General features: G+C 67.6%; 221 protein-coding genes, 3 tRNA genes, 2 pseudogenes and 1 riboswitch (1 of these 227 cut by a window edge). Of the genes and pseudogenes, 106 read left to right on the top strand and 120 right to left on the bottom strand.

Annotated features, from left to right (window positions below):
* Positions 1–48 carry the final stretch of a U32 family peptidase gene (locus BGO82_RS03700; protein ID WP_291304199.1) on the top strand. Its footprint begins 891 nt before the window's first position, so 48 of the gene's 939 nt are visible here — the last part of the coding sequence; its start codon lies off the left edge, out of view; it ends in the stop codon at positions 46–48.
* A 7-nt stretch (positions 49–55) separates the two neighbouring features.
* Here BGO82_RS03700 and BGO82_RS03695 read toward each other — a convergent pair whose 3' ends face one another.
* Both BGO82_RS03695 and BGO82_RS03690 read right to left on the bottom strand, forming a co-directional pair.
* Positions 56–628, bottom strand: coding sequence for an NAD(P)H-dependent oxidoreductase (locus BGO82_RS03695; protein WP_291304198.1), 573 nt, complete (start codon positions 626–628; stop codon positions 56–58).
* 95 nt (positions 629–723) lie between these two features.
* Positions 724–1,557 carry a universal stress protein gene (locus BGO82_RS03690; protein WP_291304197.1) on the bottom strand — a complete coding sequence of 278 codons (834 nt, stop codon included), beginning with the start codon at positions 1,555–1,557 and terminating at the stop codon, positions 724–726.
* Between the two features lie 187 nt (positions 1,558–1,744).
* Between BGO82_RS03690 and BGO82_RS03685 the strand changes: the two genes are divergently transcribed.
* Positions 1,745–2,227 (top strand): DoxX family membrane protein, encoded by a 483-nt coding sequence (locus BGO82_RS03685; protein ID WP_291304196.1) that lies wholly within the window; start codon positions 1,745–1,747, stop codon positions 2,225–2,227.
* Between the two features lie 132 nt (positions 2,228–2,359).
* Positions 2,360–2,749: a hypothetical protein gene (locus BGO82_RS03680; protein ID WP_291304195.1), complete on the top strand. Its 390-nt coding sequence runs from the start codon at positions 2,360–2,362 to the stop codon at positions 2,747–2,749.
* A 314-nt stretch (positions 2,750–3,063) separates the two neighbouring features.
* Here the strand turns inward: BGO82_RS03680 and BGO82_RS03675 are convergent, their stop codons facing one another.
* The 5 genes from BGO82_RS03675 to BGO82_RS03655 form a co-directional block, all read right to left on the bottom strand.
* Positions 3,064–3,849 (bottom strand): amino acid ABC transporter ATP-binding protein, encoded by a 786-nt coding sequence (locus tag BGO82_RS03675; RefSeq protein ID WP_291304194.1) that lies wholly within the window; start codon positions 3,847–3,849, stop codon positions 3,064–3,066.
* 88 nt (positions 3,850–3,937) lie between these two features.
* Positions 3,938–4,609: an amino acid ABC transporter permease gene (locus BGO82_RS03670; protein WP_291304193.1), complete on the bottom strand. Its 672-nt coding sequence runs from the start codon at positions 4,607–4,609 to the stop codon at positions 3,938–3,940.
* Positions 4,610–4,621: 12 nt separating this feature from the next.
* Complete coding sequence (locus BGO82_RS03665) at positions 4,622–5,500, bottom strand: transporter substrate-binding domain-containing protein (protein ID WP_291304192.1); 879 nt, start codon at positions 5,498–5,500, stop codon at positions 4,622–4,624.
* A gap of 96 nt (positions 5,501–5,596) precedes the next feature.
* A complete protein-coding gene (locus BGO82_RS03660) occupies positions 5,597–6,859 on the bottom strand; it encodes a M20/M25/M40 family metallo-hydrolase (protein WP_291304191.1) in 1,263 nt (420 codons plus the stop codon).
* A 390-nt stretch (positions 6,860–7,249) separates the two neighbouring features.
* Positions 7,250–7,864, bottom strand: a complete 615-nt coding sequence (locus BGO82_RS03655) for a GntR family transcriptional regulator (protein ID WP_291304190.1) — start codon at positions 7,862–7,864, stop codon at positions 7,250–7,252.
* A gap of 532 nt (positions 7,865–8,396) precedes the next feature.
* On the opposite strand from BGO82_RS03655, the gene BGO82_RS03650 reads away from it, so the two are divergent.
* From BGO82_RS03650 to BGO82_RS03640, 3 genes are read left to right on the top strand one after another with little or no spacing between them, the layout of a single operon-like run.
* Positions 8,397–9,290: a dihydrodipicolinate synthase family protein gene (locus BGO82_RS03650; RefSeq protein WP_291304189.1), complete on the top strand. Its 894-nt coding sequence runs from the start codon at positions 8,397–8,399 to the stop codon at positions 9,288–9,290.
* On the top strand, positions 9,287–12,163 hold the full coding sequence (locus BGO82_RS03645; protein WP_291304188.1) for an FAD-dependent oxidoreductase: 2,877 nt from the start codon (positions 9,287–9,289) through the stop codon (positions 12,161–12,163). Before BGO82_RS03650 ends, BGO82_RS03645 begins: the two co-directional genes overlap by 4 nt.
* A gap of 34 nt (positions 12,164–12,197) precedes the next feature.
* Positions 12,198–12,614: a DUF3830 family protein gene (locus BGO82_RS03640; protein ID WP_291304187.1), complete on the top strand. Its 417-nt coding sequence runs from the start codon at positions 12,198–12,200 to the stop codon at positions 12,612–12,614.
* 17 nt (positions 12,615–12,631) lie between these two features.
* Here the strand turns inward: BGO82_RS03640 and BGO82_RS03635 are convergent, their stop codons facing one another.
* The 4 genes from BGO82_RS03635 to ppsA form a co-directional block, all read right to left on the bottom strand.
* The gene (locus BGO82_RS03635) at positions 12,632–13,462 is read right to left on the bottom strand and encodes a DUF6544 family protein (RefSeq protein ID WP_291304186.1); all 831 of its coding nucleotides are present in this window, start codon (positions 13,460–13,462) and stop codon (positions 12,632–12,634) included.
* 7 nt (positions 13,463–13,469) lie between these two features.
* Positions 13,470–13,778, bottom strand: coding sequence for a GyrI-like domain-containing protein (locus BGO82_RS03630; protein ID WP_291304185.1), 309 nt, complete (start codon positions 13,776–13,778; stop codon positions 13,470–13,472).
* A gap of 115 nt (positions 13,779–13,893) precedes the next feature.
* Positions 13,894–14,646, bottom strand: a complete 753-nt coding sequence (locus BGO82_RS03625; RefSeq protein WP_291304184.1) for an SDR family NAD(P)-dependent oxidoreductase — start codon at positions 14,644–14,646, stop codon at positions 13,894–13,896.
* Positions 14,647–14,714: 68 nt separating this feature from the next.
* Positions 14,715–17,096 (bottom strand): phosphoenolpyruvate synthase, encoded by a 2,382-nt coding sequence (gene ppsA / locus BGO82_RS03620; protein WP_291304183.1) that lies wholly within the window; start codon positions 17,094–17,096, stop codon positions 14,715–14,717.
* A 119-nt stretch (positions 17,097–17,215) separates the two neighbouring features.
* Here ppsA and BGO82_RS03615 point away from each other — a divergent pair, with 119 nt between their 5' ends.
* From BGO82_RS03615 to BGO82_RS03600, 4 genes are all read left to right on the top strand, one after another.
* Positions 17,216–18,214, top strand: a complete 999-nt coding sequence (locus tag BGO82_RS03615; RefSeq protein ID WP_291304182.1) for a glucokinase — start codon at positions 17,216–17,218, stop codon at positions 18,212–18,214.
* 2 nt (positions 18,215–18,216) lie between these two features.
* Entirely contained in the window at positions 18,217–18,471 is a 255-nt protein-coding gene (locus tag BGO82_RS03610) for a hypothetical protein (RefSeq protein ID WP_291304181.1), read from the top strand.
* Between the two features lie 68 nt (positions 18,472–18,539).
* Positions 18,540–19,211, top strand: coding sequence for a CBS domain-containing protein (locus BGO82_RS03605; RefSeq protein ID WP_291304180.1), 672 nt, complete (start codon positions 18,540–18,542; stop codon positions 19,209–19,211).
* Positions 19,212–19,223: 12 nt separating this feature from the next.
* A complete protein-coding gene (locus BGO82_RS03600; RefSeq protein WP_291304179.1) occupies positions 19,224–21,899 on the top strand; it encodes a bifunctional acetate--CoA ligase family protein/GNAT family N-acetyltransferase in 2,676 nt (891 codons plus the stop codon).
* Here BGO82_RS03600 and mgtA read toward each other — a convergent pair.
* The 3 genes from mgtA to BGO82_RS03585 form a co-directional block, all read right to left on the bottom strand.
* On the bottom strand, positions 21,877–24,402 hold the full coding sequence (gene mgtA, locus BGO82_RS03595; RefSeq protein WP_291304178.1) for a magnesium-translocating P-type ATPase: 2,526 nt from the start codon (positions 24,400–24,402) through the stop codon (positions 21,877–21,879). The two genes, BGO82_RS03600 and mgtA, sit on opposite strands and share 23 nt — an antisense overlap.
* 56 nt (positions 24,403–24,458) lie before the next feature.
* Positions 24,459–25,280, bottom strand: coding sequence for a universal stress protein (locus BGO82_RS03590; RefSeq protein WP_291304177.1), 822 nt, complete (start codon positions 25,278–25,280; stop codon positions 24,459–24,461).
* A gap of 63 nt (positions 25,281–25,343) precedes the next feature.
* Positions 25,344–25,502, bottom strand: a complete 159-nt coding sequence (locus BGO82_RS03585) for a hypothetical protein (protein WP_291304176.1) — start codon at positions 25,500–25,502, stop codon at positions 25,344–25,346.
* A gap of 98 nt (positions 25,503–25,600) precedes the next feature.
* Here BGO82_RS03585 and BGO82_RS03580 point away from each other — a divergent pair, with 98 nt between their 5' ends.
* Positions 25,601–26,269, top strand: coding sequence for an AbfB domain-containing protein (locus BGO82_RS03580; RefSeq protein WP_291304175.1), 669 nt, complete (start codon positions 25,601–25,603; stop codon positions 26,267–26,269).
* Positions 26,270–26,368: 99 nt separating this feature from the next.
* Here the strand turns inward: BGO82_RS03580 and BGO82_RS03575 are convergent, their stop codons facing one another.
* Genes BGO82_RS03575 through BGO82_RS03560 form a run of 4 tightly spaced genes read right to left on the bottom strand, consistent with a single transcriptional unit; the run spans position 26,369 to position 31,171 of the window.
* Positions 26,369–27,367 (bottom strand): MBL fold metallo-hydrolase, encoded by a 999-nt coding sequence (locus tag BGO82_RS03575; protein WP_291304174.1) that lies wholly within the window; start codon positions 27,365–27,367, stop codon positions 26,369–26,371.
* Positions 27,364–29,427, bottom strand: a complete 2,064-nt coding sequence (locus tag BGO82_RS03570) for an ABC transporter ATP-binding protein (RefSeq protein WP_291304173.1) — start codon at positions 29,425–29,427, stop codon at positions 27,364–27,366. Before BGO82_RS03570 ends, BGO82_RS03575 begins: the two co-directional genes overlap by 4 nt.
* Positions 29,424–30,257: an ABC transporter permease gene (locus tag BGO82_RS03565; RefSeq protein ID WP_291304172.1), complete on the bottom strand. Its 834-nt coding sequence runs from the start codon at positions 30,255–30,257 to the stop codon at positions 29,424–29,426. The genes BGO82_RS03570 and BGO82_RS03565 overlap by 4 nt, the downstream gene beginning before the upstream one ends.
* Positions 30,254–31,171: an ABC transporter permease gene (locus BGO82_RS03560; RefSeq protein WP_291304171.1), complete on the bottom strand. Its 918-nt coding sequence runs from the start codon at positions 31,169–31,171 to the stop codon at positions 30,254–30,256. The genes BGO82_RS03565 and BGO82_RS03560 overlap by 4 nt, the downstream gene beginning before the upstream one ends.
* A 182-nt stretch (positions 31,172–31,353) precedes the next feature.
* On the opposite strand from BGO82_RS03560, the gene BGO82_RS03555 reads away from it, so the two are divergent.
* Positions 31,354–32,451 carry a Zn-dependent alcohol dehydrogenase gene (locus tag BGO82_RS03555; protein WP_291304170.1) on the top strand — a complete coding sequence of 366 codons (1,098 nt, stop codon included), beginning with the start codon at positions 31,354–31,356 and terminating at the stop codon, positions 32,449–32,451.
* The gene (locus tag BGO82_RS03550) at positions 32,448–33,941 is read left to right on the top strand and encodes an aldehyde dehydrogenase family protein (RefSeq protein ID WP_291304169.1); all 1,494 of its coding nucleotides are present in this window, start codon (positions 32,448–32,450) and stop codon (positions 33,939–33,941) included. Before BGO82_RS03555 ends, BGO82_RS03550 begins: the two co-directional genes overlap by 4 nt.
* Positions 33,942–34,038: 97 nt before the next feature.
* Here the strand turns inward: BGO82_RS03550 and BGO82_RS03545 are convergent, their stop codons facing one another.
* From BGO82_RS03545 to BGO82_RS03525, 5 genes are all read right to left on the bottom strand, one after another.
* Positions 34,039–34,728 (bottom strand): isochorismatase family protein, encoded by a 690-nt coding sequence (locus BGO82_RS03545; protein WP_291304168.1) that lies wholly within the window; start codon positions 34,726–34,728, stop codon positions 34,039–34,041.
* 107 nt (positions 34,729–34,835) lie between these two features.
* Positions 34,836–35,507, bottom strand: coding sequence for a GntR family transcriptional regulator (locus tag BGO82_RS03540; protein ID WP_291304167.1), 672 nt, complete (start codon positions 35,505–35,507; stop codon positions 34,836–34,838).
* A 99-nt stretch (positions 35,508–35,606) separates the two neighbouring features.
* On the bottom strand, positions 35,607–36,509 hold the full coding sequence (locus tag BGO82_RS03535; protein ID WP_291304166.1) for an amidohydrolase family protein: 903 nt from the start codon (positions 36,507–36,509) through the stop codon (positions 35,607–35,609).
* Between the two features lie 88 nt (positions 36,510–36,597).
* Positions 36,598–37,977: an AMP-binding protein gene (locus BGO82_RS03530; protein ID WP_291304165.1), complete on the bottom strand. Its 1,380-nt coding sequence runs from the start codon at positions 37,975–37,977 to the stop codon at positions 36,598–36,600.
* Between the two features lie 45 nt (positions 37,978–38,022).
* Positions 38,023–39,726, bottom strand: a complete 1,704-nt coding sequence (locus BGO82_RS03525) for an alpha/beta hydrolase (protein WP_291304164.1) — start codon at positions 39,724–39,726, stop codon at positions 38,023–38,025.
* 126 nt (positions 39,727–39,852) lie between these two features.
* Here BGO82_RS03525 and BGO82_RS03520 point away from each other — a divergent pair, with 126 nt between their 5' ends.
* The 3 genes from BGO82_RS03520 (at position 39,853) to BGO82_RS03510 (ending at position 43,784) form a co-directional block, all read left to right on the top strand.
* Entirely contained in the window at positions 39,853–40,716 is an 864-nt protein-coding gene (locus BGO82_RS03520; protein ID WP_291304163.1) for an oxaloacetate decarboxylase, read from the top strand.
* Between the two features lie 27 nt (positions 40,717–40,743).
* Positions 40,744–42,129 carry an amidohydrolase family protein gene (locus BGO82_RS03515; RefSeq protein WP_291304162.1) on the top strand — a complete coding sequence of 462 codons (1,386 nt, stop codon included), beginning with the start codon at positions 40,744–40,746 and terminating at the stop codon, positions 42,127–42,129.
* 77 nt (positions 42,130–42,206) lie between these two features.
* Entirely contained in the window at positions 42,207–43,784 is a 1,578-nt protein-coding gene (locus BGO82_RS03510; protein ID WP_291304161.1) for an FAD-binding oxidoreductase, read from the top strand.
* A gap of 162 nt (positions 43,785–43,946) precedes the next feature.
* Here BGO82_RS03510 and BGO82_RS03505 read toward each other — a convergent pair whose 3' ends face one another.
* The 5 genes from BGO82_RS03505 to BGO82_RS03485 form a co-directional block, all read right to left on the bottom strand.
* Entirely contained in the window at positions 43,947–45,431 is a 1,485-nt protein-coding gene (locus BGO82_RS03505) for an ABC transporter substrate-binding protein (RefSeq protein ID WP_291304160.1), read from the bottom strand.
* 325 nt (positions 45,432–45,756) lie between these two features.
* Positions 45,757–46,800: a dihydrodipicolinate synthase family protein gene (locus BGO82_RS03500; protein ID WP_291304159.1), complete on the bottom strand. Its 1,044-nt coding sequence runs from the start codon at positions 46,798–46,800 to the stop codon at positions 45,757–45,759.
* 5 nt (positions 46,801–46,805) lie between these two features.
* On the bottom strand, positions 46,806–47,624 hold the full coding sequence (locus BGO82_RS03495) for a GNAT family N-acetyltransferase (protein WP_291304158.1): 819 nt from the start codon (positions 47,622–47,624) through the stop codon (positions 46,806–46,808).
* The gene (locus BGO82_RS03490; protein ID WP_291304157.1) at positions 47,611–48,627 is read right to left on the bottom strand and encodes an NAD(P)-dependent oxidoreductase; all 1,017 of its coding nucleotides are present in this window, start codon (positions 48,625–48,627) and stop codon (positions 47,611–47,613) included. Before BGO82_RS03490 ends, BGO82_RS03495 begins: the two co-directional genes overlap by 14 nt.
* Positions 48,628–48,686: 59 nt before the next feature.
* Positions 48,687–49,511 (bottom strand): TetR/AcrR family transcriptional regulator, encoded by an 825-nt coding sequence (locus BGO82_RS03485; RefSeq protein WP_291304156.1) that lies wholly within the window; start codon positions 49,509–49,511, stop codon positions 48,687–48,689.
* Here BGO82_RS03485 and BGO82_RS03480 point away from each other — a divergent pair.
* The 7 genes from BGO82_RS03480 to BGO82_RS03450 all read left to right on the top strand — a co-directional run bounded on the left by BGO82_RS03480 (position 49,510) and on the right by BGO82_RS03450 (position 58,335).
* A complete protein-coding gene (locus tag BGO82_RS03480) occupies positions 49,510–50,076 on the top strand; it encodes an isochorismatase family cysteine hydrolase (protein ID WP_291304437.1) in 567 nt (188 codons plus the stop codon). The genes BGO82_RS03485 and BGO82_RS03480 overlap by 2 nt on opposite strands.
* On the top strand, positions 50,067–51,014 hold the full coding sequence (locus BGO82_RS03475; RefSeq protein ID WP_291304155.1) for an ABC transporter permease: 948 nt from the start codon (positions 50,067–50,069) through the stop codon (positions 51,012–51,014). Before BGO82_RS03480 ends, BGO82_RS03475 begins: the two co-directional genes overlap by 10 nt.
* Positions 51,011–51,982 carry an ABC transporter permease gene (locus BGO82_RS03470; RefSeq protein WP_291304154.1) on the top strand — a complete coding sequence of 324 codons (972 nt, stop codon included), beginning with the start codon at positions 51,011–51,013 and terminating at the stop codon, positions 51,980–51,982. The genes BGO82_RS03475 and BGO82_RS03470 overlap by 4 nt, the downstream gene beginning before the upstream one ends.
* Before the next feature lie 28 nt (positions 51,983–52,010).
* On the top strand, positions 52,011–53,066 hold the full coding sequence (locus BGO82_RS03465) for a substrate-binding domain-containing protein (RefSeq protein WP_291304153.1): 1,056 nt from the start codon (positions 52,011–52,013) through the stop codon (positions 53,064–53,066).
* 16 nt (positions 53,067–53,082) lie between these two features.
* Entirely contained in the window at positions 53,083–54,582 is a 1,500-nt protein-coding gene (locus BGO82_RS03460; RefSeq protein WP_291304152.1) for a sugar ABC transporter ATP-binding protein, read from the top strand.
* A complete protein-coding gene (locus BGO82_RS03455) occupies positions 54,579–55,406 on the top strand; it encodes a carbon-nitrogen hydrolase family protein (RefSeq protein ID WP_291304151.1) in 828 nt (275 codons plus the stop codon). The genes BGO82_RS03460 and BGO82_RS03455 overlap by 4 nt, the downstream gene beginning before the upstream one ends.
* A 388-nt stretch (positions 55,407–55,794) precedes the next feature.
* Positions 55,795–58,335, top strand: coding sequence for a caspase family protein (locus BGO82_RS03450; RefSeq protein ID WP_291304150.1), 2,541 nt, complete (start codon positions 55,795–55,797; stop codon positions 58,333–58,335).
* 294 nt (positions 58,336–58,629) lie between these two features.
* Here the strand turns inward: BGO82_RS03450 and BGO82_RS03445 are convergent.
* A tRNA-Gln gene (locus tag BGO82_RS03445) sits at positions 58,630–58,704 on the bottom strand.
* 137 nt (positions 58,705–58,841) lie between these two features.
* On the opposite strand from BGO82_RS03445, the gene BGO82_RS03440 reads away from it, so the two are divergent.
* Positions 58,842–58,918 (top strand) — tRNA-Pro (locus tag BGO82_RS03440).
* Positions 58,919–58,981: 63 nt separating this feature from the next.
* On the opposite strand, the gene BGO82_RS03435 is transcribed toward BGO82_RS03440, so the two are convergent.
* Complete coding sequence (locus BGO82_RS03435) at positions 58,982–59,587, bottom strand: biotin transporter BioY (protein ID WP_291304149.1); 606 nt, start codon at positions 59,585–59,587, stop codon at positions 58,982–58,984.
* A 74-nt stretch (positions 59,588–59,661) separates the two neighbouring features.
* Here BGO82_RS03435 and BGO82_RS03430 point away from each other — a divergent pair, with 74 nt between their 5' ends.
* Positions 59,662–60,585: an MBL fold metallo-hydrolase gene (locus tag BGO82_RS03430; RefSeq protein WP_291304148.1), complete on the top strand. Its 924-nt coding sequence runs from the start codon at positions 59,662–59,664 to the stop codon at positions 60,583–60,585.
* On the opposite strand, the gene BGO82_RS03425 is transcribed toward BGO82_RS03430, so the two are convergent.
* The 4 genes from BGO82_RS03425 to pdxH are packed head-to-tail and all read right to left on the bottom strand — an operon-like array spanning position 60,582 to position 64,436.
* On the bottom strand, positions 60,582–61,364 hold the full coding sequence (locus BGO82_RS03425; RefSeq protein ID WP_291304147.1) for a DUF1499 domain-containing protein: 783 nt from the start codon (positions 61,362–61,364) through the stop codon (positions 60,582–60,584). The genes BGO82_RS03430 and BGO82_RS03425 overlap by 4 nt on opposite strands.
* Positions 61,364–62,518, bottom strand: a complete 1,155-nt coding sequence (locus tag BGO82_RS03420) for a M48 family metallopeptidase (RefSeq protein WP_291304146.1) — start codon at positions 62,516–62,518, stop codon at positions 61,364–61,366. Before BGO82_RS03420 ends, BGO82_RS03425 begins: the two co-directional genes overlap by 1 nt.
* Entirely contained in the window at positions 62,518–63,741 is a 1,224-nt protein-coding gene (locus BGO82_RS03415; protein WP_291304145.1) for a DUF898 family protein, read from the bottom strand. The genes BGO82_RS03420 and BGO82_RS03415 overlap by 1 nt, the downstream gene beginning before the upstream one ends.
* A 59-nt stretch (positions 63,742–63,800) precedes the next feature.
* Positions 63,801–64,436: a pyridoxamine 5'-phosphate oxidase gene (pdxH, locus tag BGO82_RS03410; protein ID WP_291304144.1), complete on the bottom strand. Its 636-nt coding sequence runs from the start codon at positions 64,434–64,436 to the stop codon at positions 63,801–63,803.
* 113 nt (positions 64,437–64,549) lie between these two features.
* Between pdxH and BGO82_RS03405 the strand changes: the two genes are divergently transcribed.
* Positions 64,550–65,512, top strand: a complete 963-nt coding sequence (locus BGO82_RS03405; RefSeq protein ID WP_291304143.1) for a DnaJ C-terminal domain-containing protein — start codon at positions 64,550–64,552, stop codon at positions 65,510–65,512.
* A gap of 15 nt (positions 65,513–65,527) precedes the next feature.
* Here the strand turns inward: BGO82_RS03405 and mgtE are convergent, their stop codons facing one another.
* Positions 65,528–66,877, bottom strand: coding sequence for a magnesium transporter (gene mgtE, locus BGO82_RS03400; protein WP_291304142.1), 1,350 nt, complete (start codon positions 66,875–66,877; stop codon positions 65,528–65,530).
* 238 nt (positions 66,878–67,115) lie between these two features.
* Positions 67,116–68,045 carry an L-threonylcarbamoyladenylate synthase gene (locus BGO82_RS03395; protein WP_291304141.1) on the bottom strand — a complete coding sequence of 310 codons (930 nt, stop codon included), beginning with the start codon at positions 68,043–68,045 and terminating at the stop codon, positions 67,116–67,118.
* A 45-nt stretch (positions 68,046–68,090) separates the two neighbouring features.
* On the opposite strand from BGO82_RS03395, the gene BGO82_RS03390 reads away from it, so the two are divergent.
* From BGO82_RS03390 to BGO82_RS03370, 5 genes are all read left to right on the top strand, one after another.
* Positions 68,091–69,014 carry a histone deacetylase family protein gene (locus BGO82_RS03390; RefSeq protein ID WP_291304140.1) on the top strand — a complete coding sequence of 308 codons (924 nt, stop codon included), beginning with the start codon at positions 68,091–68,093 and terminating at the stop codon, positions 69,012–69,014.
* A 3-nt stretch (positions 69,015–69,017) separates the two neighbouring features.
* Positions 69,018–69,263, top strand: a complete 246-nt coding sequence (locus tag BGO82_RS03385) for an exodeoxyribonuclease VII small subunit (RefSeq protein WP_291304139.1) — start codon at positions 69,018–69,020, stop codon at positions 69,261–69,263.
* 13 nt (positions 69,264–69,276) lie between these two features.
* On the top strand, positions 69,277–69,876 hold the full coding sequence (locus BGO82_RS03380; protein WP_291304138.1) for an SCO family protein: 600 nt from the start codon (positions 69,277–69,279) through the stop codon (positions 69,874–69,876).
* Positions 69,877–69,879: 3 nt separating this feature from the next.
* Positions 69,880–70,620, top strand: a complete 741-nt coding sequence (locus BGO82_RS03375; protein WP_291304137.1) for a TlyA family RNA methyltransferase — start codon at positions 69,880–69,882, stop codon at positions 70,618–70,620.
* A gap of 96 nt (positions 70,621–70,716) precedes the next feature.
* Positions 70,717–71,712 (top strand): aldo/keto reductase, encoded by a 996-nt coding sequence (locus tag BGO82_RS03370; protein ID WP_291304136.1) that lies wholly within the window; start codon positions 70,717–70,719, stop codon positions 71,710–71,712.
* A 110-nt stretch (positions 71,713–71,822) separates the two neighbouring features.
* Here BGO82_RS03370 and BGO82_RS03365 read toward each other — a convergent pair whose 3' ends face one another.
* The 5 genes from BGO82_RS03365 to fabI all read right to left on the bottom strand — a co-directional run bounded on the left by BGO82_RS03365 (position 71,823) and on the right by fabI (position 75,448).
* Positions 71,823–72,215 (bottom strand): DUF3224 domain-containing protein, encoded by a 393-nt coding sequence (locus tag BGO82_RS03365; protein ID WP_291304135.1) that lies wholly within the window; start codon positions 72,213–72,215, stop codon positions 71,823–71,825.
* Complete coding sequence (aroC, locus tag BGO82_RS03360) at positions 72,215–73,321, bottom strand: chorismate synthase (RefSeq protein WP_291304134.1); 1,107 nt, start codon at positions 73,319–73,321, stop codon at positions 72,215–72,217. Before aroC ends, BGO82_RS03365 begins: the two co-directional genes overlap by 1 nt.
* Before the next feature lie 68 nt (positions 73,322–73,389).
* Complete coding sequence (locus BGO82_RS03355) at positions 73,390–73,695, bottom strand: type II toxin-antitoxin system RelE/ParE family toxin (protein WP_291304133.1); 306 nt, start codon at positions 73,693–73,695, stop codon at positions 73,390–73,392.
* 294 nt (positions 73,696–73,989) lie between these two features.
* Complete coding sequence (locus BGO82_RS03350) at positions 73,990–74,619, bottom strand: histidine phosphatase family protein (protein WP_291304132.1); 630 nt, start codon at positions 74,617–74,619, stop codon at positions 73,990–73,992.
* 7 nt (positions 74,620–74,626) lie between these two features.
* A complete protein-coding gene (gene fabI, locus BGO82_RS03345; protein ID WP_291304436.1) occupies positions 74,627–75,448 on the bottom strand; it encodes an enoyl-ACP reductase FabI in 822 nt (273 codons plus the stop codon).
* A gap of 47 nt (positions 75,449–75,495) precedes the next feature.
* Between fabI and BGO82_RS03340 the strand changes: the two genes are divergently transcribed.
* Positions 75,496–76,902 (top strand): FAD-binding oxidoreductase, encoded by a 1,407-nt coding sequence (locus BGO82_RS03340; protein ID WP_291304131.1) that lies wholly within the window; start codon positions 75,496–75,498, stop codon positions 76,900–76,902.
* A gap of 158 nt (positions 76,903–77,060) precedes the next feature.
* On the opposite strand, the gene BGO82_RS03335 is transcribed toward BGO82_RS03340, so the two are convergent.
* On the bottom strand, positions 77,061–77,795 hold the full coding sequence (locus BGO82_RS03335; RefSeq protein ID WP_291304130.1) for an SOS response-associated peptidase: 735 nt from the start codon (positions 77,793–77,795) through the stop codon (positions 77,061–77,063).
* Between the two features lie 64 nt (positions 77,796–77,859).
* Here BGO82_RS03335 and BGO82_RS03330 point away from each other — a divergent pair, with 64 nt between their 5' ends.
* From BGO82_RS03330 to BGO82_RS03305, 6 genes are all read left to right on the top strand, one after another.
* On the top strand, positions 77,860–78,249 hold the full coding sequence (locus BGO82_RS03330) for an NUDIX domain-containing protein (protein WP_291304129.1): 390 nt from the start codon (positions 77,860–77,862) through the stop codon (positions 78,247–78,249).
* Between the two features lie 42 nt (positions 78,250–78,291).
* A complete protein-coding gene (locus BGO82_RS03325; protein ID WP_291304128.1) occupies positions 78,292–78,660 on the top strand; it encodes a TIGR02301 family protein in 369 nt (122 codons plus the stop codon).
* 117 nt (positions 78,661–78,777) lie between these two features.
* Entirely contained in the window at positions 78,778–79,029 is a 252-nt protein-coding gene (locus BGO82_RS03320) for a hypothetical protein (protein WP_291304127.1), read from the top strand.
* Between the two features lie 55 nt (positions 79,030–79,084).
* On the top strand, positions 79,085–79,864 hold the full coding sequence (locus BGO82_RS03315) for a folate-binding protein (RefSeq protein ID WP_291304126.1): 780 nt from the start codon (positions 79,085–79,087) through the stop codon (positions 79,862–79,864).
* A 60-nt stretch (positions 79,865–79,924) separates the two neighbouring features.
* Complete coding sequence (locus tag BGO82_RS03310; RefSeq protein ID WP_291304125.1) at positions 79,925–80,512, top strand: HD family hydrolase; 588 nt, start codon at positions 79,925–79,927, stop codon at positions 80,510–80,512.
* Positions 80,513–80,603: 91 nt separating this feature from the next.
* The gene (locus BGO82_RS03305) at positions 80,604–81,104 is read left to right on the top strand and encodes a hypothetical protein (protein ID WP_291304124.1); all 501 of its coding nucleotides are present in this window, start codon (positions 80,604–80,606) and stop codon (positions 81,102–81,104) included.
* On the opposite strand, the gene BGO82_RS03300 is transcribed toward BGO82_RS03305, so the two are convergent.
* Together BGO82_RS03300 and BGO82_RS03295 are read right to left on the bottom strand one after the other, a co-directional pair.
* The gene (locus BGO82_RS03300; protein ID WP_291304123.1) at positions 81,105–82,130 is read right to left on the bottom strand and encodes a cell wall hydrolase; all 1,026 of its coding nucleotides are present in this window, start codon (positions 82,128–82,130) and stop codon (positions 81,105–81,107) included.
* 148 nt (positions 82,131–82,278) lie between these two features.
* The gene (locus tag BGO82_RS03295) at positions 82,279–84,519 is read right to left on the bottom strand and encodes a putative PEP-binding protein (RefSeq protein WP_291304122.1); all 2,241 of its coding nucleotides are present in this window, start codon (positions 84,517–84,519) and stop codon (positions 82,279–82,281) included.
* A 101-nt stretch (positions 84,520–84,620) separates the two neighbouring features.
* On the opposite strand from BGO82_RS03295, the gene ispH reads away from it, so the two are divergent.
* The 4 genes from ispH (at position 84,621) to BGO82_RS03275 (ending at position 87,100) form a co-directional block, all read left to right on the top strand.
* The gene (ispH, locus tag BGO82_RS03290) at positions 84,621–85,661 is read left to right on the top strand and encodes a 4-hydroxy-3-methylbut-2-enyl diphosphate reductase (RefSeq protein WP_291304121.1); all 1,041 of its coding nucleotides are present in this window, start codon (positions 84,621–84,623) and stop codon (positions 85,659–85,661) included.
* The gene (locus BGO82_RS03285) at positions 85,658–86,176 is read left to right on the top strand and encodes a GNAT family N-acetyltransferase (protein WP_291304120.1); all 519 of its coding nucleotides are present in this window, start codon (positions 85,658–85,660) and stop codon (positions 86,174–86,176) included. Before ispH ends, BGO82_RS03285 begins: the two co-directional genes overlap by 4 nt.
* Positions 86,173–86,643 carry a ribonuclease HI gene (gene rnhA, locus BGO82_RS03280; protein WP_291304119.1) on the top strand — a complete coding sequence of 157 codons (471 nt, stop codon included), beginning with the start codon at positions 86,173–86,175 and terminating at the stop codon, positions 86,641–86,643. Before BGO82_RS03285 ends, rnhA begins: the two co-directional genes overlap by 4 nt.
* Before the next feature lie 136 nt (positions 86,644–86,779).
* Positions 86,780–87,100 carry a hypothetical protein gene (locus tag BGO82_RS03275; protein WP_291304118.1) on the top strand — a complete coding sequence of 107 codons (321 nt, stop codon included), beginning with the start codon at positions 86,780–86,782 and terminating at the stop codon, positions 87,098–87,100.
* Positions 87,101–87,170: 70 nt separating this feature from the next.
* Here the strand turns inward: BGO82_RS03275 and glyS are convergent, their stop codons facing one another.
* From glyS to BGO82_RS03250, 5 genes are all read right to left on the bottom strand, one after another.
* Positions 87,171–89,198 (bottom strand): glycine--tRNA ligase subunit beta, encoded by a 2,028-nt coding sequence (gene glyS / locus BGO82_RS03270; RefSeq protein WP_291304117.1) that lies wholly within the window; start codon positions 89,196–89,198, stop codon positions 87,171–87,173.
* Between the two features lie 69 nt (positions 89,199–89,267).
* The gene (locus tag BGO82_RS03265; protein WP_291304116.1) at positions 89,268–89,648 is read right to left on the bottom strand and encodes a type II toxin-antitoxin system VapC family toxin; all 381 of its coding nucleotides are present in this window, start codon (positions 89,646–89,648) and stop codon (positions 89,268–89,270) included.
* Between the two features lies 1 nt (position 89,649).
* Complete coding sequence (locus BGO82_RS03260) at positions 89,650–90,156, bottom strand: AbrB/MazE/SpoVT family DNA-binding domain-containing protein (RefSeq protein ID WP_291304115.1); 507 nt, start codon at positions 90,154–90,156, stop codon at positions 89,650–89,652.
* Between the two features lie 66 nt (positions 90,157–90,222).
* Complete coding sequence (locus tag BGO82_RS03255) at positions 90,223–92,175, bottom strand: DUF2207 domain-containing protein (protein ID WP_291304114.1); 1,953 nt, start codon at positions 92,173–92,175, stop codon at positions 90,223–90,225.
* An 85-nt stretch (positions 92,176–92,260) separates the two neighbouring features.
* The gene (locus BGO82_RS03250) at positions 92,261–92,818 is read right to left on the bottom strand and encodes a LemA family protein (protein ID WP_291304113.1); all 558 of its coding nucleotides are present in this window, start codon (positions 92,816–92,818) and stop codon (positions 92,261–92,263) included.
* 185 nt (positions 92,819–93,003) lie between these two features.
* Between BGO82_RS03250 and BGO82_RS03245 the strand changes: the two genes are divergently transcribed.
* Positions 93,004–93,495: a GNAT family N-acetyltransferase gene (locus BGO82_RS03245; protein ID WP_291304112.1), complete on the top strand. Its 492-nt coding sequence runs from the start codon at positions 93,004–93,006 to the stop codon at positions 93,493–93,495.
* A gap of 162 nt (positions 93,496–93,657) precedes the next feature.
* On the opposite strand, the gene BGO82_RS03240 is transcribed toward BGO82_RS03245, so the two are convergent.
* On the bottom strand, positions 93,658–94,023 hold the full coding sequence (locus BGO82_RS03240; protein WP_291304111.1) for a glyoxalase: 366 nt from the start codon (positions 94,021–94,023) through the stop codon (positions 93,658–93,660).
* Positions 94,024–94,129: 106 nt separating this feature from the next.
* Between BGO82_RS03240 and BGO82_RS03235 the strand changes: the two genes are divergently transcribed.
* Positions 94,130–94,612, top strand: coding sequence for a GNAT family N-acetyltransferase (locus BGO82_RS03235; RefSeq protein WP_291304110.1), 483 nt, complete (start codon positions 94,130–94,132; stop codon positions 94,610–94,612).
* Positions 94,613–94,614: 2 nt separating this feature from the next.
* On the opposite strand, the gene BGO82_RS03230 is transcribed toward BGO82_RS03235, so the two are convergent.
* Positions 94,615–95,520 carry a glycine--tRNA ligase subunit alpha gene (locus tag BGO82_RS03230; protein ID WP_291304435.1) on the bottom strand — a complete coding sequence of 302 codons (906 nt, stop codon included), beginning with the start codon at positions 95,518–95,520 and terminating at the stop codon, positions 94,615–94,617.
* A 108-nt stretch (positions 95,521–95,628) separates the two neighbouring features.
* Positions 95,629–96,351, bottom strand: coding sequence for a LuxR family transcriptional regulator (locus BGO82_RS03225; protein ID WP_291304109.1), 723 nt, complete (start codon positions 96,349–96,351; stop codon positions 95,629–95,631).
* 190 nt (positions 96,352–96,541) lie between these two features.
* Between BGO82_RS03225 and BGO82_RS03220 the strand changes: the two genes are divergently transcribed.
* Positions 96,542–99,100: an autotransporter domain-containing protein gene (locus tag BGO82_RS03220; RefSeq protein ID WP_291304108.1), complete on the top strand. Its 2,559-nt coding sequence runs from the start codon at positions 96,542–96,544 to the stop codon at positions 99,098–99,100.
* Here the strand turns inward: BGO82_RS03220 and BGO82_RS03215 are convergent.
* The 7 genes from BGO82_RS03215 to BGO82_RS03185 form a co-directional block, all read right to left on the bottom strand.
* Positions 99,097–99,309: a hypothetical protein gene (locus BGO82_RS03215; RefSeq protein WP_291304107.1), complete on the bottom strand. Its 213-nt coding sequence runs from the start codon at positions 99,307–99,309 to the stop codon at positions 99,097–99,099. The genes BGO82_RS03220 and BGO82_RS03215 overlap by 4 nt on opposite strands.
* Before the next feature lie 99 nt (positions 99,310–99,408).
* Entirely contained in the window at positions 99,409–100,362 is a 954-nt protein-coding gene (locus BGO82_RS03210) for a LuxR C-terminal-related transcriptional regulator (protein ID WP_291304106.1), read from the bottom strand.
* Between the two features lie 79 nt (positions 100,363–100,441).
* Positions 100,442–100,639, bottom strand: coding sequence for a LuxR C-terminal-related transcriptional regulator (locus BGO82_RS03205; protein ID WP_291304105.1), 198 nt, complete (start codon positions 100,637–100,639; stop codon positions 100,442–100,444).
* Positions 100,636–101,400, bottom strand: coding sequence for an SDR family NAD(P)-dependent oxidoreductase (locus tag BGO82_RS03200; protein ID WP_291304104.1), 765 nt, complete (start codon positions 101,398–101,400; stop codon positions 100,636–100,638). Before BGO82_RS03200 ends, BGO82_RS03205 begins: the two co-directional genes overlap by 4 nt.
* A gap of 37 nt (positions 101,401–101,437) precedes the next feature.
* The gene (locus BGO82_RS03195) at positions 101,438–101,653 is read right to left on the bottom strand and encodes a hypothetical protein (protein WP_291304103.1); all 216 of its coding nucleotides are present in this window, start codon (positions 101,651–101,653) and stop codon (positions 101,438–101,440) included.
* A gap of 145 nt (positions 101,654–101,798) precedes the next feature.
* Positions 101,799–102,623 carry a S49 family peptidase gene (locus tag BGO82_RS03190; protein ID WP_291304102.1) on the bottom strand — a complete coding sequence of 275 codons (825 nt, stop codon included), beginning with the start codon at positions 102,621–102,623 and terminating at the stop codon, positions 101,799–101,801.
* A 49-nt stretch (positions 102,624–102,672) separates the two neighbouring features.
* Positions 102,673–103,455: a methyltransferase gene (locus BGO82_RS03185; protein ID WP_291304101.1), complete on the bottom strand. Its 783-nt coding sequence runs from the start codon at positions 103,453–103,455 to the stop codon at positions 102,673–102,675.
* Between the two features lie 70 nt (positions 103,456–103,525).
* Here BGO82_RS03185 and BGO82_RS03180 point away from each other — a divergent pair, with 70 nt between their 5' ends.
* Both BGO82_RS03180 and BGO82_RS03175 read left to right on the top strand, forming a co-directional pair.
* The gene (locus tag BGO82_RS03180; RefSeq protein WP_291304100.1) at positions 103,526–104,542 is read left to right on the top strand and encodes a polyprenyl synthetase family protein; all 1,017 of its coding nucleotides are present in this window, start codon (positions 103,526–103,528) and stop codon (positions 104,540–104,542) included.
* A 5-nt stretch (positions 104,543–104,547) separates the two neighbouring features.
* On the top strand, positions 104,548–104,844 hold the full coding sequence (locus BGO82_RS03175) for a DUF1905 domain-containing protein (protein WP_291304099.1): 297 nt from the start codon (positions 104,548–104,550) through the stop codon (positions 104,842–104,844).
* 63 nt (positions 104,845–104,907) lie between these two features.
* Here the strand turns inward: BGO82_RS03175 and BGO82_RS03170 are convergent, their stop codons facing one another.
* The 5 genes from BGO82_RS03170 to BGO82_RS03150 all read right to left on the bottom strand — a co-directional run bounded on the left by BGO82_RS03170 (position 104,908) and on the right by BGO82_RS03150 (position 110,182).
* On the bottom strand, positions 104,908–105,783 hold the full coding sequence (locus BGO82_RS03170) for a 4-(cytidine 5'-diphospho)-2-C-methyl-D-erythritol kinase (RefSeq protein WP_291304098.1): 876 nt from the start codon (positions 105,781–105,783) through the stop codon (positions 104,908–104,910).
* A gap of 14 nt (positions 105,784–105,797) precedes the next feature.
* Complete coding sequence (locus tag BGO82_RS03165) at positions 105,798–107,534, bottom strand: tetratricopeptide repeat protein (protein ID WP_291304097.1); 1,737 nt, start codon at positions 107,532–107,534, stop codon at positions 105,798–105,800.
* 97 nt (positions 107,535–107,631) lie between these two features.
* Complete coding sequence (locus BGO82_RS03160; protein ID WP_291304096.1) at positions 107,632–108,180, bottom strand: GNAT family N-acetyltransferase; 549 nt, start codon at positions 108,178–108,180, stop codon at positions 107,632–107,634.
* On the bottom strand, positions 108,177–108,485 hold the full coding sequence (locus BGO82_RS03155; protein WP_291304095.1) for a DUF1778 domain-containing protein: 309 nt from the start codon (positions 108,483–108,485) through the stop codon (positions 108,177–108,179). Before BGO82_RS03155 ends, BGO82_RS03160 begins: the two co-directional genes overlap by 4 nt.
* Positions 108,486–108,535: 50 nt before the next feature.
* Positions 108,536–110,182 (bottom strand): electron transfer flavoprotein-ubiquinone oxidoreductase, encoded by a 1,647-nt coding sequence (locus BGO82_RS03150; protein WP_291304094.1) that lies wholly within the window; start codon positions 110,180–110,182, stop codon positions 108,536–108,538.
* Between the two features lie 50 nt (positions 110,183–110,232).
* On the opposite strand from BGO82_RS03150, the gene BGO82_RS03145 reads away from it, so the two are divergent.
* The 4 genes from BGO82_RS03145 to moaB all read left to right on the top strand — a co-directional run bounded on the left by BGO82_RS03145 (position 110,233) and on the right by moaB (position 113,908).
* Positions 110,233–111,036: a uracil-DNA glycosylase gene (locus tag BGO82_RS03145; RefSeq protein WP_291304093.1), complete on the top strand. Its 804-nt coding sequence runs from the start codon at positions 110,233–110,235 to the stop codon at positions 111,034–111,036.
* A 310-nt stretch (positions 111,037–111,346) separates the two neighbouring features.
* Positions 111,347–111,715, top strand: a complete 369-nt coding sequence (locus BGO82_RS03140) for a DUF2726 domain-containing protein (protein ID WP_291304092.1) — start codon at positions 111,347–111,349, stop codon at positions 111,713–111,715.
* A gap of 248 nt (positions 111,716–111,963) precedes the next feature.
* The gene (locus tag BGO82_RS03135; protein ID WP_291304091.1) at positions 111,964–113,385 is read left to right on the top strand and encodes an MFS transporter; all 1,422 of its coding nucleotides are present in this window, start codon (positions 111,964–111,966) and stop codon (positions 113,383–113,385) included.
* The gene (gene moaB, locus BGO82_RS03130; RefSeq protein WP_291304090.1) at positions 113,372–113,908 is read left to right on the top strand and encodes a molybdenum cofactor biosynthesis protein B; all 537 of its coding nucleotides are present in this window, start codon (positions 113,372–113,374) and stop codon (positions 113,906–113,908) included. Before BGO82_RS03135 ends, moaB begins: the two co-directional genes overlap by 14 nt.
* Before the next feature lie 67 nt (positions 113,909–113,975).
* Here the strand turns inward: moaB and BGO82_RS03125 are convergent, their stop codons facing one another.
* Positions 113,976–114,494: an SRPBCC family protein gene (locus BGO82_RS03125; protein WP_291304089.1), complete on the bottom strand. Its 519-nt coding sequence runs from the start codon at positions 114,492–114,494 to the stop codon at positions 113,976–113,978.
* Entirely contained in the window at positions 114,472–114,840 is a 369-nt protein-coding gene (locus tag BGO82_RS03120; RefSeq protein ID WP_291304088.1) for a metalloregulator ArsR/SmtB family transcription factor, read from the bottom strand. The genes BGO82_RS03125 and BGO82_RS03120 overlap by 23 nt, the downstream gene beginning before the upstream one ends.
* A gap of 91 nt (positions 114,841–114,931) precedes the next feature.
* On the opposite strand from BGO82_RS03120, the gene BGO82_RS03115 reads away from it, so the two are divergent.
* The 3 genes from BGO82_RS03115 to BGO82_RS03105 all read left to right on the top strand — a co-directional run bounded on the left by BGO82_RS03115 (position 114,932) and on the right by BGO82_RS03105 (position 116,920).
* Positions 114,932–115,081 (top strand): hypothetical protein, encoded by a 150-nt coding sequence (locus BGO82_RS03115; RefSeq protein WP_146289574.1) that lies wholly within the window; start codon positions 114,932–114,934, stop codon positions 115,079–115,081.
* Positions 115,082–115,370: 289 nt separating this feature from the next.
* Positions 115,371–116,519 carry a PA0069 family radical SAM protein gene (locus BGO82_RS03110; RefSeq protein WP_291304087.1) on the top strand — a complete coding sequence of 383 codons (1,149 nt, stop codon included), beginning with the start codon at positions 115,371–115,373 and terminating at the stop codon, positions 116,517–116,519.
* Positions 116,520–116,545: 26 nt separating this feature from the next.
* Positions 116,546–116,920: a DUF4180 domain-containing protein gene (locus BGO82_RS03105; protein WP_291304086.1), complete on the top strand. Its 375-nt coding sequence runs from the start codon at positions 116,546–116,548 to the stop codon at positions 116,918–116,920.
* Between the two features lie 19 nt (positions 116,921–116,939).
* Here the strand turns inward: BGO82_RS03105 and BGO82_RS03100 are convergent, their stop codons facing one another.
* Positions 116,940–118,586, bottom strand: coding sequence for a Na/Pi cotransporter family protein (locus tag BGO82_RS03100; RefSeq protein ID WP_291304085.1), 1,647 nt, complete (start codon positions 118,584–118,586; stop codon positions 116,940–116,942).
* A gap of 169 nt (positions 118,587–118,755) precedes the next feature.
* On the opposite strand from BGO82_RS03100, the gene BGO82_RS03095 reads away from it, so the two are divergent.
* The 4 genes from BGO82_RS03095 to BGO82_RS03080 all read left to right on the top strand — a co-directional run bounded on the left by BGO82_RS03095 (position 118,756) and on the right by BGO82_RS03080 (position 122,293).
* A complete protein-coding gene (locus BGO82_RS03095) occupies positions 118,756–119,421 on the top strand; it encodes a ribonuclease HII (protein WP_291304084.1) in 666 nt (221 codons plus the stop codon).
* A 235-nt stretch (positions 119,422–119,656) separates the two neighbouring features.
* Positions 119,657–120,769, top strand: coding sequence for a site-specific DNA-methyltransferase (locus BGO82_RS03090; RefSeq protein WP_291304083.1), 1,113 nt, complete (start codon positions 119,657–119,659; stop codon positions 120,767–120,769).
* Between the two features lie 131 nt (positions 120,770–120,900).
* Positions 120,901–121,617 carry a TetR/AcrR family transcriptional regulator gene (locus BGO82_RS03085; protein WP_291304082.1) on the top strand — a complete coding sequence of 239 codons (717 nt, stop codon included), beginning with the start codon at positions 120,901–120,903 and terminating at the stop codon, positions 121,615–121,617.
* Between the two features lies 1 nt (position 121,618).
* Positions 121,619–122,293, top strand: coding sequence for an isoprenylcysteine carboxylmethyltransferase family protein (locus tag BGO82_RS03080; protein WP_291304081.1), 675 nt, complete (start codon positions 121,619–121,621; stop codon positions 122,291–122,293).
* On the opposite strand, the gene BGO82_RS03075 is transcribed toward BGO82_RS03080, so the two are convergent.
* Positions 122,285–123,358, bottom strand: coding sequence for an A/G-specific adenine glycosylase (locus BGO82_RS03075; protein WP_291304080.1), 1,074 nt, complete (start codon positions 123,356–123,358; stop codon positions 122,285–122,287). The genes BGO82_RS03080 and BGO82_RS03075 overlap by 9 nt on opposite strands.
* Before the next feature lie 45 nt (positions 123,359–123,403).
* Between BGO82_RS03075 and BGO82_RS03070 the strand changes: the two genes are divergently transcribed.
* The 8 genes from BGO82_RS03070 (at position 123,404) to BGO82_RS03035 (ending at position 131,475) form a co-directional block, all read left to right on the top strand.
* Positions 123,404–123,910, top strand: coding sequence for a DciA family protein (locus tag BGO82_RS03070; RefSeq protein ID WP_291304079.1), 507 nt, complete (start codon positions 123,404–123,406; stop codon positions 123,908–123,910).
* A 145-nt stretch (positions 123,911–124,055) separates the two neighbouring features.
* Positions 124,056–124,898 carry a thioredoxin domain-containing protein gene (locus BGO82_RS03065; protein ID WP_291304078.1) on the top strand — a complete coding sequence of 281 codons (843 nt, stop codon included), beginning with the start codon at positions 124,056–124,058 and terminating at the stop codon, positions 124,896–124,898.
* Between the two features lie 264 nt (positions 124,899–125,162).
* Complete coding sequence (locus BGO82_RS03060) at positions 125,163–128,630, top strand: chromosome segregation SMC family protein (protein ID WP_291304077.1); 3,468 nt, start codon at positions 125,163–125,165, stop codon at positions 128,628–128,630.
* Positions 128,631–128,804: 174 nt separating this feature from the next.
* On the top strand, positions 128,805–129,188 hold the full coding sequence (locus BGO82_RS03055) for an AtpZ/AtpI family protein (RefSeq protein ID WP_291304076.1): 384 nt from the start codon (positions 128,805–128,807) through the stop codon (positions 129,186–129,188).
* A 19-nt stretch (positions 129,189–129,207) separates the two neighbouring features.
* On the top strand, positions 129,208–129,987 hold the full coding sequence (locus BGO82_RS03050) for a F0F1 ATP synthase subunit A (protein ID WP_291304075.1): 780 nt from the start codon (positions 129,208–129,210) through the stop codon (positions 129,985–129,987).
* 49 nt (positions 129,988–130,036) lie between these two features.
* Positions 130,037–130,276: a F0F1 ATP synthase subunit C gene (locus BGO82_RS03045; RefSeq protein ID WP_291304074.1), complete on the top strand. Its 240-nt coding sequence runs from the start codon at positions 130,037–130,039 to the stop codon at positions 130,274–130,276.
* A gap of 65 nt (positions 130,277–130,341) precedes the next feature.
* A complete protein-coding gene (locus BGO82_RS03040) occupies positions 130,342–130,983 on the top strand; it encodes a F0F1 ATP synthase subunit B (RefSeq protein ID WP_291304073.1) in 642 nt (213 codons plus the stop codon).
* Between the two features lie 3 nt (positions 130,984–130,986).
* Entirely contained in the window at positions 130,987–131,475 is a 489-nt protein-coding gene (locus tag BGO82_RS03035) for an ATP F0F1 synthase subunit B (protein WP_291304072.1), read from the top strand.
* Between the two features lie 81 nt (positions 131,476–131,556).
* Here the strand turns inward: BGO82_RS03035 and gcvPB are convergent, their stop codons facing one another.
* The 7 genes from gcvPB to BGO82_RS03000 form a co-directional block, all read right to left on the bottom strand.
* Entirely contained in the window at positions 131,557–133,104 is a 1,548-nt protein-coding gene (gene gcvPB, locus BGO82_RS03030; protein ID WP_291304071.1) for an aminomethyl-transferring glycine dehydrogenase subunit GcvPB, read from the bottom strand.
* Positions 133,101–134,444, bottom strand: coding sequence for an aminomethyl-transferring glycine dehydrogenase subunit GcvPA (gene gcvPA / locus BGO82_RS03025; protein WP_291304070.1), 1,344 nt, complete (start codon positions 134,442–134,444; stop codon positions 133,101–133,103). Before gcvPA ends, gcvPB begins: the two co-directional genes overlap by 4 nt.
* Before the next feature lie 159 nt (positions 134,445–134,603).
* Positions 134,604–134,969 (bottom strand): glycine cleavage system protein GcvH, encoded by a 366-nt coding sequence (gcvH, locus tag BGO82_RS03020; RefSeq protein WP_291304069.1) that lies wholly within the window; start codon positions 134,967–134,969, stop codon positions 134,604–134,606.
* Positions 134,966–136,129: a glycine cleavage system aminomethyltransferase GcvT gene (gene gcvT / locus BGO82_RS03015; protein WP_291304068.1), complete on the bottom strand. Its 1,164-nt coding sequence runs from the start codon at positions 136,127–136,129 to the stop codon at positions 134,966–134,968. Before gcvT ends, gcvH begins: the two co-directional genes overlap by 4 nt.
* A 148-nt stretch (positions 136,130–136,277) precedes the next feature.
* Positions 136,278–136,368, bottom strand: a riboswitch (glycine riboswitch).
* Between the two features lie 47 nt (positions 136,369–136,415).
* Positions 136,416–137,018, bottom strand: a complete 603-nt coding sequence (locus BGO82_RS03010) for a hypothetical protein (RefSeq protein ID WP_291304067.1) — start codon at positions 137,016–137,018, stop codon at positions 136,416–136,418.
* Between the two features lie 23 nt (positions 137,019–137,041).
* Positions 137,042–137,536 (bottom strand): peroxiredoxin, encoded by a 495-nt coding sequence (locus tag BGO82_RS03005; RefSeq protein WP_291304066.1) that lies wholly within the window; start codon positions 137,534–137,536, stop codon positions 137,042–137,044.
* A 30-nt stretch (positions 137,537–137,566) separates the two neighbouring features.
* Positions 137,567–138,367, bottom strand: a complete 801-nt coding sequence (locus BGO82_RS03000; RefSeq protein ID WP_291304065.1) for a protein-disulfide reductase DsbD domain-containing protein — start codon at positions 138,365–138,367, stop codon at positions 137,567–137,569.
* Positions 138,368–138,487: 120 nt separating this feature from the next.
* On the opposite strand from BGO82_RS03000, the gene BGO82_RS02995 reads away from it, so the two are divergent.
* The 3 genes from BGO82_RS02995 to BGO82_RS02985 are packed head-to-tail and all read left to right on the top strand — an operon-like array spanning position 138,488 to position 139,788.
* Positions 138,488–139,069 carry a YqgE/AlgH family protein gene (locus BGO82_RS02995; protein WP_291304064.1) on the top strand — a complete coding sequence of 194 codons (582 nt, stop codon included), beginning with the start codon at positions 138,488–138,490 and terminating at the stop codon, positions 139,067–139,069.
* A 36-nt stretch (positions 139,070–139,105) separates the two neighbouring features.
* Positions 139,106–139,387, top strand: coding sequence for a type II toxin-antitoxin system VapB family antitoxin (locus tag BGO82_RS02990; protein ID WP_291304063.1), 282 nt, complete (start codon positions 139,106–139,108; stop codon positions 139,385–139,387).
* Positions 139,384–139,788, top strand: a complete 405-nt coding sequence (locus BGO82_RS02985) for a type II toxin-antitoxin system VapC family toxin (protein WP_291304062.1) — start codon at positions 139,384–139,386, stop codon at positions 139,786–139,788. The genes BGO82_RS02990 and BGO82_RS02985 overlap by 4 nt, the downstream gene beginning before the upstream one ends.
* Before the next feature lie 9 nt (positions 139,789–139,797).
* Here BGO82_RS02985 and BGO82_RS02980 read toward each other — a convergent pair whose 3' ends face one another.
* The 13 genes from BGO82_RS02980 to coxB form a co-directional block, all read right to left on the bottom strand.
* Entirely contained in the window at positions 139,798–142,599 is a 2,802-nt protein-coding gene (locus BGO82_RS02980) for an EAL domain-containing protein (protein ID WP_291304061.1), read from the bottom strand.
* Positions 142,600–142,752: 153 nt separating this feature from the next.
* Positions 142,753–143,364, bottom strand: coding sequence for a GNAT family protein (locus tag BGO82_RS02975; RefSeq protein WP_291304060.1), 612 nt, complete (start codon positions 143,362–143,364; stop codon positions 142,753–142,755).
* An 11-nt stretch (positions 143,365–143,375) separates the two neighbouring features.
* Complete coding sequence (locus BGO82_RS02970) at positions 143,376–144,632, bottom strand: pitrilysin family protein (protein ID WP_291304434.1); 1,257 nt, start codon at positions 144,630–144,632, stop codon at positions 143,376–143,378.
* Between the two features lie 2 nt (positions 144,633–144,634).
* The gene (gene thrC, locus BGO82_RS02965; RefSeq protein WP_291304059.1) at positions 144,635–146,041 is read right to left on the bottom strand and encodes a threonine synthase; all 1,407 of its coding nucleotides are present in this window, start codon (positions 146,039–146,041) and stop codon (positions 144,635–144,637) included.
* Between the two features lie 82 nt (positions 146,042–146,123).
* Positions 146,124–146,903 (bottom strand): SURF1 family protein, encoded by a 780-nt coding sequence (locus BGO82_RS02960; protein WP_291304058.1) that lies wholly within the window; start codon positions 146,901–146,903, stop codon positions 146,124–146,126.
* On the bottom strand, positions 146,900–147,262 hold the full coding sequence (locus BGO82_RS02955; protein WP_291304057.1) for a DUF983 domain-containing protein: 363 nt from the start codon (positions 147,260–147,262) through the stop codon (positions 146,900–146,902). Before BGO82_RS02955 ends, BGO82_RS02960 begins: the two co-directional genes overlap by 4 nt.
* A gap of 49 nt (positions 147,263–147,311) precedes the next feature.
* Positions 147,312–147,932: a pyridoxamine 5'-phosphate oxidase family protein gene (locus BGO82_RS02950; RefSeq protein ID WP_291304056.1), complete on the bottom strand. Its 621-nt coding sequence runs from the start codon at positions 147,930–147,932 to the stop codon at positions 147,312–147,314.
* Between the two features lie 97 nt (positions 147,933–148,029).
* Entirely contained in the window at positions 148,030–148,926 is an 897-nt protein-coding gene (locus BGO82_RS02945; RefSeq protein WP_291304055.1) for a cytochrome c oxidase subunit 3, read from the bottom strand.
* Between the two features lie 2 nt (positions 148,927–148,928).
* Complete coding sequence (locus BGO82_RS02940; protein ID WP_291304054.1) at positions 148,929–149,498, bottom strand: cytochrome c oxidase assembly protein; 570 nt, start codon at positions 149,496–149,498, stop codon at positions 148,929–148,931.
* Positions 149,498–149,662: a hypothetical protein gene (locus tag BGO82_RS02935; protein WP_291304053.1), complete on the bottom strand. Its 165-nt coding sequence runs from the start codon at positions 149,660–149,662 to the stop codon at positions 149,498–149,500. The genes BGO82_RS02940 and BGO82_RS02935 overlap by 1 nt, the downstream gene beginning before the upstream one ends.
* Positions 149,662–150,564, bottom strand: a complete 903-nt coding sequence (locus tag BGO82_RS02930; RefSeq protein ID WP_291304433.1) for a heme o synthase — start codon at positions 150,562–150,564, stop codon at positions 149,662–149,664. The genes BGO82_RS02935 and BGO82_RS02930 overlap by 1 nt, the downstream gene beginning before the upstream one ends.
* A gap of 41 nt (positions 150,565–150,605) precedes the next feature.
* Positions 150,606–152,306 carry a cytochrome c oxidase subunit I gene (ctaD, locus tag BGO82_RS02925; RefSeq protein WP_291304052.1) on the bottom strand — a complete coding sequence of 567 codons (1,701 nt, stop codon included), beginning with the start codon at positions 152,304–152,306 and terminating at the stop codon, positions 150,606–150,608.
* 33 nt (positions 152,307–152,339) lie between these two features.
* Positions 152,340–153,203 (bottom strand): cytochrome c oxidase subunit II, encoded by an 864-nt coding sequence (gene coxB, locus BGO82_RS02920; RefSeq protein WP_291304051.1) that lies wholly within the window; start codon positions 153,201–153,203, stop codon positions 152,340–152,342.
* Between the two features lie 385 nt (positions 153,204–153,588).
* Between coxB and BGO82_RS02915 the strand changes: the two genes are divergently transcribed.
* The gene (locus BGO82_RS02915; protein WP_291304050.1) at positions 153,589–154,095 is read left to right on the top strand and encodes an invasion associated locus B family protein; all 507 of its coding nucleotides are present in this window, start codon (positions 153,589–153,591) and stop codon (positions 154,093–154,095) included.
* A gap of 179 nt (positions 154,096–154,274) precedes the next feature.
* Here the strand turns inward: BGO82_RS02915 and BGO82_RS02910 are convergent, their stop codons facing one another.
* Entirely contained in the window at positions 154,275–154,538 is a 264-nt protein-coding gene (locus tag BGO82_RS02910; RefSeq protein WP_291304049.1) for a DUF1127 domain-containing protein, read from the bottom strand.
* A gap of 152 nt (positions 154,539–154,690) precedes the next feature.
* Here BGO82_RS02910 and BGO82_RS02905 point away from each other — a divergent pair, with 152 nt between their 5' ends.
* Together BGO82_RS02905 and BGO82_RS02900 are read left to right on the top strand one after the other, a co-directional pair.
* Positions 154,691–155,578: a LysR family transcriptional regulator gene (locus BGO82_RS02905; RefSeq protein ID WP_291304048.1), complete on the top strand. Its 888-nt coding sequence runs from the start codon at positions 154,691–154,693 to the stop codon at positions 155,576–155,578.
* Positions 155,579–155,635: 57 nt separating this feature from the next.
* Complete coding sequence (locus BGO82_RS02900; protein ID WP_291304047.1) at positions 155,636–158,686, top strand: TIR domain-containing protein; 3,051 nt, start codon at positions 155,636–155,638, stop codon at positions 158,684–158,686.
* Positions 158,687–158,705: 19 nt separating this feature from the next.
* Here BGO82_RS02900 and BGO82_RS02895 read toward each other — a convergent pair whose 3' ends face one another.
* On the bottom strand, positions 158,706–159,254 hold the full coding sequence (locus BGO82_RS02895; protein WP_291304046.1) for a MarR family transcriptional regulator: 549 nt from the start codon (positions 159,252–159,254) through the stop codon (positions 158,706–158,708).
* A gap of 159 nt (positions 159,255–159,413) precedes the next feature.
* Here BGO82_RS02895 and BGO82_RS02890 point away from each other — a divergent pair, with 159 nt between their 5' ends.
* On the top strand, positions 159,414–160,439 hold the full coding sequence (locus tag BGO82_RS02890) for an ATP-binding cassette domain-containing protein (RefSeq protein WP_291304045.1): 1,026 nt from the start codon (positions 159,414–159,416) through the stop codon (positions 160,437–160,439).
* A gap of 12 nt (positions 160,440–160,451) precedes the next feature.
* Positions 160,452–161,210 (top strand): ABC transporter permease, encoded by a 759-nt coding sequence (locus tag BGO82_RS02885; RefSeq protein WP_291304044.1) that lies wholly within the window; start codon positions 160,452–160,454, stop codon positions 161,208–161,210.
* Positions 161,211–161,438: 228 nt separating this feature from the next.
* Here the strand turns inward: BGO82_RS02885 and BGO82_RS02880 are convergent, their stop codons facing one another.
* Both BGO82_RS02880 and BGO82_RS02875 read right to left on the bottom strand, forming a co-directional pair.
* A complete protein-coding gene (locus tag BGO82_RS02880; RefSeq protein WP_291304043.1) occupies positions 161,439–162,788 on the bottom strand; it encodes a glutamate--cysteine ligase in 1,350 nt (449 codons plus the stop codon).
* Positions 162,789–162,873: 85 nt separating this feature from the next.
* Entirely contained in the window at positions 162,874–163,623 is a 750-nt protein-coding gene (locus BGO82_RS02875; RefSeq protein ID WP_291304042.1) for a 16S rRNA (uracil(1498)-N(3))-methyltransferase, read from the bottom strand.
* Positions 163,624–163,683: 60 nt separating this feature from the next.
* Between BGO82_RS02875 and ubiA the strand changes: the two genes are divergently transcribed.
* On the top strand, positions 163,684–164,640 hold the full coding sequence (gene ubiA / locus BGO82_RS02870; RefSeq protein WP_291304041.1) for a 4-hydroxybenzoate octaprenyltransferase: 957 nt from the start codon (positions 163,684–163,686) through the stop codon (positions 164,638–164,640).
* A 150-nt stretch (positions 164,641–164,790) separates the two neighbouring features.
* Here ubiA and BGO82_RS02865 read toward each other — a convergent pair whose 3' ends face one another.
* The gene (locus tag BGO82_RS02865) at positions 164,791–165,531 is read right to left on the bottom strand and encodes a lytic transglycosylase domain-containing protein (protein WP_291304432.1); all 741 of its coding nucleotides are present in this window, start codon (positions 165,529–165,531) and stop codon (positions 164,791–164,793) included.
* A gap of 238 nt (positions 165,532–165,769) precedes the next feature.
* Between BGO82_RS02865 and BGO82_RS02860 the strand changes: the two genes are divergently transcribed.
* On the top strand, positions 165,770–166,753 hold the full coding sequence (locus BGO82_RS02860; protein ID WP_291304040.1) for an aldo/keto reductase: 984 nt from the start codon (positions 165,770–165,772) through the stop codon (positions 166,751–166,753).
* A 128-nt stretch (positions 166,754–166,881) separates the two neighbouring features.
* Here the strand turns inward: BGO82_RS02860 and BGO82_RS02855 are convergent, their stop codons facing one another.
* Positions 166,882–167,421, bottom strand: coding sequence for a DUF6101 family protein (locus BGO82_RS02855; RefSeq protein ID WP_291304039.1), 540 nt, complete (start codon positions 167,419–167,421; stop codon positions 166,882–166,884).
* Between the two features lie 226 nt (positions 167,422–167,647).
* Here BGO82_RS02855 and BGO82_RS02850 point away from each other — a divergent pair, with 226 nt between their 5' ends.
* From BGO82_RS02850 to BGO82_RS02840, 3 genes are read left to right on the top strand one after another with little or no spacing between them, the layout of a single operon-like run.
* A complete protein-coding gene (locus BGO82_RS02850; RefSeq protein ID WP_291304038.1) occupies positions 167,648–168,487 on the top strand; it encodes a 3'(2'),5'-bisphosphate nucleotidase CysQ in 840 nt (279 codons plus the stop codon).
* The gene (locus BGO82_RS02845; protein WP_291304037.1) at positions 168,484–168,732 is read left to right on the top strand and encodes a DUF4170 domain-containing protein; all 249 of its coding nucleotides are present in this window, start codon (positions 168,484–168,486) and stop codon (positions 168,730–168,732) included. The genes BGO82_RS02850 and BGO82_RS02845 overlap by 4 nt, the downstream gene beginning before the upstream one ends.
* Complete coding sequence (locus BGO82_RS02840; RefSeq protein WP_291304036.1) at positions 168,729–169,451, top strand: DUF374 domain-containing protein; 723 nt, start codon at positions 168,729–168,731, stop codon at positions 169,449–169,451. The genes BGO82_RS02845 and BGO82_RS02840 overlap by 4 nt, the downstream gene beginning before the upstream one ends.
* A gap of 248 nt (positions 169,452–169,699) precedes the next feature.
* On the opposite strand, the gene BGO82_RS02835 is transcribed toward BGO82_RS02840, so the two are convergent.
* The gene (locus tag BGO82_RS02835; RefSeq protein WP_291304035.1) at positions 169,700–170,800 is read right to left on the bottom strand and encodes a hypothetical protein; all 1,101 of its coding nucleotides are present in this window, start codon (positions 170,798–170,800) and stop codon (positions 169,700–169,702) included.
* A complete protein-coding gene (locus tag BGO82_RS02830) occupies positions 170,801–171,025 on the bottom strand; it encodes a DUF2093 domain-containing protein (protein ID WP_291304034.1) in 225 nt (74 codons plus the stop codon).
* A gap of 168 nt (positions 171,026–171,193) precedes the next feature.
* On the opposite strand from BGO82_RS02830, the gene BGO82_RS02825 reads away from it, so the two are divergent.
* Positions 171,194–172,108, top strand: coding sequence for a hypothetical protein (locus BGO82_RS02825; RefSeq protein WP_291304033.1), 915 nt, complete (start codon positions 171,194–171,196; stop codon positions 172,106–172,108).
* A gap of 3 nt (positions 172,109–172,111) precedes the next feature.
* Here BGO82_RS02825 and xseA read toward each other — a convergent pair whose 3' ends face one another.
* Positions 172,112–173,662 (bottom strand): exodeoxyribonuclease VII large subunit, encoded by a 1,551-nt coding sequence (gene xseA, locus BGO82_RS02820; RefSeq protein ID WP_291304032.1) that lies wholly within the window; start codon positions 173,660–173,662, stop codon positions 172,112–172,114.
* Between the two features lie 64 nt (positions 173,663–173,726).
* Between xseA and purD the strand changes: the two genes are divergently transcribed.
* Entirely contained in the window at positions 173,727–175,013 is a 1,287-nt protein-coding gene (gene purD / locus BGO82_RS02815) for a phosphoribosylamine--glycine ligase (protein ID WP_291304031.1), read from the top strand.
* 75 nt (positions 175,014–175,088) lie between these two features.
* Positions 175,089–176,069 carry a patatin-like phospholipase family protein gene (locus BGO82_RS02810; protein WP_291304030.1) on the top strand — a complete coding sequence of 327 codons (981 nt, stop codon included), beginning with the start codon at positions 175,089–175,091 and terminating at the stop codon, positions 176,067–176,069.
* A gap of 4 nt (positions 176,070–176,073) precedes the next feature.
* On the opposite strand, the gene BGO82_RS02805 is transcribed toward BGO82_RS02810, so the two are convergent.
* A complete protein-coding gene (locus BGO82_RS02805) occupies positions 176,074–176,520 on the bottom strand; it encodes a nucleoside deaminase (RefSeq protein WP_291304029.1) in 447 nt (148 codons plus the stop codon).
* A gap of 59 nt (positions 176,521–176,579) precedes the next feature.
* Between BGO82_RS02805 and mutL the strand changes: the two genes are divergently transcribed.
* Complete coding sequence (gene mutL / locus BGO82_RS02800) at positions 176,580–178,364, top strand: DNA mismatch repair endonuclease MutL (RefSeq protein ID WP_291304028.1); 1,785 nt, start codon at positions 176,580–176,582, stop codon at positions 178,362–178,364.
* 10 nt (positions 178,365–178,374) lie between these two features.
* Here the strand turns inward: mutL and rsmD are convergent, their stop codons facing one another.
* The 5 genes from rsmD to ileS all read right to left on the bottom strand — a co-directional run bounded on the left by rsmD (position 178,375) and on the right by ileS (position 184,928).
* Positions 178,375–178,929 carry a 16S rRNA (guanine(966)-N(2))-methyltransferase RsmD gene (gene rsmD, locus BGO82_RS02795; protein ID WP_291304027.1) on the bottom strand — a complete coding sequence of 185 codons (555 nt, stop codon included), beginning with the start codon at positions 178,927–178,929 and terminating at the stop codon, positions 178,375–178,377.
* Complete coding sequence (locus tag BGO82_RS02790; RefSeq protein WP_291304026.1) at positions 178,929–180,527, bottom strand: pseudouridine synthase; 1,599 nt, start codon at positions 180,525–180,527, stop codon at positions 178,929–178,931. The genes rsmD and BGO82_RS02790 overlap by 1 nt, the downstream gene beginning before the upstream one ends.
* 65 nt (positions 180,528–180,592) lie before the next feature.
* On the bottom strand, positions 180,593–181,195 hold the full coding sequence (locus BGO82_RS02785) for a hypothetical protein (protein WP_291304025.1): 603 nt from the start codon (positions 181,193–181,195) through the stop codon (positions 180,593–180,595).
* A gap of 135 nt (positions 181,196–181,330) precedes the next feature.
* Positions 181,331–181,816 (bottom strand): signal peptidase II, encoded by a 486-nt coding sequence (lspA, locus tag BGO82_RS02780; protein ID WP_291304024.1) that lies wholly within the window; start codon positions 181,814–181,816, stop codon positions 181,331–181,333.
* Between the two features lie 175 nt (positions 181,817–181,991).
* Positions 181,992–184,928, bottom strand: coding sequence for an isoleucine--tRNA ligase (ileS, locus tag BGO82_RS02775; protein WP_291304431.1), 2,937 nt, complete (start codon positions 184,926–184,928; stop codon positions 181,992–181,994).
* A 198-nt stretch (positions 184,929–185,126) separates the two neighbouring features.
* Between ileS and BGO82_RS02770 the strand changes: the two genes are divergently transcribed.
* Complete coding sequence (locus BGO82_RS02770) at positions 185,127–186,632, top strand: ATP-binding protein (RefSeq protein ID WP_291304023.1); 1,506 nt, start codon at positions 185,127–185,129, stop codon at positions 186,630–186,632.
* A 74-nt stretch (positions 186,633–186,706) separates the two neighbouring features.
* Here BGO82_RS02770 and BGO82_RS02765 read toward each other — a convergent pair whose 3' ends face one another.
* Genes BGO82_RS02765 through BGO82_RS02755 form a run of 3 tightly spaced genes read right to left on the bottom strand, consistent with a single transcriptional unit; the run spans position 186,707 to position 189,853 of the window.
* A complete protein-coding gene (locus BGO82_RS02765; RefSeq protein ID WP_291304022.1) occupies positions 186,707–187,681 on the bottom strand; it encodes a bifunctional riboflavin kinase/FAD synthetase in 975 nt (324 codons plus the stop codon).
* A gap of 58 nt (positions 187,682–187,739) precedes the next feature.
* Entirely contained in the window at positions 187,740–188,585 is an 846-nt protein-coding gene (locus tag BGO82_RS02760) for a TIGR01459 family HAD-type hydrolase (RefSeq protein ID WP_291304021.1), read from the bottom strand.
* A gap of 53 nt (positions 188,586–188,638) precedes the next feature.
* The gene (locus BGO82_RS02755; RefSeq protein ID WP_291304020.1) at positions 188,639–189,853 is read right to left on the bottom strand and encodes an EAL domain-containing protein; all 1,215 of its coding nucleotides are present in this window, start codon (positions 189,851–189,853) and stop codon (positions 188,639–188,641) included.
* A 146-nt stretch (positions 189,854–189,999) separates the two neighbouring features.
* On the opposite strand from BGO82_RS02755, the gene BGO82_RS02750 reads away from it, so the two are divergent.
* On the top strand, positions 190,000–190,650 hold the full coding sequence (locus tag BGO82_RS02750) for a helix-turn-helix domain-containing protein (protein ID WP_291304019.1): 651 nt from the start codon (positions 190,000–190,002) through the stop codon (positions 190,648–190,650).
* Positions 190,651–190,653: 3 nt separating this feature from the next.
* Here BGO82_RS02750 and BGO82_RS02745 read toward each other — a convergent pair whose 3' ends face one another.
* The 3 genes from BGO82_RS02745 to BGO82_RS02735 are packed head-to-tail and all read right to left on the bottom strand — an operon-like array spanning position 190,654 to position 192,675.
* Positions 190,654–191,262 carry an AAA family ATPase gene (locus BGO82_RS02745; protein WP_291304018.1) on the bottom strand — a complete coding sequence of 203 codons (609 nt, stop codon included), beginning with the start codon at positions 191,260–191,262 and terminating at the stop codon, positions 190,654–190,656.
* Positions 191,249–191,482 carry a hypothetical protein gene (locus tag BGO82_RS02740; protein WP_291304017.1) on the bottom strand — a complete coding sequence of 78 codons (234 nt, stop codon included), beginning with the start codon at positions 191,480–191,482 and terminating at the stop codon, positions 191,249–191,251. The genes BGO82_RS02745 and BGO82_RS02740 overlap by 14 nt, the downstream gene beginning before the upstream one ends.
* Before the next feature lie 41 nt (positions 191,483–191,523).
* Positions 191,524–192,675: a glycosyltransferase family 2 protein gene (locus BGO82_RS02735; RefSeq protein WP_291304016.1), complete on the bottom strand. Its 1,152-nt coding sequence runs from the start codon at positions 192,673–192,675 to the stop codon at positions 191,524–191,526.
* A 210-nt stretch (positions 192,676–192,885) separates the two neighbouring features.
* Here BGO82_RS02735 and BGO82_RS02730 point away from each other — a divergent pair, with 210 nt between their 5' ends.
* From BGO82_RS02730 to BGO82_RS02705, 6 genes are all read left to right on the top strand, one after another.
* A complete protein-coding gene (locus BGO82_RS02730; protein WP_291304015.1) occupies positions 192,886–193,173 on the top strand; it encodes a co-chaperone GroES in 288 nt (95 codons plus the stop codon).
* 47 nt (positions 193,174–193,220) lie between these two features.
* On the top strand, positions 193,221–194,861 hold the full coding sequence (gene groL / locus BGO82_RS02725; RefSeq protein ID WP_291304014.1) for a chaperonin GroEL: 1,641 nt from the start codon (positions 193,221–193,223) through the stop codon (positions 194,859–194,861).
* A 98-nt stretch (positions 194,862–194,959) separates the two neighbouring features.
* Positions 194,960–195,280, top strand: coding sequence for a type II toxin-antitoxin system RelE/ParE family toxin (locus tag BGO82_RS02720; protein ID WP_291304013.1), 321 nt, complete (start codon positions 194,960–194,962; stop codon positions 195,278–195,280).
* The gene (locus tag BGO82_RS02715; protein WP_291304012.1) at positions 195,277–195,573 is read left to right on the top strand and encodes a helix-turn-helix transcriptional regulator; all 297 of its coding nucleotides are present in this window, start codon (positions 195,277–195,279) and stop codon (positions 195,571–195,573) included. Before BGO82_RS02720 ends, BGO82_RS02715 begins: the two co-directional genes overlap by 4 nt.
* A gap of 65 nt (positions 195,574–195,638) precedes the next feature.
* Complete coding sequence (locus BGO82_RS02710) at positions 195,639–196,115, top strand: hypothetical protein (RefSeq protein ID WP_291304011.1); 477 nt, start codon at positions 195,639–195,641, stop codon at positions 196,113–196,115.
* Between the two features lie 79 nt (positions 196,116–196,194).
* Positions 196,195–196,353: a hypothetical protein gene (locus BGO82_RS02705; RefSeq protein ID WP_291304010.1), complete on the top strand. Its 159-nt coding sequence runs from the start codon at positions 196,195–196,197 to the stop codon at positions 196,351–196,353.
* Here BGO82_RS02705 and BGO82_RS02700 read toward each other — a convergent pair.
* Positions 196,350–197,099: a TSUP family transporter gene (locus BGO82_RS02700; protein ID WP_291304009.1), complete on the bottom strand. Its 750-nt coding sequence runs from the start codon at positions 197,097–197,099 to the stop codon at positions 196,350–196,352. The two genes, BGO82_RS02705 and BGO82_RS02700, sit on opposite strands and share 4 nt — an antisense overlap.
* A 167-nt stretch (positions 197,100–197,266) precedes the next feature.
* On the opposite strand from BGO82_RS02700, the gene BGO82_RS02695 reads away from it, so the two are divergent.
* The gene (locus BGO82_RS02695) at positions 197,267–197,701 is read left to right on the top strand and encodes a GtrA family protein (protein ID WP_291304008.1); all 435 of its coding nucleotides are present in this window, start codon (positions 197,267–197,269) and stop codon (positions 197,699–197,701) included.
* A 136-nt stretch (positions 197,702–197,837) separates the two neighbouring features.
* Here the strand turns inward: BGO82_RS02695 and hisG are convergent, their stop codons facing one another.
* The 3 genes from hisG to hisS are packed head-to-tail and all read right to left on the bottom strand — an operon-like array spanning position 197,838 to position 201,098.
* Positions 197,838–198,566, bottom strand: a complete 729-nt coding sequence (gene hisG, locus BGO82_RS02690) for an ATP phosphoribosyltransferase (RefSeq protein WP_291304007.1) — start codon at positions 198,564–198,566, stop codon at positions 197,838–197,840.
* Complete coding sequence (locus BGO82_RS02685) at positions 198,559–199,659, bottom strand: ATP phosphoribosyltransferase regulatory subunit (RefSeq protein WP_291304006.1); 1,101 nt, start codon at positions 199,657–199,659, stop codon at positions 198,559–198,561. The genes hisG and BGO82_RS02685 overlap by 8 nt, the downstream gene beginning before the upstream one ends.
* Positions 199,659–201,098: a histidine--tRNA ligase gene (hisS, locus tag BGO82_RS02680; protein ID WP_291304005.1), complete on the bottom strand. Its 1,440-nt coding sequence runs from the start codon at positions 201,096–201,098 to the stop codon at positions 199,659–199,661. Before hisS ends, BGO82_RS02685 begins: the two co-directional genes overlap by 1 nt.
* Positions 201,099–201,707: 609 nt before the next feature.
* Here hisS and BGO82_RS02675 point away from each other — a divergent pair.
* Positions 201,708–201,914 carry a hypothetical protein gene (locus BGO82_RS02675; protein ID WP_291304004.1) on the top strand — a complete coding sequence of 69 codons (207 nt, stop codon included), beginning with the start codon at positions 201,708–201,710 and terminating at the stop codon, positions 201,912–201,914.
* 70 nt (positions 201,915–201,984) lie between these two features.
* On the opposite strand, the gene BGO82_RS02670 is transcribed toward BGO82_RS02675, so the two are convergent.
* Positions 201,985–202,572: a DNA-3-methyladenine glycosylase I gene (locus BGO82_RS02670; protein ID WP_291304003.1), complete on the bottom strand. Its 588-nt coding sequence runs from the start codon at positions 202,570–202,572 to the stop codon at positions 201,985–201,987.
* Between the two features lie 119 nt (positions 202,573–202,691).
* On the opposite strand from BGO82_RS02670, the gene BGO82_RS02665 reads away from it, so the two are divergent.
* The 5 genes and pseudogenes from BGO82_RS02665 to bfr all read left to right on the top strand — a co-directional run bounded on the left by BGO82_RS02665 (position 202,692) and on the right by bfr (position 206,506).
* Positions 202,692–203,303: a L,D-transpeptidase gene (locus tag BGO82_RS02665; protein ID WP_291304002.1), complete on the top strand. Its 612-nt coding sequence runs from the start codon at positions 202,692–202,694 to the stop codon at positions 203,301–203,303.
* Positions 203,304–203,354: 51 nt separating this feature from the next.
* The gene (locus tag BGO82_RS02660; RefSeq protein WP_291304001.1) at positions 203,355–205,298 is read left to right on the top strand and encodes a TadE/TadG family type IV pilus assembly protein; all 1,944 of its coding nucleotides are present in this window, start codon (positions 203,355–203,357) and stop codon (positions 205,296–205,298) included.
* A 69-nt stretch (positions 205,299–205,367) separates the two neighbouring features.
* Positions 205,368–205,640 (top strand): hypothetical protein, encoded by a 273-nt coding sequence (locus BGO82_RS02655; RefSeq protein WP_291304000.1) that lies wholly within the window; start codon positions 205,368–205,370, stop codon positions 205,638–205,640.
* A gap of 103 nt (positions 205,641–205,743) precedes the next feature.
* Positions 205,744–206,052 (top strand): annotated as a pseudogene (locus BGO82_RS21045) ((2Fe-2S)-binding protein); the annotation flags it as partial.
* On the top strand, positions 206,021–206,506 hold the full coding sequence (bfr, locus tag BGO82_RS02650; protein ID WP_291303999.1) for a bacterioferritin: 486 nt from the start codon (positions 206,021–206,023) through the stop codon (positions 206,504–206,506). The pseudogene BGO82_RS21045 and the gene bfr, both read left to right, overlap by 32 nt.
* Positions 206,507–206,576: 70 nt before the next feature.
* Here bfr and BGO82_RS02645 read toward each other — a convergent pair.
* A tRNA-His gene (locus BGO82_RS02645) sits at positions 206,577–206,653 on the bottom strand.
* Positions 206,654–206,892: 239 nt separating this feature from the next.
* Here BGO82_RS02645 and BGO82_RS02640 point away from each other — a divergent pair.
* The 4 genes from BGO82_RS02640 to BGO82_RS02625 all read left to right on the top strand — a co-directional run bounded on the left by BGO82_RS02640 (position 206,893) and on the right by BGO82_RS02625 (position 213,074).
* On the top strand, positions 206,893–209,676 hold the full coding sequence (locus tag BGO82_RS02640) for a histidine kinase dimerization/phospho-acceptor domain-containing protein (protein ID WP_291303998.1): 2,784 nt from the start codon (positions 206,893–206,895) through the stop codon (positions 209,674–209,676).
* A gap of 131 nt (positions 209,677–209,807) precedes the next feature.
* On the top strand, positions 209,808–210,680 hold the full coding sequence (locus BGO82_RS02635; RefSeq protein WP_291303997.1) for an ABC transporter permease: 873 nt from the start codon (positions 209,808–209,810) through the stop codon (positions 210,678–210,680).
* Positions 210,677–211,513 carry an ABC transporter permease gene (locus tag BGO82_RS02630; RefSeq protein ID WP_291303996.1) on the top strand — a complete coding sequence of 279 codons (837 nt, stop codon included), beginning with the start codon at positions 210,677–210,679 and terminating at the stop codon, positions 211,511–211,513. The genes BGO82_RS02635 and BGO82_RS02630 overlap by 4 nt, the downstream gene beginning before the upstream one ends.
* Positions 211,500–213,074, top strand: a complete 1,575-nt coding sequence (locus tag BGO82_RS02625; RefSeq protein ID WP_291303995.1) for an ATP-binding cassette domain-containing protein — start codon at positions 211,500–211,502, stop codon at positions 213,072–213,074. Before BGO82_RS02630 ends, BGO82_RS02625 begins: the two co-directional genes overlap by 14 nt.
* Before the next feature lie 101 nt (positions 213,075–213,175).
* Here the strand turns inward: BGO82_RS02625 and BGO82_RS02620 are convergent, their stop codons facing one another.
* Complete coding sequence (locus BGO82_RS02620; protein ID WP_291303994.1) at positions 213,176–214,183, bottom strand: ABC transporter ATP-binding protein; 1,008 nt, start codon at positions 214,181–214,183, stop codon at positions 213,176–213,178.
* A gap of 30 nt (positions 214,184–214,213) precedes the next feature.
* On the bottom strand, positions 214,214–215,869 hold the full coding sequence (locus BGO82_RS02615; protein ID WP_291303993.1) for an alpha-glucosidase family protein: 1,656 nt from the start codon (positions 215,867–215,869) through the stop codon (positions 214,214–214,216).
* A gap of 170 nt (positions 215,870–216,039) precedes the next feature.
* Between BGO82_RS02615 and BGO82_RS02610 the strand changes: the two genes are divergently transcribed.
* Both BGO82_RS02610 and BGO82_RS02605 read left to right on the top strand, forming a co-directional pair.
* Complete coding sequence (locus BGO82_RS02610) at positions 216,040–217,146, top strand: LacI family DNA-binding transcriptional regulator (protein WP_291303992.1); 1,107 nt, start codon at positions 216,040–216,042, stop codon at positions 217,144–217,146.
* A 222-nt stretch (positions 217,147–217,368) separates the two neighbouring features.
* The gene (locus BGO82_RS02605) at positions 217,369–218,058 is read left to right on the top strand and encodes a hypothetical protein (protein ID WP_291303991.1); all 690 of its coding nucleotides are present in this window, start codon (positions 217,369–217,371) and stop codon (positions 218,056–218,058) included.
* Positions 218,059–218,262: 204 nt separating this feature from the next.
* On the opposite strand, the gene BGO82_RS02600 is transcribed toward BGO82_RS02605, so the two are convergent.
* The 3 genes from BGO82_RS02600 to BGO82_RS02590 form a co-directional block, all read right to left on the bottom strand.
* Positions 218,263–219,426: a carbohydrate ABC transporter permease gene (locus BGO82_RS02600; protein ID WP_291304430.1), complete on the bottom strand. Its 1,164-nt coding sequence runs from the start codon at positions 219,424–219,426 to the stop codon at positions 218,263–218,265.
* Positions 219,427–219,470: 44 nt separating this feature from the next.
* Positions 219,471–220,481: a sugar ABC transporter permease gene (locus BGO82_RS02595; RefSeq protein ID WP_291304429.1), complete on the bottom strand. Its 1,011-nt coding sequence runs from the start codon at positions 220,479–220,481 to the stop codon at positions 219,471–219,473.
* A gap of 112 nt (positions 220,482–220,593) precedes the next feature.
* The gene (locus BGO82_RS02590) at positions 220,594–221,967 is read right to left on the bottom strand and encodes an ABC transporter substrate-binding protein (protein ID WP_291303990.1); all 1,374 of its coding nucleotides are present in this window, start codon (positions 221,965–221,967) and stop codon (positions 220,594–220,596) included.
* A 331-nt stretch (positions 221,968–222,298) separates the two neighbouring features.
* Here BGO82_RS02590 and BGO82_RS21040 point away from each other — a divergent pair.
* Together BGO82_RS21040 and BGO82_RS02585 are read left to right on the top strand one after the other, a co-directional pair.
* Positions 222,299–222,442 (top strand): annotated as a pseudogene (locus tag BGO82_RS21040) (DUF4236 domain-containing protein); the annotation flags it as partial.
* A 150-nt stretch (positions 222,443–222,592) separates the two neighbouring features.
* Complete coding sequence (locus BGO82_RS02585) at positions 222,593–223,438, top strand: hypothetical protein (protein ID WP_291303989.1); 846 nt, start codon at positions 222,593–222,595, stop codon at positions 223,436–223,438.
* Positions 223,439–223,504: the final 66 nt, after the last annotated feature.

Below are 223,504 nucleotides of genomic sequence, written 5' to 3'. Positions count from 1 at the left end.
CATGGGCGGCCGGGGCGCGAGCTGGTCGCGGCGGGGCAGGCGCAGTGAGCCGAGCTCACGGGGCTTCGCCGAGCCGTCGCAGCTTTTCGACCCAGCTATCGCGCCGCTTCTGGTCCATGTCCTTGACGCCGCCGATGCGGGTGACCTTGACCGGCTGCATGCCGCAGAACTCCAGGGTGCCGCGCCGGACGGCGTTGAGGTCGCTGTCGCGATTGTGGTCGCGCAGCCAGGCGGCGGGCGCGTCGGAGGTGGTGACGATGTGGGCCGAGCGGCCAGCCAGCATCTTGCTCCAGGACGGGTCCTGCACGTCGTGGCGATAGGTGATCTCCGAATACAGCGTGCGGTCGAAGAATCCCTTCAGCAGCGCCGGCACGTTGCCCCACCAGACGGGGTAGAACAGCGCGAAATGCTCGCACCAGTCGAGATTGGCGCGGGCCGCGATCAGATCCGGCTCCAGCGGCTGCACCAGGCGCAGGCCGGCGCGCAGGACCGGATCGAAGCTGAGCTCGAACAGGTCCTGCCGCCGCACCTCGTGGCCATGGTCGACGGCGGCCTCGGCATAGGCTTCGGCCAGCCGGCCGCCGAAGCGCTCGGTGTCGGGATGAGCGTAGAGGACGTAAATGCGCATTGCAGCCTCGCGAGGGGAGCCCGGCATGTTGTACACCGCCCCGGCGCCGAACGCATGCGGGCCGGGACAATTTGCTGTCGTTGGCGGGGCGCGTCCTAATGCGACATCAGCACGGCCATCTGCAGGCTGGCGAGGACCGACCTGGTGGCGCCGCCGAGAATGAACTCGCGGATGCGGCTGTGGCCGTAGGCGCCCATGGCGAGCAGCCCCGCATCCTTGCGCCGGGCGGCGGCCTGAAGCGCCTCGCCGACGGATTGTCCGCTGCCGACCAGCACCTCGAAATGGCTGTTCTGGATGCCGCGGCGATCGAGCGCCGCGAGGATGCCTTCGACGCTCTGCGGATCGATCGGCTTGTCCATGTCGGCGGTGAGCAGGATCACGCGATCGGCCGCCTCGAGCAGCGGCATGGCGTCGCGCAACGCCCGGGCCGAGGCGGCGCTGTCGTCCCACGCCACGGCGACGGTGTTGAGATGCACCGGCGCCTCGCCGCTTGCGGGGATCAGCACCACCGGACCACCGGACTCGAAAATCAGCGCCTCGGCGACCCGCCGCTCGTCGCTGCTGTCGCCCATGGCCATGAGCGACAGATCGTGCAGCCGGGCGGCGCCGGCGAGCGCGCCCGCCGCCCACTCCCAGCGGGAGCGCACGTGATCGATGCCGATCTCGAGGCCGAGCCGCTTCGCTTCGTTGCGCAGGTGGCCAGCCGCGTCGCTGGCGTGCGAGCGGCTCATGGCCTCGGCTTCCGCCGCCATCGCCGACACATCGATGCCGACAGGACCGAGCGGCGCCGACACCGGCGGCACGTCGACCTCGGCGATGGTGGCGGCGACTTCGCCCTGCAGCGTCGCGACAAGATCGAGAGCCCGCTGCAGTCCGGGCAACGCGGTGGGCGTCGGATAGGTCAGGACAGGGAGAAAAGCCCGAAGCATGGAAACCTCCTGCAGCGTTGCATCAGCAAGGCCACTAGATATCGGCATCGGCGCCGCCGCTCCTTGATCGAGGTCAAAGCCGGGCCATGGCGCGATGGCGGCCCGCAGCGCGCACCCGATTGACCAATATCAAGTCGCGCCGGGCCTGATGGGACGATCCTGCGTCCATTCCAGATTGGAGGAGCAGATGTTCAGCTCACCCGCCGTCAAACCACTCGTCGTCCTCCTGCGCCTCGCCATGGCGTGGGTCTTTCTCTACGCGGCCAGCCACCAGGTGTTCGGGGGATTTTCGGTCTCTGGCTTTCTGGGCTCGACCAAGACCTTCCACTGGCTGTTCGCGCCGCTGGCCACGGAGCCGCTCGCGGGCGTGCTCAGCTTTCTCGTCGCCTACGGGCACCTGCTGATCGGCCTGTCGCTGCTCAGCGGCCTGATGGTGCGGCTCAGCGCGAGCTTCGGCATCGCCCTGATGCTGTTCTACTGGATGGCGCATATGGACTTCCCGTACATCTCGGCCACCACGAACTTCTTGCTCGACGAGCACATCGTCTATGCGCTGGTGCTCGGCCTGATGATCGCGACCAGCGCCGGCCACATCTTCGGGCTCGACGCATGGGCCGCCAAGCTCGACCAGGTGCATCGCAACAAATGGCTGGGCTGGGCCACCGCCTGACCGTCCCCACCGCATGACCCCGATCGCCGCCGCGCCGCGCGCGCGACGGCGACATTTCGGACCAGCCACCACGACTTCATCGCGGTGCAAGGGACCCCGCGCCCGCTGCCGCCAACCACAAGAGGACACATCATGCACCACACCAGCGGCTGCGTCTGGATCGACCATCGCGAGGCCCGCATCTTCGGACTGTCGGTCGACGACGCCGACGAGATCGTCGTGCACGACGCGCACGCGCCGCAGCACATCCACCGCCGCGCCGACCATGTGCATCTCGGCAAGGAGGCGCCCAACACGGAGTTCTTCGCCGACATCGCCGACAAGCTCGGAGGCTTTCGCAGGATCCTCATCGTCGGGCCGGGCGTGGCCCGCACCGAATTCGCCGGCTACCTGACGGACACCCACCCGGCGCTGGCGAAAAAGGTCTGGGGCATCGAAGCGATGGACCATCCGACCGACGCCCAGCTCATCGCCGCCGCGCGAAAATACTTCCGCGCCGCGACCCGCATGCACGCGTCGTGACGGGAGGGGCCGCCGTGATCGCGGTGCGCCCTACCCTGCCAGCGCGGCCCGACACAGCATGACCGAACGGCCCGGCTCGCTTTGAATGAGCGGGCCCTCGAACCGCTGACAGGACCCGCCGACCGGCTGCAGCTTCCACCCGTGCGCCGACCTTTGATTACCATCACCGGGATGTGGCCGTCCCCGACCATGCCTGGCATGATAATCGATCTTGTCCGCACCGATCAGCCGTCGCTGCGACCGCTGCAATTTCGGCATCGTCGCCGGCGGGCGCTGCACCGACCGCGCTCCCGCCGCCATGGCGGCGCTACGCATCAGTGCAGCACGCGCGAGAGAAATTGCCGTGTCCGCTCGCTTTGCGGGTTTTCGAAGAAGTTCTGCGGCGAGGTGCGTTCCGCCACGACGCCATCGGCAATGAGCAAGACTTCGTCGGCCGCCTTCTTGGCGAACCCGACCTCGTGCGTGACGATGACCATCGTCATGCCACTGTCGCGCAGGCTGTAGATGACGTCCAGAACTTCTTGAACCATTTCCGGATCGAGCGCCGACGTCGGCTCGTCGAAAAGCATGAGTTCCGGCTTGACCGCAAGCGCCCGGGCAATCGCGACGCGTTGCTGCTGGCCGCCCGAAAGCTGAATGGGATAGGCCTTCGCCTTGTCGGCAATGCCGACGAGCTTGAGCTGCTCGTACGCCTGCTCGCGGGCCTGCTCCTTCTTGACGCCGTAAACGTGCACCAGCCCAGAGGCGACATTGTCGAGGGCATTCATGGTCAGGAACAGATTGAACTGCTGGAACACCATTCCGGTCTTGCGGCGCTGCCGCGCGACGGCGGCCTCGCCGAGCCGCCGGCGCGTGCCGGCGGCCATCCGGTAGCCCATTTCCTCGCCGCAGACCTTCATCACGCCCGAATCGATCATCTCGAGACAGTTGATGGATCTGAGGAACGTGCTCTTGCCACCGCCGCTGGGGCCCATGATGCAGAGGGAGTCGCCCTTGTTGAGGCTCACCGAAATGCCCTTCAGGACATCGAGCTTGCCGAACGATTTGCGAACGTCGATGGCTTCCAGTATCGGCGTGGATGCGGCCGCGAGCGCCGTCATTTCCGGTCACGCCCGCACATGACGCCGCCATTCGAAAGAACGACCGGGCGTTTCGACGACTGCAGTTTTCTCACGGTCTTGGCCTTTCTCATGAGGTGGTGACGTAGCTCTGGTTGAGCCGGTTCTCGATGTAGTTCTGAACGACCTGCCAGATCGAGACCAGAACGAGATAGTAGATCGCCGCCGCAACCAGGCCTTCCAGGACGCGATAGTTGATCTGGATGGCGAACTGCGCGTTGCGCAGCAATTCGTTCACGGCCACGACCGACAGCAGCGTCGTCGTCTTGAACAGGCCATTCACCGCGTTGCCCAGCGGCGGCACGATGATTCGCGAAGCCTGCGGGAACACGACGACCCGCATGACCCGCGCGGGGGTCATTCCGAGCGCCCGGGCGGCCTCGTACTGGCCCTTGGGCACCGACAATATTCCCGAGCGAACGATTTCGGACAGATAGGCCGCCTCGTTGAGCGTGAGGCCAAGAATACCGGCCGCCAGCGGGCCAAGCCGGATTCCGAACTGCGGCAGGCCGGTATAGATGATCACCAGAGTCACCAGGAGCGGCACGCCGCGGAACAGCCAGGTGAAGAAGGCCGAGGGCCAGCGCAGCCCCCGGTTGTTGGACATGCGCATCAGCGCGAGCACGATGGCCAGGGCCAAGCCCATGATCAGACAGACCGAGGTGAGCCAGATCGAGGTCCACGCGCCCGAAACGTACTGCCTGCTGACCAGGAACTCGAAAAAGCTCGACCAAGACCACATCGTCGTTCCTCGTCAGTTCTTGGGTGGCGAGTCGGCGGTGATAACCTTCGTTACCCCCTGGTACATCGTGAACCCGTATTTATCGAGGAGGGCTTTCAGGCTTCCATCCTGACGCAGGTTCTTGACGACCTCGACGACGGCCTCGGCGAGGGCCTCGTCGTTCAGGCCAAGACATTTGAACGTCTGGTTGAGCGGTTCGCCCGCAAGCTCGAACCGCCCGTCGGAGGGCGGCAGCCCCGTGGTGATGAGCGCGTCGGCCTGACCTGCGGCGAGCGCCTGGGCCGCTTTCGTGTTGTCGTCGAACACCAGCACCTCGAACGGCTTCTTGCCGGCGGCGACGAGACCGTCGCTGAGCTTGTTGGTCGTGTCGAACTCGTAGCCCGGCCCTTCCGTCGCCACGCGCAGGCCCGCCATGTCGTCGACGGTCTTGATGTTGTGCGGATTGCCCGCCGTCACCCAAACCACGACCCCCTGAACCTCGACCGGGATCATCTTGACGACCTCCACCCGCGCCGGCGTGTAGACCATGCCGCTGGCGCTGATGTCCCAACGCTTGCTCTGCAGGCCGGGAATGTGGGTGTCGAACGGCGAATTGATCATTTCCAGATCGAGGCACAGTCCGTCGGCGATCATTTTGGCCATCTCGGCGCGAACGCCGACGATCTTGCCGTCCTGGTCGACGTAGGAGCTCGGGTAGCTCGCGGCGTTGGTGACGACAGTGAGCGTGCCTGGCTTGACCAATGAGGACGCGGGGACTTCCACGCATTTCTTGCCGGCGGCCGTTTCCGTGCCGGCGGCGAGCGTGGGGCTCGTCCCGAAGGCCGCCGCCGCGAGCAGCAGCGCAACTGACGAGAGGGTGAGTGCAGCCCGTCGAATGGAGTTTCTGGACATGTCTTGTCTTTCACCGTGGGTTGGAAGGTTGCTGGGTCTGAAGGAACGTGCGTAAGCCACCCTCCGCCTCCTTCAGGTCGTAAGTCGGATCTCCAGTCAGGTGGCGGCAGAAGGCGCGGTTTTCTCGTCCCAGCTCACCAGAACGCGAGCGATGACTTCGACCATCCGCATGAAGTCATCGACATCCAGCCATTCGTCGGAGCGGCCAAAATTGCCCGCAACGGATCCGATGCCGACCGTCGGCGTGTCGGCATGGCGCATGGGGAAGCGGATGTCGCTGGCGCTGTGCCAGCCATACGGCTCCGGCGTCGTGCCAGTGACCGTGGCAACGGCATCCTGCACCACGCGGGCAAACTCCGAGCCCTCGCAGCTTGCCGGGTTGGACCGCACGCCGATGAGCTCGACCGCCGGCATATGCTGCTGCAGCCACGGACTGGCGGACGCGGCACGCGCGACAGCTCCTCGCAGCCCCGCGATGACCGAGTCAATCGACCCTTCAGTATACCAGCAGGTGCCCTCCATGACGCAGATGTCGGGAACCTCGATGGCGTCACGACCGGCCTTGATGCTGTTTACCGAGCAGATGAGCTTGGGCTGCGTGTCTGCCCATTGCACGATGGCGGCGACGATATTGGCGCCGTGAACAAGAGCGTTCTCGCCCTGGCGCGGATCGGCGCTTCGTGCCGACGATTCCAGCGGCACGGGCGTGCGGCCCGCGACCTCGATGCGGAACGACAGGACCCCACGCGTCGCAACCTTGATGCGCCCCATTCCGTCCCCAACCTCGCCGGGATGGCAGTAGAGCGCGCCCTCGCTCTTGCCGGCCTGGCGCACGGACTGGAACATTCCGGTGAAGCCGCCGGTCTTGGCTTCGGCGATCACGACGGCGGGAGCTTTGCGCAAGACCAGTCCACTGCGCTCGATCGCTCGAAGCGCCGCGACAATGGCGACTACGCCGGCCTTGCAGTCAGCAACCCCGATGCCCGCGACCCGGCCCCGGCCGTCGGCGGTCAGCACCAGCGGGTCGGCAGTCCACGCCCCCTGCTCGGCAGGATCGCAGGTATCCGAGTGAGCAAAAAGCATGAGCCCGCGCTGGCCGGGCTTATGAGCCACCATGCCGCCGCCAGACGTCTTGCGCGTTGGCGGCGAAAACTCCGGCGTATCGCGTACGTCGTCGGGATTGCTCGGAACGTCGTCCACGCTAAAGCCGAGATGCCGAAGCTCGCTCGCAAGGAACTCATGCATCGCGGCGGTATTGCCGGTGACACTGGGGATAGCCACCACGCGCCGCAGCAGATCGAGGGTTTCGTCAGCGTCGCCATGGACCCGTGCCACGACATCTCGAACCTGAATCGTCATCCCGTCTGCTCCCGTACGGTATACCGTTTGGAGACGGTTTCACGAGCGTCCTCCCGAGTCAAGCGCCCACGCGCTGCGACCAAATAGATTCAGCCAGCGCCGTCGCAAGAGGACGTGCCCTTTCGTAACATTCTGTAATAACACGATAATTGTTCTGCCGAAACGGACCGACTGGGGTTGACTATCGCTCCGTCAGCGCCATTGCGAGCACCGTGAGCGGCACGTGGCGCCAGATGCGCAACGTGCCGCAAGGTGCACAGAGCGCTGGGCGATCCGATCCCGCTTCACCTATCGCGAAGACCTTCGCGGCGACGCGCGACGGAACGAGGCAGATCGTCTTTGAGGTTTGTTCCAGCACCTCGCGACCCGGATGCTGCGGGCATGCAACGGTCAGGACAACGTCGCGGTAGCGAACTTGATCAGCGCACGAATGTGCTGCGTAACGGCGCGACGGGCGGCCTTACTGTCGCGAGCTTCCAGCGCGTCCAGGATCAGATCGTGGCCCCGCGAGTCTGGATCGAGCCGGTCCGTCAGTCGCTCGATCTCGAACAATTGTGTCGTGACGCGAAGCGCGCGCAACGACCGCGACATGACCTGATTGCCGCAATTGTCGATGAAGAGATGATGCAGCGCGTCGTCGGCCTTCCAGTGGGCAATCACATCATAGGGACGCTGGCTGCTCAGCCCCCACAGCGCCGCGCGCGCGGCGGCAATTGCGCCGCGATCCAACCGATCAGTCGCCAGCGCTGCCGCCTCGGGCTCCAGCATCTCACGTACTTTCAGGCTCTGTAGATACTCGTCGGTGCTGACCTGCCTGATCTTGAAGGACCGTCCACCGGACTTGACCAGTTGACCCTCGATTTCGAGGCGCTGCAGTGCCTGCCTCAGCGGCGTGCGCGACAAGCCGAGACTCTCGGCGAGATATTGTTCGACGATCACTTCGCCAGCTCGCAGCTTTCGCTCGCGGATCGCCAGGGACAGCGTGTCGTAGGCAATGTCGGACAACCGCCGCGGCGCCGCCTGAGCTTTTGGACCGACCCATTCTTCCGACGATCTGCGTGGTCGTGATTGGTTCATTGCCAAACCGGTTAGCGAGTAAGATACCCTTCTGTAATTGCATTGCCGCGCAAACCGACGCAAGCGCCCCGATCCAGATTGGCCGCCCGCGGACCTATGAGCCCCGGTTGTCGTGCGAAAATAGCCGCGCCGAGACGCGCGCGGCATTCGCCCTACGCGAATCGGGTTGCAATGGAATCGGAAGCTTCTGTATACCGACGACATCGGAGAACCTGAGGTCAGCATGGCGGTGACTTCATATTCCGACGCTAACCGAGCCTATTTGTATACAGCGGAGGGCGGCGGCTGAGCTGCTTCGGAGGGCGGGGAGAGACACAGGGCATTCTGCCAGGCTGCGCCGGGTAGATTTGGCGCTGACAATATTCTGACTGGTACCGACTTGGTCCGGTTCTACCCAACTACATTTCGAGCACTGACCTGCAGCAGCGCAGTGCTTTCTTGTCTGCAAGGAGTCCGGCCGATGGCCAGAAAATTCCGTGGCACCTACTCCGTCATGGTCACCGCGTTCGACGCAAAAGGCCGGGTCGATCTGGAAAAAATGGCTGCCTATACGGACTGGCAGGTGGGGCAGGGAATTCACGGCCTGATCCCGCTGGGCTCAACCGGCGAATTCCTGTCGATGACCGAGCTGGAGCGTGTATCCGTGGCGCGTTGCGTCATCGACTCCGTGGCGGGCCGGGTGCCAGTCCTGATCGGCACCGGAGCGGAAAACACCGACGACGCGATCCGCTATTCGCAGCAGGCGGAGGCGCTGGGCGCCGACGGCGTCATGGTCATTCCGCCCTATTATTCGACCCCGACGGAGGACGAACTCTTCGAGCACTATCGGCGAATCGCAGCGGCGATCTCGGTGCCGATCATGCTCTACAACAACCCGGCGACCGCCAATGTCGACCTCACGCCCCCCATCGTCGCGCGCCTCTCCACCATCGAAGGCATCTCCTACATCAAGGAATCGACGATGGATGTAACCCGGGTGCGCGACATCCTCGATCTGTGCGACGGACGCATGACGGTATTCGGCGGCATCATGGGCTTCGAGTCGTTCATGAATGGGGCCCAGGGCTGGGTCGCGGTCGGCTCGAACATCATGCCGCGCGAATTCGCCCGCCTGTTCGAGTTGAGCGACGCCGGCGACATTGCCGGCGCGCGCGCATTGTATCAGCAGGCCCTGCCAGTGATCCGGCTGGTGGGCGAGCATCGCTACGTTTCGGCGACCAAGACGGCGCTGGCGATGCTGGGGCATCCGGTGGGCAATCCGCGCCCGCCACGGCTGCCGACGCCGCCGGCCGAGATGGATTCGGTGGTTCGCGCGCTTGAGGCCGCGGGCCTGGCGCCGACGCGGACGACATGACGTCGCGCCGGACAGACGCACCATCCCTTCCCGTACGACTACGTTTCGACGGGCACGAAATTGTCGCTCGTCCCGGCGACAGCGTGGCGGCGGCCCTTGCCGAGGCCGGGTTCACCCAGTTGCACCGCACCGCATCCGGCAACGCCAGCGGCATTTTCTGCGGCATGGGAGCCTGCCAGGACTGCCTGGTCGAGATCGACGGACGGCGCTCGCAACGCGCCTGCATGACCCATGTTCGCGACGGCATGGAGGTCAGCAGCCAGAATGACATTCGCTTTGCGGGACCGCCTCTCCGATCGATGGACGGGCCGGCGCCCGAAACCACCATTACGACGGTCGTCCTGGTGATCGGAGCCGGCCCCGCCGGATTGGCGGCCGCCATTTCCTGCCGCGATCTGGGCGTGGACGTGCTGGTGCTCGACGAGCGCGACGCCTTAGGGGGACAGTATTTCAAGCCACGAACGGCCACGTCCCGCCACGCCGATCGTGCCGATGCCCAGCACCGCGCCGGCGATGCCTTGCGCGCCCGCGCCGCGGGGGTGGATGTCCGCAGCGGCCACACGGTCTGGTTTGCCCGCCGTGCGCAAGACGGCCAATTCCAGGTTCGCGCCCTCGGTCCGTCGGGTCGCCTGCACGTCACCGCGCGCGCGGTGATCCTCGCCACGGGGGCCTATGAGCTGCCGGCGCTGGTCCCAGGCTGGAACTTGCCAGGGGTGATGACGATCGGCGCCGGGCAGACACTGGTCAGGCGCTACGGCGTCGCCCCGGGGCGACGAACGCTGATCGCCGGGAACGGACCGCTGGGCCTGCAATTGGCGGCGGAGCTGCTGGCGCTGGGCGGGACGCTGTCGGGCGTTGCCGAACGCGCTCGGCCGCAAATGAGCGCCGCGCTGGCGCGCGCGGCGCTGGCCGATCCCGCACTCGTGGCGCGGGGCCTCGCCTATCGGGCCCGTCTTGCACTGGCCCGGATACCCGTTCTGCAGGGATGGCAAATCCGCCGCATCGACGCCGGCCCGCCGCTGGCGGTGCATCTGCAGGAGATTTCGGGCGAGGCAACCAGAACGATCGAAACCGATGCGCTGTGCATGGGCGAAGGGTTCGCGCCGCAGGCCGAATTGGCGCGGCTGCTGGGGTGCCCGGTCGATCTCGTCGACAACGTGCCAAGGCCGCGCCGGGCTGCCGATTGTGCAACGCCGGTGCCGGGATTGTGGATTGCGGGCGACGCCGGAGGCCTTGGCGGTGCACAATCGGCATTGCTGCAGGGTGAGATCGCCGCCCGCTCGGCTGCCGCGTGGCTGGGGCAAACATCACCCACCGGCAGGTCGCCGCAGCGCCGGGTGGCGCGCGTGCAGCGGTTCCAGGCTGCGCTCTGGCAGCTATATCGGGCGCCACCGCGCGCCATGACGCAGGCCGCCGACGACCTGACGATCTGCCGCTGCGAAGGCATCAACGCGGCGCAGGTGCGCGGCGCCATCGCGGGGGGCGCGCGCGACCTCGGCGCAATCAAGCGCGCTACCCGGCTGGGGATGGGGCGCTGTCAGGGACGCTATTGCACGCGGCCGGCGCTGGCCCTGCTGGACACCGCCGGATGCGAGATGGATGCGGCGATGCTGTTCGCTCCGCAACTGCCCGTCAGGCCTTTGCCACTGGCCGAGGTGACGGTCGAAAAGCCGGAATGGGCGGGCCACCGCGAAAGCCGCCCGGCCGCTCGTCCTTTCCTCGCCGATCCCTCGCCGTTGCGGGTCACGCAGGCCGACCTCGTCATCGTCGGTGCCGGGGTCACCGGCCTCGCTGCGGCATTCGAGGCCGCGCAGCGCGGCGCCAGCGTGGTCGTGGTCGATCAGGGCCGGGTCGGCGCCGAGGCGTCAGGCGGTAATGCCGGCAGCCTGCACCTGCAATTGCTGTCCTGGGATTTCGGGGCCAAGGCTTTCGCGGGGGGCTCGGCCGCGCTGCGGACGCTGGCCCTGCAGAAGCGCTCGATCGCCTTGTGGGAGGCGCTCGAAACGCGCCTGAACGCGGACTTCGAGATGCAGGTGACCGGCGGATTGATGGTTGCCGAGAACCCCGCCCAGATCGACTTTCTAACGCGCAAGGCGGCAGCCGAAGCAACCGTGGGCATCCAGACCGAGGTGCTGGACCAGGCCGCGGTCCATGCCCTGGTCCCGCATCTGTCACCTGATATCGTTGCCGGCGCCTGGTGTCCGGGCGAAGGCAAGATCAACCCGCTTCCCGCGACCCTTGCCCTGGCGCGCGCCGCGCGCGACGCGGGAGCCGCGATCGAAACGCTGGCCCGCGTCACCGGCATTGCGGCAGAAGGCACATCCTATCGCGTTGAAACGAGCCGCGGCGCCATCACGGCGGCGCGCGTGATCATTGCTGCGGGCGGGTGGAGCGCGGCCCTGGGGCAACATCTGGGCATCGACCTGCCGATCCGGGGGGCGCCCTTGCAGATGCTGGTCACCGAACCGGTGGCGCCGATACTTCCCTGCCTGCTCGCACATGCGGACCGGCATCTGACGATGAAGCAGACCGCGAACGGCACCGTGCTGATCGGCGGCGCGTGGACCGCCGAGACCGCAGCGAGCGGCCAACCGCAGGTGCTGCCCGACAGCATCGAGGGCAATCTCTGGGTCGCCCGCCGGACGGTTCCCGCGCTGGCCGGACTATCCCTGGTGCGAAGCTGGGCGGCGATGAACATCGACATCGACGGAGCGCCGTTGTTGTCGGCGCTGCCCGGTCACCCGCACGTCGTCGTGGCCGCCACTGCCAACGGCTTCACCCTGGGGCCGCTGATGGGACAGGAGGCCGCTACCCTCGTCCTGACTGGCCGTACCGCTCCCGACCTCGCCGCCTTCAACCTCGACCGCTTCTAGCTTTCCGCTTCCGACTCCTCGCAAAGGCCGTTCCATGACACAGATCATCATCACCGCCGGCCCCTACACCTACGGTGCGCGGCTGGAGACCACTGCCGCTCCCAAGACATGCGCCGCGTTTGCTGCCGCAATGCCGTTCGAAAGCCAGCTCATCCATGTCCGCTGGAGTGGCGAAGGCGTCTGGGTGCCGCTCGGCGACCGCAATTTCGGCGTCGGCTATGAGAACCATACCAGCCATCCGGCACCGGGTCAGATTCTGCTGTATCCCGGTGGCATCAGCGAGACCGAGATCATCCTTGCCTATGGCGCGGTGGATTTCTCCTCGAAGATGGGCCAATTGGCGGGCAACCATTTCATCACCATCGAGAACGGGCTGGACACGCTGCGCGCGCTCGGCGAGCTGGTGTTATGGAAAGGCGCGCAGCCGGTGCGGTTCTCGCTCGCGCCGTAGGCAGGCGCCAGGGCAGGCTAGTCGTAAGTCAGGCTGGCGATCGTGAGGTCGATATAGGCGAGGTCGCCTTCGGGCTGTTTCCAGATCGCGGTGCCTGAGGCGGGCAGCGGCGATCCGTTGAAGGTACGGTAGCCGCCGATGGGGGTTTCCCAGGTTTCGAGCCGCTGCGTCGCGGTGTTGAAGCGTTGCGCCCGAAAGTTGGTGAGGCGGCCGGCGGCGTCGACGAAGAACAGCGCCTCGGCGGTGCGGCCATGGTCGGTGAGGACGGCGCGGAAGGCGTCGGGGCCGGCCGGGCTGATCGAGACGCCGGTGGCGAGCAGGACCGACGGAAACCACATGCTCTCGTTGAGGTAGCGCATGAGGCCGGCGGCGGCGAGCTCGTCCCCGTGCGCGTCGGCGAGCGGCACCAGGCCCAGCAGCTTGATCAGGATGCTGCCCTTGCCCTCGAGATATTCGTCGCGGCCGAGCGCGACGGGCAGCATCCGGCCCGGCAGCCAGGCGCGCCAGACGAAGGCCGGCGGGCTGGTCGAACAGGTCTCGTCGGCCTCGAAAGCCATCCAGGCCGCGTCGGCGCTGGCGCGGATGCGTCCCGTCTGCGTCAGGCGCACGATTGTGGGGATGGGCTTGCCGACGACGCCGGCCTGCCGGAGATAGCGCTGTGCCGGCGGCGGCAGCGCCGCCAGCATCGCCTCGGTGACGATCGTTGCCGGCGATCGCGCCGCTGCCGTCAGCCGCGCGAGATCGGCGGCGATGTCGCCGGCGAACAGCATGCAGGCGACGACGATCCCCGCCGTGCCAAGCGCGATGGTGATGGCGAGCCCCCCGGCGATCAGGCGAAGCAGCCCCATGTGCCGCCTACAGGGTGAAGGGCTGGCGGATGATGGTCTTGAGCTTGTCGGGCGCAACGCGCCGCGGGTCGCTGAGGCAGATCTCGTGGTGCTTGCCGCCGAGCCGGCCGCCCTGCCCGGCGATGACGGCGTGCAGCCGCTCGATGTTGGGCGCCTCGGCGGAATAGGGACCGAGGTGCAGGAGCTGCGCCGCGCGGCCTTCGGCAAAGGAGTCGAAGCGCAGATGCGCGAGCGTGTCGCCGGGCGCCTTGCGGCGGACGGCGGCAATGGCCTCGTCGACCTGGCCGGGCGTGATGAAATCGGGCTGCATGATCATGGCGGTCCACAGCCAGCGCGACCTGTCGGGGCCCCCACAAGCGTGGGCGTGCCGGAGGCGCTGTAAAGCGCCTTCAGCCGTTGCCGCAGATCGATGGGCTCGGGCATGATGCGTCCTATTGGGCAACGTAGCCGCCATCGACGAGATGATAGCTGCCGGTGATGAAGGATGCACGGTCGGACAGCAGGAAGCATGTCAGGGCCGACACTTCCTCCGGCCGGCCGAGGCGCTGCACGGGATGCAGGGCGGCGATGTGCTGCAGCGTGCCGGCATCGAGGTTCCTCGCGAGCAGCGGGGTGTCGATGAAGCCCGGACCGACGGCATTCACGCGCAGGCCCCTGGCCGCATATTCCATCGCCGCGACCTTGGTCATGCCCAGCAGCGCATGCTTGGCGGAGGTGTAGGCCACGGCGGTGGCGAAGCCGACACTGCCCAGGATCGAGGCCATGTTGACGATCGCGCCGCCGCCGGACCGGAGCATGGCCGGGATTTCGTAGCGCAGGCCGTAGAAGACGCCGTTGAGATTGATGTCGATGACCGTCTTCCAGCCATCGAGCGGATAGTCGCCGGTCAGCGCCGCCGGTCCGCCGATGCCGGCGTTGTTGACCGCGAGGTGCAGGCCGCCATAGGTCTTTTCGGCGTAGTCCACCATCGCTGCATTCTGCTCGGCGCTCGCCACGTCGAGGCTGAAGCCCGAGGCGGTGCCGCCGGCCGCCGCTACGGCCGCAACCACGCGATCGATGCCCGCCTGGTCGCGGTCGGCGACGACGACCCTGGCGCCCTCTGCCGCCAGCTCCCTGACGATGGCTTCGCCGATGCCGGACCCGCCACCGGTGACGATTGCAACCTTGCCGCTGAACTCGGCCATCTGTGTTCTCCGTAAACTGTGGTTCTATGTCATTGTGCACGACCGCCGGAGGGGAGCCTTGATGACGGTCAAACCCCCTCGGCGAGAGCGACCTGGCGCTTCACCGCCACGAAGCTGTCGGGGCTGACCGACATGGAGTCGATGCCGCATTCGACGAGGAATCTCGCGAACTCCGGATGGTCGCTCGGCGCCTGGCCGCAGAGCCCGACTTTAGCGCCGACCGAGCCGGCCTTGATGATGATGCGCTCGATCATCCACCTGACGGCTTCGTCCTGCTCGTCGAACAGGCCCGCGAGCTCGGCGGAGTCGCGGTCGACGCCCAGGGTCAGCTGGGTGAGGTCGTTCGAGCCGATGGAGAAGCCGTCGAAACGGCTGGCGAAGGATTTGGCCAGGATGACGTTGGAGGGGATCTCGCACATCACGTAGATCTCGAGGCCGTCCTTGCCGCGCCCGAGCCCGTTCTCGGCCATGACCTCGAGGACCTTGTCGGCCTCTCCGACGGAGCGGCAGAACGGGATCATGACCACCACATTGGTGAAGCCGAGCGTGTTGCGCAGGCGCTCGATGGCCCGGCATTCGAGGGCGAAGCCGTCGCGATATTGCGGCGAGTAGTAGCGGGAGGCACCGCGAAAGCCGAGCATGGGGTTCGCTTCGGACGGCTCGAACTGCCGGCCCCCCAGCAGGCCGGCATATTCGTTGGTCTTGAAGTCGCTCATCCGCACGATCACCGGCCTGGGATAGGCGACGGCGGCGATGCGGGCGAGGCCGCGGGAGAGCTTGTCGACGAAGTACTCCGCCTTGTCGGAGTAGCCCTTGGTGAGCGCCGCGATGTCGGCCCTGGCCGCCGCGTCCTCGAGCGCATCGAATTTCAGCAGCGCCATCGGGTGTACGCGGATGGTGTTGGCGATGACGAACTCCATGCGCGCGAGCCCCACGCCATCGGCGGGCAACTGCCACCACCGGAAGGCGGCGCCGGGGTTGGCGAGGTTGAGCATGACCTGCGTCCTGGTCGGGGGCAGCGTCGCCACGTCGATGTCGCTGACGGTGAACCTGGCGGTGCCGGCATAGACGTGGCCGACATCGCCCTCGGCGCAGGAGACGGTCACCTCCTGCCCCGAATGCAGGATCTCGGTGGCGTTGCCGGTTCCGACGATCGCCGGCAGGCCGAGTTCGCGGCTGACGATCGCCGCATGCGAGGTCCGCCCGCCATGGTCGGTGACGATCGCCGCCGCGCGGCGCATGATCGGCACCCAGTCCGGATCGGTGGTCGATGTCACCAGCACCGAGCCGTCGACGAATTTGCCGATGTCCCTGACATCCTCGATCAGGCAGACCTGTCCGGTGACGACGGCTTCGCCGATGGCGATACCCTGCGCGATGGACCTGCCCTTGTCCGTGATGTCGTAGCTGCGCAGCGTGCCGGTGCTGCGGCGCGACTGCACCGTCTCGGGGCGCGCCTGGACGATGAACATCTCGCCGGTCTCGCCGTCGCGCGCCCACTCCATGTCCATGGGGCAGCCATAGTGGGTCTCGATGGTCACCGCCCAGCGCGCCAGCTGCAGGATTTCGGCATCCGAGAGCACGAACGCCGCGCGCTCCGCCTTCGAGGTGGGCACGTTGCGGGTGGGCTTGTCGCCGGTGGCGTAGATCATCTTGATGGCCTTGTCGCCGCGCGCCTTCTCGATGACCGGGAGCAAAGCGGCATTGCCGAGAAACGGCTTGAAGACGACATATTCGTCCGGATTGACCGTGCCCTGCACGACGTTCTCGCCCAAGCCCCAGGCGGCGTTGATCAGCACCACCTTGTCGAAGCCGGTCTCGGTGTCGATCGAGAACATCACCCCCGAGCCGCCCAGATCGGAGCGCACCATCTGCTGCACGCCGATGGAGAGGCCGACCTTCATGTGGTCGAAGCCCTTGGCCTGGCGGTAGCTGATGGCGCGATCGGTGAACAGCGAGGCGTAGCACCGGCGGCAGGCGAGCAGCAGGGCGGCCTCGCCGCGAATGTTGAGGAAGGTTTCCTGCTGGCCGGCGAAGCTCGCATCCGGCAGGTCCTCGGCCGTCGCGCTCGACCGCACGGCAACCGAGAGGTCGTCGCGCCCGGCGCGCCGGCAAAGCTCGCGATAGGATTGGGCAATTGCGGCCGCGAGCTCGTTCGGCCAGTTGCCCTGCAGGATGAGCTGCCGGATGGCCGTGCCGGCTTCCGCCAGGGACATCCGGCCCTCGGTCCAGTCCTCGATCAGGGCGGCGATCTCGGCCCGGTAGTCGTTGGCGTCGATGAAGCGCCAATAGGCGTCGGCGGTGGTGGCGAAGCCGGGCGGCACCTTGATGCCCTGTCCTCCCAGCGTCCGCACCATTTCACCCAGCGACGCGTTCTTGCCGCCAACGCGGGCAACGTCGCCGCGGCCGACGGTCTCGAACCAGTCGATCAAGGCAAGCTTCTCGAGCATCCCGAACCTCGCAGGCTGTGTGGCTGCGACATTGGGCCGGACGGCAGCGGCTCACCTTGATCAGCATCAAACCCCGCCGGTTCGGGGCGGCTATGGTGGCCGCACAGGTGGAGGCAGAGATGACCGAAAATTCCAGGCAGGCATTGGTGGGGGCAATCGGCGGGACGTATATCAGCCTCGCGGTCGTGGACATCGACGAATACGCCATCGCCAATTTCGCGCTGCTCAACAGCGCCGATTTCAAGAGCCCGATGGAGGCGATCGAGCGCTACATCAAGTCGCTGCCGCGCGTGCCCGACAAGGTGGGGCTTTCGATTGCCGGCACGGTGGCCGACTCGAAGGCGAGGATGAGCCATCTGCCGTGGGCGTTCGACTGGAACGATGTCCGTGCGGTGACCGGATCGACGCATATCTGCTTCGTCAACGAGTTCGAGGCCCTGGCGCTGGCGACGCCGACGCTGGGCAATTACGAGCTGATCAGCATCAACAAGGGCGCCATCAAGCGCACCGATCCCCGCGCCGTCATCAGCGCCGGCACCGGGCTCGGCGCCGCGGCCCTGCTGTGGACGCGCGAGCGCTGGGTGGCGCTTTCCGGCGAGAGCCGGCTGGCGACGTTTCCGCAGCCGCTGGCGCACGAATTCGACATCGCCAAGGTGGCCGGCCGTGACGGCTTCGTGCCTGCCGGGGACGTACTGACCGGCCGCGGGCTCGTGGCCCTCTACGATGCGCTCGCCCGCGAGGCCGGGCAGCCGCCGGCGACGCTGACCCCGGCGCAGATCACCAAAATGGGGCTGTCGGGCGACGATGCGGCCGCCGTCCGGGCGCTGGAGCTGATGGCCACCTGGCTCGGACGCTTTGCCGGCGACGTCGCGCTGCACTACGGCGCGACAGGCGGCGTGTACCTTGCCGGCGGCATGCCCGCCAACATCGCGCCGGCGCTGAAGAGCCGGCATTTCCTCGATGCCTTCGAGGGCACCGGAGAGCGGCACGACTACCTGGCCGACGCGCCCGTCCACGTGATCAAGGCGAGCGCCGATGCCGGCCTGCGCGGTGCAGCCGTTGCGCTCGCCAACAGCCTGCCGGTGCGCAGCAGCAACGTCCGGCGGCTGCGGGCCTAGCCATGGCGCCGCTCCCCGACGCGGTGCGCCGGACGCTCGCCTGGTACGACGGCGAGCGGCCGGGCGTGAAGGCGAACCTTGCGCGGCTGCTGATGCATGGCCGGCCGGGCGGCTCGGGGAAACTGGTGGTCCTGCCCGTCGACCACGTCGCCGCGGCCGCGGCGGCCGTGACCACCGAGGCGACGGAGCTCTGCAAGCGCGAGACGGTCGACGCCTTCTTCGCACAGATCGGCGGCCAGCTCCGGCCGGCCGCTTGAGCCGGATCAAGGCAGGCGCGCAGTCCATCCCGTACGCGGTTGCCAGGAGCAGCCGAGCGGAGGTATCGATGAACGTTGCCGATGTCATGAGCCGAGCCATCGTCACGGTGATGCCGGCCCACAGTGTCCGGCATGCGGCGCAGATGATGCTCGACCACAAGGTCAGCGGAGTTCCGGTGGTGGATGGAGATGGCCAATTGGTTGGCATCCTGACCGAGGGCGATTTGCTGCGCCGGGTCGAATACGGCCTCACGGGGTCGCGGCCGCACTGGATCGAGGCCGTGTCGGCGGAAGGCGCCGCCCGCGACTTCGTCAAGAGCCACAGCTGGCGGGTGGCCGACGTGATGAGCAAGCCGGTGGTCGCGGCGACGGAAGACACCTCGCTGGCGGATGTCGCGGTCATGTTCGGGACGCGGGGGATCAAGCGCGCGCCGGTGGTGCGCGACGGCCGGCTCGTCGGCATCGTCAGCCGGGCGGATCTGCTGCGCATCATCGCCGCGGCCAAGCCCGAAAGGATCGCCGCCGGCGACAGCGCGCTCGAGATCAGCGCCACGGCCCGGCTGCGCGATGCCGACACGGTGTTCGCGGCCTGCCCCGAAGTGACGGTGGTCAACGGCGTGGTCCACCTCTGGGGCCGGGTGCGATCCGAAGCCGAGCGCGATGCCGCGCACGTTGCCGTCGAGGGCGTCGAAGGCATCACCGGCATCGAGGACCATCTCTCCATCGCTCGCCCGGGCTGAGGGGAGCTCGAGGTGACGATCCGCAATCTCGATCGAACGCTCGCGCCGGCCTCCATCGCCCTGATCGGTGCGTCGGCGCGCGAGGGCTCGGTCGGGCGCGTGGTGCTGCGCAACGTGCTGGCGGACGGGTTTGCCGGCAAGGTCTTTCCCGTCAATCTGAAGTACGACGAGATTGCGGGACGCAAATGCTTCCGGCGCATCGCCGACCTGCCGGAGGCCCCCGACATCGCCATCGTCATGACCCCGGCGCCGACCGTGCCGGGGATCGTGGCCGAGCTCGGCGCGAAGGGAACGAAGGTGGCGGTGATCCTCTCCGCCGGCCTTACCGAGGCGAGCGGGCTAAAGCAGCAGATGCTCGACGCGGCGCAGCCGCATCTGCTGCGCATCATCGGTCCCAATACGATCGGCCTGTTGGCGCCGCGCGCCAGGCTCAACGCCAGCTTCACCCACATTGCGCCCAGCATGGGGCGGCTGGGACTGATCTCGCAATCGGGCGCGATGGTGTCGTCGATCGTCGACTGGGCGGCCGCCGAAGGCATCGGCTTTTCGCAGATCTATTCGCTGGGCGACATGGCCGACGTCGACGTCGGCGACTGCCTGAACCAATTGGCGGCCGACGACGCCACCTCGGCGATCCTGATGTATCTCGAATCCATCCCCGCGCCGCGCAAATTCATGTCGGCGGCGCGCGCCGCAGCGCGCATCAAGCCGGTGATCGCGGTCAAGCCCGGCCGCCACGCCGAGGCGGCCAAGGCCGCCGCGACCCATACCGGCGCGCTGGCCGGCGCCGATCGTGTGGTCGATGCGGCCCTGCGCCGGGCCGGCATCATCCGCGTCGACGACCTCGCCGACCTGTTCGAGGCGGCGGAGATCACCGGGCGCTATCGACCGCTGAAGCGCGCGCGCATCGCCATCGTCACCAATGGCGGCGGCGCCGGCGTGCTGGCCGTGGACAAGCTGCTGGACGATCGCGCCGAGCTCGCGACGCTGGCGCCGGAGACGATCGCCGCGCTCGATGCGACGCTGCCGGCGACCTGGTCGCGTGCCAACCCGATCGACATCATCGGCGACGCGCCGCCCGAGCGCTATCGCGCCGCCATCCGCGCGGCGGCCAGCGATCCGGGCGTCGATGCGCTGCTGGTGATGAACTGCCCCACGGCCCTCGCCGATCCGTCCGCGGCGGCGGCTGCCGTGGCCGGCGAGGTCCGGCACGGATTGATCGAGCACAAGCCCCTGCTCGCCTGCTGGCTCGGGCACAAGGCCGCCGAACCGGCGCGCGACATCCTGCGCGCCGCGGGCATCGGCGATTTCGAGACGCCCTCCGCCGCGGCCGAAGCCGTCGGCCTGCTCACGCGCTGGTCGGTGCTGCGCGAGCGGCTGCAGCAGGTTCCGCCCGAACGGCACGCTCCGCCCGCCGATCGCGAGGTGCCGAGGGCGGTGCTGCACGCGGTGGCGGCCGAAGGCCGCTCGCTCCTGACCGAGGACGAGGCGAAGGCGGTGCTGGCAGCCTATGGCGTGCCGACGCCGAGGACCCTGATCGCCGACAGCGCCGCCGCGGTGGAACGCGCCGCGGGCGAATTGCTGGCGACCGCGCCGGCCGTGGTGGTCAAGGTTCGCGCGAAGGCGATCTCGCACAAATCCGACGTCGGCGGCGTCGCGCTCAACCTCGCGACACCCGCGGCGGCCGGCGCCGCGGCGCAGGCGATGGCGGCGCGGTTCGCCGCGGCAACGCCGCCGCTGCCGATCGAAGGCTTCACCGTGCAGCCGATGATCCGCAAGGCCGGAGAAGAGCTGATCGTGGGGCTTTCGTCCGATGCGTCGTTCGGGCCCGTCATCATGTTCGGGGCGGGCGGGACGGCCGTGGAAGTCATCGACGATACCGCCACTGGGCTGGTCCCGCTCGACGACGTCCTTGCCGCCGATCTCATCGACAGGACGCGGATCAGCCGACGGCTGGCCGGCTACCGCGACCACAAGCCGGCGGACCGCGAGGCCATCATCGCGGTGCTGGTGGCCGTGTCGCAACTCGCCATCGATTTCCCGCTGATCACGGGCGTGGACATCAATCCGCTGCTCGCCGACGCCGGCGGCGTCATCGCGCTGGACGCGCGCATCGAGATCGATCCGGCGCGGGCGGGTGTCCCTGCCCCCAATCCGGCGCTGGCGATCCGCCCCTATCCGGATGCCGAGACGCAGATCATCGAGCTCGACGCGCAGCGCTATCTGCTGCGGCCGATCAAGCCCGCGGATGTCGAGCTCTATCCGGACTTCCTCGCGCGGATCGAGCCCGAGGACATGCGACGGCGCTTCCTGGTGCCGACGCGGACCCTGTCGCACGATCTGCTCGTCCAATTGACGCAGCTCGACTACGATCGCGACATGGCCTTCATCGCGCTGGAGCAGCCCGGCGGGGAGATGGCGGGCATCGTGCGCTACGCGGCGGACCCCGACCGCAACGCGGCCGAGTTCGGGATCATGGTGCGCAGCGATCTCAAGGGACAGGGCCTCGGCCGGCGCCTGATGCTGAGCCTTATCGACTATGCGAGGCGCGAGGGGATCGGCGAATTGTTCGGCCGCGTCCTGCGCGAGAACGTGAACATGCTGGCGCTGTGCGCCGAGCTCGGCTTCGTCTACGAGCAGGCCGACGAGCCGACGATGGCGCATGTCAGCCTGCCGCTGCGGGCCTGAGCGGCGCTCCAAGCACTCCGATCCACCGCTTCAGCAGCTCGGACGTCGCCACATAGGCGACAACGATGGCAGCGATGGCGAACAGCATGGCCGGCGGCAGGGGCACGAAGCCGACGACACCGGCGAGGGGAACGAAGGGCAGCACCAGCGCGACGATCGCGACGCTCACGGAGGTGGCGAGCAGCAGCGGCGACGGCAGGCTCCGGTAGAACCGCTGGCGCGTCCGCATGACGGCGACGACGGCGAGTTGGGTCAACAGCGACTCGGCGAACCAGGCGGTCTGGAACGTGGCCGGGGCGGCGTGAAAGACCTGCAGCAGGACCAGGAAGGTCACCGCGTCGAAGGCGGAACTGACCAGGCCGAAGCCGAGCATCGAGCGGACCAGCGCAGGAAAGTCCCAATGCCGGGGCGCGGCGAGCAGTTCGGCGTCGACCCGGTCGGTCGAGACGGCCAGCATCGGCAGGTCCGACAGCAGATTGTTGAGCAGGATCTGCGCCGCCAGCATCGGCAGGAAGGGCAGCAGCAGCGACGCCGCGGCCATCGAGATCATGTTGCCGAAATTGGCGCTGATGGTGATGGCGATGTACTTGATGGTGTTGCCGAAGGCGGTGCGGCCGGCGAGCACGCCGTCGAGCAGCACCTGCAGATCGCGCTGCAGCAGGATGACATCGGCCGATGCCTTCGCCGCATCGACCGCATTGTCGACCGAGATGCCGATGTCGGCCGCCCGCAGCGGAGGCGCATCGTTGATGCCGTCGCCGAGATAGCCCACCGTGAAGCCGGCGCGACGCAGCGCCACGACGACCCGCTCCTTCTGGTCCGGCGTCATTTCGGCAAAGACGTTGGCGGCGGCGACGCGACGCGCGAAGGCCGCGCTTGCCAATCCCTCGAGCTCCTCGCCGACCACGATCCGGGGCGTGAGCCCGATGGCGGCGGCAACGTGCTCGGCGACATAGCGGTTGTCGCCGCTGACGATGCGCAGGCCGATGCCGTTCCGCGCCAGTGCGGCCACCGTGTCGGCGATGCCGGGCTTCAGCGGATCGGCGAAAAGCAGATAGCCCAGCAGCGTGAGGCCGGCCTCGTCCTCGAGCCCGCAGGCGCGGTCGGCGGCGACGGTGCGAACCCCGAGCGCGATCACCCGCTGCCCCTCACTGCTCCAGGCCGCGAGCCGCTGTTCCTCCACTTGCCGGCGCGCCGCCGTGAACGGCTGGGCGACGCCATCCACCTCGATCGAGGTGCAGATCGGCAGAATGGAACCCGCCGCGCCCTTGCAGGCGAGGACATCGGCGCCGAAGTCATCGACCACGACCGACAGCCGCTTGCGCTCGAAGTCGTAAGGGATTTCGCCGCGCTTGCGGATGCCGGCGAGATCGAGCTCCGCGCGGTGCGCCAGCAAGGCGGCGTCGAGCGGATTGGGCAGCGCCGTCTGGAGGCTGGCGTTGAGGACCGCCCAGCGCAGCACCTCGGTCGAGGCGCGGCCGTCGACGTCGACGGCCTGGTCGAGCCGCACGTCGCCGGCCGTCAGCGTGCCGGTCTTGTCGGTGCACAGCACATCCATGGCGCCCAGATTTTCGATCGCGACGAGCCGGCGGACGAGCACGCCGCGATCGGCGAGGAGCCTGGCGCCGCGCGACAGCGTCACGGTGACGATCGCCGGCAGCAGCTCGGGGGTGATGCCGACGGCAAGCGCCGCCGCGAACAGCAGCGAGTCCAGCACCGGACGGCCGAGCAGCACATTGGCCACAAGCACGATGGTGATCAGCACGAACATGATCTGCGTCATCAACAGGCCGAAGCGGCGCGTGCCCAGGGCGAAGCTGGTCTCGGGCTCGACCGCCGCGACGGAGGCGGCGATGCGGCCGAACTCGGTGTGCACACCTGTCTCGGTGACGAGCGCGATGCCCTCTCCGCTGCGCACCGAGGTGCCCATGTGCACGCGGTTGTCGGCGGTCAGTCGCGCCTCGGGCGCCGCAGCGATTTTGACCACCGGAAAGGATTCGCCGGTGAGCGCTGCCTCGTCGACATGCAGGGCCGATGCCTCGAGCATGAGCGCATCCGCCGGGACGAGGCTGCCGGCGCGGAGCAGCACGATGTCGCCCGGAACGATGTCGGCGGAGGGCACCTCGACGTCGCGCCCGTCGCGGCGCACCAGGCTGGCGACGGCGACGCGTCGGCGCAGCTCGACGAGAGCGTTGCCCGCCCGATACTCCTGGACGAAGCCGAGGCCGGTGCTGGCCAGCACGATGATCGTGACCATCGCGGCCTCGTCGACCTCGTTGAGGGCAGCCGACAGCAGCGCGGCGCCCAGCAGGATCAGCACCATCGGCGAGCGGAACTGCCGCAGCAGCACGGCCAGCGGGCGGTTGCCGTTCACCTCGCGCAGGCGATTGGCACCGTACCGGGCCAGGCGCCGCTGCGCCTCCGCCGGCTGCAATCCGCCCGCCGACGCGCCGAGGCGTGCCTCGGCGGCGGCCAGCGTCTGGTCGGCCGGTTCTGTCCGCAACGGCCCGCGGGCCCGCGGCGCCGGATGTGGCCAGTTCGACACCGCCGGTCCCGTGCTCAGTTCGACAGCAGGCGGTTCAGCGTATTCGCGGCAAGCACGCTGCGGGTGACGCCGCCGAAGAGCCATTCGCGCATGCGGCTATGGCCGTAGCCGCCGATCACCAGCAGGTCGGCGCCGAGGGACAGCGCGTTGCTCTCCAGCACGTCGGCATAGCCGCCGGGATTGCTGAGGACGTCGCTGCGAGCCGCGATGCCATGCGCCTTCAGCCAGGCCAAGAGGCCGTCGAGCGAGGCGCGTTCGGCGACGGTGTCGCCCTCGGTGACCGTGAGGGCCACCACCTCGCGCGCCAGCTTCAGGAACGGCAGCGCATCGGCCACGGCGCGCCGCGCCTCGCGGGTGTCCTTCCAGCCGATGACGATCCTGTCGAACTTGGCCGACGCCGCGGTCGATGCGACGTCGATCACCGGCCGGCCGCTGGCCAGTACGAGCGAGCCCAGATCGGTGACCTGGCGCTGCTGCAAGGCGGCGGACGTCACCGACGCCGTGACGATCAGATCGGCAGCCACCGCCGCCGCGGTCAAAGCCCCGGTGCGATCGGACACGTAGCCGCGCCACTGCCGGCTGATGGCGGCCGGCACGAGCGCCCCGAAGGCGCTCTCGGCCTGCTGGAGCTGGGCTTCGATCTCGGCGCGCTCGAGCGAATAGACGTCGAGCACGGCTGCCTCGGCTCCCCAGCCGGCATAGGCGATATTGGGCTGGTCCGCGGCGAGCCCGAGCAGCGAGGCGCCGGTTTGCGACGCAAGATCGATGGCATAGCGCAGCGCCGCCGAGTCCGGCGTCGCGATGTCGACATTGACGAGTATCGAACGAATTTCCACTTGCTGTCTCCGTTGTGCGCCCGCGGGGCGAAAATGCCGGCTTAGCCTGGCGCCGATGTGCGGTCATTGATCCGGCTCAACCCACCGCGAGCTGGTTGCTGTTTTCGCTGACGGGGGGCGAACCATGCGGCCCTGCTCGGCGACGCCAATCCTGCTGGCATCGACGCACGGCCCGAATTCGAGCTCGTCGAGGATGTCCTGCCTGAGGGACTCATCGCTCATGGCTGCCTTCCTGGCGCCGAGCAAAGCACCCGCGGGCCGGCAGGTCTTGACGACGATCAAACGCTGCGGCCGCCTTCTGCCGCTCGTCATTGCCGCCCATGACGCGCTGGCCCGGCCGACAGATCGAGGCCGGCGGGCACGTCCATCAGCAACGAGCGAAGCTGCCCACATCGACACGGCCGACGCGCGATGTCCGCCGATTCGCGTCGAATCCGGCGGCATGTCCCGGAAACGCTGAAGACTGCGCCGGACACGCTGACCGTTTCTGGGGATTGTCGATCAGGTCATTCTACTACGAGGATGCAAACTTTACCTCGGGACCGGCGCTGACGCGCCACGGCCGAACCATCGAATCCGCCAGCGCATTGACGAGCTATCTGTCGCCGCAGGCGGAACAGCCGATCATGGCAGACAAATCGTCCGGACGCGAAACGGCCGATGGCCGCATCATCTGGCATTCGGCCCTCGACGGCGAGAATGGCATTCTATTTGCGAGTTTCGAGTCGGCACAGCAGATCGGCCGGTATCTCCGCCGCAAGGGAGACGCGCTGGTCGTCGAAAAGGACGACGGCACCTCCGAGTTTGCCCGAGACGCTTCCTTCAAGGTGAAGTTCGCGGCCGGCGGCAGCCTGTCCCTGGAATCCATCAGCCGCCCGGGCTACTTCATCCGCATGCAAGGGACCGCGGTCGTGCTTGAAGCGACCGACCACAGCCCCGCGTTCGACGCGGAGAGCCGATACTTCCGAGTCCCTGCCGACGCTCGTTAGGTCGAAGCGATCGGTCGCTCGATCGAGGACCGCAGCCTTACTCCGGGTTAGCAAACGGGCTTCCAGGCCAATGGTACTCTTGCCGCCGTCAGGATTGCGCTATCGTGCGACTGGCTCAAATCTAAGAATGCCCGTGTCATCGAGTTGGGGGCGCAGGTAGCCTCGATTGGCAAGGTAGTTGACGAGGGGACGCACGAGGTAGGGAACACGGTTGTGCAGTTGCGAAGGTATCCCGCCGGGAAAGACCAGAGGAATCAGGTCCGCGCAACTGGCTGCTGCCTCGATCGCGCTGCGCAGGCGATCAAGTCGCGCGAGATGGCCGTTTCGGATGCGTGCGACCTGCGCTTTGAAATCCAGTATTGGGCTGCCGTGACCAGGTAGGACCGCAAGATCGTCCGGCAGAGCCTCGAGCCGATCGAGAAAGTCGAAGTAATGTTCCAGCGGATCGGCGTCGGGCCGGTGCGGCCAAACCGCGATCTGGGGACCGGAGCCACTCAGTATCTGATCACCGGCGATGATCAGCTTCCGGTCCCTGCAGATCAGGCAGACGGCAGCGGACGAATGGCCGCCGCCGAGCATGATCTCAAAGGCGATGCCGCCAAGCAGGATTTCAGCTCCCGTCTCGAGAGGAACGAAGGTCCTGGGAATGGGCGCCAGCACCCCGTAGTCTCGCGAGGATGGCCCATTCGGCGGCGGGTGGCCACCGCTCTTCAGGAATGCCATTTCCGCGTCCTGCCGTGCCGACGGCCGCATTTCCGAAAGTTGCGTCAGGTCCGCGTGCTCGCACACGGACATATAGAGCGGCACGGTTCGAGCGATGAGCTTGGCGGTTTGTCCAACATGGTCGATATGCATGTGGGTCAAAAGAACGGCGTCGAGACCAGAGCAGGCTTTTTCCGCCAGAACAGCATCCCAAACCGCGGCCGTTTCCGGGCCCGGGAGGCCATTGTCAATGATCGCCTGCCGGCCGGGCGGTCCGATGATCCAGGAATTGACGCCACCAAAGGCCGGCATCGGCAATTGCAGGCGCTGCACATCCTCGGCCCAGGCCGTTAGAGGCAATCGGGCCCGATCCGATGCCGTCGTCTGCTTCGTCATGCCAGGGCGAAGTGACAGGCCGAGAGATGACTTGTCTCGGCATGATCGCTCAAGACAGGCTCGTTTTCTGCGCACAAGGCCGTCGCCATCGGACAGCGCGTGCGGAAAGCGCAGCCCGAGGGCGGCTTCATCGGGTTGGGCAGATCGCCCCTGGCAAGGAGGCCCTTGCCGTGAGGCCACATCCCGATACGAGGAATGGCGGCCAGCAGCCCGCGCGTATAGGGGTGTGCCGGCGTGCTGAACACAGCCTCTGTGGAGGCGTATTCGATGACACGGCCGAGATACATCACCGCGATTTCGTCGCAGATGTGCCTGACGACGGACAAATCATGCGAAATGAAGACATAGGTCAGCCCCAGATCCTGCTGCAGCTTTTTCAGCAGATTGATGATCTGAGCCTGGATGGAAACATCGAGTGCCGAAACGGCTTCATCCAGGATGAGGACATCCGGGTTGAGTGCCAGAGAGCGGGCGATCGCGATCCGCTGGCGCTGGCCGCCGGAGAACTCAGGAGATCGACGCTGTCCCGCAGCGGCCGTCAAGCCAACATGTTCGAGCAACTGGTTGACCCGTTCCGCCGAATAGCTGCCAGCGATGCGCAGCGGCTCCGCGATGACGTCATGGATCTTCATGCGTGGATCCAGCGAAGAATACGGGTCCTGGAACACCACCTGAAGATCGCGACGACGCTGGCGCAACTCGCGGCCTCTAAGAGAAAACAATGGGCTACCGTTGAGGTACACTTCGCCGCCACCCGCCTCGGCGAGGCGTAGCAAGACGCGGGCGAGCGTGGATTTGCCACTGCCGGACTCGCCGACAATACCCAGTGTCTTTCCGGCCTTCAAGTCGAAGGAAACATTGCGTAGAGCGTAGAGCTTGGAGCGCTGCAGCCCCTTGCCGCGCACGGTGAAGACCTTGCTCAGATTCGATGCGCGCAGGACGGTGGTACCGTCGCCCTGCTTGCGCACGGGCAACGGCGTCTCAGTGGCGACGTTCTCGAGTTTCGCCTGATACGCCGTGGACCAGGCTGCGGTCTCGGCGGAGTAGTGACAGGCAACAGCTCGGTTCGCGCCGATACTCTCGAGATCGGGGCTTTGCGACAAGCATAGTGGACGCCCGTTGGCGATGGCGCAGCGCGGGGCGAAAGCACAGCCGGTCGGGCGCTTCCTCGGATCTGGAACGAAGCCTGGAATCGAGTAGAGCGTTTCGACCTTGCGCTCGAGCTGTGGCAGGCTGGCGATCAGACCGGCGGTATAGGGATGTCGCGGCGAGGCAAACAATTCCGCCGATGGCGCCTGCTCGACGATCCGACCCGAATACATCACGGCGAGCCGGTCGGCGTATTCGGAGACGAGACCCAGATCATGCGTGATCAGGACCATGGCCGCGCCGGTTCGGGCGCGTACTTCGGCCAGGACCTCCATCACCTGGGCCTGGATCGTCACATCGAGAGCGGTGGTCGGCTCATCGGCGATCAGCAGGTCGGGCTCATTGGCCATCGCCATGGCAATGACCACGCGCTGGCGCATGCCGCCGGAAAATTCGTTGGGGAACTGGCTATAACGCCGCTCGGGATTGGGGATACCCACCAGGCTCAGCAGTTCGATGACCCGCGCCTTGATCTCGGCCTCGCCCTTGTCTGGATTGTGCAGGCGGATGGCCTCGGCGACCTGCTTTCCGACGCGGAGAACCGGATTGAGCGTCGTCAGTGGATCCTGAAAGATGATCGAGACGGCCTTCCCACGGATCTTCTGCATCTCGTGGAAGGACAGGTTGGTGATCTCCTGCCCGCGCAGCCGAATGCTGCCCGAGACGATACGCAATCCGCTGCCAAGCAGCCCCAACACGGCCAGCATGGTGAGGCTCTTGCCAGATCCGGACTCGCCGACGAGACCGAGCACTTCATGTTCGTTCACATCGAAGGAAACATCGCGGACCAACTCGACACGCTCGCCATCAGGTGTCTTGACCTCGATGCACAGATTGTGAACGCTGAGCACGGGGACACGATCGAGGGCCGTGGTAGGAGTGGCTTCAGCGGCGATGGCAGCATCAGTCATGCGACCATCTCCAGGTCGTTTTCCTTGGTGAAGGCCTGGGACAGGAACTGGAATCCAATCACGAGGATGAAGAGTGCGATGCTGGGCATGATGGCGAGGTGTGGCGCAAGCGCGAGATAGTTCTGTCCCTCGGCCACCATCATGCCCCAACTCGGCAACGGGGGTTGCACGCCAAGACCCAGATAGCTGAGCGAGGCTTCCAGCACGATGATCATGCCGAATTCGTACGATGCCACGATCAGCATCTGTGGCAGCACATTGGGCAACAGGTGCTGGCGGATGTTCCAGACTGCCGAAGCCCCCTGTACCCGAGCAGACAGGATGAACTCGCGCTCCCTGAGGCTTAGCGTCATGCCCCGGGCAACACGGCCATAGGAGACCCAACTGGTGACGCCAAGTATGATGGCCAGCCCGGCCACGCTTGGCCCGACAATGGCGGTCACTGCGATCAGCAACAGCACGCGCGGGATCGAGAGCTGCAAATCGGCGAGGCCCATAATGATGGCCTCGATCGGCCCACGAAAATATCCCGCAATCAGGCCCAGCGTCACACCGATGACGAGGCTGACGGCGACGGCACTTAGGCCGATGAGCGTGGACACCTGACCGGCGAGGGCAAGTCTGGACAACATGTCACGACCCAGCGTGTCCGTACCCAGCAAGTAGAAGTGACCATTGAAGGAGCGGCCGCCTATCGGCAGCAGCGAATCCGAGAGATTCTGACCGTAGGGATCGTATATGGGCAGAAGCGGAACGACGATGACGAGCACCGCCATGACTGCAAGGAGCAGAATGGCGATCGTCTGCAAAGGCGAGAAGCGAGCCTTCATGCCAGTCTCACGCGCGGATCGAGAACGCCGTAGAGGACATCGACGATCAGGTTGATGATCACGAACATGACCGAGATGACGAACACACCGGCGACGATGACCGGATAGTCGCGCTGGCTTACCGATTGAACGATAAGGCGTCCTGCACCGGGCCAGCTGAACACGGTTTCAGTGACGACCGTGCCACCCAGCAGCATGCCCAGATTGATGCCGGCGACCGTCACCAGCGGCAACAGCGCATTGGGCAGCATGTGTTGGAGCAGCACCTGGATGCGTCCCTGTCCCTTGGCGAAGGCCGTGCGGACGTAGTCGTTTCGCTGCTCGGCGGCCAGCGATGAGTTGAAGAGCCGAAGATAGAGCGCCAATTCGTAGGTGCCCAGGGTCAGCGCAGGGAGGACGAGATGTGCCGGCGTACCGCGCCCGTAGGACGGCAGCCACTTCAGCCAGATCGAGAAAATCAGGATAAGCACCAAGCCAAACGAGAAGACGGGAATAGCCTGGCGGGCCAGGGCGATCCATGTGATGAGGTCGCGCACCCAGTTGTGCCGCGTCATGCGCATGAGAATGCCAAGGATGAAGGCGAGGCCAACACCGACGGCGAAGGACGACAGCGCCAGTTCCAGCGTCGCCGGAACGCGATCCAGCACGAGACTCATGGCGGGCACGCTTTCGCGCAACGACATGCCGAAGTCGCCTTTGAGGGCGTTGCCCATGAAGAGGAGGTATTGGACGAACAGCGGTTGATCGAGACCGAGCGCCGCCCGCAACCTTTGCGTTTCCTCGAGCGTGGCTTCCGGCGGGAGCAGCAGAGCCGCCGGGTCACCAGCCAGTCGCGTCAGGAAGAACGCGGCCGTGATCACGCCGATCACCGTTAACACTGCCTGCAACAGCCTCTTGATGACGAAGCCTGCCAACGCTGCCTCCTTCGCGGTCTCTCAGGGTGCAGTACCTCAGACGATGGATTTCTGATGGTCAGCGCGCCAGTCAGCAAGAAACGCTAGTGGCCAAGCATTGACCTGTCAACAGTAGACATCATGGCAGCCGGCCACTAATATTGCCGGTAGGAGCAGAGCGCTCCGGGCATCAGGAACCTAAAATGAAAGCTGCAGTCGTCTGGAAGGCTGGCGAACCGATCACCCTCGAGAATGTCACGATCGAAAAGCCCAAGAGCCGCGAGGTGCTCGTACGCACGGCCTACGCTGGTATCTGCCATTCCGACCTTCACTTTGCCGACGGCACCTACCCGCATCCAGTCCCCTACGTGCCAGGACACGAGGCGGCCGGCATTGTGGAGGCGGTGGGCGAAGACGTGATCTATGTCAAGCCCGGCGACCATGTGGTGGGCTGCCTCTCGGTTTTCTGCGGGACGTGTCCGCAGTGCGTGACCGGACACCCCAATCTCTGCGAATCCGATACGGTCAAATTGGCACCAGGCGTTGCCCGCCGCATGTCGCTCAATGGCGAGGTGGTCTACCAGTCCTCCAATATCTCCGCCTTCGCCGAGCAGATGCTCGTACATGAAAACGCCATCGTCAAAATCGACCGCGACCTGCCGCTCGATCGCGCCGCGCTGGTCAGCTGCGGCGTGTTGACGGGCGTCGGCGCGGTCATCCACTCCGCCAAGATTGAACCTGGTTCTACCGTTGCCGTGATCGGCTGCGGCGGTGTCGGGCTGTCGGTGATTTCGGGGGCGGTGATCGCCGGCGCCGGACGCATCATCGCGATCGATCGGCTTGACAGCAAGCTGGCGCTTGCCACGGAACTGGGCGCGACCGATGTCATCAACGCTACCGACAAGGACCCTGTCGGCGACGTGGTCGAGATGACCAAGGGTGGCGTCAACTATGCCTTCGAGGCGCTAGGCCTCAAACAGACAGCAGATCAGGCCTTCCGCATGCTGCGCATGGGAGGCACAGCCACGCTGATTGGTATGTTCAAGCCGGGCCAGAAGCTGGAATTCGAAGGTTCGATGTTCATCAAGGATCGCAAGATCCAGGGTTCCTCCATGGGCTCAAACCAGTTCCGCGTCGATATCCCCAACCTGATGAACTATTACCGCCAGGGCCGGCTGAAGCTCGATCACTTGATCAGCGACAAGATCGAACTCGACCAGATCAACCAGGGCTTCGCCAACCTCCGAAGCGGAGTGGCGGTACGCCAACTGTTCGACTTCCATGCCGAGGTTTCGGCATGAGTGGCGAACTTCCCGATCTTCAGCCGGGAACGCGGACCTTCCTCGCCCGCGCGCTGGGGCACTTCATCAACGGGCAACATGAGCCGGCAGCCAGCGGCGAGACCGCCCCCGTGATGGATCCGGGCCGGGCCGCCGAAATGCAGCGTGTGCCGGTCGGAGGGACGGCGGATGTCGACAAGGCGGTGGCCGCCGCGCGCGTCGCTTTCGACAAAGGCCCCTGGCGCACGATGAAGCCGAATATGCGCTCGCGGGTCATCTGGAAGTTTGCCGACCTGATCGAAGAGCATTCCGAAGTGCTGGCCGAGATCGAGTCGCTCAACGCCGGCCTGCCGATCGGAGCAGCACGCGTCGGTCATGTCGGCACCTCCATCGACCTGCTGCGCTATACCGCGGGCTGGCCGACCAAGCTGACCGGCAGGACCATTCCAGTCTCCGCACCGGGCGAATGGCATGCTTATACGCTGCGCGACCCGGTGGGCGTCGTGGCCCAGATCGTGCCGTGGAATGGCCCGCTGATGATGGCTGCGTGGAAGATCGCGCCTGCCTTAGCTGCGGGCTGCACCATCGTGCTCAAACCGGCCGAGCAGACGCCGCTGTCGGCACTCTATCTGGCGGAACTGGCGGTCGAAGCCGGCATCCCCGCAGGCGTGTTCAACGTCGTCCTGGGCGGAGCGGACGTCGGTAAGGCGCTCGCGAGCCACCAGCAGGTGGACAAGATCGCCTTCACCGGCTCGACGGCAGTTGGCCGCTCGATCGCCATTGCTGCGGCACAGTCCAATTTCAAGCGCATCACGCTCGAGCTGGGCGGCAAGAGCCCGGTCATCGTTTTCCCCGACGCCGACCTGAAGAGCGCGGTGCCGGCGATTGCAAATGGCATCTTCTCCGGCGCCGGCCAGATCTGCACAGCCGGTTCGAGGCTCTATGTGCATGAACGGGCCTTCGACCGCGTAGTCGAGGGTGTGGCTGAGGCGGCCAATGCACTCCGCGTCGGCTATGGCCTCGATCCGCAGACACAGATGGGACCGCTGATTTCAGCCGCCCACCGCGACCGCGTGGCCGGCATGACCGAAGCGGCGGTCCGCGACGGTGCATCCGTGGTCACCGGCGCGTCGCCTATCGAGGGGGAAGGATATTTCTACAAGCCCACGATCCTTGCAAACCTCACACCGGCCTCGACTATCGTGCGTGAAGAGGTGTTCGGGCCGGTGCTTTCAGCGCTGCGGTTCGGCGATGATGACCTCGATGCCATCGCAGCCGAAGCCAATGGCAGCCCCTATGGGCTCGCCGCAAGCATCTTCACCCAAGACTTCTCGCTGGCGCACAAAATGGCGGCGCGCGTCCGAGCCGGCACGATCGGCATCAACCGCCACTTCGTGGGCGACAGCGCCCTCCCCTTTGGTGGCTTCCGCCAATCGGGTTGGGGTCGCGAAAAGGGCGAAGACGTATTCAATTCCTATATGGAAACCAAGGCTATCGCAGCGCCGCTCTAACCGTCCGACATCGAAGAGAGGCCCCACGAAGCAGCTTCGCGCGTCCTTTTCTGTCGTAGCAGGCGCCCGACCGAGAAGAGCGATACCGAGGGGAAACTTACCGATCCTTCACCGCCGCCAATTGCGTCAGCGCCTCGTCGGTGGACATCACGTCTGCGTACTTCGCATTCATGTCGAAGAGGTTGACCAGGTGCGAGGTGCGCGAGCGATCATAGACGGCGTCGTGCGGCACCAGAACACGATAGTTGTAAGCAAAGGCATCTACGACGCTGCCGCGCACACAACCGCTGGTGGTGCAGCCTGTGACAACCAGCGTGTCAATGCCGCGTTCCACCAAATAGCTCACGAGCGGCGTGCCGAAAAAGGCGCTGGGATGCCGCTTGGGCAATAGGATGTCACCGGCCTGCGGTGCAACTGACGGAACGAACTCATAGCCCTTGGCGGCAACGCCCATGAGCGCCGGTACCTTGGCCGCCAGCCGCCCGGTATCGAAGGTCTCCTTGGGCGCAACATAGGGGTAGATGACCGGCCAGCCTCTGGCGCGGAATATGGCGAGCAGCTTTTCGATACGCGCAGCGGCCTGCCAGCCGACCTCGCCGCAGGAGGTCGGGAATTCCTCGATAGACTCCCAGAACGGTTTCGGTTCCGTGCCGATCGTTCGATACTGTACATCGATGATAAGCAGGGCCGGACGACTGCCGATGCCGGAAGAGCGCCCGAAACCTGCAGCCTCATATGCCTTGGTTTCATCTTCCGGGATCAACCCCGCCCAAATCTGCTCGCCCACAACGCCATCCCTTCACGTGTTCATAAGCGTGTCGCCAGTGTCCCAACCATATTGCCGACTGTCAACAGATTTTCAGGGCATAGCCAATTCTGAAGGCCCGCTCACTATCAATCCTTGTCGACGTAAGCCGCCATCGCGCTGATCCGTGCATTGCGCAAGTGGGTACGCATCGCCCTTTCCGCCTGGTCGGGATCGCGGGCCTCCAAGGCCAGCACGATGCTCTCATGCTCCGCCAGCGCCGCGCGCGCCCTGCCGGGCAATGTGCTGGACTTCCGCCGATGAATGCGCAGCTGATAGTAGATCTGATCCATGAGCAGTCGCTCGATCTGCTCACAATTGGCTGCGCGGATGATGGAGAGATGGAAATCCTCGTCCAAGGAGCGCGGCGAATAAGCGGCCCCCGCCATCACTTCCGGCTGCTGGCTATGATGATCGAGCAGGCTGCGCAGATTCGCCAACTCGGCGGCCGAAATACGTTCGCAGGCGAGGCGTGCGCCCATGCCTTCAAGCGCCTCGCGGGTATAGAAAAGATCTTCGATGTCCTGCTTGGAGAACTCGATCACGCGCACACCGATGCGCGGCGTCCGGGTCACGAGCCGGCCCTCGAGGCGGCCCAACGCTTCCCGCAACGGCCCCCGGCTGATGCCCAGCCGCCGGGCAAGATCGGCCTCAGACAAGCGTTCGCCAGGCTCGAACTCACCCGACGTGATCGCCCCAACGACCATGTCGAGCGCTTCGGAACTCAGAGAGGCCCCAATGATCGGTTGAATGGTGCTCATACTCGCCCTCGGTTCCGCCGACACCCACCTTGTCCTAGCGGTAGCTGACTGTTTACCGGCGATTTGGCGGCGATCCAAGAGGCGGCCAACACTTCTCCTCTAGCCCGGCAGGCTAAAGACGCGCATCGCATTGTCGCGCATGATCTTGCGCTTAGAATGAGCGCGGAACTCAAGCTCATCGACGTCCTTTACCGCCCGTTCGGGATCGATAACCCACCAGTCGGTGCCGAACATGAACTTGTCCTGCCCGAACGTATTGGCAAAATGGACCGCCGACTGCCCCCAATGCTTCGGAGCATAGGCATCGCCGGCCATGTAGACATTCTTATGCTTGGTTGCCACCGAGATCATTTCCTCGGTCCAGGGATAGCCCAGATGAATCCCGACAATGGTCAGCTCGGGGAAATCAATGGCGATACGATCGAGCGTGATCGGCTTGGCGACGGTCGCGAGGCGATTGTCGGATCTGTAGATCAGGCAATGACCAACCTGCATCATGATCGGAATGCCCAGCTCCGCGCAGCGGGCATAGTAGGGGTAATAGATCGCGGCATCGGGCGCCTGGCCGAACCAATGTGGATACAGATGCGCAGCGACGAATCCGTAATCCTTCACCGCATGGTCCAGCTCCTTAAGCCCGGCAATGCCCAGCAGCGGATTGATGCCGGCGACACCAGAGTAGCGGTGAGGATATTGCTGGCAGGTCTCGTAGATGTAGGAATAAGGAATCTCGGTCGAGGTGCTCATCCGGCGATCGCCACACCGCGCAGCGATCAGCAAGGAGCGCTCGATGCCGGCGCGATCCATCTTCTCGATATACTGTTCCGGCGTTAGCCCGCGACGATGATCATCAGCCATGCGGACCTGGTCGCGGAAATTCTCATCGGTGGGCACGCGCCTCTCGGCGATCACCTGTGGCGTATAGAAATTCACCACGATGTCGACGGCTCCATAGCCGTCTTTGGTCGCGTTTGCATTAAACGGGTAATCGGTCTTGGCCACGACATGCCTCCTGCTGAGTAGAGCCTAAAAACGCACAGGCGTACTGTCAACAGTTAACGATCTTTCGAGGCCAGCAGATGGCCTGGAACTACCGCCTGCGAACATCCACGATACGCTTAGGCTTCGCCATGGTGACAGGGTCGTAGATGGCGTCGCGTCGGGTGATCTCGATGCGTGGCCGCAAGTTCGTCAGTTGCGTCACCAGAGACGCGATATCGTCGCCGATGGTCTCATTGGCGCCCGTAGCGGGAGCGAGCCGCACCAGCAGGACGTCGGGCGAGAATGGATCAGCCTCGGATTCGGATGTCACCACGATCTGATATTCATCGAGCTGGCCGATCTTGTCGAGTTCAACCTTGAGGTTGGCGAGGTTCACCAGCGCGCCCTTGATCTTGATAATGTCGCCTATTCGCACCGGCTTTGACGAGAGGCGAACCGAGGTGCGGCCGCAATAGGGGCATTGTGCGTGGTCAAGCGCGCCCATGTCTCCAAGCTTGTAGCGCAGAAACACCGTGCCGCGCCGATTGAGATGGGTGATGGCCAGCATGCCGTTTTGCCCATCCGCCAGCCTTTCGCCCGTTTCGTCGTCAACGATCTCATGGAACACCTGGTCGGGCATCGAACTGTGAAAGCCCGAGCCATCGCGGCATTCGATCATCGTGCCGCCCTGCTCGGTCGAACCATAGCGGTTGACGATCACAGTATCGGCGCAACGGAGGTCGCGCATGCGCTGGCGCAGGTCGTCGCGCATGGCGGGAGAGGCAGCCTCGCCGGTCGTCATCACCATGCGAACCGACGTGAATTCGGCGCCGGTTTCGGCGGCCCTGAGCAGGATGCGCCGCACGAAACCGGCAACGCCCCAAAGGACCGTGGCGCGGTGTCGCGCAATGGCCGCGACCGCCTCATCGACGCTGCGATTGACCGGGTAGTAGCTGTCGACGCGACCGGTATTGGTCACCAGCATCGCCGCTCCCACCGCCGCCGCTTCGTCTGGCCCACGCGAATAGGCACCAAGAGGGAAAGACGTCATGGGGAACAGATTGGCAATGAGGTCCGTATTCTTGAGCCCGATCAGCTCCTGCCGCGTCCGGAACAGATCCTGGTAGGCGAAATGATCATGCGCCGTAACGAAGATCGGCGCCGGGCGCCCCGATGTCGTGCCGGTGGTGTAGATGATCTTCCATAGCGTTCCCTCCGCCACTGGCAGGCCTTCGGGACGCAGCCGGAACGCTTCCGGGTCGGCGAGAAAATCGGACTTGGATGAAGGCGGCAGCTTCTTCAGATCGTCGACGGTCGAAATATCGTCCGGCGTCAGCCCGAGTTCCCGCATTCGCATGGAGTAGAACGGATGGTGCTCATAGCAAAGCGCCACCATCTGCCGCAGCAGGTCGTTCTGTAACGCTCGTACCGCGTTGAGCGGTTGGCGCTGAATGTCGGGCAGAGTGTAGATGGGGACATCAGCGGGCATCGAGAATCTCCAGTCTTGATCTTCGAGTCTGGCGTCGGCCGGAGCTCAACCGCTCGTACCGGCTCCTTGCGTGCGGCACGCCATGTGGTGCGCGGCAATGCCGGCAAAAGTGTCTGTAGGCTCGACCACGATTTGCACGGGAACGCTGGCGCGGCCCAGAGCTGCCGGCAAGTCGTGCGACAGAACTTCCTGCCAGAGCGCAGCGTACAGGCGAGGTTGCTTGAGCAGCGTCACCGCCTTTCGGTGCAGCAGATCGGGATCGATGCGTGGCTCGGTCGCCTTGCGCGCTTCGTGGGTGCGCTCAAACCATGGCCACCACAATTCCTGGTCACGCAGATGGTGCCAGAGCCTGAGCAGATAACTGCCATCCTCGGACGGCGAGATATCGGGGGCGTAGCGGGTCACCAAGCGCTGTCGGGCTCCGGCATCGAGAATAGGTGGCGAGCGCAAGACAATGCCGGAGACGCAAGCAGGATGTCGTGCTGCCAAAGCCAGCGCCAACGCCGCCGACGTTCCGTGGGCGTAGACTTCGATGACACTCCAGCCGAGCAGCGCCAGAACATCGGCGATCTGATCGAGCCAGACTTGGATATCTGGTGCCTGTCGCGCATCCGACTCACCGTTGCCGGCCAGTTCGATTGCCACAACCGGGCGAGCTTGCGACAGCGTGGTGATCTCGGCCTCGTGCAGGCTTATGCCACCGGGAATATCGTGAAGATAAAGCAGGGGGACGCCCGGCTTCGCGAGACCACAGCCGATTGCTCCCACATCGCCATGGCGGGTGGTAATGTAGTCGCGCAGTCGGTCGGGCAGCGGCCGCTGCGCGAAGCGGCTGATATGGGGCGGCGCGGTGCTCGAGGCCGGATGCCGCCGCAACAGCGCCAATTCCTCCAGTGCCGCCAAGTCGTGATCGCGCGGCATGACGTGCACTGCCGCTCCGGGCGGATAGCGAGGAATGGTCTTGTACTGGCTGTCGCCCGGCCGGTTGCCGAAATAAGCCGGGATGCACAACTCCCCAATGCGAGGCAGCGTCTCGTGCAGAAACGCCGAGCGATAGACCCTTGCATAGGTGGACGCAGCCTCGAGCAGCTCGACAGTGCCACGATGCAGGAAGTCGATATCAGGCAGGTCGGTGTCGGCCCGGTGCGTGAGATCGGCGCTGTTCCACGGCCAGAACATGTGCTGTTCGCGATAGCGGAAAAATGCCCAGGTGAGATGCCCCCCATCCCAGCGCGTCTCGATGGGCGGCAGATATTCGCGCAGGCGCTCTTCGGTGTAGGGCGCGGCAAAGACAGGCAAGCCGTCGGTCAGCAGCATGGCGGCCAGGTCGGGACAACGCAGCGCGATTTCGAGGCAGACGCTGGCGCCAGTATGCCGACCGTAAAGAGCGGCGTTGGCAAGGCCTAGCGCGCGCATGCCGGCAGCGATGATGTCGGCCAGGCGCGGGATGGTGATCTCGCCTGTTTCAGGCGGTTGCGACAGGCCAAAGCCCGGCAGGTCGAAGGCAATGGTGGTGAATTCGTCACCCCACAGGGATTGCAGCGGCGCCATGACCTTGGCCGAGCATGGGCTGGCGTGCAGCATGACGATTGCTGGGCCGCGTCCACGCCTCACATAGTGCAGACGCAAACCATCGACTTCGACGAACCCCTTGTGCACACTCGTCGCCGCCGCGTCGGCTATCGGCGGCGCGCCGTTCCCGTGAAGAGCTGGATCCAAGAAGATTTCCTCTGGAGAGAAGGTCGGCATGCGGCAGAGCTATCAGCAGCACTGTTGACAGTTTACAACATACAACCGAGAATATGTCCAGCACCCCCTAAGGCGGCCGGATCCCACAATCCCAACGGCCGACCATACCGACCAAGGAGACCATGCTTGAGTAGACCCGCTGCACAGCTCAAGAGCCTCTTGGCCCGCCGCCATGCCGTGTTGATGCCCGGGACGCCCAACGCGCTGTTCGCCAACGTGATTCAGGAACTGGGTTACGAGTGCGCCTATGTCACCGGCGCGGGCGTCACCAACATGTATCTGGGCGCGCCGGATATCGGTCTGGTGACGATGAGCGAGATGGTGCAGCATATCGCCGCGATTGCGGAATCTGTCGACATCCCTCTGCTCGCGGACGGCGACACCGGCTTCGGCAACCCGGTGAATACCTATCGTACCGTCAGGGCCTACGAATGCGCCGGCGCGGCGGGCATTCAGATCGAGGACCAAGTCTTTCCCAAGAAGTGCGGCCACTTCAATGGCAAAGGCGTCATCCCGACCGAAGAGATGGTGCAGAAGATCAAGGCGGCCGCCGACGCCCGGCGCGATGACGATTTCCAGATCGTCGCGCGTACCGACGCGATCGCGGTCAATGGTCTCGAAGACGCGCTCGAGCGCGCCCATCGCTACATCGAGGCGGGAGCGGATGTAACCTTCGTCGAGGCTCCTCTGAACGTAGATGACATCGCGCGCATTGCCCGCGAATTGCCGGTGCCGCAGGTGTTCAATTATGTTTTCGGCGGCAAGACGCCGCCGGTCGACCACGCCGGCCTCAAGGACATGCAGTTTGGCGCGGCGCTCTTTGCAAATGCCGCGCTGCAGGCCGCGCTGTTGTCGGTCTACAACGTGCTCGGCGAGCTGCGCCGCACAGGCTCTCTCGAAGCCATAAAGGACGCGCTGGCGAGTTTTGAGATGCGGCAGAATGCCGTGCGGAAGGGCGAATTCGACACGCAAGAGAAATCCTACAGATGAGCATGCGTCGTTTCAGGAAGTTTGAAGATGTTCGATCTCGTCATTCGCGGCGGTAACGTAGCCCGTGCGGGCATGCCGCCGGTAGCGCTCGACATCGCCATCCAGGACGGCAAGATCGCTGCCATCATGGTGCCGGGTACCCCGGCCGAGGCGCGTCGGCTAGTCGACGCAACCGGCAAACTTGTGATGCCCGGCGCGCTCGACGTGCATGTGCATCTGGGTCATGGCAACGACATCTCGTTTCCGCGTGCCGCTTCGGACGCGGCAAGCGAAACCGCCGCGGCGGCGAGCGGTGGCGTGACTACGATCGTGCCCTATATCCTGTCGCCACAGGAGCATTCCGAGATTTTCGAGGAAGTCTGCGCGATCACTGAGCAGGGCAGTCACGTCGATTTCGGCTATCACCTTATCATCTCGACGGAAGCGCAACTTGCCCGAGTGCCGCAATATGTCGACGAGCTCGGGGTGCCCAGCTTCAAGATATTCATGAACAATCGCGGCGGCGAAGGCAAGCGGCTCGGTCTGCCCGATATCGACGATGCCTTTCTCTATCGGCTCGCAGAAGCCTGCGCCGCTCATGGTGGCATGGTATGCCCACACCCCGAGAATATCGAAGTCGTTCATTCGTTGCGTGACAAGGTGATGGCCGCCGACCCGGAAGGAACCGGCGGCCTCGCCTCCTGGAATGCCACCCGTCCGCCTTTCGTGGAGGCGGACGCGATCCAGCGCGCCGCGCGGCTTTGCCGCGCGGCTGGATCGCCGATCTATGTGGTGCACACATCCTCGGGCGAAGCGCTGGACGCCGCCATCGATGCGCGACGGCGCGGTGTCGACATCACCATCGAGACCTGTCCGCACTATTTGACGCATGACGTCACCTGGAAGCGAGGCGTAGTCGGCAAGATCAATCCACCGCTGCGGGAGCCAACCGACCGGGAAGCGCTATGGCGGGGTATTGCCTCGGGAGATATCGACACCGTCGCCTCCGATCACGTGCATCGCACCGCAGCGTCCAAGGAAGGTGGCATCTGGAAAGCATCGCCTGGCTGCCCGGGTCTCGAAACCCTGCTGCCGATCATGCTGTCTGAAGGCCACAGCAAGCGCGGTGTTACGATCGAACGGATCGTCTCGATGCTGTGCGAGAAGCCGGCGCGCGCCATGGGCCTGTGGGGTCGCAAAGGCGCGATAGAGCCGGGGTTCGACGCGGACGTCGTGCTTGTCGACCTCGATGCCGACTACGTCCTTAAGCCTGCCGATCTTTTCAGCGATGCCGGCTACAGCATCTATGAGGACGTGCCGCTACGTGGACGAGTCATGACCACGTTCGTCCGCGGTGTCGAGGTGTATCGCGATGGCTCCATCGTTGCTGCAACGCAAGGGCACGGCCGCTATCAGCGCCGTAGCCTCAGATAGGATTTGCAGCACGGGAAGCAGCGTGGTCGCCGTGGCTACGGAACACGCAAGCCCGGACGGGGAGGCAGGAGCGCATCATGACCAACAGTGCTGATGTAGCAGCCGCCTTTGCGGCAGCACTGCCGGACGTTCCCAAGGTCACCGACGATCTGGAGCTCTACAGCAGCGACGTCTACTACGAGGCCGAACATCGGCCGATCGCCGTTTTCCGGCCGCGCAACGAAGCTGATGTCCTTGCCTTGGTCCGGCAGGCACGTGAGACCGGCGCCGGCCTTTATAGCCGCGGCGGCGGACTTTCCTATAGCGCTGGTTATCTGCCGGCACGCGCCGGTTGTGCCATCGTGGACCTTTCCGGTCTCGATCGGCTCATCGAGATCAATGCCTTCGACCGCTATGTGACCGTCGAGCCTGGGGTGACCTGGGCCGCGCTGCGGGATGCGTTGCGCCCGCTGGAACTAACAACACCGTTCTGGGGCACGTTTTCCGGCCTGCACGCCACGATCGGTGCGTCGGTGTCGCAGGGCGCCAAATTCTTCGGCTCGGCCTCCCGCGGCAGCTCCGCGGAATCCGTCCTCGGCTTGCGCGTCGTCACCGGCGTTGGCGAGGTGCTGCAGACGGGGTCGGCGTCGGGCGAAAACACAGGTCCATTCTTCCGCAATTACGGCCCCGACGTGACCGGCCTGTTTCTCGGCGATTGCGGCGCCTTCGGCATCAAGACCGCAATCACGCTCCAGCTCATTCCTGCGGCTGCAGGAGTGGCCTTTGCGTCTTTTTCATTTGATGATCCCGAAGCCCAGATGGGCGCCATGGCACAGATCGGTGCCGAGATGCTCGCTTCGGAATGCCTCGGCATGGATCCGTTCTCGGCTCAATCGCGCATGCAGAGCGAAGGACTCGCCTCCGACCTGAAGACGCTGGTCCAAATGGTTCGCGACGCTTCCAGCCTCACGGCCGGCCTGCGCGATGCAGCGCTGATCGCCTTTCACGGGCGGCGCTTCGCGCGCAATATCGGGTACCTAATGAACTGCATCGTTGAGGGCGCCGACCGCCACGACGCCGAGCGCAGGCGGAGGCGCATATCCAGCATCGCCCGCAACGCAGGCGGACGCGAAATCCCTGCCTCGATTCCACGCGTCATGCGATCGATGCCGTTCCCTACCATGTCAGGTCTGCTAACTCCCTCAGGTAAGCGCATGGCGTGGCTCCACACGGTGGTGCCGAATTCGCTCGGCAAGGTGTGCTTCGCCCGAACCGAGGCAGTCTTTCAGCGTAACGCAGACTCGCTCAAGCAATTCGGCATCTCGCATGGCTATCTGCTGTCGACCCATGGGCCGTCGGGCATCGGCGTGGAAACGCTGATACGCTGGGCGGATGCGCCGCTGCCGATCCACCTGCACTTCATGAACGATGCCCAAAGAGCAGCGCTGCGGCCGCGCGGAGACAATCCGGCCGCCCGGGAGCGTCTCAAGGTGTTGGCGGGCGAAATTCTGGCGGAGTGGCGCGGATTGGGCGGCGTGCACATGCAGATCGGACGGAAGTACCCCTATATGGAGACTCGTTCTCCTTCCATGCGTGCTGTGCTTGAGCGGCTGAAGACGCAGTTCGATCCAATGGACATTATGAGCCCCGGTAATCTCTTCAGCATCGCCAGTTGAGGCGGCGGACTACGAGCCAGTCATGGCCGGGCCTTTGCTTTGGCATAGCTGTCAACAAAAAAAGCCCCACTCGTGGACTCGTGAGCGGGGCCGCTTGCGGATTGGATGTGAGCCGGGGAGGCTAAAGGCTAAAGCGGGCCGGTTTCCCGGCCCGCGAAGGTTCTATTTGAAAGTGGCGAGGCGCACAATTTCGTCCGGGTACGGGACGTAGTCGATGTCGGCTTTGGCGCCGTAGACCTGCAGCATCTCGTAGAGCGGCAGGATCTGCCGATCCTGGTTGCCAAGGCGCAGAGCCTGAGTGATCAGCGCCTGCTTCTTGGCGGGATCCTGCTCGGCGCGCTCCGCCTTCATGATGGTGTCGATCTGCGGATCGGTGTGATGGCCTGCGGGCGAGCCGCCGGTTTCATAGAGGGTCGAGAGCACCGATTCCGCGGTGAACTGCGACGAGCCGTAGGCGAAGTAGTACACTGGGCTCACCTTGTTCTGAACCCATGCCGGGAAAAACGCGGTGAACTCCATGGGATTGAGCTCAACCTTGAGGCCGGCGTCAGTCATGTAGCTGGCGATGGCCTGGGCCACCTCATTTGCCATGGGGAAATTGTTGTTCGGATAGTCCAGCTTGAAGACGGTGCCGTCGTAGCCCGATTCCTGCACGAGCTTCTTGGCGAGCGCCGGATCGTACGGAGTCGGCGTCAGCGAGGCATCGTAGCCGACGTTGGAGGGTGGAACGATGATACCCGAAGCCTTGGCGGTGCCGCGCAGCAGACGGTCGGAGATGGCGACGCGATCGATACCGACATCCACGGCCTGCCGGATCTGCGGCTTGTCGAAGGGAGCCCGGGTCGGATCCATTTCCATGAAGGCCACACGGTAGCCCGGCGCGGTCGCGACCTTCAGGCCGGCATTCCCCTTCAGCATGTCCATCAGGCTTGGCGGCAGGCTGGGAACGAGATCCACCTCGCCCGAGAGCAGGGCGTTGGCGCGTGCGGAATCGGACGGGATCGGGTGGAAGATGCCCTTCTTGATGGCAGGCTCGCCGCCCCAGTAGTCGGGGAAGGCTTCGAGGGTCATGTGGTCGTCCTTGACCCATTCGGTCAGGCGGTAGGGGCCGGTGCCGATCGGCTTGGACGCGTAGCCGGTATCGCCAGCCTTGTCGTAGTAGGCCTTGGACATGATGTAGAGATATTTTGCCTGGCGATCGAAGGTGGCATAGCCCTGCGTCAGGGTGAACTTGACCGTGTGGTCATCGACCGCCTCGGCCGACTTGACGAGACGCATGAAGGTACGCACGGGCGAGGTTTTGTCCGCCAGCACATGATCTATGGTGAACACCACGTCGGCGGCCGTCATCGCCGAGCCGTCGTGAAACTTGACGCCAGGCCGGAGCTTGAAGGTCCATTCGGTCCAGTCGTCGCTGTGGGTCCAGCTTTCGGCCAGTTGCGGCTGCACCTTGCCATCGCGGTCGAGTTGCGTCAGTGCCTCGAAGACGTTCAGGCGGTAATTGAGACCGATCGGCGAGGTATCCTTGCTCGGATCGAGTGTCGGAATATCGCCCGACAGCGCGATCGTCAGCTCTGTCGGCGCCGCGACGGCAACTGCCGACCCCGCGAGCAGCGACACCGACGCCAGCATGGCCACGGCGGCCACGCCCCTCAGTTTACCCACATAAGACATGGAGCACCTCCCTGGTCATTGGTTCAGCCCTTTGCGGAGACCCGACCGGCAGCCAGCCTCCGACATTCGACAGTGAATGGGGCATAATAATTGCCAACTGTCAACAGATGACGATTTCGCTGACGGCGCTGTATCGATCGGTGCCCGGATAGCATCGCCAAACTAGATGCCGTTGGGCTTTCGGTCTTTGGCGGCAGAGAGCGACGTCGGTTGCCTGCTGTTGATTCCAAGAAGCAGTGACCAACAAGGAGTGGCGCCGCCGGCGAGGGGCCTGGAAGCCGTCGCCAGGCAGCTGCAATCAGGCCAACCAGCGTTCCAAATTGGCAGTAACGAATGCGTCGTCGTTGAGGTCGGGATAGAGCCGATACACGCGATCGATCGCTTCGGCCTGACCGGGGCTGAGATCCTCGTGCGGATCGAGGCACCAGCGCCCTTCGAGCAGTCCCTGCCGGCGCAGCACCTCGTGGCAACCGGCAATGACGCCGTGAAAGTTGTTGGCGACGTCGAAGAAGGCGGCGTTGCTGTCGGTCACGGCGCTGTCGAGACGCAGCAGATCGACCGAGATCGCGCTTTGCCCCCGGGCAGCCTTGCAGCGCTCGAGCAGTTCGACGGCCTTCTGCGTCCACACCGACCAGTGGCCGAGCAGGCCGCCGGCAAAGCGCATCTCCCCCTGCGGCGTGGCGAAGGGCAGGATCAGGTCGAGCACGATGTGGTCGTCGTTGCCGGTGTAGAGCGTGATCCGGTCGCCGGCGCCCGATGCGGCAACGCCGTGCACGACGTCCAGCGTCGCATAGCGGTTGAACGGCGCGGCCTTGATGCCGATGACGTTGTCGATGGCCCCAAAGCGCTGCCAGAAGCTCATGGGCAGCCGGGCGCCGCCCACCGCAGGCTGCAGGTAGAAGCCGATCAGCGGCATTTCCCGCGCCACCGTCCGGCAATGCTCGATCAACTCGTCCTCGCTCGCCCCCTTGAGCGCGGCGAGGCTGAGCAGCACGGCGTGATAGCCCAGGCTCCGCGCAGTCCTCGCTTCCTCGACCGCCTGCGCGGTCCTGCCCACAGCACCGGCGATCAGCATCAGCGGCCGGTCGGTCCACTCCGACGCCGTCTCTGCCGCCGTTTCCAGCACCGGCCGGTAGAGGCCGGCGTCGCGGATGGCGAACTGCGTGGTGTGCACGCCGACCGCGAGGCCACCGGCTCCGGCATCGATGTAGTAGCGGGCCAAGGCGCGCTGGCGGCGCACGTCCAGTCTGCGCTCGGCACCGAGGGCCAGCGGGTGGGCAGGAATGACGGTACCGTCGCGGAAAGCGGCGAGGATTTCGGCGGGAATCTCGGACCAGTGCATCAGTTCTATCCCAGTTCGGGGCCGGCGATGGCCCGCATGGCTTCGCCCATCGGAGCGGCTATCCCAAGGCTCATGCGCGTGAAGGAACGCTCAACGCCGAAGCCGCGCGAAGCGAGCAACCCGCGCAGCGCCTCTTCGCGCACCGGGACGTCGATCAGCAAGGGTCCGGCGATGGCGCCGACGGCGCGTTCGCAGAGCGCCAGCGCCGCAGCTTCATCATGCGACAGCAGCGGTCCCAATTGCGTCGCCGTGCGGCCGCGGCGGCCCAGCAATACGCTGCCGTGCCGCTGGAACAGCGGTGCGCCGGCTCGCATCGCAAGGTCCGCGAGCAGGTTCCGGCGGTCGGCGCCGAAGGCGTCACGATCCATCCGGGCAGCGAGGTCGACGTCCACCGGCCCGGCCGGCTCCCCTGCCCCGGCGCCCGCGCCGCGCCAGCGCTCGATCGTCTCGCCGCCCGCAAAGCTCAGCCGCCGATACACCTCACGCCCGGCCGGCGTGGCATCGAGCATCGGGGTCAGTTGCTGGCGGCGGCAGTGCTCGATCGCAGCCCGGAGCAGCCGAGTGGCAATGCCGCGCTTCCGATACCCACCCGCGACAAGGACCATCCCGATCCAGCCCACCCTCGGCCGATAGGGCAGCACGATGCTGGTTGCCACCACCCGGCCCGCATCGCCCCGCAGGCCCATCCCGCGACCGGCGGTGAGCATGAAGCGCCAGTCCGCCGGCGTCTGGTTCCAGCCGGCTTCCGTCACCAGCGCCATGCCGTCGTCGATGTCGTCGAGCGTGAGCGGGATCAGGGCGAGCTCGCCCTCAATAGGCTCCATCTCGAACCTCGAAGCCGGTGGGCTTGCCGAGCGCCGGCATGTCGCGCGCCACCCAATCGGCAACCCAGTCCAGCATCTGTGCCAGCGCCACCTTGGGGTAGCCGAACAGCCCGAAGGCCCTGGCCGCATTGTTGAGCCATGCCGTGGGCGCTTCCTCGCCGGCGAAGCTGGGCGTCCGGCCCAGCCGCTCGCCGAACTGTTGCGCCAGCCAGCGCACCGAGAGCGTTTCCGGCCCGGTGACATTGAGCGGCACGGCCGGCGTGCCGACGTGACGCAGCGCCCGCAGGGTCATGGCGTTGGAATCGCCCTGCCAGATGACGTTGACGTAGCCCGTCGACACGTCGACCGGCTGGTTCGCCAGCACCTTCGAGGCGATATCGAACAGCACGCCATAGCGGCAGTCGATCGCATAGTTGAGCCGGAACATCAGCGCCGCAGTGCCGTTGCGCCTCGCCTCCCACTCCACCGACCGCTCGCGGCCGACACAGCTGTTGGCATACTCGCCGGGCGGAGTGAGCGGGAAGTCTTCCGTGGCCCCGTTCGAATTGACCGACACGAACGGATAAACGCAGCCGGTTGAGAAGGCGACCAGCCGGCGCTCGCCGAGGGTGCTCGCGACCCGCGCCGGCAGCAAGGTGTTGACCGCCCAGGTGCGAGCCGGATCGCCGGTCGCGCCGAATTTATAGCCAGTCATCAGAATGACGTTCCTGACGGCCGGAAGGGCCGCCACCGCCACCGGGTCGAGCAGGTCGCACTGGATCGTGTCGATCCCCTGCTGCCGGAACTGGTCGATCAGCGACGGATCCGAAAAGCGAGCCACGGCAATGACTTGCTTGCCTGGGGCGGCGCGACGCGCCATCCGGGTGAGGCTCGGGCCGATCTTGCCGGTGGCGCCAAGGACCAGGATATCGCCATCGAGCTCGGCGAGGTCGGCAACCACGTCTGCATCCGGGCGCGAAAGCCGCTCCTCCAGCGCCTCGATGTCGGCGAAGCCGGCTTCCATCCACGTCTCCTCCCCGGATCAACTATCCGGTTGATATTCGGGTCAGCGGCAGGGAGTTGTCAAGCCGAACTGCGGCGGCGGATGGCGTTGAGCGCAAAATCGGTAATGTGCGCGCGGCGCTCCTCGATGGCCGCGGGCGTGCCCAGCGGGCGGTTGAATGCCCGGCTCAGCGTGTGGACATTGGCGAAAAAGAAGAAGCTCATGCCGGCGATCGAGAGGTAGACGTGCAGCGGATCGAGGCCACGGCGGAACACGCCCTCCCCGGCGCCCCGCTCCAGGGTCTTGCGCATGAGCTCGATAATCGGCCGGTTCATCTGCTCAACCGTCCGGGAGGCCTGCATGTGCCGGCCGTGGTGGGCGTTCTCATCGGCCAGGATGCGCACGAAATCCGGGAATTTCTGCAGGTAGTCGAAAGAGAACTCGACGAGCTTGCGCATCGCCTCCTCGGCCGGCAGCGCGTCGAGCGCCAGGGCGGCCTCCTGCTCGCGGATCTCGCGGTAGACCTGCTCGAGCACCGCCGTGTAGAGCCCGTCCTTGCTGCCGAAATAGTGATACAGCAACTGCTTGTTGATGCCGGCACGCCGCGCGATGTCGTCAACCCGCGCGCCTTCGAGGCCGCCTTCAGCGAAGGCGGCGCGCGCCGCGCGAAGCAGCACTCCCTTGGTGCCGTCCGCTGCCGCGGGATCCTTGTCGACAGCTTTCATGAATCTCAACCAACCAGTTGGATTGTCTTGACTCAAGACATAACGCGCCCCACACTCCCCTACAAGTTTCGGCGTCGATCGCTGCAAGAAGTGGGGGTTGGTGGTGCGTTTTCCTGCAACAGCGGCGGAAGTCGGGCCGGCCGCGCGCGTCGAGCAGCCGGCGCTCGTCGTCGTGGACATGCAGAACGATTTCGTCCGCGTCGGCGCGCCGCTGGAAGTGCCCGACGCCCGCGGCACGATCGCCGCGCAGCAGCGCCTTATCGCCGAGTTTCGCAGCCGCGGCCGCCCGGTGATCTTCACCCAGTTCCTGGCGCGCGAGACGGACAACCTTCTCTGGCTGTGGTCGCCGCAGTGCCGGCCCGACACGATGTGCTGCTGGAAGGGCTTCCGGCGGCGCTACGACGACGCCCAAGGCGAGCTCGACTGCACCGAGGTCATTGCCGAGTTGCAGCCGGAGCCCGGCGACCTGCGCATCGAGAAGTACAGCTACGGCGCATTCCACGGCACCGACCTTGACGGGCATTTGCGCACGCTCGGCGTCACCTCGCTGGTGGTGACCGGCACGGTCACCCAGATCTGCGTCGACGAAACGGCGCGGGGCGGTTTCGACCGCGGCTACCGCACCACGTTGGTGGCCGACGCCGTCTCGTCCTTCGCCCCCGACCTTCACGCAGCGACGCTCAAGAACTTTGCCATGAAGTTCGGCTGGGTGGCCGATGCAGAGACGGTGATTTCATGGCTGTAGTCCGCGCGCCGCGACGGCTCGCCCTCGACCGCGACGGCATCTTCCTGCTGCTGGCGGCGACGGTGATCATCGCAGCGCTGACCATCCCTGCCTTCCGCGATCCGGCCAATTTCGCCAACCTCTTCCGACAGGCCGGCGTGCTTGGCATCCTCGCCATCGGCCAGACCTTCGTCATCGTCGCGGGGATGATCGATCTCTCCATCGGCATGATTGCCGGGCTGGTGGTGGTGCTGAGCTCGGTGCTGCTCAATGGCAATGCGGTGCTGACGCTTCCCGTGGTCGCGCTCATGATCCTGGTGGGGGCCGGCATCGGCCTGCTCAACGGGGTGCTCCTCAACACGCTGCGGCTCCACCCACTGATCCTTACCTTCGGGATGCTGTCAGTCTTGCAGGGCGCCATCTTCTCGTTCACCGACAAGAGCGTGGGCCGCACCTCCGAACCGCTCTCCATCCTCGCCAATGGCGACATCTTCGGCATTCCGTGGATCGCCATTCTGCTGATGGGGCTGGCGGTCGGCGCGCATTTCCTGTTTGCCCGCTCGCGGTTCGGCTATCACCTCGTGGCGGCGGGCGGGAATCCCGAAAGCGCCCGGCGCGCCGGCATCAATGTCGAGCGCATCCGGCTGGCGGTCTTCGTCATTTCCGGCGCCACCGCGGCACTGGCCGGCGTGCTGCTGGCAGGGCGGCTGGGCACCGGCTACCCGCTTGCCGGCAACGGGCTCGAACTCGATGCCATCGTGGCGGTGGTGCTCGGCGGCACATTGCTTTCGGGCGGCCGCGGCAGCATTTGGCGCTCGCTGGCAGGCGTGCTGATGCTGGCGGTGATTTCCAACGTCCTCAACCTGCTCGGCGTCTCCGCTTTCGTGCAGCAGTTCATCAAGGGCGTGATCGTGATCGTCGCGATCCTGCTCAACCAGCCGCGCGGAGCGAACGCGTGACCGCCGCCGCCACGTTTCCCCGCAAGGGCGTCGCCCTGGCCGGCGCGTCGCGCCACGCGATCTTTTTCGTTCTGGCGGCCGTCTACCTCGTCGGGCTGGCCGTGTCGCCCGCCTTCGCCGAGCCCAACTATCTCTTCAACGTCCTGCGCCAGATCGCACCCGTAGGCATTGCGGCGGTCGGCGTGACCCTGGTGATGATCCTCGGCGGGGTCGATCTTTCGGTGGGAGCGGTCATCTCGCTGACGGCGGTGCTGGCTGCGAGCGTCATGGCTGGCAACCCCGGCAATATCGCACCCGCCATCCTCGTGGCCTGCGCCGCCGGCCTCGGTATCGGCTTGCTCAATGGCGTGATCGCCGCGTTCTCCCGGGTGTCGCCCTTCATCCTGACGCTCGGCATGGGCGTGGCGGTGATGGGGCTGACGCAGATGTTCACCGGCGGAACGGCCAAGGGCATCGTCTCGCCAGGCTTCCGCGAGTTCTTCAATTTTCGCGTCGGCGGCCTCGTGCCGGTGCTCGCACTGGCGCTGCTGCTGCTGGCGGGGATCGGCCTGTTCATCGAGAAGGCGACAACCTTCGGCCGCCAACTTTTTCTCGTCGGCACCAACCGCGCCGCGGCGATCCTTTCCGGGCTGCCGGTGCGCGGTGTCACCATTGCGGCCTATGCGCTGTCGGGCCTGTTCGGAGCGCTGGCCGGCATTGCGCTGCTGGCGCGCTCGGGCGTGTCGAGCACGGTTGCCGGACAGGGCCTCGAATTCCAGGTGCTGGCGGCGGTGGTGCTCGGCGGCACGACCTTTGTCGGGGGCCGCGGCGGCATCGCGGGCACGGTGGCCGGCACGCTGGTGCTGGTGATCGCCTTCAACCTCGTGAACATCGCGGGCCTCCCCCATCAAATGCAGCTCATCGTCATGGGCGGCATCATCATCCTTGCCTCCGCCCTCTACGGGCGGATCAGCGAGCGTGTCGGCTAGTCAGGAAAAACCAACAGGGATGGACAACATGAAACTCACGCGACGACTGCTACTAGGGGTGGCTGCCCTCGCCACCGCGTCGCTTGCCGTCGGTCCGGCGTTCGCCGACCAGGCAAGCGACGCGGCACAGACCGCCAAGGCCGCGGAAACGGTCGACACCACCGCCTTCAAGAAGGAGGGCCCGTACAAGATCGGCGTCTCAGCCGGCTATCTTGCCAACTCATGGGTGGTGTTCGCCCTGCAGCATGTGCGCTGGGAAGCCAGCAAGCACAATGTGAGCGAGGTGGTGGTCACCGATGCCGCGTTCAATCCGGCCAAGCAGGTGTCCGACATCGAGGATCTGCTGCGCCAGAACATCGACCTGCTGATCTACTGGCCGGTGGACGATGCCTCGGTGGCCGATGTGCTGAAGCGCGCCGTCGATGCCGGCGTGCCGACGGTGCAGGCCGGCGGCGGCTTCACCGACGCGCCGGGCGTCGTATCCAATGCCTATATCAGCCAGTGGAAGCTGGGCGAGATGGTGGCGCGGCACCTGATGACCGACATCGGCGGCAAGGGCAAGATCGTCGCCATGCTGCCCATCGCCGGCACGACCGCCGCAGTCGACCAGCTCGACGCGCTCAACACGGTGCTGAAGGAATATCCGGACGTCCAGTTGCTCAGCGTCGAGTATGGCGACTGGAACCGCGCCAAAGCCAAGCAGATCACCGAGAACCTGCTGCAACGCTTCCCCGAGATCGATGGCGTCTATTCGCCCGCAGGCCAGATGTCGATCGGCATGGCCGAGGCGTTCGATGAAGCCGGGCGGCTGGGCGAGACCGTGTTCTCCCCGGGCGACGAGTACAATGGCTGGCTGAAATGGGTCGCGGCCCACAAGCAGGGTGGCGCGGTGACCTTCCCGACGCGGGCCGGCCAGGTGGCGGTGCAGATCGGCATGGATATCCTTGCCGGCAAACCGGTGACGCGCGGCATCGCCGTGCCGTCGGAATACGTCGCGCCGGCGGATATCGGACCGTTGACGGCGCCCGATCGGCCGGACGACTGGTGGGCGAGCGACCTGCCCGCCGAGTTCCTGCCGCAGTAACGGGACGACCAGCCGCATGCCTTTGCTCGAGGTCCGCAACCTCCACAAGCACTATCCGGGTGTAGCGGCGCTCCAGGGCGTGGATTTTTCCGGCGATGCCGGAGAGATCCACGCCATCGTCGGAGCCAATGGCGCCGGCAAGTCCACGCTGATGAACCTGATCTCCGGCGTTACGGCACCGACGGGCGGCGAAATCCTGCTCGATGGCGCGCCGGTGCGGCTCACGAGCCCGCTGGCAGCCCAGGCGGCTGGCGTTGCCACCGTCTATCAGGAGTTCAGCCTCGTGCCGCAGCTCAGCGTGGCACGCAACATCTTTCTCGGCCGCGAGCCGCGCGGCGCGTTCGGGCTGGTGGACGAGGCCCGGCTCAACGCCGACGCGGCGCAGCTCCTGTTGCGCTTCAACATCGGGCTCGATCCACGCATCGAGGTGTCCGGGCTCAGTGTCGCCGAGCAGCAATTGGTAGAGATCGTGCGCGCGCTGTCGTTCAAGGCGCGCATCCTCATTCTGGACGAGCCCACGGCGGTGCTCTCGCTCAGCGAGCAGGACAACCTTTTCGCCATCATGCGCCAGCTGCGCGGCGAGGGGATGCTCATCCTCTATGTGTCGCACCGGCTCGAGGAAGTGCTCGCCATCGCCGACCGCGTGACCGTGATGCGCGACGGCAGCAAGGTGGGCACGCGCCCGATTGCCGACCTCTCGATGGACAGTCTCGTCCACATGATGATCGGAGAGAGCCGGCGCTCGACGCCGCAACGCAGCGCCGTACCCGCCGACGCACCCTGCTTCGACATTGACTACACCACCGCAGACGGCACTCAGGCCATCACCGTGCAGCGTGGCGAGATCCTGGGGCTCGCCGGCCTCGTCGGGGCGGGGCGGACGACCTTCGCCCGCGCACTGGTCGGCGCCGGCGGCAGGACGGCTGCCACCCGCATCACGGTCAACGGCACGGCCCTCAACAACCGGACGCCGGAAGCGGCGATGCGCGGCGGCGTGGTGTACCTCACCGAGGATCGCAAGCGCGACGGAATCTTCGCGGGCATCGACATCATCGGCAACGCCACTGCCGCCGCGCTGCCATTGCTCGGCCGTCTCGGCCTCCGCAACCGCGGCAGCGAACGAGAAAAGTCGCAGTCCATCCTCCATCGGCTGCGGCTGGTCGCGGCGAGCCTCGACACGCCGATCGGCAAGCTCTCGGGGGGCAACCAGCAGAAGGTCGTGCTGGGGCGCGCCCTGATGATGGCGCCGAAGCTTCTGGTCATCGACGAGCCGACCCGCGGGGTGGACGTGGGGGCCAAGGCCGAAATCCATGACCTGCTGCGCGAACTTGCCATGCAGGGCACGGCCATGATCGTCATCTCGTCCGAGATCGACGAGTTGCTGGGGCTCGCGCACCGCATCGTGGTGATGTCGGATCGGCGCTTCGTCGCCAGGATGCCCGTCGAGGCCGCCAGCGAAGCCGCAATCCTCACCGCCGCCGCCGGCGGCACGATGACGAACGAGGAAACCGCATGAGCGCTCTCTCGCGAACCGACCCCATCCTCGCCGCTGTCGCGCAGTTGCACCCCGTGCCCGACGATGTGGCGGGCAACCTCGCGCGGATCGGTGCGATGGTCCGCGGCGCCGCGCGCGACGGGGCCCGGCTCGTCGTGGTGCCCGAGACGGCCACGACCGGCTACTTCATCGCCGACCGGCTGGATCGGCTCGCCGAGCCCGAGGACGGCCCCTCCGCCACTGCGCTCGCGGCGCTGGCGGGGGAGTGCGGCGTGTATCTCGCCGTCGGCATGGCGATCGTCGCCGACGGCACATACTACGACGCGCAGCTCGTGTTTTCGCCGGAAGGCAAGCGGGTCGCCACCTATCGCAAGGTGCACCTGTTCTCGGCCGAGCGCGAATGGTACGGCGCCGGCGACACGCCGGTCGTGATCGACACAGCGCTCGGCCGGATCGGCCTGAGCATCTGCTACGACTTCATGTTCCCCGAGTTCATTCGCCGGCTGGTGGATGACGGCGCCGAGATCGTCATCAACAGCACCAACTGGATCTCGAACGATTTCCAGCGCGGCATGGGCTGGACCGGAGAGGCGGTGGAGTCGCTGGCCCTCACCAGGGCGCTCGAGAACGGCGTGTGGCTGGTGATGGCCAACTGCATCGGCTCCGAAGCCGGCTTCGACTCACTCGGCCACTCGTGCATCGTTTCCCCTTCGGGCAAGGTCCTGGCCTCGGCCGGCAACCAGGAGGCGGTCGCCACGGCCGACATCGTTCACGAGAGCGAGGCGCTCGCCCAGTGGCGCAGCATCGCAACCTACCGCGCCGATCGCCGCCCAGGCGTGTATTGAGCGGAAACTGACGGGCGTGGGAGGTGAGGCCCTCTCTTGTCCGGCATGCCGAAGAAGCCGAGAAGCGGCGTCAGCGGTGACGTGATTGCTGCATGTCACCGCCACGGCGTGCAGATCCGACCGCACACCCGACCAACGCCGTAGGCGCAGCATCTGGCAGTTCGGCTTGGCACGACGGATTCAACCCTGCCCTCCGGTCAGCGCCTGGCCCAGGATCGTCTCGGCGACATCGGCGCATCGACCCAGCCTCGACGACAATCTGTGGGTCATTCACATCGAACTCATCTGCAAACTTGCTTCGTGGTCGGCGCGCGAGATTGCTGCTGCCATCTTCGCGACGACATGCTGAGATAGCTCCCGTGCTGCTCGGCAGTCTGGGGGATTGGATTTGCGCTGGCTCGCTCTTGCTGCGTTTGCGGCCATGCTGTTCATGGTCGGGGCGGCGCATGCCGACGCTCCGCGGCTGCGCGGCGTGGCGCTGGTGGTCGGCGAGGCGGACTATGCGGCGCTGCCCAAGCTCGGCAACCCCGGGAACGATGCGCGGGCGATGGACGACCTGCTCGACAAGCTCGGCTTCGACGTTACGCGGGTGCTCGATGCCGACGGTGACAAGCTGCGGGAGAAGATTGCGCGCTTCGTCGAAGACGCCGCCGATGCCGACGTGGCGCTGATCTATTATTCGGGCCATGGCTTCGCGGCCGGCGGGCAGAACTACCTCGTGCCCGTCGATGCGGATTTGAGCTCGCCGCAGGCGGCGGGCGCCGACGTGATCGAGGTGTCGCAGCTTCTCGATCGTCTCGCCCGAACCGTGCCGGTGACGATCGCGCTGCTCGATGCCTGCCGCAGCGAGCTGTTTCCCGCCGGATTGACGGTGCAGCCGCCGGGCGCGCCGGCGCCGCTGCCGATTGCGCCGTCCGGCCTGGGCGAGCTGCGCGGCCCGGTTCCGCTGGCGCGCCCGGGCGTGTCGGCCGACAGCCTCGGCATGGTCATCGGCTTTGCCGCGGCGCCCGGACAGCCGGCGCTCGACGGCGCCCCGGGAGAAGAGAACTCGCCCTATGCCGCCGCCCTGCTGAAGCATCTGGGCGCCGGCGGCTATTCGTTCGCCGACGTCATGACGATGGTGAGCGAGGAGGTCTATCTCAAGACCAGGGCGCGGCAACTGCCCTGGGTCAACTCCTCGCTGCGGCGCGTGCTGCAGTTCGGCCGGCCGATCGTCGACAAGGACCCCGACGAGGCGGCGATCAAGCAGGGCCGGCGCGACCTGCTGCTGTCGATCGCGGCCACGCCGGACGCGACCAGGGCCTATGTCGAGACCGTGGCGACGAGCCAGGCGGTGCCGCTCGACGCGCTCTACGGCATGCTCGACGTGCTGGGCGTCGATACCGGCAAGGGCCAGGCCGACCTCGAGAGCCAGTTGCGCGAAGGCGCGTTGCAGCTCAAGGCGCTGCTGGCGCAGCAGCCCGGCGCGGTGAAGCAGGACGACGAGCTCAGGCGGCTGAGCGGGCTCGCCGACCGGGCGCAACAGGAAGGCGCGATCGGCCTGGCGTTGAAATATCGCGCGGCGGCCAGCGCGCGGGCCGAGGATCTGGCGAAGCAGCGCGACGCGCTCGAAGATCAGCTCAAATCCGACCGGCTGGAACTGGGCCAGACCTTTGCGGAGCACGCACAGACGGCGATGCTCAATTTCGACTATCGCGTGGCGGCCGGGAAATTCGCCGAAGCTCTCGCGCAGGTGGACCGCTGGGACGAGGCGCTCGCTGTTCGCTACGGCGCGATGCAGGCGCTGGCGCTGAGCCGGCTCGGGCGCCAGAGCGACGAGGGCGGCGCGCTGGCCCAGGCGCTGGCGCTCTATCCGCACCTACTGTCGCGGGCGTCGACGGCGGGGCTGCAAGAGCAGTGGTCGGCGATCGAAAGCGACTATGGCATCGCGCTCGCGATCAGCGGCGAGCGCAGCAGCGACCCCCAGCCGCTCGAAGCCGCCGTCACCGCGTTCCAGGCCGCGGCGGAGGGCAGCGGGGACGACCCGGCGCTGCGGGCGGTGGCGCTGTCCGGCCTGGGCAACGCTCTATGGGACCTCGCCGGCCGCACCGGCGACGCGCCAATGGCGGAGCGGGCGCTGGCGACCTACCGCGAGGCGCTGGCGCGCATCGACCGGCAGCAGGATGCCTACGGCTGGGGCATGATGCAGACCAGCATCGGCAATGTGCTGCAGACGCTGGCCACGCTCGAGGGCGACAGCCGCTTCAGCTTCGAGGCCATCGCGGCGCTGCGCGACGGGCTGGCCGCGCTCGGCGAGGCACGATCGACCACCGACTGGGCCACGACCGCCGGCAATCTCGCGGCCGTCCTCATCAGCGGCTTCAACGCCGACCACGACCGGGCGCACATGACCGAGGCGTTCGGCCTGTTCGACGCCGTGCTCGAGCTCAGGCCGCGCGAGACGATGCCGCTCGACTGGGGGATCACGACGATCAATCTGGGGGCCGCGCAACTGACGCTGGCGGAAGCGGACAACAGTGCCGACGAGGTGAAGCAGGCGGCGGAGACGTTCCGCGGCGCGCTCGGCGCCCTGCCGCGCGAGACGGTGCCGTTCGACTGGGCGCTGGCCGAAGCCGGGCTCGGCCATGCCCTGGTCGATCTCGGTACGCTCGGCGACCAGAGTGTGCTGGAGCAAGCCATCGCGTCGTTCCGCGCCGCCCTCGAGGTGCGCACCAGGGCGGCGGCGCCGGCGCTGTGGGCGCGCAGCATGAACGATCTCGGCTGGGCGCTCGGCATGCACGGCGTCGATATCGGCGACAAGGCGATGGTCGAGGAAGGCCGGAGCGACGTCGTCGAGGCGCGCGACTATTATGCGGCGCAGGGCCAGTTGCAGGACTACTTCGCCCAACGGCTGGCGACGTTCGACCAGATCTTGCAAGCCTGGTCCTGAGCCGCCTTGCGGCACGGCCAATAGCGCGCACAGAAAATCTAAGATTAGGGGATGTGACGGTGACATCTCCTTTAGGATACGAGGAAGCACGTGTCGCGCGCTCGTGACAACCCGGAATCCAGCGCCGCCAATAGCAGATCGCGCCGCACCGTAGGCATAGGGAATGCGCGCCAAGAAGCCTCCCTTTCGCGGGCATGGACCTCAGCGTGACCGTCTTGTGCCACACACCCTTGTGCTACGCAGCCCACCCAGATGGGTGGAAGGTCAGGCAGCGCGGGGCTTTGAAGGCAAAACTGGCTGGGGCGCTAGGATTCGAACCTAGGAATGGCGGTACCAAAAACCGCTGCCTTACCACTTGGCGACGCCCCAACGGCGCGGTTCCTACACGCTAAAGCGTGGGCGCGCAACGCGATGGAGGTGGGGCGGAAACGGCGCTTGAAACGGGCGGGAGGCGCCGCTATAACGCCGGCCATTCCGGTGGGCGAGCCGCCTGCCCGGGACCTTTTCGGAGTATAGCGCAGCCTGGTAGCGCACCTGCTTCGGGAGCAGGGGGTCGCGTGTTCGAATCACGCTACTCCGACCAACAGAAAGGCCGGTCTTCGCGACCGGCCTTTTCCTTTACCGACAACTCCCCGACAGATTTGCCTCAGGCGCGCTTGCGGAACGCGGCCCAGGCGGCCGAGATGGTGACGGCGGCCAGCGCCATCTTCAGGATGTCCCAGACGACGAACGGCTTGATCGCGCCGTCGAAGGCGCTGCCCAGCACGTCGCCGATGCCGACGCCCTTGAGGCTCGCGAGCACGGTCACCAGCCAGCCATAGCCGACGGCGAAGCTCACCGCGTCGCCCAGCAGCATCACCGCGAACAGCGGCAGCATGCGGCGCGACAGGCCGCGATCGGCGGCGACGCCGATGATCGCGGCCATCGCCAGCCAGCTGACGATGAAGCCGCCGGTCGGCCCCAGCAGATAGGCCGGGCCGGCCACGGCGCCGGCGAACACCGGCAGGCCGGCGAGGCCCTCGAGGATGTAGGCGGCGACGGTGGCGACGCCGATGCGCCAGCCGAAGGCGGCGGCGAGCGCAGCGACCGCCGCGGTCTGCAGCGTCACCGGTACGGGCCAGACCGGCACGCTGAACTTGGCCGACAGCGTCAGCAACGCGGTGCCGAGCACGACGAGCACGATATTGCCGACGAGGCGCGCAGTGCGCGTGCGGGGCTGGAACGTCTCCAACAAAGTGTTGGAAGTGGTCATTGCAGCGGCCATTGCGTTACCTTCTATTGGGCGTGGATCCACGCAGTTTCTAGACTTTGACCCGTTGGAGCGCAATGGCCGACACCCCGCCTCCCCTGCCCCTCGACACCAGCTTCGACCCGCAAACCGGGCAATTGGTTGCGGTCGCGCCGGGGATCGGCCGGGTCACCGCCCCCAATGGCGGCCCCTTCACCTTCACCGGCACCAACAGCTTCGTGATCGGGGACGGCCGGGTGGCGTTGCTCGATCCGGGGCCGGACGATCCGCGGCACCTCGCGGCGCTGCGGCAGGCCATCGCCAGGCGTCCGGTCGAGGCGATCATCCTCACGCACACGCACAGCGACCATTCGGCGAGCGCGGCGCGGCTCAAGGCCGAGCTCGGCGCGCCGCTGTGGTTCGGCGGGCCGCACCGGCTGAGCCGGCCGCTCCGTCCGTTCGAGCGCAATCCGATCGGCCGCGACTGCGACTGGGCGCTGGTGCCGGACCGCACGCTGGTCGACGGCGAGCAGGTGGACGTCGGCGGCATCCGCCTCACCACGATCACCACGCCCGGCCATTGCGCCAATCACCTCTGCTTCGGGATCGACGGCAGCGACCTGCTGCTGTCGGGCGACCATGTGATGGGCTGGAACTCCACTCTGGTGGCGGTGCCCGACGGCTCGATGGCGGATTATCTCGCCTCGCTGCGCAAGCTCATCGGCCTCGGCGCGCGGCGCTATGTGCCGGCGCATGGCGGGCCGATCGCCGACGGCGCCGGTTTCGCGCGCGCCCTGCTGGCGCATCGCGAATTGCGCAACCGGCAGATTGCCGACGCGGTCGATGGCGGGGCGCGCAGCATCGGCGACTTGCTGCGCCGGATCTATCCGACGCTGTCGCCGATGCTGCGCTTCGCCGCGACGCTCAATCTGCGGGCGCATGTCGAATATCTCGACGACCAGCACCGCATCCACATGCACCGCACCCTGTTCGGCCTGCGCCTGTCGCCGGCCAGGCCCTAGCCGTCGCCATTGTCGCCCGGCTGGGCGGGCGTGGCGTTGCGCAGCATCAGCGTCACCTGGTTGTCGAGGTCGAGCATGAAGGCTTCGACGCGCTGCCCGTTCTCGCCGAAATCGGGGAAGGTCGAGAGCGAGGCCGAGCGCATGGCGATGGTGGTGCCGTCGGCGGTGCCGGTGACGCGGATCGCCACCTCCTCGCGAAAGCCGAGCAGCGTGGTGATGACGGCGTTGAGCTCGCCGCTCTCGACCTGCGTGGCGGGGCGGCGGGAGGCGCGCACGTCCCAGCCGCGATCGTCGACGAGATCGGCCACGGCATCGAACATTTCGGGCGCCGCGATCGGGTAGTTGCGCGAGCGGGCGTTGGGAAACTGTGCCTCGAGCGCGGCGCGCTGCCCGGGGGTGATGAAGCGGGCGTCGATGTAGCTCACCAGCGCCGGCGGATTGGTGAAGTCGGTGGAGATGTCGGGCGAGGCGGGCTGGCGCAAATAGAGATAGCCGAAATAGCCGAGCGGGGCGAGGCAGACGAGGCCGAAGACGAAGGCCAGCGTCGCCTTCCACCAGCCCTGGTCGCCGGTGAACCACAGGCGGATGAAGGCGACGATGGCCATCAGCACGGCCAGCGCTGCGAGGCCCAGCGCGATCGTCTCGATGGTCAGGAAATTGTCGCTGGTGATGACGTGGGCGCGATGCAGCAGCACCGGGATCAGCGCCAGCGGCAGGGCCAACGCCCCCACCCGGCGCGCCCAGATCGCCCATTTCGAGGTGCGGATGAGAATGCGCATCAGAGCACCGAGACCGGCTTGGGCAGCGGTGGCGGCGGCGCCGGCGGGCACATGTCGCGGATCGCCTGCCATTCGGCGGCGGTGAAGATCGGCCGCGGGTCGGCGACGGGCGTCGCCAGCGCCTCAAGCGCGGCGCGGCGCTCGTCGGTCAGCGGATGGTTGGAGAACAGCGCCAGGGCGCGCGAGAACTCGTCGTCCCGGGCGACACGTTCGAGCAGGTCCACCAGCCCCTTCGGGCTGAAGCCGAGGCGTTGCGCGGTTTCGGCGGCGAAGCGGTCGGCCTGCGCTTCGGCGCGGCGCGAGAAGCGGTTGTCGATCAGCGAGGTGCCGACGGCGGCGGCGGCCGAAATGCCGGTCATGTCGCCGAGGACGAAGCCGACGAGCAGGCCGGTGGTCGAGTTTGCGAGCAGGGTTTCCATGCCGTGCCGATAGTAGACGTGGCCGAGCTCGTGCGCGAGCACGCCGGCAAATTCGTCAGGCGTGCGGGCTGCCTGGATCAGGCTCGACAGGTAGTAGGTCCGGCCGCCGGGCAGCGCGAAGGCGTTGGCGATGGGGGAGCGGACCACGGTGACGTGCGGCGAAAAGGGCGAGCCGAGCCCGTCGAAGACGTTGGCGACGAAGCGGGCGATGGCGCGGTTGCCGACGGAGTTGGGGTCGGGGTCGCACAACACATAGCCCTTGCCCTTGGTCATCGAATTTTCGACCTGCGCCGCGGCGGTGTCGCCGATCTTGCTCTCCCAGGCGGGCGGCACGTAGGGCACGAGGCGATCGGCGAGCAGCGGGATGCCGTAGAGATAGGCGACGATCACCGACGCCAGCGCGGCGGTCGCCAGCACCAGGATGCGGAACTGCCCCCAGCCTTCGGCGCGCTGGCGCTGCGCCAGCGTCGGCAGAGCCGCGAGCGCGCTGCGCGTGTCGGCAATGCCGGCGACGGCGAGGCGGGCGCCGGGCGACTTCTGGCGATTGGCGATCCTGAGCTCGGCCATGCGCGAATGCAGCAGATAGACGTCAAGCGCCGGCCAGCGGTCGATCACCTCGCGGCTCTGCGCATCGAGGATGACCAGCGCCACCGGATCGGCGGCGAGGTCGATGACGCCGAGCACGTCGCGGACATCGGCGGTGAGGCCGTCGGTGTAGCGGGCGGCGAACTCCATCAATACGCCCCCACATTGAGCGCGTCGGCGAGCCCCTGCCCGATCAGCGCACGGTCCTCGGCGGTGGCCCGCACGCTGCGCAGGCTATCGGGGTTGGAGAGGCTCGCGCCGCGCGCCAGCAGCCGCCACCAGCCGAAGCTCAGCACCACTTCGGCGAGCATGCCGAAGGCGCCGAGGACGACGAGGTAGGCGACGATCAGCAGCGCCACGTTGAGCGTGCCCGACTGGAACATCGAGACGATGGATGCCGCGTCGGCCTTACCGCCCGCCGAGGCCATGGCGTAAATGCCGCCGAGCACCAGCGCGGCCGTGAGCCCGAGCAGCAGCAGCACGCCGAGGACGCCGAAGACGTAGGCGACGAACTGGCCGAACAGGGCGCCAGTCCCCAGCCTCACCGTCAGCGCCGCCTCGCCGCAGGAGACGGTCGAAAGCATGCGCGAGGCCGTGCGGGTGCGGTACCAGGCAAGGCTCAGCGCGAAGACGACGACGCAGCCGATGGCTGCCAGCCACGACAGCGCACCGGGGACCGGAAGCGCGCCGACGAGCACGAAATCGTGGGTCGAAACGGCCCAGATCAGGGCGCCGCCGATGGTCAGGAGGTTGAGGAGATAGGTGGCGTAGTACGGGGCAGCGAAGGCGCGCCAATTGCCGGCGATGTCGAATTTGCGGTCGCCGAACCAGGTGTTGCGCCAGCGGTATTTCCACAGGCTCGACGCCATCCATGGATAGACGAGGCCGAGCGTTGCGACCATCAGGATGGACCACAGGAAGCGGCGCAGTGCGTAGGCCCAGGCGTTGCCGCGCAGGTCGAAGCGGATGCCGCGCCAGAGCGTGCGCGACAGGCGGAAATCGCGCGCCCGGTAGGTGGCATAGCCCATCAGGAACCAGACAATCAGCCCGATGCCGAGATAGCCGAGGACGACCAGCGTGCTCTCCTGCATGGCGAGAACGAAGAGCGCGACGTAGATCGGCAGGAAAAATGCGAGCGCGAAGAAAAAGCCGAGCAGCAATTGCGTGGGGGTGCCGGTATATTCCAGCGGATCGCCGTCGATGACCGTGTTCTGCCAGTAGAAGCGGCGCTTCCAGGTGGCCTGCCAGAAGCGGTAGAGCCCGATGGTGGGCAGCATCAGCGCATAACCGCGGATGACGATGCCGAACAGCTCGTGCCGCGAGCCGGTGAACTCGACGCGCCCCACCCTCGCCGCTGACGCCGTATCGTTCATGGTTTCCGACGACTTGCCCGTGACTTACGATTTCATGCGACGCGGCGGGCCGCAAGGGATCACGGGTAGAGGCGCTGGCGTGTCCACGGGCCGATCGAATCGGCACGGGTGAAGCGCACCCGGTCGTGCAGGCGGAACTCGCCATCCTGCCAGAACTCGATCTCGGTGGGGATGATGCGAAAGCCCGACCAGTGCCTGGGCCGCGGTACCGGGTTGTCGTCGCCGATGCCGGCGCGCACGCGCTCGACCGCCTGCATCAGTTCGGCCCTGCTGGCGAGCGGCTGCGACTGCCGGCTGGCATTGGCGCCGAGCTGGCTGGTGCGCGAACGGGTGGCGAAATAGGCGTCGGCTTCCTCCGGCGCCACCACCTCTACCGGCCCGCGGGCGCGCACCTGGCGGCGCAGCGACTTCCAGTGAAAGACCAGCGCCGCCTTGGGATGGGCCAGCAGTTCCTCGCCCTTGCGGCTGTCGAAATTGGTGAAGAATACGAAGCCGCGGTGGTCGCGGGCGTTCATCAGCACCATGCGTACATCGGGCAGGCCGGTCTTGTCGACGCTGGCCAGCGCCATGGCATGCGGGTCGTTGGGCTCGCTCGCCCTGGCGGCGGCGAACCAGTCCTCGAACAGCGCGAAGGGGTCGATCGGGGCGCTGTCGTCGTCGTTGAAGATTCGGCCCGAAAGGGTGTCTGCGGCCATGAAAATACGCGCTCCACAAGGCTTTGGGCGATCTGGACAAGCCGGGACCGCGTGGCCATATAGGTCGCGACGGGGCGGAGTTTCAATCCGCCCAAAGATTTCGAAGGAACCCAATGCGCGATCCCTACAGCGTGCTCGGGGTGCCTCGTTCTGTGAGCGAGAAGGACTTGAAGTCGGCTTACCGCAAGCTGGCCAAGGCCAATCACCCCGATCAGAACCGATCCGACCCGAAGGCGCAGCAGAAGTTCGCCGAGATTTCGGCTGCCTACGATTTCCTCACCGACAAGGACAAGAAGGCGGCCTTCGACCGCGGCGAGATCGACGCCGACGGCAATCCGAAATTCGCCGGCTTCAACGGCGGCGGCATGGGCGGCGGCGCGCGCCGGGGCGCCGGGGCGTCGGCGGCGGGCGGGTTTTCGGCCGAGGACATCCTCAAGGAATTCATGAGCGGCTTCGGCGGCGCGCAGGCGCGCGGCGGCCGCGGCGGCGGGTTCGATCCGTTCGGTGGCGCCGGCAGCGGCGGCTTCAGCCAGGGTTTTGCCGGCGGCGCCCGCCAGCCGCAGGCCAAGGGCGAGGACACGCAGGCGACGATCGCCGTGAGCCTCGAAGACGCCCACAGGGGCGGTTCGGTGCCGCTGCGGCTGCCCAACAACAAGGTCGTCAACGTCAAGCTGCCCGACAAGGTCGAGGACGGCCAGCAGATCCGGCTCAAGGGCCAGGGCCAGGTTTCGCCCTGGGGCGGCGAGCCGGGCGACACCATCGTCACGGTGAAGTTCGAGCGACATCCGAAATTCCGCCGCGACGGCGCCGATCTGCGCGTCGACGTGCCGATCACGCTGTACGAGGCGGTGCTGGGGGGCAAGGTGCGGGTGCCGACGCTGGACGGCTCGGCCGAGCTGACCCTGCCGCCCAACATCAACACCGCCAAGGCGCTGCGCCTCAAGGGCAAGGGCCTGCACGGCAATGGCGACCTCTACGCCAGCCTCAAGATCGTGCTGCCGGAAAACGGCGACCCCGACCTCGAAAGCCTGATGCGCTTCTGGCGCGACCAGAAGCCGTACAAGGTGCGCGACTGACGCCACGACCCGCCGCTAGAGCAGCGTGCCTCGCAGGAAAATCAGCGCGATGCTGAAGTAGATCACGAGGCCGGTGACGTCGACGAGCGTCGCGACGAACGGTGCCGAGGCGCTGGCCGGGTCGAACCGCAGCGCCTTGAGCGCGAACGGCAGCATCGAGCCGGCGAGCGAGCCGAAGGTGACGATGCCCACCAGGGACGCACCGACGGTCGCAGCGATCAGCACCCAGTGCGGCCCGTAGTCGAACAGTCCGAGCTCCTGCCAGGCGCTGATGCGGACGATGCCGATGACGCCCAAGATCGCCCCGAGGACGACGCCGGTGGGCAGCTCGCGCGCCGCGACCCGCCACCAGTCGCGCAACCTGATCTCGTTCAGCGCCAGGCTGCGGATCAGCAGCGAGGTCGCCTGCGAGCCGGAATTGCCCCCCGAGCTCATGATCAGCGGGATGAACAGTGTCAGCACCACGGCGCGGCTCAGCTCGTCGGAGAAGGTCTGCATGGCGCTGGCCGTCAGCATCTCGCTGAGGAAGAGCGCGCAGAGCCAACCGGCGCGCTTGCGGATCATGCCCAGAAAGCTGATCTGCATGTAGGGCCGCTCCAGCGCCGCGAGGCCGCCGAACTTGTGAACGTCCTCGGTCTGCTCGGCGATCAACGCATCGATGACGTCGTCGACGGTGACGATCCCCAGGATATGCTGCGCCGCGTCCACCACCGGCAGCGCCAGCAGATCGTGGCGGCGGATCAGCCGGGCCGCGTCCTCGCGCGACACCAGCGGCCCGACCGTCACCGGCGCCGTGGATGCCGCGAGGCTCAGCACCGGCGCCAGCGGATCGCCCATGATCAGCCGACGCAGCGTCACCACCTGCACCAACCGGCCGCTGCCGGGCGCCAGCAGGTAGATCGCGTAGATGGTTTCGCGCGTCCTTTCGACCCGCCTCACATGCTCCAGCGTCGCCCCGACGGTGAAGGTCGAAGGCACCGCGACATATTCGGTGGTCATGATCGATCCGGCGGTGCCCGGCGCATAGGCCAGCAGCGCCTCGATCGAGGATCGGCTGGCCGCACCGATCCGGCGGATCAGGCGGGCTCCGACGTCAGGCTCGAGCGCCCCCAGAACGTCTGCCGCCCGGTCGTCGGGGATTGCTTCCAGCAGACGGCCGGCGAGGTCCTCGGGCAAGGCGGAGACGATCGCCGAGGCATCGGTCAACTCGGGCTGTTCGAGGATGCCGACGGCCTGCGCGAACGGCAGCCGTTCAAGGATCGACGCGGCGGCGGCCGCGTCCATGGGATTGAGCAGTTCCACCGCGTCTGCGGCGGTCAGGGGGAGCAGCGCGGCCAGGTCGGCCGCATTGATATCGGTATGCATGTTGGGCTCGCTTTCCGCCGATCGCCATCCGGCGACCTGCGCGAGCCCGGAAATCTCAGCTCACACAGCGCCAGACGGCATCGACGATCGACTGGGACTGTCGCTGGGCATGGGATTGAGACTCCGCTCATTTCGACGCGCTGGCGCATCGATGCTGGTCAGATGCGACTTGCGGTGGATGCTGTCAAGCACCGTAATCGCGCTTTCGCTCGAGTACCGGGCACGCGTGACAGCGGGCTCAGCCGCGCGGCGCGGCGGCCCGCTGCAGCCGGTCGTTGATGGCTTCGCCGAGACCGTGCAGCGGAATCGGCGCCACGGCGATGCGGTCGGCCCGCTCGTCGAGCTCGTGCAGCATGGCGAACAGGTTGCGCGCCGCCTCATGCAGGTCGCCGGCCGGCGACAGGTTGAGCGTTCCCAGCCGCGGCCCGAAGGCGAGATAGGCTTCGTTTCCCATCGGTCCTTCGGCGTTCAGGCGGAGCTGCGCGCGGGGCGCGTAGTGGCTCGCGAGCATGCCCGGCGAGGCGATGGCGGCGCCGGGCCGGGCGACCGCGACAGGGCGGCCGAGGGCGGCCTCGATCCGGTCGCGCGGCAGGGCGCCGGCGCGGAGCTGGGTCACGGTGTCGCCGTCGACGGCAAGGATGGTGGACTCGACCCCGGCGCGGCTCGGGCCGCCGTCGAGCACCGAGACGCGCCCGGCAAAGCCGCGGCGCACCTGCTCGGCGGTGGTCGGCGACAGCCGGCCGGACGGGTTGGCCGAGGGCGCGGCGAGCGGCCGGCCGGCCTGCCGGATCAGCGCCAGCGCCAGCTTGTGGTCGGGAATGCGGATGCCGACGGTGTCGAGCCCGGCGGTGACGATGTCGCTCAATCCGCCCTGCGGGCGCCGCGGCAGCACCAGGGTCAGCGGGCCGGGCCAAAACGCCGCAAGCGTTTCGGCGAGCGGCGAGAACACGACCAGCCGCTGCGCCATCGCCAGATCGGCGACATGGACGATCAGCGGGTTGAAGCGCGGCCGGCCCTTGGTCTCGTAAATCCTGAGCACGGCATCGGAATTGGTCGCGTCGGCGCCGAGGCCGTAGACGGTCTCGGTGGGGAAGGCCACCACCTCGCCGGCACGCAGCCGGGCGGCGTATTCGGCCAAATTCTCGGTGATCTCGGGCGATTTCGGCATCGCCGGCTGTTTGACAAGGGCGCGCCGGGCCGTCAAGGAATCAACATGGCCAGCCTTCTCGTCAGCCAGCGGAACTTCGCGAGCCACCAGACGCCCCCCGGACATCCCGAGCGGCCCGACCGCATCCGCGCCATCGAGGAGGCGCTGAGCGCCCCGGAATTCGCCGGGCTGGTGCGCAGGGATGCAGTCGCGGGGGATCTGAGCCTTGCGGATCTGGTCCATGCCCCCGGCCACATCCAGCGCCTCGCGCAGATTCGGCCGGCCGAAGGCATGGCGCAGATCGACGAGGACACCTTCATTTCGTCCGGGTCGCTGGATGCAGTGGCGACGGCGCTCGGCGGCGGGCTGCTGGCGCTGGAAGCGGTGGCGCTGGGCGAGGCGGAGAATGCCTTCTGCGCGGTACGGCCGCCGGGTCACCATGCCGAACGCGAGCGGCCGATGGGATTCTGCCTGATCAACACGGTGGCCGTGGTGGCGCGCGAGGCGCAGCGGAAATTCGGCGCCGAGCGCGTCGCCATCGTCGATTTCGACGTGCATCACGGCAACGGCACGCAGGACATTTTCTACAACGACGGCAGCGTGTTCTACGGCTCGACGCACCAGATGCCGCTGTTTCCGGGCAGCGGGGCGCGTGACGAGCGGGGCGTCGGCAATATCTGCAACGCTCCCCTGGCCGCCCGCACCGGCAAGGACGAGATGCAGGCGGCCTATGGCGGAATCATCCTGCCGGCACTCGAGGCGTTCGCGCCGGATTTCCTGCTGATTTCGGCCGGGTTCGACGCCGACTACCGCGACCCGCTGGCGCAGCTCAACTGGCGGCCGGAGGATTTTGCCTGGCTGACGCTGAAGCTGCGCGAGATCGCCGACCGCCGCTGCGGCGGGCGCATTGTCTCGCTGCTGGAAGGCGGCTATGACCGGCAGGGCCTGGCGACCGGGGTCGCCGCGCATGTCACCGCATTGATGAGCTGAATATTGGCCGAAACGACGAACGACGACGTGAAGGACATGAGCTTCGAGGCCGCGTTGTCGGAGCTCGAAAGCATCGTGTCGCGGCTCGAGGGCGGCAAGGCGCCGCTGGCCGAATCGATCGCCATCTACGAGCGCGGCGAGGCGCTTAAGTCGCATTGCGAAGGGCTGCTCAAGGCGGCAGAAGCTCGGATCGAAAAGATCACGCTGAAGAACGGCAAGCCCGTGGGGACCGAGCCGCTCGACCAGTAGGGAGCGCCCGGCCATGACAGTCTCGCCCGTTGTCGCGCGTACGCGCATCATCCTGTGGACGCTGGTGGTGGTGGCGGCGCTGGCGGCCACGGCGCTCTATGTGTTCAGGCCGCCCGCCCTGCCGGTGGGCGTCAGCGGGACGCCGTTCACGCTCAGCTCGACCAAGGGCGGGGAGTTCACGCAGGCCGACCTCAAGGGCACGCCGAGCCTCGTCTTCTTCGGCTATACGTTCTGCCCCGACGTCTGCCCGACCACCATGGCCGAGAGCGTGCAGTGGCGCGAGGAGCTGGGGATCAAGCCCGAGCAATTGCGCACCATCTTCGTGACGGTGGACCCCGAGCGCGACACCAAGCAGGTGCTGACCGAGTACCTGGCCGCGTTCGATCCCAACATCATCGGGCTCGTCGGCGACGCCGACCAGACGACCGCGGCGAAGGCGTCGTTCGGGGTGTTCTCGGAAAAGGGCCAGGTCGACAAGACCGGAGGCTATCTGGTCAACCACACGGCCAACGTGTTCCTGATCGGCCGGAACGGCGAGTTCGAGGGCACCATCGCCTATGGCGAGGACAAGCAGAGCGCCGAAGCCAAGATCAAGCGGCTGATCGGCTCCTGAGCCATGGCGGAACGGGTCCGCCTCGACATTGCCCTCGAACAGCGCGGCCTGGTGCAGAGCCGGGCCCGGGCCCGCGATGCGGTGCTGCGCGGGACGGTGCGGGTGAACGGCGTTCCAGCGCTGAAGCCGGCGGCGATGGTCGGCGCAGGCGACATCGTGGCGATCGACGATCCGGCCAATGGCTATGTGTCGCGGGCGGCACTGAAGCTGCTGGCGGGGCTCGATGCCGGCGCCATCGACGTTCGCGGCAGACTCTGCCTCGACCTCGGCGCCTCGACCGGCGGCTTCACGCAGGTGCTGGTCGAGCGCGGAGCGGCGAAGGTCTATGCGGTGGACGTGGGGCACGAGCAGTTGCACCCGATTGTCCGCGCCCTGCCGCAGGTGGTGGCGCTCGAGGGAGTGAACGTCAAGGACCTGACGCCGGCGCAGATCCCGGAGCCGGTCGAGGTCGTCGTCTGCGACATCAGCTTCGTGTCGATCGCCAAGGTGCTGGCACCGCCGCTCGCGCTCTGCCGGCCCGGCGCCGACGCCGTACTGCTGATCAAGCCGCAGTTCGAGGTGGGGCGCGAGCATGTGGGCAAAGGCGGGATCGTCAGCGATGGAGCAGCGATCGCCGATGCCGAGGCGGGCATTGTCCGGTTCATGGCCGCCGAGGGCTGGACACATCGCGCCTCCCTGCCCTCGCCGATCGCGGGCGGGGACGGAAACAAAGAAATCGTGGCGCTCTTCACCCGAACGCTCTAATATCGCCAATCGACGATTGAAGCCGCTCGAGCGGCGCCGACCTCCCCGGTTGGGACGCGATCGTTTCCGAAACACGACGAATCAACGGGTGATGCGATGCAATACCGCCGCTTGGGCAAATCCGGCCTCAAGGTCTCCGAGTTTTCCTTTGGTGCCTGGGTCACCTTCGGCAAGCAGGTGGGCGAGGACGATGCCACCTCGATCATGGGCTATGCCTACGACCATGGCGTCAATTTCTTCGACAATGCCGAGGGCTACGAGGCGGGCAACGCCGAAATCGTGATGGGCGAGGCGCTGAAGGCGCTGAAGTGGAGCCGCGACAGCTACATGGTGTCGTCGAAGGTGTTCTGGGGCGGCGAGAAGCCGACGCAGAAGGGCCTCAGCGCCAAGCACGTGACCGACGGCGCGCACAATGCGCTGAAGCGGCTGGGCGTCGACTATCTCGATCTCTATTTCTGCCACCGCCCCGACCTCGACACGCCGATCGAGGAGACGGTGCGGGCGATGCACAATCTCATCGTGCAGGGCAAGGTGATCTATTGGGGCACGTCGGAATGGACGGCGCAACAACTGACCGAGGCGCACCTGGTGGCGCGGCGCGACAACCTCACGCCGCCGACGATGGAGCAGCCCGAATACAACATGTTCAACCGGCAGAAGGTCGAGGTCGACTACCTGCCGATCTACCAGCTCGGGCTTGGAACGACGATCTGGTCGCCGCTGGCCTCGGGGCTGCTGACCGGCAAGTACAATGACGGCATCCCCGCCGACAGCCGCATCAACCTGCCCGGCTACGAATGGCTGAAGCGGAACCTCGAATCGCCGGCCGGCAAGGCCAAGATCGAGAAGGTGAAGAAGCTGGCGGTACTGGCCAAGGATATCGGCCTGCCGGTGCACCACATGGCACTGCTGTGGTGCCTCAACAACCCGCACGTCTCGACGGTGATCCTCGGCGCCAGCCGGAAGAGCCAGCTCGAGGACAACCTCAAGGCGCTCGACGCCAAGTCGAAACTGACGCCGGACGTGCTGGCCAAGATCGAAGAAATCCTCGGCAACAAGCCGGACGTGCCGGTGTCGCTGTCGCGGGTGTAAAGGCCGCGCTATTCACGGATTCCGCGGTGGCTGTGGCCCCCACCCCCAGCCCCTCCCCGCAAGGGGAGCCGACGGAAAACGGTGCGCAGGCTCAGCACGCCATTCGCTGATCAAAGGCTATAGTCGAAGCTGTAGGTATGGGCGCCGCCCGGCGCGATGGCGATGGTCATCGTGCCGGACAGGCCCTCGAGCTCACCGGTGCCGCTGTCGGCAATCACGTTGATGGCCAGCGACTGGCCGGCCGGGCTCGAATGGCCGGAATGCTGCAGCATGAAGCTGCCGCTCTTGCCGGCAAGGCTTCCCGTCACCCGCTCGATCGCGACATAGCCTGCCGATTCCGGACGCTCGCCGCGGCCGGCCAGCATCTGGCCGACGCTCGTCGCCTCGAGATCGCCGTGAAACTGCTTGTCGAGGGCAAGCCGGCCGAGGAAAGCCGCCGCCTCGCGCTCGTCGCCGGGCAGCGGCGTCAGCTTGACATCGAAGGGACCAGTCGCAACGGGCATCAGAACCCCACTCCACCTTCGCGGCCGGTCTGGCCGCGGTGCCTCAGGAAATGATCGGCCAGCACGCAGGCCATCATGGCTTCGCCAATGGGCACGGCGCGGATGCCGACGCACGGATCGTGGCGCCCCTTGGTCAGGACCTCGGTGTCCTCGTTGGTCACGGTCACGGTCTGGCGCGGCGTGAGGATGGAGGAGGTCGGCTTGACGGCGAAGCGGACGACGATGGGATCGCCGTTGGAGATGCCGCCGAGGATGCCGCCGGCGTGGTTGGACTGGAAGCGCGGCCCGGCATTGCCGGCGCGCATCTCGTCGGCGTTCTGGGTGCCGGTGAGGGCGGCGGCGGCCATGCCCTCGCCGATCTCGACGCCCTTGACGGCGTTGATCGACATCATGGCCGAGGCGAGGTCGGCGCTGAGCTTGCCGTAGATCGGGGCGCCCCAGCCGGCCGGCACGCCCTCGGCCACCACCTCGATGACGGCGCCGACGGAATTGCCGTCCTTGCGGATGCCGTCGAGGTACGGCTCCCATGCCGCGGCGGCCTGCGCATCGGCGCAGAAGAACGGATTGTTCTCGACCTCGGCCCAGTCGAAATTGCGGTAGTCGATGCGGTGCGGCCCCATCTGCACGAGGCTGCCGCGGATGGTGACGTTGGGGATCACCTGCCGGGCCACGGCGCCGGCGGCGACGCGGGCGGCGGTTTCGCGCGCCGAGGCGCGGCCCGAGCCCTTGTAGTCGCGGATGCCGTATTTCTGCTGGTAGGTGAAATCGGCGTGGCCGGGGCGGAACTTGTCCTTGATGTCGGAATAATCCTTGGAGCGCTGGTCGGTGTTTTCGATCAGCATCGAGATGGGCGTGCCGGTGGTCTTGACGAGGCCGTCGCGCTCGTCCTCGACGACGCCCGAGAGGATGTTGACCAGATCCTCCTCGCGCCGCTGCGTGGTGAAGCGCGACTGGCCGGGCTTGCGCCGCTCGAGGTCGCGCTGGATCAGCTCGGCGCTGATCGGGATGCCCGGCGGGCAGCCATCGACCACCACGCCGATGGCCGGCCCGTGGCTTTCGCCCCAGGTGGTGAAACGGAACATGTGGCCGAAGGTGTTGAAGCTCATGGGGGGTGCTCGAACTGACTAGCGGCGCCTGGCGACGGCCGTTGCTCTAGGAGCGGGGGCGCCGAACGTCAATCTTCATCGCCGCTCAGGCTTTGCCGCCCTATGGCCAGGAATTGCTCATATCCCTCGTCGCGGCGGCCGATGCCGATGACCAGCACCGTCAGCACCTCGTCGTGGACTTCATAGACCAGCCGATAACCGGCGCCGCGCAGCTTAATCTTGTATGTTTGCTGCCGGGCGCGGAGCTTTGCTGCTGGAACGTGCGGGTTTTCCACGCGTCGCCGCAGCACTTTTTCGAACTGGCTGCGGACGGTCGCCCCGAGCTTGTTCCAGCTTCTTGTGGCGTCTGGGGTGAATATCAGCCGATAGCTCATCCAACGACACCTCGATGCCGGCCTCCGGCTCCTGTTTGCTCAGCATGTCGAGGATGTTGAGATCGTCAAGCGCCTCCAGCATCCCCTCCCATGCCACAGGCGAAATGATGTAGCCCACCACGCGGTTGTGGTTCAGCACCGCGACAGCCTGCGTCTCGGCGGCAACGAAGGCCGCGCCGGGATTTTTCTTGAGGTCGCTGATACTTACGGCCAGGTCGGCGTCCACCCGCTGGAAAATCTGGTTCATTTCAAGCTCCGTATTTGGTACGAAATATAGTACCAAATATCAGCCAGTCAATCGTCCCAGCTTTGACCGGCCGGATACACCGCGGATTTGCCGTCGGTGAAGTGCACGACCGAATCCTGCGGCGGGAACCAGTTCACGGCCTGCTCGGGCGGCAGGCCTTCGATGAGGTGGCGGAGGACGCGCAGGATGCCGCCATGGGCGACGATCACCGAAGGGCCGGTGAGGGAGGCACCGAAATCGCCGAGGCGGGCGGCGACGTCGGCGTAGCTTTCGCCCTCGGGCGGGCGGAAGTGCCAGAAGCTGGCGTCGCGCTCGCCGGCGATGGCCATGGCGCCGGCGGCAAGCTCGGTGTGGAGGCGTCCCTCATAGGCGCCGAAGGAAATCTCGATGAGGCGCGGATCGATGGTCACGTCGGGCAGCGGTTCGCCGACCCGGGCGCGGATATTGTCCATGGTCTCGCGGGTGCGGCCGAGCGGCGACACGTACCAGGAGAAATCCACCGCATTGCGTCCGGCGCGCCGCAGCAACCGCGCCAGCATCTCGCCATTGAGCGCCGCCTGGCCGCGGCCGCGGGCATTGAGCGGAATGTCGCGCGCGCCCTGGTAGCGGCCCTCGGCGTTCCAGTCGGTTTCCCCGTGCCGGATGAAGTACAGCTCCGGCCAGACCAGTTCGGACATGTCGATCTCAGGCGGTGGGCGTTTCGGCCGGTGCGTCGGCGTCCATGAGCTTCATACCGACGACGTTGAAGCCGGCATCGACGTAATGGATTTCGCCGGTGACGCCGGAGGAGAGATCGGAGAGCAGATAGAGGCCGGCCTTGCCGACATCGTCGATGTCGACGTTGCGGCGCAGCGCGGCGTTGGCCTCCTGCCAGTGCAGCATGTCGCGCAGGCCCGCGATGCCGGAGGCGGCCAGCGTCTTGATGGCGCCGGCGGAGATGGCGTTGACGCGGATGCCGGCCTTGCCGAGGTCGACCGCGAGATAGCGGACGGACGCCTCGAGCGCCGCCTTGGCGACGCCCATGACGTTGTAGTTGGGGATATAGCGCTGGGCGCCGTAATAGGTCAGCGTCAGCAGCGCGCCGCCAGGGGTCATCAGCGGTTCGGCGCGCCTGGCGACGGCGGTGAAGGAGTAGACCGAGACGTTCATGGTCAGCGCGAAATTGCCGGCGCTGGTGTCGACGTAGCGGCCGTCGAGCTCGTTCTTGTCGGAAAAGCCGATGGCGTGCACGAGGAAATCGAGGTGGCCCCAGCGCTCCTTGATCTGGCGGAAGGTCTCGTCCATGGCGGCGTCGTTGGTGACGTCGCATTCGACCAGGAAGGTCGAGCCGATTTCGGCGGCCAGCGGCTCGACGCGCTTCCTGAGCGCCTCGCCCTGGTAGGAGAAGGCGAGTTCGGCGCCCTGCCCGGCCAGCGCCCTGGCGATGCCCCAACCGATGGACCGGTTGTTGGCGACGCCCATGATCAGCCCGCGCTTGCCTGCCATCAGTCCGTCGGCCATGGGAATTTCCTTCGCTTTCTCAGTTTCGAGGCTTGTGCCATATGCTGCGCCGCATGAACAAGTCCCAGGTCCTCACCGAACTGGCCGGTCTTTTGGGTGAAACCGCGGTGATCGGCGACGCCGCGCTGATGCCGGCCTACCTGAACGAGCCGCGCAAACGCTACCACACGCCCGCCCTGGCGGTGGCCCGGCCGGCCGATTTGGCGCAGGTCCAGGCGTTGTGCCGCTGGGCCAACGACAACCGGGTGCCGCTGATTCCGCAGAGCGGCAATACCGGGCTGGTGGGGGCGCAGGTGCCGGCCACGGGCGACGAGGTGATCGTCTCGATGCAGCGGCTGGACCGGGTGCGCGAGGTGGACGCCGCGGCCGGCCACATGACGCTCGAGGCCGGGGTGATCCTGCAGCGGGCGCACGAGGTGGCGGAGGCGGCGGGGGCGATGTTCCCGCTGTGGATCGCGAGCCAGGGGTCGGCGCGGATCGGCGGGGTGCTGAGCTCCAATGCCGGCGGGGTGCAGGTGCTGGCCTATGGCAATGCGCGCGAGCTGTGCATCGGGGTCGAGGCGGTGCTGGCCGACGGGCGGCTGTACCGGGGGCTCAATGCGCTCAAGAAGGACAATACCGGCTACGATCTCAAGGATCTGCTGGTGGGGGCCGAGGGCACGCTCGGCATCATCACGGCGGCGACGCTGAAGCTGTTTCCAAAGCCCGAGGCGCAGGAGACGGCGTTCTGCTCGGTCGACGGGCCGGAGAAGGCGCTGGAGCTGTTCACGCTGATGCGCGAGCGCGTCGGCACGCGGCTGACGGCGTTCGAGCTGATGCCGCGCTTCGGCATCGAACTGCAGCTCAAGCACGGCATGATCGCGCGCGATCCGGCGGCGAGCCTGGCGCCCTGGTACGCGCTGGTCGAGGTCAGCCGGCCCAAGGGCGGCGTTCCCGGGGCGTTGCAGGCGGCGCTGGAGGAGGCGCTGGGAGATGGTCTCGTCGGCGACGCCAGCATCGCGCAATCGGAGGCGGATCGCACGCTGATGTGGACGGCGCGCGAACAGATGAGCGAGGTGCAGAGCAAGGAAGGCGCCTCGATCAAGCACGACATCTCGGTGCCGATCGCGGCGGTGCCGCGGATGATCGCCGAGGGCGTCGCGGCGGCCGAGCGGGTGCTGCCGGGCATCCGCCCCTGCTCGTTCGGACACATGGGCGACGGCAATCTGCATTTCAATTTCAGCCAGCCGGCGGGCATGGACGGCAAGGCGTTCATGGCGTGCGAGAAAGCCGTCAACGACGCGGTGTACGAGGTGGTGCTGCGGCTCCACGGCTCGATCTCCGCGGAGCACGGCATCGGGCAGTTGAAGGCGAAGCTGCTGGGCGAGGTGAAGGACCCGGTGGCGCTGGAGATGATGCGGGCGATCAAGCGCGCGCTCGACCCGAACGGAATTCTAAATCCGGGCAAGATGCTGGGGTGAGGTAAACGGCTGCCCGGTGATTGGGCCCCCCCCCGGCCCCTCCCCGCAAGGGGGAGGGGGCGATGGAGCCGCATTCTCCGGTGCTTCAGTCGGGCTCCCCTCCCCCTTGCGGGGAGGCAGCAGGCACCGGCCGTGCGGCAAGTCGCATGTGAACAGCGTTAGAACAGATCCAATTGCGCGCCGCCACCGGCGCGCTTCTTCGGCCGTTCCGGCTCGGCCTCTTCGAGAGCAGGCACGATGAGGGCGGGGCCATCTGCATCGGCCTTGTTGACGGTGCGCGCCACGGGGTGGAGCGCGAGCGTGCCGGCGGGCGCCGGGGCGATGAGCTCGACGGCGTCGCGGGCCTCGACGTCGCGGGTGTTGAGCCAGGCGTCGACGGCGTCGCCGGCGAGCAGCGCCGGCATGCGGTCGTACACGGCCGAGATTTCGGGATTTGGCCGGGTGGTGACGATGCAGACGGTGTCGATCTCCTCGCCGTTGGGCCCGGCCCAGGTGGCGTAGAGGCCGGCGAAGGCCATGGTGCCGCCATCGACATTGGCGATGTAGTACGGCCAGCGCGAGCCGTCGGGACGCTTGCGCCATTCGTAATAGCCGCTGGCGGGCACGATGCAGCGGGTGTTGCGCAGGGCGTCGCGGAACGCCGGCTTGTCGGCCATCGATTCGGCGCGGGCGTTGATCAGCAGCGGAAAGACGCGCGGGTCTTTCACCCAGCCGGGCACGAAACCCCAGCGGAACAGCTCGGCGGTGCGCCGCCCCTCGCGCTCGAGCACGGTGATGACCGGCTGCGTGGGGGCGATGTTGTAGCGCGGCGGGTAGCCGGCCACCTCGTTCAGCACCTTGAACAATTGCGCCATCGCCTCGGGGGGCAGCAGGAATGCGTAACGGCCACACATAGCGGTCTCCTTGCCGGCGAAAGTAGGTGCTTGCCGGCTGCGCCGCAAATTGCAATCTCAGTCCATGCCCGTCCTGTTTGCCGCCAGCGTGGCCATCGTCCGGCAGTTCGATGTGCTGCTGATCCAGCGCAACCGGCCGCCGTCGGAAGGGCTGTGGACGCTGCCCGGCGGACGGCTGGAGCCGGGCGAGACGGCGGAGCAATGCGCCATCCGCGAGCTCAAGGAGGAATTGGGGCTCGACGTGTTCGCCCTCAGGCCGGTGCGGGTGCTGCGGTTTCGCGGCTTCGAGCTGCAGGTGTTCGGCACGCAGACCTATGACGGCGAGATCGTGCCGGATGCGGCCGAGATCCGCGCCTGGCGCTGGATACGGCCGGAGCAGATCGGCCGGTTGCCGACGACGCCGGAGCTGGGCGAGGTGCTGGCCGGCGCCTTCCGCCTGTTCGACCGCAGCTGAGACGCCTTGCCGCCGCCACGATGGTGCGACTAGGAATGCAGCATGCGCGCCCCGCTGACCGCCCTGCTGCTGCTTGCCACCACCCTGCTGCCGCGTCCGGCGCTGGCGATCGATCCGCCTTACGAGCCGCAGATGGAGCGGCTCGCCGAAATCCTGGGGAGCCTGTATTTCCTCAACCCGCTGTGCAAGCCGGGCGGCACCGACTGGCGGCAGCAGCTCGCCGATTTGGTGAAGCTCGACCAGCCGGACGAGGACCGGCAGCAGCGGCTCTACGGCGCGTTCAACGCCGGTTTCGCCTCGTATTCGCGGCTCTACCGCAGTTGCACGCCGTCGGCGTCGGAGGCGCTGGCGCGGCTTCTGATCGAGGCGGAGGCCACGGCGCGCGACATCCACACGCGCTACGCCGAGTAGCGGCCGGGTTAAGTATAAGGCCAGAGGTCGCGTTAACCCTTTGGTGAGGTGTCCCACGCCTGCCACACTTGGCGTGATAGGTCGGGGGACATGCGGCCCAGCAAACCCACGATCCCGATGTTCAGCACGGACGGCGCCAGAGACGAGCAGCGCGAGGCACGGCAGCTTGCGCTCGAATATCTGGCCGAAGCCTGGAACACTGCCGAGGACGAGGGCGTCGAAACGCTGGCGCTGGCGCATGCCTCGCTGTTCGCGGCGCTGGCGACGATGGTGCGGCTGCATGGCGACGAGGCCACGGCGCTGCTGGTCGAGGCCTTGCCCACCCGCATTCGCGAGGGCGAATACGCCCTCGACCGGATGACGCACTGATCCTTGCGGATCGCGCCGGAGTGGGCCATGTCTCGAGCCTAACCGGAAGGCTGCCATGGCCACGATTTCCCGTCCGTCGCGCGCGCTGTTCCGCTTCTCGGGCGCAGAGGCGCAGAAGCTGCTGTTCGACGTGGTGACCGGCCGGCTGCTGGCCGAACCGGGGCCGGCGATCTGGTGGGCGCTGCTCAGCCCGCAGGGCAAGATCCAGGCCGAGGGCCTCGCCAGCTTCGAGGACGGGGCGTTCTGGCTGGATGTCGACCGGTCGGTCGCCGACAGCTTCCTCAAGCGGATGCGCATGTACAAGCTGCGGGCGGCGGTGGAGATCGCCGATTTGCGCGACAGCCACGCGGTGGGCTGGGACGGCGGCAAGCCGCTCACCCGGGTGATCGGCACCGTGGCGGAGGCCGCGGCGTGGGCGCCGGCCGACGACCGCCATGCGGCGTCGCGGATCGCCGCGGGACTCGCCGAGCAAGGGACGGATTTCGCGGCCGATGCGGTGTTTCCGCACGATATCGGCATGGATCTGCTCGGCGGGGTCGACTTCAAGAAGGGCTGCTATATCGGCCAGGAAGTGGTGAGCCGGATGCAGCGGCGCGGGACGGCGCGGCGGCGGCCGGTGATCGTGTCGGGCGTCGAGGCGCCGATGGAGACGCCGATCAAGGTGGGCGGCCGCGATGCCGGCAGCGTCGGCGCGGCGGTGGACGGCAAGGCCGTGGCCATCGTGCGGCTCGACCGCTTCGATGGCGGCGCGGTGACGGTGGCCGACCGGCCGGTGACCGTCACCCTGCCCGACTGGGCCACCTACCGGCTTGGGGAATCGCCCGCCGCCGATTAGCCTTCCGGCTTTCCTTGGGGAGGCAGGATGGCGCGCGGCGCGGACAGAGCCTGGCAACGCATGCTCAGCGGACGGCGGCTCGACATTCTCGATCCGTCGCCGGTGGACGTGGAACTGTCCGACATCGCCCATGGGTTGGCGCGCGTCGCGCGCTGGAACGGGCAGACCAAGGGCGACTATCCGTTCTCGGTGGCGCAGCATTCGGTGCTGGTGCTCGACATCTTCGCGGCGCATGCGCCCGAGACCGACAGCAGGGCGCGGCTCTACGCGCTGCTGCACGACGCGCCGGAATATGTGATGGGCGACATCATCTCGCCGTTCAAGGCGGCGATGGGCGGCAATTACAAGGACGTCGAGAACCGGCTGCTCGGGGCGATCCACCTGCACTTTGCGCTCAACGCCGCGGCGCCGGCGACGATCCAGCGCCAGATCAAGCGGGCGGACCGCGAGGCCGCCTATCACGAGGCGGTGCATCTCGCCGGCTTCGAGGTGGACGAGGCGCGCAAATTCTTCGGCGAGCCGACGCTGGCGGCGTTCGATCTCGAACGCTTCGACGAGCTGATCCGGCCGTGGCCGACTCGCGAGGCGCATGAGAGGTTCGTCGACGCCGTCGACATGCTGGCGACCGCCATCCACACGCAATCGTAAAGTTAAGGTAAACGGGCGTTCCATTTTGACGCATCCGGGGGCCGCATGGTTGATGCGAGGTTAACGTCAACCCGCACAGCCGGAGACAGGCATGGCCTTTCCGATCCGCACCGTTTTCCTGAGCGGCGGGCTCGCCGCGATCGTCGCCGGCGGGCTGGCAGCACCGAGCCTGTTTCCCGCCGCGTTCGCCGCCGAGCCGCAAAAGCACGTGCTCGATACCGCCGGCGAGATCTTCTCCAAGCCGTTCGACCTGGACCGGCTCAAGAAATTCGACATCACCACCGACGACAGCGTATCGACGACGGTGCAGCGCACCGCCACGGTACAGAAGATCGGCTTCGGCAAGCGCACGATGGTGTCGATCGTGACGACGCCGTCGGGGACCTATTCGAGCGACGCTATCGTGTCGCCGAACGTGCGCTATCCCGGCATCGACGTGACGCCGAATGCGCTTTGCGACTGCTCCCACTCCCGCATCCGGTTCGGTGTCGCGACCTCGGACTATGGAACGTGGACCTGGAGCTATGTCAGCCGTGGCTCGTTCGTCTACTCCAGCTCGAGCTTCAAGCGGGCGCCAGTGCCGCGGCGCTGATCAGGCCGTGCGCTTGAACTGGTAGAAGATGTGATTGCCGATCTTGGTCACGCGTTTGAGCCTTGGGGCCCAATCCGGATAGACGTAGTTGGCGTGGTAGTGCGTGGCCTTGCCGACTTCCGGCAGATAGAGGCTGCCGGTGATCACGCCCTTGGCGATCTCGTCGGCCTGCTTCCATGATTTCTGGTCGGTGATGGTTTCGGGCCGGCCGTCGCAGGCGAAGGAGAACTGGCAGGCATTGTGCATCTGCTGGTTCTGGAACACGACCTGGCAGATGTCCTTGGGATAGATCGGGTGCGCCAGGCGGTTCATCACCACCTGCCCCACCGCGACCTGGCCACGATAGGATTCGCCGCGCGCCTCGAAATAGATCGCTTCGGCCATGCACCAGATGTCCTTCTGGCTGACGGCGTGGCCGTATTTGTCGATGCTGGTGCTGAAGTCGGTCGGGCCGGTGGTTTCGCGCGCATAGGCCAGCGAGCGCGTCGCCATCATCGGGGTGGGCGCCATCGGCACGATCTGGTCGATGGCACCGAGGGCGGCGCTCCGGCTGGGATCGATGCTGGCGACGCGGATCGGGGTGCCGTCGGGATTGTCGCCCATGACGGCGCCGGCCGAGGGCGGGAGGGCGTGCGGCAGCCAGCCGCCGGCGGCCGGGGCCATCTTCGGCGTCCGCAGTTCCGCCAGCCGGGTGCGGATGGCGTCGAACCCGGACGAGACGGTGACGCCGTCGGGCGTCAGGCGGGCGCGGTTGACCTTCTCGGCGCGGTTGGGGCCGGAGAAGCTGCCGGTGTTGAACAGCATCGCCACCGAGCCGGTGATGATGAGGTCGTTGCCCTTGCGGGTGAGCGTGGCCGTGGGGGCCGACGCGGCCCTGGCGGCCGGAAGCTTGATGTCGAGGCCGGGGCCCTGGACGCCGGCGGTCAGCAGCGGCCAGGCGAGCAGCGACAGCGCGAGCGACGCAAAGACACCGGCAACGCTATGTCCGGGACGGGCCCATAGGGCGATTGGTCCGAAAAGGGCCATCGAACGCGGTACTACTCACGCAACGCCACAACAAACGACGCTTCGGCAAATGTTGCTTAAATGCCGACGACCCGGATCATGCGGGATTAGGGTTATCGGCAGGTAAACCGCCCGGCGGGGGCAGTGCAGATTGCGAGGCGTGGTTAACTCAGGCGGCCTGCGCGAGGGCGAGGCGGGCGATGGGCACGCGATAGGGCGAGCAGCTCACATAGTCGACGCCGAGCCTGGCGAAGAAGGCAAGCGAGGCCGGATCGCCGGCGTGCTCGCCGCAGATGCCGATCCGGAGCGCCGGATTGGCCTGGCGGCCGCGGGCGATGGCGAGCGAGATGAGCTCGCCGACGCCCTTCTGGTCGAGGGTGACGAACGGATCGAGCTCGAACAGCCCCATGCGCTGATAGGCGGCGAGGAAGGCCGGGGCGTCGTCGCGGCTGATGCCGTAGGTGGTCTGCGTCAGATCGTTGGTGCCGAAGGAGAAGAAATCGACGTGGCGGGCGATGTCGGCGGCGCGCAGCGCGGCACGCGGCAGCTCGATCATGGTGCCGAAGGCGAAGCGCTCGCGGGTCGAGCGCGGCAGGTTGGCGGCGTCGAGCAGATCCATCACCCGCTCGCGCACCCACAGCACCTCGTGCGCGGTGGAGACGAAGGGCACCATGATCTCAAGCGTCACCGGCTCGGCGCCGGTCTTCATGGCGGCGCGCACCCCGGCCAGCAGCGCCTGCACCTGCATTTCGAGGATTTCGGGATAGGTCACGGCAAGGCGGATGCCGCGATGGCCGAGCATCGGGTTGATCTCGGAGATGCGCTCGAGCCGCTGCTTCAGGGCGCGCAGCTCGAGGCCGAGGGATTTCGCGGTCTCGTCGATCTCCTCCTCGGTGCGCGGCAGAAATTCGTGCAGCGGCGGATCGAACAGGCGCACCGTCACCGGGCGGCCGGCCATGAGCGAGAAGATGGCGGAGTAGTCGCCGGTCTGGAAATCGACGAGGCCGTTGAGCGCGGCGCGGCGGTCGGCCTCGTCCTGGCTGAGGATCAGGCGGCGCAGCGCCACCAGCCGCTCGCGCGAAAAGAACATGTGCTCGGAGCGGGCAAGGCCGATGCCCTCGGCGCCGAAGCTGAGCGCGGTGCTGGTGGCCTCCAGCGTTTCGGCGTTGGTGCGCACCTCGATGCTGCGGGTGGCGTCGGACCAGCCGAGCAGCTCGCCCAACGCGCCGCCGATATGGGGCTGGCTGAGCGGCAGGGCGCCCAGATAGACGCTGCCGTCGCTGCCGTCGATGGTGATGCGGTCGCCGCCGCGCAGCACGGTGTCGCCGATGCGCGCGGTCATCGCCACCGGATCGACGCTGAGGTTGCGCACGCCGGCGACGCAGGGCTTGCCGGTGATGCGGGCGATGACGCCGGCATGGCTGGTCATGCCGCCACGGGCGGTGAGGATGCCGGTTGCCGCCCGCATGCCGTCGATGTCGGCGGGGCCGGTTTCGTTGACGACGAGGATGACGTGACGGCCCCTCGCCTTCCAGCGCGCGGCGTCCTCGGCGGTGAAGACGATGCCGCCATGCGCGGCGCCGGGCGAGACGCCGAGGCCCGTCGCGACAGGATCGCCATGGCCGCCGCGAAGACTGGGATGCAGCAGCGATTGCAGGCGGTCGGGGCTGACGCTCGCCACCGCCTGCTGCTCGCTCCAGGTGCCGCGCTCGACGCGGTCGGTCGCCGCCTCAAGCTCGGCGGAGGCGCTCGCCGGATAAGGCCGGGCCGAGAGGAAGGACAGCGTGCCGGCCTCGATGGCGGCGGTGATGCCCATGTGCCGGCCGGCGGCGCGGTCGACGACCTCGCACAGGCGCGCGGCGTCGGGCGCCAGCGGGATATCGCCGTTCTGCAGCGGCGCCGGCCCCATGGCGCCGGTCGCGGCGTCGCGCGACATGAACTGCACGATCTCGCCGGGTGCCATGGCCTGCACGAGGACGATGGAGTCGGCGGCGCCGGGGTAGGAGTCGAAGGCGGTGGCGATGGCGCGGCCGAGCGGCGCGCGCAGGTCGACGGCCTCGGCCTCGCTGGCGGGCGCCGGAAGGCCGGTGCGCGCCGGCATGAGGCCGGGGCGCGGGCCGTCGGCGGCGGTGCGCACGGCCAGCAGCGGCGGCCTGCCGTCGGGGCCGACGAGGCGGAACAGCGTCGCCACCCAATGCGCCCGCAGGCGGTCGGCACGCTGCTGGCGCTCGGCCTGCAGCGCCTCCCAGGCGGCGCGGGTCACGACGATGGTGGGGACGGTGGGCACCCCCGCCTCGAACACGGCGCGAATCCAGCGGGCCTTGCCGGTCAGCAGCCGGCGCTGCGGGGCGGTGAGGTTTGCGGGCCCCGACGCAGGCGCGATCGCAAACATTTCGAGAGCGAGGCTCACCGACTATCCCCTTGTCCTGGCGCGCTTTCCATTGTGCCTGCGGCGCTGCTGCCCCGCAACCGGCCTTGACTCGGCAAAGCGGCGAAAGCATGTGCTGGGGCATGCAGGACATCGGGAACCACCGGCCCCCACCCCCAGCCCCTCCCCGCAAGGGGGAGGGGGGCAAACCGAAGCTCCAGATCACGCTGTGCGCGCCGCGCGGATTCTGCGCCGGCGTCGACCGCGCCATCCAGATCGTCGAGCTGGCGCTCGAGAAGTACGGGGCGCCGGTGTATGTGCGACACGCCATCGTGCACAACAAATACGTGGTCGAGGGGCTGCGCCGGAAGGGCGCGGTGTTCGTCGAGGAGCTCGACGAGATCCCGCCGTCGGCCGCGCCGGTGGTGTTTTCGGCGCATGGCGTGCCCAAGGCGGTGCCGGCGGACGCCAGGGCGCGCAACATGTTCTTCCTCGATGCCACCTGCCCGCTGGTGAGCAAGGTGCATATCGAGGCCAACCGGCATTTCAACGAGGGCCGCGAGATCGTGCTGATCGGCCATGCCGGACACGTCGAGGTGATCGGCACCATGGGGCAATTGCCCAAGGGCGCCATCACGCTGGTGCAGACGGTGGAGGATGCCGAGGCATTTCAGCCGCGCGACCCCGACAAGCTGGCCTATGTGACGCAGACGACGCTGAGCGTCGACGACACCAGCGCCATCGTGGAGACGCTGCGCCGGCGCTTCCCTGCCATTGCGCTGCCGCACAAGGAGGACATCTGCTACGCCACCACCAACCGCCAGGAGGCGGTGAAGAAGGTGGCGCCGCAGGTGGACGCCATGGTGGTGGTGGGCGCGCCGGAAAGCTCGAACTCGGTGCGGCTGGTGGAGGTGGCGCGCCGCGCCGGCTGCGCGCGCGCCGTGCTGGTGGAGCGGGCCGACCGCATTGACTGGTCGCAGTTCGAGGGGATTTCGACGCTCGGCATCACCGCCGGCGCGTCGGCGCCCGAGACGCTGGTGGACGAGGTGATCGAAGCGTTCGCCGAACGCTTCGCCATCGAGGTCAGCGCGCATGGCGCCGGACGCGAGACGATCGTGTTCAACCTGCCGCGCGAGTTGCGCGGAACGGTGCCCGGCGGGACCACCCCCGCTCCCGCCGCATGACCGACCTCGCCTTGATCGAGACCGAACGGCTGGTGCTGAGCGGCTGGCGGCGCGAGCAGCTCGACGATCTGGTGCGGCTGCATGGCGACCCGGAGATTTCACGCTACTTCACCGCCAGCGGCGCGGCGTGGAGCCGCGAGACATGCGCGCAGAGCCTCGCGCACTGGATCGAGCTGTTCGAAACGCAGCGGCTGGGCAAGCTGCGGGTGACGCGCAAGGCCGACGGCGTGCTGCTCGGCCGGGCCGGCTTCGGCGTGTACGAGGTGACGGGCGAGCCCGAGATCGGCTATGCGCTGTTCCGCGAGCATCAGGGCCATGGCTACGCCACCGAAGCCGCGAGCGCGCTGCGCGACTGGATTTTCCGCGCGACCGATTGGGACCATTTCATCGGCTTTGCCGATGTGCGCAACGCGCCGTCGCTGGCGGTGCTCAGGCGGATCGGCATGCGCGAGACGCATGTGGCCGATGTCGACGGCATGCAGTGCCGGTTCCATGTGCTGGAGGCGGCGGCGTGAGCGCGCGGGTGATCATTCACACCGACGGCGCCTGTTCGGGCAACCCCGGGCCGGGCGGCTGGGGCGCGGTGCTGCAATATGGCGGCACGATCAAGGAGCTGAAGGGCGGCGCGGCGCTGACGACGAACAACCAGATGGAGCTGACCGCCGCGATCGAGGCGCTCAATGCGCTAAAACGGCCGGTGGAGGTGGAGCTCCATACCGACAGCGTCTACGTCAAGGACGGGCTGACCAAATGGATTCACGGCTGGAAGCGCAATGGCTGGCGCACCGCCGACAAGAAGCCGGTGAAGAATCTGGAGCTGTGGCAGGCGCTCGACGCGGCGGTGGCGCGGCATACCATCGCCTGGCATTGGGTGAAGGGCCACAATGGCGACGAGATGAACGAGCGCGCCGACCAATTGGCCAATGAGGGGATGGCGCCGTTCAAGCCGAAAAAGGGCGCGAGGCTGACGCCGCCGGTGTAGCAGTTGGGTGCGTCATCTCGCATCGGTGCTGTGGCTGCCCCCTCCACCACGCTGCGCGTGGTCCCCGTTCCCCGGGAGAGGAACGGCGACTGCGAGTTGATTTGCACGTGAACGCGGGCAGCGCGAATATCCGCCGATGCGCATTGCCCTTGCTGCCTTTGCCTTCATCGCCCTCACCGCCCCTGCCCTGGCGCAGTTTCCGCCGCCGGGCATTTACAGCTGCGCCGGAGACGACGGGGACAAGCTGGGGACGCTGTCGCTGCTGGTGGCGGGCGATTATCAGTGGCAGGCGGCGGATGGCATGGCCAGCAGCGGGCAGATCGCCTCGGCCTCGAACAGCGTCGAGGCGCTGAGCGGGCCGCTGGGCGATGCGCACTGGCAAGGCAGCTTCAGCACCGAGGCCGGCCGAACGACGTTCTCGTTTTCGACCGATAGCGGCAAGGTGAGTTGCCAGTAGCCGGTGGGTGCGGCCCCCACCCCCGTCCCCTCCCCGCAAGGGGGAGGGGAGCCTGACTGCGATATCGGAGTCAGCCGGCGATCTTCGAGAAATCCGCGACGAGATGCATGGTGTTGCGCAGGGCGGCGAGCAGGTGCAGCCGGTTGGCGCGCACGGTGGCGTCCTTGTCGTTGACGAGGACTTGTTCGAAGAAGGTATCGACCGGGGCGCGCAGCGTTGCCAGCGCCGCGATGGCGCCCTTGTAGTCGTTGGCGCGGACCTTTGCGGCGGCCGCCGCGTCGACGGATTCGATGGCGCTGACCAGCGCGTTCTCGGCCTCGAGGGTGAAGACCTCGCGGGCGGCGGTCCTGGGTTCGTAGGTGCGGGCGTCCTTCTTTTCCTCGGCGGCGAGGATGTTGGCGGCGCGCTTGTAGCCGGCGAGGAGGTTCTTGCCGTCGTCGGTCGAGAGCAGCGCGGAGAGCGCTTCGACCCGGCGGGTGATTTCCAGAATGTCGTTGCTGTCCCGGGTGATGACGGCATCGACGAGGTCGTGGCGGGCGCCGGCGTCGCGCAGCGACACCTTCAGGCGGTCGTGGAAGAAGGCAAGCAGATCGGGCTCGACGGCGAGCGGGAAGCTCAACTGGTTGTCGATGACGATGCGGATGACGCCGAGCGCGGCGCGGCGCAGGGCGAAGGGGTCGCGCGAGCCGGTGGGCTTTTCGTCGATGGCCCAGAAGCCGGTGAGCAGATCGAGCTTGTCGGCGAGCGCCACGGCGATGGCGACGGGCTCGGACGGCACGCGGTCGGTGGGGCCGAGCGGCTTGTAGTGGTCGGCGACGGCGTTGGCGACGGCGGGCTTTTCGCCCTGCTTCAGCGCGTAGTAGCGGCCCATGACGCCCTGCAGCTCGGGGAACTCGCCCACCATGCTGGTGGTGAGGTCGGCCTTGGCGAGCATGGCGGCGCGCTTGGCGTCGTCGACGTTCGCGCCGACTTTCGGGGCGATTTCGGCGGCGAGCTTCACCAGCCGCTCGACGCGCTGGAACTGCGTTCCGAGCCTGGCGTGGAACACGGATTCCTCGAGCTTGGGCAGGCCGTGCTCGAGCGGCAGCTTCAGGTCGGTCTCGTAGAAGAATTTCGCATCGGAGAGGCGGGCGCGGATGACGCGCTCGTTGCCGGCGACGATGGTGACGCCGTTGTCGGTGGCGAGATTGTTGGCCGTCAGGATGAAGCGGTTGGCGAGCTTGCCCTTGCTGTCGCGCACGCAGAAGCATTTCTGGTTGGCGCGGATGGTGGCGATGATCACCTCCTCGGGCACCTCGAGGAAGGCCGGATCGAAGGAGCCCATCATCACCACCGGCCATTCGACGAGGCCGGCGACCTCCTCGAGCAGCGCTTCGTCGTGGATGACGCTGAGGCCCTGCGCGAAGGCGAGGTTGTCGGCGTCGGCGCGGATGATGTCCTTGCGGCGGTCGAGGTCGAGCACGACCCTGGCCTTCTCCAGCGCCGCCACGTAGTCGTCGAAGCGGCGGACGCGGATGGGGGCGGGCGCGAGGAAGCGGTGGCCGTAGGTGGTCTGGCCGGATTCGACGCTGCCGGCGCGGAACGGGATGATCGCGGGCTCGTCGTGGTCGGCGCCGAAGGTGGCGGTGATGGCGCGAATGGGCCGCACCCAAATGAGGCCGCCATGGCCCCATTGCATCGACTTGGCCCAGGGGAAGCCGTCAATGACGCGCGGCAGGATGCCGGCGAGCAGCTTTGCCGCCTCGGCGCCCTTTTTCTCGACGACGGCGACGTAGGAGTCGCCCTTCTTGGGGTCGGAGACGATCTTGGCGTCGGCGAGGGAGGCGAGGCCGGCGGCGCGCAGGAAGCCGTCGATGGCCGGCTGCGGGGCGCCGACACGCGGGCCCTTCTTTTCCTCGCGCAGGTCGGGCGAGCGCGCCGGAATGCCGGTGACGGTGAGCGCCAGGCGCCGCGGCGTGACGAAGGCGCGGGCGCCCTCGTAGAGGAGGCCGGCCTCGACCAGCGCGTCGGTGACGGCCTTCTTCAGGTCGTCGGCGGCGCGGCGCTGGAAGCGCGCGGGAATTTCCTCGGAGAACAGTTCAAGCAGCAGTTCAGGCATGTCGGCGACCGGAGTTCTGGGCCCGGACGAGGTAGCAAGGGCGGGGCGTTAAGTCCACCTGTGTGCTGATCAGCGAATGAGCTCGATCCGACAGCCGACGTCGAGCTTCGCCCAGGCCCGATCTGCCGTGAGGGCGATGGCATTCTCGCGTATGGCCAATGCGAGGCAGGCCCGATCGGCGAGCGACAGACCGAAGGGCCGTGTTCGCGCACGAAGCGCTATCGCGGTTTCGGCCAGCCCGAGATCGAAATCGACCGTCTCGACACGGAGTAGAGCCACAGCGCGTCGGGCGTTTTCCAGATCGACTCCCCCGTCGACGAGCTTGCTTCCCACCTCGATCAGGTTGACGGCACTGATGCCCGCATCATGCAGGCGAGCCCCGACATGCCCAGCCCCGGGCTCGTCGTGAAGCAGCGCCAGTGCGGCCGATGCATCGAGCACGAAGCGCATGTCAGGCGGATTCGCGCGCCTGTGCGTCCTCTCGCTCAACTTCGGCATGCCGTTCGGCGAGGAGTTCGTCTACAAGGCCAACCTCGTCCGGCACGTATTTCCGGACCAGTTCCTGTGCCTTGCGGACGCTGGTGTCCCGCGACATCAGTCGAAGTTCCCCGTCGACAATTTCGCCAAAGAGCTGGTCGCCCGGCTGCACCCCGAGTGCCGCGCGCAGATCGGCCGGCAAGAGTACACGTCCGGCGTCCGCAACATCGAGACGGACCGGGGTCGGCCGGCCCGCAAACACGCCGTTGCCGGCAGTACCCTCCCGGACGCCTGCCTGGGCGTTGCGCCAATGATGGTATTGCGTGCTGGCCGTGTTGAAATTGCCGCCCTCGGCGACAACGCGCTCGACCACGCGGGCGCGGCTCGCCAGCCGCCCCTCACGTCTGGTTTCCTCGTCGGCAATGTCCCACACGCGGCGGGTCAGTGTTCCTTCCGCAGGTCTGGCGTAGCTGGTGGTCATTTCACACTCCCGGGTGGAACAGCAGATTTAGGGAGTTAGAAAGAAAATGTCAATTTCTAGAAGTTTCTACCACCCGCCGCCGCCACCGCCGCCGCCGCCACCGCCGGAGCCGCCGCCGCCGGAGAAGCCGGAGCCGCTGGAGGAGGAGGGCTGGGCGGCGATCATGGCGGCGGACATGCCGGAGGCCACCGAGGAGACGGCGCTGGAGAAGCCGCGCGAGCCCGAGGACCAGTCGCCGCCGGTGTACCAGAGCGGCGAGTAGCTGCCGCCGGTGGCGTCGGCGACGGCGTTGCGGGCGAGGTCGGCCTCGAAACGCTGCGACCAGAGCTTTTCGACGCCGAGCGCGATGGCGAAGGGCAGGATCGACTCGAAGCGCTTGATGGTCATCTGCGGCTCGCCCTTGTCGACGTAGTTGAGGCGGTTGGCCTCGGCGGTCTGCAGGTACATCCTGAAGCCCTCGATCTGGTCCATCAGCTTGCGGCCCGCGACGGTGGGCGCGCGCATCAGGAAGGCGAAGACGATCTCGACGATGATGATCGAGGCGGCGCCGACCAGGCCGAGGTCGATGCGCATGCCGGAAACGAAGCTCAGCGCCGAGCCGGCGAGGTTGAAGCCGACGATGCCGATCCAGACGATCAGGAACACCCGGCCGACGACGCTGCCGCCGCCGTGATTGCCGAAGACGCCGACGACGACGCCCACCACGATGGCGACGATCACGGCGACGATGAGCATGCCGAAATCGATGACGTCGAGCCAGACCAGGCCGAGCAGCAGCACCGCCGCCAGGGCGACGCCGAGCAGTGTGTAGGCGACGTTGTTCCTGAAATAGGTCTCGCCGCTCTTGCCCTTGATCTCGGAGACCAGCGCCGAGCGGCGGGTGTTGAGCGCCGGGCCGTCGGTCTTGTCGAGGCTGACGCTGCCGCGCGCCTTGATGAACTCGTAGACGCTGCCCTCGCCGGGCGGCAGCGCGGCGGCGGGCGACGCATTGGTGGCGTTGATGGTGGTGGATTTGCCGGCGGTGTCGATAGTGACGAGGCCCTTGACGCCCAGATCGAAGATCGAGGCGGTGAGCGCCGTCCAGCCGTTCTGCTTGAAGCCCATGCCGGAGATGTAGTGCACCTGCGCCGGATCGAGCCCCTCGGGCGGATGAAACAGCGGGATGATGGTGCCCTTTTTCGGATCGCGACCGACGGCGTTCCAGGCCCAGAGGTTGTAGCCGAGCACGATGAGCGCGGCGAGCAGCGGGAACACCAGCTCGCGATGATCCGACAGCCAGTCGGCCAGCGCGGCGGCGCCCTGCGGCTCGACCAGAATGCCCTTCTGGAACTCGACGGCGACGCTCATGCCCTCGCCGGCGCGCAGCTCGCGCTGGGCGACGAAGCTGGCGGTATTGCCGCCATCGGTGCTGGCGGTCACGGCCTTTTCCGGCGAGCCGGCGACGCCGGTGTAGCCGACGACGCCGGAGATCCTGGCGCCCGCGGGCAGGGTGATCTCGGCGGTGGCCTTGAGGATGGGGAAGGCCCAGTAATTGCCGGTGGCGTTCCAGTAGAGCTCGTCATGGTCGGCGAAGAAGCGCCCCATGCGGCTCATGGTGTAGTGGATCTGGTAGGTGTGGATGCCGTCGTCGAGCCAGGTGTCGGCGTCGCCGATCTTGATGCGCTTGAAGCCGGCGCCGAGGCCCTCGAGCGAATAGGGCTCGGGCTTGCCGTCGCGGAACACCGATTTGACGTCGAGGTCGGAGCGCTGGCGCGACTTGTCGTCGTTGATGAGCTGGGTGGGAATGTCGCGATAGATGCCGTGGCGGATCTGGCTGCCCTCGGCGTTGACGGCGATGGTCTCGACCACGTCGACGGTGCCGTCGGCGGCGAGCGTCACCTTGCTGTCGAAGGACTGGATGGCCTCGACTGCAAAAGCGGGGGCGGCGAATACCACCAGCGTCGCGAGGACCAGCGCCAGTTGCCGAGCCACCGCAAGGGCAAGGCTGCCAAGCCAGCGTGCTGCGGGGATCAGGCCCATGAATCGTGCTCCGTGGCGACGCCGCACCGGATTCCCGCTTGCGCGGGAATGACGATGCGGTGGGTGATGGCCGTTGGCGAGTGCCCTAGAACTTCACCGTGGGCACGGCGCGGTCGGCGGGATTGTCGATCTCGAAGAACTGCACCTTCTCGAAGTGGAAGATGTTGGCGAGAATGTTGGAGGGGAAGGATTCGACCGCGGTGTTCAAATCGCGGGCAGTGCCGTTGTAGTAGCGGCGCGACAGCTGGATCTCGTTCTCGGTGTTGCTGAGCTCGCCCTGGAACTGCAGGAAGTTCTGGCTGGCCTTGAGGTCGGGATAGGATTCGGCGACCGCCATCAGCTTGCCGAGCGCCTGCGACAGCATGCCTTCGGCCTGAGCGCGCTGCTCGGGAGTGCCGTTCTGCGCCGCGATGGCGCTGGTGCGGGCCTTGGTGACGGCCTCGAGCGTATCGCGCTCGTGCGCCATGTAGCCCTTCACCGCTTCCAGCAGATTGGGGATGAGGTCGGCGCGCCGCTTGAGCTGCACGTCGATGCCCGACCAGCCCTCCTGCGTGAGCTGCCGCTGACGGACCAAATTGTTGTAGGCGACGACGGCGTAGCCGAGCACGACCACGACGATGACGAGAACGATCCAGCCGATCATGAAAGCCTCCACAGGCGCGCCCCTCGCGCCGAGCACCGCCGGACATTGGCACCGGCGCGCGGACGCTGCAACTGACGCAGAACGGCTGAATGGCGGATGAACACCGATCTGTAAATCCGCCAAGCGGTGGACGGCGGCAGCCCGGCAGGTCAGGATGGCGGCTTTATCGCCGGGGGGAGCACAGGATGGCCGACGACATCGAGATACGCGAGCTCAGGGGGCTTGCGGAGATTTGCACGATCTATCCGCTCTACAGCCAGTCGGGCGCGCTGCCCGAAGCGCTGTTTGCCGAGCGGCTGGCGGCCATGCTGGCGCAGGGCAATTACCGCTGCATCGCCGCCTGGCAAGGAGAGCGGATGGTGGGCGTCGCCGGGTTCTGGACCGGCACGCAATTGTGGTCGGGCCGCTATGTCGAGGCGGACCACCTGGTGGTGGACAGGGAATTGCGCAGCCGCGGCATCGGGGCAAAACTGATGGCGTGGATCGAGGCGGAGGCGCGGCGGCTCGGCTGCGACATCACGCGGGCGGGAATGATCCTGGGGCGCGAGCGCACGCACCATTTCTACCAGCGCAGCGGCTATTCCGACGACAGCCTGGTGGTGATCAAGCCGCTGAGCGCCTGGGCCGATGGCGAGTTTCCCGAGGCGGCGGCGCATCGGACGGCGACGGAGGAGTGAGGACTGCACATCTGGTGCGCGCGGCCCCCACCCCCGGCCCCTCCCCGCAGGGGGGAGGGGGGCGATGGAGCCGCAGGCACAGTGATGCAGTCAGGCTCCCCTCCCCCCTTGCGGGGAGGGGCTGGGGGTGGGGGCGGCAATCACAGCATGCCGGTCGCAGCGTCAGCCGGCTTCGGGGCATTGCAGCTCGATCTTCAGGCCTTCGGGGCCGGAGACGAAGAGCTGGCGGATGCCGCTGCCGGGGATGCCGCCTTCGGTGTAGGCGAGGCCGGCGGCGTCGAGGCGGGCCTTTTCGGTCGCGAAGTCGAAGGGAGCGAAGGCGAGGTGGTCGATCCAGCCGCGGCCACCCATGCCGCCGGCGCGGGTCTGCATGTGGATGACCGGCTCCTCGCCCAGATACAGCCAATAGCCCTCGAAGCCGAAGGGCGGACGGAAGCCCTGGCGCAGATCGGGCAGCACGGCGAGCAGGAAGTCGCGCGCCGCCTCGAGATCCTCGGCGTGGATGTTGACGTGGTCGAGGGCGATCATGGGATTTTCGTGCCCTCGAAACCGGCAGGCGTCAAGGGCGGCGCGTGGACCGGGCCGGCCGCCGCTGCTATCGTCGGGCCGCGTCAGGATCGGCGGGAGACCCGCGATGGGGAGCGACATCGAGCTGCGCGAGCTGGTGGGGCTCGCCGAGATGCGGAGCATGCGGCCGCTGATCCAGCAATCCAATCCCGAGCTGGACGAAGCGACGTTCGAGGCGCGGCTGGCCCTCATGCTCGAGGCCGGCGGCTACCGCTGCGTCGCCGCCTATCGCGACGGCGCCATGGTGGGCGTTTCCGGCTTCTGGACCGGCGTGGCGCTGTGGTGCGGCCGCTATGTCGAGCCGGACAATGTGGTGGTCGACCAGGCGCAGCGCAGCGCCGGCATCGGCGCGAGGCTGATGGCCTGGATCGAGGCGGAGGCGGAGCGGCTGGGCTGCGAGATCGTGAAGCTCGAGACCTATGCGGCGCGGACCCGCACCCGCGCCTTCTATCGGCGCGAGGGCTACGAGGAGCCCGGCGTGGTGATGATCAAGGTGCTGCCGGCCGGCCAGAAGACCGCCGCGGCGCTCAGGGCGAAGGCCAGCTCGTAGCGTCAGGCGCCGCCGCCGGCGGTCTGCAGCCAGGCGGCGCCGCAGGCCTTGGCGAGCTCGCGGATGCGCAGGATGTAGCTCTGCCGCTCGGTGACCGAGATGACGCCGCGGGCGTCGAGCAGGTTGAAATTGTGGCTGGCCTTGATCACCTGCTCATAGGCCGGCAGCGCCAGCGCATGGTGGCCGTCGGGGCCGGCCCCCTGCCCTTTTTCGAGCAGCGCCTTGCACTCGGCCTCGGCGTCGGCGAAGTGGCGGAACAGCATGTCGGTGTCGGCGGCCTCGAAATTGTAGCGCGACTGCTCCTGCTCGTTCTGCAGGAACACATCGCCATAGGTGACCTTGTCGTTGCCGCCGCCGTTGAAATTGAGGTCGTAGACGTTCTCGACGCCCTGCACGTACATGGCGAGGCGCTCGAGGCCGTAGGTGATCTCGCCCGGCACCGGGTTGCACTCGAAGCCGGCGACCTGCTGGAAGTAGGTGAACTGGCTGACCTCCATGCCGTCGCACCAGCATTCCCAGCCCAGCCCCCAGGCGCCCAGCGTCGGGCTCTCCCAATCGTCCTCGACGAAGCGGATGTCGTGCAGGGTCGAATCGAGGCCGATCTCGGCCAGCGATTGCAGATACAGCTCCTGGATGTTGTCGGGCGACGGCTTCAGGATCACCTGGAACTGGTAGTAGTGCTGCAGGCGGTTGGGGTTTTCGCCATAGCGGCCGTCCTTGGGGCGGCGCGAGGGCTGCACATAGGCGGCGCTCCACGGCTTCGGGCCGAGCGCGCGCAGCGTGGTGGCGGGGTGGAAGGTGCCGGCGCCCATCTGCATGTCGTAGGGCTGCAGGATGACGCAGCCCTGGTCGGCCCAGAAGCGCTGCAGCGTGAGGATGAGGCCCTGGAACGAGGTCCGGGGGTCCATGTCGGCGGGGGTATTCGGCATCTTGTCTGTGGTCCGTCGGAATGCGGCCGGACCCTAGTTGGCGCTGGGCCGGGGGTCAATTGCGCCGGCGGAAATCGGGGCGGCGGGCTACATCAGGCCGCGGCCGGCGAAGCGGGCGACGGCCTGGGCGCGGTTGACGGCGCCGAGCTTGCGGCGGGCGTTGTTGAGGTGGAAGCGCACCGTAGGCTCGGAAATGCCGAGCAGCGCCGCGATCTGCCAGTCGGTGCGGCCATCGGCGACGAAGGCGAGGCAATCGCGCTCGCGGCCAGTGAGCGCCGGCAGGTCGCCGGCGGGCCGGGCGAACTCCATCAGCCGCTCGGTGAGCACGAGGCCGGCCAGATGGATGGCGCGGGCTTCGTCGGCAGCGAAATCGCGCCGGGCGAAACCCAGATGCAGCGAAGCGATGGCGCGATCGGGGCCGTAGGAGGTGGCGCATAGCGCCTCGCCGATGCCGGCCTCGCCCATGGCGTCCCAATAGGAGCCGAAGGCGCGGCCGCCATGCGGGGCGAAATCGGAGAAGCGGTAGCGGGTGCGGCTCTCGCGGATGGCGCCGAGCAGCGGATTGCAGGTGAAGCAGACATAGTTGAAGGCGGCGCTGCCGACCCAGTCGTGCGGGGCGATGCGGGCAACGACGCCGCCGGCGGCCCAATGCGTCTCGGAGGTGAGCGCCACCTCCGGACGGCGATAGAGCCGGGTCTGCAGATAGGTGGCGCCGAGCGGCGACAGCGCTTCGAAGAAGCGCCGGCTGGCCGCTTCGGGCGTGTCGGCGGCGAGCACGGCTTCGATCTCGGCGAGGGTTCTCGAGAGCATGGAGCGGCGATCCTCGGGGCGGCAGAGTGTGCCATGACGGCCCACCGAGCGCAAATATGGCGGCCGATGCGGTCGCGGTGTCCGCCGGTGTGCAAAACCGTTCTATCCCTATCGAATCCGAGAGTTGGCCTACCGGCCTGGGCCGCCTACGTTTTTGCCCGGCATCGAGGCGACTGCCGGGGGACGAAGCGTGGGATTTGCGAGGCGACATCGGCTGGGGCTGGTCACGGCAATGCTGCTGGCGTCGGCGGCGCCGGCATGGGCGGCGGATGTCACCGGCGGCCTCGACATCGTAACGGGCGGATCGCTCGACACCACCGGCAATGTGACGGATGTGTCGCAGAAGCCGGCGGTGCGCTCGACCGGCAGCATCGTGTCGTTCCTCAACGAGGGCGGCGGCAACATTTTCGGGACCAAGAGCACCGGCGTCTTCATCGGCTACAATGGCAGCCCGGACTCGGCGAACGCCGCCAATGTGGCGAGCTTCGTCAACCACGGGACGATCCGTGGCGGCGACGCAAGCTATGCGGGCGCGCTCAGGATCGGTGGCGACGTCGGCGACTTCACCAATGACGGCACGATCGCGGCGACCCGCTACGATACGATCTACATCACCGGCAATGTCACCGGCACCTTCACCAACGCGCTCAACGGCTCGATCACCGGCGATTCCGACGACGTGCTGGTGTTTCACGGCACGGTTGCGACCTTCGTCAACGCCGGCACGATCCGCAACACGGCGGCGGACAGCGGCGACGACGCGCTGGTGGCCACCGGACGGGTCGGCAGCCTCACCAACAGCGGCACCATCGAGGCCGCCAATGGCGAGGCGGTGTGGCTGCGCAACGGCGCCGACAGCATCGTCAACAGCGGCACGCTGTCGGGTACGACGGGCATCGTGGTGTTCGATGCGAGCGCGGCAGCGGTGCACGTCACCAATAGCGGCCGGATCGTGGGCAGCAGCGGCACCGCCATGCTCCTCACCGACAACAACGACACGGTGACGCTGGTCACCGGCTCGACCACCACCGGCATCGTGGACGGCAGGGGCAGCGGCGACACCGACACGCTGGTGCTCGACGGCACGACGAGCGGCAGCTTCGCCATCAGCCAGCTCGTCAATTTCGAGGCGATCGCCAAGCAGGGCACGGGCAAATGGTCGCTAAGCGGCGACAACGCCGCGGCGATGGTCGCGACGATCGATGCGGGACTGCTCAGCATCAATGGCGACATGCACAACACCGCGATCACGGTGAACGGCGGCGGCACGCTGGGCGGCAACGGCACGGTCGGCGCGGTCGACGTGCGGGCGAACGGGCATGTGGCGCCGGGCAATTCGGTGGGCATGCTCCACACCGGCGCCATCGTGTTCGGCAACGACAGCTTCTACGATGTCGAGATCGACGGCGCGACCGCCGACCGGATCGTGGCGGCGGGAACGGCGTTCATCGGCAGCAACGTCACGCTGAACGTGACCGGCACGCCCGCCGCATGCGGCAACCTTTCGCTGCCGATCCTCACCAGCACCGGGCGGACGGGCACGTTCTCGCTCAGCACGCTGCTCAGCAATGTGTCGCTGAGCTACGATGCGACCAGCGCCTATCTCGACATCAGCAACGGCGTCGGCCGGCTGTTCACGGGCTTCACCAACACGCCGAACCAGGCGAGCACGGCGGCGGCGCTCGACGCCATGGGCTGCGCCAGCCAGCCCTACGCGGCGCAGCTTGCGGCGCTGAGCGATGCCGAGGTGCCGGCGGCGATGGATGCGCTGTCGGGCGCCGGGCATGCGGGCGTTGCCGGCGCGCTGGTCGAGGGCAGCCAGGCGCTGCCGCAGGCGATCAACAGCCGCATCGAGCAGGCGTTCGCCGCGCTCGACACCCGCGGCATGGTCAGCGCCTATGGCGCCGGACCGATGCTGCTCGGCCAGATCGAGGGCGTGACGGTGTGGGGCGCCGGCTATGGCGGGCTCGCGGCGCAGGCCGGCAATGGCAACGCCATGGGCTGGCAGAGCGGCGCCAGCGGCTTCGTGCTGGGCGCCGACGGCAAGGTGAACGAGGACGTGCGGCTCGGCGTGCTGGGCGGCATCGGCATCACCGGCATCGGCGCGCAGGCGCTGACCGGCAGCAGCACCGATGTGAGCGGCGCCGTCTATGGCGGGGCCCGGCTGGGCGTGGTGACGCTCAAGGCCGGGGCGGCCTATACGCGGCACCTGATCCAGACCAGCCGCTCGATCGTGTTCCCCGGCGTCAGCGACACGGTCACGGCGTCGTACGCCGCCGGCACGGCGCAGCTTTTTGCCGAACTCAGCCGCGATTTCGCGGTGGGCGGCATGACGCTGACGCCGTTCGCGCGCGTCGATGCGGTGAACCACGCGACCGATGCCTTCACCGAAACCGGCGGCCAGGGGCAGCTGCACAGCGCCGCGAGCGTGGTCAACGCGCTGTTCGTGACGCTGGGCGTGGCGGGCGAGGACAAGTTCGTGCTGGGCGATACGCTGCTGGTGACGGCGCGGGGCAGCCTCGGCTGGCGGCATGCGTTCGGCGGCGGCATCGACATCGCCAACAGCTTTGCCGGCAGCGGGCCGTTCGGCCTCAGTGGAACGGCGGTCGCCTCGGATGCGGCGGTGCTGGAGGCGCGCGCGGTGCTCGACCTCAGCGAGAGCACCAGCCTGTCGCTGGGCTATAGCGGCATGCTGGGCAGCGGGCTGGCGTCGGGCGGGCTGACGGCGACGCTGGCGGGCCGGTTCTAGCGCTGCAGGAATTCGGCGAGGAACGGCGGGGCGAGGCGCGGGCGGACGCCGACGTCGTCGCACAGCCGCGGGTCGCGGTGCTGGAACCGCCAGCGCAATTGCAGGCGGCGGAGCCGGCGGCGCAGCAGCCGGGCGTGGGCGGCAAGGCGGATGGCAGCGCGCGGCTCGGCGTCGCTGGCAATGGCTGGCGCAGTCAGGATCAGGGTCATGGCGATCTCCCTCGGCATGGGAGAAGGCTAGCAGCGGGCGCGGCGGGCATTTGTCAGCCGGACCGGCGACAATCGCGTGTCCTCCGAACGGAGGACGGCTCAGACCGGGGCGAACGCCGTCAGCAGCACGCGCACCAGCGCCGGCTGGGTGCGCACGCCGGTCTTGTCGAAGACGCGGTTGAGATGGGTCCGCGCGGTGTTGGCGCTGATGCCCATGCACGCCGCGATCTCGCCCAGACTCAGGCCCTCCGAGACGAGGCCGGCGAGGGTGCGCTGCGCCGGAGACAGGCCGTAGATGCGGGCCGCCATGTCGAGGCGCTGCTCGTTGGCGCGCTGCTCGCCGAGCGAGAACAGGATGAGGCCGGCGTCGGCGATGATCCAGTAGATGCGGGTGGCGAGCCCCTCTCCTGCTTCGGCGAGAATCGGCAGCGCACCATGGGTCGACATGTAGGTGCGATCGAGCGCCGCCGCCCAGGCGATGGCCTCGGTCAGCTGCCGGTCCAGCCGGCGGTCGCGGAAGCGCAGCGCGCCGTTGCGGATGACGAGGTTGTCGTCGGCGGCGAGCGCCGTTCTGGCACTGGCGCTGGCCCATCGGACGCGGCCGTCGGTATCGAGGTGAAAGATGTTGAGGCCGCCGGCGGCGCCGGCGAGAAAGCCGAGAAAAGCAATCTTCCACTGGCCATCGTGCCGCTCGAAGACGCGCATCTCGCGGGTGAGGCCGGTGCCGCCCTCGGCCACCTCCGGCCCGGGATAATGCTGTTCGAACGTGGCCCAGGCCATGTCGGCGCCGATGCGCAGCGAGAGGTTGTGCACCGTCGTGTCGTAGGCGTAGTTCGGCCGCGGGCGCGGACCGCTGTCGCGCATGCGAGCCTGCAATTCGTCCCAGCCGCGGCGCACGAAGATGCCTCCCGACTGCCACCAGCCCCAGCGCGTGGTGTAGTCGGCATGCACGAAGCAGCTTTCCCACGCCTCGAAATCGCCGGTCCAGACGGCGATGCGGTTGCGCTCGATGAGCGCGAGGATGGCGGCTTCGTCGGCGGCTTTATCCGGCATGGCGGCCCCTCCCGCGATGATCCGGCCGCATCATAGCGGCCCCGCCGGTCGCGGCGAGTCCCCGCAACGGAGGACAGCACTAGAGCGGGGCGATGGCGGTGAGCAGCACGCGCACCAGCGCCGACTGGGTACGGACGCCGACCTTGTCGAAGACGCGGTTGAGGTGGGTGCGGGCGGTGTTGACGGTAACGCCCATGCGGCGGGCGATCTCGGCCAGCGCCAGGCCTTCGACCACCAGCGCGGCGAGCCGCTGCTCCGGGCGGGTGACGCGGCTCACGCGTCCGGCGGGCGGACGGGGCCGGCGAGGAGGCCGCCTTCGACCGGCAGGGTGATACCGGTGATCCAGGCGGCGTCGGCGGAGGCGAGGAAGGCGACGGCGGCGGCGATGTCGGCCGGCTCGCCGACGCGGCCGAGCGGATACAGGCGGGCGAAGCGTTCGAGGTCGCGCTCGCGGCCGTCCCAAGCGCGGGTGCGGATGGTGCCGGGGGTGACGAGGTTGAAGCGCAGCCCGCGCGGGCCGTAGCGCAGAGCGAGGTTCTTGATGAGGATTTCGAGGCCGGCCTTGGCCGCCGAATAGGGGTAGCCGCCGATGGCGGCGTTGCCGTTGACCGAGCCGATGCCGACGACGTTGCTGCCGGGGCCGGCGGCGAGCAGATGCGGCAGCGCGGCGCGGATGCAGCGGAAGGTGCCGGTGAGGTTGACGTCGAGCTTCTGCTCCCACAGCTCGTCGCTGATCTGGTCGAAGACCGGCTCGCTCCAGTCGCCGCCGGCGGTGGCGACGAGGATATCGAGGCGGCCGAAATGCGCGGCGGCCGCGGCGATCGAAGCGTCGACCGAGTCGCGGCGGGTGACGTCGCAGGTGGTGGCGATGGCGGTGCCGCCATTGGCGGCGATGTCGTCGGCGACCTGCCGGGCGGCGGCCTCGTCGATGTCGGAGACGGCGACCGCCCCGCCCTCTTTCGCCAGGCGCAGGCAGGTGGCGCGGCCGATGCCATGGCCGCCGCCAGTGACGTAGATGGCGCGCCGCTCGAACCGCATCGAAACTCTCCTCGGATGGGGTGGCGGGGTGCCGGGCCTAGCGCTCGTCGCCGGGCGGGCGGAAGGTGCCGTCCTTGTCGCGTTTGAGGGTAATGACGCCGGGGGCGGCGCGTTCCCTGAGGTCGCGCTCGCGGACCTGCTTTTCCTCGACGCGGAACTGCCTGGTCCAGTCACGCCAGATGCGGCGGATGCCGAAATAGATGGCGCCGAAGACGATGACGATGACGATGAGGCGGATGAGGAAGCCGGTCATGCGACGAGGCCTTGCGTGGTGAAGTCGGACGGCGCGGTGTGGATTCCCGCTTTCGCGGGAATGACGATGGGAAGATGGGCGGGAGTGACGATGGGGAGGTGGGCGGGAATAACGATGGGGGGCAAGCAACACCCTTTGCGCATGGTCATAGTCCGAGTCTCGTCCAGTATGCCCGATCCTCGATGGCGGCGGCGAGGTCGGCGGCAAGGCCGAAGCTGGGCAGGCGGAGGAAGCCGCGCTTGGGGGCAATCGTCTTGATGCGCACGTCCTTGCCGAAGCGGGCGATCAGGGTTTCGTGCAGATCGCCGAGGGCGTCGACGAGGCCGAGGTCGCGGCCGCGAACGCCGCTCCAGAACTCACCGGTGAACAGCTGGTCGTCGGGCGCCTTGAGCTTGCCGGCGCGGCGCGACTTCACCCAGTCGATGAACACCTGGTGGATGTCGAGCTCCATCTGCTTGATGCGCTCGACGTCCTCGGGCTTTTCGGGAAGGAAGGGATCGAGGGTGGATTTGCTGCGGCCGGCGGTGTGGACGCGGCGCTCGACGCCGAGCTTGGCCAGGGCTCCCGGAAAGCCGAAGCCGGCGAAGATGACGCCGATGGAGCCCACGATCGAGGACGGGTCGGCGATGATCTCGTCGCCGGCGGTGGCGATGAAATAGCCGCCGGAGGCAGCGGCGTCCTCGACGAAGACCAGCACCTGCTTGCCGTTCTCGCGCGCGAGGTCGCGGATGCGCTTGGCGATGAGCCGCGACTGCACGGCGGAACCGCCGGGGGAGTTGACGACGATGGCGACGGTGCTGCCCGGCATGTCGAAGGCGCGCTCGAGCAGCGGCGCCACGGATTCGATATTGATGCGGCCGGGGCGCTGGTCGGCGGCGATGACGCCATGCAGGCGGACGAGCGGAATCACCGGCCCGCCGCGACGGAACGGCCGGGTGACGAGTCCAAGAAATCCGGTCGGCTTGGCCATATGCAGGTCCTGGAAATCCCGCGGGTGATGTAGAGCCGGGGCGCGCCGATTACCAGTGCAGCCGTGCCGTGCCGCGGAAGATGGCCTCGAATTCGGAGCGGAACTGCCGGCCGCCGGGGGTGTGGAGGGGGCGCGAGGCGAGCAGCGTCAGCGGCGCGCGCGAGCCCTTGATGCCGCGCACCAGGATGCGGTGCGCCGGCTCGCTGTCGCGCGGGGTGAGCGGCAGCACGGTCACGGCGCCGAAGCGGGCGGTGACCGAGGCGAGCAGCGCCGGCAGGCTGTCGGCGGTGTGGATGAGGATGAGCTCGCCGCCCGGCGCGGCGTGGGTGGCGGCGGTTTTCACCCAGAGATCGAGCTCGGCGGGCGTCATGTGGCGGGCGGCGGCGCCGCGGGCGGTGGCGCGGGTGCCGCGGCCGGCGGCGAAAAACGGCGGATTGGCGATCACCGAGACATAGGCGTCGGCGGCAAGACCGGCGGCGGCGCGGACGCGGCCGGAGGCGGTGACGTCGAGGCCGAGCGCGCCGGCGCGGCCGGCGAGCGCGTTGCCGGCGATGTTGGCTCCGGCCAGCGCCAGCATGGCGGGATCGGACTCGACCAGGGTGGCGGTGAGCGCGGGGTGATGCGCCAGCGCCACCAGCGCGGCGGTGCCCGCCCCTGCCCCGAGATCGAGCAGCGCCCCGGCGGAATGGCCGACCGCGGCGCCGAGCAGCACCGAATCGAGCCCAGCCCGGAAGCCCTGGGCCGGCTGGGCAATGGTCAGCCGGCCGCCGAGAAAGGCGTCATGTGTGACGTTGCCGCGTTTTACAATCGTTGCGTCGTGGGCTAGGGACATGGCGGTTTCGGGCTGGTTCGGCGCGATCATAGTGTTTTGCGCCCAGGGCTCAACGGGACGGACGGAGTCGATGGCAGGTTCGGCGGCAGCGGCGAAAGAGCAGGACGGCCTCGGGGCGCTCGACCGGCTGCTGGCGGCGACGCAGGCCGAGATGGACAAGGTCAACGCGCTGATCCTGAAGCGCGCCGATTCCCATGTCGAGATGGTGCCCGAACTCGCCCGCTATCTGATCGAGGCCGGCGGCAAGCGGCTGCGGCCGATGCTGACGGTGGCGGCGGCGCTGCTGTTCGGCGGGGCCGAGGGGGCGCAGACCAATTACGCGGCGGCGGTCGAATTCATGCACAACGCCACGCTGCTGCACGACGACGTGGTGGACGAGAGCGATCTCAGGCGCGGCCGGCCGGCGGCGCGCATCATCTGGGGCAACCAGGCGAGCGTGCTGGTGGGCGACTACCTGCTGGGCCAGGCGTTCCTGATGATGGTCGAGACCGGCAAGCTCGACGCGCTCGAGGTGCTGGCCAAGGCGGCGACGGTGATCGCCGAGGGCGAAGTGTTCCAGCTTTCCAAGGCCGGCGACCTCAGCGCCACGCCGGACGATTACGACCAGGTGATCCGCGCCAAGACTGCAACGCTGTTCCAGGCGGCGGCGGAAGTGGGCGCCATGGCCGGCGGCGCCGACGCGGCGGGGCGCGGCGCGCTGCGCGACTACGGCATGGAGCTGGGGCTGGCGTTCCAGTTGGTCGACGACGTGCTCGACTATCGCGGCGAAAGCGGCGCCATGGGCAAGAACACCGGCGACGATCTGCGCGAAGGCAAGATGACGCTGCCGGTGATCCTGACGCTCGCCGACGCCAACCCGGCGGAGCGCGACATCATCACCGCGGCGCTGGGCAAGCCCGATGCGAGCGACACGGCGCTGAGCCAGGTGGTGGCCATCATGACGCGGCACAATGCTTTGGCGCGCACGGTGGACGAGGCCAATGCGCATGTGCGCAAGGCGCGCGAGGCGCTGGCGCCGCTGCCACCGAGCGAGATGAAGACGATCCTCAGCGATATCGCCGAGTTCTACGTCAGCCGGGCGTATTAGTTGCGATGTCCGGGCGGCTGGCGTTTGCCGCGACCGTCATCGAATGGCGCGGGCCGGCACCGTATTTCTATGCCCCGATCCCCAGGACCGAGGCCGAGGCGATCCGCCGGACCGCAAAGCACGTCAGCTATGGCTGGGGCGTGATCCCGGTGGCGGCCGAGATCGGCGGCGTGCGCTTCACCACCTCGCTGTTCCCCAAGGACGGGACCTATCTGCTGCCGCTCAAGGCGGAGGTGCGGCGGCGCTGCGATGTCACGGCGGGGGACGAGGTTCAGGTGACGATGACGGTCGCAGCGCGGTAACGCTTTTCATTCGCGCGCTGTCGGATCAGTCGCGAGAGCGCCTTATCGTCCAACTGCTGAAGGTCACACCCCGAGCAGCGGCGCAGCGGCGACCCAGTGGTCGGGGTAGCGGGTGCGCAGGTCGTGCGCGGCCTGGTGGGCCTGGGCGCCGGAGCCGAACAGGCCGAACACGGTGGCGCCGGAGCCGGACATGCGGGCGAGGATGCAGCCGTCGATGCCGGCGAGCCGCGCCTTGATCTCGCCGATTGCCGGCACCAGCGCCAGCGCCGGCGGCTCGAGATCGTTGCGGGTCTCGTCGAGCCAGAGCGCAAGCTGGGCGGGGCGCAGCAGCGGATCGGGCAGCGGCGGCAGGCCGGGATTGTCGCGCCGCTCCAGCCGGCGGAACACGTCGGCGGTGACCACCGGTACCAGCGGGTTGATCAGCACGGCGTGGCAGGCAGGGAAGGCCTTGAGCGGCAGCACGATCTCGCCGAGGCCGCGCACTTCGGCCGGACGCGAATAGAGGCACATCGGCACGTCGGCGCCCAGCGGGGCGGCAAGGGCGAGGAGGTCGGCGAAGGCGACGCCGCCCTGCCCCATGGCGGCGAACAGCCGCAGCGCCGCCGCCGCGTCGGCGGAACCGCCGCCGAGACCGGCGGCGACCGGCAGGTTCTTTCGGAGCGTGAGGGCGATGCCGGGCGGCAGCGCCGCGGGCCAGCGGGCGCGAAAGGCAGACAGCGCCCGCAGCACGAGGTTGCCTTCGGTGGTGCCGAGCGCCGGGGCGAAGGGGCCGGTGATGGCAAGGCTGTCGCGCGCGGCGGGGCGCGCCTCGAGCTCGTCGCCGATTTCGGCGAAGGCCACCAGCATTTCGAGCGCGTGGTAGCCGTCGGCGCGGCGGCCGGTGACGTGCAGGGCAAGGTTGAGCTTGGCCGGGGCGGCCTCGACCAAAGGCTCGGCCATCGGCCCGGCCGGACTCAGTTGACGGCAGCCGGCGTGGGCTTGGCGTCGTCGGTGACGGGCGCCGAATCTCCCGTGCGGGGCGCGGCATCGAGCCCGCCCTTGAGCTTGGCGGCGACGCGGGCCTTGACGGTGCCATCGGTGTCCATCGAATAGGCGACGTTCCATTGGAATTTCGCCTCGAGCTTGCGCCCGACCTTCCAATAGGCATCGCCCAGATGGTCGTTGATCTCGGGGTCGTTGGGGCGCAGCGTCGCGGCCTGTTCGAGCTGCGTCACGGCGTCGGCGTAGCGGCCGAGGCGGTAATAGGCCCAGCCCAGGCTGTCGATGATGTAGCCGTCATTGGGCGAGGCCTGCACCGCCTTCTGGATCATGCCCAAAGCGCGCTGCAGATTCATGCCTTTGTCGACCCAGGAATAGCCGAGGTAGTTGAGCACCTGCGGCTGGTTGGGGTTGAGGTCGAGCGCTTTGAGGAAGTCCTTCTCGGCCAGCGGGAACTGGTTGGAGCGCTCATAGGCGATGCCGCGCACGTAGTAGAAGCGCCAGTCGGCGGGGGCGGTGCCGCCGGTGACGCCGAGCGCCTTGGTGTAGGCGTCGGCGGCAGCCTGGTACTGCTTGTCGGAGCGCAGCAGGTCGCCCAGCACCGAGATGGCGTCGATGTCGGTGGGATTGGAGGTGACGATGTTGTCGAGCCGGCGGATGGCCTCGGGGCGGTTGCCCATGGCGTCGAGGTTGTCGGCGACGCGCACCACCGCCATGGCCTTCATCGGCGAGCTGGCGGGAATGGCCTCGTAGATGGCGTTGGCCACCTCGTGCTGGCCGGCCGCATCGTAGAGCTGGCCGAGGACGAGCTGGATGGTGTCGTTGCGCGGGTTGAGGTAGGCGCCGAGCCGGAGCAGCACCATCGACACATCGGAGGTGCCGTCGCGGGCGAAGGCGACGCCGACGGAATGGAACATCTCGGCGGCGCCGGCCTGGGCGCTGTCGGCGTAAAGGCCCGGGCGCTGCTTGTTGAGGAGCGCCTGCTTGACCTGGGTGATGATCGGGTGGGCGAGGCCCTGCGCCTCGAACTGGGCGATGGCGTCGAGCGCCTCCTGGGTCTTGCCGGCATTGCCCATGATGCGGGCATAGGCCTCGACGATATCGGGCGTGTAGGGATCGGCGTCGTGGGCGTCGGTGATGTATTTGATGGCGACGGCCTGGCGGCCGGCGACGTCGGCCATGATGGCGCGATGGAAGACGAGGAAATCCTCGAGGCCGCCATCGGCCAGCTTGTCGAGCGATTTGAAGGCGTCGTCGACCTTGTTCTCGCCGGTCAGCGCCCAGGCCTTGAGGATGGCGCCGGTGACGCCCTCGAAGGTCTGCGCGTCGACCTTGTCGAGGTCGCGCACGGCACCGTCGTAGCGGCGCTGCTTGAAGGCCTGCGTGGCGAGCACCAGCTTGGCCATGTCGTTGCCGGGCTCGAGCTCGAGCACGTGCCTGGCCATGTCAGCGGCGGCATCGACCTGGCCGTCGGCGGCCAGCGCGATGAAGGCGTTGTCGACCACCAGCGGGTTGGTCCACTGGTCGGCGGCGGCGTCGCGGAAGAACTGCGCCGCCTCGTGCGTGCGCAGATCGCTCAGCGCCTGGCGGCCGGCAAGATAGTTGCCGGTGGGGCTTTCCGGGCCCTTGAACGGCGCGTCTTCGGCGAGCACGGGCACCGCGAGGACCACTGCGAGCCCGGAGGCCGCGACGAGGCGCGTAAGGATGTTCACGAGGACTTCGATCTCCGGGGAAACGCCGTGGATTGTCGCGGAAAGATTGTCGATTTTGCGACTGCGCCGCAAGGGCGGGCAACCAGATGTGAGGGGCCTAGCGAGTTTTGCCGAGAAGCGCAGCGATGCTGTCGACCGGAAGGAACAGCCGGTTCGGTTTTGTCGGCAAGGGAGAGAAGCCGTAGTGCTCGTAAAGCGCCCGGCGCCGTGCGATCAGCTCGGCATCGCCGTCGTCGAGAATGTCGAGCAGGACTACCGCAATGCCGATGCTCGTCGCCGCTGCCGCAACGCGCTTCAGAGCATCCGCCAATAGCTCGCCGCCATGTCCGCGACCGGCATAGCGTTGATCAACGGCGATCATCGACAGATAGGCGACCGGTATGAAGCCATGGCCGGGACGGGTGCGGGCGTATTTCGCCGGGAGATCGGCATAGGCCACCGACGAGGCGTTGAGCGCGTAAAATCCGATGACCTCGCCTTCCGCCGACGTCATTACGAAAACGCGAAGATTCCCCGCGGAGGCCAACTTGTTGGCCGTCCGCTTGAAGAAATTGTCGACGGACTCGACGCCACAGGAGAAGCCGGCACGATCATGGCGCGCGGTATCCAGAGGCTCGACGAAGACTTTTGCTTCGGCCGGCGTCACCGGGAAACGACGCGCCGGGAATGGCGAGCGAAGGCCTCGATCAGCGCGGGGGTCGGTTCGGGGGGATTGTCGAGGGCGTTGAAGAAGACCTCATAATCTTCCGGCTGCAGCATGGTGCGCTCGTGGCGGGCGATGGTGTTCAACGCAGCGTCATAGGCGGCACTCATGGTGAAGACGGAGTCGTCGACGCCGTTCAGCGCAGCGGCCTTCTGGATCGCCCGCTTGATGTGCGGCTTGACCCGAAAGTGCATGCGTTCGGTGGCTTTTTCCTCGATCTCGGCCGTGATCTTATCGATGGCGTTCATGGCAGCACCTCTTGTTGCATAAATGTACGCTTATCAGGCGTACATTTCAACTACATCCCCATGTAGTTCGGGCCGGAGCCCCCTTCGGGGGGGACCCAGGTGATGTTGCGGGCGGGGTCCTTGATGTCGCAGGTTTTGCAGTGGACGCAGTTCTGGGCGTTGATGCGGAAGCGCGGGGCGCCGTCGATCTCGACGATCTCGTAGACGCCGGCGGGGCAGTAGCGCGGGGCGGGTTCGGCGCCGAAGGCGGGCAGCGTGTCGCGGAGCGGCACGGCGGGATCAGCCAGGCGCAGGTGCACCGGCTGGTCTTCCTCGTGCGCGATGTTGGCGAGGAAGACGGACGAGGCGCGATCGAAGGTGGTCTTGCCGTCCGCCGGCGGGTAGCGCCTCGTGCCGGTGGCGCTGACCGGCCAGAGGGAATCGGCATCGGCCTTCTTGTGGCGCAGCGTGCCGAACGGGGAAAACCGGAAGAGCTGGTTGACCCACATATCGAGCCCGGCGAGGGCGACGCCCAGGGTGCTGCCGAAGCGCGACCAGAGCGGCTTGACGTTGCGCACGCGATAGAGCTCGCGGCCGATGCCGGTGGCCATGACGCGATCCTGCAGATCGGCGAGGCGGTCGTGCGCGCGGCCGGCGGCCAGCGCGTCGGCGACGGTATCGGCCGCGGCGATGCCGGAGCGGATGGCGGAGTGGATGGCCTTGAGGCGCGGCGCGTTCATGAAGCCGGCGGCGCAGCCGATCAGCGCTCCGCCGGGGAACGCGAGGTCGGGGATCGACTGCCAGCCGCCGGAGGTCAGGGTGCGGGCGCCATAGCTGAGGCGGATCGCATCCTTGAGCAGCGGGGCGATGGCGGAATGGCGCTTGAAGCGCTGGAATTCGTCGAAGGGCGAGAGCGTGGGGTTGCGGTAGTCGAGATGGACGACGAGGCCGAGGTAAATCCGGTTGTCGCCGGCGTGGTAGCAGAAGCCGCCGCCCGAGGTGGCGTCGTCGAGCGGAAAGCCGAGATAGTGATCGACCCGGCCGGGCTGATGCACTGAATCCGGGACCTGCCATATCTCCTTGATGCCGAGTCCGAATTTCTGCGGGCTGCGGCCCTCGCCCAGCTTGAAGCGATGCATCAACTGCTTGGCCAGCGAGCCGCGGGCGCCCTCGCCGATCAGGGTGTAGCGGGCGCGGATGCCGATGCCGGCGGCGTAACCCGGCTTGGGCGTGCCGGCATGGTCGAGGCCGAGATCGCCGGTGACGATGCCGGTAACGGCGCCGGCATCGTCGGTGAGCACATCGACGGCAGCGGTCATCGGGAAGATGTCGACGCCGAGCGCCTGCGCCTCGTCGCCGAGCCAGCGCACCAGGTCGCCGAGCGAGGTGATGACGCCGTCATGGGTCTGCATCAGCGGCGGCAGCAGCCAGTTGGGAAGGGTGAAATCGCGGCTGCGGGTGAGGACGTGGAACTTGTCCACGGTGACGGTGGGGCCGACCGGCGCGCCCTTCTGCCGCCAGTCGGGAATCAGCTCGTTCAGCCCGGCCGGATCCATCACCGCGCCGGAGAGGATGTGGCCGCCGATCTCGGGCGCCTTTTCCACAATGGTCACCGTGGTTTGCGGCGATTTCTGCTTGAGCCGGATGGCCGCCGCGAGGCCGGCCGGGCCGGCCCCGACAATGACCACGTCGGTGTCGATGTATTCGCGCTCCGCCACGCTTTGCTCCGTCACTACCCGTCCGGCAGTGGCTGTGACATAACGGGGCAATGTCCGCAAACCCTCCCTTCAGCGAAGCCGAGGCCCTCGCGGCGCTCGACTGGTATCGGGCGGCGGGGGTCGATGTGGCGGTGGGCGAGGCGCCGGTCGACCGCTTCGCGACCTCGGCGGGGGCGCCGCCGAAGCGGCCGCTGCCCACAACCGCCGGTCCGGCGCCGGCCCCTGCCCCGGCCCTGCCGCTCAGCAGCGATCCGAACGAGACGCGGGCCATCGCCGCCGCCGCCACCACGCTCGAGGAGCTCAGGGCGGCGATGGACGCCTATGAGGGCTGCGCCCTCAAGCACCGGGCGACGCAGCTCTGCTTTTCGGACGGCAATCCCGAGGCCGAGATCATGCTGGTGGGGGAAGGCCCGGGCGAACAGGAGGACCGGCAGGGCAAGCCGTTCGTCGGCCGCGCCGGGCAGTTGCTCGACCGCATGCTGGCCGCCATCGGGCTCGACCGCACGAAAGTGTTCATCGTCAACATGGTGCCGTGGCGGCCGCCGGGGAACCGCAATCCGACGCCGGAGGAGCTGGCGCTGTGCACGCCGTTCGTGCACCGGCAGATCGAGCTGGTGCATCCGAAGGTGCTGATGACGCTGGGCAACGTGCCGACGCAGGCGCTGCTGTCGACCAATACCGGCATCACCCGCATGCGGGGCACCTGGAAGACATTGACGGTGGGCGGCTGGACCGGGCCGGTGCTGCCGAGCCTGCACCCCGCCTTCCTGCTGCGCACGCCGGGCGCCAAGGCGCAGGCGTGGAAGGACATGCTGAGCCTCAAGCAGAAAATGGCGTCGGAACGCTCAAGCTGAGCCGTATCAGCGCAATTTTATGAAATTTCTCGTATCTACTTTGGGGCGGATAACGATTGCCCGGCCGCACTATTGGGTTTTCGGTTGAATTATTACGGTTTGGCGCATGCAGCATTTTTGGGGCTTTATAGCACTGATCGTTGTCTATGGCCTTTGTGTGTATGGTCTATATAGCCTGCTGCTGAGGCTGTGGCGACGTTTGCGGGCCCCCCAGAGGCGCTGGTCATATTCCAGGCCCTCCTACCTTCGCCCAGATAGCGTCGAGCAGCTTCGCTGGGTGATGGCCGGATCGTTCGAAACGAAACGCGTCATGTCACTGCCTGAATATCGCGTCTTCCAACAAGTTGAAGTCGAAGTCACGGCGCTAAACAAAGGCTATCGTGTGTTTGCGCAGACCTCTCTGGGCGAGGTGCTGGCATCGAAGGATGATCGTGCTTTCAGAGCCATTAACAGCAAGCGGGTCGATATGTTGGTGATCGGGCACGACGGACGACCGATTCTTGCCGTCGAATTCCAGGGAAGCGGACACTACCAGTCCGACGCGCCGGCGCGCGACGCAGTCAAGAAGGAGGCGTTGCGCAAGGCGGGTGTGAACTATCTCGAGGTGTTCGACAGCGACGAGCCGGAAATGATCCGCAACAAAGTGCGCTCGGCACTGATACGCAAACTCGCTGCCTGAGCAAGGGCCTTGAAGGGCCTGCGAAGCTCAGACAGAACTCGTTTAGGAAAAACGGAACGGGCTGAACGAGTTTGCCGGAATTTGGCCGGTCTTCAACTTCAGGAGCGCATGACGGTGGACCAACCACCGGGTCATTCCCGCGAAAGCGGGAACCTAGGTTGCAAAGCGCGCCTTTGGACAAACAGAGGTTCCCGCTTTCGCGGGAATGACCTTGTGGTGGGTTGGCTTCGAAGGGTCGCGGTTAGCGTATGTCGTCGGTCGTCAAAATCTATGCGCTGTTCCTCGGCTCGGCGCTGCTGCTGTTCGCCGGCGGGCTGCAGGGGCTGCTGCTCAGCGTGCGTGGCGCGGAGGAGCATTTTTCGCTGCTGGCGCTCGGCCTGATCGGCACCGGCTGGTCGGTGGGGTTCATCACCGGCTCGATCACGGTGCCCATGCTGGTGCAGCGCGTCGGCCACATCCGGGCGTTCTCGATCATGGCGGCGATCGGGACCATCACCATTCTGCTGAATCTGTTGTGGATCAACGATATCGGCTGGATCGTGCTGCGCGCCTTCTCCGGGTTCTGCTTTGCCGGCGCGGCGATGATCGTGGAGAGCTGGCTCAACGAGGTGGCCGAGAACAAGAGCCGCGGCACCATCTTTTCGGTCTACACCACGATCAACATGTCGGCCTCGACGCTGGGCCAGCTCGCGATGTCGCTGACCGGCGTCAGCAGCCACATTCCCTTCATCGTCGGCGCCATCAGCTTCATCTGCGCCATCCTGCCGCCGGCGCTGACCTCGACGCCGCAGCCCAAGCCGCTGGCGAGCGCCAAGCTTGACGTGGTGCTGCTGTACAAGACCTCGCCGCTGGCGGTGATCGCGGCGTTCGCGGTGGGCATGGCCAACGGCACGTTCGGCACGCTGGCGCCGGTCTATGGCCACGACCAGGGGCTCGACGCCAAGGGCATCGCCTATCTGTTCGCGGTGACGGCGGTGCTGGGCGCGCTGGCGCAGGTGCCGGCGGGGCGGATCAGCGACCGCATGGACCGGCGCATGGTGATCGTGGCGCTGGGCGCCGTCGCGGCGACGGTGGGCTTCCTGACGCTGCTGCTCAACCCATCGGGCGGCTGGCCGCTCTATGTGCTGTTCGGCCTCTACGGCTTTTCTGCCTACCCGATCTACGCCATCGCAGTGGCGCATGCGAACGACTTCGCCAAGAAGGGCGAGTTCGGACGGGTGGCGGGCGGCATGCTGCTGACCATGGGCAGCGGGCTCGCCATCGGTCCGGCGGTGGCGTCGCTGGTGATGAACCTCTACCAGCCGGTGGGGCTGTTCATCGTCACGGCGACGTTCCACGGGGCGCTGGCGGTGACGGCGTTCCTGCGCATGAAGGTGCGGCCGGTGCGGGTGGGCGGACGCATCCGCTTCCGCGCCATGAACCCGGAGCGCGGCATTTCGCCGGGCACGGTGGCGCTCGATCCGCGCTCGGACGAAACGCAGGAGAATTTGCCGCGCACGGCGCCGGCCGACAGCCTCGCGGCCGAGCAGATCGTGACCACGGTGGAACCGCCGGGCGTCACCATCATCGAGCCCGAGGTGCTTGCCGAGACGGTGGAGGCGGAGAAGGATGCCGCGGCGGAGGCCGCCGCCCCGGAGTCGAAGAAGGATACGCCCGATGTTCAAGTCTGAGCTCGATCCCGACCGGCCGTTCACGCCGCTGTCGATCGCGGTGCTGGCGGTGAGCGACACGCGCACGCTGGAGACGGACACGGCGGGCGCCCTGCTCAAGGAGCTGATGGAGGCCGACGGCCACCGCTGCGCGGCGCGCGCCGTGGTCAGGGACGACATCCAGCAAATCCGGGCGCAGGTGATGGCGTGGGTGACCGACCCCGGGATCGATGCCGTCATCACCACCGGGGGCACCGGATTTTCCGGGCGCGACGTGACGCCGGAGGCGCTGGAGCCGCTGTTCGCCAAGCGGATGGAGGGGTTCTCGGTGCTGTTCCACCAATATTCGGCGACGACGGTGGGCACCTCGAGCCTGCAATCGCGCGCCACCGGCGGGCTGATCGGCGAGACCTTCGTGTTCGTGCTGCCCGGCTCGCGCGGCGCCTGCCGGGATGCGTGGGAGGGGATTCTTCGCGCGCAGCTCGACAACCGCCACATGCCCTGCAATTTCGTCGAGCTGATGCCGCGGCTGGCGGAACGCTAGAGGTCTTGCTTGCGCTCTGGACGATCGGTCGCGAGAGCGTCCGATCGTCCGACCGCTGTCGGGAGCCTCAGGCCGAATGAACCTTTGGCGAGCCGATAAGCAGGCTGTCGAGCGCGGTGAACTGCTCGGGATAGGCGTTGATGGCGCCGGAGGCCATCGCCTCGTCCAGCGCGGCCTCGCTGGGATAGAGGTCGCGCAGGGTGAGATGGGTCTGGCCGTCCCGCTCCTCGAGGGTAAGGGTGGTCACCGAGCCGTCGTCGCTTTCCTCGTTGGTCCAGACGAGACGCCTGGGCGGGTCGACCTCGAGATAGCGGCCGACGAAGGCCATGGGCTGGTCGAAATCGGGGTGGCCCATGACGAAGCGGTAGGTGCCGCCGGGGCGCACGTCGGCGTCGCATGAAATGAAGGTGATGCCGAAGGATTTCGGCGTCCACCATTGCATGAGCAGCGCCGGGGTGGTCCAGGCCTCGAAGACGAGGCGCGCCGGACCGTCGAAAGTGCGGGTGACGACGACCTCGCGGTCGGAGTGGCGGTCGGTCTTGGTGACCGGCCCCTGCGCCTCATCACTCGTCTGCTTTGCGTCCATCGGATGCTTCCTTTTGTTTGAGGTGTTCGACGACCTTGTCCAGCGCCGCGAAGCGGGTGGCCCACATCCGGCGGTAGCGTTCGATCCAGGCCGCCTCGTCCTCGAGACCGCGGCCGCCCAGCTTGCAGGTGCGGACGCGGCCGACCTTCTCGGTGGTCACGAGGCCCGCCTGCTCGAGGACGCTCACATGCTTCTTCATGCCGGTGAGGGTCATGTCGAAGCGCGCGGCGAGCTCGGTGATCGAGGCGTCGGCGCGGCCGAGCTGCTCGAGCACGCCGCGACGCGTGGCGTCGGAAATGGCGGCGAACGAGGCGTCGAACCGGGGGGCCTGATAAAACTGAACCATATGGTTCAGTATCCAATCGACGCATGGATTGCAAGGGGCATTCGGAACACGGCCCCCGGCTCGGCCGTTTCGTCCGCGACAGGAGAGCGAGATGATCCGAAAGCTCAAATCCGGCGAATACAGGCTCTATTCGCGCAAGACCGATCCGAAGACCGGCAAGCGCCGCAACCTCGGCACGTTCGACACGCGCGAGGCGGCGGAAAAGCACGAGCGCGAGGTGCAGTATTTCAAGCGGCATTAGTTGTGGCGCTCTGGACCGAATGAGCGCGAAGGGCGCTCGTTCGGCCAACCGAAGTCTTTTTGCGCTCTGGACCGAATGAGCGCGAGAGCGCTCGTTCGGCCAACCGGAGTCCTTTTGCCTCTGGACCGAGCGGGCGCGAGAGCGCTCGTTCGGCCAACCGCTTGGAGTCCTGACTGCCAAAGGAAGTCTGATGCCTGTTGTGTTCTTGCTTTGTTCTCGTTCGCGTGCTAGTCGTTAAGACCCGTTAACACTGGGGAGAGTCGTCCCCATATCTCGGTCGAGACCCATCATGTCGATCCAGACCGCACCGAAATTCGAGCAGCTCGAAAAGCTCAAGGACACGCGCGATGCCGATCTGATCGGCCGGGCAATGGTCGATCCGGCGCGCAATCGCGGGCGCGGGGCGCAGTCGAACAAGGAAAGCCGGTTCGACACGCAGAGCCGCGAGGCAGTGGACGACGGCTGGGGCCAGATCGAGGACCTGAAGCCGTTCGAGACCATCGAGCACATCGAGCGGGCGCGCAGCATCATCACCCGCAACGAGAGCCCCGACATCGGCTTCGACCGCTCGATCAACGCCTACCGCGGCTGCGAGCACGGCTGCAGCTACTGCTTCGCGCGGCCGACGCATGCCTATCTCGGGCATTCGGCAGGGCTGGATTTCGAGCGGCAGATCTATGTGAAGGTCAACGCGGTGGAGCTGCTGCGGCGCGAGCTGGCCGACAAGCGCTACAAGCCCAAGCCGATCGCCATGGGGACCAACACCGATCCGTACCAGCCGGCCGAGCGCAAGCACCGGCTGACGCGCGGCATCCTCGAGGTGCTGCTGGAGACGCGGCACCCGGCGACGATCGTCACCAAATCGGCGCTGATCGTGCGCGACATCGACATCCTGAGCGAAATGGCAAAGCTCGGGCTGGTGCATGTGGCGCTGTCGGTGACCAGCATGGACCACATCCTCAGCCGCAAGATGGAGCCGCGCGCCTCGACGCCGGAGAAGCGGCTGGAGGCGATCCGGCTGCTGGCGGCGGCGGGCATCCCCACCGGCATCATGGCGGCGCCGATGATCCCGGCGATCAACGACATGGAAATGGAGCGCATCCTCGATGCCGGCGCGGCGCAGGGGGCGCAGACGGCGGGCATGGTGCTGCTGCGCCTGCCCGGCGAGGTGCGCGAGATTTTCCGCGAATGGCTGCTGCGGCATTATCCGGACCGGCTGAAGCATGTGATGTCGCTGGTGCGCGACACGCGCGGCGGCAAGGACTACAACGCAGCCTGGGGCGAGCGCATGGTGGGCGAAGGCGCCTATGCGACGCTGATGCAGCAGCGCATGCGCAAGGCCAAGGAGCGCTTCGGGCTCGACAAGAAATTCCCGGCGCTGCGGACCGACCTGTTCATCCCGCCGCGGCTGGACGACGGGCAGATGGAACTGTTCTGAGGCGGGTGCCGCCGGGAGGATGACAGATGATCGAGACGGTGAACGACGTGCCGCTGTGGGGGCTGCCGGACGCGGGGCCGCCGCTGGGCAGCGAGAGCGACGCCGTCGACATCATCGGGGAGGCGCACCAATTGGGCGCCGCGATGATCGGAATCCCGGCCGGGCGGCTCGATCCGGCGTTCCTGCGGCTGAGCTCGGGGATGGCGGGCGCCTTCATCGAGAAGCTGCAGCAATATGGCTGCCGCCTGGCGGTGGTCGGCGACATTTCGGCGGCGCTGGAGGCGAGCGGGGCGCTGCGCGATTTCGTGCGCGAAACCAACCGGCGCGGCCAGCATCTGTTCGTGCGCGACGAGGCGGAGCTGCGGGCGAAACTGGCGCCCTACCCTCCGCCCCGCAAGTGACGGCCGGCGGAGCGGCGCACTAACTCGCCGGGGCGAGGCGGGTGGGGAGGAGCTCGCCGGCGCGATCGAGCACCGGATAGGCGGCGGCGGCGATGATCAGCGAGTTGATCAGCTTCATGTCGCGCAGCAGATCGAGGTGGATGGCGCTCTGCATGCCCTGCCCGACGCGGTCGTTGCGCATGACGTCGAAATGCGCCGCCACCGCCTCGCGCTCGGCGCGGCGGAAGGTGACCTTCTCCTCGGCGAGCTGGCGGGCGACACGGGCATCCTCGGTCATGAACAGCGAGGCGGCGGTGCGCAAATTGAGCACCAGCCGGTCCATCAGCTCGGCCAGCTCGGCGTCGCTGTCGCCCTTGATCAGGCCACGCTTCAGGCGCTTGGAGACGTGCGGCAGCAGATTGCGGTCGATCACGTCGCCGGCCTGCTCGATGTGCATGGCGAACACCAGGATCTGGTTGAGGCGGCGCTGGTCGTCCTCGTTGAGGCCCTCGGCGTCGATCGAGGTCAGATACTTCTTGATGGCGGTGTTGAGGCCGTCGAGCACGTCGTCGCGGTCGCGCGTCTCCTCGATCAGCTTGCGGTCGTTCTTGACCAGCGCGTCGTGGGCGCCGTGCAGCATCTGCTCGAGCACATCGGCGAGGCGCAGCGCTTCGCGCGCGGCGCCGCCGAGCGCCACCAGCGGCGTCTCGCGCGCGGCGCGGTCGAGATAGAGCGGCGCGGCCGGATCGGCGGCGGGCTGCGCCGGCAGCAGCCTGTCGAGCAGCCTGCCGAAGGGGGTCAGCAGCGGCAGCGTCAGCAGTGCGAACAGCAGGTTGAAGCCGAGGTGGAAGGCGGCGACGGCGTGCGCCGGGCTCAGCAGGCCGGCCGACCAGTTGGCGAGCGGGCCGACGAAGGCCAGCGTCAGGGCCACGCCGGCGATGCGGTTGGCGAGGTTGCCGAGCGGCAGGCGGCGGGCCTCGGGCGTCGCGGCGCCGGCCTCGAGCAGCGGGTTGATGGCGGTGCCCAGATTGGCGCCGAGCACGCTGATGAAGGCGACGTCGAGCGGCAGCGCGCCGCGGCTCGCGAGCGAGATCACCAGCAGCACCACGGCGACGGAGGAATGGACGCCCCAGGCGGCGAGCGCGGCGAGCACGAAGCCGAGCGCCGGCACGGCAGCGACGATGCCGATGGCGGCGCGGAAGGCCACCGCGTCCTCGACGCCGGTGAGGATGCCCAGCATCTGGTGCAGGGCCAGCAGCATCAGGCCGAGGCCGATGAGGGCGCGGCCCAGATCGTGCACCAGCGCGTTGTGGGTGCGGCGGAACATCAGATAGCCGACCAGCACCAGCACGGGCGCGGCGGCGGAGACGTCGAAAGCGAGGACCTGGACGATGAGGGCGGTGCCGACATTGGCGCCCAGCATCACCGCCATGGCCGGCAGCAGCGCCACCATGCCGTTGGCGGTGAAGCTCGCGGCCATCAGCCCGGTGGCGGTGCTCGACTGCAGCAGCAGCGTCAGCCCGATGCCGGCGAAGAACGCCTTGGTGCGGTTGGACAGCGTCTGCCCGAGGATTTGGCGGAGGCGGGGACCCAGGGCGCGTTGCACGCCCGTTTGCGCCATATGGGTGCCCCACAGGAACAGGGCGATGGCGCCGGCAAGGCCTAGGACGGCCAGGGTGAAGTCCATTTGGTCGACTGCTCTCCTTGTGACTGCGCGCGCGGCCCGACCGGACCGCGCGACTCCCCGCGACTGTCATTAAACTGTCATAATGCGCTCGAAATCACTGGTGTCAAAGGAGTTTTTCATGAACTCCCAGCAAGCTTGCGCATCGGGGCCAAACTCGGATGCTGGCGACATGGTTCCGAAAGCCGATTCGCCGCCCCTGCCCCCGCCCAGCCTGCGCTTCGAAAAGCGCGCGGTGCGGCGTGGCGCGACGCTGGTCGCGGGGGTCGACGAAGCCGGGCGCGGACCGCTGGCCGGGCCGGTGGTGGTGGCGGCGGTAATCCTCAACCGGCGGCGGATTCCAGACGGGCTCAACGACAGCAAGCAGCTCAGCGCCGATCGCCGCGCCGAGCTGTATAACGAAATTCTAGACAGCGCGACAGTGTCGGTGGTGGCGGCGCCGACGACGATCATCGCCGAACTCAACATCCTGCATGCGACGATGTGGGCGATGCGGCGGGCGGTGCTGGGCCTGAGCCTTGTGCCCGACCACGTGCTGATCGACGGCAACACCCTGCCCAAGGGCATGCCGTGCGCGGCCGAGGCGGTGATCGACGGCGACGCGCTCAGCCTCAGCATCGCGGCAGCCTCGATCGTCGCCAAGGTGACGCGCGACCGCATGTGCGAGATCATGCATTGCGAAGAGCCGCAATTCGGCTTCGACAGCCACAAGGGCTATTCGGCGGCGGCGCATTTCGCAGCGCTGGACGCGCACGGACCGGGCCGCTTCCACCGCATGGATTTCGCGCCGTGCATCGAGGCGGAACGGCGACGCGGGATGCGGGCAGTGGCGGCGTAGATCGGGATTTTAGTCGTGCGGCGACGGAGACGCTGGCCGTCGGCGCCGAGCCTGGAACTACCCCTCCACCACGCTTCGCGTGCTCCCCTTCCCCCGCGAACGGGCGAGGAGTCCTGACTGCAGGCCCGGTAACGTCTTGCTAACCCTCTGGTTTAAACCGGCTTTAACCCTGTGGCCGGTACAAGTGGCGCGTTAGTGCTGCGTTAGGGTTACGAATATGTTGCGGACCGCGCGTATGGCCCAGTCGGCCGATGCGGAACGAGCGTCGCTGCCCGTCGACACCATCCTGGTCGGCGACTGCATCGCTCACCTGAATGCCTTGCCGGCCGGCTCGGTCGATCTCGTCTTTGCGGACCCTCCATACAATCTGCAGCTCGAAGAGGGCCTGACCCGCCCGGACCAGAGTCCTGTCGACGCCGTCGACGACGACTGGGACAAGTTCGAGAGCTTTGCCCATTACGACCAGTTCACGCGCGCCTGGCTCGCCGCGGCGCGGCGGGTGCTGAAGCCCAATGGGGCGATCTGGGTGATCGGCAGCTACCACAACATCTTCCGCGTCGGCGCGACGCTGCAGGACCTCGACTACTGGCTGCTCAACGACGTGATCTGGCGCAAGGCCAATCCGATGCCGAATTTCCGCGGCACGCGCTTCACCAATGCGCACGAGACGCTGATCTGGGCGGCGCGCGACAAGAAGAGCCGCGTCACCTTCAACTACGAAGCGATGAAGCAGGCCAATGACGACACGCAGATGCGGTCGGACTGGCTGTTCCCGATCTGCACCGGCGGCGAGCGGCTGACCGATGCCGGCGGCGACAAGGTGCATCCGACGCAGAAGCCGGAAGCGCTGCTGTTCCGCATCCTCAATGCGACGACGAAGCCGGGCGACGTGGTGCTGGACCCGTTCTTCGGCACCGGCACCACCGGGGCGGTGGCCAAGAAGCTCGGCCGGCACTTCATCGGCATCGAGCGCGACACCACCTATGTGGCGGCGGCGCTGCAGCGGCTTGCCGCGGTGCGGACGCTGCCCGGCGAGGCGATCGAGACGGCGGTGCCCAAGCGCGCCGCGCCGCGCGTGGCGTTCGGGTCGCTGGTCGAGATGGGGCTGATCGCGCCGGGCACCGAGCTCTATGACGGGCGCCGGCGCTGGTCGGCGCTGGTGCGCGCCGACGGCTCGCTGAGCTCGGGGCCGCATCAGGGTTCGATCCATCGGGTGGGGGCGCTGGTGCAGGGCGCCGAAGCCTGCAACGGCTGGACCTTCTGGCACACCAATTCCAACGGGCGCCTGGCGCCGATCGACGCGCTGCGGACCGACGTCCGGCAGCAGATGGAGATGCTTTCCGCCTGAGCTCGAGACCTCCAAGTCTTCAGGCGCAATTTGCCGCCGGTCCAGAACGGGCCGGCGGCATTTTTCTTGCGCCGGGGGCATGGCGGGTGTAGCTCTCGCATTAATAAACCGAGTCTATCTCTATTAATTCGATGGCGCGTCCCTTCAAGATCGACGAACACAGTGCGCGGCGGAACGAAATCCTCGATGCGGCCCTCGGGCTGGTGCTGAGCAAGGGCTACGAGCGGATGACGGTGGCCGACATCAGCGGCGAACTCGGCATCTCGAGCGGCGCGTTCTACCACTATTTCGGCTCGAAGCCGGGGCTGCTCGACGCCATCGTCGAACGGATGCGGGCGGTGTCGGAGCCACTGCTGGCGGCGGTGGTGAACGATGCGGCGCTCGGCGCCATCGCAAAGCTGCAAGGATTCCTCGATGCACTCGACGCCATTCGGCTGGAGCGGCGGGCGCTGGTGGTCGAGCTGCTGCGCATCTGGCAATCGGACGACAACGCCATCGTGCGCGCCCGGCTGGAGACGTCGACCCTTGGCTGGCGCGCCGAGCTGGTGACGCAAATCGTGCGGCAGGGCGTGGCCGAGGGCGTGTTCTCCCCCGCCCATCCCAAGCGGTGCGGCGAGATCGTGATGGCGCTGCTGCAGGCGATGGGCAACGCCCACGCCACCGAGATGCTGTGCTTCGGCGGCGGCAAGACCGGCGAGCCGGAGTTCACCGAAGCGGTGGTCGCGATCCACGATGCGTACCTGGATGCGGTCGAGCGTGTCCTCGCGGCGCCGGCACGATCGCTGCGCCGCACCGATGCGGAGGCGGTGCGCGACTGGTCGAGACTGCTCAAACCCGGGAGACGCTAGAATGCCGCTCTTCTTGCGGACGCTGCGCAGCGCGGCGATCGGCCTGGTGATCCTGGGGCTGCTGCTGTTCGTGCCGGCGGGCACCCTCGCCTACTGGCCCGGCTGGGCATTCATCGTGGTGTTCACCGTGATGACCAATGCGATCGGGCTCTATCTCGCGATCAAGGACCCGGCGGCGCTCGAACGGCGGGTGAAGTTCGGCGCGACGCAGGAGACGCGGCCGATCCAGCGGCTGCTGATCGCGCTGGCGACGCTGTCGCTGGCCGCCACGCTGGTGGTTTCGGCGCTGGACTGGCGACTGGGCTGGTCGGCGGCGCCGCTCTGGGTGGTGGTGCTGGGCGACGCGCTGGTGGCGGGCGGGCTCTATCTCACGCTGGTGGTGCTGCAGCAGAACAGCTTTGCGGCCTCAACGATCGAGACGATGGCGGGGCAGAAGGTCATCTCGACCGGACTCTACGGGCTGGTGCGGCATCCGATGTATCTGGGCGCGCTGATCATGACCGTGGGGATGCCGCTGGCGCTCGGCTCGTATTGGGGCCTGCTGGTGCTCGTGGTGGTGGTTCCGGTGCTGATGCTGCGCATCGGCGACGAGGAGACGATGCTGCTGGGCGAATTGCGGGGCTATGCCGACTACCGGCAGAAGGTCCGCTTCCGGCTGATCCCCGGCCTATGGTGAGCCGCCGAGCCCGGCGGTCGCCAGCGCCTTCCTGAACACCGTGGGCAGGGCTTCGGCATCGAGCTCGGCGGGGTCGGCCCACCAGCCGTCGGCGAGCAGCGCCGGGTCGGGGATGGTGGCGGACCAGATTTCGAGTTCGAGCCGGAAATGGGTGAAGACGTGCACCACCTGGCCGCGATGGGCCCAGCGGGCCTTCAGCGGGAAGCGCGGGTCGGCACGCTCGGCGGTCCAGTCGGAGACCGGTGGCTCGGTCATCTGCGCCAGCAGGCCGTGGCCGGCGCGGGTACGCAGGAACACGTCGCCATCGGCATCGAGCATGACGAAGGCGTGGCCGTAGCGGGTGGGGCGCTCGGGCTTTTCGAGTTTTATGGGAAAGGCGAGCGGATCGAGGCGGCGGCCGGCGCAGCCTTCGCTCAGCGGGCAGAGAAGGCAGTTGGCGGCGCGCGGCGCGCAGATCGTGGCCCCGAGGTCTATCAGCGCCTGGGCGAAATCGCCGGCGCGGCCGGGGACGGCGGCCTGCACGGCGGCGCGGATCTGCTCCTTGGCCTCGCTCACCGGCGTGTCGAGGGCGAGGTAGCGGGCGAGCACGCGCTCGACATTGCCGTCGACCACGGCGATGCGCTCGTCGAAGGCGATGGCGGCGATGGCGGCGGAGGTATAGGGGCCGACGCCGGGCAGCGCCTGAAATTCGGCCGCGGTGGCAGGGAAGCGGCCGGCAAAGCGCTCGACCACGGCTCTGGCGCAGGCGTGCAGGTTGCGGGCGCGGGCGTAGTAGCCGAGGCCGGCCCATTCGACCAGCACCGCCTCGAGCGGGGCGGCGGCGAGCGCCGTGACGGTCGGCCAGAGCGCGAGGAAACGGGCGTAATATTTGCCGACGGCCGCGACGGTGGTCTGCTGCAGCATGATCTCGCTGAGCCAGACGCGGTAGGGATCGGGCCGCACGCCCTTGGCGCGGTCCTCGGGCGACACCCGCCACGGCAGGATGCGGGCATGGCGGTCGTACCAATCGAGCAGCGCCGCGGCGTCGAGCGGCTTTGACTGTTGCGCGGCGGCGGCATTTGGCATGATGGGGGTGTGAACCGGCGGCGCGCCGCACGCAACGAGATTTGTTTGGCCCAAAAGAGCAAAGACCCCGGCGAGCCGAAGCGGCTCAATCGCGCCGTCGGCCTCAACGACGCGCTGAAGGGCGTGCTCGACAGCGCGCTCAAGAAGCGCGGCTTCGCCACACGCGACCTGATCACGCATTGGGCGACGATGGCGCCAAAACCGTATGACCAGGTGGCCGTGCCGGCCGAGCTCAAATGGCCGCGCGGCGCCGGACACGAGGGGGCGACGCTGTATCTGCGCTGCAAGCCCGGCCATGCGCTGGGGCTGGCGCATGAAGGCGCCCGGGTGGCGGCGGCGGTGAACCGCTATTTCGGCTATTTCCTGGTGCGCGAGGTGCGGCTGTCGGCGGAGCCGTTCACCGAAGGTTCAGCCGCCAAACCCAAGGATCGGCCGCGATCGCCCGAGGCGAGCCGACAGGCCGGCGCCGCGGTGGCGGAGGTCGGCGATCCCGGGCTCAGGACCGCGCTCAAGGCGCTGGGCGAGCAGGTTCTGGCCAGACGCGCGCGCTAGAGGCTTCGTTTGCCGCGTTTCCGGACGCGGAAAACCGTGGCCACTTTTCCCCGAAACGCTCGAAAGCGTGAGCAAACCTTACTGTTTCGACACTTGCCGGGCGGAAGCGCCTGTGTAACGTGCCCGGCAAAACAAGGAGCAAGCCGTGATCTTCAACCGCCGTGAAACCTTGACCCTGGCCGCCGCCGCGACCGTCGCGGGCGTCGCCGGCTTCCCCAGCCTCGCCGCCGCCAAGGACGGCGACACGATCGATCTGCTCAAGCTGATGAATCCCAAGGGGATTCCCGACAAGGTGGACGGCAATCCGGACGCCAAGGTGACGTTCATCGAATATGCGTCGCCGACCTGCCCGCATTGCGCGCTGTTCTCCAACACGGTGCTGCAGCCGTTCAAGGACAAATACGTCAAGACCGGCAAGGTGAAGTTCATCCTCAGGCCATTCGCCCGCAACACCATGGATGCGGCGATCTTCATGCTGGCCGAGGCGGCGGCGCAATCGGTCGAGGCACAGTCGGCGCCGGCCAATGCCAGCTCGTCGGCGGCCTCGAGTGCCGAGGCGTCGTCCAGCGCGGAGGCTCCGTCGAGTGCCGAGGCCCCGTCGAGCGCGGAAGCCTCGTCGAGTGCCGAGGCGGCGTCGTCATCGGCCGCGCCCGCCGCGCCGGCGACGCCCGTGAGCTATTCCCCCGCCGCGATCGACGCCTATGAGAACGTGATCGCGACCTTCTTTCGGACGCAGAACACCTGGGGCGTGTCGGACAAGCCGCTCGATGCGGTGAAGGCGGTGGCCTTCCAACTCGGCTTCACCGAGGACACGTTCAACGCGGCGCTGAAAAACCAGGACTATTTCAACGCCATCGAGAGCATGCGCGACCAGGCGATCAACGATTTCGGGCTCGAGGGGACGCCGACCTTCTACGTCAACGGCAAGCAGCTCACCGGCGAAAAGACCATGGAGCAGCTCGACGCCGAGATCACGCCGCTGCTGTAGTTTCGTGCTCCGGCCGATCGATCCCAGGAAGGATCGCTCGGCCAACCGCTGGTGTAGGAGTCCTTTTGGGCTCCGGCCGAACGATCCCAAGAAGTATCGCTCGGTCAACCGCTGGTGTAGCAGTCCTTTTTGCGCTCTGGCCGAACGAGACCGAGAGGCCTCGTTCGGCCAACCGCTGGTGCGACTCAGTTTCTCCACAAACTTCATGCTCAGATTCCGGCCCGTCGCTTCCGTGCGGCGGGCCGCTTCGCTAATTGGATTGGCATGAAGTTCACGCGTTTGAAGCTGCACGGGTTCAAGTCGTTTTCGGATTTGACCGAACTCCATCTGGAACCGGGCCTGACGGGCGTCGTCGGGCCGAACGGCTGCGGCAAGTCCAATCTGGTCGAGGCGCTGCGCTGGGTGATGGGCGAAAGCTCGTACAAGGCGATGCGCGCCACCGGCATGGACGACGTGATCTTCAACGGCTCGGGCAACCGGCCGCAGCGCAATTCGGCGGAAGTCACGCTGGTCCTCGACAACACCGACCGCACGGCGCCGGCGGCGCTCAATACTGCCGACGTGCTGGAAGTCACCCGCCGCATCGAGCGCGAGGAAGGCTCGGTGTACCGCGTCAACGGCAAGGAAGTGCGGGCGCGCGACGTGCAGTTGCTGTTCGCCGACGCCTCGACCGGCGCGCACTCGCCTGCCCTGGTGCGGCAGGGCCAGATCGGCGAGTTGATCGCCGCCAAGCCGCAGCAGCGCCGGGCGCTGCTGGAAGAGGCGGCGGGCATTTCCGGGCTGCATTCGCGCCGGCACGAGGCGGAACTCAGGCTCAAGGGCGCCGAGCAGAACCTCGAGCGCGTCGAGGACGTGATCACGCAGGTGACGCAGCAGCTCGAACAGCTCAAGCGGCAGGCGCGGCTCGCGACGCGCTATCGTGGGCTCAGCGGCGAAATCCGCAAGGCCGAGGCGACGCTGTTCCACATCCGCTGGATCGCGGCGCGGGCGGCGGAAGCCGAGACCGAGGCCGAGCAGGGCAAGCTGATCAACGAGCTGGCCAGCGCGCAGCATGTCGAGCTCGAAGCGCAGAAGGTGGTGTTCATGGCCGACCAGGCCGTGCAGCCGCTGCGCGACAAGGAAGCGGCGGCGGGCGCGGCGCTGCAGCGGCTCACCATCCTCGCCGAGCAATTGGCCGAGGAAGCGCGGCGGGCCGAGACGCGGCGACAGGAACTGACGCAGCGCATCGAGCAGACGCAGGCCGACGCCGCGCGCGAGCGGGCGCTGCTGGGCGAAAGCGACGAGGCGCTGAAGACCGCCGCCGAGGAGCGGGCGCGGCTCGAAGCCGAGGCGGCCGGCGAGGCCGACGCCTTCGCGGCGGCCAAGGCGGCCGCCGACGAGGCGCTGAACGCGGTGCGCGCGGCGGAAGCGGAGGCGCGCATCGCCGCCGACCTCGAGGCGCAGGTGCGGGCGCGGCGGGCGCAGGCCAGGCGCGGCGCAGAGGATGCGGCGACCCGCATCGCCCGGCTGAAGCAGCAGATCGACGACGTGATGCGCGACGCCGAGGGCGTGGCGCAGCAGCTCGAGGCCGATGATGGGGTAATCGCGCGGCGCGCGGCGCTGGAGGCGGCGCAGGCGCTGTCGGCCGAGGCCGAAGCGGCGGCGGTGGCCGCCGAAGAGGCGACGCGCCAGGCGCAGGCAGCGCTGGATGCGGCGCGGCCGAAGCTGCAGGAGGTCGAGACCCAGCTCAACCGGCTCGATTCCGAAGCGCAGACGCTCAACCGGATCCTCAATGGCGGCGCCAAGGGGCTGTGGGCGGCGATCGCCGACGAGCTCAAGGTGGATGCCGGGTTCGAGACGGCGCTGGGCGCCGCGCTGGGCGACGACCTCGAAGCCTCGTCGGACGCTGGAGCGCCGCTCCACTGGGCCGGGCCGATCGACGGCAGCAGCGATGCGATTCTGCCAGGTTCTGTCACGCCGCTGTCGGCGCATGTGGCGGGCAGCGCGCTGCTGAAGCGCCGGCTCGACCAGATCGGGCTGGTCGACAAGGCCGACGGGGCGCGGCTGCAGCCCGAGCTGAAGCCGGGGCAGCGGCTGGTCAGCAAGGGCGGCGATCTGTGGCGCTGGGACGGGTTCGTGGCGGCGGCGGAAGCGCCGACCGCGGCGGCGCAGCGGCTGGCGCAGCGCAACCGGCTGGCCGAGCTCGACGCCGAGCTCACCGAGCTCCGGGCCAACCGCAATTCGCTCAAGGCCGACGCAGCGGCGCTGGCCGAGGCGCTGGAGCAGCACCGGCGCAGCGAGCGCGAGAAACGCGACGCCTGGCGCAACGCGCAGCGCGACATCGGCGCGGCGCAGCAGGAGCTCGACAAGGCGACGCGGGCGATCACCGAGCTCGCCTCGCGGCAATCGGCGCTGGAGGAAGCGCGGGTGCGGCTGAGCTCGTCGCTGGCCGAGGCCGAGGGCATCGAGGCGGACGCGAGGAAGGCGCTGGAGGAAGCCGGCGACGAGGCCGAGGCAGCAGCGCTGCTGCAGGCCAAGCGCACGCATCTCGACGAGACGCGCGGCGCCGCCGACCAGGCGCGGCTGAAGCTCGGGCAGTTCGAGACGGCGGCGCAGCTGCGCAGCGGCCGGCTGGCGCAGATCGGCACGGAAGTGGGCAACTGGACGCGGCGCCGGCAGGGCGCCGAGGCGCAGGTGACGACGCTCGACAGCCGTCTCAACGATCTCAGCGCCCAGCTCGCGGCGCTCGACAACGCGCCGAGCGGCTTCGAGGAGCGCAGCGCCGCGCTCGACACCGAAATCGCGGCGGCGCGCAGCGCGCATGGCGCGGCCTCGGACGCACTGGCCGAGGCGCAGGCGCGGCATCGCGAGGCGGACAAGGCGCAGCGACTCGCCGCCGAGGCGCTGAGCGGCTTCCGCGAGCATTTGGCGCGGGTCGAGGAGCGGCTCAAGGGGCTGATCGCACAGCGCCACCAGATCGAGCGGCAGGTGCAGGAGACGCTGGACATCCAGGCGGCCGAAACGGCGATGGCCGCCGGCATCAAGCCGCAGGACGCCCTGCCCGAGGAAGAGAATGTCGAGCGCAAGGTCGAGCGGCTGAAGGCCGAGCGCGAGCGGCTGGGCGGGGTCAACCTCGCGGCCGAGCAGGAAAGCGTAGAGGTGCAGGAAAAGCTCGACGTGATGGTGAAGGACCGCGACGACCTGGTCGCCGCCATCGCCAAGTTGCGCTCGGGCATCCAGAGCCTCAACCGCGAGGGCCGGGTGCGGCTGGCCGAGGCGTTCGAGAAGGTCAACGGACATTTCAAGGAGCTGTTCACGACGCTGTTCGGTGGCGGCACGGCGGAACTGCAGTTCATCGAGAGCGACGATCCGCTCGATGCCGGGCTCGAGATCATCGCCCGGCCGCCGGGCAAGAAGCCGTCGTCGATCTCGCTGCTGTCGGGCGGCGAGCAGGCGCTGACGGCGATGAGCCTGATCTTTGCGGTGTTCCTCACCAATCCGGCGCCGATCTGCGTGCTCGACGAAATCGACGCGCCGCTCGACGACGCCAATGTGGAGCGCTTCTGCACCCTGCTCGAATCGATGACCGGGCGGACCGAGACGCGCTTCGTGGTGATCACCCACAACCCGATCACCATGGCGCGGATGAACCGGCTGTTCGGCGTCACCATGTACGAGCGCGGCGTCAGCCAGCTCGTCTCGGTGGACCTGACGGGCGCCATGCAGGTGCGCGAGGCCAAGGTCGCCGTCTAGACTCCCGACCGCATGACTCGTTGTCGCGGGTCTGCGTCGGCGCAGAAATATCTGTTGTTTCAACGACTTACGGCCGATTTTGGGCGCTTGACACCCAAATGAGTCAACACTATGTTGCGCGCGACTTTGAGGGCATAAATTTCCTTTTGTGCCGGGGCGATACGAGGGGACGCGATGAGCGAACCGCGTGACGACAAACGCCCTGAACCCGGATCGGACGCACATCGTGCGACAGCCGATCTGGAGGCGCGCATTGCCCGAGCGCGGGGGCAACGAGCGGCGGAAGCCGTTCCGGAGCAGACGCGAACAGGGGATCTGTCGGGGTTGAGCCGGGGGTTCCGGCTCGGGTCCGAGTTCGTGGCGGCGATCATCGTCGGCGCGGGTCTCGGATACCTCGTCGACATGTTCCTGCCGACGCGGCCCTGGGGCCTGGTCGTGTTGCTGCTGCTGGGCTTTGCCGCCGGCGTGGTCAACGTGGTCAGGGCGACCGCACAGATGAACGCCGCAACGGCGGTGCCGAAGACCACCCCGGCGCTGCCCGACGACGAAGACGACTGACTGGACCGAAAGGCTCGACGTGGCTGAACAACCGATTGAACCGATCCACCAGTTCCGGATCACCAATCTTTTCGACATCGGCACGTTCGGCGGGAACGGGACCGAGGGATCGGGCACCCACCTCGCCTTCACCAATTCCGCCCTGTTCATGGTGCTGACGGTCGGGCTGATCCTGGCCTTCCTGATCCTGGGCAGCAACCGGCGGGCGATCATCCCCGGCCGCATGCAGCTGATGGCCGAGATGACCTACGAGTTCGTGGCCAACATGGTGCGCGACACGACCGGCACGGAAGGCATGAAGTTCTTCCCGCTGGTGGCCTCGCTGTTCCTGTTCGTGCTGGTGGCCAACCTGTTCGGCATGTTCCCGTATTTCTTCACCGTCACCAGCCACCTGATCGTCACCGTGATGCTGGCGCTGATCGTGTTCCTGACGGTGGTGATCTACGGCTTCTACAAGAACGGGCCGCGCTTTTTGAAGGTGTTTGTGCCCTCGGGGATCCCCTGGTACATCATCTGGATCGTGGTGCCGATCGAGGTGCTGTCGTTCCTCAGCCGTCCCGTCAGCCATTCGCTGCGACTGTGGGGCAACGTGCTTGCCGGCCACATCGTGCTGAAGGTGTTCGGGGGCATGGTGGTGGCGCTGCTCGCCGCCGGCGCCTGGGGCGTGGTCTCGATCCTGCCGTTCGGCATGGCTGTCGCCATGACCGGCCTCGAAGTCCTGGTGGCGGCGCTGCAGGCGTTCGTGTTCGCCGTGCTCACCTGCGTGTACCTCCACGACGCGATGCATCCCGGCCACTGACGGCCGTTCCTTTCACACCAACACATTCCAGATCCCAAGGAGACTAAGTATGGATCCCGAAGCAGCCAAGTTGATGGGCAAACTGATCGGTGCGGGCATTGCCTGTATCGGCATGGGCGGCGCCGGCGTCGGCGTGGGCGTCATTTTCGGCAACTACCTGTCGGGCGCGCTGCGCAATCCGGCGGCGGCCGCGAGCCAGTTCTCGAACCTGATCTTCGGCTTCGCCGTGACCGAAGCCATGGGCATTTTCTCGCTCGTTATCGCGTTCCTGCTGCTGTACGCGGTCTGAGACCGAACGCGACGAATTGCTGCTCCGGGGCTTCTCCGGGGCGGAGCGGCTAGCAAGGTGACCCGATGGCTCAATCCGTAATTCTCGTGGCGCAGGCGTCCACGACCTCCCCTGCCCCAGCCGATGCCGTGCAGAACGGCACCGTGGTGCAGGAGCAGGGCGCAGCGCCGGCCGCGACCGGCGAGGTGCACGCGACCACCGAACATTCGGAGGCCCCGGTGGGGTTTCCGCCGTTCGACGCGTCGACCTTCGCGAGCCAGTTCCTGTGGTTCGCGATCACCTTTGCGGTGCTCTATGTGGTGATGAGCCGCGTGGCGCTGCCGCAGATCGGCTCGATCATCGACAAGCGCAAGGCGCGCATCGACGGCGACCTCAAGGAAGCCGAGCGGCTGAAGGGCGAAACCGACAAGGCCATTTCGGCCTATGAGGCGGCGCTCAGCGAGGCGCGCAAAAACGCCCATGCGATCGCCGAAGAGACCCGGAACTCGATCCGGGCCGACATCGACGCCAAGCGCAAGGCGGTGGAGGACGACCTGAGCAAGAAGGTTGCCGAGGCCGAGGCGCGTATCGGCAAGACCAAGCAGGACGCCCTGAGCCGGGTGAACGAGATCGCGGCGGACACCACCGCGGCGCTCGTGCATCGGCTCACCGGCGAGGCCAACCCCGCGGACGTGCAGGCGGCCGTGGCGCAGGCGGTGAAGGAGTAAGCGATGGCGTTCGAATTCGACGCAGCATTCTGGGCGACCGTCGCGCTCATCGTCTTCATCGGCGTGATCCTGTACCTCAAAGTGCCGGGCATGATCGGCAAGGCGCTCGACGGCCGCATCAAGGCGATCGAGGGCGAGCTGGCCGAGGCCGAACGGCTGCGGCTCGAGGCCAAGTTCCTGCTCGAGGAATATGAGAGCAAGCGCCAGGCGGCGACCAGCGAGGCCGAGAGCATCGTGGCCGCCGCGCGCGAGGAAGCCTTCCGGCTGACGGCGGAGGCCAAGGCGTCGCTGGAGACGCTGATCGCCCGCCGCGCCAAGACGGTGGAAGACAAGATCGCGCAGGCGGAATCGCAGGCGGTCGCCGAAGTGCGCGCCCGTTCCGCCGACGTGGCGGTGGAAGCCGCCCGCGTGGTGCTGGCCAAGCAGATGAGCCACAAGGGCGACGCGCTGATCGACGCCGCGATCAAGGATGTCGGGGCGAAGCTGAACTGAGGTTCACTGGAGCGATGATGTTTTGAGGCGGGCCTGGGGCCCGCCTTTTGTTTTGCCCGCCGATGGTGGGATCCTGGAATGCTACTCCGCGGCCTGCGGCAGCGGGTCGGGACGCTCCCATTTGAGGCGGGGCTGGCGGGCGGCGCGGGTTTCGTCGAGGCGGCGGCGCGGGGCGCGGGTGGGCGCCGAGGTGAAGCGCGGGGCGTTGCCGGCCCTGGCGTCCTTCGCCAGATCGAGCATCACGTCGCAGAACTGGTCGAGCGTCTGCCGGCTCTCGCTCTCGGTGGGCTCGACCAGCATGGCGCCGTGCACGACCAGCGGGAAGTACATGGTCATGGGGTGGAAGCCCTCGTCGATCAGCGCCTTGGCGAAATCGAGCGTGGTGACGCCAGTGCCCTCGAGGAAGCTGTCGTCGAACAGCGCCTCGTGCATGCAAGGACCGGCTGCGGCGAATGGCACCGAGAACACCTGGCCCAGCCGCGCCTTGACGTAATTGGCATTGAGCACGGCGTCCCTGGCCGCCTGGGCGAGGCCGTCGCCGCCATGGCTCAGCATGTAAGTGAGGGCGCGGACATACATGCCCATCTGGCCGTTGAAGGCGGTGATGCGGCCGAGGTGGTGGCCCTCGGCGTGCTCCACGAGGGCCAGCGGGCCCTCGCCCTTGCGCACGAAGGGCACCGGCGCGAACGGCGCCAGCGCCGCGCTCAGCACCACCGGACCGGCGCCGGGACCGCCACCGCCATGCGGGGTGGAGAAGGTCTTGTGCAGGTTGATGTGCATGGCGTCGATGCCGAGATCGCCCGGCCGCACCACGCCCATGATGGCGTTGAAATTGGCCCCGTCACAGTAGAAATAGGCCCCCGCCTCGTGCACCGCCCGGGCGATGTCGATGATCTGCGGCTCGAACAGGCCACAGGTGTTGGGGTTAGTCAGCATGATGGCCGCAACGTCCGGGTCGAGCGCGGCCTTGACGGCCTCGGCATCGACGGTGCCGTCGGCGCGCGCCGGGATAGCCCGGACGGCATAGCCGAGGAAGGCCGCCGTCGCCGGATTGGTGCCGTGCGCGCTTTCGGGGACGAGAACGACGTTCCGGTGGCCCTGCCCCCTGGCCGCATGCGCGGCGCGGATCGCCATCATGCCGCACATCTCGCCATGGGCGCCGGCCTTGGGGGTGAGCGCCACGGCGGCGGTGTTGGTGAGGGTCATCAGCCAATGGGCGAGCTCGTCCATCATGGCGAGGGCGCCCTGCACGGTGGAGACCGGTTGCAGCGGGTGGATGTCGGCGAAGCCGGGCAGCCGCGCCAGCTTCTCGTTGAGGCGTGGATTGTGCTTCATGGTGCACGAGCCGAGCGGATACATGCCGCTGTCGATCGAGTAGTTGAGGCGGCTCAGCCGCACATAGTGGCGCATCGCCTCGGGTTCGGTGAGGCCGGGCAGATCGAGCGGCGTTTCGCGGCGGAAGCCGCCGAGAAAGTCGTCGCCGACCGTCACCTCCGGCAGGTCGACGCCGGAGTGCTCGGTGTCGCCGATCTCGAACAGCAGCGGCTCGTCGGGGAGCAGCGACGAGCCGGTGGCGGCAGCCGCGGCACTGCCAGTGCCGGTGGGCCGGCCTTGCGTGTTCATGCTCATTGCAGCGCCTCCTTGAGGCAATCGGCCAGCATCTCGATGTCGGCGTCGGTGGTGAGCTCGGTGGCAGCGAGGACGACGAGGTTTTCGACCTTAGGGTCGTCGGGCACGAGGCGGCTGACCGGCACGCCGGCGAGAATGCCGGCCTTGGCCAGCAGCTCGACCACCGGCGCGGCGGGCACCGGCAGGCGGATGGTCATCTCGTTGAAGAAGCTGTTGTTAAGCAGCTCGACGCCCGGCACGGCGCGCAGCGCTTTGGCCAGCGCCACGGCGCGGGCGTGGTTGAGCCGCGCCAGCCGGGTCAGCCCCGCTTCGCCGAGGAGGCCGAGGTGGATCGAGAAGGCCAGCGCGCACAGGCCGGAATTGGTGCAGATGTTGGAGGTGGCCTTCTCCCGGCGGATGTGCTGCTCGCGGGTGGAGAGAGTGAGCACGAAGCCGCGCTTGCCGTCGGCATCGACGGTTTCGCCACACAGCCGCCCCGGCATCTGGCGGATGAAGTCCTTCCTGGTCGCCATCAGCCCGACATAGGGGCCGCCGAAATTGAGGGCGTTGCCGATCGACTGGCCCTCGCAGACGACGATGTCGGCGCCGAGCGCGCCGGGCGCCTCGAGCAGGCCGAGCGACACCACTTCGGTGACGACGACGACCAGCAGCCCGCCCTTGGCGTGGATGGCCTCGGCGGCCTTCTCGACGTCGCGGAGATGACCGAAGACATCCGGGGTCTGGATGACGATGGCGGCGGTGTCGTCGTCGATCTGGTTGAGGATGTCGCCCTGCCCTTCCGGCGACGCCGGCAGGCGGATGAGGCTTTCCGAATTGTCGAGATAGGTGGAGACCACGTCGCGATAATGCGGATGCAGACCGCCCGAGAGGATCACCTTGTCCTTGCGGGTGAGGCGCCGCGCCATCAGCACCGCCTCGGCGGTGGCGGTCGAGCCGTCATACATCGAGGCGTTGGCGACCTCCATGCCGGTCAGGTGCGCGACCTGGGTCTGGAACTCGAACAGCATCTGCAGCGTGCCCTGCGACACTTCCGGCTGGTAGGGCGTGTAGGCGGTGAGCCATTCGCTGCGCTGGATCAGATGGTCGACGGTGGCCGGCACATGGTGGCGATAGGCGCCGGCGCCGACGAAGAACGGGCCATCGGCGGCCGCATGGTTGCGGGCAGCGAGCGCCTTCATATGGGCCTCGACGAGGAATTCGGGGCTGTGCGCCGGCAAGTCGAGCGGTTTCGCGAGCCGCGCAGCCGCCGGCACGGCGGCGAACAGCGCCTCGGGCGAGGCGGCGCCGATGACGGCCAGCATGTCGGCGCGTTCGGCGGGGGAATGGGGGAGGTATCTCATCGTTCAACTTTCAATGTCAGGAGGCCCTCACCCGCCCTTCGGGCACCCTCTCCCCGGAGGGGAGAGGGGAAGATGGAACCGAGACTGCCGGCTCCCTTCTCCCCGTCGGGGAGAAGGTGGCGCACAGCGCCGGATGAGGGTCTAGCCAGGAGCACCGTTCTAGGCCGTGTGCTTGGCGTAGGCCGCGTCGTCCATCAGGGTGTCGAGCTCGGCGGGGTTGGTGAGGCGGAGCTTGTAGATCCAGCCGTCGGTATCGGGCGCCTGGTTGACGAGGCCGGGCTCGCCGGTGAGGGCGGTGTTGACCTCGATGACCGTGCCGGAGGCCGGCGAGTAGATCTCGGAGGCGGCCTTGACCGACTCGACCACGGCGGCCTCGTCGCCCTTGTTCAGCACCTTGCCGACGCTGGGCAGCTCGACGAAGACGATGTCGCCAAGCTGGTCCTGGGCATAGGCGGTGATGCCGACGATGCCGGTCGCGCCCTCGACGCGGATGTATTCGTGATCCTCGGTGTATTTGGTGGTCATGGAGTGGCCTTCCGGACGTAGCGATGGGGAACGAAGGGGAGCTGCGTGACTTCGGCGGCCTGCATGCGGCCGCGGACTTCGACCTGCAGCCGGGTGCCGGGCGCGGCGTGCTGCGGGGTGACGAAGCCGAGCGCGATGGCGCGGTTGAGCGAGGGGGAGAAGCCGCCGGAGGTGACGCGGCCGATGCCGACGCCGTGCGCGTCGAAAATGGTGGTATCCTCGCGCGCCGGGGCTCCCTCGACGAAGAGGCCGACGCGCACGCGGGTCAGCTCGCCGCCGAGCTCGGCGAGGATGCGGCCGGCGCCGGGGAAGTCGCGCGCCTCGCGGCGGCGCTTGCTGACGGCGAAATTCAGCCCGGCCTCGATGGGCGAGACGGTGTCGTCGAGGTCGTGGCCATAGAGCGGCAGGCCGGCTTCGAGGCGCAGGCTGTCGCGGGCGCCGAGACCGATCGGCTTGACCCGGCTGTCGGCGAGAATTGTGTTCCAGAGCGTTGCGGCATGCTCTTTGGCGCAGAGCAGCTCGAAGCCGTCCTCGCCGGTGTAGCCGGAGCGCGAGACGATGACCCTGGCGCCCTGCCAGTCGAAGGGGCCGTAATGCATGAAGGCGAGGTTGCCGACGCCGGGCAGGATGGCGTCGAGCACCGCGACCGCCTCGGGCCCCTGCAGCGCCAGCAGCGCGCCGTCGTCGGCGCGGGTCAATTTGGCGCGGCTTCCCAGCCGGGCCTCGATGAGGCCCCAGTCGGCCTGTTTGGTGCCGGCATTGACGATCACGTAGAGCGAGCCGCCATAGAGCGGCGAGCGGCCGATCATCAGATCGTCGCGCGTGCCGCCCTCGTCGTTGAGCAGCAGGGTGTAGCGGAGCTGGCCGGGCTTCAGCCCGGCAATGTCGCCTGAGACCAGCGGCTCGACGAGCGCCGCGACATCGGCATGGCCGGCGTCGGGGCTGGCCGGCGTGCCGTCGATGACGACGAAGCTCGGGCCCATATGCGAGACGTCGAACAGGCCGGCATGCTCGCGCGTCCATTTGTGCTCGGCGATGATGCCGGTGGGATATTGCACCGGCAGCGAATAGCCCGAAAACGGCACCATGCGGCCGCCGAGCTTCACATGCTCGTCGTTGAGGACGACGGTCTTGAGCGGTTCGTTACTGGACTCTGCCACGGAACACCTGGGGTCGATTGCACGAATGCCCGCAAGGTACGCCCCTGCGCGCCGTGCCCCCTCTGTCCGCTAACCTGAGAGATTTCCCGGAGAGCCTATGCTCCGGTTGCTCCTTCGGTGAGGTCTGAGACCTGCTTTCCAGAGTTTCAGTATGACTGCGGTCCTTTTGCCTGAGCGTTTCCGGGGCGGTTGCGCCTTCGGCTCCGGATGAAGAATCCGGTCTCTCCCGCAGTCGAGCCATCCTGATGAGATTGCGGCGCCCGAGTCAATCGCGCGCCGCGCCTGCTCAGGACTTCTTCTTTGCGCCCGAGTCGAAGCCGACCCAGATGGTGATCTCGTCGCCCGCCACGTATGGGATCTGCACGTTGTCGACGACCTTGACGAAATCGCCCGCCTGCGCCGGCGGCGTGATGGCGACGGGGATCTGGTAGAGCTCGGAATAAAGCGGGGTCGAATCCCCGCGCTCGACGGCAAAGCGCAGCGGCAGGTTGACGCTCTGCTGGTTGCCGGCGGGGCCGAGCATCAGCCGGCCGACAACGCCCATCTTCACGGTGATGAGGCCGTTGGAGACGGTGCAGTTGCGCGACTGCTTGTCGATGATCGCCTGGTACTGCAGGTCCTTGGGATTTCCGACCTGGCCCTTGCCGTAATAATACACCGCCTCGGCGCCCGGACGCACCTTGATGGGCGGGCATTCGGTGGCGATGGCGGGCAGCGCCGGGCTCATGGCGGCGATCTGCGCGGGCGTGGCGGTGGCGTTCTGCAGCGCCTGGGTCTGTGCCGAGGGCTGGGCGCCGCCGCCGAACATGCCGCCCATCGAGCAGGCCGACAGGCCGATCCCCATTGCCGCCAAGGCGGCGACCCGAATGATGATGGCGCCTGAATTCAACGCTCTGTCCCCCTTGTACCCACTCACGACACGGCTTCCCCCTGCAGGGCAAGGAGAATGGCAGGCGCGCCGCTGACTGTCACCCCGGCAACATCCTGCACGAAAAGCTTTTCGACCACGCCGTTGTCGGCGATCAGGGCGAAACGGGCAAAGCGGCGGCCGCCCAGCCCCGGGAAATCCTTCGCCAGCCCAAGGGCTTCGGCGAAGCTGCCGCTGGCGTCGGCGATGAAATCGACCTTGCCCAGCGCTTCGCTGCGCTCGGCCCAGGCCTTCACCACGTGCTGATCGTTGACGGTGGCGCAGACAATGCGGTCGACCCCGGCGGCGCGGATCTTGCCGGCATTGGCGACGAAGCCGGGCAGATGCGCGGTGTCGCAGGTGGGGGTGAAGGCGCCGGGAACGGCGAACAGCACGACGCGGCCCTTGCCCAGGATGTCGCGGGTGTCGGCATCGTTCACGCCGGCGTCATCGACGAGCTTGACGGGGACGGACGGCAGCGTGTCGCCGGGCTGGATCATGTGGGAACTTTCGTTTCTGGCTGAAGGCGATCAGGACGCCGAAGCGCCGATCTGGCGGGTGACCACATAAGGACCCGCGGGGGTCATGAAGGTCAACCGAATCGTCCTGCCCTCCAGCCCCTTGCCCCCTGCTCCCCCGAGCAGTTTCAGCGTCCATAGGGCGCCATCCGGGCTTTTTTGCGGCGTCTGGAAGAGGATGGCCGGATCGCCGAAATCGGCGATGAGGCTTTGCGGATCGATGGCGGGATCGGGCGCAGCAAGGCTGAGGCCGTCCGCGGTGGCGGTGACGGCGCCGAAGGCCGGCGTCGGCCGGTCCCAGGCGATGGGCGTGCGGGCCTCGGCCTGATCGAGGCGGATGCCCTGCCCCGCATCGGCCTTCGCGTAGGAAATGGGCAGGGTGAAGCTCGCCTGCGCCGGCACGCAGATGTCGGAGCAGATGCCGAGCGTCACCTTGGCCGCCAGCACCGCGCTGCCGCCGGCGGCGCCGAAGCGCAGCGGAATCACCAGCGGGCCGGAATAGATGTAGCCGAGATAGCCGCCGGTGTGGTCGATCTGAGGGTACGGCCAGTCGATGGCCGGCGCCGCAAGGCCGGTGGAGCCGGCGAAGTCGAATTCGGCCGGGATGCCGGTCTCGCCCGGAATGCGCCAATAGGTGTGGGTGCCGGCCGGCAGGTCGAGCTCGAGGCCGGCCCGCGTCGTGCCGGCGACGATGGCGTCGGCCGAGATCAGCCGCGCCTTCACGCCGGGGGCGATCTCCTGCCAGGCAGTGGCGCCCGCCAAGGCGGGGCCGGCGGCAAGCGTCACAACGAGGATCAGGATCAGTCGCAGCATCAGCGATCCCGATACAGCACAAGCGGGCAACACTAAAGGCACATCCGGATCAGCGCTTCGTGACCGGCATATTGCCGCCACAGCGATGTGGAGTAGATTTGGGGCAATGGAGACGGGCCGATGATATCCCTCAAGGGGCAGTTTCTGGTGGCGATGCCCGACATGGGCGACGAACGCTTCCGCGACAGCGTCATCTACATGGTCGGCCACGGCGACGACGAGGGCGCCATGGGGCTGGTGGTGAACCGGCCGATCGAGGACATGAGCTTCGCCGACGTGCTCGAGGAGCTGGGCATCAACGAGAGCGACGAAGCGATCCACCTGCCCGAGCGGGTGCGCGACCGCGAGGTGCTGCGCGGCGGCCCGGTGCAGAAGGGGCGTGGTTTCGTGCTGCATTCGCCCGACTATTTCCGCGAAGGCTCGTCCTATGCGGTCAATGACGAGATCTGCCTGACGGCGACGCTCGACGTGCTGAAGGCCGTCGCCTTTCGCAACGCGCCGGCCGACGCGGTGTTCGCGCTCGGCTATTGCGGCTGGGCGCCGGGGCAGCTCGAAAACGAGATCGCGCTCAATGGCTGGCTGACGGTGCCGTATTCCCGCGAGCTGCTGTTCGGCTCGGCGCTGGAACGCCGCTACGACATGGCGCTGGGGCAATTGGGCATCACCCGCGCGACGCTGAGCGGAGCCGCCGGGCACGCGTAGTTTGCTGAATTGCGGGTGCGGGGCTATATTTCGACCATGAACAAACATGAGCCCCTGCCCGAACATCTCAATGTCGAGAGCGGCGAAGCCCGGCGATTGGCGCTTGAGCTGTCCGAACTGACTGGCGAAAGCCTCGAGGACGCCGTGACGCTTGCCTTGCAGATCAGGCTAGCAGCCGAGCGTCACAAGCGGCGGAAACCCGGCGAGGTCGCAGAAAAGCTGCTGGAATTCGGCCGGTGGTATTCGCAGTTTCCTGAGGCGGACAATCGCACCCTCGAGGAGGCTCTCGGCTACGACGATGTTGGCCTTCCTACGTGATCGTCGTCGACACGTCGGTAATCGTCGCTATCAGTCGGCTTGAACCGGATGCCGATCGGTTCGCTCGCGCGCTCGACCGGGACGGCGCGGTGCAAATATCGGGTGCAAGCGTTCTGGAGTGTTCCCTCGCTTTGCGACGCTTTCGCCAGCTTTCCCCGGAATTGGTCGAACAGCGGCTCGACGCGCTTCTGGCGAGCATCGGCTTTGCAATCCATCCGGTCACGCTGGCTGATATCGCGCTCGCCCGTGCGGCGCATATGCGCTTCGGCAAGGGAACCGGGCATGCGGCCCAGCTCAATTTCGGCGACTGCTTTTCTTATGCGCTGGCGAAGCGGCTCGATGTGCCGTTGCTGTTCAAGGGCAATGACTTTTCCCATACCGACATCACGCCGGCTCTATAGATCGCTGCTCTAGCGACCCAGTTGGGCGGCGAGCTTTTTGGAGAACTCGACGCCGGTCATGGCGGCGCCGAAGGCGAAGCCCTGGGCGTATTGGCAGTTGAGCTGCTGCAGGCGCTCGATCTCTTCCAGCGTCTCGACGCCTTCGGCGATCACGGTGAGGTCGAGCTCCATGGCGAGGGCGACGATGGAGCGGATGATCGGCACCTGGGTGTGCGACAGGCCGCTGTCGTCCGCCATCTGCACGAAGGGCGCCGGAATCTTGATGGTGTCGACCGGGAAGCGGTGCAGGTAGCTCAGCGACGAGTGGCCGGTGCCGAAATCGTCGAGGGCGAGGCGCAGGCCCATGGCCTTGAGGGCGCTCAGCATGTAGGCCGAATGCTCGGGATTGCTCATCACCTGGCCCTCGGTGATCTCGAGCTTCAGATGGCCGGCGATCTGGCGGTTCTCGTTGACCAGCGCGCGCATGTCGGCGAGCAGCGTCTCGGTCTGCAGCTGCGTCGGCGACAGATTGACCGAGACGAAGAACTCCTCGGGGATCGGCAGTTGCCGCAGCCAGTCGCGGGTCTGGCCGGCGGCCTGCTCGAAGGCGAGACGGCCCAGCCGCTCGATCATGCCGGTGCGTTCGGCCAGCGGCACGAATTCCTCGGGCGGCACGATGCCGCGCTGCGGATGGTTCCAGCGCATCAGCGCTTCGGCGCCCGCGATCTCGCCGGAATGGATGTCCATGATCGGCTGGAACTGCACCTCGAGCTCGCCGTGGCGCAGGCCGCGGTCGAGGTCCTCCTCGGAGGCGCGGGTATAGGCCGCGATGGAGCGGGCGGAGGCGCGGTAGGCTTCGATGCGGTCGCCGCCCAGCCGCTTGGCGTAGTACATCGCGAGTTCGGCGTCGCGCAGCACGTCGTCGGCGGTGGCCGGGTTGCCGTCGTAGATGGTGACGCCGATGGAGGCGGTGAGCGACAGATCGCGCTCGCCGAAATTGAAGGGCGATTTCAGTGCCTTGCGGATCTGCTCGGCGGTCTCGGCAATCTTGCCGGCGGCAGCCTCGGAGCCGAGGATCACGGCGAACTGGTCGCCCGAGAGGCGTGCCACGGTGTCGAGCGGGCGCATGATGCGGGCGACGCGGCGCGAAATCGCGAGCAGCACGGAATCGGCGGCTGAGTGGCCGACGCGCTCCTCGAGCTCCATGAAGCGGTCGATATCGATGAGGAACACCGCCGGCTTGATGCCGTTGGGCAGCTTGGCGCGGGTCAGCGCCCGCTCCAGCCGGTCGAGGAAGAGCTGTTTGTTGGGCAGGCCCGTGAGGCTGTCGTGCACCGCGTCGTGCAGCAGCCGATCGCGGCTCATGCGATCCTCGTTGACGTCCTGCAGGGTGCCGACGATGCGGTTGACCTGGCCGTCGCCGCCCAGCACCGGCTTCACGCGCATGCGGAAGGTGCGGTAGCTGCCGTCATGAGCGGCGAGGCGGATGTCGGTCGATACCTTGCCGCGGCGCAATTCGACCAGTGTGTCGAACGCCGTTCTGAACCGATCGCGGTCGTCGGGGTGGACGCGGTCGAGCCAGCGCTTGATGGCGCCGCGCAGCGCGCCACGGCGCTCGCCGAGGCGGATGCAGAGCTCGTCGGAGACCGAAACGCGGTCGCGCTCGATGTTCCAGTCGAAAACGAAATCGCCCGAGCCGGTGAGCGCCAGCGCGCGGCGCTCGACCTCGCTTAGGGTGCCGATGGACACCTGGCCCTCGGAGAAGGCGTGCTGCACCGAAGTGAAGCCGAGCAGCATGACGATGAGCACGAGGCCGCCGGCGACGGCGGGCTGCGCCACGTCGTTGCTGACCTGCCCGGTGATCACCAGCCAGCCATAGAACAGCCAGGCGATGAAGATGATCCAGGTGGGCACCAGCAGCACGGCGCGGTCGTAGCCGCGCAGCGCCAGCAGCAGGATCAGGAAGAAGCCGGTGAGGCCGAGCAGCGCCAGCACCAGCCGCGCGATGGTGGCGGCCACGGCCGGCTGCAGGAAGGCGAAGCCGAACAGCGCGAGGAACACCACCGTCAGCGCCAGCGCCAGCGTGATGAAGCGGAAATGCCAGCGGTGCAGGTTGAGATAGATGAACAGGAAGGCGAACAGAGTCGTGGCGATGCCCGCCTCGGAGGCGGCGCGGAACGGCGCGGTGACGCCGTTGGACAGTCCGATCAAAGGACCGAAGACGCCGAAATCGATCAGCAGATAGACCAGCACCGCCCAGGAGAAGGCGGCGGTGGCGGGGAAGATGCCCTTGCCGCGCACCACGAACATGATGGTGAGGAACACCGCGGCGAGCGCGGCAACGCCCATCACCACGCCGCGGAACAGGGTGAAGGAGTTGACGTAGTCGCGATAGGCGTCGGGCTTCCACAGATAAAGCTCGGGCAGCGTCGTGCCCTTGAGCTCGGCGACGAAGGTCACGGTGGCGCCGGGGTCGAGCGTCACCTCGTAGACGTCGGCCTCGCGGTCGGCGAGGCGGACCGGGCGGATGCCGGCGCTCGGGGTGAGCGCAGTGATGTGCTCGGCGCCGAGGTCGGGCCGGAACACGCCCGAGCCCGGCAGGCGGAAGAACGGCGCGACGAGCAGGCGGTCCATCTGCGCGTCGGAATCGTTCTTGAGGGCGAACAGCGCCCAGGTGGGGTTGGTGCCGTTCTGGCTGGCCAGCACCTCGACGCGGCGGATGATGCCGTCTTCGCCCGGCGCGGTGGAGAGCTGGATCTTGCCGTTGCTGCCGGGAGCGATCTCGACGGCGGAGGTGAGGTTGACGGCGTTCACGTCCTCGGGGGCGGTCACGACCTCAAAGGCAGCGGCAGGATTTATTCCTGCCAGGCCAACGAGGAGGACGATCGCCAGGGCGAGGAAATGCCGCATCGAACTGATGATAATCCTGCCCGGGATGTTTCGCCGGCACCCTAGGTATCGGGGTTTCCCCCTTGCGACAAGCATTCAGCGTCCGGCCGTCCTGGCGCGCGCCTCCCAGCGCTCGCGGGTCAGGGCAAAGAGCACATGGTCGGCCCATTTCCCGTCGATCTGCAGATAGTTCTCGGCGTAGCCCTCTTCCCGGAATCCGTTTTTTTCAAGGACGCGGCGGCTGGCGGCGTTGTGCGGCAGGAAGGCGGCGTGCAGGCGGTGCAGGCCCAGCGTATCGAAGTAGAACGGCAGCAGCACGCCGACCGCTTCCGACATCAGGCCGCGGCCGGCGAAATCCTCGCCCATCCAGTAGCCGAGATTGCCGTATTGCGCGGCACGGCGGCGGATGTTGGAGAGGGTGAGGCCGCCGACCAGCATCTCGCCCGCGGCGGTCTTTTCGAACAGCAGGAAGGAATAGTCGGTGCCGCGCCTGGCCTCGCCACGGCCGCGCAGCAGGCGCGCGCCGAAGGCCTGGCGGTTGAGGTCGGCTTCGGTCCAGCGCGGCTCGAACGGCTTCAGGAACTCGCGGCTCTTGCGGCGCAGCGCGCGCCAGGCCTCGAAGTCGCGGGCGCGCGGCGGACGCAGCACGACCCGTTCGCCGGTGAGGACGGGCGTGGGATCGCGCACGAACCAGTTCAGCATCACCATCGGCAGCGACTTCAGCTCTTGAGCCGCGAGGCGATGACGTCGTAGTCGGGCAGCTTCGCCACCGGGCCGATGCCGGCAAGCGAGACGTTGCCCTTGTCGAGCACCTGCCGGGCGATCTGCTTCACGCGGTCGGCGGTGATGCGGTTGATGCGATCGACGGTTTCCTGCAGCGGAATGGTGCGGCCCCACAGGATCTGCTGGCGGGCCAGTTGGCCGGCGCGCGAGGATGGGCTTTCGAGCGACATCAGCAATCCGGCGCGGATCTGGTTGCGGACGCGCAGCACCTCCTCGTCGGTGATGGTCTCGGTGGCGCGGCGCAATTCGTCGAGCACCACCGGCAGCAGGTCGGTCACCTCGTTTTCGCCGGTCGAGGCGGCGACGCCGAAGATGCCGCTGTCGGCGAAGGCCCAGTGGAAGGCGTAGACCGAATAGCAGAGGCCACGCTTTTCCCGCACCTCCTGGAACAGCCGCGAGGACATGCCGCCGCCCAGGATCGAGGCGAGGATCTGCGCGGCGTAGAAGCCATCGGAATTGTAGGCCCTGCCCTCGAAGCCGAGGACGATATGGGCCTGCTCGTGGTCGGACAGCAGGCGCTGCTCGCCGCCGACATAATGCGCCTTCTCGGGCACCGGGGCGCCATCGGCCCTGAGGTCGTGGAAGCGCTTGTCGGCGATCTCGACCAGGGCGTCGTGGTCGACATTTCCGGCGGCGCAGACGACCATCTGGTCGCCCACATAATTGCGCTGCATGTAGTCGCGGATGGTCTCGGGCGAAAAGCTCTTCACCGAGTCCACGGTGCCGAGGATGGTGCGGCCGATCGGCTGGTCGGGATAGGCCGCCTGCTGGAACAGGTCGAAGACGTGGTCGTCGGGGTTGTCGCGGGCGGCGCCGATCTCCTGCACGATCACCTGCTGCTCGCGGTCGAGCTCGTGCGCGTCGAACAGTGAGTTCTGCAGGATGTCGGCGAGGATGTCGCCGGCCAGCGGCACGTCCTCCTTGAGCACGCGGGCGAAATAGCCGGTGTGCTCCACCGAGGTCGCGGCGTTGAGGTCGCCGCCGACGTTCTCGATGGCCTCGGCGATCGCAAGCGCGGTGCGCGAGCGGGTGCCCTTGAAGGCCATGTGCTCGAGCACATGGCTGATGCCGTGCTCGGCGACGGTCTCGCTGCGCGAGCCGGCCTTGACCCAGATGCCGAGCGAGGCGCTTTCGAGATGCGGCATGTCGTCGGTGATGACGGTCATGCCGTTGGCCAATGTGGTGGTCCGCACGCTCAACTTCCGATCCTCCCGGCCCGGGTTCGCGCGCGGATGAACTGCTCCACGGCGCCCTGGTCGTTGGCCAGGATGTCGTAACGCTCCGGCCGGCCATAAAGATCAGACAACCATGCCGGCAGGGCCGGTTCAATGCCCGTGGCGGCCTGCACCGCGGCCGGAAACTTGGCCGGATGCGCCGTGGCCAGCGTCACCACGGGGGCATCGCCGAGCTCGAGGCCCTGGCCGACGGCAACGCCGACGGCGGTGTGCGGATCGAGCAAATAGCCGGCCTCGCGGAAGGTTCTGGCGATGGTGGCGGAGGTTTCGGCCTCGTCGGCGCGGCCGGCGGCGAAGCTTTCGCGGATGGTGGCGATCGCCCTGGGCGGGAGGGTGAAATGGCCCGATTGCTGCAGGCCGTTCATCAGCCGCTTGAGGGCGCCGGCATCGCGGTCGAGCGCCTCGAACAGCAGGCGCTCGAAATTGGACGAGACCTGGATGTCCATCGACGGGCTGATGGTGGGCACCACCCCGCCGGTCTCGTAGGCGCCTGTCTCGAGGGTGCGGGCGAGGATGTCGTTGGAGTTGGTGGCGATCACCAGATTGGCGATGGGCAGGCCCATGCGCTTGGCGGCGTAGCCGGCGAAGATATCGCCGAAATTGCCGGTGGGGACGACGAAGCTCACCGGCCGGTGCGGGGCGCCGAGGGAGACGGCGGCGGTGAAGTAGTAGACGATCTGCGCGACGATGCGGCCCCAATTGATGGAGTTGACGCCGCTCAGGTGCAACTCGTCGCGGAAGCCCGGCGCGCGGAACAGGCCCTTCACGATCGACTGGCAGTCGTCGAAGGTGCCTTCAAGCGCAATGTTGTGGATGTTGGCGTCGAGCACCGTGGTCATCTGCCGGCGCTGCACCTCGGAGGTGCGGCCCCTGGGGTGCAGGATGAAGATGTCGGTGGTGTCGCGGCCGCGGAACGCCTCGATGGCGGCGGAGCCGGTGTCGCCGGAGGTGGCGCCGACGATGGTGGCGCGCGCCTGCCGCTCGCTGAGGATGTGGTCCATGACGCGCGACAGGAACTGCATCGCCACGTCCTTGAAGGCCAGCGTCGGGCCGTGGAACAGCTCGAGCACGAAGCGGTTCGGCGCCAGCTCGACCAGCGGCGTCACTGACGGATGGCGGAAGGTGGCGTAGGCCGCGTCGATGATGGTCCGCAGCCGATCGGCAGGGATTTCGCCGCCGACGAAGCGCGAGATGACGGCGAACGCCACGTCGGCATAGGGCTTGCCGGCGAAGGCGGCGATATCGGCGGCGGAGAGGTGCGGCCAGGTTTCGGGCAGGTAGAGCCCGCCATCGCTGGCGAGGCCGGAGAGCACCGCGTCGGAGAAGCCGAGAACCGGCGCCTCGCCGCGGGTCGAAACAAAACGCATCAGGGGAAGCCCCGTTCGGAAGTTGGCGGAACTTAGAGAAAGCGGGGGGGCGGGGCAAGAAAAACAGGCCCGGCCCGGCAGATCACGCGGATTTGCCGACCTCCGGCACCGGCCGGAACTGGCGCCAGACCCAGCCGGCGAGCAGGCACGGGGTAAGCAGCGCGAAGCCGAACCAGGTCAGCGCATAGCCGAAATGATTGTTGGGGAAGTCGATGGTGGTTTCGCCGCCCTGCGGCAGCGCCCCCGCCGCGCCGGCCGGCGCGTCGATGGTGAGGGCCAGCACCGGGCCGGAGACGCCGGCGATCGCGGCAAGGCGCGCGGGATCGCGTACCCACTCGATGCGGTGGGCGGTGTCAGGTCCGGGGGTGAAGGCGCCGGCCGGCTCGGGGGCGACGCCGATGCCAGTGATGGTCTGCGGGCCCGCCGGCACAGTACCGCCCTGCGCGAAGGCGGGGGCGTTGGCCTGCGGGACGAAGCCGCGGTTGACGAACACGGTGCCGCCGCCGGCGTCGAGCGGCACCATGACCCAATAGCCGGGGCCGCCGAACTTGCCGCGGGGCTCGGAGAGGCTGGTGAAGACCAGCACGGTCTTGTCGGGCTCGTAGGTGCCGGTGACGGTGACCGGGTGGTAATTGAGGCCGTCGAGATCGACGAGGTCCCAGCGGTCGGGCGGCGGCAGGACGGAGGGCGCGGCGGTGTAGCGCGCCTCGACGTCGGCGATCAGGCCTTCCTTCCACGCCAGCCGCTGCACCTGCCAGACGCCCAGCCCGACGAACAGCACGGTGAGCGCCAGCATCAGCACGACGAAGGCCCAGAAGCCCGGCCGCGACAGCGGCGAGCGGGCGGCGGCGACGCCGTTCACTGCGCCCTGCCCTCGCCGGCGCCGCGCTGGTATTGCAGGGCGATCATGGTGGCCTTGAACGGCCGCAGGAACAGCAGCGACAGGATGATGATGGTGGGAATCCACAGCACCAGATGCATCCACGGCGCGGGATGGAACAGCGCCTCGACGATGAAGGCGAGGATGATGACGATGGGGGCCACGGCGAAGATCACGAACACGGCCGGACCATCGCCGCTGTCGGCGAATTTGAGGTCGAGGCCGCAGCTCTCGCAGACCGGGGCGACCTTGAGGAAGCCCGAGAACAGGGCGCCCTCGCCGCAGCGCGGGCAGCGGCAGGCGAAGCCGGCGGCAAAGGGGGAAACGAGGCTGTCGGGCATGGCTCTCTTGCGGCGTGACCGGCCGGGGCAGGATCACCCGGACCGGCAGCTAGTATAGCGTGGCCTTGAGGCGCGGCGGTAGCTCGCGGTCGTAGGTTTCGGCATCGATGCGATCATGCGTCACAGCCGCGAGGATCTGGCCGGTGGACGGCAGCGCCGAACGGGGAAGCCGGCGCTCGGGATTCCACAGCTCGGAGCGGATCACGGCGCGCGAGCACTGGAAGAACACGCTCTCGATGTGGATGCGCAGCAGCGAGCGCGGCGGCTTGTCGCCGACGGCGAAGCGGGCGAGCAGCGCCGGATCGACGGTGATCTCGGCGCGGCCGTTGACGCGCAGCGTCTCGCCGATGCCGGGGACGAGAAAGAGCAGCCCGACGCGCGGGTCGTGCAGCACGTTGCGGAGGCTGTCGATGCGGTTGTTGCCGCGGCGGTCGGCCAGCAGCAGGGTCTTGTCGTCGACGATCTCGACGAAGCCGGGCGCATCGCCGCGCGGACTGGCGTCGAGCCCATGCGGGCCGGCCGTCGCCAGCACGGCGAAGGGCGAGGCCTTGATGAAGGCGGCGTAGTGGGGATGGAGGTAGCCGATCTCCTTGAGCGCGGAGGCCTCGTTGACGGCGCCGTAAAGCGCCTCGAGCGCGGCGGGGTCGCGGATGATGTGGGGATCGGTCACTTGCTATCCTTCGAGCGATGGCAGCAGTCGGCGCGTGCAAACAACAAGGGCGCAGCTAGCGCCGCGCCCCGATGAAATCCAGTGCGACTTCCGTCGATCAGCCGGCGTGCGGGATGCCCCAGCTGCCCCAGACGTAGATCGAGGCGAACAGGAACAGCCAGACCACGTCGACGAAGTGCCAGTACCAGGCGGCGAATTCGAAGCCGAGGTGGTGGCGCGGCGTAAACTGGTTGGCGTTGGCGCGGATCAGGCAGACGATGAGGAAGATGGTGCCGATGATCACGTGGAAGCCATGGAAGCCCGTGGCCATGAAGAAGGTGGCGCCGTAGATGTTGCCCGAATAGGCGAAGCCGGCGCGCGAATATTCCAGCGCCTGCACGCAGGTGAAGCACAGGCCCAGCGCGATGGTGAGCGCGAGGCCCCAGCGCAGGCCCTTCTTGTCGCCGTGGATCAGCGCGTGATGGGCCCAGGTGACGGTGGTGCCCGAGGTCAGCAGCAGCAGCGTGTTGAACAGCGGCAGGTGGAAGGGATCGAACAGCTCGACGCCATGCGGCGGCCATTGCGTGCCCATGAAGTCGACGCGGGCATATTGCTCGGTGTCGCCGTGGCGGAAGAACTGGTCGAAATAGGCCCAGAACCAGGCGACGAAGAACATGATCTCGGAGGCGATGAACAGCATCATGCCGTAGCGGTGATGCATGCGCACGACCGGGGTATGGTCGCCCTCCTGGCCCTCGGCGATGACGTCCGACCACCAGGCGTACATGGTGTAGAGCACGCCCACCAGGCCGAGCAGGAAGATCCACGGTCCGGCGATGTTGACGCCGAAGAGCACCAGTTCCTCGCCCTTGTGCGACTTCATGTAGGCGATGCCGCCCACCGCCATGACGAACGCCGAGATCGACCCGACCAGCGGCCACGGGCTCGGGTTGACGAGGTGATAGTCGTGTTGGGGCTTGGCGTGTCCTGCGTGAGCAGCAGCGGCGTCGGCCATGGTCAGCTTCCCTTATTTTTCGAAGCGTAGAACGTATAGGACAGGGTGATGTCGTGAATGGTGCGCAAATCCGGGTCCTTGTCGATATCGGGATCGACGAAGAATGTCACCGGCATCTCGACCGTTTCACCGGGCTTGAGCGTCTGCTGGGTGAAGCAGAAGCACTGGATCTTGTTGAAATAGCTGCCGGCGAGCTCGGGCGTGACGTTGAACGCGGCCTGGCCGGTGACGGTCTTGTCGGAGAGGTTGCGGGCGATGAAATCGATGGTCTGTACCTCGCCGACCTTGGCGGTGGCGGGCTTGGCCGGCGTCACCCGCCAGGGCAGCGAACCGTCCATGTTGGCGTCGAAGCGCACCGTCATTTCGCGGGCGATGACGCCCTTGGGGTTGCCGGTGGCGACGCGCGTGGTGCCGCCATAGCCGGTGGCGGCGCAGAAGGCATAGTAGAGCGGCACCGCGGCGTAGGCGGCACCCACCATGCCGGCGGCGACCAGCAGCAGGATCAGCCCGACATTGCGGTTCTTGCCGGCGGGGGGCGTCTGCAGCGTGTCGTGAAGGGTATCGTTGGTCATCACAAATCCCGCTGTGTGAAGATGGCCGGGCCCATCTTGGCGATGGTCAGCACGTAAAAGATCGCGACCAGTGCCGCGAGCACGAGGCCAAGCGCGATGTTGTTGCGCCGCCGCCGCTTGCGGAGGGCCTCGTCGTCGGATTGCGGGACGATGGGTGCGTTCATCAGGCCCACCATCCCAGGATCAGCGCCAGGTGATCGACCAGCAGCGCAAAGAAGATCACGGCGAGGTAGCTCAGCGAATAGGTGAAGAGCTGGCGGGCGAGCTGCTTCATGGCCAGCCGGTCGGGCGCGGCGTAGAGGCGTGCGGCGAGATAGACGAACGTTGTTCCAGTCACCACGGCGACGGCGCCGTAGATCCAGCCGGACTGGTGCAGCGCCACCGGCAGCAGCGTGGTGCCCACGAGGATGACGGAATAGAGCAGGATCTGGAATTTGGTGGCCGGCTCGCCGGCGACGTTGGGCAGCATCGGGATGCCGGCGGCGCCGTAGTCGCCCTGCTTGTAGAGCGCCAGCGCCCAGAAATGCGGCGGCGTCCACAAAAAGATGATGAGGAACAGCACGATCGAGGGCAGCGAAATGTCGCCGGTGACGGCGGCCCAGCCGATCATCGGCGGGAAGGCGCCGGCGGCGCCGCCGATGACGATGTTCTGCGGCGTCGAGCGCTTGAGCCACATCGTGTAGATGACGGCGTAAAAGAAGATGGTGAAGGCCAGCAGCGCCGCGGCGGCGAGATTGGTCGCGAGCCCGAGGATGGCGACCGAAAAGCCCGAGCAGATGATGCCGACGGCGAGCGCTTCGCCACGGCTGACGCGGCCGGCCGGGATCGGACGATTGGCCGTGCGGCTCATGACGGCGTCGATGTCGGCGTCGTACCACATGTTGAGCGCCCCGGAGCCGCCGGCCCCGATGGCGATGCACAGGATGGCGATGACGCCGACGGCCGGGTTGATGCCACCCGGCGCCAGCAGCAGGCCGATGATGGCGGTGAAGACGACGAGCGACATCACCCGCGGCTTGAGCAGCGCGACGTAGTCCTCTACGCGCGCGCCGCCGGCCGTGGCGATGTAGCCCTTGCTGTCGTCAACGAAAGCCACCGTCCGCGCCTTTAGTGTCCGCCGGTACCCGCGTCGATCCGCGGCAGCGTCTCGAATTGATGGAAGGGCGGCGGCGAGCTCAGCGTCCACTCGAGCGTGGTGGCGCCCTCACCCCACGGATTGGCCGGAGCCGGGATGCGCTTCCGCGCCGAGTCCCACAGGATGTAGAGGAACAGCAGCAGGCCGACGAAGGTGATGTAGTAGCCGGTCGACGACACCTGGTTCCAGAAGGCGAACGCATCCGGATAGTCGACGTAGCGCCGCGGCATGCCGCTGAGGCCGAGGAAGTGCTGCGGGAAGAACACCAAGTTCACGCCGATGAAGGTGATCCAGAAGTGCACGGCCGCCAGCCTCTCATTGTAGAGGATGCCGAACATCTTGGGATACCAGTAGTACCAGCCGGCGAAGATGGCGAACACGGCGCCCAGCGACAGCACGTAGTGGAAGTGCGCCACGACGTAATAGGTGTCGTGCAGGGCGCGGTCGACGCCGGCATTGGCGAGGATCACGCCGGTGACGCCGCCGACGGTGAACAGGAAGATGAAGCCGATGGCCCACAGCATGGGCGGCCGGAAGGTGATGGAGCCGCCCCACATGGTGGCGATCCACGAGAAGATCTTCACGCCCGTCGGCACCGCGATCACCATGGTGGCGGCGACGAAGTAGCGCTGCACGTTGAGGCTGAGCCCGGTGGTGTACATGTGGTGGGCCCACACGATGAAGCCGACGCCGCCGATGGCGACCATGGCGTAGACCATCGCCATGTAGCCGAAGATCGGCTTCTTGGAGAAGGTCGACACGATGTGGCTGATCATACCGAAGCCGGGCAGGATCAGGATGTACACTTCGGGGTGGCCGAAGAACCAGAACAGGTGCTGGAACAACACCGGATCGCCGCCGCCGTCGGGGGCGAAGAAGGTGGTGCCGAAATTGCGGTCGGTCAGCAGCATGGTGATGCCGCCGGCGAGCACCGGCAGCGACAGCAGCAGCAGGAACGCCGTCACCAGCACGGCCCAGGGGAACAGCGGCATCTTGTGCAGAGTCATGCCCGGGGCGCGCATGTTGAAGATGGTGGTGATGAAGTTGATGGCGCCCAGGATCGAGCTCGCGCCCGCAAGGTGCAGCGACAGGATGACGAAGTCGATGGCCGGGCCGGACTGGCCGGAGGTGGAGAGCGGCGGATACAGCGTCCAGCCGCCGCCCGCGCCGGTGGCGCCGGCTTCGCCAGCCGGCATGAACATCGAGATGAGCAGCAGCGCGAAGGCCGGCGGCAGCAGCCAGAACGAGATGTTGTTCATGCGCGGGAACGCCATGTCCGGGGCGCCGATCATCAGCGGCACGAACCAGTTGGCGAAGCCGCCGATCATGGCCGGCATGACCATGAAGAAGATCATGATCAGCGCGTGGGCGGTGGTGAAGACGTTGTAGAGATGCTTGCCCTGGTCGAGGGCTTCGGCGCCGGAGGTGCCGTAGACGATGGAGGCGAGGCCGTGGAAGATCTGGATGCCCGGCTCCTGCAGCTCAAGGCGCATCATGCCCGATAGCAGCGCGCCGATGACGCCGGCGATGAGCGCGAACACAAGGTACATCGTGCCGATGTCCTTGTGGTTGGTGGAATAGAGGTAGCGGCGCCAGCCGGTGATGTGGCCATGGTGCTCGTGGGCGGTGCCGGCGGGAGCTTCATGGGCTTGGAGGGCGTGGGTGTCGGCCATGTTGGCGTATCCTCTGTCTAAACTCTTGGCGCCTTAGGCGGCCGGCTGCTCGGCCGAAAGCGGCGGCAGCGTTTTGTTGGCATCGGTGACCGAGCCGGCCTTGAGCGCATTCATCCAGGTGTCGAACTGCTCTTTGGAGACGACGCGCACGGCGATCGGCATGAAGGCGTGGTCCTTGCCGCACAGCTCGCGGCACTGGCCGTAATAGACGCCTTCCTTGCGCACGTTGAACCAGGTCTCGTTGAGGCGGCCCGGCACGGCGTCCATGATGACGCCGAAGGACGGCACGGCGAAGGCGTGGATGACGTCGGCGCCGGTGACCTGCACGCGCACGGTGGTGTCGACCGGCACGACCAGCATGTTGTCGACGGCGAGCAGGCGCGGCTGCACCGGGGTCTGCTTCAGGCGCTCGTCTTCGCTCAGCAGGTTGCTGTCGAAGCTCTTGTCCTGGTCGACATAGTCGTAGGTCCAGTACCATTGCGAGCCGGTGGCCTTGACCGTGAGGCCGGGGGCCGGCACGTCGACCGAGCCGAACGAGAAGATGTTGGAGCCGAGATATTTGCGCACGCCGTCGGGCATCGTCACCTGGTCGGTGAGCACGGCGAAGGACGGGATGGCGATGATGACCAGGATGATCACCGGCAGCGCCGTCCAGATCACCTCGATCAGGGTGTTGTGGGTAAAGCGCGCCGGCACCGGGTTCCGCCGGGCGTTGAAGCGGAAGACGATCACCCCCAGCAGCACCAGCACCAGCAGCGAAATGCCGACTGCCACCGTCAGCAGGATGCCGTCGTGGAAGGCATGGATGGAATCCATGATCGGGGTGACGGAGCCCTGCATGCCGATTTCGCCGGGGCTCGGCTGGCCCGTGGCGGCCGTCGCGAGGCCAGGGGTCAAGGCTGCGAGAGCGCCGAGCGCGATCCCAAACTTCCGGAGCATCTGACCGGCCACCTATAACCCCCTTGAAATCCCGTTCACGCGCCTTTGCGGCGGGCCGGAGGAGGGAGTGGGAGATGCGGCATAGCTAACGCCGCCCCGACTCAACCCCCCGGAGCGCCAAGTAGGGCCGAGCTAAATCACATCGACGTAGGCAACGCAATTCCGCCACAGCGCCGCCTCGTGCGTCAAAATGCTCTGAAAGCGCGGCGGAACGATGCCTCACGGACGCCTTGTTTGTCGCTGCTTTCTTGCCCGGCGCGGTTGCCAGCGGCAATGGCCGCGGGTAACACATCGACTGCCCCCAATTGGCGGCGGTGGAGGCAAGGAAAGAGTGCGTCACGTGATGCCGACGTTTATCAGCCGTGCAGCGGCGCTTCTGGCCTGCGCGGCCCTGACGATGCTGCCTTCGTTCGCCACCGCCCAGGGCGTGGTCAAGGCCCAGTACGGCGACTGGCAGATGAGCTGCGACACCCCGCCCGGCGCCAGCTTCGAGCAGTGCGCCATCATCCAGAACGTCACCGCCGAGGACCAGCCCAATGTCGGGCTCAGCGTCATCGTGCTGAAGACCGCCGACCAGCAGGCCCGGCTGCTGCGGGTGCTGGCGCCGCTGGGCGTGCTGCTGCCCAACGGGCTCGGGCTCAATATCGACGGCACCGACATGGGCCGGGTGGCGTTCGTGCGCTGCCTGCCCAATGGCTGCGTCGCCGAGGTGGTGATGGACGACGCGCTGCTGAAGCAGCTGTCGACCGGCAAGACCGCGATTTTCGTGGTGTTCAAGACCCCCGAGGAAGGCATCGGCATCCCGGTGTCGCTCAAGGGCTTTGCCGACGGGTTCAAGCAGCTGCCGTAGGACCGGGCTTTCTTGTGCTCCGGGCCTGAGCCATCCCGAACGGGCTCCCCTGGCCAATCGCTGACGCAAAAAAGCCGGGTCCGAAGACCCGGCAGTCGGTCAGGAAACAGGCCGGAGACCGGCCAAATCCGCGTCCCGGGCGCGCTGGGCGCCCGAAACCGCGAAACTTGCGGAGAATTTCAGCGACGGCCGCCGAGGCGCAGCGTGCGGCGATCGGCGAGGAGCTTGGTCGGCCGGTGCTCGGCGTGGAGCGCGTCGAACAGGTCCGAGCGCTCGATGCCGAGGTCGCGCAGGCGGTACGGATCGAGCTCAAGAAGGCTTTTGAGGGCCACGCGCTGGTTCCGCTCGGCGCGCAATTGGGCAAACCAATGTGCGACCAGCCGGAGGGGGTTGAGCGACAGCGGGGCGGCAGCCGGCCGCTCGCCCGAAAGCACGAGCGCCATGAGACTTCTCCATTTTCCAAGGGCCGCCAGGGAGTTGGCGGCGATGATCCGACAATCGTCGATTGCCGATGCGAGCGTTCTAGGCTCTGGACACTCATTCGTCTAACAAATAGATTTCATCCAGATCATCAAAATCGGTGATGGAGACTCCGATGTCCGTGCCGCTCGATCTCGACCAGTTGCAGAGCTTCTGCGCCATTGCCGATTGCGGCAGCTTCACCGAGGCGGCGCGGCGGGTGAACAAGACGCAGTCGGCGGTGTCGATGCAGATCAAGCGGCTGGAGGAGCGGCTGGGCCATGCACTTCTCTCGCGAGATGGCAGGTCGGTGGCGCTGACTCAACACGGCGAGGCGCTGTATGCGCGGGCGCGCAAGATGCTGAAGATCAATGCCGAGATCATGGACGAGTTCTCGGACGAGGATCTGAGCGGGGCCATCCGCTTCGGGCTGCCCGACGATTATGCGGTGCGGCTGCTGCCGGTGATCCTGTCGAGCTTCCAGCGCACGCACCCCAAGGTGATGATCGACGTGACCTGCGGCTCGTCGCAGACGCTGCTCGAGGGGATGAAGCGGGGCAAGTACGACATCATCGTGTTCACCCAGGGCACCAACCACGAATATGGCGAGCTGTTCCGCACCGAGCCGATGTACTGGGTGGCGGCGCAGGGCGGCCAGGCGCTGAACATGGACCCGCTGCCCATTGCCGGCGGCCAGCCCTGCTGCTGGAAGGACAACGCGGTGGAAGCGCTCGACCGCATCGGCCGCGACTATCGCGTCGCCTATACCTCGTGCAATGCGCTGGGCATCGCGAGCGCCGTTCTAACCGACCTCGCGGTGGGCTTTTTGCCCGAGAGCGCGCTGCAGCCGGGCATGCTGGCGATCGCCGAGGACCGCAATCTGCCGCGGCTGCGCGACGCCGAGATCGCATTGATGCGGGCGAGCCATGCCTATGGCGGCATCTTCGACGCGCTGGCCCGCCACATCGTCACCAGCATGGGCAATCTCGACACGGCGGAGCCGATCCGGGTGGCGGCGGAGTAGGCCGCCGTTGCCACTTTTCCTGAAAACGCTCTAGCTTGCCGCCCGGGAGGGACGGCGGTGGATTTCGCGTACAAGGCCTTCATCAGCTACAGCCATCGCGACACGCGCTGGGCGCAATGGCTGCTCACGGCGCTGGAGACCTATCGGCTGCCCGAGAGCGCCGCGCGCGGCGTCGGCAAGGTGTTCCGCGACCGCGACGAGGCGGGCGCCGCAAGCGACCTCAAGGACGAGATCGAGCGGGCGCTCGCGGCCTCCGAGCACCTGATCGTCGTCGCCTCGCCGAACTCGGCGCGCTCGAGCTATGTCGAGGCGGAAATCCGCAGCTTCGCCGCGGCGAACGCACATCGCGCGGTGCCGGGCAAGATCCTGACGCTGATCGTCGCCGGTGCGCCGCACAGCGCCGACGCGGCCGAGGAATGCTTTCCGCCCGCCCTGCGCGGCGGCCTGCTGAAGCCGGACGGCGCGCCGGTCGAGCCGCTGGCCGCCGATGCCCGTTCGGTCGGCGACGGCAAGGCGCGGGCGCTGGCCAAGCTGGTCGCCGGGCTGATGGACATCCGCTACGACGCGCTGGTGCGGCGCGACCTGCTGCGCCGCCGCCGCAACCGCCTGCTGGGCCTCGCCGCGTCGGTCGCGGCGCTGGCCGTCGCCGGTGCGGTCACGGCCGTGATCGTGGCGCAGACCCTCGAGCAGGGCCGGCTGCGTGCCGCACAGGAGGTGGCCGAGCGCGATGCCCGCACCGTCGCCGCCGGCAACGACGCCGACCGTGCCCGCCGCCTGCTCGATGGCGGCAACCCCGGCGCGGCGCTGGCGCTGGCGGAAAGGAGCCTGCCGCTCGACGGCTCGGTGCCGTTCATCCCGCAGGCCTACGACGTCATCTACCGCTCGCTCTACGACCGGCCGCAGGATGTCGACGTCGACCTTGCCGGCTACCACCAGGCCGCGCCGACGGTGCTGCCTGCCGGCCCGCACCACTATTTCGTCTACAACGACACCGGCACGGCGGCGATCTGGTCGCCCGACGCCGGCATCGTCTATCGCCGGGCCGATCTCGGCTGGAGCCAGCGGCCGTCGCTGGCGCTCGACGGCTCGGCCATCTTCGCCACCGGCATGCTGGCGCTCGAACGGCTGTCGCTGCCCGAGCGCATCTGGGACGACGTGAACCTCAGCGGCGTGTTCGGCGACCTGGCGCCGCCCGAGCACATCGCCGCCATCGACAGGACAAGCCTTTATGCCTGCCGCGGCGCCGACATCGTGAAGCTGACGATCGACGCGCAACGGCGCGCCGGCGCAGCCTGGCGCCTCACCCTGCCCTCGCCCTGCACCGGTCTCACGGTGAAGCCGAACGGCAATGCGGTGGCCGGCGTGCAGACCTTCGCGGCCGAGATCGACCCGGCCGGGCAGATCACGCAGGTGGTCGGGCCGGCCGGGCACACCTCGGCCGAGCGCCTGCATGCGACCGCCAGCAGCATCGTTCTCTCCAGCGCCGCCGGCACCTACGTCTATCGCAACGGCAGCAAGGCGCCGCTGATCGTGCCGAAGCGCGGCATGGACTATTCGGCGTTCGATCCGACCGGACGCAGCTTCATCTATCCCGACATCGCCAACGAGCGGCTGGTGGTGGTCGACCTCGCCGATGGCGGCACCCGCAGCCTGCCCTGCGTCTGCCTGTTCGCCGGCTACGGCCGCGACGGCGAATTCTTCACCATCGCCGGCCGCGAAATCGCCGCCTATCGGCTCGACACGCTGGCGCCGACGGGGGTGTCGCACACCCTTGCCGCCGAAGCCGACAGCTTCGCCTATCTCGCCGGCGACGACATGCTGATGGCCCTGCGCCGGGCGGGGCCGGAGACCATCGCCACGCTCAAGACGTCCGGCACGCCGACGACGCTGATCGACGGCAGCGGCGACCCGCGCACGGCACTGCTCGCCGCCGCCTTCACCGGCACGCACAGCGTGGTGACGCGCGAGCTCGGTCCGGCCGGCCTTTCCTTCCGGCTGCTCGATGCGACGACCATCGGCACGCCGCCGCAGCCGCCGGCGACGCCGCTCGGCAGGACCGGCGGGATCGCGACCGCCGTGCCGCTGGCCGGCGGCAAGCTGGCCATGATCGATCCGGCCCAGGATGACGGCGCGAGCCTCAGCGTGCTCGACGGCGACAGCGGCGCGGTGCTGTGGAGCAAACGCGTGCCGGTCGCTCCGGACCTGCATGCCGGCGACCGCTTCGTGGGCCTCGAGACGGCCGATGGACTGTCGATCTACGACGCCGTTACAGGCGCGACGGCGCCGCTGGCGACCAACCTGTTCAACTGGAGCATCGCCGGCGACCGGCTGGTCGGCGGCACCCGCGCCGGCGGCGCGACCACGCTCGCCGCCTATGCCCTCGGCGGCGGCGCCCCCGCGGCGCTGTGGAGTCGCCCGGTCGGCGTCGGGCCGCTGGTGCTGTGCATCGCGCCGCAGGCCGGGCTGGTTTATGCCATGGGCCGCACCGCCAACGGACTGCAGTTCGACCGCTGGCAGCTCGCCACCGGCGCGCCCGAACGGACGCTCGCGGTGCGGGAGAGCTCGCTCCTCACCGCCGACGGCATCGCGCCGGTGTTCGACATCGATTGCGACGCCGCGGCGCTGCGCATGGGCAGCGTCCGCGGCCAGCAATGGCGCTGGGACGTGGCGGGCGGCGCGCTGGTGGCGGAGGCCAGCCAGCCGGTGCCGCCGCGGTCACCCGGCGACGCGGGTACAGGCGTCGCCAGCCTGGCGGCCGTGGCCGACGGCCGCATCGGCTGGGACGATGCCGGCGCCTGGCTCTACGATCCGTCGGAGCGGCGCGTCGCCGCCGTGTTCGCCTCGGGCGGCGGCCGGCTGTCGTCGACGCTGTACCTGCCGCAGTCGGGCCAGGCGGTGCTCGGCTACGAGAGCGGGCGGGTCGAAATATGGGACGTGCAGCACCCGTCGGCGGCGATGATCGCCCTCGACGCGCATGCGGCGCCGGTGGTGTCGCTCGACTACGACCCGCAGCGCCGGCGGCTGCTCAGCGCGGGGCAGGACGGAACGATCCGGCTCTGGCCGCTGCCGTCGCCGCAGGAGCTGCTGGCCCAGGCAGGCGCGCGCTGATGTTTTCGCGAGCGGCGGATCACGCCTCGGCGTCGCCGGGCGGCAGGAAGCTGTCGATGTCGGCGCTCAGCTTCGGGGCGATGGCGTCGACGGCGCGGCGGAACTGCCGGGCCTGTTCGAGCTGTGCCGCAGGGGCAAGGCCGGGCTGGGCGTTTTCCTTGAGGCCGGCCGCCAGTTCCTGGTTGACGAACGTCCCCATGCGCAGGAAGGCGATGATGCCCTCGAGCTGGGCCTCGGTGAAATGCCGCATCATCAGCGGCCCGATCAAATCGTAGACGCCGAAGATGGTGTCGACCAGGGCGTTCAGATGCGGTGTCGGCTCGACCCAGATCTTGCGGCGGTCGAGCGGATCGCGGACGCGGGTGACGTAGCCGGCCGACATCAGCCGGTCGACCACCGCGGTCACGGCGCCCGTGGTCAGGCCGGCGTGGTTGGCGAGGTGTCCGGCCGACACCCTGCCCAGCCGCGTGATGATGTCGAGGCAGCGGCCATCGGTGTTGTTGGTGCCGAGGAATTCGCTCAGGCGCTCGTCGAACAGGTTGGTGGAGGCCTGGTTGACCCGGCTCAAATCGCCGATCTGGGACAGCAGGTCCAGGCGTCGATTTTGTCTTGACGCGTGAATATCTTTATCCATAAGATAATTATACGTTGAGATTTCCGGAGTCGCAAGCGCGATCAGGCGCATGGCAGGCCCGGCTTCGTATCGATCGCCCCGAAGGATGGAGCAATGACGGCTTACGCAGCGCCGTTCCGGCCGATCCGGAGCAGGGGACACTTCACGCACGAGGATTTCATGGCGACGGCGATGATCGAGGCCAAGGGCCTCAAGCGGACCTACAAGGCGCGCGGCAAGGACATCGAGGCGGTGCGCGGCATCGACCTGAGGGTCGAGGCCGGCGAGATCGTCGGCTTCCTCGGCCCGAACGGCGCCGGCAAGACCACGACGCTCAAGATGCTGTGCACCCTGCTCGCCCCGACCGGCGGCAGCGCCATCGTGGCGGGCAGCGACCTCAGGACCGACGCGGTCAATGTGCGGCGCAAGATCGGCTATGTCAGCCAGGCCGGCTCCACCTCGCCGGAGGCGGTGGTGGGCGACGAGATCATCAGCCACGCCCGGCTTTACGGCATCGACCGCGCCACGGCGACGCGCCGCGGCAAGGACCTGCTCGCGGCGCTCGACCTCGCCGAGGTCTGGTCGCGCACCTGCGGCTCGCTGTCGGGCGGGCAGCGGCGGCGGCTCGACATCGTCATGGGGCTGATCCACCAGCCGACGCTGGTATTCCTCGACGAACCGTCGACCGGGCTCGACCCGCAGAGCCGGGCCAATTTGTGGACGCATATCCGGTCGCTGCGCGACACGCTGGGCACCACGGTGTTCCTCACCACGCACTACATGGACGAGGCGGATTCGCTCTCCGACCGCATCCTGATCATCGACCACGGCACCATCGTCGCCGAGGGCACGCCGGCCGCGCTGAAGAAGCGGGTGTCGGGCGACGCCATCACGCTGACGCTGCGCGACGAGGCCGACGCGCAGCGCGCAGCCGGCATCGCCGGCGGGCTCGAGGGCGCCGATGCGCCGCAGACCGAGGCGCATGTGGTGCGCCTGCACGTGCCCGACGGCGGCCGCGCCCTGCCGGTGCTGCTGGCGGGGCTGACCAAGGCCGGCATCGACGCCATCGGCGTCGACGTCAACCGGCCGACGCTGGACGACGTGTTCCTGACGCTGACGGGGCGGAGTCTCAGGGATTGAGGAGCTGATAAAATGACGTTCTTTCGCGACACCTGGATCATCTTTTCGCGCTCGATGCGGCTCAGCCTCAGGCAGCCGCTGTGGGTGCTGATCGGGCTGCTGCAGCCGATCCTCTATCTGACGCTGTTCGGGCCGCTGCTGCAGAACATCGCGGCGACCTCAGGCTTCCAGGGCGATGCCTGGCAGGTGTTCGTGCCTGGCCTGCTGGTGCAGCTCGGGATTTTCGGCGGGCTGTTCGTGGGCTTCGGCATCATCGCCGAATGGCGCTCGGGCGTGATCGACCGGCAATTGGTGACGCCGGCGGCGCGCACCTCGATCATCGCCGGGCGGACGCTGCGCGACGTGGTGGTGATCTCGGTGCAGGCGATCGTGCTGGTGGGCTGCGCCTATCTGCTGGGGCTGCGCGTGCCGCCGGCGGCGCTGCTGATCGGGCTGGTGCTGGTGGCGCTGCTCGGCGCCGCGTTCTCGTTCATCTCCAACGCCATCGGCATCGCCACCAAGAGCGAGGACGCGCTGGCGCCGCTGGTCAACACGCTGGCGCTGCCGATCCTGCTGCTGTCGGGCATCCTCTTGCCGATGAACATCGCGCCGCGCTGGCTGCAGATCGCCTCGGACTTCAACCCGTTCAAGCACATCGTCGAAGCGCTGCGCGCGGTGTTCCGCGGCGATTTCACCAACCCGATCGTGTGGATCGGGGCGCTGCTGGCGGTGGTGCTGGTGGTGCTCGGCGCCTGGGTGGGCGCACGGACGCTGACGGCGCAGACGCGGTAGCAAGACAGGCTCTTGTCACGCATCTCCCCACATCGTCATTCCCGCGCACGCGGGAACCCAGACCGAGCTCGCGGACGTCCGAACACTTCGCCTGGATTCCCGCTTTCGCGGGAATGACGATGTGGATTGCGCCGGGGCGGATGGCCACAGGCACCGAGTCCAGTCCCGCCCCCTCCACCACGCTGCGCGTGGTCCCCTCCCCCGCAAGCGGGAGAGGTGCGCCGACTGTTAAATCTCTGCTTCGTCGAAAATCCTGGTCACGTCGCCACCCCACTCGCCATGGTATTTGTCGAGCCAGCGTTCGGCGGGGGTCTTGTTGAGGGCGAGGGTCTGTTCGAGGCAGGCGAGGTACTGCTCTTCGCCGAGACCGCGGCGCTTGAGGCCGGCCTGGGCGAGGGCCAGCACGTCGCGGGCGATGTCGGAGACGAGGCAGCCCTGGAACGGGGTGTGGATCGCCGTTCTGGGAACGGCGCGGCGCAGCGTCCAGACCTCTTCGCCGGTCCAGTCCCTGATGCGGTCGGCGGCTTCATCAAGCGCGTCCTCGTCATAGAGCAGCCCGACCCACAGAGCGGGCAGCGCCAGCACGTGATCGCGGTCGCCCATGTCGGCGCCGCGCATTTCGAGGAACTGCTTGAGCCGCACTTCCGGGAACAGCGTCGAGAGGTGGTCTTCCCAGTCCTTGACCGTCGGCTTTTCACCGGGGAGCTGCGGCAGCTCGCCCCGAAGAAACGCGCGAAAACTCTCGCCGGCGACGTCGACGTAGCGGCCGTCGCGGATGACGAAATACATCGGCACGTCGAGGGCGTGCTCGACATAGCGGTCGAAGCCGAAGCCGGGCTCGAACACGAAGGGCAGCACGCCGGTGCGGGCGGTGTCGGTATCGAGCCAGATGTGCGAGCGGAAGCTCAGATAGCCCGAAGGCTTGCCGTCGACGAAGGGCGAATTGGCGAACAGCGCGGTGACGACGGGCTGCAGCGCCAACGACACGCGCAGCTTTTTCACCATGTCGGCCTCGTCGGCGAAATCGAGGTTCGCCTGCACGGTGGCCGAGCGGTACATCATCGAGGTGCCGAGCGTTCCGACCTTGTCCATGTAGGGGGTCATGATGCCGTAGCGCGATTTGGGCATGCGCTTCAGCTCGGACACGCTCCAGAGCGGGGTGACGCCGAGGCCGAGGAAGTGGATGTTGAGCCCCTGCCCCACGGCGTGGCAGTCGGCGAGGTGCGCGTCGAGCTCGGCGGCGGCGCCGTGGATGGTTTCCTGCGGCGCGCCGGAAAGCTCGAACTGGCCGCCCGGCTCGAGCGAAATGCCGCCGACCGGGCCGAGATTGCGCAGCCCGATGGGGGTGTCGCGGTCGTAGAAATACTCCCAGCCGGTGCGCGCCTTGATGCCGGCGAGCAGCGCGCCAATGCCGTCGCTGCCCTCGTACGGGACCGGGCGCAGCGGGTCTTTGCGGTAAACGTGCTTTTCGTGCTCGGTGCCGACGCGCCACTCGGATTTCGGTTTGCCGCCACGGGCCAGGGCATGAACGAGATCGGCGCGCGAGGCGATGAGCGGCGAGGATTCGGCGCCAGCCATGAGAACTCCGGAACGAGACCAAGCGCCGGACGGGGCGCCGGCTCGGGCCGGGACAATAGCCGGCGATTGCCCGAAAGCAATGCTTTTATCGCCAATCGCCGATGATTGCCTGAACCAGGGCCAAAGCCGCCACGGCGGCGGTGTCGGCGCGCAGAATCCGGGGGCCGAGACTGATGGGAACGACGAAATCCTGCGCCAGCAGCAATTCGCGTTCGGCGTCGGAAAAGCCGCCCTCGGGGCCGACCAGCAGGCCGACCGGCAGGCCCTGCAGGCGGCCGATGCTGTCGACGGGGCTGGCCGAGGGCGCCGCCTCGTCGGCGAACAGCAGGCGGCGCAGGCCCTGCGCCTGCCGCCAGCCCGCGACCAGCGGACGCAGCTCGATCTCGGCAGCGACGCGGGGCACGCTCAGCACCTCGCATTGCTGCGCCGCCTCGAGCACATAGGCCTCGAGCTTGTCGGCGCGCAGCCTGCGGGTCTGGGTGAATTCGGTGAGCACCGGCTGGATGGTGCCGGCGCCCATCTCGGTCGCCTTCTGCACCACATAGTCGAGGCGGCCGATCTTCAGCGGCGCGAAGCCGAACCAGAGGTCGGAGGGCGGCGTCTGCGGCGAGGCCTGCCCGGCGACATCCAGCGTGGCGCCCTTCCTGCCGGCCTTGGCGATCCGCGCCAGCCAGGCGCCGTGGCGGCCGTTGAACAGGATGGCGGCGTCGCCCTCCTTGAGGCGCAGCACGTTGACCAGGTGGTTCGTGGCCTCGGCATCGAGCATAACCGTCGCGCCGGCGGCGAGGTCGGCCTCGACATGGACACGCGGCAGCGATCGATGGGCGCGGGGCATATTGCGTTGGGCGGTTGGCGGCGGGATAAGACCGGCGCATTACCGCACGAGAGCCCGACCATGCCAAGTCCTTCGGCGCAAACTCCCGAGGCGCCCCCGACCAGCGCTCCCGTCGCCGACGCGCAGCGCGGCAACTGGGTCGACAGCTTCGCCCCGGCCTGGCTGAAGCCCTATGCGCGGCTGGCGCGCTGGGACCGGCCGACGCCGCTGCTGCTGCTGTTCTGGCCCTGCTCGATGTCGCTGGCGCTCTACGCGCTGGCGACGCCCGGGCACGGCTTCAACTGGTGGGCGATGCTGCTGTTCCTCGTCGGCGCGGCGGTGATGCGCGGCGCCGGCTGCACCTTCAACGACATCGTCGACACCGACATCGACATGAAGGTGGCGCGCACCCGGCTCAGGCCGATCCCCTCCGGGCAGGTGACGAAGCGGCAGGCGGCGGCGTTCCTCGTGCTGCAAGGGCTGGTGGGGCTGCTGATCCTGGTGCAGTTCAACATCTTCACCATCTGGCTGGGCGTCGCGTCGCTGGCGCTGATCGCGATCTATCCGTTCATGAAGCGGGTGACGTGGTGGCCGCAATTCTTCCTCGGCCTCGCCTTTTCGTACGGCGCGCTGGTGGGCTGGGCGGCGGAAGCAGGAAGCCTCGCGCTGCCGCCGGTGCTGCTCTATGGCGGGGCGATCCTGTGGACCATCGGCTACGATACGATCTACGCGCTGCAGGACATCGAGGACGACGCGCTGATCGGGGTCAAATCCACGGCGCGGCTGTTCGGCAGCCGGGTGCGGCCGATCACCGGTCTGTTCTATGCCGGAGCGGTGGTGCTGTGGCTCGCGGCGGCGCTGCTGGCCGGCGGCGGCCCGGTGGTCATGCTGGCGATGCTGGTGCCGGTGGCGATCCTCGGCTGGCAGGTGGCGACGCTCGACCGCACCATTGCCGGCAACGCCCTCACCCGTTTCCGGGCCAACCACTGGGTTGGACTAACGGTGACGCTGGCGCTGCTGATTGAACTGACGTTCTAGGTCTCATGTCCAGTGGCTGGGCCCCCGCCCCCTCCCCGCAAGGGGGGGCGATGAGCCGCTGGCGCGGTGGTGCAGTCGGGCATCCCTCCCCCGTTTGCGGGAGGAGCCGGGGGTGCGGGCCAAGTGCGCCGGCTTCGAGGATAGATCGTTCTAGTTGGAGACGACCGCGCAGGCGCCGCCGGCTTTTTGCAGGCTGGCGCAGAGTGTCTCGGCGTCCTTGCGGGTGGCCCGGCCGATTTCGACGCGGTAGCGCAGGGCGCGGCCGAAATTGGGATTGCGGCGGGCGACCAGCATCAGGTCCTCGCCGTCGAGCACCCTGGCGTGGCGCGCCTGCAGGCGGGCGAAGGCGCGGCGGGCGGTGGCGGGCGAAAAGAATTCGGCAAGCTGGATGCCCCAGGGCTGCACGATCGCCGTGGGCGGGGTGAAGTGCTTGTCCATCCTGCTGGTTTCGGCGAGCGCAATGCAGGCCTCGGCGAACGATTTGTCGGCGGACAGCGCATAGTCCGTCGTGGCCACGTCGCCCGCCAGCCAGTCGGTCACCGGAATGCCGGTCACGATCTGCACGTAGTCGATGGTCTCGGCGGCGAGGTCGCCCGTGCCGGCGATGAAGCGGGCCACGCGGTTCTCGCCGCCATTGTAGGCGGCCGCCGCAAGCCCGAGATTGCCGAATTTGCCGCGCAGCTGGTCGAGATAGTGCGCCGATCGCCACAGCGCCTCGGCGGGGTTGTAGGCGTTCGTCAGCCCCTGGATGCGGCCCGTCGCGGGCATGAATTGCGCAATCCCGGCGGCGCCCGCCCAACTCACAACATTGGCGTTGAAGTGACTCTCCTGCCAGATGAGCCGGGCGAAATATCCGGGCGGCAGATGGGCGGCCTGCGCGTCGCGTTCGATTGCGTTGCAGACGTCCGAGGTATAGCCTTGCGCCTAGATGCAACTCGACCGCGGCCGGCCGTCGTCGAGTTCCCGTTCAAAGCAATAGGACGCCAGGACCGGCGCCGGAGCGGCCATGCTGCTTGCGGCCGTCCAGGTGCCGACGCTCAGGAAGAGTGCAAAGACTACCGCTTGGACCGATCGGGGCATCGCCTCGGTAAGCTCCCATGGCGGCATATCGTTCACAAAGGAATTTGACATGAAGCAGGTGAAACTGGGGAGCCAGGGGCTCGTCGTCAGCGCCGAAGGACTGGGCTGCATGGGGATGAGCGCATTTTACGGGCCGAGCGACGAGCAGGAGAATCTGTCGACGCTGGCCCGGGCGATCGAGCTGGGCGTGACGTTTTTCGACACGGCCGAGATCTACGGGCCGTTCAAGAACGAAATCCTGCTCGCCAAGGCGTTCGCCGGCAAGCGCGACAAGGTGCTGATCGCCACCAAGGTGGGCTCGGAAGTCAGCGACAGCGGCGAGCGCGGCCCGGTCAACGGCACCCCGGCCTACATCAGGAAGGCGATCGACCGGTCGCTGAAGCATCTGCGGACCGACTATGTCGACCTCTACTACCTGCACCGCATCGACCCGAAGGTCGAGATCGAGGAGTCGATCGGCGCCCTGAAGGAGTTGGTGCAGGCCGGCAAGGTCCGCTACATCGGCGTCTCGGAGGCCGCGCCGGCGACGATCCGCCGGGCGCATGCGGTGCATCCGCTGACGGCGGTGCAGACGGAGTATTCGCTGTTCGAGCGGTCGCCCGAGAGCAACGACGTGCTGAAGACGGTGCGGGAGCTGGGCATCGGCTTCGTCAGCTACTCGCCGCTCGGCCGCGGCTTCCTCACCGGCCGGCTCGACGCCAGCGCGCTGCCGGCCGACGATTTCCGCAAATCGATGTATCCGCGGCTGGCCGAGGAGAACATCGCGTCGAACCAGGCGATCGTCGACCGGATCACGCGTGTTGCGACGCAAAAGGGCGTGACTCCCGGGCAGATCGCGCTCGCCTGGACCATCGCGCAGGGCACGACGCCGATTCCCGGCACGCGGCGGATCAAATATCTCGAAGAGAACGTTGCGGCCGCCGACATCACGCTGAGTGACGGCGATCTCAAGGCCCTGGACGACGCGGCGCCGGTGGGCGCGGCGGCCGGTACGCGCTACAGCGAAGCCGGAATGGCCGCGCTGAACCACTGACGCCGGACGCAAACCGGCCCGCCACTCGAAAGTGACGGGCCTGGCAGCGCTTTGGAGGTCGCTATCGGGGAGGCGCGGCCAGTGGCCTCGCATAAAGGATAAACGGACAGGCGTCCGAAAAGTTGCGGTCAGCCGGCGTTGGTTTCGCCGGGCTGGCGGCGGTTGAGGAAGCGCGGGCGGCGCTCGCCTTCATGCGCCAGCTTGCGGCGCGCCACGTGCGGGCCGAGGGCCACGCCCGAGACCTGCTGGCTGTAGGGCAGAAGCGAGCCGTCGCCAGCCTTGATGTAGAGCGGCAGGCGCAGCTTCTTGCCCCAGTTCTGCCATTCGGCGACGACGTTGCCGTTGCCGACTTCCTCGAACACCTGGTAGTTCAGCTCCGGGTCGCCATGCACGAGCTCGATGGCGCTCGACAGCACGCCGTCCTCGGAGATGCGCGTCGACACCGCGACGCCGACGAATTCATCCACCGGCACCTTGATCTTGATGGCCACGCCCGACTTCTCGAGCTGCTTGCGCACGGTGACGGTCTTGACCGGATCCCTGGGGCCATTGTCGTTGGCCGGACCGAATTGACGGGCGGCGAAGGGAACGGCGGCAACCTCGGTCGCACTGCGCATTCCGAACATCAGGACGACGTTCGCCCCTTCGATCCTCACGCTCTGATCCATTTGATAGTCGCTTTCCTGTTAACCCCGAGAGCCTGGTTTTTATGACGCTCCCTTTATGCCCCCATCCTAGCCCGCCCCCTTTCTGGCGCGCTTAAGAAACTGGGTTAAGTTTAGGTAGTTTTGGCGAGGGTTAGCGGGTCGTCACCGCGGGTAACGGCGGATTAAGCACGTGGCGTTTGTGCAGCTTCTCATTTCCGCCTAGAAGCAGGGCGAAACGCAGCGCGCAATGGCCGATACCCCCACTTCCCACGACAGCGACCTCGAACTGCTGCGCACCGCGGCGGTCACCGCCGGCATCATCGCCGCGAGCTATTTCCGGCGCGACCTCAAGACCTGGACCAAGGAGAACTCCTCTCCAGTGTCGGAGGCCGACATCGTGCTCGACAAATTCCTGTTCTCGGCGCTGACCACGGCGCGGCCCGATTATGGCTGGCTGAGCGAAGAGACCGCCGACGACCAGCAGCGGCTCAAGCACCGGCGGGTGTTCATCGTCGACCCCATCGACGGCACGCGCGGCTTCATCCGCGGCGAGGACAGCTGGACGGTGTCGCTGGCGGTGGTCGAGGCCGGCGTGCCGGTGGCGGGCGTGGTGTTCGCGCCGGCGCGCAACGAGATGTATGCGGCCTGCCGCGGCGGCGGCGCGACGCTCAACGGGCAGCCGATCGCGCGGCGCACGCCGCCCGACCGGCTGGCGCCGCTGATCCCGGCGCCCGGCGCGGTGCACCAGGAGCTGCAGGCGGCCGGGCTCGACTACACGCGCGGGCCGGCCTACCCCTCGCTCGCCTATCGGCTGGTGCAGGTGGCGACCGGCAAGCTCGACGCCGCGGTGGTGCGGCGCGGCTCGCAGGACTGGGACCTCGCGGGGGCGGCGGTGATCCTCAGCGAAAGCGGCATCGCCTTCGAGGATGCGTGCATGGGCGCCATGCAGTTCAATCAGCCGGAAATCCGCCACGGCGCGCTTGCCGCCTTCGCGCAAGGTTCGCTAAGAGAGGTGCTGTGCGGGGCGCTGATCAAGGTCTATGGCTGCCCCGAGCCGCAACTCGACCGGGAACGGAAAACCACGTGAAGGCGCCCAGGACCACTCCGCAGAAGCAGTTGCTCCACCTCGTGCTCGGCGGCGAGCTCGACAGCATCGAGGGCATCACCTTCAAGGATCTCGACAAGGTCGATCTGGTCGGGGTCTATCCCAATTACGCGGCGGCCTATGCGGTGTGGAAGCAGAAGGCGCAGCAGACCGTCGACAACGCGCAGATGCGCTATTTCGTGGTGCACCTGCACCGCCTGCTCGACCCGGAAGACGAGGGCGCGTGAGCGGCCCCGATCCTGCCGGCAGGAGCAAATGGATCGACCGGCCGGGCGTGCGCGCCTTTCTGGGCCGGGTGCTGATCGGCAACTACCTGCGCTTCCTGCGGCTGACCTCGAAAGTGGTCGCCGACCCGCCGGACTTCTGGGAGTCGGCGCACAAGGACTGGCCGGCGATCGCGGTGAGCTGGCACGGCCAGTCGAACCTCGCTTACGTGGTGATGCCCGATCCGAAGCAGGTGGCGCTGCTGGTGTCGATGCACCCCGACGGGCAGATGATGGCGGCGATGGCGCGCTCGCTCGGCTACCAGACGGTCGACGGCTCGGGCGCCAGCGAGCGGCAGAAGCACGGCACCGGCGGCCTCAGCGCGTTCCGCAACATGCTGAAGGCGCTGAAGGCCGGCACGACGCTGTTCGCCACCGCCGACATTCCGCCGGAGCCGGGCCGCAACGTGTCGCTGGGGATGATCGCGCTGGCACGCAAATCCGGCCGCCCGGTCTACGCCATCGCCACCGCCAGCTCGCGCCGCAAGGTGCTGGAGCGGGTGTGGGACAAGATGCAGCTCAACTATCCGTTCTCGACCATCGGCTTTGCCTGTGAAGGGCCGTTCTACATGACGGATGCCGGCGTGGGCGACGCGGAATACGCCAACATGCTGCGCGAGGCGCTGGACCGCGTGCTGGCCAAGGCGTTCGACCTGGCGGACGGAAAGATCAAGCCGCGATAGGTTGCTTCCTTCACAGAACTCACAGTCGGTCCCCTCGCCCCTCAGGGGAGAGGGTAGCGCAGCTTCGGAGCGGAGCGACGTAGCGGAGCTGGGTGAGGGGTGCGGTGGGGACCTTGCGCGTTGCGTCAGCATCGCTCTATCTGATAGATCGCACCCCTCACCCGGCTTCTAGGCTCGCTCCGCTCGCCAAGGCGCCGACCTCTCCCCTGAAGGGGCGAGGTGAGCCGACCGTGAGATTTGAGGAAAGACTAGCTCAGCAGCGTCTCGATGATGCGGTCGAGGGCGCCGGGGGGGCCGATGCGGTCCTGGCCGATGGCGCCGCGGCGAAGGCGCTCGGGTTCGTTTTGCAGCAGCAGGGTCAAAGCGGAGGCGATTTCGGTGGCGTCGTCGGCGACCAGCAGCCGCGACTCTCCGAACAGCCGGCTCTCGTCCTCATGCCGGCGCATGCGGTCGCCGGGGCGGATGAAGCTGACGATGGGGCGGCCGAGCCCGAGCGCCTGGATGGTGGCGGTGCCGGCCTGCGATAGAACGACGTCCGAATTGTCGAGGAGATCGCCGAGCGCGCCGCGCGCGGCATGGATAGTGAGATCGCCGGCGAAGCCGAGGCCGGTCCAGGCGAGCCCGGCGGCCGCCGCCAACGCCTCGGGCGCAACGCCGCCGGCGAGCGCCAGGAACACGTCGGGCCGCAGCGTCTCGGGCAACCGGCGCAGCGCCGCGACCTGCAGCGCGAAATTCTCGGCTGTCGCCTCGCGGCTGCCGGGCAGCAGCGTCGCCGCCAGCGGGCGGGTGCGCAGCGAAGCGGCATCGAAGCCGGAGCGCGGGATGGTGTCCATCATGACGTTGCCGACGGCGCGGGCGTCGACGCCATCGCGGCGCAGGCGGTCGGCCAGCGCCGGATGGCGGCTGAACACGGTGCGGCAGGTCCGCCCGATCACCCAGCGCTCGATGCCGAGATAGGGCCGGCCATAGCCGCTCTTGTAGACGTCGATATAGGTGACGTTGCGGATGCCGGTGAGGAAACAGCCGCCGACGCCGATGAAGTCGCCGATCACCAGCACGCGGTCGTAGGCGCGGCGGGCGCGATGCATGAAGGCGAGGCCGGGCGGCACGGTGCCGAGCAGCCCGCCGCGCACGTCGCGGGCGATGGTGCCTTGCGCGACGCGCGAGCCGGCGCTCGCCAGCGTGGCGCGCGGGCCGACGATCTCGCACACGCCGTCGTAGTGAGCGCCGGAGCCGAGGGTGGGATAGGCCGACGCCTTGATGGACGACGGCAGGCGGCGGGCCAGCTCGGCGCCCACCGAATCCTCGCCGATGCCGTTGGAGATGATCAGGAGCGAGGCCGGCCGCACTTACTTGCCGGAGAGGCCGTGGCGCCGGAACGCCTCGAGGGCGGCATCGGCGTCGGCATAGGGCTCCTGGCGGTCGACGTTCCAGTACATCAGCTCGTCGACGGGGATCGGCCGGCCGGTGACGGCGCAGCGCACGAAACTGCCCGGCCGCACCACCACATAGTCGCCGTCGAGATAGCGGATGACGGCTTCGGACGGGGCGAAGTTCTTGTCGTGGATGTTCATGCAGGGCGGCCTTTCGCCCGACATATAGGCGGAAACGGCGGCGGTGCAAACGGCCTTGCGGCGCTGAACCCGGGCTGAACGGGGTGTTCGCGCGGCGTTCGGCATGATCACACTAGCGTGACGATGGGGCGCGGGACAGTCCGGCGCCGAACCGTCTGGAGCTGAACCGTGAAAATCCTCGCCATGCTCGCGGCCGCCGCGGCCTTCGCCGCCACCGCGATCCCTGCCCTCGCCTTCGACAGCTATCCACTGGGTGGCGCCGCCAAGGGCGCGCCGAGCACCGTCGCCTACAAATTCGCCGGCCAGGACGCGGTCGCCGTGTTCGTGCGCGGCCCGGGCGGGCTGATGTACGCCAAGACCACCGCCGACCAGGGCGCGAGCTTCAGCGACTGGACGCCGATCGGCACGCTGGCGCTGAAGGGCAACCCGAGTTGCACGGCGCGCAGCCAGAGCCGCATCGACTGCGCCGCGGTGGGACCCAACAACACCGTCTACTGGACCAGCTACGACGCCAAGGCCAACACGTGGAGCGGCTGGGCCAGCCTCGGCGGCTACGCCACCAACGATCCATCGATCATCCGCACGACGGAAGGCGGCAAGACGCAATTGCGCATCTTCGTGCGCGGGCCGCAGAACCATCTGTTCATGAACACCCTCGCCGGCAAGTGGAGCGACTGGCAGGACCTCGACGGCACCGTGGGCAGCGCCGTGGGCTGCGTGCAGGTGTTCTCGCTCGGCGCGCATTGCTACGACACCACCGCCAGCGGGGTGAAGCAGCTCACCGACATCACGCACAAGACCGGCAACGCCGTGGTCGTCGACAATCTCGGCGGGCTGGTGACGGGCCGCGTCTCGGCAGTCTCGACCGGCGACGCCGTGCACCTGTTCGTGCTCGGGCCGCAGAAGCGGCTGTGGATCAAGAGCTGGTCCGGCGGGTCGTGGTCGGACTGGCAGCAGACCGCGGTGCCGCTCACCTCGGCGCCGGGCTGCGCCATCGATGCGAGTGGCACGGTGGGCTGGTGCGCCTCGATCGGCGGCTCCGGCGCCGTCACCCTCGCGGCGCTGGTCGACGGCGAGATCTAGCGCCTAGAACAGGCTCTCCTGCCCGCCATCGTCCTTGGGCGGGCGGGGACGCTTGCGCGACACCGGGGCGCCGGAGACGGCCGCCCCGAACTGGCCGTCGGCCACCTCGATGGCCAGCAACTGGCCCGGCCTCACCGCCGCCTTGCTGCGCACGATGTGGCCTTGGTCGTCGACCACCAGCGCGAAGCCGCGCTCCAGCACGCCCTTGTAGGAATACGATTCGAGCAGCTTGCCCAGTGCCGTCAAATCGTTGCCGCGCTGCACGACGAGGCGGCGCAGCGCCGGCCGCAGCCGCTCGGCGCAGGGCGCGAGGCGGGCATTGGCGTGGCGCAGATCGGCGACCAGCGCCGTGGGGGTGAGCGTCGCGGCGCGCGTGGCGTAGGCGGCGCGCTTCTGTTCCAGCAGCCGCGCCATGCCGCTCGCCTCGCGGCGCGACAGCTCGGCCAACTGCCGCGACAGCATCTCGGCGCGCTGCACCATGACGCGCGGCGTGAGCTTGCCGGCGGAGCGCTCGAAGGCAAGGCGCTTGCCCTGCCCGAGATGGCGCAGCGAGGCGTTGAGCTCGGTCGCGGCGAGATCGAGGCGCTGCCGCGCAAGGCTCAGCAGGTCGAGCGGGCGCGGCAATTGCCCGGCGGCGGCGCGCAGGCGGTCGCGGCGGTTGCCGAGCTGGTGGCGGATCCCCCCGCGGCTGCGCTGGCCCTGGTCGTCGACATAGGCGATGAGCTCGGCGCGCACCGGCACCGCCGCTTCGGCCGCGGCGGTGGGCGTCGGGGCGCGATGGTCGGCGGCGTAGTCGACCAGCGTCGTGTCGGTCTCGTGGCCGACGCCGGAAATCACCGGGATGCGCGAGGCGGCCACGGCGCGCACCACGATCTCCTCGTTGAAGCTCCAGAGGTCCTCGATGGAGCCGCCGCCGCGCGCCACGATCAGCAGATCGGGGCGCGGCACCGGCCCGCCGCGCTCGGGCAGTGCGTTGAAGCCGGCGACGGCGTGCGCCACCTCGGCCGCCGCGGTTTCGCCCTGCACGCGCACCGGCCAGACGATGACGTGGCTGGGAAAGCGGTCGTCGAGCCGATGCAGGATGTCGCGGATCACCGCGCCGGTGGGCGAGGTGACGACGCCGATGATGCGCGGCAGGTAGGGCAGCTTCTGCTTGCGCTCGGCGGCGAACAGGCCTTCGGCGGCGAGCTTCCTGCGGCGCTCCTCGAGCAGCGCCATCAGCGCGCCGGCGCCGGCCGGCTCGATCTGCTCGATGACGATCTGGTATTTCGACGAGCGCGGGAAGGTGGTGAGCCGCCCGGTGGCGATGATCTCCAGCCCCTCCTCCGGCTTGAAGCGGAGGCGCGGCCAGGTGGTCTTCCAGATCACCGCGTCGATGCCGGCCTGGTCGTCCTTGAGGGTGAAGTAGCAATGGCCGGACGAGTGCTGGCCGCGGAAGCCGGAAATCTCGCCGCGCACCCGCACATACTGGAACTCGTCCTCGACGGTGCGCTTGACCGCCTGCGCCAGCTCGCTGACGGTGAATTCGGGGGCGTTGCTGCGCGGCTGGTCCATGGCTCCCTGTTGCGCTTTCGTTCGCGTTTGTGTCAAGGAGGCCGGGCGGCCTTGGGGTTTGACGATGCGGGTCTTGTTGATCGGAGCGGGCGGGCGCGAGCATGCGCTGGCGTGGAAACTGGCGCAGTCGCCGCTGCTGACCAAGCTCTATGTGGCGCCGGGCAATGGCGGCACGTCGCTGGTCGCCGAGAACGTAGCGCTCGATCCGGCGGACCATGGCGCGGTGGTCGGCTGGGCGCGGGCCAACGGCATCGACTTCGTGGTGATCGGGCCCGATGCGCCGGTGGTGGCGGGGCTGGGCGACGAGGTGCGCGCCGCCGGCATCGCCTGCTTCTCGCCGAGCAAGGCAGCGGGGCAGCTCGAAGGCAGCAAGGGCTTCACCAAGGCGCTGTGCGACGAGATGGGCATCCCCACCGCCGCCTATCGCCGGTTCGACGCGGCCGAGCCGGCGCTCGCCTATGTGCGCGAGCGCGGCGCGCCGATCGTGATCAAGGCCGACGGGCTTGCGCTGGGCAAGGGCGTCACCGTGGCGATGCATATCGCGGCGGCGGAGCACGCGATCAGGGACTGCTTCGGCGGGGCATTCGGCGCCTCCGGCGCCTCGGTGGTGATCGAGGATTTCCTCGAGGGCGAGGAGGCGAGCTTCTTCGTTCTGTGCGACGGCGAGCACACGCTGCCGCTGGCCACGGCGCAGGACCACAAGCGCGCCTTCGACGGCGACAACGGCCCCAACACCGGCGGCATGGGCGCCTATTCGCCGGCGCCGGTGATGACCGACGAGCTGATCGCGCAGACCATGGCCGAGATCATCGAGCCGACGGTGCGCGGCATGGCGGCCCGCGGCACGCCGTACCAGGGCGTGCTCTATGCCGGGCTGATGCTGACGCGCGAGGGGCCCAAGCTGATTGAGTACAATGCGCGCTTCGGCGACCCGGAGACGCAGGTGCTGATGCTGCGGCTCGACAGCGACCTGCTGGCGCTGCTGCACGCCACCGCGACGGGCGCGCTCGCCGGCATGGAGGCGCGCTGGCGGCCGGAGGCGGCGCTGACCACGGTGCTCGCCAGCAAGGGCTATCCGGGCGACTACAGGAAGGGCACGCTGCTCGGCCCGCTGCCGCCGGACACGGCGGACATGGTGATCTTCCATGCCGGCACCAGGCGCGAGGACGGCCGGCTGCTGAGCGCCGGCGGGCGGGTGCTGAACGTCACCGCGCTCGGCGCCTCGGTGGCCGACGCCAAGGAGCGCGCCGATGCCGCCATCGCCGAAATCGACTGGCCGGAGGGGTTTCACCGCCACGATATCGGCTGGCGCGCCATTCTGCGTGAACGCAATGCCCGGCTGGATCGTTAGCCTTATCGGCAGCGAATTTCCGCATCCGGCGCGGAAGGGCTTATAAACCTTCGAGGCGCAGCATAGATGCTCAGAATGGCTCAGGACCTCGCATCGGAGGACGATCTGATCCCCATCCAGCAGCGGGGACAGGAGCTTGTCGACCGCCTCCGGGCCGGCGACGACGCCCCGACCGCTGCGCCCGCCTCACACAGCATGCCGCGCATCGGCGTGGCGCTCGGCGGCGGCTCGGCCCGCGGGCTGACGCACATTCCGTTCATCGAGGCGATGGATGAATTGGGGCTCACCCCCTCGACCATCGCCGGCACCTCGATCGGCGCGCTGATCGGCTCGGGCTGGGCCAACGGCATGAGCGGCAAGGAGCTGCGCGAGCACGCCATGAACGTGCTGGGCACCATGCGCACCATCGCCGGGCGCATCTGGGGCCAGCAGATCGGCAGCCTCGGCGGGCTGGTGCGCAACGGCTTCAACCTGCAGCTCGACGCGAGCCGGGTGGTCGACGCCTTCCTGCCCGATCCGTTCCCCGACGATTTCAAGGACCTCAAGGTCCCGTTCTACGTGGTGGCCACCGATTTCCAGAGCTGGCATCAGGCGGTGTTCAACAGCGGCGAATTGCGGCCAACCATCGCCGGCTCGATCGCCATCCCGAGCTTCTTCCGGCCGGTGCATTACGCCAACCACATCCTGGTCGACGGCGGCGTGGTGAACCCGCTGCCGCTCGACCAGGCCTCGGCCGATTGCGACATCCTGGTGGGCATCGACGTCAACGGCGACCCCTCCGACAAGATCGCCAAGGTCGACTACCGGGCGCTCGACATCTGGTTCGGCTCGGCGCAGATCATGATGCATTCGCTCACCGCGCACATGATGGCGGCCTACCCGCCGGACGTCTACGCGCGGCCGCACGTCTCGAGCTTCGGCGCCATGGAGTTCTGGCGCGTGAAGGAAATCATCGCGGCGGCCGAGAAGGAAAAAGACAATTTCAAGCGCCACCTCAGCCACAAGGTGGAGCAGTTCATCATGAAGACCGGCGAGACGACGCGCGCGGGGCAGTGAGGGCCTACTCCCGCAGCCGCGCGAAAAACGCCTTCAGCAGCTCCCCCGCCCGCTTTGCGCCGATACCCGACACCACCTCGGGATGGTGGTGCGTGCTGGGGCTGTCGAACAGCCGCACGCCGTGATCGACGGCGCCGGCCTTCGGGTCGGCGGCGCCGTAGATGACGCGGCGCAGGCGCGCGTGGGCGATGGCGCCGGCGCACATGGCGCAGGGCTCGAGCGTGACGTACAGGTCGCAGCCGTCGAGCCGGCCGGTGCCGCGCGCCGACAGCGCCGCGCGGATGGCAAGCAGCTCGGCATGCGCGGTGGGGTCGTTCCGCTCGCGCATGCGGTTGCGCTCGGCGGCGAGCACGGCGCCGCTGTCGACGATCACCGCCCCCACCGGCGCCTCGTCGGCGGCGGCCGCCGCGGCGGCGAGTTCGAGGGCGAGGTCCATCGGGGATTGGGGCATTTCCGGGTGGTAGCAGGTTCCGGCGCGGCGCTAAACTATTGCCCTTGGAGAATCACCCCTTGCCCATCCGCCAGCTGCCCGAGGATCTGATCAACCGCATCGCCGCCGGCGAGGTGGTGGAGCGGCCCGCGAGCGTGGTGAAGGAGCTGGTGGAGAACGCCATCGACGCCGGGGCGCGGCGCATCGTGGTGACCACCGCGGGCGGCGGGCGCAGCCTGATCCGGGTGGAGGACGACGGCGCCGGCATGGGCCGCGACGATCTGCTGCTGTCGGTCGAGCGCCACGCCACCAGCAAGCTCGCCGATGACGGGCTCGACGACATCCGCACGCTGGGCTTTCGCGGCGAGGCGCTGGCCTCGATCGGCGCGGTGGCGCGGCTGAGCGTGGCGTCGCGCCCGGCAGAAGCAACCACGGGGCTGCGCATCGAGGTCGACCGCTCGCGCAAATCCGGCGTGGTGCCGCAGGCGATGAACCGCGGCACCATCGTCGAGGTGCGCGATTTGTTCGCGGGGGTGCCGGCGCGGCTCAAATTCCTCAAGACCGACCGCGCCGAGGCCGCCGCCGTGGCCGATGTGGTGAAGCGGCTGGCGATGGCCAACCCGGACGTGCATTTCGTGCTCGACGGCGCCGACCGCACGCCCAGCAACTGGCCGGCCGACGGCTCGCTGCCGGGCCGGGTGATGCAGGTGTTGGGTGCCGACTTCACCGAGAACGCCGTTCCATTGCAGACCAGCCGGCACGGCGTGGTGGTGACCGGCCTCGCCGGCCTGCCGACCTACACGCGCGCCAATTCGCTGAGCCAGTTCTATTTCGTCAACGGCCGGTCGGTGCGCGACAAGGTGCTGCTGGGGGCGGTGCGCGCCGCCTATGCCGATTTCGTCTTCCGCGACCGCTTCCCGGCGATCGCGCTGTTCCTCAGCATCGATCCGGCGGCGGTGGACGTCAACGTGCACCCGGCCAAGGCGGAGCTGCGCTTCCGCGACGCCGGCGGGGTACGCAGCGCGGTGATCCGCGCCATCGTCGACGCACTGGGCGAGGCGGGTTACCGGGCGTCGAGCACGGTGGCCGAGGACGTGCTTGGAGCGTTCCGCCCGCCGGAGATGGCGGAGGCGGCGGCGCCGGCGTTTGCGGCCGCCACCATGCTTCGCATGGCCTCCCTCCCCCGCTTTGCGGGCGAGGATCGCCAGGGCACAGGCATCGCCGGATTGGCGGAGCCGAGCGCGCGCTACGAGGCGATCGAGCTGCCGCCGGACGAAGCGAGCTATCCGCTCGGCACGGCGCGGGCGCAGATGTTCGAGAATTTCATCGTGGCGCAGAACGGCGACGCGCTGGTGCTGGTCGACCAGCACGCGGCGCATGAGCGGCTGGTGTACGAGAAATTCCGCGCGCAATTGCAGAGCGGGCCGGTGGCGAGCCAGATGCAGCTCATCCCGGTGGTGATCGAGCTCAGCGAGGAGGATTGCGCGCGGCTCGAGGAGGCGGCGCCGACGCTGGAGCGGCTGGGCCTCTATCTCGAGCGCTTCGGCCCGCGCGCCGTCGCGGTGCGCGAGACGCCGGCGCTGCTCGGGCAGGCCGATATCGACGGGCTGGTGCGCGACCTCGCCGACGGGCTGGCGGAATGGGACTCCACCGAGACGCTGGGCGACCGGCTCGACGCCATCATCGCGCGCATGGCCTGCCACGGCTCGGTGCGCGCCGGCCGGGTGCTGCGCGTCGACGAGATGAACGCGCTGCTGCGCGACATGGAACGCACGCCGCATTCCGGCCAGTGCATCCACGGCCGCCCGACCTATGTGGAGCTGAAGAAGGCCGACCTCGAACGGATGTTCGGGCGAACACGGTAGCGGGCGGGGCTCAGCTCACGCGAATGAGATGCACCGCCGCCGCGCCATAGTCGCGGCGGTCGTCGAGCACGAACCCTTCCGGCAGCGTTACGGCGGCGTCGGCGCTTTCCTCCAGCACCAGCAAGGTGTCGGCTTGCAGCCAGCCATTGTCGCGCAGGGAGACGAGGGCGCGTTCGCCGAGGCCCTGGCCGTAGGGCGGGTCGAGGAACACCAGATCCACCGGACCGAGCGTCCCCGCCGGGCCGAGGGCGGTGGCGTCGCGGCGCAGCAGCTTGGCGACGCCGCCGGCACCGAAGGCCTCGATGTGGTCGCGGATGAGGCCCCGCGCCTCGGCCCCGGTATCGACGAAGGTGACGTGCGCGGCGCCGCGGCTCAGCGCCTCGAGGCCGAGCGCGCCGGTGCCGGCGAACAGGTCGAGCACGCGCAGCCCGTCGAAGCTCGGCCCGAGCCGGCTCGCGAGGATGTTGAACACCGATTCGCGGGTGCGGTCGGCGGTCGGCCGGATCGAGTCGTCCTCGGGCGAGGTCAGCGTCTTGCCGCGGAACCTGCCGCCGACGATCCGCATCAGGCTTTGGGCGGACGCGGACGGCGCGGCCGGTCGCCACCGGGGCCGGAGCCACGCGGCCGCTTGCCGACGGGCCTGTCGCCGGCCGGACGCGGCGACCGCGGCTTGTCGCCGAACGGCCGCTTCGGGCGGTCGGCGCCATCAGCGCGGGGAGTATAGGAACGCTTCGGGCGGTCGGCCGCATCGGCGCGCGGGGCGTAGGTGCGCTTGGGACGGTCGGCTGCGTCCGGTCGTGGCGCGTAGGCGCGCTTCGGGCGATCAGCGCTGTCGCGCCGCGACGCGTAGGAGCGCTTGGGGCGATCGCCGAAATCGCGCTTCGGGCGGTCGCTGCCGTCGGCGGGACGCGGAGAATATGGCCGCTTCGGGCGGTCACCGAAGTCGCCCTTCGGCTTGTCGCCATAGGCGCGCTTGGGGCGGTCGGCGAAGTCGCCGCGCGGCTTGTCGCCAAAACTCTTCTTGAACGGCGGCTTGTCGCCGGTGGGGGCGGCGTCGCGCTTGGGCTTCTTGCCGTAGAGCTTGGCGGTGAATTCGGTCTCGCTGCCGTCGTCGTGGAAAACGCGGCGCGGCGGGCCGGCGGGCGCCTCGTCGGCGCGCTCGGGGCGCGGCGGGCGGCGCGGATTGCGGCTGCCGGGGCGGTCCTTGCGCATCGGCGCATCCTCCGGCCGAAGCTCGTGCGGGCGATCCGGCCGGTCGGTGAAGCGGAAGCGCTCGGTGCGGTCGGCCATGGCCTTGCGCTGCCGCGCCGGCTCGGCGCCAGGCCGGCTGGCGCGCAGCGCCGGGTTGGCGGCGCCGCGGGCGAGCTTGATGGCGGCCGGCTCGGGCAGCTCGCTGTCGAAATCGACGCCGGCCTCGTCGGCGAGGCGCTTGCCGAGCTGCTCGCGCAGCACGCGGGCCTTCACCACCTCGACGGCGCCGATCGGCAGATCGCCGAGCTGGAACGGGCCGAAGCTGACGCGGATCAGCCGGTTGACCTTGAGGCCGAGCGCGGCCAGCACGTTCTTGACCTCGCGGTTCTTGCCCTCGCGCAGCGCCAGCACCAGCCAGACATTGCTGCCCTGCTCGCGCTCCAGCGTCGCCTCGATGGGCCCGTATTTGACGCCATCAACCTCGAGCCCATCCTTGAGCGCGTCGAGCTGCGGCTGGGTGATGGACCCGAAGGCGCGCACGCGATAGCGGCGCAGCCAGCCGGTGGCGGGCAATTCGAGCACGCGCTTCAGCCCGCCGTCATTGGTGAGCAGCAGCAGGCCCTCGGTGTTGATGTCGAGCCGGCCGATGGAGACGATGCGCGGCAGGCCCTGCTGCTCCAGCGTCTCGAACACGGTGGGGCGGCCCTCCGGGTCCTTCTCGGTGACCACGAGGCCGGCGGGCTTGTGGTAGAGCCAGACGCGCGTGCCCTGGCGGGCCTGCAGCGGCTGGCCGTCGACCTTCACCTGGTCCTTGTCGGTGACGTTGAAGGCGGGGGTGCGGATCACCTTGCCGTTGACGGCGACGCGGCCGTCCTTGATCCACAGCTCGGCATCGCGGCGCGAGCAGAGGCCGGCGCGGGCGATGACCTTGGCAAGGCGATCGCCGGCAAAGGCGGAGGGGGTGTCGGACATCTGCTACTCCTGCGGGACCGGCCCGGCAGGGACGCGGCGGCGCATCTTGCGAGTGTGGTGGCGGCTCAGCTCTTTTTGAGCAGGGCCTTGCGGATTTCGATGGGACAGCTCGGATCGTTCACCGAGACGAGGTCGCCGTTCTTGGCGAGGCACACCATGTCCTGCTGGCCGCCGCTCAGGGTGAAATACTGCTCGGGCGGGGTGAAGATCGAGCGCTTGGAGCTGAACTGGAAGGCCTTCATCTTGGCCGTCAGCTTCTGCAGCTCGGCGGCGGTGAGCGGCCGGCCGTCCGGGGTGTTGACGTCGACGACGCGGACGTGGCGGATGCGCTCGACATCGGCCTGGCTCATGCCGGCGGTGTCGACCTTGGGCGTGGCGCTGTCGACCGGCAATTGCGCGGCGATCTGGGTGGACTTTTCGGGCGGCGGCAGCACGCGCGTGTCCTTGGGCATCACCAGCGGGCCGCGCGGATTGGTCGGATCCGGCTTGGTTTCCTGCGGAATGAGCCCGAGGCCGGCGGCGGTGGTGTCCATCACCTCGCGCTCGAAGGTATCGGCGGAGGTGAAGGCATTGGTGCCCTCGGTGGTGGTGCAGGCGGAAAGGCCAATCGAGAGCAGCGTGATGGCGGCAAAGGCAGCGATCCGCGCCCCGGTCAACTCAAACGGCATCAATGCTTTCCTTCCGCCCCAACGGCCAAGATCGGTGGTCGCCCGCCCGCGCCGGAAACCGGCCGGCCACTTGTCCCGAGCGGGCCCCGTATACCCCACAGTGCCGCGTAAGACCAGATTCTGGCAGCAATTGGTTCACACCGGGTTGGCGTCGCGTTTGCCGCCGATGCCGAGGAGATCGAGCAACAGCAGCCCCACCCCCAGGGTGATGGCCGCGTCGGCGACGTTGAAGATGTAAAACGACCAGTCGCCGACGTGGAAGTGGAAGAAATCGGCGACCTGGCCGTAAATCACCCGGTCCAGCGCATTGCTGGCGGCGCCGCCGATGCAGATGGCGAGGCCGGCGCGGACCAGCGCCGAGGTCGCCCGCCACCACCAGACGATCAGCGCGCACAGCGCCGCCGCCACCAGGATGGCGATGCCCCACAGCGGCAGAGTGCCGAGCAGGCCGTAGGAAATGCCGGGGTTGAACACCAGCCCGACGTCGAAGAACGGCGTCAGCGGCGTGAAATAGCCCTCCGGCCAGTGCAGCAGATCGACCTGGATATATTTGTGCACCCGGTCGGCGGCAAAGGCGACGAGGCCGAGGACAAGCGAGAGCCAGAGGCCGTGACGGGTCATCGGCGAGCCTCGACGACATCCTGGAGCTCGAGCGGGCTGCCCCCACCCCCGTCCCCTCCCCGCAAGGGGGAGGGGGGCGATAGAACCGCGTGCATCAATGTTTCAGTCGGGCTCCCCTCCCCCTTGCGGGGAGGGGCTGGGGTGGGGGCAACGCGCATCGGAACCCTCGCCTGCCTCAAATCCCGGCCGCCGCGCGTTCGCGCAGCGCCTGGGCGTCGCGCTTGCTGAGATCGCCGTCCATGTCGGCCGCGGCGAAGAAGCGGCGGGAGCGCAGGCACTGGCGGCCATGCGCGTCGGCGCGATCGAACACCACGCCCACGCCCTTGACCTCGGGGATGGTGAAGGCGTCGGCCGGGATGGCGCCGTCCCTGAGTTCGAGGAACGAGGTGATGGCGATTTCGGCGACGTCGACGCCCGCGAGCGCGGCGCGCAGCTCGGGGTCGGTGACATAGACCTGGGGCGCGGCCTCGAGCGAGGAGCCGATGACCTTGTCCCGGCGCACGATCTCGAGCGCGCCGGTGACGACGCGGCGCACCTCGCGCAGCTTCTCCCACTTTTCCGCCAGCGCGGCGTCGGCCCATTCGGCCGGAACCTCCGGGAACAGCCGCAGGTGCACGGATTCGGCCGCGCCGGAATGCCGTTCCAGCCAGCACTCCTCCATGGTGAACACCAGGATCGGCGCCAGCCAGGCGGTGAGGCAGTCGAACACCGCGTCGATGACGGTGAGCGCCGCCTTGCGCTTCGTCGACGAGATCGGATCGCAGTACAGCACGTCCTTGCGGATATCGAAGTAGAAGGCCGAAAGCTCGACGTTCATGAAATTGCTGAGGGCGGCGACCACACGCTTGTAGTCGTACTCGGCATAGGCTTCGCGCACCACGCGGTCGAGCTCGTGGAGGCGGTTGAGGACCAGCCGTTCGAGTTCGGGCATGTCGGCGAGCGCCACGCGCTCCTCGGGCTTGAAATGCGCGAGGTTGCCGAGCAGCCAGCGCATGGTGTTGCGCAGCTTGCGGTAGCTGTCGACCGTGGTGTTGATGATCTCCTTGCCGATGCGCAGGTCGTCGGCATAGTCGGACGCCGCCACCCACAGGCGCAGGATGTCGGCGCCGTACTGCTTGATCACGTCCTGCGGGGCGACGGTATTGCCCAGCGATTTCGACATCTTCTTGCCCTCGCCGTCGAGGGTGAAGCCGTGCGTCAGCACGCTCTTGTAGGGCGCAAAGCCGTTGGTGGCGCAGCTTTCGAGCAGCGAGGAATGGAACCAGCCGCGATGCTGGTCGGAGCCCTCCAGATACATGCCGGCCGGGAATTCGAGGTCGGGCCATTTCTGCTTGTTGCGCAGCACCCAGGCATGCGTCGTGCCGCTTTCGAACCAGACGTCGAGGATGTCGTCGATCTTGCTCCAGTTGTCGGGGTCGGGCACGGCATCGCCTAGGAAGCGTTCCTTGGCGCCCGGCTTGAACCAGGCGTCGGCGCCCTCCTCCTCGAAGGCCTGGGCGATGCGGTGGTTGACCTGCTCGTCCTTGAGGATGGTGTTGGTCGCCTCGTTGTAGAACACGGCGATCGGCACGCCCCAGGCGCGCTGGCGCGAGAGCACCCAGTCCGGCCGTTCGGCGATCATCGAGCGCAGGCGGTTCTGCCCGGCCGGCGGGTAGAACGCCGTTGCATCGATGGCGGCGAGCGAGCGGGCGCGCAGCGTGTCGCCGGGCTTACCCTCGATGTCGCGGTCCATGTAGACGAACCATTGCGGCGTGTTGCGGAACAGCACCGGCTTCTTCGAGCGCCAGCTGTGCGGATATTGATGCTTCAGCCGGCCGCGGGCCACCATCATGCCCTTTTCGGCGAGCGCGGTGATGACGCGCTGGTTGGCGTCGCCCTTCTTGCCGGCATCGTCGAGCACGCGGCCGCCCTCGAAGCCGGGCGCCTCGGCGGTGAAGAAGCCAGCGTCGTCGACGGTGTAGGGGATGGCCGGATCGATGCCGAGCGCCTGCAGCTTGCGCGTCGATTTGAGCCAGATCTCGAAATCGTCGAGGCCGTGGCTGGGCGCGGTGTGCACGAACCCGGTGCCGGCGTCGTCGGTGACGTGTTCGCCCTCGAGCAGCGGCACCTCGAACTGGTAGCCGCCCCCCAGCCCGCGCAGCGGGTGGTTGCAGGAGACGATCCGGCTCATGTCGACGTCGGACAGGCGCACGAAGGCCTCGACCTTGGCCTTGGCGAAGGTGTCGGCGGCGAGCTTGTCGGCGAGCACGTATTTCTCGCCCACCGCCGCCCAATTGCCCTCGGGTGCCTTGCTGACCTCGTAAAGGCCATAGGGGAACTTGCCGGAATAGGAGATGGCGCGGTTGGCGGGGATGGTCCAGGGCGTGGTGGTCCAGATCACCACCGAGGCGTCGAGCGCCTCGAAATCGCGGTCGCCGAAGGCGCCGTTGCCCGAGCGGATGGGGAACTTCACCCAGATGGTGTCGCTCTCGTAGTCCTGGTACTCGATCTCGGCCTCGGCCAGCGCGGTGCGCTCGACCACGCTCCACATCACCGGCTTCGATCCGCGATAGAGCTGGCCGGAGGTCGCGACCTTCATCAGCTCGCGGGCGATCTGCGCCTCGGCGTCGAAGCTCATGGTCAAATACGGATTGTCCCAGTCGCCGAGCACGCCCAGCCGCTTGAACTCCTCGCGCTGGGTATCGACCCAATATTGCGCAAAGGTCCGGCATTCGGCGCGGAACTCGTTGATCGGCACCTTGGACTTGTCCTGGCCGCGGGCGCGGTACTGTTCCTCGATCTTCCACTCGATGGGCAGGCCGTGGCAGTCCCAGCCCGGCACATAGGCCGAATTGTAGCCGAGCATGGATTTCGACCGGCTCACCAGGTCCTTGAGGATCTTGTTGAGGGCGTGGCCGATATGGATGTTGCCGTTGGCGTAGGGCGGGCCGTCATGCAGGGTGAACAGCGGCCGGCCGTGCGCCTGCCGGCGCTGCAGGGCGTAAATGTCCATCTCTTCCCAGCGTTTGAGCCACATCGGCTCGCGCTCGGGCAGGCCGGCGCGCATGGGAAAATCCGTCTGGGGCAGGAACAGGGTCGCGGAGTAGTCGGGCTCGGCCGCGACCTTTGGCATATCGTTCATCGGGGTGCTTGGCTTGGACTGTCGGTTTGGCCGGCCTTTTAGCGGGAAAGCCCGGGGGGTGAAAGGGTTTTGCCCGGCCCGGGCCGCCGGGCGGGGCGGCGATCTGTTGTGGGTATGTGCCGCCGGCCCCTCCCCCGCGGCGCATCCGTGCTAGGAGACGGGCTTTCCGATGACTGACTCGCAGCACCAATGACCATCGCCGTCGATATGGGAACGGCCTCCGGCGGCGGCACGGCCACGGGCGGCGCCACGGTCGGTCTCGACCTCGAGGAATTGCTGGCGACGCGCCTGCTGGTGCAGGGCAATTCCGGCTCGGGCAAGTCGCATTTGCTGCGCCGCCTGCTGGAGCAGAGCGCGACGCTGGTGCAGCAGATCGTCATCGATCCGGAAGGCGATTTCGTCACGCTGGCGGAAAAATACGGGCATTTGACCATCGATGCGGCCCGCACCGAGGCGGAGCTGACGCGAATCGCCGGGCGCGTGCGGCAGCATCGCGTGTCGGCGGTGCTCAACCTCGAAGGCCTCGACATGGAGCAGCAGATGCGCTGCGCCGCCGCCTTCCTCGGCGGCCTGTTCGAGGCCGAGCGCGACCATTGGTATCCGGTGCTGGTGGTGGTCGACGAGGCGCAATTGTTCGCCCCGGCGGTGGCCGGCGACGTGTCGGACGAGGCGCGCAAGCTGTCGCTCGGGGCGATGACCAACCTCATGTGCCGCGGCCGCAAGCGCGGCCTCGCCGGGGTGATCGCGACGCAGCGGCTCGCCAAGCTGGCCAAGAACGTCGCGGCGGAAGCCTCGAACTTCCTCATGGGCCGCACCTTCCTCGATATCGACATGGCGCGCGCCGCCGATTTGCTGGGCATGGACCGGCGGCAGGCCGAGATGTTCCGCGATTTGCAGCGCGGGCATTTCGTGGCGCTCGGCCCGGCGCTGTCGCGGCGGCCGCTGCCGGTGGTGATCGGCGCGGTCGAGACGCAGGCGCAATCGACCAACCCCCGGCTCGAGCCGCTGCCCGACACGCCGGCCGACGTCGAGGCGCTGATCTTCACCGCGTCCGCCGAGGAGATGTCGCGTCCCGTCCGCCGCGCGCCGAAACCGGTGGTGACGCCGACGGCCGATCTCCTCGCCCAGCTCAGCCGGCCGCGTGCGCCCGAACCGGCCGAGGCGCCGGACGCGCCGCCGGTCGATGCGGCCCAGCGTGAGGCGCTGATCGACAGGGTGCTGCGCGACGTGCTGGAGGACCCCGAAAGCGGCTTCCGCAACGTCGCCGTGCTGTACCAGGATTTCCTGGTGCGCTGCCGCATCCAGCGGGTGCCGGGCGAGCCGCTGGCGCTGCCCGCCTTCCGCCGGCGCCTCGCCATCGGGCGCGCCCGGGTGTCGGAGGACGTGGCGGCGCGCGCGGAGTGGCAGCGCGTGCTCGATCTCTCCGAGCGGCTGCCGGACGATGTGCAGAGCGTGTTCCTCGCCCTCGCGCACGCCGCGGTGACGGGCGAGCCCTGCCCGGCCGACGCCCTGCTGGCGCAGATCTACGGCACGCATTCGGTCAGCCGGGCGCGGCGGCTGCTCACCTATTTCGAGGAGCAGAACCTCGTGGTGGTGCGCACCGATTTCCACGGCCGCCGCATCGTCGCCTTCCCCGACCTCGGAGTCGAGACGGCGCCCGGCGATCCCGGCGCATCGCTGTCGGCCGCGTCCTAGTCGGTGCATTCACGTTGAGAGCGGTGCAGCGGCCGCAGCCACCACATGCGCGCTTGTCCGAACGTGAACGGCCCCTAAGCGAAGAACCCGAGCGCCTTGTCGAGCGCGCCCAGCGGGCCGCATTGGCCCAGCGCCTCGCGTGCCTTGCGGCTGTCGCGGGCGATGGCGGCGATCAGCTCGTCGAGGCCCTTGTAGACCTCCTGGCCGCGGATGTGGCTGATCAGGGCGATTTCCAGATGCCGGCCGTAGATGTCGGCGTCGAAATCGAACAGGAAGGTCTCGAACGGCGGCAGTTCGTTGTTGAACATCGGCTTGCCGAAGCTGGCGACGCCATCGAGCAGCCTTTCGCCGAGCCGGGCGCGCACGGCGTAGACGCCCTGCGCCAGGGCGAAGCTCGAGGCGGTGGCGATGTTGGCGGTGGGGAAACCCAGCAGCCGGCCGCGCTGGTCGCCCTTCACCACCTCGCCGCCGAAGAACCAGTGATAGCCGAGCAGGCCGTTGGCCTCGGCCACCTCGCCCTCGGTGAGCGCCTTGCGGATGCGCGAGGACGACACCGCCTCCTCGCCCTCGGGCAGGAGGTCGAGGATGTCGACGGAAAAGCCGTGGATGGCCCCGGCCGCGCGCAGGAAATCCGGCGTGCCGCGGCGGTTGTGGCCGAAGTGGAAATCGGCGCCCACCACGACGCCCGAGACGCGCAGCGCCCTGACCAGGAAGCGCGCCACGAAGTCCTCGGCCTCGACCATGGAAAGGTCGCGGCTGAACGGCATCAGCACGATGCCGTCGAGCCCGAGCGCGGCGCACAGCCGCGCCTTGATGTCGGGCGGGCTCAGCCGGAACATGAAGGGCGCCGGCGCGAACACGTCGCGCGGATGCGGCTCGAAAGTCAGCATCACCGCCGGCACGTTGCGCGCCTTCGCCTGCGTCTTCAGCCGCTCCAGCACCGCCTGGTGGCCGCGATGCACGCCGTCGAACGAGCCGATCGCCACCATGCAGCCCTTGAGCGCGGCGGGCACGTTGTCGAGGCCGTCGAGGCGATAGAAGCTGGTCATCGGAAGCTGGCCTCGGCGGTGTCGCGCGGATGCTGCGGGCTATATGGCAAGCGCAATCCTACCACGCAAGGCGCGGCATGAAGCCCTTGAGCCGGGCGCCGCTCGGCGACACCAGGGCACGGATCGCCTCGGGATCGGGCGCCCCGAAGGCATCGAGCTCCTGCGCATGGATGGAGCCGGTGATGAACAGCAGATCGAGCCCGGCATTGGCGGCGCCGATGGCGTCGGTACGCACGCTGTCGCCGATGGCGAGGATGCGGCTGCGCGCGAGCGGCCGGCCGGCGGCGGCGTCGGCCAGGCGGAGCGCCTCGTCGTAGATCTGGCGGTACGGCTTGCCGGCCATGCGGATGCGGCCGCCATGCGCTTCGTAGAGGTCGGCCAGCGCGCCGCCGCAATAGATGATGCGGCCGCCATGCTCGACCACCCGGTCGGGGTTGGCGCAGATCAGCGGCAGCCGGCGCCCGAGCCACACGGCGATCCGCGCCTCGTACATGTCGGGCGTGTCGTCGTCGGTATCGAGGTCGGTGACCACCACCGCCTCGGCCTCCTCGGCCGGGCCGCGGATGACGCCCAGCCCCTCATACAGCGAATCGTCGATGCTGGGCGGGCCGATATGGTGGATGACCCTGCCGCGATAGGGCGCGATCATCGCCCGCGTCACCTCGCCGGACGAGATCACGGCGTCGTAGGCGTCGCGCGGCACGCGCATGTCGTCGAGCATGTCGACGATGGGCGCCACGGCGCGCGGGGCGTTGGTGATCAGCACCACGCGCCGGCCGCCCTTGCGGAACTGCCGCAGGGCCTCGACGGCATCGGGATGCGCGGAAACGCCATTGTGCACCACTCCCCACACATCGGAGAGAACGGCATCGTAGTCGGGAGCAAGATCGGAAAGCGTGGTCATGCGCTGCTTATCGGCCGATGGCGGCGGAAATGCAAAGGGGCGCGCGGGGCGCCCTACCGCGCGGCCCTGGCAAGGCCCGTGCCGCGGTCGAGCTGCAGGTCCGGGCGCACCGGCCCGGGGGCGGCGATGTGCGGCCCCTGCGCCAGGGTGACGCCGTCCTCGAACAGATGCAGCAATTGCTGCTCGTCGATGATGCCGGTCGCCACCATGTCGATGCCGAAGCGGCGGCCATAGGCGGCGACGTCGGCGGCGTGGAAATCGGTGAACATCTCGGGCTGGCGCAGGAAGCGCGTGGCGTCGACGCGCACTGTCCTGAAGCCCAGCCCCTGCAGCTCGGCATAGTCGAAGCGCAGCGAGGTGGCGTTGGCCAGCGACAGCGCCACGCCCATCTTGTTGATCGCCCCGAGTGAGGCTTTTTCGCGCGGGCCCAGCGCCTTGTACTCGTTCTGCTCGATCACCAGCAGCAGCGAGCCGGCGACGGCGCGGTTGGCGTCGAGCGCGGCGAGCACCAGCTCCACGGCCTTGGCGCTCGACAACGTGGCGCGCGACACCGGCACGAACAGCGTGATCGGGCTGCCCGAGGTGCGGGCGCGGCGGGCGATCACCACTGCCTCGTCCATGGCGTCGGCCTCGAGCCGCGCCACCAGCTCCTCGCCGCCATGGCGTGGCATGAAATCGGGGCGGTCGGCGAAGCTGCCGTCCTCCATGGCGAGGCGCGGCACGAGGTCGTAGCCGTGCGGCCGGCGCTGCGGCAGCGTGACGATGGGCTCGATGTGGAACACCAGCCGCTGCTCCTCGACGGCCTGGCGCAACAGTTCGAGCGGAATGATCGGCTCGGGCAGGATGTCGGGGTCCGGCTCGGGCAGCGGCTTGACCTGCTTGTCCTCGACGGTCAGGCGGCGCTGCTCCTCGAGGTCGGCGACGGTCTCGGTCACCTGCTTGACCACGGTGCCCAGCACCGCGAGGTCGGATTCGATCGAGTCGAGCCGCTTGCCGGCATCGAGCTCGGTCAGGGCGTTGATGCGCTGGCTCAGCACCGAGCCGGCCTGCGCGTCGGTCGAGAGCAGCCGCGACAGGTCCTCGATGGCCTTCTCCAGCCGGCCCTCGGCGCGGCGGCGGAGCTGGCGCTCGACCAGCAGCACCGCAAGGCAGCCGAAGGCGATGGCGGTGACGGCGGCTTCGATGGGGGTGAAGGTCAGGCCTAAATACGCCGCAGCCGCAACGCCCAGGGCCGCCAGCGCGATGAACAGATAGACCAGGCCCTGCACGACTGCTCCGCTCCCCGGGTTCGGCGCGATCTCCGCTGCCACCATAGGGCGGGCGGCGGCCTCGTCAAAACGGATTATTTACCCTGAACGTCAACAATCACCGGCAAGTGACGCGAGTGTTGGGGCCGGGGTCGATGACGGACGAAATGAGCAGCAAGGCGGCCGTGCCGGCGCGCCTGCTGCTGGTCGATGAACGCAAGGGCCTGGCGTCGCTGGCCGGCCCGCTGGCGGCGGAATTCGCCCTGTCGCCGATCATCGTCGAGCTCGACACGGGCCGCGCCGCGATCGATCTGCTCAAGACCTCGGTGTTCGACCTGATCGTCGCCGATCTCGAGGCGCTGGGCGACATCGCCGACGGCGTCGCGGAGCGGATCGGCAAGCTGGCGCGCATCGCCTCGGGCGCGCTGCTGCTGGTGCGCAGCCAGGGCTGCTCGATCTCGGCGGCGCTCGAGGGCATGCGCGCCGGAGCGCATGACTGCGTCGGCACCGACCTCGACCTTGCGGCCATGGCGCGCCGCATCGGCGACCTCGCCCGCCGCCATGGCAAGGCGCAATTCCTCGCGGCCGCGCAGGCGCCGGCCACAGCCGCCGCCGCGCACGCCGCGCCGTCGCCGCAGATCCCGGTGATGCGCGATCTGGTGCTGCCGATGTGGCGGCAGGAGCAGCGCATCATCGAAGACGCGATCCAGAGCTTTTCCGGCAACATCGCGCTCGCCGCCGCCGCGCTCGAGCTCAGCCCCTCCACCATCTACCGCAAGCGCCAGGCCTGGGCCGAGATGGAGCTGAAGCGGGCCTAGACTCTATTCGGAAACGGCGGCCTTGATGGCGGCTGCCACCGCCGGGATGGTCGAGCGGTGCAACCGCACCATGCCGTCAACCTTTTCGGCGATGAGTTCGACCGTCTCACCAGAATTGTCGAGGACCTGCGCCGTGTCGGCATGCCGCAGGAACCAAGGAAGCTGTTCCAGCGAGCGCCAGTATCTCTCGATGATCTTGTGCTCCGGCACGTCGTGGCCTCCGCGGGCGACACGAGCCCGAACCCGTTCCACGTTCAGCTCGGGCGAATTCAGGACGACATAGACCAGCCGAATCGCAAAACCGTGCTGCTTGGCCAAGGACACGACGCGCCGATATTTCGGCGTCGACAACACCGTCTCGACGCCGAGGCTGCGATGCACGCGAATGGTGGCCTCGAGCCATGCTTCGAGCCGCGTAACGGCCTGGATATTGGCCTCGTCTAGAGTAAGCCCCTCGCGCTCCTGAATTTGCAGGGTCAGCAGGTCTGGATTGACGATCCAGAACGGCACGTCCCGTCGCTCGGGCTGGAGATGCGCATAGGCTGTGCTTTTGCCCGAACCGTTCGGGCCGGCAAATATCCAGAACTGAGCGGGGCCGCTACTCGGCAGCAACGACGTGCGAGTGCACAGGCTTTCTGCGACGAGCCTCCGTCACATTCATCTGAAACACCTTCAAAAACTGATCATTAAAATGGGGGTCGGCAGTATCAAGCACGTAGACGGTCTCGACCTTCCCGTCAGCACCGCGACGGCGGCGCGTCGGCACTTTCGTCGCACGCACCCGGTCGCGACGCTCCTTGGTGTTCAGGTCGGTGACAACGAGCTTGTCCATGGCTCACATATAGCATCGTGCATGGCGCAATGCCAACTCGCTCACGCCCGCCAGGTAATGGCGCGGCTGACGGCGTAGTTGAACACCACGCTCATCAGGGCGCCGGTGATGCCGGCGAAATAGGCCGAGCGGTCGAGGGTGAAGATCCAGTTGGCCACCGAGACGTTGGCGATCGCGCCGATCGAGCAGATCACGTAGAAGCTGAACAGGCCGGTGAAGAAGCGCCAGCCCTTGAGCTTCTTGTGGGAGAAGGTGAACTCGTTGTTGAGGACGAAGTTCGTCGTCATCGACACGACGGTCGCCACCACCTGCGAATTGACGAAGTTGAACTGCAGCAGGTTGTAGCAGAGCCCCAGCACCAGCAGGTGCACGATGATGCCGAGCACGCCGACGCCGCCGAACAGCAAAAAGCTGGTGGGCAGGAAGCCGCCGGTCATCTTGGAGACGACAAGGCCGAGGAACTGCACCACCACCAGCGGGCTCATCTTGCTCTCGCCGGCGTTGCGCTGGCGGAAGGTGTAGGGCACTTCGCCGATCTTGAGGTCGCGCCCCTGGGCGCGGCGCACGCGGCTGGCCGACACCACGATGTCGAGCAGGATCTTGAAGCCCTCGTTGCTGAGCAGCCCCGCGACCTCGTCGAACACCTCGCGCTTCATCAGGAAGAAGCCGCTCATCGGGTCGGACAGCGACTTGCCGGTGACGAGGTGCGACAGCTGGGTGGCGAAGCGGCTCCCCGCCTCGCGCGTCCGGCTCAATCCCTCGCCCACCTGCCCCGAGCCTGCGTAGCGGGTGCCCACCACGATGTCGTCGCCGCCCAGCGTCTTCTCCAGCATCTGCGGCAGGATGCGCTCGTCGTGCTGGTGGTCGGCGTCGATTACGGCGAAATACGGCGCGGCGCTGGCCGAAATGCCCTCGATCACCGCCGAGCTCAGGCCGCGGCGGCCGATGCGGTGGATGCAGCGGACATTGGCGTGCTGGCGCGCCATGTCCTTGACCACGGCGGCGGTGCCGTCGGGGGAATTGTCGTCGACGACGATGAATTCGAAGGGGATATCGCCGAGCGCCGCCGTCACCTTGTCATAGAGCGGCGCGATGTTGTCGCGCTCCTTGTAGCTCGGCACGATCACCGCCAGTTGCGGCGAGTTCCAAATCTGCTGTGCGGCGAGGGGTTTGCTGTCGAGCTCGATGGTCACGGCATATCCAGGTGGGAAAACGCGTCGGGCCCAATATCGCCCGCAGACCACAATCCGCAAGGGCGGCGAGCGTTCCGCCCAGCAAAAGCGACGATGGCCGGCGCAAACCGGCTTGACGGTCAAAAGCGGCCCTCCTATATCCCCGCCAGCTGTTAGCACTCGGCCTGCTGGAGTGCTAACAGGCAGATTCATTGGCAATAGGAGCAGTCCATGGCTTTCCGTCCCCTGCACGACCGCGTGGTCGTTCGCCGTGTCGACAGCGAGGAGAAATCCGCTGGCGGCATCATCATCCCCGACACCGCCAAGGAAAAGCCCTCCGAGGGCGTGATCGAGGCCGTCGGCCCGGGCGCCCGCGACGAGGCGGGCAAGATCCAGCCGCTCGACGTCAAGGTCGGCGACCGCATCCTGTTCGGCAAGTGGAGCGGCACCGAGGTCAAGCTCGACGGCAAGGACCTGCTGATCATGAAGGAAACCGACATCATGGGCGTGATCGGCTGACCGCCGCTCCCACCCCGATCGTCCCCATTTTCTAAGGAGCGCCTCAGATGGCAGCCAAAGACGTGAAATTCTCCACCGACGCGCGTGACAAGATGGTCCGCGGCGTCAACATCCTCGCCAACGCCGTCAAGGTCACGCTCGGTCCCAAGGGCCGCAACGTCGTGATCGACAAGTCGTTCGGCGCGCCGCGCATCACCAAGGACGGCGTCACCGTCGCCAAGGAAGTCGAGCTCGAGGACAAGTTCGAAAACATGGGCGCCCAGATGGTGCGCTCGGTCGCCTCCAAGACCAACGACGTCGCCGGCGACGGCACCACCACCGCCACCGTGCTGGCCCAGGCCATCGTCAACGAGGGGGTGAAGCTGGTTGCCGCCGGCATGAACCCGATGGATCTGAAGCGCGGCATCGACCTCGCGGTCAACGAGGTCGTCGACAATCTGTCCAAGGCCAAGAAGACCATCTCGTCCAACTCCGAAGTCGCCCAGGTCGGCACCATTTCGGCCAATGGCGAGAAGTCGATCGGCGAGATGATCGCCAACGCCATGCAGAAGGTCGGCAATGAGGGCGTGATCACCGTCGAGGAAGCCAAGACGGCCGAGACCGAGCTCGACGTGGTCGAGGGCATGCAGTTCGACCGTGGCTATCTGAGCCCCTATTTCGTCACCAATGCCGAGAAGATGACCGCCGTGCTCGAAGAGCCGGTGATCCTGCTGCATGAAAAGAAGCTCTCGAACCTGCAGGCCATGCTGCCGATCCTCGAAGCGGTGGTACAGAGCCAGCGTCCGCTGCTGATCGTCGCCGAGGACATCGAGGGCGAGGCGCTCGCCACGCTCGTCGTCAACCGCCTGCGCGGCGGCCTCAAGGTCGCGGCCGTCAAGGCCCCGGGCTTCGGTGATCGCCGCAAGGCCATGCTCGAGGACATCGCCATCCTCACCGGCGGCCAGGTCATCTCGGAAGAGCTCGGCATCAAGCTCGAGAACGTGACCCTCGACATGCTCGGCACCGCCAAGCGCGTCGAGATCGCCAAGGAGACCACCACGATCGTCGACGGCGCCGGCAGCAAGGCCGACATCGAAGGCCGCGTGGCGCAGATCAAGGCGCAGATCGAGGAGACCACCTCGGACTACGACAAGGAGAAGCTGCAGGAGCGTCTCGCCAAGCTCGCCGGCGGCGTGGCCGTGATCAAGGTCGGTGGCGCAACCGAAGTCGAGGTCAAGGAGAAGAAGGACCGCGTCGACGACGCGCTCAACGCCACCCGCGCCGCGGTCGAGGAAGGCATCGTGCCGGGCGGCGGCGTCGCCCTGCTCCGCGCCGCCTCGGCCCTCAAAGCCAAGGGCGAGAATGCCGACCAGACCGCCGGCATCAACCTGGTGAAGCGCGCCCTGCAGGAGCCGGTTCGCCAGATCGTGCAGAACGCCGGTGACGAGGGTTCGGTCGTGGTCGGCAAGATCCTCGAGAACTCCAACCAGAACTACGGCTACGACGCCCAGACCGGCGAATATGGCGACATGATCCAGATGGGCATCGTCGACCCGGTCAAGGTGGTGCGCACGGCGCTGCAGGATGCGGCCTCGGTCGCCTCCCTGCTGATCACCACCGAAGCCATGATCGCCGAGCTGCCCAAGGACGCGGCCCCGGCGATGCCGGGCGGCGGCATGGGCGGCGGCATGGGCGGCATGGACTTCTAAGTCCGGCCAACCAGCTACGGGTACGAACGACGGCGCGGTGGTCCCCACTGCGCCGTTTTTCATGGACAGGACTATAGCAATTTTGCTATGTTTGTTCGATGTGGACGGTCAAGATCCTCGATGACGCTGTCGAAGCCGAGATCCGCGCGCTTCCCGAAGATTTGCGCGCTCGCCTCGGCCGAGCCATCGATCTGATCGAAACTGAAGGCCTGGACCGCCTGCCGCGCGATCTCGTGCGACACCTGGAAGGCAAGCTCTGGGAGTTGCGAATACAGGCCCGAAGCGGCATCTCCCGCGCCATCTATGTTACGGCAAACAGAAAGCTGGTGATCGTCGTAAGGGTCTTCGTAAAGAAGACGCAGAAAACGCCCACCAAGGAACTGGCGATCGCACGGCGGCGTGCAAAGGACATCGAATGAAGAACTTCAGAGACCTGCACAACGAATGGATGGCGGACGATCCGGAATACCGCCGGGAATACGAGGCGCTGGACGAGGAGTTTGCCTTGATGAAGGCGCTCATCGACGCGCGGGCGCAGGCCGGGTTGACGCAGGAGCAACTGGCCGAACGCATGGAAACGTCGCAGAGCGTCATCGCGCGCCTCGAAAGCGGGCGCACCATGCCGTCGGGACGCACGCTTGCGCGCTATGCCAAGGCGACCGGGACCAGGCTCCGGGTCAGCTTCGAGCCGAAGACCCGCGAGCGCGCCTGAGCCGCCGCATCTCCGCCCGGTTTGGCCGCCACGCTCGGTCCGCCCCAGCCCCCGGAGATTCCGCCATGCGCACCCTGACCCTCGCTTTGCTTGCCTCGCTCATCGCCGTGCCGGCGCTGGCGGCGGCGCCGGATTATCTGGACGATCGCTCGACGCCCGAGGCGGTGATCTCGTCGTTCTACAATGCGATCAGCCGGCAGGAATATGCGCGGGCCTGGTCGTACTATCAGGATGGGCAGGGCGTGCCGAAATTCGCAGCCTTCGTGAAGGGCTACCAGGACACGGTGGCGGTGAAGGTCAGCTTCGGACAATCGGCGCAGGAAGGCGCCGCCGGCAGCACCTACTGGACGCTGCCGGTCAGCCTCGACGCGGTCGATCGGGCCGGCAGGCACAGCTATTTTTCGGGCTGCTACACGCTGCGGCTCGCCAATCCGGCGATCCAGGCGGCGCCGCCGTTCCGGCCGCTGCACATCGTCGAGGGCCACCTCAACAAGACCAAGGGCGCCAGCCCCGCCTTCGCGCCGGCCAGGTGCTCGCCGTAAGCGCGTGCAATTGGCCGGGCGCCGGCATGGTCCTGTTTACCTTTTGCGGTCAGGGTAGGCGCATATTTAGGGGCAAGATTTGATGTCGTTCATTCGTTTGTTGGGCGCGCTGTGGCGGCGCGCGGCGCGGCCGCTTTTCGCTCCCGCGCCCAAGGGCGAAAGGCAGGCGCCCGCCGCGGAACCAGCCATCCTGCCGCAATTGTCGACACGGGTGGCGGCGCCGCGCGACGGCGGCTAGCGGACCAGCAGCAGCCGGCCCGCGAGAATCAGCGACACCACCACCACCAGCGGGCGGATCAGCCGCGCGCCGAAGCGGATGCCGGTGAGCGCGCCGAGATAGCCGCCGGCCAGTTGGCCCACCGCCATCGCCAGCGCCGCCGGCCACAGCACGTCGCCCGACGGGATGAACAGCGCCAGCGCCCCCAGATTGGAGGCGAGGTTGACGATCTTGGTGTTGCCGGCGGCGCGGGTGACGCCCAGCCCGAACAGCGCCACGAAGCCCATGGTGAGGAACGAGCCGGTGCCCGGCCCGAAGATGCCGTCGTAAAAGCCCACCGCCATGCCCAGCACCGGCACGAAGCCGGTCCAGCCGAGGCGGGCGTGGCGGTCCTCGTCGCCGAGCCGCGGCGCCAGCAGGAAATAGAGGGCGATGGCGACGAGCGCCACCGGCACCGCCAGCGACAGCACCGAGACGTCGATCTGCTTGACCACGAAGGCGCCGAGGAACGCGGCGGCGAAGGTCGCCGGGATGGCGAGCGCCAGCGCCCGCAGCGACACATAGCCCCTGCGCCAATAGGTGGTGGCGGCCATGGCGGTGCCGATCACCCCCTGCACCTTGTTGGTGCCGAGCGCGGCGATGGGCGGCACGCCCGCCGCCAGCAGCGCCGGCAGCGCGATCAGCCCGCCGCCGCCGGCGATGGCGTCGACGAAGCCCGCCAGCATGCCGGCGCCGGCCAGCGCCAGCAGCGTCAGCGGCTCGAGCATCGGCCGGGACCAGTCGGGAACGGGAAAGGACGTCGCATTGCCGGATCGCCATGTCGCGGCGCGCCGGGCCGCATCGGTGCTCCTGCTACACCGAAAACCCCGGGCGCCGCCAGCCGCAACATTGCGCCGCGCCGCGTCAACCTTTATGAGGCAGGAACGTTTAGGGCATGATCCCAAGGGCCGAGAGCGTGAACCCCACCATCCGCAAATTCCTGCTGTTCGCGATCGCCGGCGGCGCCGGCTTCGTCACCGACACGGCGGTGCTGTACCTGCTCAAGGGCGCGCTCGGCCCCTATGCGGCGCGCGTGGTGTCGTTCCTCGTGGGTGTCGCCACCACCTGGATCATCAACCGCTCGCTGGCCTTCCGCGGCCAGCTCAAGGACGTGCCGATCTGGCGCGAATTCCTCAATTATCTCGGCGCCATGATCGTGGGCGGCGCGGTCAATTACGCGATCTACGCGGCGCTGGTGGCCACCGTGCCGCTGGTCGCCCAATATCTGATCCTCGGCGTCGCGGCGGGCGTGGCCGGCGGCATGGTCGTCAACTTCCTGCTGGCCGACAAGCTGGTGTTCAAATCCCGGGTGCCGCCGCAATCGGTGTAGAGCGCCGCACGGCTGATCCGTATCGGCAGCCTAGCGCGTCCCATGGTCATTCCTGCGCATTTTTTCCGCATCGTGGATGGGGAAGCAGGTCTGGTGATTACTAGAACCACGTTCTTGTTTCACCAGTGTCGCCTACCTACAATTGCGTCGAAATTCCCGGCGCCACGCCGCCCATGATCGACAGCAGCGCTTCGAGCTGCGCTTTTTTCAGCGGCGTCCAGTCGGCGGCGCGGCTGACGATCAGGTGCGCCTCGCTCTGCATGATGACGCCGTCCTCGAGGATCCGCAGCGCATTGGCCTGCAGCGTCTCGCCCGAGGAGGTGATGTCGACGATGAGGTCGGCGGCCCCCGCCGCGGGCGCGGCCTCGGTGGCGCCGGCGCTTTCGACGATGCGGTATTCGGCGATGCCCCATTCGGCGAAGAACTTTCGCGTCAGGTGCACGTATTTCGTCGCCACCCGCAGCCAGCGGCCATGGCGATAGCGGAAATCGGAGGCGACGTCGGCGAGGTCGACCATGTGGGTCACGTCGATCCAGGCGTCGGGCACCGCCACCACCACGTCGGCGCGGCCGAACTCCAGCGGCTTCACCAGCACCACCCGCGCCACGCCGTTCTCGGCCGCCTCGTGGATCAAATCGGAGCCGGTGACGCCGATGTCGATGGCGCCGGTGATCAGCTCGCGCGCGATTTCGGCGGCGGGATAGAAGCGCACCGACACGCCGGCCTGGTTCTTGATGGCGCCGACATAGGAGCGGGCGCCGCCCGGCCGGGTGATCGGCAGGCGCGACTCGCCGAAGACGCGGCGCGTCTCCTCCTCGAGCCGGCCCTTGCTGGGCACCGCCAGAATCAGCGCTTCGTCAGCCATTGTTGCGCGTCGCCTCCTGCTCCAGCCGGTCGGTCCACAGGGCGCAGCCCGAGGCGGTCACCGGCTCGGCGGCGCCCAGCCGGTTGAGCAGCCGGTCGTACTCGCCGCCCGAGGCGAGGATGTCGCCGGCCTCGCCGGTCATCTCGAACACCACGCCGGTGTAATAGTCGAGGCGCGGCGCAAAACCGGCGTCGAACACCACGCTGGCCTTGGGCGACAAAGCGATCAGCGCGGCGGCGTGCGAGCGCACGGTGTTGAGGCTGTCCTCGATGTCGATGCCGGCCTGGCGCGTCATCTGGTAGATGCGGTCGAGCGCCCGCTGCGGCACGTCGACGATCGACAGATATTCGACCAGCAGCGCCACCATCTCGTCGGGGATCGGCGAGGCGTCGAGCGCCTGCTTTTCGATGTAGCGCTCGGCGATCTCCTCGGGCAGGCGCGAGCCGACGAGGCTCAGCCCCGATTGCAGCATGTTGTCGGTGACGATCTCGATGATGGTTTCGCGCGCGTCGGGGGCGGCGCCGGCGACGCGCTGCTCGGGGTTGGTCAGCCGCTGCATCAGCCGGTGCATCGAGGCGGGGTGGCCGAAGCGGTGGCGGATGCGGGCCTGCCAATGGTCGGAAATGCCCATGGCGGCGAGGAAGGTCTCGAACAGGCCGACGCCGCCCAGCCGGATGTTGGGGGCGGTGACGTCGTAGATGGCCAGCGCCCAGCGCGCGAAGGTCAGCACCTGGTCGAGCGCCGCGGCGGCGTCGGGCTGGCCCAGCAGCTCGAGCCCGGCCTGGTCGTATTCGACTGGAACGCCGTCCTCCTGGCGGAAGATGGGGCCGAGATAGGTGAAGGCGCCGGGCACGCCCACCATGCCGTCGTCGAGGTAGGATTTGGCGATCGGCAGGGTGAAGTCGGGCCTCAGGCAATATTCGACGCCGTCATTGGCGGTGGTCAGCAGCAATTGCCGGCCGAACTCCTCGCCGGCGAGGTCGAGATAGGGGCCGGCCGGCAGCAGCAAAGGCGGCGCGACGCGCTGCACGGTCTTGCTCTCGACCAGCCGGACCATGGCGCCGCGGCGCTCGCTGGGCGTCTTGGCCACCATCAGCCTGTCGCCCGCATCCGCGCCACGGCCGGGATCTTGCCGAGCTCGGCGACGAGGTCGGCGCGATTGGCGGTCCACTGGCCCGGCCGCTCGGCGACATAGGCCTCGCGGCTCTCGATGCCCTTGGCCTGCTGCGCGCCGGCCTCGAGATCCTTGATGGTGACGCGGCCCTCGGCGCGCTCGTTGGAGCCGACGATCACCGCCGCGGCGGCGTGGCGGCGGTCGGCATATTTCATCTGCGCGTTCATGCCGGAGCTGCCCAGATACATCTCGGCGCGGATGCCGGCCTGGCGCAGCTCGGCCGTCAGCTTCTGGTAGTCGGCGATGGCGGCCGGGTCGCGGTCGAGCACCAGCACCACCACCGGGCCCGCCTGCGGTTCGGCGGCGAGCAGGCCGGTGAGCTTCAGCGCGTTGGTGAGGCGCGACACGCCGATGGAAAAGCCCGTCGCCGGCACCGGCTCGGAGCGGAAGCGCGACACCAGCCCGTCATAGCGCCCGCCGCCGCCGACGGCGCCGAACACCACCGGCTGCCCCTTCTCGTTGGGCACCTGGAACGTCAGTTCAATCTCGAAGACGGGGCCGGTGTAGTATTCGAGGCCACGAACCACCGAAGGTTCGATGCGGATGCGGCCGACATCATAACCTGCGGCATCGAACATGCCGCGCATGGCCGCCAGCTCCTGCACGCCGGGATTGTCCACCGGCGGATTGCCGGCGATGTAGTCCATCACCACGCCGCGCTGGCTGGCGCTGAGGCCCGCACCCTTGGTGAAGTCGCCGCTCTCGTCCTTGCGGCCCTCGCCGAGCAGCAGCTCGACTCCGTCGATGCCGAATTTGTCGAGCTTGTCGATGGCGCGCAGCACGGTGAGCTTGGCGCCGGCATCGGCGACGCCCGCCGCCTCCAGCACCCCGTCCAGCACCTTGCGGTTGTTGACCTTGACCACGTACTTCCCGCTCAGCCCGAGCGCGTCCATGGTGTCGGCCATCATCATGCACATTTCGGCGTCGGCCTCGGGGCCGGCGGCGCCGACGGTATCGGCGTCGAACTGCATGAACTGGCGGAAGCGGCCGGGGCCGGGCTTCTCGTTGCGGAACACGTAGCCGGCGCGATAGCTGCGGAACGGCTTGGGCAGTTTGTCGTAGTGCTGGGCGAAATAGCGGGCGAGCGGCGCCGTCAGGTCATAGCGCAGGCTCATCCACTGCTCGTCGTCGTCCTTGAGCGAGAACACGCCGGCATTGGGCCGGTCGGTGTCGGGCAGGAACTTGCCGAGTGTCTCGGTGTATTCGAGCAGCGGCGTTTCGATGGGGTCGAAGCCGTAGCGCTCATACACCCGCCGGATGGTCGCGAGCATGCGGTCGACCGCGGCGATGTCGGCGGGCGCGCGGTCCTCGAAACCGCGGGGAAGTCGCGCCTCGATCAGCGTGGTGCGGTCAGCCATTCAGTGGGGTTCCCAAACGTGCGCCGTTCCTAAAGGAAACGGCATTTCCAGACAAGAAGAGGCGGTTTTTATGGTTCAAGGGCATCCTGGCATTGGCGGCCGATCCGGACGTGAACTGCGCCGCCAACCGCTTTTTCTTTTTGCTCTGGCCGACCGATCCCGAACCGGATCGTTCGGCCAACCGCCTTTTTCTTTGCGCTCTGGCCGACCGATCCCGAACAGGATCGTTCGGCCAACCGCGGGGGTGTTGTGGCGAACGCGCCACAGATTTGCGGGTGCGTCAGCCTGCCGCAGAATCTGCTTGCGCCGGCGACTCCCCTCGCCTATCAGGCGCACGTTCCAACGCCAACCACGAAGGAGTCGCATATGACCGATCTGCTTTGCGCCTTTGCCCGTGGCATCCGCGTCGGGACCTGGGGACTGTATCGAGCCTGAGCGCTCCCGGCCGTTGTGCCAGCCGTCCCTGACCCTTCCTAGCCACCGCTAACGCCACCGCCGGTTCGAGTCCGCCCGAGGCCTTGCTGTCTCCGGCGTTTGCGCCGGTCCCGTCAGACCAACCGATCTCCATTTCCAGGGAGCCGGCGCCGCAAGGCGTCCGGCGCAGCACAAATGACTCCGTCGAACACCCAGCTCAGGACCAGCTTCGTTCCCTCCATCGCCCGCCGCGACCGTTCGGTCGTCAGCCGGCTGTTGTCAGCCATTCTCTCGCAATGGCCCGAGCGGACACGCGGCTCCCCCCGCCTGCCCAACTACCTCCGCCGCGACATCGGCCTCGATCCGGTGGACGAAGGCCGCAGATACTGGGACCACCAGTAGGCTCAGCCGCGTTTGCAGTCGTCCCCTCCCCCATACGACGCATGGGGGAGGGCCCCGACTGCACCATCAGCTACGCCGGCCGCTTCAGGCGCTGGCGTTCGCGCTCGCATTCGGCGCGCGCGAAGCAATGGCTGTAGTGGTCGTTGACCAGGCCCATCGCCTGCATGAAGGCATAGCAGGTGGTCGGCCCGACGAAGCTGAAGCCGCGCTTGCGCAGGTCCTTGCTGAACGCGCGCGACGCCTCGGTCTCCGAGGCGAGCCGGCCGCCGAGCTCGGGCGCCGCCTTTTCGTCCGGCTCGAAGCGCCAGACATAGGCGGCAAGGCTGCCGAACTCCTGCTGGATCGCCAGCGTGCGCTTGGCATTGTTGATGGTCGATTCGATCTTGCCGCGATGCCGGACGATGCCGGGATCCTGCAGCAGCCGCTCGACGTCCGCGGCGGTCATGCGCGCCACGCGGGCGACCTCGAAATCGTGGAACTGCTTGCGGAATTGCGGCCGCTTCCTGAGGATCGTCAGCCAGCTCAGGCCGGACTGGAAGCCCTCGAGGCACAGCTTTTCGAACAGCCGGTTGTCGTCGGTGACGGGGCGGCCCCATTCCACGTCGTGGTAGTGCACGTTCTCGGCGATCTCGCCGGCCCAGGCGCAGCGCTCGACCATCTTAACTCCCCCGAAACCATAAGCCGCGGCAAAGGCTTAACCATGCCTTTTCACGGCAAATTCGCTGTTTCTCGCGACACTCGGGTAACCCTGCCAAACAGTCAACGGGTGCTTTCGCCATGCCGCGTTCCGTTTCGGCCGCCTTGACCGGCCTCGCCTTCGCCCTCCTCTCCGTCACCCCCGGCGTCGCCGCGCCGTCGCTGTTCGGCCCGCCGCCGGGCATGAGCGTCACCGCCGGCACGCCGACCAACCGGCTGATGCTGCGCGCGCCGCGCAAGGTGCATCTCGATCCGCAGTTCATGCGCCAAGTGGTGCCCTATGCCAGCGCCGAGCCGGCCGGCACGCTGGTGGTCGATACCGGCGACCATTTCCTCTATCTCGTGCTCGGCGGCGGCAAGGCCCTGCGCTACGGCATCGGCACCGCCAAGACCGGCTTCGAATGGGCCGGCACGCACAAGATCACCAACAAGCGCGAATGGCCGGACTGGACGCCGCCGGCCGAAATGCTGGCCCGCCGGCCCGACATTCCGCGCCACATGGACGGCGGCATCAACAACCCGCTGGGCGCCCGCGCGCTCTATATCGGGTCGACGCTCTACCGCATCCATGGCACCAACGAGCCGTGGACCATCGGCGGCGACGTCAGCTCGGGCTGCATCCGGATGATCAACGACGACGTCGTCGACCTTTACGGCCGAGTGAAAATTGGCGCCAAGGTCATTGTGCTTTAGTTAGGAATTTCCGGCAGACTGGAGGCTCCCGAACCTCCGGACTGCCGGACCATGCGTCGCTTCACCGCCCTCCTCAAGCGCTTCCGCCGCGACGAAAGCGGCGCCTTCCTGGTGCTGTTCGCCGTCATCGCGCTGGTGCTGATCGCCACCTCCGGCGCCGTCGTCGATTTCACCTACATGCAGACGGCGCGCAGCCGGGCGCAGAACGCGCTCGACGCGGCGGCGCTGGCGCTGCAGAGCAAGGTGGCCGAGGTCAACGCCGGCAAGACCACCAAGGACCTCGCCGAAGCCGACATCAAGAGCAAGGCCGACCAGATCGTGCGCGAGCGGCTGGCCGACAGCACCATCACCTCGAGCGTCACCGGCGCCACCATCAACACCGCGCTCGACCGGCTCGACCTCAGCGCCACCATCACGGTGCCGACTGCTTTCGTGCAATTGGTGGGCATCCACAGCATCACGGCGCAGCTCAACTCGCGCGCCATCCGCGGCTCGACCGACCTCGAAGTGTCGATGGCGCTCGACGTCACCGGCTCGATGATGCCGTGCGACCGCTGGGGCAATTGCGATTCGACCAAGATCGACGCGCTCAAGACTGCCACGAAGAACCTGATCGGCAGCCTGATCTCGACCACGCAGACGCCCACCTACAGCAAGATGGCGCTGGTGCCGTTCTCCTACGGCGTCAATGTGGGCACCTATGCCGACAAGGTCCGCGGCACGCTGAGCAACGTGCCGGCGAACCTGACCGGCGCCGACTGGGCCGCGTCGCGGACCGCGATCGGCGCCGTGGCGATCGTCAAGCGCGGTGCGGTGACGATCACGGCCAATGGTCACGGCCTCGCCGACAACGACACGGTGTACATCGCCGGCCTCGGCGGATCGTCGTCCTACAGGAGCCTCAACGATCAGGTCTATACGGTCACCAAGGTCGACAACAACAAGTTCACGCTCAATGGCGTCACCGGCGGCAGCAACAAGAGCGGCAGCAACAGCGGCTACGTCTACAAATGCTTCTACAGCGATTGCGACGTCCGGCTGAGCAGCGCCAACGCGTTCGGCTCGCTCCGGAATGGCGACAGCGTCTATGTCACCGGCCTGAGCAATCTGACGAACATCAACAACACCGGATTCTACATCGACAACGTCACCACCGCGACGCTCCAGCTCACCAATTCCTTTTCGCTCGTGGCCGGCCAGTACAAATCGGACACCTCCGGCAAGGCGACGCGCGCCAATTACGGCGACGTCTACTATCACTTCGACACGGCCGCCGGCGGCGAGAACACCTTCGCCTCCTCGACCTGCGTGACCGAGCGCTACGGCACCGACGCCTACACCGATGCGGCGCCGCCCTCGGGCAGCTTCACCGCCGCCTCCAAGAGCGCCAAGGCGCTGTCGCCGATGTATCCCTCGACCAGCAACAATTGCGTCAGCCAGGCGATCGTGCCGCTGACCTCCAGCATCTCGACGCTCAACAGCACGGTGAACAACCTCGCCGCGGCCGGCTCGACCTCGGGCCATCTCGGGCTCGCCTGGGCCTGGTACATGCTGGCGCCGAATTTCGGCTATCTGTGGCCGACCACGCCGATCGACAGCCGCCCTGCCGCCTACAAGCGCAACAACCTCACCAAGGCGCTGATCCTGATGACCGACGGCGAGTTCAACACCGATTATTACAACGGCGTCATCGCGCAGGATTCGACCTCGGACGGTTCGGGCAACAAGATCAACCAGAACGGCCCCAACGGCTCGTCGACCAGCCAGGCCACCGCGCTCTGCACCGCGATCAAGAACCCGGCCAACGGCATCCTGCTCTATACGGTGGGCTTCGAGATCGGCAGCAACAGCACGACCGACAAGAACGCCCGGGCCCTGCTCAGCGCCTGCGCCACCGACACCAGTTATTTCTACCAGGCCGACAGCGCCGACGACCTCGACGACGCCTTCCAGCAGATCGCGCAGAAGCTGAACGCGTTGCGCATCGCGCAATAGGCGCGCCGGGCCGCGCGCAACCGCGCGGTTCGCTGCCGCGTTGTCACGGCAGCAGGAGGCTCCGTCATCGTGAAACGCGCATTGCTCTATCTCTGGCGGCATCCCCGCCGCACCGGCTTTCTGACGTTCAACATCGTCGTGCTGGTGCTGCTGCTGGGCTGGGCGATGTTCACCAACGACATGAGCCGGCAGGGCGTGGGCGGGCTGCCCAATGTGGTGCTCGGCTACACCGGCATGGCGCTGGCGGTGGTGGCGCTGATCGTCGGCTGGATCGCCTGGGCCTTCATGGTGTCGGCCCGGCACGCACACCACACGCCGGCCGACCCCGGCCGGGACCGCTAGTCTGGATCGATTCCAAACTACGGCGTTTTAAGTTGACCGCCATTGTCCACGTTTGCTAGCGCGGGGACGATTTGCGCATATGCGCTGTCCGAACCCCCGCGCCATGCTGGTCTGTCACTGCAACATCATCACCGATCGCGACATCGAGCGCATCGTCACGGGCTTCCTCGACGCGGATCCCTGGCAGTTGATCGTGCCGGCGAAGGTCTATCACGAGCTCGGCAAGCGCGGCGTCTGCTGCGGCTGCTTTCCGAACGTGGTGGACATCATCCTGCGCGTCGTGGAAAACTACCACGTGCAGAAGGGTCTCGACGACGCGGCATCGCAGGAGATGCGCAGCCGCCTCGACAGCCTGAGGGACCGGCAGAGGAGAGCATTACGTGAAGGGCGAAGCGCAGGTCATCGACAAGCTCAACGAGGCGTTGTTCCTGGAGCTCGGCGCGGTCAACCAGTACTGGGTCCACTTCCGGCTGCTGGAAGATTGGGGGCTGACGCTGCTGGCCAAAAAGGAACGCGCCGAATCGATTGAGGAGATGCATCACGCCGACCGGCTGATCGAGCGCATCATCTTCCTCGAAGGGCACCCCAACGCCCAGCGCGTGGCGCCATTGCGCATCGGCCAGAACGTGCGCGAAGTGCTGGAGGCCGACCTCGCCGGCGAATACGAGGCGCAAAAGGCCTATACCGATGCCCGCGAGGTCTGCGCCGCGGTGCGCGACTATGTGAGCAAGGCGCTGTTCGACGAATTGATCGCCGACGAGGAGAGTCACATCAACTTCCTCGAGGCGCAGCTCAAGCTGCTCGACACCATCGGTGCCGAACGCTACGCCCAGCTCAACGCCGGCCCGGCCAGCGACGACGCCTGAGCCAGGCGGACGGGGCCGACGATCAGCGATACGGGAGGCGGTCCGGCGCCGGCCGCCCGGCGTGGGAAAATGGTACCGCGTCCCCGGTTCGAACGGGGGACCCCTAGATCCACAATCTAGTGCTCTAACCAGCTGAGCTAACGCGGCCCGGAAGCGCGGCGGACCATATGTCGGGCCGCCGCGGCTGACAAGGACGCATTTGCCCGTTCGGGCGGCAGTTTGCAACCCCTCCCGCTTAACCATCCGGACGAGAAGATCGGTCGGCAAAGCCCGGAAATCTGGACCGTTTCGGACAGGGGCTATAATTAGGACAAGATTAAGTCTTGGGTGCGAACTGTGCCAAACCGGCACAGTTCTGGGGTCTGGCGCGCGTGGACGCTGAGTGGATGAAATCGCCGACGGCGCGCCGGATCGTCCAGTATTGGGCGGATCTGCGCCCGGCCTGGCTGTGGTCGCAGGACGGCGCCACGCTGCTCTGGCGCAATGCCGCGGCGCGCTATTTCACCGCCCGGCTGAAGAAGACCGGCCTCAAGCTCAACCCCGAAGCGGTGCCGATCCGCGGCCAGGTGCCGCGGCTCGTCCGGCTGGGCACCGTCGGGCGCTCCAGCCTCAGCCGCGTGCAATTCCTCGCCGGCGACAAGCCGATGGCCACCACCTGCTCGTGCACCCCGCTCGCCATGCCCGACGGCAGCACGGCGCTGCTGCTGGTGGCGATCGATCCGCTGCCGGCGGAGATGCTCGCGGCGGCCGGCCCGCTCGCCGACGATGCGGCGGTCACCGACCTGCTGCCGGCCGGCGCCGACTATTTGCTGACCGACGGACCGCGGGCCGTGCGCGGCTCGGCCACGGCCCTTGCCGAGCGCGCACCGGGCCTTGCCGAACACGGCCTGCCCGAGGCGGGCGACGACCTGATCCGGCTGCAGGCCGGCCCCGGCGAGGCGATGCTCCTCGTCTACCTGTCGCGCGCCGCGGCCGCGCCGCCCGACATCGCCGCGATCCGCGCCGAGGAGGGCGAGAGCGCCGACGACACGCTGCCCACCGGGCAGGACCTTGCCTCGACGCCGGAGCCGCTGCTGCCGCTCGGGCTCGAAACGGTGCCCGAAGCCGACCCTGTGCCGCCGCCGAGCGACGAGTGGGTCGAGCCGCTGCCGCCGCCGCCCGAGCGGGCGCTGTCGTCGCTGTTCGACCGGCTGGCCGAGGACGCGACGCTGTACACCGCGCTGTCGCCCGCCGACGAGACGTTCGACACGCCGCCGGACGTGCCCGCCGAGCCGCCGCTCGCCGAGCCGGCCGAGCCACAGCCCCCGCTCGACCAGGAGATGGTGGCGGCGGTGATCGACTATGCCGACGATCCGGAAGCGGCGCCTGCCGAACCGGACGCGCCGGCGCCCGAGCCGGCCTCGCCGCCGCGCGGCAGCGCCAGCCAGTGGCTGATCACCGGCCGCGGCTTCCGCGCCCTCGGCCCGAAGCCGCCGGCCGAGCCGGTGCCGCCGGCGCCCGAAAGCGACGCGGCCCCCGCCCTGCCCGAGCCGCTGGCCGCTCCGGCCGCCGAACCGGAGCCGCAGGCTGCGGCCGAGCCCATCGCCGAGCCGCCCGCGGCGGCGACCGTCGATGCCGCCGCCGACGCCGAAACGGCCGAGCGTGTGTCGCGCTACAATTTCGAGGAGCTCGGCCGCATCCTCACCGACCGCGTGTCGGGCGAAACGCCGCCCAAGGCCGAAGCGGCGGCGCCCGCGCCGGCCGCGGTGGCCGTGGCTGCGCCGGAGGGCGTCATCAACCTCAATGCGGAAACGCTGGTGCTCAACCGGCTGCCGCTCGCGATCCTGGTGTTCCGCGACCAGCAGGTGCTGTTCGCCAACCGGGCGCTGATGGACCTGCTCGGGCACGACAGCGCGCAGGGCCTGCGCGACGCCGGCATCGCCTCGATCTTTCCCAACGACGAGGCGCACGGCGCCGGTCCGGTCAACCGCCTCGTCCGCCGCGACGGCACGCCGCTGCCGGTCACCGCCCGGCTGCAATCGGTGAGCTGGCAGGGCCGCGCCGCGCTGATGCTGTCGGCCAGCCCGGCCGAGGCGATCCGCACACATGAAGGGGCGGTGCGCGCCTTCGCCGAGCTCGCCGCCGAGGCGCGCGAGGAGGGCTTCGTTCTGGCCGACCGCGCCGGCAACATCACGCATCTGTCGGGCGCCGCCGGCGCCCTGCTCGGCCGCGCGGTCGACGAGCTCGCCGGCAAGCCGCTGGCGGTGCTGGTGGGCCGGGCCGACATGGAGCCGCTGCGGCTTTTCCTCGAAAAGCCGGCGCGCTTCACCGAGACGGCGCGGCCGCATGTGCGCCTCGGCAGCGAAGACGGGCAGACCGACATCGCGCTGTTCGCCGAAGGCCAGGCCGGCATCGTCACCGGCTATTTCGGCTTCCTCAGCCGGCGCCGCAGCCCGGCGCCGCAGGACGCGCTGGCCGCCGACGCCGAGATCGAGCCGGGCATGCTGGGACGGCTGAGCCGCGGCCTGCGCCGGCCGCTCAACAGCATCATCGGCTTTGCCGATCTGATGCGCGCCGCCGGCCCCGGCCAGCTCGACACGGCGCGCTATGCCGAATATGCGCGCGACATCCGCACCGCCGGCCTCGAGATCGCGGTGCTGGTCGACGAGCTCGACGATTTCACCCGGCTGCGCGGCGGGCAGTACACGCCGCGGCCCAGCGACGTCGACCTCACCGCGCTGCTCGAAAGCTGCATGACGCGGGTGCGGACGCAGGCGAGCGCGGCACGGGTGCTGGTGCGTAGCGCCATCTCCGAGGCGCTGCCGCGCGTGCATGCCGACCGCACCTCGCTCGGGCAGGCGCTGCTCAATCTGCTGGCCAGCGCCATCGACCAGACGCCGATCGGCGGCTCGGTGATCCTGTCGGCGCAGACCGACGACGAGGGCAACATCGCCATCCATGTGCGCGACGGCGCGCAGGGCGGCACCGATCTGGGCGAACGCTTCGTGGTGTTCCGCGACGGCATCGACAAGGACGGCGCCGAGCTCGGGCCGGTGCGCTCCAGCGTCGGGCTCGCGCTCACCCGCTCGCTGCTGGCGGTCAATGCCTGCTCGCTGTCGGTCGATCCGACCATCGGCACCGGCACGCTGTTTTCGCTGCGCATTCCGGCCGACCTCATCGTCAAAAGCTGAGCGCAGCGCGGCCCGGCGCATTGTCGGGGCGGCCGGGGACCGCTAAGGTTTCGTCCGATCAATCCTTCTTGGGGGAGGACCCGCCGCCGGCGAGGCTCAGCCGGGGGCGCGGCCCGACTGGCTCGTCTCGCATGCTCTGGTTCGCACTCCGCAAATTGGCGGCCTTCGCCGCGACCGTCTTGGTCACGCTGTGGCTGATCCATGCGCTGCTGGCGGCAGGCGCCGGCGGCCAGGCGCTCGGCGGCTTCGGCGGCTGGCTGGGCCACCTGCTGCTCGGCGATTTCGGCGTTGCCGCCGACGGCCAGGGCATCGGCGGGCTGGTCGCGGCGCGCCTCGCCGTCACCGTGCCGCTGGCGCTGCTGGCGATGCTGCTGGCCGCCCTCATCGGCGCCGGCCTCGGCTTGCTCGCGGCGCGCCGGCCGGGCCGCCTGCTCGACCACGCGCTGACGGCGCTCGCCGAGATCGCCGGCGCGACGCCCAGTTTCTGGCTCGGCATGGTGCTGGTCGCGATCTTCGCGACCGGCCTGCACTGGCTGCCGACGGGCGGCTTCGTGCCGTGGCAGCGTCACGCCGGCGGCGCGCTGCTGTCGCTGCTGCTGCCGGCGCTGGCGGTGGCCCTGCCGGTCGCGGCGACGCTGGCGCTCGGCATCCGCGACGCCGTCGCGGCCGGGCGCAGTGCGCCCTACGTGCTCACGGCGCAGGCGCGCGGCATCGCCGCCGAGGACGGGTTCCGCCACGAGGCGCTGCCGGCCGCGGCGCTCACCGGGCTCGACGCCGCCGTGCCGCACGCCGCAGCGATCATCGTCGGCACGGTGATCGTCGAGAACGTCTTCTACCTGCCCGGCCTCGGGCGGCTGATCCTCGACGCCGCGGCCGCGCGCGACCTCGGGCTCGTCGCCGGGGCGCTGGCGGTGCTCATCCTGCTCACTTCTGGAACGACGTTCCTGACGCAGCTCGGCAGCCGCTGGGCCGACCCGCGCCGGCGCGGGCAGGACGCGGCATGAGCGCGCTCCGCCACGATCCGCCGGCCCTGCGCATCGCCATCGTCGCGGCGCTGCTGTTCCTGCTGCTCGGCTTCCTGTCGATCCTGTGGACGCCCTACCCGGTGACCAGCCTCGACGTGGCGGCGGCGCTGCAGGATCCGGGCGGCGCGCATTGGCTGGGCACCGACGAGCTCGGCCGCGACGTGCTGTCGCTGCTGATGAAAGGTATCCTCACGAGCTTCGTGGTGGCGGGCGTGGCGGTGGCCATCGGCGCCCTGCTCGGCGTGCCGCTGGGGCTGGCCGCGGCGCTGCTCGGCCCCTATGCCGAGCTCGGCGCCACCGGCGTCAGCGGCTATCTGCTGACGCTGCCCGCCTTCGTGCTGGCGGTGCTGTTCGCCTGCCTGTTCGGGCCGAGCGCGGCGACGCTGATGGTGGCCATCGGCATCGCCAACATCGCGCCGTTGGCGCTCGCCACGCGCGACGCCATCCGCACCGCGGCGGCGCCCGACTACGTCGCGGCCGGGCGGCTCGCCGGCGGCAGCGGCCTCGACCTCGCCCGCCGGCACATGCTGCCCACCATCCTCAGGCTGATCCTGGCGCAGGCCATCGCGCAGCTCGCGGTCGGCGTGCTGGCCGAGGCCACCCTCTCCTATGTCGGGCTCGGCACGCAGCCGCCCGCCACCAGCCTCGGCCTGCTGCTCGCCGACGCGCAGGCCTATGCCGCCGGCCGGCCGGGGCTGCTGTTCGTTCCCGGCCTCGCGCTGCTGCTCATCGCGCTGGCGCTCACCATCGTCAGCCGCGAGATCCGCGCGGCGGCCGGCGACACGACCGGAGGCGCCCATGGCGCTGCTTAAGGTCGACAATCTCACCGTCACGCGCGGCGGCAGCACGCTGGTCGACGACGTCAGCTTCGCCATCGGCAAGGGCCAGCGGCTGGCCCTGATCGGCGAGGCCGGGTCGGGCAAGAGCCTGGTGCTGCGCGCCGTGGCCGGTCTGCTGCCGCCGGGGACGACGGCCAGCGGCAGCCTCGGCTTCGACGACCAGCCGATGCCCGCGGGCACGGCCGACCGGCTGGCGCTCAACGGCCGGCGCATCGGCGTGCTGCTCGATCGCAACAGCACCGGCCTGTCGCCGCTGCGCACGCTCGGCGCCCAGCTCGATGCCGCGCTGGCGCGGGCCGGACGCGAGGGCGATCGCGCCGCGCAGCGCACCGAGCTGCTGCAGGAGGTCGGCCTCGACCCCGCGCTCGCCGGCCGCTACCCGGAGGCGCTGGCGGCGGCCGAGCGACGGCGGGCGCTGCTTGCCCTGGCGCTGGCCGGCAAGCCGGACCTGCTGATCGCCGACGAGCCGGCGGCCGGGCTCGACCTCCTCGAGCAGCGGCGGCTGCTCGACCTGATCCTCAGGCATTGCACCGAGCGCGGCATGTCGCTGCTGCTGGCCTCGCACGACCTCAGGACGGTCGCCATGCTCGCGACCAAGGTCGCGGTGCTGCGCGGCGGCAAGGTGGTGGAGGCCGGCGAAAAGCAGGAGGTGTTCGGCCACCCCAGGCATGCCTTCACCCGCGCCATGCTGAGCGCCGGCCGGCACCGCGCCCGCACGCTGATGCGCACGCCGATCGGCGGCACGCTGCTCGAATTGCGCGACGTGTCCCGCCGCGAGGCGCCGGGGCTGCCGCTGCTCGACCGGCGGCCGCCAAAGGTGCGGCTCGAGGCGGTGAGCTTTGCCATCCGCGCCGGCGAATCGGTGGCGGTGATCGGTCCGGCCGGCGCCGGCAAATCGACGCTGTTGCGCATTGTCGCCGGGCTCGAGCGCGCCAGCGGCGGCGAGCTCGCCTTCGAGCAGGTACCCTATCACGGCTCGGATTTGCCGCGCATGCTGCGGCACGAGATCGGCTACGTCTTCGCCGAGCCCGCCGGCAGCTTCAACCCGCGCCACACCGTCGGCGAATCGATCGCCGAGCCGCTGCAGCTCGAGATGCAAAAGAGCGTCGACGAGCTCGGCGCCCGCATCGTCGAGGTGGTGCGGGCGGTGGGCCTGTCACCCGACATCCTGACCCGCCTGCCGGCCGATTTCCCCCTGGCCGAGTTGCAGCGCCTCGCCATCGCCCGCGCGCTGGTGACGCGGCCGCGCCTCGTGGTCATCGACGAGCCGATCGCCGCCCTCGATATCGGCGCGCGCGGCGAGGTGCTGGTGCTGCTCAACCGGCTGCGCGCCGATTTCGGCCTCAGCTTCCTCATCGCCACGCACGATTTCGACGTGGTGCGCGTCGTCGCCGACCGCGTGCTGGTGCTCGACAAGGGCCATGTCGTCGAAGCCACCACGCCGGCGCAGATGCTGGACAAGCCGCAGCACCCGGTGACGCAGCAATTGGTGGCGTCGCAGCTACCGGATGTTGGAATTGTTCCGGTGTTCTAGTGGTGAATGGTGAATGGTGAATGGTGAATGGTGAATGGTCGCGACCCGGCTTACGCCGCGCAACACCATTCACTACTTACCATTCACCATTCACTCTTCCGTCAATGCAGCAGCGGATGGCCTTCCGCGTCGAAGCGGTGGAACAGGCTGTCGCGCGGTGAAAAGCTCAGCGTGTCGCCGGCCTGGTAGCTGGCTTTGCCGGGCTGGCGCACCACCACCGGATCGGTCGAGCCGATGTCGACATAGATGTAGCTGTCGGAGCCGAGGTTCTCGGAATAGATCACCTTGCCGCTCCAGGTGCCGTCCCTGGGCACGATGTCGATGTGCTCGGAGCGCACGCCCACCGTCGCTGCCTTGAACGGATCGGCGAACTTGCCGGTGAGGAAATTCATCTTCGGCGAGCCGATGAAGCCGGCGACGAACAGCGATTGCGGGTTCTCGTAGAGCTCCATCGGCGTGCCCACCTGCTGCACCACGCCGTCCTTCAGCACCACGATGCGGTCGGCCATGGTCATGGCCTCCACCTGGTCGTGCGTCACATAGATCATGGTGGTGTTGGGCAATTGCTCCTTGAGCTGGCCGATTTCCATGCGCATCTGCACGCGCAGCGCCGCATCGAGGTTGCTCAGCGGCTCATCGAACAGGAACACGCGCGGATCGCGCACGATGGCGCGGCCGATGGCGACGCGCTGGCGCTGGCCGCCGGACAGCGCCTTGGGCAGGCGCTCGAGATATTGCGTGAGCTGCAGCTTTTCGGCGGCGGCGCGCACCTTCTGGTCGATCTCGGCCCTACTGAGGTTCTGCAGCTTCAGCGCATACGCCATGTTGGCGTACACCGTCATGTGCGGGTAGAGCGCATAGGACTGGAACACCATGGCGATGCCGCGCTTGGACGGCGCCACCTCGTTGACCCGGCGGCCGTCGATCTCGAGCGTACCCGAGGTGATGCTCTCGAGCCCCGAGATGCAGCGCAGCAGCGTGGACTTGCCGCAGCCGGAGGGACCGACGAAGACGATGAACTCGCCCGATTTGATGTCGAGGTTCACGTCCTTGAGAATCTCCACGCTGCCGTACTTCTTGTAGAGATTGCTGATCTTCAGGTCCGACATGGTTCCCTCCCCTGCTGCCCGTGCCGCGCGCTAGCGCAGAATTCCGATATAGGCGCCGAACGGCGCCAGGCTGAGCACGCCGTTGCTCGGCTCGTCGACCAGGCCGGGCGCCCCCGATTCGGCCAGCTCGTACTCGGCCGGAACGTCGACCACCGCGGCCTTCTCGCTCATGTTGAACACGCAATAGATGCGCTCGCTGCCGTCCTCGCGCAAAAAGGCGAGCACGCCGTCCGGCGCATCGAGCGTCCGGATCGAGCCCTTGCGCAACGCCGGGTGGCGGTGGCGGAAGGCCAGCATCTCGCGATAATGCGCCAGCACCGAGCGCGGATCGCCCAGCTGCCGGTCGACGGCTTTGGTCAGATGGTCGGCCGGCACCGGCAGCCACGGCCGGGTGGCGGTGGTGAAGCCGCCGGTCGGCGATTGCGTCTGCCACACCATCGGCGTGCGGCAGCCGTCGCGGCCCTTGAATTGCGGCCAGAACTCGATTCCATACGGATCGACCAGGTCCTCGAAGGCGAGCTCGGCCTCGGTCAGGCCCAGCTCCTCGCCCTGGTACAGGCACACCGAGCCGCGCATCGACAGCAGCAGCGTGCAGGCGAGGCGGGTGAACGCCTCCTGCTCGCCATGCATGGCCCAGCGGCTCACATGCCGCACCACGTCGTGGTTGGAGAAGGCGAGGCAGATCCAGCCTTCCGGCGCCTCCGCCTCGGTGGCGTCGATGCATTTGCGGAAATGCGCCGCGCTGAACTCGCCCCCCAGATAGTCGAAGGTGTAGGCCATGTTGAGCTTGTCGCCGCCGGAGGTGTAGGCCGCCATCACCTCCATCTGGTGCTGCGCGTCGCCGATCTCGCCGACCGTCATCTTGCCCCCGTACTCGTCCATCAGCGCGCGCAGCCGGCGCAGGAAGTCGAGGTTTTCGGGCTGGCTCTTGTCGTAGAGGTGCTCCTGGAAATTGTAGGGGTTCACCGCCGGCGCGGTGGTGGCGTTGAAGTCTTCCGGCTTGACCACCGGGTTGTTCTCGAGCCCCAGCGAGTGGAAGTAGAAATTCACCGTGTCGAGGCGGAAGCCGTCGACGCCGCGCTCCAGCCAGAAGCGCATGTTGTCGAGCATCGCCTCCTGCACCGCCGGGGTGTGGAAGTTGAGGTCCGGCTGCGAGGCGAGGAAATTGTGCATGTAGTACTGCATGCGCCGGCTGTCCCAGGTCCAGGCGCTGCCGCCGAAGATGCTCAGCCAGTTGTTGGGCGGCGTGCCGTCAGGCTTGGGGTCGGCCCACACGAACCAGTCGGTCTTGTCGTTGGTGCGGTTGAGCCGGCTCTCGGCGAACCACGGATGCTTGTCCGAGCAGTGGCTGATCACCTGGTCGATGACCACCTTGAGCTTGAGCGCATGCGCCTTCTCCAGCAGCCGGTCGAAATCGCCCAGCGTGCCGAAGATCGGATCGACGTCGCGGTAGTTGGAGACGTCGTAGCCGAAATCCTTCATCGGCGAGGTGAAGAACGGGCTGAGCCAGATGCCGTCGACGCCCAGATCGGCGACGTAGTCGAGCCGTTCGGTGATGCCGACGAGGTCGCCGACGCCGTCGCCATTGTGGTCCTGGAAGGAGCGCGGATAGATCTGGTAGATCACCGCGCCGCGCCACCAGTCGCGGTCGACATTGGTGTCGGGCGGAGTCTTCTGCTCCGTCATCAGCGGCTGCGCAACCAAACCCGAAACCTCCCTCATGACGTTCCGGCGAGGCATTTGCCAAAACGTTTTAGTTGGCTATTCTTAGCCGCGGGAGAGAGGTTTCGTCAACGCCGGGGACGTGGCGCGAGCCCCTGTCGGCGTTGGATTTTTGCGTTGACGGTCAAAGGCTTATGACATCCGACACGAAGACCGACAAGCCTGCCCCGGCGTCCGGGCGAAACGTGACCATCAAGGATCTGGCGGCGGAGCTCGACCTGTCCATCACCACCATCTCGCGGGCCCTCAACGGCTATTCCGACGTCGGTGAGCGGACCCGGCAGAAGGTGGAGGGCGCGGCCAAGCGGCTCGGCTACCGGCCCAACCGCAACGCGCAGCGGCTGGTGCTGCAGCGCACCCACAACATCGCCTGGGTGCAGTCGGACAACGAACTCAAATATCTCGACCCGCATTTCGCCGAGGTGATGGCCGGCGTCCTCGCCCAGGCGCGCGAGGTCAATTACGACATCGTGCTCACCAGCCACGGCAAGGACCGCGAGATCGCGACCTATGACCGCTATGTGCGCGACAATTCCGTCGACGGCTTCATCGTCGACCTGCCGCGCGAGGACGACCAGCGCATCGGCTTCCTGCTCGATTCCGGCCGGCCGTTCGTGGTGCACGGGCGCGAGCCGCGCTGCGACCGCTACGGCTGGGTCGACATGGACAATTACGGCAATTTCTACCGGCTGGCGCGGCTGCTGGTCGCCAACGGCCATCGCCGCATCGCCTTCATCAATGGCGACGAGGCGTTCAACTACGCGCTCTATCGCCACCGCGCGGTGCGGCACGCCGTGGCCGATTCCGGCCTGCCCGAGGACACCGTCACCGTCTACAATTCGGCGCACCCGATGGGCGACGCCGGCTTTCGCCTGACGCGCGAAGCGCTCGCCGACCCGGCGATCACCGCCATCATCTATTCGTCCATCCTGCTGCTGGTCGAAGGCTACGAAGCGTGGGCCGCCGCGGCGCCGCGTCACGGCCAGCCGATCGCGCTCGCCACCATGGACGACGTGCTGCGCCACATCGATCGCACGCGCTACCTGCCGCGCGTCACCTTCGTGCGCTCCTCGCTCAAGGACGCCGGCCTCGCCCTGATCGACGAGCTCAGCCGCCAGTGCGACCGGCACGCCGCGCCGCAGGGCACGCTGATCCCGTCCTATTTCGACGTGGTCCCCGGGCTCGACCCCGGCAGCATCGACGAACCGCTGCCGCCGCAGCGGCGCGACCATATCGGATAGGCGGATTCGAGGCTCTACCGCCCCACCCCATCCGCCCATCGGCCTCAGCGCCAGAAGCGCCCGCATCCAAATTGACCTAGCGTTGCTGTTGACCGCGACCGCAAACGAAGGCAGCGTGCGGGCAAATTTTCGTCGTTTCCATTACCTTCTATTACGGCGGCAGCATTGATGCTGCTTGACCCTTGCACCATGTCCCCTGCCGCAAGCGGAGCCGGAGCATCGATGCGTAAGCTCATGGGAGGCCTTCTGACGCTGGTCACAGCCATCGTCTTGAGCACTGCACCCTCGCATGCATTCTCGCTGCTCAGCCTGCTGCACATCGCCGAAGACATCACCATCCACTATCGCCTCGACATCACCGTGCGCGTCGATGGGCAGCTCAAGCACGCAAGCGGCGTGCAGGGATTTACCGCCCATGCTGAGATACAGACCCTTCCACAGACGGGCGGTGTCTCAGGTAAAGGGTTCGGCGAGGCCGTCGTTCTCGATGTGTCCCCTACGCAGACCTTGTACTTCCTGATGGCCAGTCGCCAGGGGAGCGTTGGCTGGGCAGACAGACTACTCGATGGTTGCAAACTTAGTACGCCAAACGATGACCCGGTCGCGCGCCTTGCCCCGCTCCGGGACTTCACCGGGACCTGCAAATTGCCGCCGGCATACCGCCCCTTCATTGTGCGCTTCGACAATGACGCCGATCCAACGTCGATCCATGAGGTGCTTCCGAGGTCCGAAGCGCCGGACAATCCGAATGCCATCGATCTTGTCTCGGTCGAAGTCACGCGAACCGACGATCCCATCACCGACGGGATCGTGAACCGCTTGCCCTGGGTGAAGGAGCAACTGTTCATGTCGATCGAGAAGCCGAAGGGTGCGTTGAGCATCGACACCACCTTCTTTTCCAGGGGAATGTGACATGCGTACACTGACCGATGCCGAATACGCCATTCTCGCGACGGACACGTACAATCGTGGATATGACCGGCAGGTGGAGACCACCGCTGGGGTGTGGCCAGCCTCGAGAGCACTGGGCGACTTCGCAACTTGCCACGTCCGCCTCCCTCGACGGGAGAAGGTGGCGAAGCCGGATGAGGGAAGACGAAACTCCTGCCCTCGTCCCTACTTCACGCTGCCGGCCAGCAGGCCGCGGACGAAATAGCGCTGCAGCGAAAAGAACACGATCAGCGGCACGATGATGGAGATGAAGGCCGCCGCGGTCAGCAGTTCCCAATTGTTGCCGTACTGGCCGAGCAGGTTGACCAGCCGCGCCGTCAGCACCATGCGGTCGTCCTGCGCGCCGAGGAACACCAGCGCTACCAGAAGGTCGTTCCAGATCCACAGGAACTGGAAGATGGCGAACGAGGCGAGCGCCGGAAAGCTCAGCGGCAGCACCATGGTGGTGAAGGTCTTGAAATGGCTGGCGCCGTCCATGCGCGCCGATTCCATGATCTCGCGCGGCAGCCCGGCCATGTAGTTGCGCAGCAGGTAGATGGCGAGCGGCAGGCCGAAGGCGGTATGCGCCAGCCAGACGCCGAGATAGCTCTTGCTTTCGGCCACCTGGTGGCCGGCCATGTCGTTGATGCCGCCGGCGATGATGTTGTAGAGCCGGAGCAGCGGGATCAGCGACATCTGCAGCGGCACCACCAGCAGCCCCACCACCACCGCGACGATGAGGCCGCGGAACGGAAACTGCATCCAGGCCAGCGCATAGGCGGCAAAGGCCGCGATCAGGATGGGGATCACCGTCGAGGGAATGGCGACCGTCAGCGAATTGACGAAGGATTCGGCGACGCCGGTCGAGCCGAGCACGCGCGCATAGTTCTCGAGCGTGAAGCGCGGCGGGCTGCCGGTGACGTAGTAGATGCGCGGCGCGCCGCTATAGGTCGGCTGCTGGTCGAAGTTCCAGACGTAGTCGCCATTGGCCTCGACCGTCAGCTTGCCGCCGTCCTGCATCGGGATGGTGGCGCCGGCGGCGTTCTTGCCGATATCGGCGTTGGTGGGGCCGAAGGTCTCGATCTGCTGGCCCTTGGCGCGGCCGAAAAGGTTGCCCTTGATCACCCAATGGTCGCCCTCCTGCACCGCCTTGTCGGCGGTGTCGGGGCGCGCCGCGGCCATCAGCGTCGAATGCGCCAGCGAGGTCCACCAGCCGGTCAGCGCCAATTGGTCCTTGTCGCGCACCGACGAGATCAACAGGCCCACCGTCGGGAAGGTCCACAGCACGACGAAGAACAGCAGCGCCAGGTGCGCGGCGACGCGGCCCAGATTGATCCGCGGCACGCCCATCGGCTTGCTCTCCACGGCGTCGGGGGTGGTGGCGATGGTGGTCATCAGCGTGTCCCCTGCTCGGCGTTGGCGCGGCGGATGTTCCACACCATGATCGGAATCACCACCAGCATGATGATCACCGCCAGGGTCGAGCCGCGTCCGTAGTCGCCCGAAATGAACATCCAGCGATACATGTAGTTGGCGAGCACCTGCGTCTGGAACTCGCCATTGGTCATGGCGTAGACGATGTCGAACACCTTGAGCACGGTGATGGTGATGGTGGTCCACACCACCACGATGGTGCCCCAGATCTGCGGGATCATGATGTCGAAGAAGATGCGGATGCCGTTGGCGCCGTCGATGCGCGCCGCCTCCAGCGTCTCCTCCGGCACGCCGCGCAGCGCCGCGCTCAGGATCACCATGGCGAAGCCGGTCTGGATCCAGATGAGGATCACCATCAGCAGGAACGAATTGAGATATGGAATGGTGATCCAGGGCTGCGGATCGAAGCCGAGCCAGGTGACGAGGGCGTTGAGCACGCCGATCTGGTCCTGCCCGGGGCCTTTATAGGCATAGACGAATTTCCAGATCACCGAGGCGCCGACGAAGGAGATCGCCATCGGCATGAACACCAGCGATTTGGCGATGCCGCCCCACCACAGCCGGTCGGCCAGCGTGGCGATGACCAGCCCGAACGCCGTCGACAGGAACGGCACGATGATCAGCCAGCCGAGATTGTTGAACGCCGCCTGCCAGAAGCCGCCATCGGAAAAGGCCCAGGCGTAGTTGGCGAAGCCGACGAATTCGAGCCCGTATTTGTCGTAGAGCGACAGCCGCAGCGTCTCGATCACCGGATAGACGAGATAGAGCGCGAGGAACAGCAGCGCCGGCAGCACGAACAGCCAGGGCCGGATGCTGGAGCGCCTGAGGTCGCGGCGCGTCACGGTCTCGACCGACATCGAATTGTCGGTGGCGAGGAAGCGGTCGAGCAGCCAGTTGCTGCCCCAGAAATAGGCGAAGGCGGCGGCCAGGGCGACCGCGACGGCGATCAATGCGCCAATGATTTGCTCGATCATCGTGCCCCTCCCCCAGGCCCGCCGGATGATCCATCGGACTGTCGCACCGACGGCCGATGCCTGCAACCGGTCCGGCGCGGACGCCGGACCGGAGATTGCGTTTCGGGCCCTAGAGCTTGGCCCAGGCCGCGTCGATGGCGGCGGCGACGTCGGCCGAGCTCTTGCCGTTGACGTAGTCGACCATGCCCGTCCAGAAGGCGCCGGCGCCGATCGGGCCCGGCATCAGGTCGGAACCGTCGAAGCGGAACGTCGTGGCGTTGAGCAGGATGTCGCCGAACTTGCGCAGCGTATCGCTCGAATAGACCTTCGGGTTCACCGTCTTGAGCGCGGTGAGGAACGAGCCGTTGGGCTGCGCCATCCAGATCTCGTGCGCGATCGGCGTCTCGAGGAACTGGATGAAGGCCTGGGCGGCCGGCGAATCCTTGGTGATGGTCACCAAATTGCCCGAGCCTTCCACCGGGTTGCCGAGCTCGGGATGCGACTTCATCGGCGGGAAGTAGAAGAAGTCGTAGTCGACGCCCGCCTTCGAGCCCTCGGGGAAGAACGAGGTGATGAACGAGGCCTGCTTGTGCAGATAGCACTGCGGCGGCACGGTGAAGAGCCCCTTGGGGCTGTCGCCGAACGCCGTGGTCGCCACCGATTTGGTGCCGCCGGCCACGTTCTTGTCGTCCTTCACGATCGAGCCGAACAGGTCGATCGCATCGGTGATGCGCTTGTCCGAGAACTTGATCTTGCCGGCCACCCAGTCGTCATAGACCTCCGGCGGCTGCGTCAGCAGCAGCAGGTTCTCGACCCAGTCGGTCGCCGGCCAGCCGGTGGCGCCGCCCGATTCGATGCCGATGCACCACGGGGTGCCGCCATCGGCCTTGATCTTGTCCTGCAGGGCCATCAGGTCTTCCCAGGTCTTGGGAACCTCGTAGCCCTTCTCCTTGAAGTTGTCGGGCGAGTACCAGACCAGCGACTTCACTTCCTGCTTGTAGGGGAAGGCGTACTGGTGCTTGGCGCCATCCGGGCCGACGAACTGGCCCAGCTCGGCCCACGATTTGCCGGCGCCGAAATTGTCGGTAACGAATTTCGTCGTGGCGTCGCCGAGGTCGACCAGCTTGCCCTGCTTGGCGAAGTCGGCCAGCAGGCCCGGCTGCGGCAGGATGGTGATGTTGGCCGGGCTGCCGGCCTGGATGTCGATGCGGGCCTGCTCTTCGTAGTTCTTGGACGAGCCGTCCTGCACCTCGACGCCGGTGGCGTCGGTGAAATAGGCGAGCACCGCTTCCCACTGCGTCTTGTCGCCCTGCTCGTTCCAGGCGTCCCAGATGGTCAGCTTCTGGCCGGAAAGGTCCTTGTGGGCATCGGCAAATTTCTGCAGCGAGTCCCAGTTGAAGTCGCCCTGGCCCTTGGGGAACATCAGGTCGACGGCATGGGCGGAGCCCGCCACGCCGAGCGACAGCGCAATGGCGGAAACACCCGCCAGGAGTAGTTTGTGCATGTAGTCCTCCCATCGCACAGTTTTTGTGGCGCCGATGGCGCCCCGCTGCTTCCGGCTTTCGGGCTCCGGACGGCCAAAACGTTTTGGAACCAAAACGTTTTGGGGCCCGATTATCAAGCCTTGCACGGCGGTTAGCGGTACGCCAAGTTTGCACAAACAACCTGCCTTGCCAAGGTGCTGAAACGATTGCACCGCCCGCAGATCGAAGCCGCAGCATGCCTGCGAATGCTTCCGTCGCAGAACGCGTTGGCAGGCCGCAGTGCGCCATCTAGTTGGGGGCTCTTTTCCGCAGACTTGCAAAGAATATAGTTGGTTCCATTTGGGGGATTTCATGCCGTTCTATTTTAGGAAGTCTGTCCGTTTCGGACCTCTGCGCGTCAATTTTTCAAAGAGTGGGGTTGGCGTCAGCGCAGGGGTCAAGGGCCTAAGGTTCGGAACCGGTCCACGTGGACACTACGTACGAGCCGGCCTGTCCGGCGTTTATTATCAACAGGGTCTCGGTAGGCAGCACCACGGTCGGCGCCAGCAGGCGGTGTCGCCTCGTTCTTCTGTTTCCAGCAGTGCGCAACGGGCGCCGTGGCAGTCGCTGGATCTCAGGGAGCCGAGTGCGACCCGGGATGCGGAGATGCACGAAATTGATTCCACAGATGTCGCTGCCATGCGCGGCGAGGCCTATGAGACATTGCTCGCGGACATCCAAAAACGAGCCCGGCGCCGCCGAATGGCAATCATCTTGCCCTTGTTGATCCTCGGAGGTGTCGTCGTTGCCTTTTGGGCCAGTTCGCAAGCAGTGGTGGCGTGGGCGGCCGTGCTAGCCGTTCCAGCCTTCATTGTCGGCGCTTCGGTGGACGCGTCGCGCCGCGTTTCCATCCTTGCCTACGACTTCGAGCCGCAAATGGAGGACGGATATCGCATTCTCTGCGAGGCCTTCGACAACTTGGCGGAATGTGCCGGCATTTGGCACGTCACCTCGCAAGGCACGCCGCGCGATTTGGCGGCTCGCAAGCGGAATGCGATGGCGACGGGACTAGTGACCCGACAGCGGACGAGCCTCGGCTACGCGCTTCCAAAGGTCATTAAGTCCAATGTCACACCACCCAGGCTATGTGCAGGCCGGCAAACGCTCTACTTTCTGCCGGATGTCATTCTGGTCGAAGACGGTGGCCGATTCGGCGCAGTTGGATATGACGCGGTAGAGCCACTCGTGACACAGACGCCTTTCATCGAGACCGAACGAGTACCACCTGACGCGGAGGTAGGAGGCTCAACCTGGGCGTACGCAAACAAGAACGGGGGGCCCGACCGTAGATTCGCGAATAACCGTCAAATCCCCATCTGCCTATACGAACAGCTACTGATCGCGTCGAGTACGGGGCTCAACGAGAAGTTCGAGTTCTCTCGGCGTGGGCCAGCCGCGCACTTTGGTAAAGTAATTGGCGCGCTAGGTGAAGTTCGTCGGCAGCACAGGTAACTAGATGTCGTTTCCAAGAAGGTTGTTCAGTCTTTGGAAGGGCGAGAGTCCAGCGATGCCTGCATG

The organism is Devosia sp. 67-54 (genome assembly GCF_001899075.1).
Taxonomy (GTDB): Bacteria; Pseudomonadota; Alphaproteobacteria; order Rhizobiales; family Devosiaceae; genus Devosia_A.
This window is presented reverse-complemented; position numbering and strand designations above follow the sequence as displayed.

Bases quoted from the DNA above. Each gene is read 5' to 3' on its own strand.
- BGO82_RS03530 (WP_291304165.1), bottom strand. From the start codon at position 37,977: ATGCCCGCTGATGTCCCCATCTACACTCTGCCCGACATTCAGCGCCAA.
- groL (WP_291304014.1), top strand. From the start codon at position 193,221: ATGGCAGCCAAAGACGTGAAATTCTCCACCGACGCGCGTGACAAGATG.
- purD (WP_291304031.1), top strand. From the start codon at position 173,727: ATGCGGGTCTTGTTGATCGGAGCGGGCGGGCGCGAGCATGCGCTGGCG.
- BGO82_RS02855 (WP_291304039.1), bottom strand. From the start codon at position 167,421: ATGGATCAGAGCGTGAGGATCGAAGGGGCGAACGTCGTCCTGATGTTC.
- BGO82_RS03115 (WP_146289574.1), top strand. From the start codon at position 114,932: ATGATCCGAAAGCTCAAATCCGGCGAATACAGGCTCTATTCGCGCAAG.
- BGO82_RS02605 (WP_291303991.1), top strand. From the start codon at position 217,369: ATGCGTAAGCTCATGGGAGGCCTTCTGACGCTGGTCACAGCCATCGTC.
- hisG (WP_291304007.1), bottom strand. From the start codon at position 198,566: ATGGCTGACGAAGCGCTGATTCTGGCGGTGCCCAGCAAGGGCCGGCTC.
- BGO82_RS03455 (WP_291304151.1), top strand. From the start codon at position 54,579: ATGAGCGCTCTCTCGCGAACCGACCCCATCCTCGCCGCTGTCGCGCAG.
- BGO82_RS03340 (WP_291304131.1), top strand. From the start codon at position 75,496: ATGAACAAGTCCCAGGTCCTCACCGAACTGGCCGGTCTTTTGGGTGAA.
- BGO82_RS02585 (WP_291303989.1), top strand. From the start codon at position 222,593: ATGCACGAAATTGATTCCACAGATGTCGCTGCCATGCGCGGCGAGGCC.
- BGO82_RS03415 (WP_291304145.1), bottom strand. From the start codon at position 63,741: ATGAACGATACGGCGTCAGCGGCGAGGGTGGGGCGCGTCGAGTTCACC.
- BGO82_RS02740 (WP_291304017.1), bottom strand. From the start codon at position 191,482: ATGGACAAGCTCGTTGTCACCGACCTGAACACCAAGGAGCGTCGCGAC.
- BGO82_RS03285 (WP_291304120.1), top strand. From the start codon at position 85,658: ATGACCGACCTCGCCTTGATCGAGACCGAACGGCTGGTGCTGAGCGGC.
- BGO82_RS03370 (WP_291304136.1), top strand. From the start codon at position 70,717: ATGCAATACCGCCGCTTGGGCAAATCCGGCCTCAAGGTCTCCGAGTTT.
- BGO82_RS02885 (WP_291304044.1), top strand. From the start codon at position 160,452: ATGACGTTCTTTCGCGACACCTGGATCATCTTTTCGCGCTCGATGCGG.
- gcvH (WP_291304069.1), bottom strand. From the start codon at position 134,969: ATGACCACCAAATACACCGAGGATCACGAATACATCCGCGTCGAGGGC.
- BGO82_RS03215 (WP_291304107.1), bottom strand. From the start codon at position 99,309: ATGACCCTGATCCTGACTGCGCCAGCCATTGCCAGCGACGCCGAGCCG.
- BGO82_RS03005 (WP_291304066.1), bottom strand. From the start codon at position 137,536: ATGATCCAGCCCGGCGACACGCTGCCGTCCGTCCCCGTCAAGCTCGTC.
- BGO82_RS02860 (WP_291304040.1), top strand. From the start codon at position 165,770: ATGAAGCAGGTGAAACTGGGGAGCCAGGGGCTCGTCGTCAGCGCCGAA.
- BGO82_RS03580 (WP_291304175.1), top strand. From the start codon at position 25,601: ATGACGCGCTGGCCCGGCCGACAGATCGAGGCCGGCGGGCACGTCCAT.
- aroC (WP_291304134.1), bottom strand. From the start codon at position 73,321: ATGAGCTTCAACACCTTCGGCCACATGTTCCGTTTCACCACCTGGGGC.
- BGO82_RS03260 (WP_291304115.1), bottom strand. From the start codon at position 90,156: ATGACCACCAGCTACGCCAGACCTGCGGAAGGAACACTGACCCGCCGC.
- BGO82_RS03110 (WP_291304087.1), top strand. From the start codon at position 115,371: ATGTCGATCCAGACCGCACCGAAATTCGAGCAGCTCGAAAAGCTCAAG.
- BGO82_RS02695 (WP_291304008.1), top strand. From the start codon at position 197,267: ATGATCCCAAGGGCCGAGAGCGTGAACCCCACCATCCGCAAATTCCTG.
- BGO82_RS03095 (WP_291304084.1), top strand. From the start codon at position 118,756: ATGGTTCCGAAAGCCGATTCGCCGCCCCTGCCCCCGCCCAGCCTGCGC.
- BGO82_RS03145 (WP_291304093.1), top strand. From the start codon at position 110,233: ATGTCCGCAAACCCTCCCTTCAGCGAAGCCGAGGCCCTCGCGGCGCTC.
- BGO82_RS02790 (WP_291304026.1), bottom strand. From the start codon at position 180,527: ATGTCCGACACCCCCTCCGCCTTTGCCGGCGATCGCCTTGCCAAGGTC.
- BGO82_RS03120 (WP_291304088.1), bottom strand. From the start codon at position 114,840: ATGGTTCAGTTTTATCAGGCCCCCCGGTTCGACGCCTCGTTCGCCGCC.
- ppsA (WP_291304183.1), bottom strand. From the start codon at position 17,096: ATGCTCGAGAAGCTTGCCTTGATCGACTGGTTCGAGACCGTCGGCCGC.
- ileS (WP_291304431.1), bottom strand. From the start codon at position 184,928: ATGCCAAAGGTCGCGGCCGAGCCCGACTACTCCGCGACCCTGTTCCTG.
- BGO82_RS03305 (WP_291304124.1), top strand. From the start codon at position 80,604: ATGGCCTTTCCGATCCGCACCGTTTTCCTGAGCGGCGGGCTCGCCGCG.
- BGO82_RS03055 (WP_291304076.1), top strand. From the start codon at position 128,805: ATGAGCGAACCGCGTGACGACAAACGCCCTGAACCCGGATCGGACGCA.
- BGO82_RS03355 (WP_291304133.1), bottom strand. From the start codon at position 73,695: ATGAGCTATCGGCTGATATTCACCCCAGACGCCACAAGAAGCTGGAAC.
- BGO82_RS03365 (WP_291304135.1), bottom strand. From the start codon at position 72,215: ATGCCCGTTGCGACTGGTCCCTTCGATGTCAAGCTGACGCCGCTGCCC.
- BGO82_RS02730 (WP_291304015.1), top strand. From the start codon at position 192,886: ATGGCTTTCCGTCCCCTGCACGACCGCGTGGTCGTTCGCCGTGTCGAC.
- BGO82_RS03200 (WP_291304104.1), bottom strand. From the start codon at position 101,400: ATGCGGTTCGAGCGGCGCGCCATCTACGTCACTGGCGGCGGCCATGGC.
- gcvPA (WP_291304070.1), bottom strand. From the start codon at position 134,444: ATGAGATACCTCCCCCATTCCCCCGCCGAACGCGCCGACATGCTGGCC.
- BGO82_RS03380 (WP_291304138.1), top strand. From the start codon at position 69,277: ATGACAGTCTCGCCCGTTGTCGCGCGTACGCGCATCATCCTGTGGACG.
- BGO82_RS02765 (WP_291304022.1), bottom strand. From the start codon at position 187,681: ATGACCAGCTTCTATCGCCTCGACGGCCTCGACAACGTGCCCGCCGCG.
- BGO82_RS03665 (WP_291304192.1), bottom strand. From the start codon at position 5,500: ATGTCCAGAAACTCCATTCGACGGGCTGCACTCACCCTCTCGTCAGTT.
- BGO82_RS03350 (WP_291304132.1), bottom strand. From the start codon at position 74,619: ATGTCCGAACTGGTCTGGCCGGAGCTGTACTTCATCCGGCACGGGGAA.
- BGO82_RS02830 (WP_291304034.1), bottom strand. From the start codon at position 171,025: ATGAACATCCACGACAAGAACTTCGCCCCGTCCGAAGCCGTCATCCGC.
- BGO82_RS03195 (WP_291304103.1), bottom strand. From the start codon at position 101,653: ATGACCGGCTTCCTCATCCGCCTCATCGTCATCGTCATCGTCTTCGGC.
- BGO82_RS03245 (WP_291304112.1), top strand. From the start codon at position 93,004: ATGGCCGACGACATCGAGATACGCGAGCTCAGGGGGCTTGCGGAGATT.
- BGO82_RS03435 (WP_291304149.1), bottom strand. From the start codon at position 59,587: ATGACCACTTCCAACACTTTGTTGGAGACGTTCCAGCCCCGCACGCGC.
- BGO82_RS02590 (WP_291303990.1), bottom strand. From the start codon at position 221,967: ATGCACAAACTACTCCTGGCGGGTGTTTCCGCCATTGCGCTGTCGCTC.
- BGO82_RS02955 (WP_291304057.1), bottom strand. From the start codon at position 147,262: ATGCCCGACAGCCTCGTTTCCCCCTTTGCCGCCGGCTTCGCCTGCCGC.
- BGO82_RS03460 (WP_291304152.1), top strand. From the start codon at position 53,083: ATGCCTTTGCTCGAGGTCCGCAACCTCCACAAGCACTATCCGGGTGTA.
- BGO82_RS02660 (WP_291304001.1), top strand. From the start codon at position 203,355: ATGCGTCGCTTCACCGCCCTCCTCAAGCGCTTCCGCCGCGACGAAAGC.
- BGO82_RS03630 (WP_291304185.1), bottom strand. From the start codon at position 13,778: ATGATCATGCAGCCCGATTTCATCACGCCCGGCCAGGTCGACGAGGCC.
- BGO82_RS02715 (WP_291304012.1), top strand. From the start codon at position 195,277: ATGAAGAACTTCAGAGACCTGCACAACGAATGGATGGCGGACGATCCG.
- BGO82_RS03060 (WP_291304077.1), top strand. From the start codon at position 125,163: ATGAAGTTCACGCGTTTGAAGCTGCACGGGTTCAAGTCGTTTTCGGAT.
- BGO82_RS03240 (WP_291304111.1), bottom strand. From the start codon at position 94,023: ATGATCGCCCTCGACCACGTCAACATCCACGCCGAGGATCTCGAGGCG.
- moaB (WP_291304090.1), top strand. From the start codon at position 113,372: ATGTTCAAGTCTGAGCTCGATCCCGACCGGCCGTTCACGCCGCTGTCG.
- BGO82_RS02615 (WP_291303993.1), bottom strand. From the start codon at position 215,869: ATGACGGAGCAGAAGACTCCGCCCGACACCAATGTCGACCGCGACTGG.
- BGO82_RS02610 (WP_291303992.1), top strand. From the start codon at position 216,040: ATGACATCCGACACGAAGACCGACAAGCCTGCCCCGGCGTCCGGGCGA.
- ubiA (WP_291304041.1), top strand. From the start codon at position 163,684: ATGCCAAGTCCTTCGGCGCAAACTCCCGAGGCGCCCCCGACCAGCGCT.
- BGO82_RS03325 (WP_291304128.1), top strand. From the start codon at position 78,292: ATGCGCGCCCCGCTGACCGCCCTGCTGCTGCTTGCCACCACCCTGCTG.
- xseA (WP_291304032.1), bottom strand. From the start codon at position 173,662: ATGGACCAGCCGCGCAGCAACGCCCCCGAATTCACCGTCAGCGAGCTG.
- BGO82_RS03550 (WP_291304169.1), top strand. From the start codon at position 32,448: ATGAGTGGCGAACTTCCCGATCTTCAGCCGGGAACGCGGACCTTCCTC.
- BGO82_RS03390 (WP_291304140.1), top strand. From the start codon at position 68,091: ATGGCCAGCCTTCTCGTCAGCCAGCGGAACTTCGCGAGCCACCAGACG.
- BGO82_RS03250 (WP_291304113.1), bottom strand. From the start codon at position 92,818: ATGATCGGCTGGATCGTTCTCGTCATCGTCGTGGTCGTGCTCGGCTAC.
- BGO82_RS03650 (WP_291304189.1), top strand. From the start codon at position 8,397: ATGGCCAGAAAATTCCGTGGCACCTACTCCGTCATGGTCACCGCGTTC.
- BGO82_RS03615 (WP_291304182.1), top strand. From the start codon at position 17,216: ATGACCGAAAATTCCAGGCAGGCATTGGTGGGGGCAATCGGCGGGACG.
- BGO82_RS02850 (WP_291304038.1), top strand. From the start codon at position 167,648: ATGGCCGATACCCCCACTTCCCACGACAGCGACCTCGAACTGCTGCGC.
- BGO82_RS03075 (WP_291304080.1), bottom strand. From the start codon at position 123,358: ATGCCAAATGCCGCCGCCGCGCAACAGTCAAAGCCGCTCGACGCCGCG.
- BGO82_RS03090 (WP_291304083.1), top strand. From the start codon at position 119,657: ATGGCCCAGTCGGCCGATGCGGAACGAGCGTCGCTGCCCGTCGACACC.
- BGO82_RS02685 (WP_291304006.1), bottom strand. From the start codon at position 199,659: ATGGTGGCCAAGACGCCCAGCGAGCGCCGCGGCGCCATGGTCCGGCTG.
- BGO82_RS02600 (WP_291304430.1), bottom strand. From the start codon at position 219,426: ATGGGCGTGCCGCGGATCAATCTGGGCCGCGTCGCCGCGCACCTGGCG.
- BGO82_RS03685 (WP_291304196.1), top strand. From the start codon at position 1,745: ATGTTCAGCTCACCCGCCGTCAAACCACTCGTCGTCCTCCTGCGCCTC.
- BGO82_RS03565 (WP_291304172.1), bottom strand. From the start codon at position 30,257: ATGAAGGCTCGCTTCTCGCCTTTGCAGACGATCGCCATTCTGCTCCTT.
- BGO82_RS03525 (WP_291304164.1), bottom strand. From the start codon at position 39,726: ATGCCGACCTTCTCTCCAGAGGAAATCTTCTTGGATCCAGCTCTTCAC.
- BGO82_RS02875 (WP_291304042.1), bottom strand. From the start codon at position 163,623: ATGCCCCGCGCCCATCGATCGCTGCCGCGTGTCCATGTCGAGGCCGAC.
- BGO82_RS02630 (WP_291303996.1), top strand. From the start codon at position 210,677: ATGAGCGCGCTCCGCCACGATCCGCCGGCCCTGCGCATCGCCATCGTC.
- BGO82_RS03495 (WP_291304158.1), bottom strand. From the start codon at position 47,624: ATGGAGCCTATTGAGGGCGAGCTCGCCCTGATCCCGCTCACGCTCGAC.
- BGO82_RS03695 (WP_291304198.1), bottom strand. From the start codon at position 628: ATGCGCATTTACGTCCTCTACGCTCATCCCGACACCGAGCGCTTCGGC.
- hisS (WP_291304005.1), bottom strand. From the start codon at position 201,098: ATGGCTGACCGCACCACGCTGATCGAGGCGCGACTTCCCCGCGGTTTC.
- BGO82_RS03660 (WP_291304191.1), bottom strand. From the start codon at position 6,859: ATGACGATTCAGGTTCGAGATGTCGTGGCACGGGTCCATGGCGACGCT.
- BGO82_RS03335 (WP_291304130.1), bottom strand. From the start codon at position 77,795: ATGTGTGGCCGTTACGCATTCCTGCTGCCCCCCGAGGCGATGGCGCAA.
- BGO82_RS02785 (WP_291304025.1), bottom strand. From the start codon at position 181,195: ATGCCGTTTGAGTTGACCGGGGCGCGGATCGCTGCCTTTGCCGCCATC.
- lspA (WP_291304024.1), bottom strand. From the start codon at position 181,816: ATGACCCGTCACGGCCTCTGGCTCTCGCTTGTCCTCGGCCTCGTCGCC.
- BGO82_RS02880 (WP_291304043.1), bottom strand. From the start codon at position 162,788: ATGGCTGGCGCCGAATCCTCGCCGCTCATCGCCTCGCGCGCCGATCTC.
- BGO82_RS03610 (WP_291304181.1), top strand. From the start codon at position 18,217: ATGGCGCCGCTCCCCGACGCGGTGCGCCGGACGCTCGCCTGGTACGAC.
- BGO82_RS02635 (WP_291303997.1), top strand. From the start codon at position 209,808: ATGCTCTGGTTCGCACTCCGCAAATTGGCGGCCTTCGCCGCGACCGTC.
- BGO82_RS02640 (WP_291303998.1), top strand. From the start codon at position 206,893: ATGAAATCGCCGACGGCGCGCCGGATCGTCCAGTATTGGGCGGATCTG.
- BGO82_RS03180 (WP_291304100.1), top strand. From the start codon at position 103,526: ATGGCAGGTTCGGCGGCAGCGGCGAAAGAGCAGGACGGCCTCGGGGCG.
- thrC (WP_291304059.1), bottom strand. From the start codon at position 146,041: ATGCGTTTTGTTTCGACCCGCGGCGAGGCGCCGGTTCTCGGCTTCTCC.
- BGO82_RS02905 (WP_291304048.1), top strand. From the start codon at position 154,691: ATGTCCGTGCCGCTCGATCTCGACCAGTTGCAGAGCTTCTGCGCCATT.
- BGO82_RS02750 (WP_291304019.1), top strand. From the start codon at position 190,000: ATGAGCAGCAAGGCGGCCGTGCCGGCGCGCCTGCTGCTGGTCGATGAA.
- BGO82_RS03465 (WP_291304153.1), top strand. From the start codon at position 52,011: ATGAAACTCACGCGACGACTGCTACTAGGGGTGGCTGCCCTCGCCACC.
- ctaD (WP_291304052.1), bottom strand. From the start codon at position 152,306: ATGGCCGACACCCACGCCCTCCAAGCCCATGAAGCTCCCGCCGGCACC.
- BGO82_RS03170 (WP_291304098.1), bottom strand. From the start codon at position 105,783: ATGGCCGAGCCTTTGGTCGAGGCCGCCCCGGCCAAGCTCAACCTTGCC.
- BGO82_RS02995 (WP_291304064.1), top strand. From the start codon at position 138,488: ATGATATCCCTCAAGGGGCAGTTTCTGGTGGCGATGCCCGACATGGGC.
- glyS (WP_291304117.1), bottom strand. From the start codon at position 89,198: ATGCCTGAACTGCTGCTTGAACTGTTCTCCGAGGAAATTCCCGCGCGC.
- BGO82_RS02670 (WP_291304003.1), bottom strand. From the start codon at position 202,572: ATGGTCGAGCGCTGCGCCTGGGCCGGCGAGATCGCCGAGAACGTGCAC.
- BGO82_RS03625 (WP_291304184.1), bottom strand. From the start codon at position 14,646: ATGGCCGAGTTCAGCGGCAAGGTTGCAATCGTCACCGGTGGCGGGTCC.
- BGO82_RS02805 (WP_291304029.1), bottom strand. From the start codon at position 176,520: ATGCCCCAATCCCCGATGGACCTCGCCCTCGAACTCGCCGCCGCGGCG.
- BGO82_RS03570 (WP_291304173.1), bottom strand. From the start codon at position 29,427: ATGACTGATGCTGCCATCGCCGCTGAAGCCACTCCTACCACGGCCCTC.
- BGO82_RS02720 (WP_291304013.1), top strand. From the start codon at position 194,960: ATGTGGACGGTCAAGATCCTCGATGACGCTGTCGAAGCCGAGATCCGC.
- BGO82_RS02665 (WP_291304002.1), top strand. From the start codon at position 202,692: ATGCCGCGTTCCGTTTCGGCCGCCTTGACCGGCCTCGCCTTCGCCCTC.
- BGO82_RS03235 (WP_291304110.1), top strand. From the start codon at position 94,130: ATGGGGAGCGACATCGAGCTGCGCGAGCTGGTGGGGCTCGCCGAGATG.
- BGO82_RS03425 (WP_291304147.1), bottom strand. From the start codon at position 61,364: ATGCGCATTCTCATCCGCACCTCGAAATGGGCGATCTGGGCGCGCCGG.
- BGO82_RS03510 (WP_291304161.1), top strand. From the start codon at position 42,207: ATGACCAACAGTGCTGATGTAGCAGCCGCCTTTGCGGCAGCACTGCCG.
- BGO82_RS03540 (WP_291304167.1), bottom strand. From the start codon at position 35,507: ATGAGCACCATTCAACCGATCATTGGGGCCTCTCTGAGTTCCGAAGCG.
- BGO82_RS03255 (WP_291304114.1), bottom strand. From the start codon at position 92,175: ATGGGCCTGATCCCCGCAGCACGCTGGCTTGGCAGCCTTGCCCTTGCG.
- BGO82_RS03275 (WP_291304118.1), top strand. From the start codon at position 86,780: ATGCGCATTGCCCTTGCTGCCTTTGCCTTCATCGCCCTCACCGCCCCT.
- BGO82_RS02935 (WP_291304053.1), bottom strand. From the start codon at position 149,662: ATGAACGCACCCATCGTCCCGCAATCCGACGACGAGGCCCTCCGCAAG.
- BGO82_RS02700 (WP_291304009.1), bottom strand. From the start codon at position 197,099: ATGCTCGAGCCGCTGACGCTGCTGGCGCTGGCCGGCGCCGGCATGCTG.
- BGO82_RS02990 (WP_291304063.1), top strand. From the start codon at position 139,106: ATGAACAAACATGAGCCCCTGCCCGAACATCTCAATGTCGAGAGCGGC.
- BGO82_RS03085 (WP_291304082.1), top strand. From the start codon at position 120,901: ATGGCGCGTCCCTTCAAGATCGACGAACACAGTGCGCGGCGGAACGAA.
- BGO82_RS03100 (WP_291304085.1), bottom strand. From the start codon at position 118,586: ATGGACTTCACCCTGGCCGTCCTAGGCCTTGCCGGCGCCATCGCCCTG.
- BGO82_RS03225 (WP_291304109.1), bottom strand. From the start codon at position 96,351: ATGCTCTCGAGAACCCTCGCCGAGATCGAAGCCGTGCTCGCCGCCGAC.
- BGO82_RS02910 (WP_291304049.1), bottom strand. From the start codon at position 154,538: ATGGCGCTCGTGCTTTCGGGCGAGCGGCCGGCTGCCGCCCCGCTGTCG.
- BGO82_RS02890 (WP_291304045.1), top strand. From the start codon at position 159,414: ATGACGGCTTACGCAGCGCCGTTCCGGCCGATCCGGAGCAGGGGACAC.
- BGO82_RS03210 (WP_291304106.1), bottom strand. From the start codon at position 100,362: ATGCCGGATAAAGCCGCCGACGAAGCCGCCATCCTCGCGCTCATCGAG.
- BGO82_RS03035 (WP_291304072.1), top strand. From the start codon at position 130,987: ATGGCGTTCGAATTCGACGCAGCATTCTGGGCGACCGTCGCGCTCATC.
- BGO82_RS02940 (WP_291304054.1), bottom strand. From the start codon at position 149,498: ATGACCAACGATACCCTTCACGACACGCTGCAGACGCCCCCCGCCGGC.
- BGO82_RS03080 (WP_291304081.1), top strand. From the start codon at position 121,619: ATGCCGCTCTTCTTGCGGACGCTGCGCAGCGCGGCGATCGGCCTGGTG.
- gcvPB (WP_291304071.1), bottom strand. From the start codon at position 133,104: ATGAGCATGAACACGCAAGGCCGGCCCACCGGCACTGGCAGTGCCGCG.
- BGO82_RS03640 (WP_291304187.1), top strand. From the start codon at position 12,198: ATGACACAGATCATCATCACCGCCGGCCCCTACACCTACGGTGCGCGG.
- BGO82_RS03185 (WP_291304101.1), bottom strand. From the start codon at position 103,455: ATGTCCCTAGCCCACGACGCAACGATTGTAAAACGCGGCAACGTCACA.
- BGO82_RS03045 (WP_291304074.1), top strand. From the start codon at position 130,037: ATGGATCCCGAAGCAGCCAAGTTGATGGGCAAACTGATCGGTGCGGGC.
- ispH (WP_291304121.1), top strand. From the start codon at position 84,621: ATGCAGGACATCGGGAACCACCGGCCCCCACCCCCAGCCCCTCCCCGC.
- BGO82_RS03680 (WP_291304195.1), top strand. From the start codon at position 2,360: ATGCACCACACCAGCGGCTGCGTCTGGATCGACCATCGCGAGGCCCGC.
- BGO82_RS03375 (WP_291304137.1), top strand. From the start codon at position 69,880: ATGGCGGAACGGGTCCGCCTCGACATTGCCCTCGAACAGCGCGGCCTG.
- BGO82_RS02945 (WP_291304055.1), bottom strand. From the start codon at position 148,926: ATGGCCGACGCCGCTGCTGCTCACGCAGGACACGCCAAGCCCCAACAC.
- BGO82_RS03475 (WP_291304155.1), top strand. From the start codon at position 50,067: ATGGCTGTAGTCCGCGCGCCGCGACGGCTCGCCCTCGACCGCGACGGC.
- BGO82_RS02770 (WP_291304023.1), top strand. From the start codon at position 185,127: ATGACCATCGCCGTCGATATGGGAACGGCCTCCGGCGGCGGCACGGCC.
- BGO82_RS03690 (WP_291304197.1), bottom strand. From the start codon at position 1,557: ATGCTTCGGGCTTTTCTCCCTGTCCTGACCTATCCGACGCCCACCGCG.
- BGO82_RS02810 (WP_291304030.1), top strand. From the start codon at position 175,089: ATGGCTCAGGACCTCGCATCGGAGGACGATCTGATCCCCATCCAGCAG.
- BGO82_RS03135 (WP_291304091.1), top strand. From the start codon at position 111,964: ATGTCGTCGGTCGTCAAAATCTATGCGCTGTTCCTCGGCTCGGCGCTG.
- BGO82_RS02915 (WP_291304050.1), top strand. From the start codon at position 153,589: ATGCCGACGTTTATCAGCCGTGCAGCGGCGCTTCTGGCCTGCGCGGCC.
- BGO82_RS02760 (WP_291304021.1), bottom strand. From the start codon at position 188,585: ATGACCACGCTTTCCGATCTTGCTCCCGACTACGATGCCGTTCTCTCC.
- BGO82_RS03300 (WP_291304123.1), bottom strand. From the start codon at position 82,130: ATGGCCCTTTTCGGACCAATCGCCCTATGGGCCCGTCCCGGACATAGC.
- BGO82_RS02625 (WP_291303995.1), top strand. From the start codon at position 211,500: ATGGCGCTGCTTAAGGTCGACAATCTCACCGTCACGCGCGGCGGCAGC.
- BGO82_RS03395 (WP_291304141.1), bottom strand. From the start codon at position 68,045: ATGCCGAAATCGCCCGAGATCACCGAGAATTTGGCCGAATACGCCGCC.
- BGO82_RS03635 (WP_291304186.1), bottom strand. From the start codon at position 13,462: ATGGGGCTGCTTCGCCTGATCGCCGGGGGGCTCGCCATCACCATCGCG.
- BGO82_RS03230 (WP_291304435.1), bottom strand. From the start codon at position 95,520: ATGGACCCCCGGACCTCGTTCCAGGGCCTCATCCTCACGCTGCAGCGC.
- BGO82_RS03175 (WP_291304099.1), top strand. From the start codon at position 104,548: ATGTCCGGGCGGCTGGCGTTTGCCGCGACCGTCATCGAATGGCGCGGG.
- BGO82_RS03430 (WP_291304148.1), top strand. From the start codon at position 59,662: ATGGCCGACACCCCGCCTCCCCTGCCCCTCGACACCAGCTTCGACCCG.
- BGO82_RS03040 (WP_291304073.1), top strand. From the start codon at position 130,342: ATGGCTCAATCCGTAATTCTCGTGGCGCAGGCGTCCACGACCTCCCCT.
- BGO82_RS03490 (WP_291304157.1), bottom strand. From the start codon at position 48,627: ATGGAAGCCGGCTTCGCCGACATCGAGGCGCTGGAGGAGCGGCTTTCG.
- BGO82_RS03645 (WP_291304188.1), top strand. From the start codon at position 9,287: ATGACGTCGCGCCGGACAGACGCACCATCCCTTCCCGTACGACTACGT.
- BGO82_RS03515 (WP_291304162.1), top strand. From the start codon at position 40,744: ATGTTCGATCTCGTCATTCGCGGCGGTAACGTAGCCCGTGCGGGCATG.
- BGO82_RS03585 (WP_291304176.1), bottom strand. From the start codon at position 25,502: ATGAGCGATGAGTCCCTCAGGCAGGACATCCTCGACGAGCTCGAATTC.
- BGO82_RS03190 (WP_291304102.1), bottom strand. From the start codon at position 102,623: ATGGCCAAGCCGACCGGATTTCTTGGACTCGTCACCCGGCCGTTCCGT.
- BGO82_RS02710 (WP_291304011.1), top strand. From the start codon at position 195,639: ATGCGCACCCTGACCCTCGCTTTGCTTGCCTCGCTCATCGCCGTGCCG.
- BGO82_RS03320 (WP_291304127.1), top strand. From the start codon at position 78,778: ATGTTCAGCACGGACGGCGCCAGAGACGAGCAGCGCGAGGCACGGCAG.
- rsmD (WP_291304027.1), bottom strand. From the start codon at position 178,929: ATGCGGATCGTCGGCGGCAGGTTCCGCGGCAAGACGCTGACCTCGCCC.
- BGO82_RS03105 (WP_291304086.1), top strand. From the start codon at position 116,546: ATGATCGAGACGGTGAACGACGTGCCGCTGTGGGGGCTGCCGGACGCG.
- mgtE (WP_291304142.1), bottom strand. From the start codon at position 66,877: ATGCATACCGATATCAATGCGGCCGACCTGGCCGCGCTGCTCCCCCTG.
- BGO82_RS03675 (WP_291304194.1), bottom strand. From the start codon at position 3,849: ATGACGGCGCTCGCGGCCGCATCCACGCCGATACTGGAAGCCATCGAC.
- BGO82_RS03125 (WP_291304089.1), bottom strand. From the start codon at position 114,494: ATGGACGCAAAGCAGACGAGTGATGAGGCGCAGGGGCCGGTCACCAAG.
- BGO82_RS03485 (WP_291304156.1), bottom strand. From the start codon at position 49,511: ATGTCCACGACGACGAGCGCCGGCTGCTCGACGCGCGCGGCCGGCCCG.
- BGO82_RS03310 (WP_291304125.1), top strand. From the start codon at position 79,925: ATGCTCAGCGGACGGCGGCTCGACATTCTCGATCCGTCGCCGGTGGAC.
- BGO82_RS03000 (WP_291304065.1), bottom strand. From the start codon at position 138,367: ATGCTGCGACTGATCCTGATCCTCGTTGTGACGCTTGCCGCCGGCCCC.
- BGO82_RS03265 (WP_291304116.1), bottom strand. From the start codon at position 89,648: ATGCGCTTCGTGCTCGATGCATCGGCCGCACTGGCGCTGCTTCACGAC.
- BGO82_RS02975 (WP_291304060.1), bottom strand. From the start codon at position 143,364: ATGGTGATGCTGAACTGGTTCGTGCGCGATCCCACGCCCGTCCTCACC.
- BGO82_RS03155 (WP_291304095.1), bottom strand. From the start codon at position 108,485: ATGAACGCCATCGATAAGATCACGGCCGAGATCGAGGAAAAAGCCACC.
- BGO82_RS03480 (WP_291304437.1), top strand. From the start codon at position 49,510: ATGCAGAACGATTTCGTCCGCGTCGGCGCGCCGCTGGAAGTGCCCGAC.
- BGO82_RS03330 (WP_291304129.1), top strand. From the start codon at position 77,860: ATGCCCGTCCTGTTTGCCGCCAGCGTGGCCATCGTCCGGCAGTTCGAT.
- BGO82_RS03670 (WP_291304193.1), bottom strand. From the start codon at position 4,609: ATGTGGTCTTGGTCGAGCTTTTTCGAGTTCCTGGTCAGCAGGCAGTAC.
- BGO82_RS03420 (WP_291304146.1), bottom strand. From the start codon at position 62,518: ATGGAGTTCGCCGCCCGCTACACCGACGGCCTCACCGCCGATGTCCGC.
- BGO82_RS03500 (WP_291304159.1), bottom strand. From the start codon at position 46,800: ATGCACTGGTCCGAGATTCCCGCCGAAATCCTCGCCGCTTTCCGCGAC.
- BGO82_RS03605 (WP_291304180.1), top strand. From the start codon at position 18,540: ATGAACGTTGCCGATGTCATGAGCCGAGCCATCGTCACGGTGATGCCG.
- BGO82_RS03315 (WP_291304126.1), top strand. From the start codon at position 79,085: ATGGCCACGATTTCCCGTCCGTCGCGCGCGCTGTTCCGCTTCTCGGGC.
- BGO82_RS02620 (WP_291303994.1), bottom strand. From the start codon at position 214,183: ATGTCGGACCTGAAGATCAGCAATCTCTACAAGAAGTACGGCAGCGTG.
- BGO82_RS03575 (WP_291304174.1), bottom strand. From the start codon at position 27,367: ATGACGAAGCAGACGACGGCATCGGATCGGGCCCGATTGCCTCTAACG.
- pdxH (WP_291304144.1), bottom strand. From the start codon at position 64,436: ATGGCCGCAGACACCCTTTCGGGCCGAATCTTCAACGACGACGACAGC.
- BGO82_RS03140 (WP_291304092.1), top strand. From the start codon at position 111,347: ATGTCACTGCCTGAATATCGCGTCTTCCAACAAGTTGAAGTCGAAGTC.
- BGO82_RS02675 (WP_291304004.1), top strand. From the start codon at position 201,708: ATGACTCCGTCGAACACCCAGCTCAGGACCAGCTTCGTTCCCTCCATC.
- BGO82_RS03555 (WP_291304170.1), top strand. From the start codon at position 31,354: ATGAAAGCTGCAGTCGTCTGGAAGGCTGGCGAACCGATCACCCTCGAG.
- BGO82_RS03405 (WP_291304143.1), top strand. From the start codon at position 64,550: ATGCGCGATCCCTACAGCGTGCTCGGGGTGCCTCGTTCTGTGAGCGAG.